The sequence below is a fragment of the Micromonospora sp. DT81.3 genome (assembly GCF_049847225.1).
Taxonomy (GTDB): Bacteria; Actinomycetota; Actinomycetes; order Actinomycetales; family Microbacteriaceae; genus Microbacterium.
Genome location: NZ_JBNCNY010000005.1, coordinates 1 through 227,362, shown reverse-complemented (window position 1 = coordinate 227,362; position 227,362 = coordinate 1). Strand labels below are relative to the sequence as shown.

At 70.1% G+C, this 227,362-nt stretch carries 203 protein-coding genes, 1 tRNA gene and 4 pseudogenes (1 of these 208 cut by a window edge); 131 read left to right on the top strand and 77 right to left on the bottom strand.

Features of this window, described 5'->3' with window-relative positions; all coding sequences use genetic code 11:
• From ACPW96_RS13295 to ACPW96_RS13285, 3 genes are all read left to right on the top strand, one after another.
• A protein-coding gene (locus ACPW96_RS13295; protein ID WP_425883636.1) for a Gfo/Idh/MocA family protein crosses the window boundary here: on the top strand, positions 1–295 show its end. Its footprint begins 914 nt before the window's first position; only the last 295 of its 1,209 coding nucleotides appear in the window; its start codon lies beyond the left edge, outside the window; it ends in the stop codon at positions 293–295.
• Positions 292–795, top strand: coding sequence for a carbohydrate kinase family protein (locus ACPW96_RS13290; RefSeq protein WP_425883634.1), 504 nt, complete (start codon positions 292–294; stop codon positions 793–795). Before ACPW96_RS13295 ends, ACPW96_RS13290 begins: the two co-directional genes overlap by 4 nt.
• Before the next feature lie 572 nt (positions 796–1,367).
• Complete coding sequence (locus ACPW96_RS13285) at positions 1,368–1,934, top strand: M24 family metallopeptidase (protein ID WP_425883836.1); 567 nt, start codon at positions 1,368–1,370, stop codon at positions 1,932–1,934.
• A gap of 58 nt (positions 1,935–1,992) precedes the next feature.
• Here ACPW96_RS13285 and ACPW96_RS13280 read toward each other — a convergent pair.
• Positions 1,993–2,063, bottom strand: a tRNA-Gly gene (locus ACPW96_RS13280).
• A 197-nt stretch (positions 2,064–2,260) separates the two neighbouring features.
• On the opposite strand from ACPW96_RS13280, the gene dcd reads away from it, so the two are divergent.
• Entirely contained in the window at positions 2,261–2,866 is a 606-nt protein-coding gene (dcd, locus tag ACPW96_RS13275) for a dCTP deaminase (RefSeq protein WP_425883632.1), read from the top strand.
• 296 nt (positions 2,867–3,162) lie between these two features.
• On the opposite strand, the gene ACPW96_RS13270 is transcribed toward dcd, so the two are convergent.
• Complete coding sequence (locus tag ACPW96_RS13270) at positions 3,163–4,062, bottom strand: alpha/beta hydrolase (protein ID WP_425883631.1); 900 nt, start codon at positions 4,060–4,062, stop codon at positions 3,163–3,165.
• A 76-nt stretch (positions 4,063–4,138) separates the two neighbouring features.
• Between ACPW96_RS13270 and ACPW96_RS13265 the strand changes: the two genes are divergently transcribed.
• A complete protein-coding gene (locus ACPW96_RS13265) occupies positions 4,139–4,792 on the top strand; it encodes a TetR/AcrR family transcriptional regulator (protein ID WP_425821405.1) in 654 nt (217 codons plus the stop codon).
• A gap of 64 nt (positions 4,793–4,856) precedes the next feature.
• Here the strand turns inward: ACPW96_RS13265 and ACPW96_RS13260 are convergent, their stop codons facing one another.
• Positions 4,857–5,357, bottom strand: a complete 501-nt coding sequence (locus ACPW96_RS13260; protein ID WP_425883629.1) for a MarR family winged helix-turn-helix transcriptional regulator — start codon at positions 5,355–5,357, stop codon at positions 4,857–4,859.
• A 119-nt stretch (positions 5,358–5,476) separates the two neighbouring features.
• Here ACPW96_RS13260 and ACPW96_RS13255 point away from each other — a divergent pair, with 119 nt between their 5' ends.
• Positions 5,477–5,986: an SgcJ/EcaC family oxidoreductase gene (locus ACPW96_RS13255; protein WP_425883627.1), complete on the top strand. Its 510-nt coding sequence runs from the start codon at positions 5,477–5,479 to the stop codon at positions 5,984–5,986.
• A gap of 6 nt (positions 5,987–5,992) precedes the next feature.
• Here ACPW96_RS13255 and ACPW96_RS13250 read toward each other — a convergent pair whose 3' ends face one another.
• The 13 genes from ACPW96_RS13250 to ACPW96_RS13190 all read right to left on the bottom strand — a co-directional run bounded on the left by ACPW96_RS13250 (position 5,993) and on the right by ACPW96_RS13190 (position 19,602).
• Entirely contained in the window at positions 5,993–6,964 is a 972-nt protein-coding gene (locus tag ACPW96_RS13250) for an NAD(P)/FAD-dependent oxidoreductase (protein ID WP_425821399.1), read from the bottom strand.
• Entirely contained in the window at positions 6,957–7,283 is a 327-nt protein-coding gene (gene fdxA / locus ACPW96_RS13245; RefSeq protein WP_425883625.1) for a ferredoxin, read from the bottom strand. Before fdxA ends, ACPW96_RS13250 begins: the two co-directional genes overlap by 8 nt.
• Positions 7,280–8,722, bottom strand: a complete 1,443-nt coding sequence (locus tag ACPW96_RS13240) for an FAD-dependent oxidoreductase (RefSeq protein ID WP_425883623.1) — start codon at positions 8,720–8,722, stop codon at positions 7,280–7,282. Before ACPW96_RS13240 ends, fdxA begins: the two co-directional genes overlap by 4 nt.
• On the bottom strand, positions 8,719–9,513 hold the full coding sequence (gene cobA, locus ACPW96_RS13235; protein WP_425821393.1) for a uroporphyrinogen-III C-methyltransferase: 795 nt from the start codon (positions 9,511–9,513) through the stop codon (positions 8,719–8,721). The genes ACPW96_RS13240 and cobA overlap by 4 nt, the downstream gene beginning before the upstream one ends.
• Positions 9,510–10,481, bottom strand: a complete 972-nt coding sequence (locus ACPW96_RS13230) for an ABC transporter permease (protein WP_425883621.1) — start codon at positions 10,479–10,481, stop codon at positions 9,510–9,512. The genes cobA and ACPW96_RS13230 overlap by 4 nt, the downstream gene beginning before the upstream one ends.
• Complete coding sequence (locus tag ACPW96_RS13225; protein WP_425821389.1) at positions 10,471–11,337, bottom strand: ABC transporter ATP-binding protein; 867 nt, start codon at positions 11,335–11,337, stop codon at positions 10,471–10,473. The genes ACPW96_RS13230 and ACPW96_RS13225 overlap by 11 nt, the downstream gene beginning before the upstream one ends.
• A gap of 2 nt (positions 11,338–11,339) precedes the next feature.
• A complete protein-coding gene (locus tag ACPW96_RS13220) occupies positions 11,340–12,416 on the bottom strand; it encodes an ABC transporter substrate-binding protein (protein WP_425883620.1) in 1,077 nt (358 codons plus the stop codon).
• Positions 12,417–12,508: 92 nt separating this feature from the next.
• Positions 12,509–13,921, bottom strand: a complete 1,413-nt coding sequence (locus ACPW96_RS13215) for a sulfate adenylyltransferase subunit 1 (RefSeq protein ID WP_425883618.1) — start codon at positions 13,919–13,921, stop codon at positions 12,509–12,511.
• Positions 13,921–14,934, bottom strand: coding sequence for a sulfate adenylyltransferase subunit CysD (gene cysD, locus ACPW96_RS13210; RefSeq protein ID WP_425883616.1), 1,014 nt, complete (start codon positions 14,932–14,934; stop codon positions 13,921–13,923). Before cysD ends, ACPW96_RS13215 begins: the two co-directional genes overlap by 1 nt.
• On the bottom strand, positions 14,931–15,674 hold the full coding sequence (locus ACPW96_RS13205; protein WP_425821381.1) for a phosphoadenylyl-sulfate reductase: 744 nt from the start codon (positions 15,672–15,674) through the stop codon (positions 14,931–14,933). The genes cysD and ACPW96_RS13205 overlap by 4 nt, the downstream gene beginning before the upstream one ends.
• On the bottom strand, positions 15,671–17,419 hold the full coding sequence (locus ACPW96_RS13200) for a nitrite/sulfite reductase (protein WP_425883834.1): 1,749 nt from the start codon (positions 17,417–17,419) through the stop codon (positions 15,671–15,673). The genes ACPW96_RS13205 and ACPW96_RS13200 overlap by 4 nt, the downstream gene beginning before the upstream one ends.
• Before the next feature lie 507 nt (positions 17,420–17,926).
• Positions 17,927–18,643, bottom strand: a complete 717-nt coding sequence (locus tag ACPW96_RS13195) for a sirohydrochlorin chelatase (protein WP_425821379.1) — start codon at positions 18,641–18,643, stop codon at positions 17,927–17,929.
• A gap of 248 nt (positions 18,644–18,891) precedes the next feature.
• Positions 18,892–19,602, bottom strand: a complete 711-nt coding sequence (locus ACPW96_RS13190; protein WP_425883615.1) for a hypothetical protein — start codon at positions 19,600–19,602, stop codon at positions 18,892–18,894.
• Between the two features lie 629 nt (positions 19,603–20,231).
• Here ACPW96_RS13190 and ACPW96_RS13185 point away from each other — a divergent pair.
• The gene (locus ACPW96_RS13185; RefSeq protein ID WP_425883613.1) at positions 20,232–20,579 is read left to right on the top strand and encodes a MarR family winged helix-turn-helix transcriptional regulator; all 348 of its coding nucleotides are present in this window, start codon (positions 20,232–20,234) and stop codon (positions 20,577–20,579) included.
• Between the two features lie 75 nt (positions 20,580–20,654).
• Here ACPW96_RS13185 and ACPW96_RS13180 read toward each other — a convergent pair whose 3' ends face one another.
• Complete coding sequence (locus tag ACPW96_RS13180; protein ID WP_425883612.1) at positions 20,655–22,091, bottom strand: MFS transporter; 1,437 nt, start codon at positions 22,089–22,091, stop codon at positions 20,655–20,657.
• Positions 22,092–22,380: 289 nt separating this feature from the next.
• Between ACPW96_RS13180 and ACPW96_RS13175 the strand changes: the two genes are divergently transcribed.
• From ACPW96_RS13175 to ACPW96_RS13155, 5 genes are all read left to right on the top strand, one after another.
• Positions 22,381–24,078, top strand: coding sequence for a LamG-like jellyroll fold domain-containing protein (locus tag ACPW96_RS13175; protein ID WP_425821371.1), 1,698 nt, complete (start codon positions 22,381–22,383; stop codon positions 24,076–24,078).
• 51 nt (positions 24,079–24,129) lie between these two features.
• A complete protein-coding gene (locus ACPW96_RS13170; protein WP_425821369.1) occupies positions 24,130–24,621 on the top strand; it encodes a cation:proton antiporter regulatory subunit in 492 nt (163 codons plus the stop codon).
• Between the two features lie 6 nt (positions 24,622–24,627).
• Positions 24,628–25,821 carry a cation:proton antiporter gene (locus ACPW96_RS13165; protein ID WP_425821367.1) on the top strand — a complete coding sequence of 398 codons (1,194 nt, stop codon included), beginning with the start codon at positions 24,628–24,630 and terminating at the stop codon, positions 25,819–25,821.
• A gap of 189 nt (positions 25,822–26,010) precedes the next feature.
• Positions 26,011–26,916 (top strand): LamG-like jellyroll fold domain-containing protein, encoded by a 906-nt coding sequence (locus ACPW96_RS13160; protein ID WP_425883833.1) that lies wholly within the window; start codon positions 26,011–26,013, stop codon positions 26,914–26,916.
• A 145-nt stretch (positions 26,917–27,061) separates the two neighbouring features.
• Positions 27,062–27,979, top strand: a complete 918-nt coding sequence (locus ACPW96_RS13155; RefSeq protein WP_425883611.1) for a hypothetical protein — start codon at positions 27,062–27,064, stop codon at positions 27,977–27,979.
• A 68-nt stretch (positions 27,980–28,047) separates the two neighbouring features.
• Here the strand turns inward: ACPW96_RS13155 and ACPW96_RS13150 are convergent, their stop codons facing one another.
• The 3 genes from ACPW96_RS13150 to ACPW96_RS13140 all read right to left on the bottom strand — a co-directional run bounded on the left by ACPW96_RS13150 (position 28,048) and on the right by ACPW96_RS13140 (position 31,810).
• Positions 28,048–28,920: a serine protein kinase RIO gene (locus ACPW96_RS13150; RefSeq protein WP_425883609.1), complete on the bottom strand. Its 873-nt coding sequence runs from the start codon at positions 28,918–28,920 to the stop codon at positions 28,048–28,050.
• 223 nt (positions 28,921–29,143) lie between these two features.
• Complete coding sequence (locus tag ACPW96_RS13145; protein WP_425883607.1) at positions 29,144–31,126, bottom strand: VWA domain-containing protein; 1,983 nt, start codon at positions 31,124–31,126, stop codon at positions 29,144–29,146.
• 126 nt (positions 31,127–31,252) lie between these two features.
• Positions 31,253–31,810 carry a hypothetical protein gene (locus ACPW96_RS13140; protein ID WP_425821357.1) on the bottom strand — a complete coding sequence of 186 codons (558 nt, stop codon included), beginning with the start codon at positions 31,808–31,810 and terminating at the stop codon, positions 31,253–31,255.
• Positions 31,811–32,060: 250 nt separating this feature from the next.
• Here ACPW96_RS13140 and dnaK point away from each other — a divergent pair, with 250 nt between their 5' ends.
• From dnaK to ACPW96_RS13120, 4 genes are read left to right on the top strand one after another with little or no spacing between them, the layout of a single operon-like run.
• Complete coding sequence (gene dnaK / locus ACPW96_RS13135) at positions 32,061–33,947, top strand: molecular chaperone DnaK (RefSeq protein ID WP_425821355.1); 1,887 nt, start codon at positions 32,061–32,063, stop codon at positions 33,945–33,947.
• Positions 33,948–33,949: 2 nt separating this feature from the next.
• On the top strand, positions 33,950–34,588 hold the full coding sequence (locus ACPW96_RS13130; protein WP_425821353.1) for a nucleotide exchange factor GrpE: 639 nt from the start codon (positions 33,950–33,952) through the stop codon (positions 34,586–34,588).
• A gap of 16 nt (positions 34,589–34,604) precedes the next feature.
• Positions 34,605–35,591 carry a DnaJ C-terminal domain-containing protein gene (locus ACPW96_RS13125; protein ID WP_425821351.1) on the top strand — a complete coding sequence of 329 codons (987 nt, stop codon included), beginning with the start codon at positions 34,605–34,607 and terminating at the stop codon, positions 35,589–35,591.
• A 40-nt stretch (positions 35,592–35,631) separates the two neighbouring features.
• The gene (locus ACPW96_RS13120; protein WP_425821349.1) at positions 35,632–36,072 is read left to right on the top strand and encodes a heat shock protein transcriptional repressor HspR; all 441 of its coding nucleotides are present in this window, start codon (positions 35,632–35,634) and stop codon (positions 36,070–36,072) included.
• Positions 36,073–36,123: 51 nt separating this feature from the next.
• On the opposite strand, the gene ACPW96_RS13115 is transcribed toward ACPW96_RS13120, so the two are convergent.
• A complete protein-coding gene (locus tag ACPW96_RS13115) occupies positions 36,124–37,035 on the bottom strand; it encodes an aldo/keto reductase (RefSeq protein WP_425883605.1) in 912 nt (303 codons plus the stop codon).
• 86 nt (positions 37,036–37,121) lie between these two features.
• On the opposite strand from ACPW96_RS13115, the gene ACPW96_RS13110 reads away from it, so the two are divergent.
• Positions 37,122–37,538 (top strand): MmcQ/YjbR family DNA-binding protein, encoded by a 417-nt coding sequence (locus tag ACPW96_RS13110; protein WP_425883603.1) that lies wholly within the window; start codon positions 37,122–37,124, stop codon positions 37,536–37,538.
• A 15-nt stretch (positions 37,539–37,553) separates the two neighbouring features.
• On the opposite strand, the gene ACPW96_RS13105 is transcribed toward ACPW96_RS13110, so the two are convergent.
• Entirely contained in the window at positions 37,554–38,381 is an 828-nt protein-coding gene (locus ACPW96_RS13105; protein ID WP_425883601.1) for an LLM class F420-dependent oxidoreductase, read from the bottom strand.
• Complete coding sequence (locus ACPW96_RS13100; protein ID WP_425883599.1) at positions 38,378–39,004, bottom strand: hypothetical protein; 627 nt, start codon at positions 39,002–39,004, stop codon at positions 38,378–38,380. Before ACPW96_RS13100 ends, ACPW96_RS13105 begins: the two co-directional genes overlap by 4 nt.
• Positions 39,005–39,164: 160 nt before the next feature.
• Here ACPW96_RS13100 and ACPW96_RS13095 point away from each other — a divergent pair, with 160 nt between their 5' ends.
• The 6 genes and pseudogenes from ACPW96_RS13095 (at position 39,165) to ACPW96_RS13070 (ending at position 48,208) form a co-directional block, all read left to right on the top strand.
• Positions 39,165–40,382, top strand: a complete 1,218-nt coding sequence (locus ACPW96_RS13095) for a glycosyltransferase (RefSeq protein WP_425883598.1) — start codon at positions 39,165–39,167, stop codon at positions 40,380–40,382.
• 6 nt (positions 40,383–40,388) lie between these two features.
• A complete protein-coding gene (locus ACPW96_RS13090) occupies positions 40,389–41,714 on the top strand; it encodes a glycosyltransferase (protein ID WP_425883596.1) in 1,326 nt (441 codons plus the stop codon).
• Between the two features lie 322 nt (positions 41,715–42,036).
• Complete coding sequence (locus tag ACPW96_RS13085) at positions 42,037–43,038, top strand: GlxA family transcriptional regulator (protein ID WP_425821335.1); 1,002 nt, start codon at positions 42,037–42,039, stop codon at positions 43,036–43,038.
• Between the two features lie 158 nt (positions 43,039–43,196).
• The gene (locus tag ACPW96_RS13080) at positions 43,197–44,873 is read left to right on the top strand and encodes a SulP family inorganic anion transporter (protein ID WP_425883594.1); all 1,677 of its coding nucleotides are present in this window, start codon (positions 43,197–43,199) and stop codon (positions 44,871–44,873) included.
• 209 nt (positions 44,874–45,082) lie between these two features.
• A pseudogene (locus tag ACPW96_RS13075) lies at positions 45,083–47,299 on the top strand (ATP-dependent Clp protease ATP-binding subunit); the annotation flags it as partial.
• A gap of 75 nt (positions 47,300–47,374) precedes the next feature.
• Positions 47,375–48,208, top strand: a complete 834-nt coding sequence (locus ACPW96_RS13070) for a UbiA family prenyltransferase (RefSeq protein WP_425821329.1) — start codon at positions 47,375–47,377, stop codon at positions 48,206–48,208.
• 346 nt (positions 48,209–48,554) lie between these two features.
• On the opposite strand, the gene ACPW96_RS13065 is transcribed toward ACPW96_RS13070, so the two are convergent.
• Both ACPW96_RS13065 and ACPW96_RS13060 read right to left on the bottom strand, forming a co-directional pair.
• On the bottom strand, positions 48,555–49,235 hold the full coding sequence (locus ACPW96_RS13065; RefSeq protein ID WP_425883593.1) for a PhzF family phenazine biosynthesis protein: 681 nt from the start codon (positions 49,233–49,235) through the stop codon (positions 48,555–48,557).
• A 1-nt stretch (position 49,236) separates the two neighbouring features.
• Positions 49,237–49,668, bottom strand: coding sequence for a hypothetical protein (locus ACPW96_RS13060; protein WP_425821325.1), 432 nt, complete (start codon positions 49,666–49,668; stop codon positions 49,237–49,239).
• A gap of 56 nt (positions 49,669–49,724) precedes the next feature.
• On the opposite strand from ACPW96_RS13060, the gene ACPW96_RS13055 reads away from it, so the two are divergent.
• On the top strand, positions 49,725–50,909 hold the full coding sequence (locus ACPW96_RS13055) for an FAD-dependent oxidoreductase (protein WP_425883591.1): 1,185 nt from the start codon (positions 49,725–49,727) through the stop codon (positions 50,907–50,909).
• An 81-nt stretch (positions 50,910–50,990) separates the two neighbouring features.
• Here ACPW96_RS13055 and ACPW96_RS13050 read toward each other — a convergent pair whose 3' ends face one another.
• The 4 genes from ACPW96_RS13050 to ACPW96_RS13035 form a co-directional block, all read right to left on the bottom strand.
• On the bottom strand, positions 50,991–52,166 hold the full coding sequence (locus ACPW96_RS13050) for an FAD-dependent oxidoreductase (RefSeq protein WP_425821321.1): 1,176 nt from the start codon (positions 52,164–52,166) through the stop codon (positions 50,991–50,993).
• Positions 52,163–52,861 carry a methyltransferase domain-containing protein gene (locus ACPW96_RS13045; RefSeq protein WP_425883590.1) on the bottom strand — a complete coding sequence of 233 codons (699 nt, stop codon included), beginning with the start codon at positions 52,859–52,861 and terminating at the stop codon, positions 52,163–52,165. The genes ACPW96_RS13050 and ACPW96_RS13045 overlap by 4 nt, the downstream gene beginning before the upstream one ends.
• Complete coding sequence (locus tag ACPW96_RS13040; RefSeq protein ID WP_425883588.1) at positions 52,858–53,979, bottom strand: type III polyketide synthase; 1,122 nt, start codon at positions 53,977–53,979, stop codon at positions 52,858–52,860. The genes ACPW96_RS13045 and ACPW96_RS13040 overlap by 4 nt, the downstream gene beginning before the upstream one ends.
• A gap of 96 nt (positions 53,980–54,075) precedes the next feature.
• Positions 54,076–55,521 carry an MFS transporter gene (locus ACPW96_RS13035; protein ID WP_425883586.1) on the bottom strand — a complete coding sequence of 482 codons (1,446 nt, stop codon included), beginning with the start codon at positions 55,519–55,521 and terminating at the stop codon, positions 54,076–54,078.
• Positions 55,522–55,578: 57 nt separating this feature from the next.
• Between ACPW96_RS13035 and ACPW96_RS13030 the strand changes: the two genes are divergently transcribed.
• Positions 55,579–56,112 carry an ArsR/SmtB family transcription factor gene (locus ACPW96_RS13030; RefSeq protein ID WP_425883584.1) on the top strand — a complete coding sequence of 178 codons (534 nt, stop codon included), beginning with the start codon at positions 55,579–55,581 and terminating at the stop codon, positions 56,110–56,112.
• 7 nt (positions 56,113–56,119) lie between these two features.
• On the opposite strand, the gene ACPW96_RS13025 is transcribed toward ACPW96_RS13030, so the two are convergent.
• From ACPW96_RS13025 to ACPW96_RS13010, 4 genes are all read right to left on the bottom strand, one after another.
• Positions 56,120–57,247 carry an ABC transporter permease gene (locus ACPW96_RS13025; protein WP_425883582.1) on the bottom strand — a complete coding sequence of 376 codons (1,128 nt, stop codon included), beginning with the start codon at positions 57,245–57,247 and terminating at the stop codon, positions 56,120–56,122.
• Positions 57,244–58,140 carry an ABC transporter ATP-binding protein gene (locus ACPW96_RS13020; protein ID WP_425883580.1) on the bottom strand — a complete coding sequence of 299 codons (897 nt, stop codon included), beginning with the start codon at positions 58,138–58,140 and terminating at the stop codon, positions 57,244–57,246. Before ACPW96_RS13020 ends, ACPW96_RS13025 begins: the two co-directional genes overlap by 4 nt.
• 89 nt (positions 58,141–58,229) lie before the next feature.
• Positions 58,230–58,928, bottom strand: a complete 699-nt coding sequence (locus tag ACPW96_RS13015; RefSeq protein ID WP_425883578.1) for a response regulator — start codon at positions 58,926–58,928, stop codon at positions 58,230–58,232.
• Positions 58,925–60,295 (bottom strand): sensor histidine kinase, encoded by a 1,371-nt coding sequence (locus ACPW96_RS13010; protein WP_425883577.1) that lies wholly within the window; start codon positions 60,293–60,295, stop codon positions 58,925–58,927. The genes ACPW96_RS13015 and ACPW96_RS13010 overlap by 4 nt, the downstream gene beginning before the upstream one ends.
• A 161-nt stretch (positions 60,296–60,456) precedes the next feature.
• Between ACPW96_RS13010 and ACPW96_RS13005 the strand changes: the two genes are divergently transcribed.
• From ACPW96_RS13005 to ACPW96_RS12995, 3 genes are read left to right on the top strand one after another with little or no spacing between them, the layout of a single operon-like run.
• Positions 60,457–60,897, top strand: a complete 441-nt coding sequence (locus tag ACPW96_RS13005; RefSeq protein WP_425883575.1) for a VOC family protein — start codon at positions 60,457–60,459, stop codon at positions 60,895–60,897.
• Between the two features lie 8 nt (positions 60,898–60,905).
• A complete protein-coding gene (locus ACPW96_RS13000; protein WP_425883574.1) occupies positions 60,906–61,601 on the top strand; it encodes a winged helix-turn-helix transcriptional regulator in 696 nt (231 codons plus the stop codon).
• A 41-nt stretch (positions 61,602–61,642) separates the two neighbouring features.
• Positions 61,643–62,203, top strand: coding sequence for a hypothetical protein (locus ACPW96_RS12995; protein ID WP_425821299.1), 561 nt, complete (start codon positions 61,643–61,645; stop codon positions 62,201–62,203).
• 106 nt (positions 62,204–62,309) lie between these two features.
• Here the strand turns inward: ACPW96_RS12995 and ACPW96_RS12990 are convergent, their stop codons facing one another.
• Positions 62,310–63,155, bottom strand: a complete 846-nt coding sequence (locus ACPW96_RS12990) for an exodeoxyribonuclease III (protein WP_425821298.1) — start codon at positions 63,153–63,155, stop codon at positions 62,310–62,312.
• A 64-nt stretch (positions 63,156–63,219) separates the two neighbouring features.
• Here ACPW96_RS12990 and pyrE point away from each other — a divergent pair, with 64 nt between their 5' ends.
• On the top strand, positions 63,220–63,795 hold the full coding sequence (pyrE, locus tag ACPW96_RS12985; protein ID WP_425883572.1) for an orotate phosphoribosyltransferase: 576 nt from the start codon (positions 63,220–63,222) through the stop codon (positions 63,793–63,795).
• Between the two features lie 124 nt (positions 63,796–63,919).
• Here the strand turns inward: pyrE and ACPW96_RS12980 are convergent, their stop codons facing one another.
• Complete coding sequence (locus tag ACPW96_RS12980; RefSeq protein ID WP_425821296.1) at positions 63,920–64,495, bottom strand: YdeI/OmpD-associated family protein; 576 nt, start codon at positions 64,493–64,495, stop codon at positions 63,920–63,922.
• A 56-nt stretch (positions 64,496–64,551) separates the two neighbouring features.
• Positions 64,552–65,361, bottom strand: a complete 810-nt coding sequence (locus ACPW96_RS12975; RefSeq protein ID WP_425821295.1) for an HAD-IIA family hydrolase — start codon at positions 65,359–65,361, stop codon at positions 64,552–64,554.
• Positions 65,362–65,497: 136 nt separating this feature from the next.
• Between ACPW96_RS12975 and ACPW96_RS12970 the strand changes: the two genes are divergently transcribed.
• From ACPW96_RS12970 to ACPW96_RS12960, 3 genes are all read left to right on the top strand, one after another.
• On the top strand, positions 65,498–66,475 hold the full coding sequence (locus tag ACPW96_RS12970) for an SDR family NAD(P)-dependent oxidoreductase (RefSeq protein ID WP_425883570.1): 978 nt from the start codon (positions 65,498–65,500) through the stop codon (positions 66,473–66,475).
• Complete coding sequence (locus ACPW96_RS12965; protein WP_425821293.1) at positions 66,472–66,909, top strand: pilus assembly protein CpaE; 438 nt, start codon at positions 66,472–66,474, stop codon at positions 66,907–66,909. The genes ACPW96_RS12970 and ACPW96_RS12965 overlap by 4 nt, the downstream gene beginning before the upstream one ends.
• 194 nt (positions 66,910–67,103) lie before the next feature.
• Positions 67,104–67,370, top strand: a complete 267-nt coding sequence (locus ACPW96_RS12960) for a hypothetical protein (protein ID WP_425821292.1) — start codon at positions 67,104–67,106, stop codon at positions 67,368–67,370.
• Between the two features lie 27 nt (positions 67,371–67,397).
• On the opposite strand, the gene ACPW96_RS12955 is transcribed toward ACPW96_RS12960, so the two are convergent.
• Complete coding sequence (locus ACPW96_RS12955) at positions 67,398–68,033, bottom strand: metal-dependent transcriptional regulator (protein WP_425883569.1); 636 nt, start codon at positions 68,031–68,033, stop codon at positions 67,398–67,400.
• Positions 68,034–68,095: 62 nt separating this feature from the next.
• Positions 68,096–69,592 (bottom strand): Nramp family divalent metal transporter, encoded by a 1,497-nt coding sequence (locus ACPW96_RS12950; RefSeq protein WP_425883568.1) that lies wholly within the window; start codon positions 69,590–69,592, stop codon positions 68,096–68,098.
• A 162-nt stretch (positions 69,593–69,754) separates the two neighbouring features.
• On the opposite strand from ACPW96_RS12950, the gene ACPW96_RS12945 reads away from it, so the two are divergent.
• Positions 69,755–70,525, top strand: coding sequence for a TrmH family RNA methyltransferase (locus tag ACPW96_RS12945; protein ID WP_425883566.1), 771 nt, complete (start codon positions 69,755–69,757; stop codon positions 70,523–70,525).
• Positions 70,526–70,681: 156 nt separating this feature from the next.
• On the top strand, positions 70,682–71,623 hold the full coding sequence (locus ACPW96_RS12940) for a hypothetical protein (protein WP_425883565.1): 942 nt from the start codon (positions 70,682–70,684) through the stop codon (positions 71,621–71,623).
• Between the two features lie 79 nt (positions 71,624–71,702).
• Here the strand turns inward: ACPW96_RS12940 and ACPW96_RS12935 are convergent, their stop codons facing one another.
• A complete protein-coding gene (locus ACPW96_RS12935; protein ID WP_425883563.1) occupies positions 71,703–73,040 on the bottom strand; it encodes an MATE family efflux transporter in 1,338 nt (445 codons plus the stop codon).
• A gap of 89 nt (positions 73,041–73,129) precedes the next feature.
• Between ACPW96_RS12935 and ACPW96_RS12930 the strand changes: the two genes are divergently transcribed.
• On the top strand, positions 73,130–75,094 hold the full coding sequence (locus tag ACPW96_RS12930) for a M13 family metallopeptidase (protein WP_425883562.1): 1,965 nt from the start codon (positions 73,130–73,132) through the stop codon (positions 75,092–75,094).
• 243 nt (positions 75,095–75,337) lie between these two features.
• A complete protein-coding gene (locus tag ACPW96_RS12925; RefSeq protein ID WP_425883561.1) occupies positions 75,338–76,153 on the top strand; it encodes a serine hydrolase in 816 nt (271 codons plus the stop codon).
• A 140-nt stretch (positions 76,154–76,293) separates the two neighbouring features.
• Here ACPW96_RS12925 and ACPW96_RS12920 read toward each other — a convergent pair whose 3' ends face one another.
• The 6 genes from ACPW96_RS12920 to ACPW96_RS12895 form a co-directional block, all read right to left on the bottom strand.
• Positions 76,294–76,875 (bottom strand): PadR family transcriptional regulator, encoded by a 582-nt coding sequence (locus tag ACPW96_RS12920; protein WP_425883559.1) that lies wholly within the window; start codon positions 76,873–76,875, stop codon positions 76,294–76,296.
• Between the two features lie 86 nt (positions 76,876–76,961).
• On the bottom strand, positions 76,962–78,374 hold the full coding sequence (ligM, locus tag ACPW96_RS12915; protein WP_425883557.1) for a vanillate/3-O-methylgallate O-demethylase: 1,413 nt from the start codon (positions 78,372–78,374) through the stop codon (positions 76,962–76,964).
• 74 nt (positions 78,375–78,448) lie between these two features.
• Positions 78,449–79,333, bottom strand: coding sequence for a formyltetrahydrofolate deformylase (purU, locus tag ACPW96_RS12910; protein ID WP_425821283.1), 885 nt, complete (start codon positions 79,331–79,333; stop codon positions 78,449–78,451).
• A gap of 11 nt (positions 79,334–79,344) precedes the next feature.
• Positions 79,345–80,370 carry a methylenetetrahydrofolate reductase gene (locus ACPW96_RS12905; protein ID WP_425883556.1) on the bottom strand — a complete coding sequence of 342 codons (1,026 nt, stop codon included), beginning with the start codon at positions 80,368–80,370 and terminating at the stop codon, positions 79,345–79,347.
• Positions 80,371–80,546: 176 nt separating this feature from the next.
• Positions 80,547–81,095, bottom strand: coding sequence for a MarR family winged helix-turn-helix transcriptional regulator (locus ACPW96_RS12900; protein WP_425883554.1), 549 nt, complete (start codon positions 81,093–81,095; stop codon positions 80,547–80,549).
• 124 nt (positions 81,096–81,219) lie between these two features.
• Entirely contained in the window at positions 81,220–82,707 is a 1,488-nt protein-coding gene (locus tag ACPW96_RS12895) for an aldehyde dehydrogenase family protein (protein ID WP_425821281.1), read from the bottom strand.
• 223 nt (positions 82,708–82,930) lie between these two features.
• Here ACPW96_RS12895 and ACPW96_RS12890 point away from each other — a divergent pair, with 223 nt between their 5' ends.
• From ACPW96_RS12890 to ACPW96_RS12840, 11 genes are all read left to right on the top strand, one after another.
• Entirely contained in the window at positions 82,931–83,809 is an 879-nt protein-coding gene (locus ACPW96_RS12890; protein WP_425821280.1) for a transketolase, read from the top strand.
• Positions 83,809–84,774, top strand: coding sequence for a transketolase family protein (locus tag ACPW96_RS12885; RefSeq protein WP_425883552.1), 966 nt, complete (start codon positions 83,809–83,811; stop codon positions 84,772–84,774). Before ACPW96_RS12890 ends, ACPW96_RS12885 begins: the two co-directional genes overlap by 1 nt.
• A 39-nt stretch (positions 84,775–84,813) precedes the next feature.
• Entirely contained in the window at positions 84,814–85,881 is a 1,068-nt protein-coding gene (locus ACPW96_RS12880; protein WP_425883550.1) for a zinc-dependent alcohol dehydrogenase, read from the top strand.
• Positions 85,878–87,413: a sugar ABC transporter ATP-binding protein gene (locus ACPW96_RS12875; RefSeq protein ID WP_425821277.1), complete on the top strand. Its 1,536-nt coding sequence runs from the start codon at positions 85,878–85,880 to the stop codon at positions 87,411–87,413. The genes ACPW96_RS12880 and ACPW96_RS12875 overlap by 4 nt, the downstream gene beginning before the upstream one ends.
• Positions 87,397–88,392 carry an ABC transporter permease gene (locus ACPW96_RS12870; protein ID WP_425821276.1) on the top strand — a complete coding sequence of 332 codons (996 nt, stop codon included), beginning with the start codon at positions 87,397–87,399 and terminating at the stop codon, positions 88,390–88,392. Before ACPW96_RS12875 ends, ACPW96_RS12870 begins: the two co-directional genes overlap by 17 nt.
• An 86-nt stretch (positions 88,393–88,478) precedes the next feature.
• Positions 88,479–89,489, top strand: coding sequence for a sugar ABC transporter substrate-binding protein (locus tag ACPW96_RS12865; protein ID WP_425821275.1), 1,011 nt, complete (start codon positions 88,479–88,481; stop codon positions 89,487–89,489).
• Between the two features lie 79 nt (positions 89,490–89,568).
• The gene (locus ACPW96_RS12860) at positions 89,569–90,339 is read left to right on the top strand and encodes an SDR family NAD(P)-dependent oxidoreductase (protein WP_425883548.1); all 771 of its coding nucleotides are present in this window, start codon (positions 89,569–89,571) and stop codon (positions 90,337–90,339) included.
• Between the two features lie 13 nt (positions 90,340–90,352).
• Complete coding sequence (locus ACPW96_RS12855; RefSeq protein WP_425821273.1) at positions 90,353–91,276, top strand: sugar phosphate isomerase/epimerase family protein; 924 nt, start codon at positions 90,353–90,355, stop codon at positions 91,274–91,276.
• Positions 91,277–91,345: 69 nt separating this feature from the next.
• Positions 91,346–92,833, top strand: a complete 1,488-nt coding sequence (locus ACPW96_RS12850) for an aldehyde dehydrogenase family protein (protein WP_425883547.1) — start codon at positions 91,346–91,348, stop codon at positions 92,831–92,833.
• Between the two features lie 51 nt (positions 92,834–92,884).
• Complete coding sequence (locus ACPW96_RS12845) at positions 92,885–93,391, top strand: 2'-5' RNA ligase family protein (protein WP_425883546.1); 507 nt, start codon at positions 92,885–92,887, stop codon at positions 93,389–93,391.
• Between the two features lie 35 nt (positions 93,392–93,426).
• On the top strand, positions 93,427–93,786 hold the full coding sequence (locus tag ACPW96_RS12840; RefSeq protein WP_425883544.1) for a hypothetical protein: 360 nt from the start codon (positions 93,427–93,429) through the stop codon (positions 93,784–93,786).
• A 5-nt stretch (positions 93,787–93,791) separates the two neighbouring features.
• Here ACPW96_RS12840 and ACPW96_RS12835 read toward each other — a convergent pair whose 3' ends face one another.
• From ACPW96_RS12835 to ACPW96_RS12810, 6 genes are all read right to left on the bottom strand, one after another.
• A complete protein-coding gene (locus ACPW96_RS12835) occupies positions 93,792–94,388 on the bottom strand; it encodes a DUF1697 domain-containing protein (RefSeq protein WP_425883543.1) in 597 nt (198 codons plus the stop codon).
• 49 nt (positions 94,389–94,437) lie between these two features.
• Positions 94,438–95,007 carry an alpha-ketoglutarate-dependent dioxygenase AlkB gene (locus ACPW96_RS12830; protein ID WP_425883542.1) on the bottom strand — a complete coding sequence of 190 codons (570 nt, stop codon included), beginning with the start codon at positions 95,005–95,007 and terminating at the stop codon, positions 94,438–94,440.
• Between the two features lie 72 nt (positions 95,008–95,079).
• Entirely contained in the window at positions 95,080–96,294 is a 1,215-nt protein-coding gene (locus ACPW96_RS12825; RefSeq protein WP_425883541.1) for an MFS transporter, read from the bottom strand.
• Between the two features lie 252 nt (positions 96,295–96,546).
• The gene (locus ACPW96_RS12820; RefSeq protein ID WP_425883540.1) at positions 96,547–97,725 is read right to left on the bottom strand and encodes a 4-hydroxybenzoate 3-monooxygenase; all 1,179 of its coding nucleotides are present in this window, start codon (positions 97,723–97,725) and stop codon (positions 96,547–96,549) included.
• Positions 97,726–97,914: 189 nt separating this feature from the next.
• A complete protein-coding gene (locus tag ACPW96_RS12815; RefSeq protein ID WP_425883538.1) occupies positions 97,915–98,469 on the bottom strand; it encodes an NADPH-dependent FMN reductase in 555 nt (184 codons plus the stop codon).
• Between the two features lie 159 nt (positions 98,470–98,628).
• Positions 98,629–99,381 (bottom strand): IclR family transcriptional regulator, encoded by a 753-nt coding sequence (locus tag ACPW96_RS12810; protein WP_425883537.1) that lies wholly within the window; start codon positions 99,379–99,381, stop codon positions 98,629–98,631.
• A 230-nt stretch (positions 99,382–99,611) separates the two neighbouring features.
• Between ACPW96_RS12810 and ACPW96_RS12805 the strand changes: the two genes are divergently transcribed.
• The 15 genes and pseudogenes from ACPW96_RS12805 to ACPW96_RS12735 all read left to right on the top strand — a co-directional run bounded on the left by ACPW96_RS12805 (position 99,612) and on the right by ACPW96_RS12735 (position 112,957).
• Positions 99,612–100,382 carry an IclR family transcriptional regulator gene (locus ACPW96_RS12805; protein WP_425883535.1) on the top strand — a complete coding sequence of 257 codons (771 nt, stop codon included), beginning with the start codon at positions 99,612–99,614 and terminating at the stop codon, positions 100,380–100,382.
• A gap of 269 nt (positions 100,383–100,651) precedes the next feature.
• Positions 100,652–101,470, top strand: coding sequence for a protocatechuate 3,4-dioxygenase subunit beta (pcaH, locus tag ACPW96_RS12800; RefSeq protein ID WP_425883534.1), 819 nt, complete (start codon positions 100,652–100,654; stop codon positions 101,468–101,470).
• Between the two features lies 1 nt (position 101,471).
• The gene (gene pcaG / locus ACPW96_RS12795) at positions 101,472–102,062 is read left to right on the top strand and encodes a protocatechuate 3,4-dioxygenase subunit alpha (RefSeq protein ID WP_425883532.1); all 591 of its coding nucleotides are present in this window, start codon (positions 101,472–101,474) and stop codon (positions 102,060–102,062) included.
• Between the two features lie 105 nt (positions 102,063–102,167).
• Positions 102,168–103,517 carry a lyase family protein gene (locus ACPW96_RS12790; RefSeq protein WP_425883530.1) on the top strand — a complete coding sequence of 450 codons (1,350 nt, stop codon included), beginning with the start codon at positions 102,168–102,170 and terminating at the stop codon, positions 103,515–103,517.
• Entirely contained in the window at positions 103,514–104,317 is an 804-nt protein-coding gene (locus tag ACPW96_RS12785; protein ID WP_425883528.1) for an alpha/beta fold hydrolase, read from the top strand. The genes ACPW96_RS12790 and ACPW96_RS12785 overlap by 4 nt, the downstream gene beginning before the upstream one ends.
• Entirely contained in the window at positions 104,298–104,714 is a 417-nt protein-coding gene (gene pcaC, locus ACPW96_RS12780; RefSeq protein WP_425883526.1) for a 4-carboxymuconolactone decarboxylase, read from the top strand. Before ACPW96_RS12785 ends, pcaC begins: the two co-directional genes overlap by 20 nt.
• A gap of 43 nt (positions 104,715–104,757) precedes the next feature.
• Positions 104,758–105,765: an acyl-CoA thioesterase gene (locus ACPW96_RS12775; protein ID WP_425883524.1), complete on the top strand. Its 1,008-nt coding sequence runs from the start codon at positions 104,758–104,760 to the stop codon at positions 105,763–105,765.
• 184 nt (positions 105,766–105,949) lie between these two features.
• On the top strand, positions 105,950–107,125 hold the full coding sequence (locus ACPW96_RS12770) for a zinc-dependent alcohol dehydrogenase (RefSeq protein ID WP_425883523.1): 1,176 nt from the start codon (positions 105,950–105,952) through the stop codon (positions 107,123–107,125).
• A gap of 96 nt (positions 107,126–107,221) precedes the next feature.
• Positions 107,222–108,427, top strand: a complete 1,206-nt coding sequence (locus ACPW96_RS12765; protein WP_425883521.1) for an NAD(P)/FAD-dependent oxidoreductase — start codon at positions 107,222–107,224, stop codon at positions 108,425–108,427.
• Positions 108,428–108,458: 31 nt separating this feature from the next.
• Positions 108,459–108,857: pseudogene (locus ACPW96_RS12760) on the top strand (sigma factor); the annotation flags it as partial.
• 157 nt (positions 108,858–109,014) lie between these two features.
• The gene (locus ACPW96_RS12755; RefSeq protein WP_425883520.1) at positions 109,015–109,170 is read left to right on the top strand and encodes a hypothetical protein; all 156 of its coding nucleotides are present in this window, start codon (positions 109,015–109,017) and stop codon (positions 109,168–109,170) included.
• Between the two features lie 111 nt (positions 109,171–109,281).
• On the top strand, positions 109,282–110,049 hold the full coding sequence (locus ACPW96_RS12750) for a 3-oxoacid CoA-transferase subunit A (RefSeq protein WP_425821253.1): 768 nt from the start codon (positions 109,282–109,284) through the stop codon (positions 110,047–110,049).
• Positions 110,046–110,687 carry a 3-oxoacid CoA-transferase subunit B gene (locus ACPW96_RS12745; RefSeq protein WP_425883519.1) on the top strand — a complete coding sequence of 214 codons (642 nt, stop codon included), beginning with the start codon at positions 110,046–110,048 and terminating at the stop codon, positions 110,685–110,687. Before ACPW96_RS12750 ends, ACPW96_RS12745 begins: the two co-directional genes overlap by 4 nt.
• Before the next feature lies 1 nt (position 110,688).
• Complete coding sequence (locus tag ACPW96_RS12740; protein WP_425883518.1) at positions 110,689–111,855, top strand: thiolase family protein; 1,167 nt, start codon at positions 110,689–110,691, stop codon at positions 111,853–111,855.
• 238 nt (positions 111,856–112,093) lie between these two features.
• A complete protein-coding gene (locus tag ACPW96_RS12735) occupies positions 112,094–112,957 on the top strand; it encodes an IclR family transcriptional regulator domain-containing protein (RefSeq protein WP_425883516.1) in 864 nt (287 codons plus the stop codon).
• Between the two features lie 128 nt (positions 112,958–113,085).
• Here ACPW96_RS12735 and ACPW96_RS12730 read toward each other — a convergent pair whose 3' ends face one another.
• On the bottom strand, positions 113,086–114,075 hold the full coding sequence (locus tag ACPW96_RS12730; RefSeq protein ID WP_425821249.1) for a LysR family transcriptional regulator: 990 nt from the start codon (positions 114,073–114,075) through the stop codon (positions 113,086–113,088).
• 228 nt (positions 114,076–114,303) lie between these two features.
• On the opposite strand from ACPW96_RS12730, the gene ACPW96_RS12725 reads away from it, so the two are divergent.
• The 4 genes from ACPW96_RS12725 to ACPW96_RS12710 are packed head-to-tail and all read left to right on the top strand — an operon-like array spanning position 114,304 to position 119,538.
• Entirely contained in the window at positions 114,304–115,593 is a 1,290-nt protein-coding gene (locus tag ACPW96_RS12725; protein ID WP_425883514.1) for a C-glycoside deglycosidase beta subunit domain-containing protein, read from the top strand.
• 26 nt (positions 115,594–115,619) lie between these two features.
• A complete protein-coding gene (locus tag ACPW96_RS12720; protein WP_425883512.1) occupies positions 115,620–117,098 on the top strand; it encodes a C-glycoside deglycosidase beta subunit domain-containing protein in 1,479 nt (492 codons plus the stop codon).
• Between the two features lie 20 nt (positions 117,099–117,118).
• The gene (locus ACPW96_RS12715; protein WP_425883510.1) at positions 117,119–118,060 is read left to right on the top strand and encodes an alpha/beta hydrolase; all 942 of its coding nucleotides are present in this window, start codon (positions 117,119–117,121) and stop codon (positions 118,058–118,060) included.
• Complete coding sequence (locus ACPW96_RS12710) at positions 118,057–119,538, top strand: family 43 glycosylhydrolase (RefSeq protein WP_425883508.1); 1,482 nt, start codon at positions 118,057–118,059, stop codon at positions 119,536–119,538. The genes ACPW96_RS12715 and ACPW96_RS12710 overlap by 4 nt, the downstream gene beginning before the upstream one ends.
• Positions 119,539–119,550: 12 nt before the next feature.
• On the opposite strand, the gene ACPW96_RS12705 is transcribed toward ACPW96_RS12710, so the two are convergent.
• From ACPW96_RS12705 to ACPW96_RS12690, 4 genes are all read right to left on the bottom strand, one after another.
• The gene (locus ACPW96_RS12705) at positions 119,551–120,180 is read right to left on the bottom strand and encodes an SGNH/GDSL hydrolase family protein (RefSeq protein WP_425883506.1); all 630 of its coding nucleotides are present in this window, start codon (positions 120,178–120,180) and stop codon (positions 119,551–119,553) included.
• A 50-nt stretch (positions 120,181–120,230) separates the two neighbouring features.
• On the bottom strand, positions 120,231–122,399 hold the full coding sequence (locus ACPW96_RS12700) for a glycoside hydrolase family 3 N-terminal domain-containing protein (RefSeq protein WP_425883504.1): 2,169 nt from the start codon (positions 122,397–122,399) through the stop codon (positions 120,231–120,233).
• Positions 122,400–122,484: 85 nt separating this feature from the next.
• Positions 122,485–123,786 (bottom strand): ABC transporter substrate-binding protein, encoded by a 1,302-nt coding sequence (locus tag ACPW96_RS12695; protein ID WP_425821242.1) that lies wholly within the window; start codon positions 123,784–123,786, stop codon positions 122,485–122,487.
• Between the two features lie 249 nt (positions 123,787–124,035).
• Positions 124,036–127,254 carry a glycosyl hydrolase gene (locus ACPW96_RS12690; RefSeq protein ID WP_425883831.1) on the bottom strand — a complete coding sequence of 1,073 codons (3,219 nt, stop codon included), beginning with the start codon at positions 127,252–127,254 and terminating at the stop codon, positions 124,036–124,038.
• Positions 127,255–127,429: 175 nt separating this feature from the next.
• On the opposite strand from ACPW96_RS12690, the gene ACPW96_RS12685 reads away from it, so the two are divergent.
• The 12 genes from ACPW96_RS12685 (at position 127,430) to ACPW96_RS12630 (ending at position 138,900) form a co-directional block, all read left to right on the top strand.
• Positions 127,430–128,383 carry a carbohydrate ABC transporter permease gene (locus ACPW96_RS12685; protein WP_425883502.1) on the top strand — a complete coding sequence of 318 codons (954 nt, stop codon included), beginning with the start codon at positions 127,430–127,432 and terminating at the stop codon, positions 128,381–128,383.
• Between the two features lie 5 nt (positions 128,384–128,388).
• Positions 128,389–129,225, top strand: coding sequence for a carbohydrate ABC transporter permease (locus tag ACPW96_RS12680; RefSeq protein ID WP_425821241.1), 837 nt, complete (start codon positions 128,389–128,391; stop codon positions 129,223–129,225).
• 159 nt (positions 129,226–129,384) lie between these two features.
• Positions 129,385–130,179 carry a TIM barrel protein gene (locus tag ACPW96_RS12675; protein WP_425883501.1) on the top strand — a complete coding sequence of 265 codons (795 nt, stop codon included), beginning with the start codon at positions 129,385–129,387 and terminating at the stop codon, positions 130,177–130,179.
• Positions 130,176–131,714 carry a GMC oxidoreductase gene (locus tag ACPW96_RS12670; protein WP_425883499.1) on the top strand — a complete coding sequence of 513 codons (1,539 nt, stop codon included), beginning with the start codon at positions 130,176–130,178 and terminating at the stop codon, positions 131,712–131,714. Before ACPW96_RS12675 ends, ACPW96_RS12670 begins: the two co-directional genes overlap by 4 nt.
• 74 nt (positions 131,715–131,788) lie before the next feature.
• Positions 131,789–132,205: a C-glycoside deglycosidase beta subunit domain-containing protein gene (locus ACPW96_RS12665; RefSeq protein WP_425821238.1), complete on the top strand. Its 417-nt coding sequence runs from the start codon at positions 131,789–131,791 to the stop codon at positions 132,203–132,205.
• Positions 132,202–133,302, top strand: a complete 1,101-nt coding sequence (locus ACPW96_RS12660) for a sugar phosphate isomerase/epimerase family protein (RefSeq protein ID WP_425821237.1) — start codon at positions 132,202–132,204, stop codon at positions 133,300–133,302. Before ACPW96_RS12665 ends, ACPW96_RS12660 begins: the two co-directional genes overlap by 4 nt.
• A 35-nt stretch (positions 133,303–133,337) precedes the next feature.
• On the top strand, positions 133,338–134,378 hold the full coding sequence (locus tag ACPW96_RS12655; protein WP_425883497.1) for a sugar phosphate isomerase/epimerase family protein: 1,041 nt from the start codon (positions 133,338–133,340) through the stop codon (positions 134,376–134,378).
• 19 nt (positions 134,379–134,397) lie between these two features.
• Entirely contained in the window at positions 134,398–135,216 is an 819-nt protein-coding gene (locus ACPW96_RS12650) for a nuclear transport factor 2 family protein (RefSeq protein WP_425883495.1), read from the top strand.
• A 24-nt stretch (positions 135,217–135,240) separates the two neighbouring features.
• Positions 135,241–135,657, top strand: a complete 417-nt coding sequence (locus ACPW96_RS12645) for a C-glycoside deglycosidase beta subunit domain-containing protein (protein WP_425883493.1) — start codon at positions 135,241–135,243, stop codon at positions 135,655–135,657.
• Positions 135,654–136,853 (top strand): Gfo/Idh/MocA family protein, encoded by a 1,200-nt coding sequence (locus ACPW96_RS12640; protein WP_425883491.1) that lies wholly within the window; start codon positions 135,654–135,656, stop codon positions 136,851–136,853. Before ACPW96_RS12645 ends, ACPW96_RS12640 begins: the two co-directional genes overlap by 4 nt.
• Positions 136,854–136,877: 24 nt before the next feature.
• Positions 136,878–137,879, top strand: coding sequence for a sugar phosphate isomerase/epimerase family protein (locus tag ACPW96_RS12635; RefSeq protein WP_425821233.1), 1,002 nt, complete (start codon positions 136,878–136,880; stop codon positions 137,877–137,879).
• Positions 137,880–137,904: 25 nt separating this feature from the next.
• Entirely contained in the window at positions 137,905–138,900 is a 996-nt protein-coding gene (locus ACPW96_RS12630) for a Gfo/Idh/MocA family protein (RefSeq protein WP_425883489.1), read from the top strand.
• Between the two features lie 157 nt (positions 138,901–139,057).
• On the opposite strand, the gene ACPW96_RS12625 is transcribed toward ACPW96_RS12630, so the two are convergent.
• The 4 genes from ACPW96_RS12625 to ACPW96_RS12610 all read right to left on the bottom strand — a co-directional run bounded on the left by ACPW96_RS12625 (position 139,058) and on the right by ACPW96_RS12610 (position 142,714).
• Positions 139,058–139,927 carry a ThuA domain-containing protein gene (locus ACPW96_RS12625; RefSeq protein WP_425883487.1) on the bottom strand — a complete coding sequence of 290 codons (870 nt, stop codon included), beginning with the start codon at positions 139,925–139,927 and terminating at the stop codon, positions 139,058–139,060.
• Positions 139,924–140,916 carry a hypothetical protein gene (locus ACPW96_RS12620; RefSeq protein ID WP_425883485.1) on the bottom strand — a complete coding sequence of 331 codons (993 nt, stop codon included), beginning with the start codon at positions 140,914–140,916 and terminating at the stop codon, positions 139,924–139,926. Before ACPW96_RS12620 ends, ACPW96_RS12625 begins: the two co-directional genes overlap by 4 nt.
• A gap of 16 nt (positions 140,917–140,932) precedes the next feature.
• Positions 140,933–141,346: a hypothetical protein gene (locus ACPW96_RS12615; protein ID WP_425883483.1), complete on the bottom strand. Its 414-nt coding sequence runs from the start codon at positions 141,344–141,346 to the stop codon at positions 140,933–140,935.
• 102 nt (positions 141,347–141,448) lie between these two features.
• Positions 141,449–142,714 carry an ROK family protein gene (locus ACPW96_RS12610; protein ID WP_425821228.1) on the bottom strand — a complete coding sequence of 422 codons (1,266 nt, stop codon included), beginning with the start codon at positions 142,712–142,714 and terminating at the stop codon, positions 141,449–141,451.
• Between the two features lie 128 nt (positions 142,715–142,842).
• Between ACPW96_RS12610 and ACPW96_RS12605 the strand changes: the two genes are divergently transcribed.
• The 10 genes from ACPW96_RS12605 to ACPW96_RS12560 all read left to right on the top strand — a co-directional run bounded on the left by ACPW96_RS12605 (position 142,843) and on the right by ACPW96_RS12560 (position 154,692).
• Positions 142,843–143,904 (top strand): Gfo/Idh/MocA family protein, encoded by a 1,062-nt coding sequence (locus tag ACPW96_RS12605; protein ID WP_425883482.1) that lies wholly within the window; start codon positions 142,843–142,845, stop codon positions 143,902–143,904.
• Positions 143,901–144,671 (top strand): hypothetical protein, encoded by a 771-nt coding sequence (locus tag ACPW96_RS12600; RefSeq protein ID WP_425883480.1) that lies wholly within the window; start codon positions 143,901–143,903, stop codon positions 144,669–144,671. The genes ACPW96_RS12605 and ACPW96_RS12600 overlap by 4 nt, the downstream gene beginning before the upstream one ends.
• 105 nt (positions 144,672–144,776) lie before the next feature.
• Entirely contained in the window at positions 144,777–145,799 is a 1,023-nt protein-coding gene (locus tag ACPW96_RS12595) for a VOC family protein (RefSeq protein WP_425821225.1), read from the top strand.
• Positions 145,800–145,887: 88 nt separating this feature from the next.
• Positions 145,888–146,880 (top strand): fumarylacetoacetate hydrolase family protein, encoded by a 993-nt coding sequence (locus ACPW96_RS12590; RefSeq protein ID WP_425821224.1) that lies wholly within the window; start codon positions 145,888–145,890, stop codon positions 146,878–146,880.
• Positions 146,880–147,926: a cyclase family protein gene (locus ACPW96_RS12585; protein WP_425883479.1), complete on the top strand. Its 1,047-nt coding sequence runs from the start codon at positions 146,880–146,882 to the stop codon at positions 147,924–147,926. Before ACPW96_RS12590 ends, ACPW96_RS12585 begins: the two co-directional genes overlap by 1 nt.
• Positions 147,927–147,990: 64 nt before the next feature.
• Positions 147,991–149,127, top strand: a complete 1,137-nt coding sequence (locus ACPW96_RS12580) for an FAD-dependent oxidoreductase (protein ID WP_425883477.1) — start codon at positions 147,991–147,993, stop codon at positions 149,125–149,127.
• Positions 149,124–150,128, top strand: coding sequence for an amidohydrolase family protein (locus ACPW96_RS12575; protein ID WP_425883475.1), 1,005 nt, complete (start codon positions 149,124–149,126; stop codon positions 150,126–150,128). Before ACPW96_RS12580 ends, ACPW96_RS12575 begins: the two co-directional genes overlap by 4 nt.
• The gene (locus ACPW96_RS12570; RefSeq protein WP_425883473.1) at positions 150,125–151,327 is read left to right on the top strand and encodes a fumarylacetoacetate hydrolase family protein; all 1,203 of its coding nucleotides are present in this window, start codon (positions 150,125–150,127) and stop codon (positions 151,325–151,327) included. Before ACPW96_RS12575 ends, ACPW96_RS12570 begins: the two co-directional genes overlap by 4 nt.
• A gap of 252 nt (positions 151,328–151,579) precedes the next feature.
• Positions 151,580–153,079, top strand: coding sequence for an MFS transporter (locus ACPW96_RS12565; protein ID WP_425883471.1), 1,500 nt, complete (start codon positions 151,580–151,582; stop codon positions 153,077–153,079).
• Positions 153,080–153,099: 20 nt separating this feature from the next.
• Complete coding sequence (locus ACPW96_RS12560; protein ID WP_425883469.1) at positions 153,100–154,692, top strand: GMC oxidoreductase; 1,593 nt, start codon at positions 153,100–153,102, stop codon at positions 154,690–154,692.
• 239 nt (positions 154,693–154,931) lie between these two features.
• Here the strand turns inward: ACPW96_RS12560 and ACPW96_RS12555 are convergent, their stop codons facing one another.
• The gene (locus ACPW96_RS12555; protein ID WP_425883468.1) at positions 154,932–155,708 is read right to left on the bottom strand and encodes an SDR family NAD(P)-dependent oxidoreductase; all 777 of its coding nucleotides are present in this window, start codon (positions 155,706–155,708) and stop codon (positions 154,932–154,934) included.
• 159 nt (positions 155,709–155,867) lie between these two features.
• On the opposite strand from ACPW96_RS12555, the gene ACPW96_RS12550 reads away from it, so the two are divergent.
• Positions 155,868–156,818, top strand: a complete 951-nt coding sequence (locus ACPW96_RS12550) for a hypothetical protein (RefSeq protein WP_425883466.1) — start codon at positions 155,868–155,870, stop codon at positions 156,816–156,818.
• On the opposite strand, the gene ACPW96_RS12545 is transcribed toward ACPW96_RS12550, so the two are convergent.
• Positions 156,815–158,071, bottom strand: a complete 1,257-nt coding sequence (locus tag ACPW96_RS12545; protein ID WP_425883464.1) for a glycoside hydrolase family 1 protein — start codon at positions 158,069–158,071, stop codon at positions 156,815–156,817. The genes ACPW96_RS12550 and ACPW96_RS12545 overlap by 4 nt on opposite strands.
• 285 nt (positions 158,072–158,356) lie before the next feature.
• Between ACPW96_RS12545 and ACPW96_RS12540 the strand changes: the two genes are divergently transcribed.
• Genes ACPW96_RS12540 through ACPW96_RS12525 form a run of 4 tightly spaced genes read left to right on the top strand, consistent with a single transcriptional unit; the run spans position 158,357 to position 163,900 of the window.
• Positions 158,357–159,934: an ABC transporter substrate-binding protein gene (locus ACPW96_RS12540; protein WP_425883462.1), complete on the top strand. Its 1,578-nt coding sequence runs from the start codon at positions 158,357–158,359 to the stop codon at positions 159,932–159,934.
• Between the two features lie 59 nt (positions 159,935–159,993).
• Positions 159,994–160,935 carry an ABC transporter permease gene (locus ACPW96_RS12535; RefSeq protein WP_425821213.1) on the top strand — a complete coding sequence of 314 codons (942 nt, stop codon included), beginning with the start codon at positions 159,994–159,996 and terminating at the stop codon, positions 160,933–160,935.
• Complete coding sequence (locus ACPW96_RS12530) at positions 160,932–163,049, top strand: dipeptide/oligopeptide/nickel ABC transporter permease/ATP-binding protein (protein WP_425883460.1); 2,118 nt, start codon at positions 160,932–160,934, stop codon at positions 163,047–163,049. The genes ACPW96_RS12535 and ACPW96_RS12530 overlap by 4 nt, the downstream gene beginning before the upstream one ends.
• Positions 163,046–163,900 (top strand): ATP-binding cassette domain-containing protein, encoded by an 855-nt coding sequence (locus ACPW96_RS12525; RefSeq protein ID WP_425883458.1) that lies wholly within the window; start codon positions 163,046–163,048, stop codon positions 163,898–163,900. The genes ACPW96_RS12530 and ACPW96_RS12525 overlap by 4 nt, the downstream gene beginning before the upstream one ends.
• A gap of 92 nt (positions 163,901–163,992) precedes the next feature.
• Here the strand turns inward: ACPW96_RS12525 and ACPW96_RS12520 are convergent, their stop codons facing one another.
• Positions 163,993–164,907 carry a LysR family transcriptional regulator gene (locus ACPW96_RS12520; protein ID WP_425821211.1) on the bottom strand — a complete coding sequence of 305 codons (915 nt, stop codon included), beginning with the start codon at positions 164,905–164,907 and terminating at the stop codon, positions 163,993–163,995.
• Positions 164,908–165,015: 108 nt separating this feature from the next.
• On the opposite strand from ACPW96_RS12520, the gene ACPW96_RS12515 reads away from it, so the two are divergent.
• Positions 165,016–165,576 carry a quercetin 2,3-dioxygenase gene (locus tag ACPW96_RS12515; protein ID WP_425821210.1) on the top strand — a complete coding sequence of 187 codons (561 nt, stop codon included), beginning with the start codon at positions 165,016–165,018 and terminating at the stop codon, positions 165,574–165,576.
• Entirely contained in the window at positions 165,566–166,387 is an 822-nt protein-coding gene (locus tag ACPW96_RS12510) for an alpha/beta hydrolase fold domain-containing protein (RefSeq protein WP_425883456.1), read from the top strand. Before ACPW96_RS12515 ends, ACPW96_RS12510 begins: the two co-directional genes overlap by 11 nt.
• A gap of 203 nt (positions 166,388–166,590) precedes the next feature.
• Here ACPW96_RS12510 and ACPW96_RS12505 read toward each other — a convergent pair whose 3' ends face one another.
• The 3 genes from ACPW96_RS12505 to ACPW96_RS12495 form a co-directional block, all read right to left on the bottom strand.
• On the bottom strand, positions 166,591–168,222 hold the full coding sequence (locus ACPW96_RS12505; protein WP_425883454.1) for a tannase/feruloyl esterase family alpha/beta hydrolase: 1,632 nt from the start codon (positions 168,220–168,222) through the stop codon (positions 166,591–166,593).
• Between the two features lie 270 nt (positions 168,223–168,492).
• Positions 168,493–169,296: an IclR family transcriptional regulator gene (locus ACPW96_RS12500; protein ID WP_425821208.1), complete on the bottom strand. Its 804-nt coding sequence runs from the start codon at positions 169,294–169,296 to the stop codon at positions 168,493–168,495.
• Positions 169,297–169,335: 39 nt separating this feature from the next.
• Complete coding sequence (locus ACPW96_RS12495; RefSeq protein WP_425883452.1) at positions 169,336–169,905, bottom strand: carboxymuconolactone decarboxylase family protein; 570 nt, start codon at positions 169,903–169,905, stop codon at positions 169,336–169,338.
• 146 nt (positions 169,906–170,051) lie between these two features.
• On the opposite strand from ACPW96_RS12495, the gene ACPW96_RS12490 reads away from it, so the two are divergent.
• The 7 genes and pseudogenes from ACPW96_RS12490 to ACPW96_RS12460 all read left to right on the top strand — a co-directional run.
• Complete coding sequence (locus ACPW96_RS12490) at positions 170,052–171,002, top strand: alpha/beta hydrolase fold domain-containing protein (RefSeq protein ID WP_425821206.1); 951 nt, start codon at positions 170,052–170,054, stop codon at positions 171,000–171,002.
• 60 nt (positions 171,003–171,062) lie between these two features.
• Positions 171,063–171,872 (top strand): SDR family NAD(P)-dependent oxidoreductase, encoded by an 810-nt coding sequence (locus ACPW96_RS12485; protein WP_425883450.1) that lies wholly within the window; start codon positions 171,063–171,065, stop codon positions 171,870–171,872.
• Positions 171,873–171,963: 91 nt separating this feature from the next.
• Positions 171,964–172,743 (top strand): SDR family NAD(P)-dependent oxidoreductase, encoded by a 780-nt coding sequence (locus ACPW96_RS12480; RefSeq protein WP_425883449.1) that lies wholly within the window; start codon positions 171,964–171,966, stop codon positions 172,741–172,743.
• A gap of 45 nt (positions 172,744–172,788) precedes the next feature.
• Entirely contained in the window at positions 172,789–173,664 is an 876-nt protein-coding gene (locus ACPW96_RS12475; protein ID WP_425883447.1) for a fumarylacetoacetate hydrolase family protein, read from the top strand.
• A complete protein-coding gene (locus ACPW96_RS12470) occupies positions 173,661–174,659 on the top strand; it encodes a fumarylacetoacetate hydrolase family protein (RefSeq protein WP_425883445.1) in 999 nt (332 codons plus the stop codon). The genes ACPW96_RS12475 and ACPW96_RS12470 overlap by 4 nt, the downstream gene beginning before the upstream one ends.
• 55 nt (positions 174,660–174,714) lie before the next feature.
• Positions 174,715–175,596 (top strand): nucleoside hydrolase, encoded by an 882-nt coding sequence (locus tag ACPW96_RS12465; RefSeq protein ID WP_425883443.1) that lies wholly within the window; start codon positions 174,715–174,717, stop codon positions 175,594–175,596.
• A pseudogene (locus ACPW96_RS12460) lies at positions 175,593–178,283 on the top strand (family 78 glycoside hydrolase catalytic domain); the annotation flags it as partial. The gene ACPW96_RS12465 and the pseudogene ACPW96_RS12460, both read left to right, overlap by 4 nt.
• Positions 178,284–178,430: 147 nt before the next feature.
• Here the strand turns inward: ACPW96_RS12460 and ACPW96_RS12455 are convergent.
• Positions 178,431–180,008 (bottom strand): peptide MFS transporter, encoded by a 1,578-nt coding sequence (locus ACPW96_RS12455; RefSeq protein ID WP_425883442.1) that lies wholly within the window; start codon positions 180,006–180,008, stop codon positions 178,431–178,433.
• A gap of 108 nt (positions 180,009–180,116) precedes the next feature.
• Here ACPW96_RS12455 and ACPW96_RS12450 point away from each other — a divergent pair, with 108 nt between their 5' ends.
• Positions 180,117–181,565, top strand: coding sequence for a M1 family metallopeptidase (locus ACPW96_RS12450; RefSeq protein ID WP_425883440.1), 1,449 nt, complete (start codon positions 180,117–180,119; stop codon positions 181,563–181,565).
• Positions 181,566–181,577: 12 nt separating this feature from the next.
• Here the strand turns inward: ACPW96_RS12450 and ACPW96_RS12445 are convergent, their stop codons facing one another.
• Positions 181,578–183,023, bottom strand: coding sequence for an MFS transporter (locus ACPW96_RS12445; protein WP_425883438.1), 1,446 nt, complete (start codon positions 183,021–183,023; stop codon positions 181,578–181,580).
• A 139-nt stretch (positions 183,024–183,162) separates the two neighbouring features.
• On the opposite strand from ACPW96_RS12445, the gene ACPW96_RS12440 reads away from it, so the two are divergent.
• From ACPW96_RS12440 to ACPW96_RS12410, 7 genes are all read left to right on the top strand, one after another.
• A complete protein-coding gene (locus ACPW96_RS12440; RefSeq protein ID WP_425883436.1) occupies positions 183,163–183,363 on the top strand; it encodes a hypothetical protein in 201 nt (66 codons plus the stop codon).
• Positions 183,364–183,397: 34 nt separating this feature from the next.
• Positions 183,398–184,168 (top strand): GNAT family N-acetyltransferase, encoded by a 771-nt coding sequence (locus ACPW96_RS12435; protein WP_425883434.1) that lies wholly within the window; start codon positions 183,398–183,400, stop codon positions 184,166–184,168.
• A 193-nt stretch (positions 184,169–184,361) separates the two neighbouring features.
• Positions 184,362–185,282, top strand: coding sequence for a cyclase family protein (locus ACPW96_RS12430; protein WP_425883433.1), 921 nt, complete (start codon positions 184,362–184,364; stop codon positions 185,280–185,282).
• Positions 185,283–185,607: 325 nt separating this feature from the next.
• Positions 185,608–185,988: a hypothetical protein gene (locus ACPW96_RS12425; protein WP_425821196.1), complete on the top strand. Its 381-nt coding sequence runs from the start codon at positions 185,608–185,610 to the stop codon at positions 185,986–185,988.
• Between the two features lie 9 nt (positions 185,989–185,997).
• The gene (gene menC, locus ACPW96_RS12420) at positions 185,998–187,131 is read left to right on the top strand and encodes an o-succinylbenzoate synthase (protein ID WP_425883431.1); all 1,134 of its coding nucleotides are present in this window, start codon (positions 185,998–186,000) and stop codon (positions 187,129–187,131) included.
• A 2-nt stretch (positions 187,132–187,133) separates the two neighbouring features.
• On the top strand, positions 187,134–188,051 hold the full coding sequence (locus tag ACPW96_RS12415) for a hypothetical protein (protein WP_425883429.1): 918 nt from the start codon (positions 187,134–187,136) through the stop codon (positions 188,049–188,051).
• Positions 188,052–188,167: 116 nt separating this feature from the next.
• Positions 188,168–189,628 (top strand): alpha-hydroxy-acid oxidizing protein, encoded by a 1,461-nt coding sequence (locus ACPW96_RS12410; protein ID WP_425883427.1) that lies wholly within the window; start codon positions 188,168–188,170, stop codon positions 189,626–189,628.
• 48 nt (positions 189,629–189,676) lie between these two features.
• On the opposite strand, the gene ACPW96_RS12405 is transcribed toward ACPW96_RS12410, so the two are convergent.
• Entirely contained in the window at positions 189,677–194,224 is a 4,548-nt protein-coding gene (locus ACPW96_RS12405) for a DUF7507 domain-containing protein (RefSeq protein WP_425883426.1), read from the bottom strand.
• A gap of 199 nt (positions 194,225–194,423) precedes the next feature.
• Here ACPW96_RS12405 and ACPW96_RS12400 point away from each other — a divergent pair, with 199 nt between their 5' ends.
• Positions 194,424–195,809 carry a glycine--tRNA ligase gene (locus ACPW96_RS12400; protein WP_425821191.1) on the top strand — a complete coding sequence of 462 codons (1,386 nt, stop codon included), beginning with the start codon at positions 194,424–194,426 and terminating at the stop codon, positions 195,807–195,809.
• A gap of 26 nt (positions 195,810–195,835) precedes the next feature.
• On the opposite strand, the gene ACPW96_RS12395 is transcribed toward ACPW96_RS12400, so the two are convergent.
• Positions 195,836–196,402 carry an HhH-GPD-type base excision DNA repair protein gene (locus ACPW96_RS12395; protein ID WP_425883424.1) on the bottom strand — a complete coding sequence of 189 codons (567 nt, stop codon included), beginning with the start codon at positions 196,400–196,402 and terminating at the stop codon, positions 195,836–195,838.
• Positions 196,403–196,553: 151 nt separating this feature from the next.
• Between ACPW96_RS12395 and ACPW96_RS12390 the strand changes: the two genes are divergently transcribed.
• The 4 genes from ACPW96_RS12390 to ACPW96_RS12375 are packed head-to-tail and all read left to right on the top strand — an operon-like array spanning position 196,554 to position 203,831.
• Positions 196,554–199,241, top strand: coding sequence for an FtsX-like permease family protein (locus tag ACPW96_RS12390; RefSeq protein ID WP_425883422.1), 2,688 nt, complete (start codon positions 196,554–196,556; stop codon positions 199,239–199,241).
• The gene (locus ACPW96_RS12385) at positions 199,238–201,994 is read left to right on the top strand and encodes an FtsX-like permease family protein (protein WP_425883420.1); all 2,757 of its coding nucleotides are present in this window, start codon (positions 199,238–199,240) and stop codon (positions 201,992–201,994) included. Before ACPW96_RS12390 ends, ACPW96_RS12385 begins: the two co-directional genes overlap by 4 nt.
• Positions 201,991–203,049, top strand: a complete 1,059-nt coding sequence (locus ACPW96_RS12380) for an ABC transporter ATP-binding protein (RefSeq protein WP_425883418.1) — start codon at positions 201,991–201,993, stop codon at positions 203,047–203,049. The genes ACPW96_RS12385 and ACPW96_RS12380 overlap by 4 nt, the downstream gene beginning before the upstream one ends.
• Positions 203,046–203,831 (top strand): ABC transporter ATP-binding protein, encoded by a 786-nt coding sequence (locus ACPW96_RS12375; RefSeq protein ID WP_425883416.1) that lies wholly within the window; start codon positions 203,046–203,048, stop codon positions 203,829–203,831. Before ACPW96_RS12380 ends, ACPW96_RS12375 begins: the two co-directional genes overlap by 4 nt.
• 17 nt (positions 203,832–203,848) lie before the next feature.
• On the opposite strand, the gene ACPW96_RS12370 is transcribed toward ACPW96_RS12375, so the two are convergent.
• Positions 203,849–205,150, bottom strand: a complete 1,302-nt coding sequence (locus tag ACPW96_RS12370; protein ID WP_425883414.1) for a glutamyl-tRNA reductase — start codon at positions 205,148–205,150, stop codon at positions 203,849–203,851.
• Between the two features lie 63 nt (positions 205,151–205,213).
• On the opposite strand from ACPW96_RS12370, the gene hemE reads away from it, so the two are divergent.
• The 11 genes from hemE to cofD all read left to right on the top strand — a co-directional run bounded on the left by hemE (position 205,214) and on the right by cofD (position 215,172).
• The gene (gene hemE / locus ACPW96_RS12365; RefSeq protein WP_425821184.1) at positions 205,214–206,269 is read left to right on the top strand and encodes a uroporphyrinogen decarboxylase; all 1,056 of its coding nucleotides are present in this window, start codon (positions 205,214–205,216) and stop codon (positions 206,267–206,269) included.
• Positions 206,266–207,711, top strand: coding sequence for a protoporphyrinogen oxidase (gene hemG, locus ACPW96_RS12360; protein WP_425883412.1), 1,446 nt, complete (start codon positions 206,266–206,268; stop codon positions 207,709–207,711). The genes hemE and hemG overlap by 4 nt, the downstream gene beginning before the upstream one ends.
• A gap of 123 nt (positions 207,712–207,834) precedes the next feature.
• Positions 207,835–208,251, top strand: coding sequence for a hypothetical protein (locus ACPW96_RS12355; protein WP_425821182.1), 417 nt, complete (start codon positions 207,835–207,837; stop codon positions 208,249–208,251).
• On the top strand, positions 208,251–208,661 hold the full coding sequence (locus tag ACPW96_RS12350) for a phage holin family protein (protein WP_425821181.1): 411 nt from the start codon (positions 208,251–208,253) through the stop codon (positions 208,659–208,661). The genes ACPW96_RS12355 and ACPW96_RS12350 overlap by 1 nt, the downstream gene beginning before the upstream one ends.
• Positions 208,651–208,953: a hypothetical protein gene (locus ACPW96_RS12345; protein WP_425821180.1), complete on the top strand. Its 303-nt coding sequence runs from the start codon at positions 208,651–208,653 to the stop codon at positions 208,951–208,953. Before ACPW96_RS12350 ends, ACPW96_RS12345 begins: the two co-directional genes overlap by 11 nt.
• A gap of 52 nt (positions 208,954–209,005) precedes the next feature.
• Entirely contained in the window at positions 209,006–209,719 is a 714-nt protein-coding gene (gene hemQ, locus ACPW96_RS12340) for a hydrogen peroxide-dependent heme synthase (RefSeq protein ID WP_425821179.1), read from the top strand.
• Between the two features lie 46 nt (positions 209,720–209,765).
• Positions 209,766–210,767: a hydroxymethylbilane synthase gene (gene hemC / locus ACPW96_RS12335; RefSeq protein ID WP_425821178.1), complete on the top strand. Its 1,002-nt coding sequence runs from the start codon at positions 209,766–209,768 to the stop codon at positions 210,765–210,767.
• Positions 210,764–211,573: a uroporphyrinogen-III synthase gene (locus tag ACPW96_RS12330; RefSeq protein ID WP_425821177.1), complete on the top strand. Its 810-nt coding sequence runs from the start codon at positions 210,764–210,766 to the stop codon at positions 211,571–211,573. Before hemC ends, ACPW96_RS12330 begins: the two co-directional genes overlap by 4 nt.
• Positions 211,570–212,559 (top strand): porphobilinogen synthase, encoded by a 990-nt coding sequence (gene hemB, locus ACPW96_RS12325; protein WP_425883411.1) that lies wholly within the window; start codon positions 211,570–211,572, stop codon positions 212,557–212,559. Before ACPW96_RS12330 ends, hemB begins: the two co-directional genes overlap by 4 nt.
• Positions 212,532–213,905: a glutamate-1-semialdehyde 2,1-aminomutase gene (gene hemL, locus ACPW96_RS12320; RefSeq protein ID WP_425883829.1), complete on the top strand. Its 1,374-nt coding sequence runs from the start codon at positions 212,532–212,534 to the stop codon at positions 213,903–213,905. Before hemB ends, hemL begins: the two co-directional genes overlap by 28 nt.
• A 304-nt stretch (positions 213,906–214,209) precedes the next feature.
• The gene (gene cofD, locus ACPW96_RS12315; protein WP_425883410.1) at positions 214,210–215,172 is read left to right on the top strand and encodes a 2-phospho-L-lactate transferase; all 963 of its coding nucleotides are present in this window, start codon (positions 214,210–214,212) and stop codon (positions 215,170–215,172) included.
• A gap of 94 nt (positions 215,173–215,266) precedes the next feature.
• On the opposite strand, the gene ACPW96_RS12310 is transcribed toward cofD, so the two are convergent.
• The 4 genes from ACPW96_RS12310 to cofG are packed head-to-tail and all read right to left on the bottom strand — an operon-like array spanning position 215,267 to position 221,071.
• The gene (locus ACPW96_RS12310) at positions 215,267–215,950 is read right to left on the bottom strand and encodes a 2-phospho-L-lactate guanylyltransferase (protein ID WP_425821173.1); all 684 of its coding nucleotides are present in this window, start codon (positions 215,948–215,950) and stop codon (positions 215,267–215,269) included.
• Positions 215,947–216,966, bottom strand: coding sequence for a glucose-6-phosphate dehydrogenase (coenzyme-F420) (gene fgd / locus ACPW96_RS12305; RefSeq protein ID WP_425821172.1), 1,020 nt, complete (start codon positions 216,964–216,966; stop codon positions 215,947–215,949). The genes ACPW96_RS12310 and fgd overlap by 4 nt, the downstream gene beginning before the upstream one ends.
• Positions 216,963–218,429: a flavin-containing monooxygenase gene (locus ACPW96_RS12300; RefSeq protein WP_425883409.1), complete on the bottom strand. Its 1,467-nt coding sequence runs from the start codon at positions 218,427–218,429 to the stop codon at positions 216,963–216,965. Before ACPW96_RS12300 ends, fgd begins: the two co-directional genes overlap by 4 nt.
• Positions 218,426–221,071, bottom strand: a complete 2,646-nt coding sequence (gene cofG, locus ACPW96_RS12295) for a 7,8-didemethyl-8-hydroxy-5-deazariboflavin synthase CofG (RefSeq protein ID WP_425883408.1) — start codon at positions 221,069–221,071, stop codon at positions 218,426–218,428. The genes ACPW96_RS12300 and cofG overlap by 4 nt, the downstream gene beginning before the upstream one ends.
• A gap of 115 nt (positions 221,072–221,186) precedes the next feature.
• Between cofG and ACPW96_RS12290 the strand changes: the two genes are divergently transcribed.
• On the top strand, positions 221,187–221,630 hold the full coding sequence (locus ACPW96_RS12290) for a hypothetical protein (RefSeq protein ID WP_425821169.1): 444 nt from the start codon (positions 221,187–221,189) through the stop codon (positions 221,628–221,630).
• On the opposite strand, the gene ACPW96_RS12285 is transcribed toward ACPW96_RS12290, so the two are convergent.
• Together ACPW96_RS12285 and ACPW96_RS12280 are read right to left on the bottom strand one after the other, a co-directional pair.
• Positions 221,631–222,455: a hypothetical protein gene (locus tag ACPW96_RS12285; protein ID WP_425883406.1), complete on the bottom strand. Its 825-nt coding sequence runs from the start codon at positions 222,453–222,455 to the stop codon at positions 221,631–221,633.
• Positions 222,456–222,916: 461 nt separating this feature from the next.
• A pseudogene (locus ACPW96_RS12280) lies at positions 222,917–223,822 on the bottom strand (ATP-binding cassette domain-containing protein); the annotation flags it as partial.
• A gap of 119 nt (positions 223,823–223,941) precedes the next feature.
• Between ACPW96_RS12280 and ACPW96_RS12275 the strand changes: the two are divergent.
• The 4 genes from ACPW96_RS12275 to ACPW96_RS12260 form a co-directional block, all read left to right on the top strand.
• Positions 223,942–225,012, top strand: a complete 1,071-nt coding sequence (locus ACPW96_RS12275; protein WP_425883405.1) for an enoyl-CoA hydratase/isomerase family protein — start codon at positions 223,942–223,944, stop codon at positions 225,010–225,012.
• Between the two features lie 36 nt (positions 225,013–225,048).
• On the top strand, positions 225,049–225,927 hold the full coding sequence (locus tag ACPW96_RS12270; RefSeq protein ID WP_425883404.1) for an LssY C-terminal domain-containing protein: 879 nt from the start codon (positions 225,049–225,051) through the stop codon (positions 225,925–225,927).
• A complete protein-coding gene (locus tag ACPW96_RS12265; RefSeq protein ID WP_425883403.1) occupies positions 225,924–226,448 on the top strand; it encodes a hypothetical protein in 525 nt (174 codons plus the stop codon). The genes ACPW96_RS12270 and ACPW96_RS12265 overlap by 4 nt, the downstream gene beginning before the upstream one ends.
• A 307-nt stretch (positions 226,449–226,755) precedes the next feature.
• Positions 226,756–227,362, top strand: a 607-nt coding sequence (locus ACPW96_RS12260) for a hypothetical protein (protein ID WP_425883402.1), incomplete at its 3' end; no start/stop codon positions are given.

The following is a 227,362-nucleotide window of genomic DNA, read 5'->3' as shown; positions in this document are numbered from 1 at the left end:
CCGCTCGCGCACCGGGGTGGATGCCGCGCTCGTCGAGAGCTTCACCAGCGGATTCGCGCCGGTCCACGACACGAGCGTGCTGCCCCGCCAGTATGCCGGGCTGCACAACGGTCACGAGGGCTCCCACCAGTTCCTCGTCAACGACTTCGTCACCGCGGTGGCCCGCCGGGAACTGCCACCGGTCAACGCATGGGTCGCCGCCCGGTACACGGTCCCGGGAATCATCGCGCACGAGTCGGCGAAGCAGGGCGGCGTCCGTCTGCCCATCCCCGACTTCGGCGACGCACCGGCGTGAGCATCCTGGAGGATCTCGCCGCGGCACCCGTGCTCGCGATCATCCGTCACCAGGACTCGGCGCATACGGCCGCAGTGCTCACCGTCCTGGCAGACGCGGGAGTGAGGTTCGCCGAGGTTCTCGCTCAGCAGGCGGACTACGTCTTCGGCAGCCCCGAAGAGCTCGCCCTCGTGGCTGACGAACCGGGGGATCTCTTCGGGCACGGAGTGAGCGAAGTCATCATCAAGAACGGCGCTCATGGCGCAACCCTGTTCACGCCGGACGGCGAGATCCACCGCCCCGCCGTCGCCGCCACCGTGACGGATGCCGTCGGGGCCGGCGACGCATTCGTCGGCGCCTACCTCGCGGGAGTCCTTGGCGGAATGTCCCCCCTCGACAGGCTTTCCCAGGCCACCCGGGTCGGCGCGATCGCCGTCTCGACAGTGGGCGACTGGGAAGGCACCCCCACCGTCGATGATCTGAGCGCATTGACCTCCGCCACCGATAACGTTCTGCGATGAGGACACCCCATGACCAGTGATACCGCCGCACGATTGGGACGGCTCCTCGCCGAGCACGACAGCGGGTGGGCTTTGCTCACAAGTCCCGAGATGGTGGGATACGTCACCGCGGCACCCGTCGCCATCGAGACCGGCCGCTCGCCATTCGCCGGCGGCCCCGCCACGGCGCTGGTCTCACACGATGGCCGCTGCGTGCTGATCACGACGAACATCGAGTCGCCCGGTACCAGCCTCGCCGACGACATCGTCGACTACGTGGGCTTCAGCGCCGACGGCCCCGAGAACCTCGACCAGAACTACCTGGAAGCCCTCGGCGCAGCCATCGACCTGCTGAGCCCGAGCCCCGGCCCCGCACTCGTGGAGCCCGCTTCCCTTCCCGCACACGTCGATGATCTGCTGCGGCGCCGCAGTATTCCCACGCGAGACGGGACCCAGATCTTTGCGCGCGCACGAATGATCAAAACCCCCCGCGAGCTCACGCTGCTCACAGAGAGCGGTCGGCACGCCGCGCTCGGACAGAACACGGCGGTCGATGCCGCCGAGGTCGGCATGCCGAACTCCAGCTCTTCAGCCTGGTCCGCAGCGCGGTCGAGGCTGAAGCAGGCGAACGGGTCGCCATCGCCGGAGATCTCCTCTCCGGCCCTGATCGAACCGCAGGAGTGGGCGGCTGGCCCACCTCGCGGAGAATCGCCGAGAACGATCCGGTGATCTTCGACTTCGCGCCCCGCATCAACGGCTACTGGGCCGACTCCTGCAACACCTTCACCGTCGGTGGAGGCGCCCCGAAGATTCAGAGGCTGCGCCGACTCGTCTTGACGGCGCTGCAGGCGGGCATCGAAACGGCGGTTCCCGGCGCCTCCGTGGCGGACATCGACCGCAGCGTCCGAAAGGTCCTGCGCGAACATGGGTACGACTACCCCCACCACACGGGCCACAGCATCGGGACATCGGTTCACGAATTCCCCCGGATCATCCCCGGTGAGCCCGCCAGGCTGGAGCCCGGCATGGTGATCCTTCTCGAGCCCGGCGCGTACGAATCAGGCACCGGCGGCGTTCGCCTGGAGACGATGCTGCACATCACCGACAGTGGGTCGGTCCAGCTCACCGACCACCTCGCCGGAACCTTCGCCGTCACCTGACCGCGGCATCCGTGACAATGCCCCGTCGCACCGCCTTCGGCGGCATGACAGGGCATCGAGGGGATGACGGGAATCGAACCCGCGCTATCAGCTTGGGAAGCTGAAGTTCTGCCATTGAACTACATCCCCGGCAGGCCTTGCGGCGCCCGCCCAGCATAACAAACGCCCGCGGTCGCGATCTTCGCGCGCACAACGCAGAAGATTCGGCCGCTGGTGTCGGTCACCGCCGTGGTTTGGCCGGCCCGGGCGCGTCGGCTTGCGGAACTCCTGCGTCATGTGCGGCGGCAGCCGGCATCCGGTGAACTCCGCCTCGCTAGGCTGGGCGCGTGCTGCTCTCCGACCGCGACATCAAACACGAACTCGCCGCCGGGCGCATCGGGCTGGAACCATCGGCCGAGGAGATGATCCAGCCATCGAGCATCGACGTGCGGCTCGACCGGTACTTCCGGCTGTTCGACAATCACAAGTACCCGTACATCGATCCGGCGGAGGACCAGCCCGAGCTGACCCACCTGATCTCCACGGCGCCGAACGAGCCCTTCATCCTGCACCCCGGTGAGTTCGTGCTCGGAAGCACTTTCGAGCTCGTGACCCTTCCCGACGACGTCGCGGCCCGCCTCGAAGGCAAGTCGTCGCTCGGTCGCCTCGGGCTGCTCACCCACTCCACCGCCGGCTTCATCGACCCGGGCTTCTCCGGCCACGTCACGCTCGAGCTCTCGAACGTCGCGACACTGCCGATCAAGCTGTGGCCCGGTATGAAGATCGGGCAGCTCTGCTTCTTCCGCCTGTCCTCGCCCACCGAGAACCCCTACGGCTCCGGCCCGTACGGAAACCGCTACCAGGGGCAGCGCGGTCCGACCGCTTCTCGGTCGTTCCAGAACTTCCACCGGACCGACGTCGGCACGACCGACGCCGGTTCCACGGGCGGCTGAGGGCCCCTGCCGGGGGGAGCGGGCGCCGGCGCGCCGCAGGCGCGGGGGCGCCCGCCGGCCCGGTGGACCGGGCGCCGGCACGCCGCAGGCGCGGGCTGTTGAGGTCGCGGCCAGCCAAGGCAGCCCAGGTCGCTACAGCCGGGGCCGCCGGGGCCGCTACATCCCTAGCCGGGATCACGCGCTGCACAATCTGTCGCGCGCGGCGCGGATTGGCGCAGCGCGCGACAGAAAGTGCAGCGCGTCGTCCAGGACGGCGCCAGAAACCGGGCAGCGCGCCCTCAACGGCGCCGAGCCGCCTACGCCGCGACCGGTTCCCGCTCGTCGCCGCGCAGTGCGTCGATCGCCGGAAGGCCGCCGGTCGTCAGGGCCACGACCGCGTCGAGCACCGGATCGGCCGAGAGCACGCGGTTGTGCCCCAGCCCCTCCGTCAGCAGCAGCCGCGAACGCGCACCGTGCGCCGCGTGCAGGCGCTGCGAGTCGAGCGGAGGCATCTGGCGGTCCCCACGGTCGTGCACGACGAGAAGGTCCACCGCGGGGGGAAGGGGATCCGCGACGGCGTCGTAGCGGGCGAAGACGGATGCCTCATCCCCGCCGACCCGGGCACGGAAGGAGCGTCCGAAGGCAGCCCTCGTCGGCGCGTCGAGGTCGAGCGCCGCCGCGAACTGGCCGAGGAACGCATCCGGGCTCGCGGCCCCCGAGATCGCGGCGACCGCTCCGGTGGTCACTCCGTTGCGCGCAGCCGTAAGGCCGGCAAGCGCTCCGAAGGAGTGTCCGATGATGGCGCTGAAGCGCCCGTGCGCGCGCTGCAGCTGCTCGGTCGCCTCGATCCAGTCCCTGATGTCGGTGCGCCGTCCTGTCGAGTCGCCGTGGGCGGGGGCGTCGAATGACACCACGTGGAACCCCTCGGAGACGAGCTCACGCACGACCGGCGCGAACTGCGAGGCGCGGCCCCGCCAGCCGTGCAGCAGCAGCACTGTGCGGTCGCCGGCACCCCAGCGGTACGTCGTCACATCGTCGGACCGGACTCGCAGCATGCCGCGCCGGGCGGCGAAGTGGGTGACCGCGTCGGCTTCGCGCACCGGCATCCGGGGCTGAGTCAGAGAGAAGGCTTGCGTCGCGAAGCGGCCCGCCAAGCGGGGCGACACGGCCGAGGTTGCGCGGATGCCTCCGCGGATGACGGTGAAGCTCGAAACCACGATGTCTCCTTTTCCAAAAAACTAATACGAACGATCGTACGTAGACTATCTGAACGTTCGTTCGTACACTAGAGGTATGTCGGAAATTCTTGTGCAGGACCGCCGCCGGGCCCGCGGCGACGCGTCGCGCCGCACGGTGCTCGAGAGCGCGACGGACCTCGCCTCGACGGACGGCCTGGACGGGCTGACCATCGGACGCCTGGCGGAGACATCCGGACTCAGCAAGAGCAGCATCGCCACGCTGTTCGGTGGGAAGGAGGGATTGCAGCTCGCCACAGTGGAGGCCGCTCGGCAGGTCTTCCAGGAGAGCGTGGTCGACGGTGCCCGCGCCGAGGACCGCGGCATCCGGCGTCTTTCCGCACTGCTGCGCAGTGCGCTGGACTACTCCCGCGAACGCGTCTTCTCGGGAGGATGCTTCTTCGCGGCGACGGCGGCGGATGTCGACTCCAAGCCGGGCCCGGTGCGCGATGCCGTACGCGGAGCGTTGCGCGAGTGGTACGGCTACCTCGAGGCCCAGCTGCGGTACGCGGCGGAGAAGGGCGAGATCACGGCGGATGCCGGTCAGGTCGAGCAGCTCGCCTTCGAGGTCATCGCCCTCGACAACGAGGCCAATGCCCGCTCACTGCTGATGGGGAGCGAGCGCCCCTATGACATCGCGGCGGCCGCGATGCGCGATCGGCTGATCGCGTTCGGCGCGGATCCGGCCGACCTCGCCGCTCTGACGCGCTGAAGCTCCAGGTCGGAGCGCCACGTCGGCGCACGCCAGGGATGCCGGACGGCCGTGTCTGCCGGTTCTAACGCGCGGATGCCTTGCGGGCATGGAGCGCGAGCGTCTGGGAGCGCATCAGCGCGGTGCTCTTCTCAACGAAATCGAGAACGAGCTCGAGCTGCTCGTTGTTGTAACCCTCCAGCAGGGCCGATGTCGAGTTGGTCAGCGGGATGAAGCGGTCCCCCGTGCCGTCCGATCGCCTCTCCGCATCGAGAGGGCGCACCACGACCCTCCGACGGTCCGCCGGGTCCTTGGCCCTCTCGACGAAGCCCGCGCGTTCCAGCCGGTCGATCACGCCGGTGACCGCCGCCGTGGTGAGTCCGGTGAGTTCGGCGAGCTCGCCGGCGGTGATCGGTCCCGTCTCGTCGAGGAGTCCGCGGCACTTCAGGTCGGTGCCGTTCAGCCCGAGACTCACCGCCAGCGCCTGGTGGAAGATCACCGTCCACGTGCTGTTGCGCTGGATCTGCTCGAAGAACTGCCGCACCAGTTCTTCTCTCCTGCGCGACCCGGTCGGTGATGTCGCCATGAAAGCCTCCGCACGTCGCTTGCCACTCGGCTTGACGTACGACCGAGCTCGTCCTACTCTCTCACAGGATAGATATCTAAGATCGTTAGACACTCACACACTTAGAGAAGGCAGCCCCGATGACCCCTGAATATCACTCCCATCTCGCGACAGACGAGCATGGCCGGCGCGGAGGCGATGAGGGAGCCGTCCGCGAGCTCTTCCGCCGCCTGCTCGAGGCCTGGGCGGCCGGTGATGCGGAACGATATGGCGCCCTGTTCACGGAGGACGCGGACTACGTGGCTTTCGACGGAGTGAACCAGAAGGGCCGTGCGGCCATCGTCGGCGGGCACCGCCCGCTGTTCGAGAAGTGGCTCAAGGGCTCCGCCTTGACGGGAGAGGTGACGGGCGTGCGCTTCCTTGCCCCGGACGTGGCGCTGGTGCACGCGAGCGGTGGAACGCTGCTGAAGGGCAAGAAGAAGCCCGACGCGACACGCCGCTCCATCCAGTCCCTCGTCGCGATCAACGGCGAGGACGGGTGGAGATTCACGTCCTTCCACAACACACGGGTGCGGGGCATCGGCTCGTTCCAGGGCGTGCTGCTCTGGAAGATGACCGACACCTTGTGGCGGCTGTTCGGACCGAGGTAGATCCGGTCAGTGCGCCGTGGTGACTCCGAGAAGGTCATGGGTGAGCACCGCCGCGACACGCGCGCCGGCGCCCGCAGCGACGATCAGCTGCTGGGGTCCGGGCGTCGCAGCATCGCCTGCCGCGTAGAGCCCCGGGATGCTGGTACGGCCGGACCCGTCGGTGACGAGGTTGCCGTCGGCGTCGATCGTCGGGTCGAGCCCGGCGAGGAACTCCAGCGCGGGATGCCACTGCGGGCGAACGAAGCCACCGCCGATCTGAACCCGTGCGCCGTCGACGAGTCGAACGGCGGTGACCGCGCCGCGGTCGCCTTCGAGCTCCTCGATGAGGCGGCGGTCGACACGGATGCCTCGCGCCGCGAGCCCGGACTCCTCTTCCTCGTCGATCACCGGTGCGCCGTGGGTGAACACGGTGAGGTCGTCGGTCCAGCGGGCTATCAGCAGGGCGCGCTCCGCGAGGTCGGCGCTTTCGCCGATCAGGGCGAGGGGGCGATCCCGAAGCTCCCAGCCGTCGCACGCCGCGCAGCTGAACAGCGTCATACCGTAGAACGCACGAAGGCTCGGGATCGCGGGGAGCGTCTCGCGCAGGCCGGTGGCGACGAGCACCGAGCGCGCCGTGACGGTGGACGGGACGCCCCGGCCGCGGCTCTCGAGCGCCCCGCGGAAGCGCATGCCTTCTCCGGCATCCGGCGCATCCGGCTCGACCAGCTCAAGGGCCGAAACGAGCGCGCGCTCGATCACCCGCACCTCCGGATAGGCCTCGAGTTCGGCGCGGGCAAGCTTGCGCAGCTCGAGCGGCGAGATGCCGTCGCGGGTCAGGAAGCCGTGCGAGCGCAGGGTCGCCGAGTTTCGCGGGCGGCCGGCATCCACGACCAGCACGCTCTCGCGGGCCCGCCCGAGATTCAGCGCGGCCGAGAGCCCTGCCGGCCCCCCGCCGATCACGAGCGCGTCGACGGCCACGGTGGCCGTCTGCTCAGCCATGTGAGTCCTGCGGGGGGAGGGCATGGATGACCGGGTGGTCCTTGTGGATGACGCCGACCTTGGCGGCACCGCCCGGGGACCCGATGTCGTCGAAGAACTCGACGTTGGCCTTGTAGTAGTCCGACCACTCCTCGGGGAGATCGTCCTCGTAGTAGATCGCCTCGACGGGGCAGACCGGTTCGCAGGCGCCGCAGTCCACGCACTCATCCGGGTGGATGTACAGCGATCGATTGCCCTCGTAGATGCAGTCCACCGGGCACTCGTCGATGCACGCCCGGTCCTTCACATCGACGCAGGGCAGCGCGATGACGTACGTCACGAGTCGACGAGCGCGCCGGAGCGCGAGATCTCGACCTGCTCGTCGCGCGACACGACCTTGATGCGCTCGCGTGCGACCGGCACCTCGAACCCGTCGGAGGAGAACGCCTCGCCGAGCCCGCGCTCGTGCGCGTCCAGGGCGAGCCAGCCCTCCCACGTGGTGAACGGCACGCCGCGCTCCTGGAGCAGCTCGAGCACGTCGGCGCCGGCATCCTCCACCGGCCGCGGAAGTATGCCTGCCTGAGCATCCGCGAGCAGGTGCGTGACCGTCTCGAGTGCGTCGCCCTTCGTATGGCCGATGAGGCCTACGGGTCCGCGCTTGATCCAGCCGGTCGCATACACGCCCGGCAGGGGCGTCCCGTGCTCGTCGACGACCCGGCCCTCGACGTTGGGGATGACCGCTGCCACCTCATCGAACGGCACGCCGGGCAGCGGCGAGCTGGCGTAGCCCACCGCCCGATAGACGGCCTGCACGGGGTAGTCCACGAACACCCCGGTCCCGACGACCGAACCGTCTCCGGCTGGACGCGTGCGTTCGAACCGCACCGACTCGACGCGCCCGTCGCCCGTGATCTCGACCGGGCCGTGCAGGAAGTGCAGGTGCAGCCGCCGGGATGCCGTGGGCACCCAGTCCGCCGGCTTTCGCCAGCCGTTCAGCGTGCGCGTCATGACCTTGACCTGGTTGCTGCTCGCGTGCAGCGCCTCGGCGTGCGGGTCGCCGGCCGCGGCCTCGAAGTCTTCGTCGTAGACGACGATGTCGACATCCGGCACCTCGCCGAGCTCGCGCAGCTCGATCGGCGTGAACTTCACGTGCCCGGGGCCGCGTCGTCCGAAGACGTGCACGTCGGTGACGGGCGAGGCGGCGAGGCCTTCGTAGACGTTCTCGGGGATGTCGGTCGAGAGCAGGTCCTTCGGGTGCTTGGCCAGCACACGCGCGACGTCGAGGGCCACGTTGCCGTTGCCGATCACCGCGATCGACTCGGCCTCGAGCGGCCACTCGCGCGGCACGTCCGGGTGCCCGTCGTACCAGGCCACGAAGTCCGCCGAGCCGAAGGAGCCGGGCAGCTCGACACCGGGCACGTTCAGGGGCGCATCGCGCAAGGCGCCGGTCGCGAAGATCACGGCGTCGTAGCGCTCGCGGAGCTCGGCCACCTCGATGTCGCGGCCGATCTCGACGTTGCCGATGAGGCGCACGTCGCCGGAGTCGAGCATCTCGTGCAGGGAGTTGACGATGCCCTTGATGCGCGGGTGATCGGGCGCGACGCCGTAGCGGATGAGCCCGTACGGCGCCGGCAGGGACTCGAACAGGTCGATGGAGAGCTCGAGCTCGGCGCCCACCTCTTGGCCGAGGGCGGCGACCTGCCGACGGAGGATGTTGCCCGCGTAGATGCCGGCGGGGCCGGCTCCGACGATCGCGACGCGGAGGTTCTGAAGGGTCATTGCCGGATGGCCTTTCGGGAAGGTGCCCCGAGGAGCGTCTCGTCGGTGGCGGGTGCGGGGCGAGCGTCGGCGATCGCCTGGGGGGCATAGGGGCTGAGGGTGACGACGTCTCCGACGACGATCACGGCGGGCGAGCGGATGCCGCGGGCGGCGGCCTGCGCGGCGATCGTGTCGAGGGTGCCCACGGTCACGCGCTGGCGCGCGCCGTAGCCGTCCTCGATGATCGCGACCGGGCACTCGGCGCCGCGGTCGCCGGAGGCCAGCACGTGCGCTGAGTGCGCGAGAGTGCCGACGCCCATGAGCAGCACGACCGTGTGGTCGCGTCCGCCGCCGAGCGAGACGATCTGGTCGTGGCCCGTGACGACGGTGAAGGTCGTGGCGAGCCCGCGGTGGGTGAGCGGGATGCCGGCGATCGCGGGCACCGAGATGGCGCTCGTGACACCCGGGACCACCTCGACATCCACCCCCGCCTCGCGGCAGAACTCGACCTCTTCGCCGCCGCGGCCGAAGACGAACGGATCGCCGCCCTTCAGTCGCACGACGCGCTTGCCGTCGCGGGCAAGCGTGACGAGCAGGGCGTTGATCGCGTCCTGAGGCACGGCGTGGTGGCCGGGGAGCTTGCCGACGTCGACGATCTCGGCATCCAGCTGCAGCTCGTCGAGCACCGCGCGGGCACCGAGCCGGTCCGCGACGACGACGTCCGCCGCCTCGAGGGCACGGAGGCCCCGCACGGTGAGCAGGCCGGGGTCACCCGGTCCCGCGCCGACCAGGGTCACACGCCCGGCGCTCACTTCGCGCCCCCCGAGAGGAGAAGCCCGCGCCCGCGCAGCATGCGGCGCTCGAGCGGCCCGAAGAAGACCAGCTCGATCAGGATGCCGATGGCGAGGATCAGGAGGATGGTGCCGAGAACTCCGGCCAGGTCCGCGAGTTCGCGCGATTGCTGAAGCATCGATCCGAGGCCGAAGCCGATCGTGCCGCCCATCGCGATGATCTCGGCCGCCATGAGGGAGCGCCACGAGAACGCCCAGCCCTGCTTGAGCCCCGCGACGTACCCGGGGAGCGCAGCCGGCAGGATCACCATGGTGGCGAGCTGTGTTCGGCTGGCTCCCAGCACCGTGCCGACGCGGCGCAGCTGGGGCGGGACCTGCTCGACGCCGGAGATGAGCCCGTTCACGATCGACGGGATCGCGCCCATCAGGATCACGAAGTACACCGTGGCGTCACTGAGGCCGAACCAGATGATGGCGGCGGGCACCCACGCGACGGAGGGGAGCACCTGCAGGCCCGAGATGATCGGGCCCATGGCGCGGCGCAGCGGCTTGACCTCGGCGAGCAGCAGGCCGAGCGGCGTGCCGACCGCGATCGCGATCAGGAAGCCGATCACCCCGCGCTCGAGGCTGGTCGCCACCGCCTGCTGAAGGCGCCCCGACTCCCACGCGTCGCCGAGGGCCGCGACGACGTCGAGGGGACTCGGCACGATATCGGGTCGCGGCTGGGCGATCACGACATAGAGCTGCCAGACCGCGAGCAGTGCCAGAACGAAGAGGATCGGAGGCAGCACGCTCGTGACGAAGACCCGCCAGCGGCTCGTCGGCCGCTCGGGATCGGTCTGCAGGCGGTCGAGTCCCGCTTCGAGGCTGCGGAATTCGTCCCGGTGCGACGGGCGTGCCAGGACGGCATCCTCGCCGGCGATCCCATCCGCGACCACGGCGGCCCGTCCGAGCACGTCCCGGTGGTTCAGGGCGGTGTCATGCGGCATTTCGGCGGATCTCCTTCCGCAGCTTGTCGGTGATCTCCACCGCGAGGGCGGCGACCTCGGGCGACTCGATGCGCCGTCCGGTCGTGCGGGCGATGCGCCACTCCTCCGAGACCCGGCCTGGGCGGCTGGAGAGCAGCACGACGCGCTCACCGAGCCGCGCCGCCTCGCGGACGTTGTGGGTGACGAAGACGATCGTGCGTCCGGTCGCCCGCCAGACGCGCTCCAGCTCTTCGTGCAGCAGGTCGCGGGTGATGGCGTCGAGCGCCGCGAACGGCTCGTCCATGAGCAGCACGGGGCGGTCCTGCGCGAGCGCGCGAGCGAGCGCCACCCGCTGCCGCATGCCGCCCGACAGCTCGTGCGGCCTCTTCCCCGCGGCATCCGCGAGGTTGACGGTGTCCAGCAGCACCAGCGCCTTCTCCCGGCGCTCCCTGCGCGGTACCCCGCGCAGCCGGAGGGCCAGCTCGACGTTGCCGCGTGCGCTCAGCCACGGCATGAGGGCCGACTCCTGGAACATGACCGCCGAGCCCTCGCCCGGGGTGTCGATGTGGCCGGTCGTGGGCTTGTCGAGGCCCGCGATCAGGTTGAGCAGCGTGGACTTGCCGCACCCGGATGCGCCGATCAGGCACACGAACTCGCCGGGGGCGATGTCGAGGTCGATCCCGTCGAGCACGAGGGGTCCGGTGCCGAAGCGCTTGCCGACCCCCTCGATGCGCACGGCGGGCTCGGCCGGCGGCGCGGCCGGCCGGACCGGCGCGCTCTCGTCGAAGCTCGGGCCGAGCAGGTTCGGCGGCCGCACCGCCGGCACCGCCGCGGGGGCGTGCCCGGGGGCGCCGGTCGGCGCGGACGGGGTCGTCATGGTCAGTCCTCGCCGAGTCCGGCCGCCGAGACGGTGTCGTTGCCGGCCGACTCGAGGATGCCGTTGAGCAGCCGCAGGTCGAAGAGGCCGTCGATCGATCCGTCCTTCTGCGTCCCGGCGGACAGTCCGTTCGCCACCAGGGTCTCGAAGGTGTCGGCGTGCGGGTCGACCGAGAAGGTGACGTGCTCGAGGGCCCGGGCGATGACGGCGTCGGCGAGCGGCTTGCCCGTCTCGGCCTCGATGGCGCCGTTGATCACGCCGCCGGCCTCGTCGGGGTTGTCGGCGATCCACTGCACGGCGGCGACATGGCCATCCAGCAGGTTTTCGACGACGTCGGGGTGCTCATCGAGGAACTCCGCGCGCACGAGCAGCACGGTGGTCGGGAACTCCCCGTCCTCCCACAGCTCGGCCTCGTCGATCAGCACGTGCGCACCGGCCTCGTCGATCAGCCGCGACACCCACGGCTCGGGGAGCCAGGCGCCGTCGATCGTGCCCTGCTGGAAGAGGGTGAGCGTCTGCGCGTTCTCGGTCGGCGTGATGCTGACATCGCCGCCGCCCGAGGTGTCGGTCTCGAAGCCCTCGTCGGCGAGCCACGTGCGCAGCGACACGTCCTGCGTGTTGCCCAGCTGCGGCGACGCGAGCGTCGTGCCCTCGAGGTCGGCCGGGTCGTCGATCCCTTCGCGCACGACGAGGGCCGCGCCGCCGGTGGCTGCGCCGGCGATGATGTGCGCGGACTCCCCACCGGACTGGATGAAGGTGTTGATCGATGGGTTGGGCCCGATGTAGGTGGCGTCGATCGCTCCGGCCGAGAGTGCCTCGATGGCCGCCGGTCCCGCGTTGAAGACCTGCGTCGTCACCTCGACGTCGCCGAGCGCGTCTTCGAAGAGGCCCTCCGCGAGCCCGACGAGGGCGGGCGCGTGGGTGACGTTCGCGAAGTAGCCGAGCCGCACTTCGTCGACGGATGCGCCGGCCTCGGCCGAGGCATCCGGTGAGCTGGCGGCAGCGGAGGCGCAGCCGGCCATCATGGCTGCTACGAGTCCCAGGGTTGTGAGTGTCGTCGCGGTGCGCAGTTTGTTCACGGTGTCGCCTCCTTCAGTCGGCATTTCGGCGGATGCAGCGGGTTCTGCGGGTGCAGAGTGCTGCGGTCGGTCGGTCGTGGGTGATCCGGGGATCAGTCGTGCGTGATCGCGGCAGCCAGTGTCTGGCCGTCGGCGGGGTGGATGACGAGAAACGAGCCGGCGTGCCTGTTCTCGCCGTACGGCTCGAGGGGCAGGTCGGCCGAGAGGCGCAGGCGCGCCCGGCCGATGTCGTTCGCGCGCAGGGAGTCCGCCGGCGTGTGCGCCAGGGTGTCGAGATCGCGCTTGGACTCCACCGAGGCGACGATCGCCTGCACCGTCGCGGTGCCGTGCTTCACGAGCACACGGGCGCCGGGATTCAGCGGCCGGGGGTCGAGCCAGAACAGCTCGGCGTCGACATCCCGGCGGGCCACCGGCAGGGTGTCCGCGGCGGCGATGACGGCGCCGCGGGCGACGTCGATGTCGTCGGCCAGCCGCAGGGCGACCGACTGGGGCGCGACGGCCTCTTCGGGGCTCGCGCCGGCCTGGTCGATGCCCGTGACGGTCGTCTCGATTCCGGCGGGGAACACCGTGACCCGGTCTCCCACGCGCACACGGCCGGAGCCGATGCGGCCGGCCACGGCGCGGTAGTCGCGGTAGGCCTCCGCGGCGGCGTCGTCTCCCGCCAGCTCCGGAGACAGCCCGCCTTGCGGGCGCAGCACGAGCTGCACGGGTAGGCGGAACGGATCGAAGTCGGTGTCGAGCTCGTCCTGCGACGGCAGGGACTCCAGCAGCTCCAGCAGCGCTGGGCCGCCGTACCAGGGGGTCCGGGCGGAGCGGTCGACGATGTTGTCCCCCTCGAGCGCCGAGACCGGGAGCACATGCACATCGCCGATGCCGAGCTCGGCCGTGACCCGGCGCACGTCTGCGGCGACATCCGCGAATCGTTCCTGCTCGAAGCCGAGCAGGTCTATCTTGTTCACGGCCACGATCACGTGCGGCACCCGCAGCAGCGCGACGACGGAGAGGTGCCGACGGGTCTGTTCGAGCACCCCCTTGCGACCGTCGATGAGCACGATCACCGCATCGGCGGTGGTTGCGCCGGTGACCATGTTGCGGGTGTACTGCACGTGGCCGGGGCAGTCGGCGAGGATGAAGCTGCGCGCGCCAGTGGAGAAGTAGCGGTACGCGACGTCGATCGTGATGCCCTGCTCGCGCTCGGCGCGGAGGCCGTCGGTCAGGAGCGCGAAGTCGAATCCGGTGCCGGCGCCGAATCCGCGCTCGGCGGAGGTGCGGGCGACCGACTCGAGCTGATCCGCGAGGATCGCCTTGGAGTCGTGCAGCAGGCGCCCCACGAGCGTGGACTTGCCGTCATCGACCGATCCCGCGGTCGCGAAGCGGAAGAGGGTGCCGGATGTCGGTCCCTGAGCCTGTCGAAGGGTCGACGCCTCGACCGGTTCGTGAGCCTGTCGAACCGTCGACGACGCCTCGACAGGCTCGGCGACCGGTTGGGGTCGAAGGGTCGTCATCAGAAGTACCCGTCCTTCTTGCGGTCTTCCATGGCCGCCTCCGAGATCCGATCGTCGGCGCGGGTCGCCCCGCGCTCGGTCAGCGTGGACTGGGCGACCTCGCGCACGACGGCGGAGACATCCGCGGCATCCGATTCCACCGCGCCCGTGCAGCTCATGTCGCCGACCGTGCGATACCGGACGCTGCGCAGCTCGACGGATTCGCCCGCCCTCGGCTCGGATACCTCGCCCACCGCGCGCCACATGCCGTCGCGGCGGAAGACCGGCCGCTCGTGCGCGAAGTACAGCGGCGGCAGCGGAATGCGCTCGCGTTCGATGTAGCTCCAGACGTCGAGCTCGGTCCAGTTCGAGATCGGGAAGGCGCGCACGTGCTGACCGGGGGTGTGCCGGCCGTTGTAGAGGCTCCAGAGCTCGGGGCGCTGGTTGCGGGGATCCCACTGGCCGAACTCGTCGCGCAGCGAGATGATGCGCTCCTTCGCGCGGGCTTTGTCCTCGTCGCGGCGCGCGCCACCGAAGACGGCGTCGTGCCGGCCCGCGGCGATGGCGTCGAGCAGCGGAAGCGTCTGCAGCGGATTGCGCGTGCCATCGGGGCGCTCGAGCAGCCGTCCGTCGTCGATGTAGTCCTGCACACGGGCGACTTCCAGACGGATGCCGAGGCGCTCGACGGTCGCGTCCCGGAACGCCAGCACCTCGGGGAAGTTGTGGCCCGTGTCGACGTGCAGCACCGGGAAGGGCACCTTGCCGGGCCAGAAGGCCTTCGCTGCGAGGTGCAGCACGACGACGGAGTCCTTGCCGCCGGAGAACAGCAGCACAGGGCGCTCGAACTCGGCGACGACCTCACGGATGATGTGGATCGCCTCGGACTCGAGCACGTCGAGGGCGTCGAGGCGGGCCGGGCGGCGGGCGGGCGCGGTCGCTGAGCGCCCTTCCCCGGTCGCTGAGCGAGCGGAGCGAGACGAAGCGTCAGGAACCGCGAAGCGGGACGAGACGTCGGTGGTTTCCGAGACACTCATACGTGCAACCCGCATTCCGTCTTCGAGAGGCCGGCCCAGCGGCCGGATCGGGGGTCTTCGCCGGCGGCCACCGGCTTGGTGCACGGCTCGCAGCCGATGGACGGGTAGCCGTTGCTCACGAGGAGGTTGACGGGCACCTGGTGCTCGCCGGCGTAGTCGAGCAGGTCATCGAATGTCCACGCGGCGACCGGGTTGATCTTCACGAGGCCGTTGCGCTCATCCCACTGCACGAGCGGGGTGTTCGCGCGCGTCGGCGCCTCCTCGCGGCGTACGCCCGTGAACCACACCTCGTAGCCACCGAGGGCACCCTGCAGAGGCGCAACCTTGCGGCGCGCACAGCACAGGGCGGGGTCGCGCGAGAACAGCGCGGCGCCGAACTCGGCATCCTGCTCGGCGACCGTCTGCTCGGGCAGCACGTCCACGATCCGCACGTCGAGCACCCGCCCGACCTCGTCACGCGTGAACCGGGTCTCGGCGAAGTGGTAGCCGGTGTCGAGGAAGAGCACGTCGACTCCCGGGAGCTGCTCGGCGACGAGGTGCGGCAGCGCCGCATCCGCCATCGAGCAGGCCACGGCCGCGGCATCCGCCCCGAAGTTGCGTGCCACCCAGGCGACGACCTCCGCGGGCGATGCCTCGTCCGCCGCGCCGCTGCGAAGCTCGGCAGCGCCGGCCTCGGCGAGCGCCTTCAGCTCCTCGGCGGGCCGCTTGATCGTCGCGCGCGGCGCGAGCGAGACGGTCATGACAGGGCCTCCTCGTCGGCCCGGTGCGCCCACTGGGCGAACGTCTCGTCGGATGCCGCGTCGCGGTCGGTGAGGAAGCGCCGCACGACCCGGTCGACGTAGTCGGCGATGCCGTCGGCCGCGACCTTCAGGCCGCGGACGGTGCGGCCGAGGCCGGCCTCGTCGCGGTCGGCGTTCACGAGCCCGCCGCCGAGGTGCACCTGGTAGCCCGGCACCTGCTCGCCGTCGATGGTGACGAGCTGGCCCTTCAGTCCGATGTCGGCCGTCTGGATACGCGCGCACGAATTGGGGCATCCGTTCACGTGCAGGCTGATCGGATGCGGCAGCTCGAACTGCTCGAGACGCCGTTCGAGGTCAAGGACCGCCGCGGTCGCGTACGCCTTGGTCTCGACGATGGCGAGCTTGCAGAACTCGATGCCGGTGCACGCGATGGTGCCGCGGCGGATCAGGCTCGGACGGGCCGAAAGCCCGAGCTCGTCGAGCCCCGCGATGAGCGACTCCACCCGATCCTCCGGAATGTCGAGGATCACGAACTTCTGGTGCGGCGTCGTGCGGAGGCGGGTCGAGCCGTGAGCCTCGACCAGGTCGGCCAGCTTCGCGAGGATCGGTCCCGAGACGCGGCCCACGATCGGCGTCACTCCCACGTAGAAGCGCCCGTCCTTCTGGCGGTGGACGCCGACGTGGTCGCCCTGCGTCTTCGGCTTCGGGGCGGCGGGGCCGTCGGGCAGTGCGTAGCCGAGGTACTCGTCCTGCAGCACCTGGCGGAACTTCTCGGTGCCCCACTCCGCGAGCAGGAACTTGAGGCGCGCCTTGTTGCGCAGGCGCCGGTAGCCGTAGTCGCGGAAGATCTGCGCGACCCCGTGCCAGGCATCCGCCACCCGATCGGGCGCCACGAAAGCGCCGAGGCGCTCACCGAGGCGCGGGGTGGCCGAGAGGCCGCCGCCGACCCACAGGTCGTACCCGATGCCGAGTTCGGGATGCTCGACGGCGACGAAGGCGACGTCGTTGATCTCGTGCACGACGTCCTGGCTGGGGTGGCCGGTGATCGCCGACTTGAACTTCCGGGGGAGATTGGCAAGCGATGCGTCCCCGATGAACCGTGAGGTGATCTCGTCGATCTGCGGCGTCGGGTCGAGGAGCTCGTCGGCCGCGATGCCGGCGACGGGCGACCCCAGCACGACCCGGGGCACGTCGCCGCAGGCCTCCGTGGTGCCGAGGCCGACGGCCTCCAGGCGACGCCAGATCTCGGGCATGGACTGGACCTCGACCCAGTGCAGCTGGATGTTCTGCCGGTCGGTGAGGTCGGCGGTGCCACGGCCGAACTCGGTGGAGATGCCGGCGATGACACGCACCTGCTCGGTCGTCAGCTGGCCGCCGTCGATCCGCACGCGCAGCATGAAGAACTCGTCCTCGAGCTCGTGCGGCTCCAGCGTCGCCGTCCGTCCGCCGTCGATCCCCGGCTTGCGCTGGGTGTAGAGCCCCCAGACGCGGAATCGGCCGTGGAGGTCGGTCGGGTCGATCGACGCGAAGCCGCCCTTCGAGTAGATGTTCTCGATCCGCTCGCGCACGGCGAGGCCGTTGTCGACCTGCTTCCACTCCTCGTTGCCGTTCAGGGGTGCCGTGCCGTCGATCTTCCACTGGCCGTTGGGCCGTGTGGACGGGCGGGGCGGGCGGGCTGTGCCGGCAGCGCGGGCGGCGCGCGCGGGTGCGGCCGGTGCCCCCGTTTCGTCCAGCGTCTCGTGCAGCGCCACGGCGCTCCCTCCGGTTCTCGGTGCTCGTGCGTCCTTCCCGCCTGAGCGGGCACGGCGATACCACGCCGATTGTGCGACGCTAAGCGACGGCTCCGGCGGTCGGTAATTCCGGGTCACGAAGCGTTGCAGAGCGCCACACAGCGTCACATTGCTTGACGTCTGAGGCGCCTGCGGTATGGCCGGCGTGCCGGGGTGAAGCGCTGCGGGGACTGGGTGCGGCGGTCGCCGGGGTCGAGCGGGCGGGGATGGCGGGCCGCGCGCAGGCTCGTCCGGCTGGATGGGGCGGTTTTCGGCTCTGGGGCAGTACATCAGCCCCACCGAGCCTGAGTCCGGCACGCGATCCCCGGGCACGTCGCGGTGGGCGGCCGTTGGATCGCGTCGGACGGCGCCGGATGTCCTGGGGCCAGGCACCGGATGTCCTGGGGCCAGGCATCGGATGTCCGGGGTCAGGCGTCGGATGTCCGGGGTCAGGCACCGGGTGTCCGGGCGTAAGGCGACGGGTCAGGCCCCGGACGCCGCGGCGTAGCGGTCGAGCACGATCTGGACGAGCGGCCGGGGGACGGGCTGCCCGGCGATCAGGAGCGGCGGCGTGACGACATCCGCGCCGGCCTTCTCGATCAGGTCCTGGAAGAAGCCCTGCGCGAGCAGGTAGCTGACCGCGACGATGCGGGCTTCGGGATGCGCCGTCCGTGCCTCCGCGATGGCGTCGGGAAGACGGGGAGCGGCGGCCGAGAGGAACCCGATGCGCACCTCGCGGCCGAGCACGGCGGAGAAGCGCTCGGCCGTCGCGTGGCAATCGCGGACGGCGCGCGCGTCGCTCGAGCCGGCTACCGCCAGCACCAGCACGTCGTCGTCGTGCACCCCGGCCTCTCGGCACCGACTGCGCATCACGTCGATCAGCCGGTCGTCAGGGCCGAGCGCGCCCGCGAGGGTGACGGGCCGGTCCCTCGTGGCGTGGACGGCGTCGGTCAGATCGACGTGCACGTGGTACCCGGCGGAGAGCAGCAGCGGAACGATCACGGCCGGCTCGCCCGGATCGAGGGCGCCGAGCGTCGCGGCGACGTCGGGCTGCTCGACGTCGACGTGCCCGAGCAGCACCGTCGGCCCGTCGGACACAGCCGCCGCAACGGCGTCGTGCAGCGCGCGCACTGCCGCGCGGCCCAGCTCGGACGAGGTTCCGTGCGAGATCGCCACGAGGGCGGGGGCGCGCGCGGTCATGTCCCCAATGCTGACACATCCCCGCAGGTCGATCCGGTCGTTGAGCCTGCTGAGGGGTCGTGCCCGGTCCGGTCGCCGAGCCTGGCAGGCGTCGCCCGGGTGCCGGGCGCACGAGGTGGCGCCGAGCGCACAGCTTCCGGACGCACGGAACCCGTGCGCTCGGCGGGAAGCCGTGCGCACGGGTTGCATGGTTGGCGAGGGTCTCTGCCGTCGGGGCTGCGGGCCCGGGGACGCCCGCCGCTTGAGAGTTATACCTCAGTGGTCGGGGTCGCGGGGATTCCGCCCTCGGACCCGCGGTCATGCGAGTGACCGCGCCCGGACTCCTTCTCACCGTGCGCGAACTCGGGGTCCCACTGGCCGCAGCCGTGGCCGTGTCCGTGGTGCGGGTGACCGTGGTGACGATCGTGGCCGTGGTGGTGACCATGGTGCGGATGGTGGCGCTCGCGGTCATCCGAGCCGTGCTCGCCGCCGTGGGATCCAGGGCCGACGCCGTGGCCATGGCTCGGACCGAAACCGGGGCCGAACCCGCGTCCGAAGCGTCGGGGGTCGCGACCCCAGCCGAAACCGGGTCCGAAGCCGCGTCGGCGACCGCGGCGCCGGCCGAAGTCGTCGTCGCCTTCCCCGAGTTCGGCGGCGATCGCCTCGAGGGTCGCGAGCGTCGTCGCGAAGTCGTCCGGTGACACGGCGCCGGCGACGCGGGCACGGAACTCCGAGACCTTCGCCGCGAGGCGCTCGAAGGCCATCCGGCCCTCGTCGGTCAGGGTCCAGGAACCGGGCGAGCCGTCGACCCACCCGCGGTCGACGAACGCGCGCAGTCGGCGCCCGCCACGCTGGAGCCGCGCCGCCACGGGGCCGCGATCGACGGTGCCGGCGATCGCGTTCAGGATCATCCAGTCGCGGCGGTCGAGGCCATCGGCCTCGAACAGGGCGCGGAATTCGCGGGTGAGGCGGGCGTCCACGACGCGCAGCCAGTAGCCGAGCGGTCGCCGGTCGGGACCGCGGCCTTCGGCGCGGCCGCGAGCGGTCGCCGGTCGGGACCGCGGCCTTCGGCGCGGCCGTCGCTCGCAGAATCCGGCGCGGTGCCGCCGCCGGCGTTGTCGGGGCCACCGGCGCTCTTTATCGACGCGTCCTCTTCGGACGCGTCCACCTCAGACCCGCTCTCCTCGGACGGGTTCTCTGGCGCGCCCTCTTCAGGTGCGTTCTCTTCGTTCTTGTTCTCTTCAGGCGTGTTCATGGTGAAGTCCTTTCGGGGGCACCCTCGCTGCTCGCGCGGTGCCGATTCGTCTGCATGTCATTGTGCATGCATATGTAGTGTGACATGCAATGGAGGTGCATGTCAAGGGGCATGTACTCTGGGCGAGTGAGCGAAGCGGATGACGCGGCCAGAGTGGCGGAGCGGATTGCGGCGGCTCTCGCCCAGCTCCGAGGCCCTCGCCCCCCGCGCGGCGCCGGGTTCGGCCCGGGCCCGGGCGATTTCCGTGGGTGGGGTCCGCACGGCGGACACATGGGCGGACCGCACTCGCACGACCCGGCGTCGCACCCGCGCGGTCACGGCCATGGCGGTCCATGGCGCGGGGATATGGGACCGATGGGCCGGTTCGCCGCGCGCTTTCGGCTGCTCGAGGCGCTGGCCTCGGCATCCGCCCCTCTGTCCGTCAGCGAGATCGCCGACCGCATCGGCGTCGACCAGCCGCGCGCCAGCCGGCTCGTGCAGGCGACCGTCGAGGCGGGTCACGCCCGCCGTCAGGCGGACGAGAACGACGCGCGCCGCACGAACATCCTGATCACAGACGAGGGGCGCGCACTGATCGCGCAGGCCCGCGGCGCGCGCGTGGGCGCCGTCGAGGCTGCGCTCGCCGGGTTCACGCCCGAGGAGCGCGCCCAGCTCGCCGCCCTGCTGGCACGCCTGGCGCAGGCGTGGCCCCGAGACCAGTAGCCGGTCACCGGCACCGGCGCCGGCACCGGCACCGGTGTCGGCTCAGCCCTTCGGCGGCGAATTCTCGCGCCCGGCTCAGTTCTTCACTCGAACGTGCTTGGGCAGCTTGACGAACAGCAGGAGGACCAATCCGATGGCCAGGACGATGACGATTCCCAGGATGCCGAAGTGCGTCGCCCCGAAGACGCCGATGAAGACCGCCCACAGCAGGGGCGAGAGGAAGCTCATCACGCGGCCCGTCGTCGCGTAGAGGCCGAAGACCTCGCCCTGCATGTTGCGGGGGGTCACGCGCGCGAGCAGGGAGCGGCTGGAGGCCTGGGCCGGGCCGACGGCGGCGGAGAGGATGATCCCGCCGATCCAGAACACCGCCTTCCCCTGCTCGCGGAAGACGAATACGAACAGCGCGCTGAGGATCAGGATCGAGAGGGCCGTGATGATCACCGCGCGGGCGCCGAAGCGGTCATCCAGGCGACCGGCGACGATCGTCGAGATTCCCGCGACCAGGTTCAAGGCGATGCCGAAGAGGATGACCTCGTTCGCGGAGAACCCGAACGACACCGCCGCCAGCACGCCGCCGAAGGCGAACACCCCGGCGAGGCCGTCGCGATACACGGCGCTGGCGATGAGGAACCAGAACGTCGGGCGGTGGTCGCGGAAGAGAGCCACGATGTCGTGGACGAGCACCGCGTAGCTGCGGAAGAAGCCCACCCTCGGCCGGTCGGCGCTCGCGGGCGCCTCTGGAACGTTGAAGACGAACGGCAGCGCGAACACGATGGTCCACACCGCCGCGCCGACCGCGATCAGGCGATAGGCGAGGCCGTCGGAGACGTCGAGTCCGAACCAGCTCACCGCGTTGAGGGCGACCACGAGAACGAGGGCGAGGATGCCGCCGATGTAGCCCAGCCCCCATCCCAGGCCGCTCACGCGTCCGATGGTGCGCGGCGTGGAGACCTCGACGAGCATCGCGTTGTAGTTGACGCCCGCGATCTCGGAGGCCACAGAGCCGAGGGCCACGAGAATCGCGCCCAGCCAGAAGAACAACGGCTCCGCGTAGACGAAGAAGAGCGCGAACTGCACGAGCGCGAGGGCGATCGTGCCGCCGAGCACCCAGCGCTTCTTGTTGCCCCGCGCATCCGCCCGCTGTCCCAGCACCGGGGCGAGCAGCAGGACCAGGATGCCGGCGGCGAACGCCACCCATCCGTACCACTCGGCGAGGTCGGACAGACCCTGGCAGTATCCGGTCGCCGCATCCGCGGTGCGCGAGCAGACGAGACTGTCGTCCGCGTTCTCTGCGGCGACGTCGGCCGGCAGGAAACTGTCGGAGATGAGGTAGAGCGACACGAAGACGAAAGTGAGGATGACGGAGTTGAACGGCTGCGTCGCCCAGTCCCACATCGCCCACGAGACGACTCGCTTGCGCGGCACCGGCGTGTCATCCAACGCCTCGCCCTGCAGGGCGGCGCTGTTCAGCACCGGTTCGGGACGGGAACCAGGCGAGGCGGGGGAGCTCATGTCGGTCACGCTAGGGTCCTTCGGTGAACGGCGGATGGCGCCGTGCCGCGCGTCGCCGCACTGCGATGCAGGGCCAGGCTACAACCGCGCGGCCGTACAGCCGCGGCCGCCCGTGCTCCGCTCCGCTCTCGCGGCTGCGGTCGGTCTCGCCCACCTCAGATCCGGGTATCGAGCCGCCACCGCATCGTCAAAAGTACGTAGAATCGCCCTGACGGCGATGTGCGTCCGCCACCGTCGTCAGGCACCATCTTCCCCGCAGCATCCGGATCGCTCGAAAGGTGCCCCACCGATGGACCACTCTCATTCCTCTCCGTCGTTTGCGCAGTTCACTCGTCGCGACGCTCTGATCGTCGGCGCGTACTCCACCGCCCTCGCCGTCGGCGGATTGGTGGCCGGACCCGCATCCCCTGCAAGGGCCGCCGTCAGTCCGCGGCTGCCCGGCGAAATCGGCCGGCTGAACAATCAGGTGAGCCGCCACGCCGGCACGGTGTTCGATCACATCCGAGTGGTCATCGGGGGTGACAACGCGAGACTGTTCATCCCGCACGGGATCGTGCCCGGCTCGCAGAACGTGCCGGTGCTCTGGCTCTATCACGGTGCCCAGAGCAGTGACGATGCGCTCGCCGGCGGCTTCAAGAGCATGGGCGAGCGCGCCGTCGATTCGGGGATGCTCGTCATCTGCCAGAACCTCGGCGGCACGCTGTACACGCATCCTGTCGCGAAGCAGCACCAGGTGAACGGATGGGACTATCTCTCCGGGCTGTACGACATCGACAGCAACTTCTTCCGCGGGACTTCGCACGGCGGCGCGATGGCGGCGGAAGTGCTCGCCACGCGCCTCATTCCCAAGGTCGTCGGCTCGTACATCGTGAACGGCGTGTACGACATCGAGAAGATGTACCTGAGCGGGACCGCGCAGGCGAAGTACAGCGTGGGTGCCGCGTTCGGGAACAACCTCAGCCTGATCCGGGCGAACAATCCGGCCCGGCACGCAGGGCCGGCCTGGGCCGGAACGCGAATGCGGGTCGTGTATTCGACACCAGACTCCTCGGACACCACGACGCCGCCTCCCATCCACGCGAAGGCGCTCCTGGCCACCGCGGGCCCGTACGCCACGGAGGCATCGGCTCGCACCCACACCCTCGGTCACGAGACGCCCGGTTTCACAGACGGTGACAATCAGGTGACCCTCGAACGGTGGATGCAGGAGATCGCCGAACCGGAGCCGCCGTCGGGGCCGAAACTCGTCGCCGGCTGGGACTTCGCCGAGGCGGCCCCGCCGTTCGCTTCCTCCGTGGCCGGGGCTGCCGCGCTCGCGCAGGGCGCGAACTCGGCGGCTCGCAGGGTGAGCACCCCGTTCGGGTGGGGGGTGGAGTTCAACGGTTCGACGGACTACCTCCGCGTCGCTCGCGACCGGATCGGGCCACTCAACATCGGCGCGACCACGGGTGCCGTGACGATCGCGGCGTGGGTGCTCAGCACTGACACGAACAACGCGATGATCGCCGGATGCTGGCAGGAGGCGTCGACAGGTGGCGAGCGCGCCTACGGGCTGTTCAACGACCTGCCCACGTTCGGGGGAGACGATCGCGTGTGCATGCACGTGTCGGCGACGGGGGGCGCGACTCCGGGCTACACGAGTTCGAAGGACGTCGCTGTCGACCCGCGCAAGATCACGCGCGGTGTCTGGCAGTTCCACGCCGGCACGTACGACGGCGCCCAGGCCGTCGCCTATCTGAACGGCACGGCCGAGCCGTTCCCCAGCTACACCGACAGCACCGGGGCGACGTACGCCAAGAACCCCTATGCCTACGCCGACGGGATCAACCCGGCCCCCATCGACTTCCTGGTGGGAGCCGGCCTGCGCAGCGGGGCTCCGCTGAATCTGCATAAGGGGGTCATCGCCAAGCTGCGCGTCTGGAACGGGGCGCTCACTGCGCAGGCGGTACGCGCGCTCTACGACGCCGAAAAAGCCGCTCTCGGCTGAGCCGGTGCCACCGCGCTCCGCCGCGGCGATCTCCGGTGCCATGATGGACGCATGCCAGTCCACGTCGAGCGCACCGCACTGCCGGGCATCGGCATCCGTCACGACATCGTGACGGATGAGGGGCGCCGGCTGTCGGTCCTCAACATGCGGGATGGGGGGCGTGAACTCGCCCTCGCCGACGAGGACGACCCGGACCGGGCGAGCGAGACAATCGCCCTGACGGACGACGAGGCGACCGCGCTGTCCGAGGTCCTCGGCGGGTCGCTGATCCTCACCCAGCTCGCCGGCCTGCGGGAGCAGGTCGCGGGGCTCTCCATCGAGCAGATCCCCCTGCGGGCCGACTCGCCGTACGTCGGTCGCCCACTGGGTGACACGAAGGCCCGCACGCGCACGCGATGCTCCATCGTCGCGATCGTGCGGGAAACAGAGGTCCTCCCGGCGCCGGGACCGGCCGACGTCCTGCAGAGCGGCGACACCATCGTCGCGGTGGGCACTCGCGACGGCCTGGACCACCTGGTTCGCATCATCGCAGGAAGCGGCTGACCCGAGATGGACCACGGCGCGCTCGTCCTCATCGAGATCGGCGCGCTCATTCTCGGGATCGGACTCCTCAGCCGGCTCGCATCCCGCCTCGGCATCTCGCCGATCCCCCTGATCCTGCTCGGTGGCCTGGCGTTCGGTGAGGGCGGGCTGCTCCCCTTCTCGCAGGGCGAGGAGTTCATCGAGATCGGCGCAGAGATCGGCGTCATCCTGCTCCTTCTGATGCTCGGGCTGGAGTACACCGCGCAGGAGCTGGTCGGCAACCTGAAGGGTTCGCGGACGGCCGGCCTGATCGACATGCTGCTGAACGCCGTACCAGGCGCGCTGATCGCTTTGCTGCTGGGCTGGGGACCGGTCGCGGCCGTGGCGATGGCCGGCATCACGTGGGTGTCCTCCTCTGGCGTCGTCGCCAAGGTGCTGCAGGATCTCGGGCGCCTGACGAACCGTGAGACGCCGGTCGTGCTCTCGCTCCTCGTCATCGAGGACTTCGCCATGGCGTTCTATCTCCCGGTGCTGACGGCGCTGCTCATCGGAACGGGCCTGATCGCCGGCACGGTGTCGGTGGTGATAGCCCTCCTGTCGGTGCTCCTCATCCTCTACATCGCGCTCCGGCACGGCCGGCTCGTGTCGAGGCTCGTCTGGTCGCGAGAGGCGGATGTGCTGCTGCTGTCCGTACTCGGGCTCGGACTGCTGGTCTCGGGGCTCGCCGCCGGAGCGAACGTCTCTTCCGCGGTGGGCGCCTTCCTGGTGGGCATCGCGATCTCGGGACCCGCCGCCAAGCACGCGCAGCGCGTGCTCACACCGCTCCGCGATCTCTTCGCCGCCGTCTTCTTCCTCTTCGTAGGACTCTCCACCGACACGGGAGACCTCGTCCCGATGCTCGTCCCGGCCGTGCTGCTCGCCATCGTCACGATGGGCACGAAGCTGCTGACCGGCTATGTCGCCGCCCGTCGTGCGGGTATCGCCGAGCCCGGTCGCTGGCGCGCCGGATTCGCGCTCATGCCCCGTGGGGAGTTCTCGATCGTGATCGCCGGGATCGCGGTCGCATCCGGTGTCGACAGCTCACTGGCCGCACTTGCGACGGCCTACGTCCTCATCACGATGATCGCCGGCCCGCTCCTTGCCCGCATCCCCGACTCGCGCCGGTTCAAGGCCGCGACCAAGCGAATCGAGGCGAATCGCCGCGCGCGACTGGCGGCCTGACGCGGGACTCTCTTGCCCACGCTGACCACATCGGTCCCGCCTCCCGGTCTCCGTTTGCACTGCCCCTGGTGCGAGCCGTAGAGTGCCGCGTACGATCACGGGCGAATGCCAGTGCAAGCTCCCGAGTCGACCGAGTTGGACTCAGCGATCACGGGTGCTCGCCCTTGAATGAAGGGTGCCCTCGTGAACATGTCACACTCTGCTCGGCCGATTCTGCTCGGTCGTCGTCAGGTCCTTCTCCTCGGTATGACGACTGCCGCCGGCGCGACGGCTTCCGCGCTGCTCGGCGCTCCCACTCCCGCCCTCGGAGCGGCCAGTTCGCGGGCGATCGCCCAAGCCGGCCTTCCGTCTCCGGTGGCGAGCTGGAGATTCACCGAGAGCGCAGCCCCCTATCAGTCGACCATCTCCGGAGCGCCGGCGTTGCGGCAGGGCCGCATATCCACCGCGACCCGAATCTCGACGCCCTTCGGGGGCGGGGTGCGGTTCAACGGCACGAACGACTATCTTGTCGTGCCGGCGTCGAGCATCGGCCCGTTGAATGCGGGGGCCACGACCAATGCGGTGACGGTCGCGGCGTGGGTCTACAGCACCGACACCAACAACGCGATGATCGCGGGATGCTGGCAGGAGTCCCTTTCCGATCCTCGCCGCTCGTACGCGCTCTTCAACGATCTTCCGATGTATGGCGGAGACGACATGGTGTGCATGGAGGTGTCCAAGAGCGGCGGTGCGACGCCGGGGTATCCATACTCCATCGACTACGCGGCCGAGCCCCGCAAGATCACACGCGGACGATGGCAGCTCCACGTCGGCACGTACGACGGCGCGCAGGCAGTCGCATACCTCGACGGCGTCGCGACCGCTTATCCCTCGTACACCGACAAACAGGGAGCGACGTATTCTCGCAACCCGTACCTGTACCCGGACGGGCTCAACGCCACCGCCACCGACTTCATGGTGGGGGCCGTCAAACGAGACGGAAGTCTGATCAACCTGCACAGGGGATCCATCGCCCGGCTGAGGGTCTGGAACACCGCGCTCACGGCCGCCCAGGTGCGAGCCCTCTACGACGCCGAGAAGTGGGCTGTGACCTGACGGCTCGCGATCCGTCGGATGCAAGGGTTCCATCCCGCAGACCTGTCCGTGTACCCTTTCGACCAACCAATTTGGGGTCTCTCAGGTCGCTGCACTGGTGTCGCGCCTTTTCCTTGGGACCCGCCTCGGATGGAAGGTGCGCCCCGTGGACACGTCGCACAACGTACCGCCGCTCCAGTTCAACCGTCGCCAGGTGCTCACCATCGCCGCCATCGGCGTGGCCGGCGCCGCGGCGGCACCCGTTCTCGGCATTCCGACACCGGCGGCCGCAGCGCCGAGTCCCCGCCTGCCGGGGGAAGTCGGTCGCCAAACCGGTCTCATCAGCCGATACGGCGGAACCGTCTTCGACCACATCCGCGTCTCCATCGGCGGCGACCAGGCGAGGCTGTTCGTGCCGCAGGGCATCGTCCCGGGTGCGTCCGCAGTGCCGGTGCTCTGGCTGTACCACGGCACTGGCAGCAGCCACGATGCCCTGCTCGGCGGCTTCCGGCACATCGGCGAGCGCGCCGTGGACCTCGGAATGGTCGTCATCTGCCAGAACCTGGGTGGCAGCCTTTACACAAGCGATGTCGCCCAGCGGCACCAGATCAACGGCTGGAACTACCTCTCCGGGATCTACGGCATTCACAGCAACATCTTGCGGGCCACATCTCATGGCGGCGCCATGGCGACCGAAGTCCTTGCCAGCCGTCGCATGCCCAACGTCAGGGGTGCGTACATCGTCAACGGCGTCTACGACATCGTGAGTCTCTATCTCACCGGCACGGCTGCCCAGCACGACAGGATCGGCAACGTGTTCGGTCACGACCTCGCCCTCATGAAATCGCACAATCCGGCGCGCCATCCGGGTGCCGCGTGGACCGGAGCGCGCGTGCGCGCGGTGTACTCCCAGCCCGACGCATCGGACCCCACCGTCCCGCCCCAGGCGCATGCGAAGGCACTCATCGCGACTGCCGCACCCTTCGCCGTCGAGGCCTCTGTGCGGACCCACTCGAGCGGACACGCCACTCCCAGCTTCGCTGACAGCGATGCGCAGGCGACCTTTGTGCGGTGGCTGGCATAAGGTCACTGGTCCGGATGTGCCGGGCCACACGCTCGTTCGGGGGTGACGGGCGACGAAACCGCATGCCTTCAGAACACCTCGCCGAGCAGGTCCGCGAACAGCTCGTCCGGGTCGCCGGGCAGCCCGCGGCGCTCGAACCAGGTCAGCACGTTCACGCAGTCCCGGTGCAGGAAGTCGAGACCATTGGGGTTGGCGGCGAGGTCGACGATCTGCGGGAGATCGATGACCCACACCCTTCCCTCGTGCACCAGCATGTTGTACGGGGAGAGGTCGCCGTGCGCGAACCCCGCCCGGGCCGCCAGACGCAGGAAGTCGATCACCTGGTCGCGCAGCCCGGCGAGCTCGCCCCGACCGGCGTGCGACTGCTGCAGGCGCGGCGCCGCTTCGCGACCCGACCCGATGAACTGCATGAGCAGTTCGGTGTCGCTGATCTGCACCGGATAGGGGACGGGCGCTCCGAGCCGGTACAGCCGGCTGAGCGCGTCGAACTCCGCGTACGCCCAGTGGGCGGCGGAGATCCCGCGGCCGTAGCTGGAGCCGCGCTCGATCGCGCGCTGATCGCGGCTGCGCCGTACGGTGCGCCCCTCCTGGTACTCGCCGGAGCGGTGGAAGTCGCGGCGATCGCTCCCGCGATACCGCTTGGCGGCGAGGATGACGCCGGCACCGCCGACGGCCGGGTCGCCACCGCCGCCGGCACCGCCGCCGGGCGGCTCATCGGGCACGGCGCGCTCGACGAGGTGCACGTCGGCCTCCTTGCCCGTCTTGAGGATGCCCAGTTCGGTGTCGACCGCGGCCGCCGACGTGACGAGCCAAGACGGACGGGGCTCGGGGCCCCGCTCGCTGGGCTGCGTGCCGGGCCATGTCGACCAGCGCTGGCCGTCTCCCGGCTCGAACTCGCTGAAGGCGAGCGCAAGGGATGAATCGAATTGCGAAGTGTTCACGGGGTCTCCGAGAGGGGAGGCCGCCGAGAAGGAACTAGGAGCTGCTGCGGCGGGCCTCGAGAGGGATGGTGGTCGTGTGTGCGGACACGACGAAGACGGTCTTCACGACGAACTCCCTTCGATCGAGGCGGATGCGGTGGCGCCTCAGTCTAGGACTGCCACGCTCCCCGGCGCCAGGGGCGATTCTCCACGGGGCCGGCGGCGCGCCGGAACGGAGTCGCACTCAGAAGCTCGTGACCAGATCCCCGAGCACCGCTCGCAGCTTGGTGGGGTCGGTGGCGTCGTAGTAGTGGGCGCCCGTGGCGCTCGAGATCGACTGCAGCGTGGCGACGTCGGCGTCAGCGCCGTAGGCGAGCGTGAAGACCAGCACCGGCGTGCCGTGGTGCAGGTGCCCGAGGTTGGCGAGCATCTGCTCGGCCCCGATCGTCGGCGCGTTCGGGGTGTCGTTCCGGCCGTCGCTCAGCACCACGACGGCGGTGATGCGGTCGGCCGACCAAGACTGCGCCTGCTGGGCGGCGAAGGTGTCGACCGCCTGATAGAGGGGTGTGTCTCCGACAGACTGCAGCCCTCCGAGCGCCCCCAGGAAGTTCTCGCGCGTGCCGGCGATGTCGGCCACGGGCGAGACCTCACCGGGCACCAGGGCGCCATCGGCAGCCTGGCCGAAGGCGGCCAGCCCGACGCGGTCGCCCGCGGTGAAGTGGTCAAGGGCCATCGCGATCGCGTCCTTGGCCGCGCTCAGCTTCGTCTCGGATGCCGAGATGGGCTCATCCATCGACCCCGAGACGTCAACCAGGAAGAGCACCTGGGCGCGTTTGCGAACCTCCGGGAACGAGTCGTTCACGGCGGCGACGACGTCATCGGCGGGGAACGGGAGTGCGCCCGCGGGCTCGGCGGTGAGGTTCGCGACGGCCTTCACCCCGGCGTCGAGGTCGCCGTTCAGGTCGCGGTACCCGGAGTCGCGCACGATCTCCTGCCCCTGCCGGGTGCCTGCGAAGCGGACGAAGTCCGCACCGGCGGCCGATTCGCCGGCATCCACCCATTCTCCTGTCAGCACGACGGCGGGGTTGTCGGCCACGAAGAAGCCGTCGGCTGGATAGATCGGCGTGAGCTTCTCGGCCGGCGGCTCCACGGTCGTGCGGGTCACGCCGTCACGGCTCGTGATGCCCCGGTTGTAGTCCCACACCGACTTCTCGTCGACGATGACGGCGGAGAGGAAGTCGGCGGCAGACCCGGACTGCTCCGCCTGCCGGGCGTGCCAGAGGAAATGCTCCGGCGTGGCCATGTAGTGGCTGGTGGCCAGCTCGTGCCTGCGCACCTCTTCTGCGACGGCCGGATCGGCGATCGATTGCGCGGTGACGGCGTCGAGCGCGCCGTGGGCGGCGCCGAATGACGCGAACATCGCCGCCTCACCGGATGTCGCGACCAGTGGACTGGTCTTGCCGAGCTTGAAGGCGCCCCACTCGGCGTGGCCCGCGTCCGCCCAGAGCGTCGCGTCTCCGGCGGCGTCGAACACCTCGTCCCACGTGGGCGGCTCCCAGTCCCAGCCGATGGTCTCGGCGAGCGGCGTGGGCATCGCGAGCACGATGCTCGACGTGCCCACGCTGGTGGGGTCGGATGCCGGCACCGCGGCGGCGCCCTTCGCCTGGGCGAGGGAGAGCCAGGTGCGCGCATCCGGAAGCCACACGCTCGGTCGCTGCTCGGGCGCGGTGTCGGGGAAGCCTGCGACGAGTGCGTCGGCAGCCACACCGGACTTCTCCCGCATCGGCGTCACGACCACGCACGAGCCGTTGATGGAGCGGGGCTCGGCGTTGTAGCCCGCCGCGAGGTTCGCGACCATCTCCGCGTTCTCGAACGAGGACAGCACGGTCAGGGGTATGCACGGTTGCGTGCCCGCGCTCGCCGCCGGTGCATCCTCCGGGAAGACGATCTTCTCCGCCTCCGGCGCAGCGGGCGGCTCTTCTGCGGGCGCCGCCGGCTGCTCGTCGTCTGCGAGGCTGCGCACGATCAGCGACGACACCGCCCCGATCGCGGCGACGAGCGCCACGATGCCGACGATGCTCGTCCACAGCAGGATGCGCTTCCTGCGCGCCCGGCGACGGAGCCGCCGCTGCTCGGTCGCGCCCGGCGGTGCGACGATCGGTGCGTCGCCGAAGAAGGGCTGCGCAGTGCTGCGGCGCACCGGCGCGCCGCCGTCGGGCTCGGTCATCGAGTGTGTCCTCAGGTGGGGGGGACCTGAACCGGCGTTCGGGCGCCGGCAAAGTGCCGGTCTTCGGGAACCGGCAAGAGCCGAGCCTAATGGACTTCTCCCCGGAAGACACCCGAGGCGGGCGGATCAGTGGACAGCGGTGTTCAGCATCCCGACCAGGACGGCCGTCCACCATCCGGTCTGCGACAGCACCGCGCTCCAGACGCACCAGACCTGCATCGACCTCGGCAGCGAGCTGAACCGCATCCGCGGAGGCATCCGCTCCAGTTCGGCGGTCAGGCGGGTCATCCCGACGCCGTTCAGCGCCACGACCAGCACCGCCAGCATCTTGATGATCGTCAGCGGGTCGCCGAGGCTCGGCTGCAGCAGCGCACCGCTCGCGAGCAGGCCGACGATCCCCAGCCACGCGAGCGCCGACACGGCGCGCTCCGTCCGGCGCAGTTCCTCGAGAGAGCGTCGGCGGGTCATCCAGAGCAGACCGTGGAACTCCAGCGTGACGGCGGCGCCCAGCCCGAGGATCACCGAACCGAGGTGCACGAAGAGGGCGGAGTAGTGCAGCCACTCCTGAGGTACCACGGAGCCGCCGACGAACAGCGAGGCGTACATGCCGAGCAGCACCGCCCAATAGGCGAGCGCGCGGCGATGCCGGGCTGTACGGCGTTTTTCGACCAGGGGGATCGTCACGGAACGACATCGCCTTTCGCGCGACGTGGGGCGGGTTCGGGTACCCACCGGTGGAGACATTAGCCGAACCGGCGGGGGGCCCAAGACCACTGGTGGAGGGAGGCGCCGCGACGACGGTCCGCCTCCATTGTTGAGTCGACTCGTATCAAGTTTGTTTTGACAGCGGACGGCCCCTCCGCTACGCTTGAGCCAGTACGACTCAGGTTTCGCCTGAGCGTCCCAGACTTCGCAAGAAAGCAAGGAGAGACACATGCCCCGTGCAGTGGGAATCGACCTCGGTACGACCAACTCCGTCGTGAGCGTGCTCGAGGGTGGCGAGCCGAAGGTCATCGCCAACGCTGAGGGCTTCCGCACCACGCCCTCGGTGACCGCGTTCACGAAAGACGGCGAGGTGCTCGTCGGTGAGACCGCGAAGCGCCAGGCCGTCACGAACGTCGACCGCACCGTCGCCAGCGTCAAGCGCCACATGGGCACGAACTGGACGTTCGACGTCGACGGCAAGAAGTACACGCCCCAGGAGATCTCCGCTCGCATCCTCGGCAAGCTGAAGCACGACGCGGAGGAGTACCTCGGCGACACCGTGACGGATGCCGTCATCACCGTGCCCGCGTACTTCAACGACGCCGAGCGCCAGGCCACGAAGGAGGCCGGCGAGATCGCGGGTCTCAACGTGCTGCGCATCATCAACGAGCCGACCGCCGCCGCGCTCGCATACGGCCTCGACAAGGGCAAGGAGGACGAGCTCATCCTCGTCTTCGACCTCGGTGGCGGAACGTTCGACGTGTCGCTGCTCGAGGTGGGCAAGGACGACGACTTCTCGACCATCCAGGTGCGCGCCACCGCCGGCGACAACCGCCTCGGCGGCGACGACTGGGACCAGCGCCTCGTGGACTACTTCATCAAGCAGTTCAAGGACACGACGGGCGTCGACGTCTCCGGTGACAAGATCGCCCTCCAGCGCCTCAAGGAGGCCGCGGAGCAGGCGAAGAAGGAGCTCAGCTCCTCGATGTCGACCAGCGTGAACCTGCCCTACCTGTCGCTCACCGACAGCGGCCCGGTCTCGCTCAGCGAGACCATCACGCGCGCGAAGTTCGAGGACCTCACCAAGGACCTGCTCGACCGCACCAAGAAGCCCTTCGAGGATGTCATCCGCGAGGCCGGCATCAAGGTGGCCGACATCGACCACGTCGTGCTCGTCGGCGGCTCGACGCGCATGCCCTCCGTGGCCGAGCTCGTGAAGCAGGAGACCGGCAAGGACGCCAACAAGGGCGTCAACCCGGACGAGGTCGTCGCCGTCGGCGCGGCCCTCCAGGCCGGTGTCCTCAAGGGCGAGCGCAAGGACGTTCTGCTCATCGACGTCACGCCCCTCAGCCTCGGCATCGAGACCAAGGGCGGCATCATGACGAAGCTCATCGAGCGCAACACGGCGATCCCGACCAAGCGCAGCGAGACCTTCACCACCGCCGACGACAACCAGCCGTCTGTTGCGATCCAGGTGTTCCAGGGCGAGCGCGACTTCACCCGCGACAACAAGCCGCTGGGCACGTTCGAGCTCACCGGCATCGCGCCCGCGCCCCGCGGCATCCCGCAGGTCGAGGTCACGTTCGACATCGATGCCAACGGCATCGTGCACGTGTCCGCGAAGGACAAGGGCACCGGCAAGGAGCAGTCGATGACGATCACGGGCGGCTCTTCGCTGCCCAAGGACGACATCGAGCGCATGGTGCGCGAGGCGGAGGAGCACGCGGCCGAGGACAAGAAGCGCCGCGAGTCCGCCGAGACCCGCAACCAGGCCGAGACGCTCGCGTACTCGATCGACAAGCTGATCAAGGACAACGACGACAAGCTGCCCGACGACGTCAAGACGTCCGTGCAGGCGGATGTCGATGCCCTCAAGACGGCGCTGGCCGGCGATGACGACGACGCGGTGAAGACCGCGTTCGACACGCTGACCCAGAGCCAGGGCAAGCTGGGCGAGGCCATCTACGCCTCGTCGCAGGCCTCCCAGGCCTCGCAGGCGTCCTCCAACCCGACGGCCGACGGCGCTCCCGACGCCCCGTCGGAGCCCAGCGAGGGCGGTTCGGACGAGGACGTCATCGACGCCGAGGTCGTCGATGAGGAAGAAGAGAAGAAGTAGCCATGGCAGGCAAGGACTTCGACCCATCGGCCGGCGCAGGACCCGGCGAGAACGAGGACGAGGTTCGGCCCGGCGGCGAGGGGTCGGAAGCGCAGGCATCCGGCCCCGAGTCGCAGGGCGACGAACTGACCGTCGATGACATCCTCAACGCCGCGCAGAGCGACGAGGCCGCCACGGCCGACGCCGAGGACGGCGTTTCATCGAGTGCCGAACCCGCCGATGCGCTGCTGATCGACCTGAAGCGCATCACGGCCGAGTACGCCAACTACCGCCGCCGCACCGAGGCGCTGCGCGAGCTCGAGATCGAACGGGCGCAGGGCCGCGTGGCGGCGGGAGTGCTGCCGGTGCTCGATGACCTCGACCGGGCCGAGAAGCACGGCGACCTCGTGGAGGGCACGCCGTTCGCGGCGATCGCCGAGAAGCTGCGCCTCTTCGCCGAGCGCCTGGGGATCACCTCGTACGGCGAGGCCGGTGAGGTCTTCGACCCGCAGCGGCACGAGGCGATCTTCCAGCAGCCCATCCCGGGCACCGTCGAGCCCACCGTGCTCGAGGTGGTCGAGGTCGGCTACCGGCTCGGCGACGTCGAGCTGCGGCCGGCCAAGGTCGTCGTCGCGGCACCGGCCGACCCTTCGGCAAGCTGAGAGGGCTGGGAGGGCAATGGCAAGTCAGGACTGGTTCGACAAGGACTTCTACAAGATCCTCGGCGTGTCGAAGGATGTCAGCGCGGCCGATCTCAAGAAGGCCTACCGCAAGCTCGCGCGCACGCATCACCCCGACTCGAATCAGGGCGATGCGAAGGCCGAGGCGAAGTTCAAGGAGATCAGCGAGGCGTACTCGGTCCTGAACGACCCCGAGCAGCGCGAGGAGTACGACCAGATCCGCGCGATGGGCTCCGGCGCCCGCTTCACGGCGGGGGGCCAGCCGGGTGGGTTCGAGGACGTCTTCAGCATGTTCGGCCAAGGCCGCGGCCGCGGTCAGGCGACCGAGGACTTCGACGACATCTTCAGCATGTTCAACCAGCAGCGGGGCGGCGGGTTCGGCTCCGGCCGCTTCGGGCAGCCGTCCGGCGGCTACCGCGGGTTCGGCGGTCCCCAGCGAGGGGCCGACGTGACGGCCCGGACCACGATCGACTTCCTCACCGCGACCAAAGGCGAGACCATCACGCTGCAGGGCGAAGACGGCAAGCCGTTCAAGGTGAAGATCCCCGCCGGTGTCTCCGACGGGCAGAAGGTGCGGCTCCGCGGCCGCGGACGCCCGTCGCCCGACGGCGGCGAGAACGGAGACATCGTGGTGCAGGTCTCGGTGCGCAAGCATCCGGTCTTCGAGCGGGACGGGCTGAACCTGCGGGTCACCGTGCCGGTCACCTTCACCGAGGCGGCGCTGGGTGCCACCATCGAGGTGCCGACCCTCGGCGGAGAGCCGGTGAAGCTGCGTGTGGCCCCCGGCACGCCCTCGGGTCGGGTGCTGCGGGTCAAGGGCAGGGGCGTGCAGACGCCGAAGGGCACCGGAGACCTGCTGGCCGTCGTGCAGGTCGCCGTGCCGACGCACCTCGACGACGCCGCGCGCGAGGCGCTCGAGCGGTTCCACGAGCTGGAGCCCAAGGAGAACCCGCGCGCCGACCTGATGGCGAAGGCCCGCGGCTGACCCCGTTGCCGCGGGGTGGATCGGAGAAGAGGTGAGGGGCATGACCGATGAACGACAGGTCGACGAGGACTCTCCGCTCTTCGCGATCGCCGTCGCCGCCGAGCTGGCGGGCATGCATCCGCAGACGCTGCGCCAGTACGACCGGCTGGGACTCGTGGTCCCCGGCCGCACGCAGGGCCGCTCGCGCCGCTACTCGATGCACAACATCCAGCAGCTGCGCGAGGTGGCCCGGCTGTCGTCGGAGGGCATGAGCCTGCCGGGCATCGCCCGCATCCTCGAACTGGAGGAACGGGTGCGGGGGCTTCAGCGGCAGGTCGCGATGCTCGAGGAGCGGGTGCGTGCCGAGCTCGAGAATCGCCCCGGGGCGCGCGTCTTCGCGGCCGGCACGAGCGGCAACGTGATCACGCTGCGCTCGGGCAAGCGGGTGCGGCGGCAGACGGATGTCGTGCTCTGGCGCCCACACGCACCGAACGACTCCTGACGTCATACCGGTCGTCCCAGCCCCCCCACAGCGATGGGCGGGGACCCCGGATCAGTCAGCCGGCGAGGGCGGCGGTGTGCCGAGCGCGTCGAACGCCGCCCAGAACTCCTCCGGGATGACGGCGTCGACCAGGCCGTCCAGGGCGCGCAGCCGCTCCACGCTCGAGACGCCCACGACGACGGAGTGGACGCGCGGGTCCGCCATCGCGAACTGCAGAGCCGCGGCCGCGAGGTCGACGCCGGACTCGTCCGCCAGCGCCCGCAGCCGCTCGAGGAACGCAAGGAACTCCGGCGACGGCTCGGTGTAGGCGTACTTCGTGCCGCGCGTCCGCGAGCCCGCGAGGATGCCGCCTCCGAACGGGGCCGCGTTGAAGACGGCCATGCCCCGCTCGGTCGCCTCGTCGAAGACGGTGCCGGCCGTCCGGTCCACGAGCGTGTAGCGATTGTGGATCAGCACCGCGTCGAAGGCATCCGTCCGGACGTACTCCTCCATGAGGGCACGCGTGCCCGCGGCGATGCCGATGGCGCCGACCGTTCCCTCGTCCCGCAGCCGCGCGAGCGCCTCGACGGGTCCTCCGGGTGCCATTGCCTCGGCGACGGTCAGCCCGTACGGGTCGTGGAAGTGCAGCAGCGGGAGCGTGTCCAGCCCTAGACGCTCCTTCGTCTCTTCGAAGGATCGCAGCACCCGATCGGCGTCGAAGACGCCGGTGTCGGGATCCTGATCCACCTTCGAGAAGATCCTGCGATCGGCGGGCAGGCCGCCGAGCCGGGCGATCGCGGCGCCGAGCAGGCGCTCGCTGGCGCCGTCGGCGTAGTTGTTCGACGTGTCCACCTGGTGGTGGCGGCCCGTGAGCAGGGCATCGCCCAGTTCCGTGCCGATCTCGGGGCGCTTGCCCAGCGGCGATGCCCCGAGCGTGATCGGCTCGAGGCCGGCTGCGAGGTCCTGTCCCGTCGTGTGCGTCATCCTCCGAGGGTATCCGGGCGGTCCCGTCGCTCGCATGCCTGCCGTGGGGCTTACGCGGTGTCCACCGCATCCACCAGAATGACGCCGTGGCGACCCTCGAAGATGTGCGTGCGATCGCGATCGCGCTGCCCGGCGTGGAGGAATCGGTCGGAACGCAGAACGGCGGACCGCAGTGGCGAGTGCCGTCCGGCGTGTTCGTGTGGGAGCGACCGCTGCGCCGGCGCGACGTGGATGACCTCACGGCCGACGGGCGTTCGATCCCGGGGGGCGAGATCGTCGCCGTGCGCACCGATGGGCTCGACGTGCAGCGTGCGCTCGCCGAATCCTTCCCGGACGCCTTCTTCGTGGTCCCGCACTTCGAGGGCTACCCCGCCGTGCTCGTTCGCCTCGACGCCGTCGAGCCCGAACAGCTGCGCGAGGTCATCACGGACGCGTGGCTGCTGAAGGCGCCGAAGCGAGTGGCTCGGCAGTGGGTCGCCGAGAACGTGCCGCCGAAGGAGTGACCCGCTTTGCGGGCGTCAGCCGTTCAGGCGGTCGCGCCAGGCGAGCAGCGGCTCGAGCACCGAGAGGTCGTAGTCCGGACCGTCGATGGCGGGCACGATGAAGCGCACTCCGAGCCCGTGGAGCCGCTCGGCGCCGTCCTCCTCCAGGAGTGGGCCCAGCCCGCGGATCGTGAAACCGCTCGACAGCTCGATCTCGGCAGGATCCCTTCCCGTCGTGGCGCACCACTCGTGCAGCACCCCGATCTTGCGCGGCAGGTCATCCAGGGGTGTGAAGGTGTGCCAGATGTCGGCGTGCTCGGCGACGAGCCGGAGCGTCTTCCGCTCACCCTGCCCTCCGATCAGGATCGGGATGCGGCGCGTGGGCGGCGGATCGAGCAGGTCCCATCGGCGACGGATGCGGGGGAGGTCGGCGGCGAGCGCGTCGAGCCGGGAGCCCACGGTGCCGAACTCGTAGCCGTACGCGTCGTAATCGGGCTGGGCCCACCCGGAGCCGGTGCCGAAGATGAAGCGCCCGATCCCGTCGGGTCCCGCGCTGATGTGATCGACGGTACGGGCCATATCGGCCTGCAGGTCGGGGTTGCGGTACGAGTTGCAGTTGACCAGCGGCCCGAACTCGACGCGTTCCGTCTGCTCCGCGATCGCGGCGAGCACGGTCCACGCCTCGAAGTGGGGCGCGTGCAACGGCTCGGTGAGGGGGAAGAAGTGATCCCAGCCGAAGATCGCGTCGACCCCCATGTCCTCGGCGCGCAGCACCGCGTCCCGGATGGCCCGGTACGGCGCGTGCTGAGGAGCGAGCTGCACCCCGATGCGCAGCGGGCGGTGGTCGGCCGGGTGCCCGCTCACGGTTCGATCCTCAGGACGTTGGCCGATTCGCCGAGGGCCAGATCATCGACGACTCGGATGCCGCGGGCCAGCTCATCCAGCGGACCCATCACCGTGCCGAAGCGCTCCCTGTCGCTGCACACCGCGGTGACGCTCACGAAGTGCGTGCCGGTGTCCCACGTGTAGGTCGCGAAGGGAGGCGTTCGGCCATCGGCCGGAAGCGGCATCACGAGCTTCTCGCCGTTGCCCAGGTAGGTGCCGCGGAAGGTCTCGGTGTCGTCGTACTCCATCGGCATCGACGCACGGGCCGCCCGCAGCTGCGGCGTCGCCTCCTGCACCTGCGCCATCACGACGAGGAGCTCCGGATCGGCCTTCCACACCCACACCAGCACGCGTCCGTTGGCGCGGCGCATCAGGAAGGGCACGGCCTGGCTCATCGCCCAGGCGGCGAATCCGGTGGCCGGCTTGGCGGGCGACCCCGGAGTTCCGGTGGTCAGCGCCGACCCGGGGGCCCCGGCTGCTCCCGTCACCTGCGCCAGCAGCATCCCGATCGCCGCCTTGCGGTGCCGCCGGCCCTTGAATCCGAGCGAGTCCGTCACGGGCACCCAGCGGGTCGCGTCGGCATCGGCCTGCAGTCTCGGCATTCCTCAAGCGTATCCGGGTCGACCAGGGGGGCTCGGGTAGAGTTGGGATGCGCCCGCACGCTCGACCCGCGTGATCGCCGCGGACGCAGACCGCGTCACACCGCCGCCCACGCCCCCACGCCCCCGCGTGACCTCCGCAGAGATAGGCAGCCCGACACTCGTGACTCCCCCCGCGACGACCGACGACTCCCGCAGAGAAGGCGCCGGGCGCTCCCCCCTGACGATCGTCATCGGGGCCGACACGTTCGCGCCGCACGTCAACGGGGCCGCGCGCTTCGCGGAGCGCCTGGCCGCGGGCCTGGTCGCCCGCGGCCACTCCGTGCACGTCATGGCGCCCAGTGCCACGCACCGTCGGCACGGGGTCTTCACCGAGGTCATCGAGGGCGAGCCCATGACGATGCACCGGCTGCCGTCATGGCGCTGGTACCCCCACGACTGGCTCACGTTCGTGTTTCCGTGGATGTCGAAGCACCACGCTCGCCGGGTGCTCGACTCGGTCAAGCCCGACGTCGTGCACATCCAGTCGCACATCATCATCGGTCGCGGCCTCACTCGCGAGGCCCGCAAGCGGGGCATCCCGATCATCGCGACGAACCACGTCATGGCCGAGAATGTCGTCGACTTCACGACCCTTCCGCATGCACTGAACAACGTGCTGGTGAAGCTGGCGTGGGCGGACGCCAAGCGCACGTTCGGCATGACCCGCGCGGTGACGACCCCGACGCGCAAGGCGGCAGACTTCCTCGAGGCCACGATCGACATCACGGGCGTTCTCCCGGTTAGCTGCGGCATCGACGCGTCCAACTACACGCCCGATCTCACCCCGCGGGAGAGCAATCGCATCATCTTCGTAGGGCGCCTCACGACCGAGAAGCACATCGACGTGCTGCTCCGCGCGATGCAGAAGCTGGATGCCTCGTTCGAGGCCACCCTCGACGTCGTCGGCGACGGCGACCAGCGCCGTGCTCTCGAGACGCTGGCCCGCGAGCTCGGCCTCGAGTCGAGGGTGATCTTCCACGGCCGCACCGACGAGACGGAGCTCCGCTCGCTGCTCACGCGGGCGAGCGTGTTCGCGATCGCGTCGATCGCCGAGCTGCAGTCGATCGCCACCATGGAGGCGATGGCCTCCGGTCTGCCCATCGTCGCGGCGAACGCCGTCGCACTGCCGCACCTGGTGCACCACGGCGAGAACGGCTACCTGTTCGAGCCGGGCAACGCGGACGAGATGGCCGCCCGGCTCACCGACGTGCTGACGGCAGCCCCTGAAGAGCGGATGCGCATGCAGCAGGCGTCTCTCAAGGGTGTCGAGATCCACGACATCAACCGCACGCTCGACACCTTCGAGGCGCTCTATCGCGGCGAGCCGCTTCCCGGATAGGTCGCCGTGCACATCGTCATGTTCGCCGATCAGCACCTCGCCTCCCTCGGCGGGGCGCAGGTCTCCATGCGGCTGCAGCGACGATTCCTCGAGCGCGCGGGCCACACGGTGACGATCGTCGCGCCGGGCATGAGCAGGCGACGCGCCCCGGCCGCCCGGCCGGATGCCGCCGCGGAGCCGGACGACCCGACCCCCGACGGAGAAGAAGCGCCTCAGCCGGACGACCGCGATCCGGACGAGGGGCCCGCGCCCAGCGAGCCCCAGCAAGACGAAGGGTACGTCGAAACACCCTCGATCCCGATCACCGCCGACCGGGAGTACGGACTGTCGTGGCCCGGCCGGCGCACGGATCGGTTCGTGGACGCCGAGCTCGCGAAGCGCCCACCCATCGACGTGGTGCACATCCAGGGTGACTTCTGGGGCGCCCTCACGGGTCACCGCTATGCCCGCCGCGAGGGACTCCCGGTCGTGCACACGATGCACAACAGGGTGGATGTCGGCCTGGCGGCGATCGTGCCCTTTCCCGGTCTGGCGCTGCGCGCACTGAACGCCTGGCGGCGGCAGGCGCTGCCGCTCGCGATGGAGCCGGAGCCGCCGGGAGTCGACGGATGGGCGTATCTCGGAGGCCTTGCCGCCTTCGCCGATGCCGTGACGGCGCCCTCGGCCCACTTCGCCCGGCGGCTCGAAGCCCATGGCGTGTTCCCGCACGTCGACGTCATCTGGAACGGCATCGACGACGACGTCCTCGATGCGGCGGTCGCCGCGGGGCCGACCGCGCGGGAGCCCGGTCCCCCTCGGTTCGTGTGGCTCGGCCGGATGAGTCCCGAGAAGCGCCTGCTGCCCTTCCTCGAGGCCGTGGCCGAGTCACGCATCCGCGCCGACATCGAGGTGATCGGCGGCGGAGTGCAGGAGGGGGCGGCGAAACGGCTCGTCGAGCGGCTGAAGCCCGCGGCATCCGTCACCTTCGCCGGCCGCCTGCCCTATGAGGAGACCCTCCGTCGCATCGCCCGCGCCGACGCCGTGGTGCAGACGTCCATCGGCTTCGAGACGCAGGGGATGACGGTGTTCGAGGCCGCCTCGCTCGGCACGCCGGCCGTGGTGAGCGACCCGGACATCGCGCACGAGCTCGCGTCGGGGTTCTGGCCGGTCGGCAACGGGCTGATCCCGGATGCGTCGACGCACGCGCTCGCCCGCGCGGTGCGCGCCGCAGCCACGGACATCGCCGCCGGGACCGCGCCGACGCCCGATCCCTCGACGGGGGAGCGCTTCCGGCAGTCCTCGCGCACCGACGCGATGCTCGAGGTGTACCGACGCGTCACCGGCGCACGGTAGCCGCCGGCCGGCGCGCGATCAGAGTCGGCCGGAGCGCGATCAGAGTCGGCGTGTGCGGTCGAACGGCACCTGGTGGTACCCGTCGTTGTGGAGTGAGACCACCGATGACACGAGCGCGACGGCGGCAAGGGCTGTGAAGAAGAGGAGAATGAACATGGCAGAAACGCTACGCTTGACGTGATACGGCCACGAGTGGCAGGATGGACACACAGCGTAGGGATCCTGCCATGGTTCGACAGGTCGACCGCAGGTCGACAGTTCAACCAGGGTCCAGGCCGCAGAACTCGGGCAGCTCGTGGGCAGCCGCAAACAGGAGGAATCAATGAAGACCGTCGCCGTCATCGTGCAGGAGGGCTTCGCGCCGTTCGAATTCGGCGTCGCGTGCGAGGCGTTCGGTCTCGACCGTTCGGACGACGGCATTCCGAATTTCGACTTCCGCATCGTCACGCCGGATCCCGGGGCCATCCCTTCGAAGCTCGGCTTCTCCATCAATGTCACGGAGGACCTGTCGTTCGCCTATGAGGCCGACCTGGTGGTCGTGTCCCCGACGCCGAAGGAATACTGGTCGCACATCGACGAGCGGGTGCTGGATGTCGTCCGCCACGCCGCCGCGCGCGGCGCCTGGCTGCTGAGCGTATGCAGCGGTTCCTTTGTTCTCGCTGCCGCGGGGGTGCTCGACGGTCGCAAGGCGACGACGCACTGGATGTACGCCGACAAGATGGCATCCATGTATCCGCGGATCGACGTGGACCCCGATGTGCTCTACGTGCAGGACGGGCGCATCATCACCAGCGCCGGCACGGCAGCCGGGCTCGACGCCTGTCTGCACCTGCTGCGCCAGGAACTCGGCGCCGAGATGACCAACACCATCGCCCGGCGCATGGTCGTGCCGCCGCAGCGCGACGGCGGGCAGGCGCAGTTCATCTCCCATCCGCTTCCCGAGGTCGCGAGCATGTCGCTCGCGCCCGTGACCGACTGGATGCTCGAGAACCTCCGTCACGACCTCTCGGTCGATGACCTTGCCGCCCGTGCGCACATGTCGCCTCGCACCTTCGCGCGACGGTTCAAGGCGGATCACGGCACGACGCCGGCCGCGTGGCTGAACCGCCAGCGGATCATCCACGCGCAGCGGCTGCTCGAGCAGACCGACCTCGGCCTCGACCGCATCGCGTACGAGTGCGGCTTCGGCTCCGCCGCCGTGCTGCGCCAGAACTTCACCCGCACACTGGGTACGACGCCGACGGCCTATCGCTCGACGTTCTGCTGCACCCTCGGGGCCGGCGCCTCGATGCCGGAGCCCGAGCTCGCGGGGTCGGCCGCCTGACGGCATCCGCAGATGCCGGGCCGGATGCAGGCTCGTCCGGGCGGATTCAGCCGGTTCGGGCGGTTGAGCAGCACTTCAGCCCCGGCGAGCCTGCATCCGGTACGCGACGTTCGAGCGAGGCACCAGCGGCGCATGGGCGCCTTCGGTAGCGTGTGACCGTGCGCGCGGCCCTCCGAAGGCTCTTCTCCCGCAAGACGATCGGCAAGGATGCCGTGGCGGGGCTCGTGCTGGGTGTCGAAGCGGTTCCCGACGGGCTCGCCGCGGGACTTCTCGCCGGGATCAACCCGCTGGCCGGCCTGTACGCGTATCTGTTCGGCATGGTCGGTGCGACGTTCTTCACGAGCAGCACCTTCATGGCGGTGCAGGCGACGGGGGCGATGGCCCTCATCGTCTCGGACTCCGACCTGCACACCCGCGCGGACCCCGACCGGGCGCTGTACACGCTCGCTCTTCTGACCGGCATCGTGATGATCGTCGCCGGCCTGCTCCACGGCGGCCGGCTCATCCGGTTCGTGCCGACGGCCGTGATGACCGGGTTCGTGACTGCCGTGGGCGTGAACATCATCCTCGGGCAGCTCTCGAATCTCACCGGCTACGCATCGCACGGCCCGAACCGGCTCGTCAAGACATTTGATCAGTTCGCTCACATGCCGCGATGGAGCTGGGCCTCCGTCGCGGTCGGTCTGCTCGTGATCGCGCTCATCCTGCTCTTCCGGCGCACCCCCGTCGGCTCGCTGGGCCTCGTCGTGGCGGTGGTGCTCGGATCCGGCCTCGCCGTCCTGCTCAATCAGTGGGTGGAGCCGCCGATCGTGCTGCTCCGCGATGTGGTGGACGTGCCACGCGGATTGCCCGCGCCCGTGCTCCCGAACATCGAGGACGTGGCCTTCCTGCTCATACCCGCGATCTCCCTGGCCTTCGTCGGTGTCATCCAGGGCTCGGCCGTGTCGGCCGGGCTGCCCACCGCCGACGGCAAGCCGGCTGACACCTCCCGCGACTTCATCGGCCAGGGCGCGGGCAACCTCGCCGCCGGACTCTTCCAGGGCATGCCCGTCGGCGGCTCGATGTCGGGGTCATCGCTCATCGTGGCCGCCGGTGCCAAGACCCGGCTGTCGTTCATCATCGCGGGCGCGGTCATGGCGCTCGTCATCCTGCTCGCGTCGGACCTGGTCTCGTTCGTCGCGATGCCCGCGCTCGCCGGCCTGCTGATCGTCGTCGGGGCCGGCGCGATCAAGCCGAGCCGCATCTACTCCGTCGTGAAGACCGGGCCGCTGCCGACGGCGATCATGTCGGTCACCTTCGGTCTCACGCTCGTCATCCCGCTGCAGTTCGCGGTGCTCGTCGGCGTCGGGCTCGGCATCATCCTGTTCGTCGCCCAGCAGTCCAACCACGTGCGGGTGCGGCAGGTGCACATCGCGGATGACGGGCGGATGCGGGAATCGGACCCGCCCGCGAAGATCCCCGCCGAGTCGGTGGTGATCCTGCAGCCGTACGGCAGCCTCTTCTTCGCCAGCGCCCCGATCTTCGAGAAGCAGCTCCCCGCCGTGGGCCGCGACTCCTCGGGCTCGGTCGTGATCATCCGCCTCCGCGGGACCGACCAGATCGGCTTGTCGCTCCTGGACGTGCTGCGACGTTACGCTCACGAGCTCCGCGCCGCGGGGTCATCGCTCAAGCTGGTGATCAGCGAGCAGCGCGTGCTCGATCAGGTCGAGGCGGATGGGCTCGCCGACGTGCTCCGGGAGGGCAACGTCTACCGCAGCACGGAGTGGGTCGGCGAGAGCGTTCGCCGCGCCTACACCGACGCTCGCGCCGACGTGCGGGACGGTCGGTCGGGCTGACCAGTCCTTCCCGCGACTCCAGGCGACCGCCGGCGACGCTGGGCGCACGGCTCACCGCCGGGCGCACGGCTTTGCGACGTAGTGAAGCCGTCGTCTGGGCGAGAAGCCGTTCGCTCGGCATCCCGGTGTGCGTTGCCTGCAGCATCCTGCTCTGATAAAATTGAGTCCAACGGGCTCAACTTTTGGAATCAGCCCGACGACAGACTTCAGGAGACAGAATGCAGGCAACCCAGAATCCCGGGGCGGAGGAAGCCAAGAGCGCCCTCGAGCAGTACGGGATCAACCTCACCGAGCGCGCGAAGCAGGGCAAGCTCGACCCCGTGATCGGACGAGACGCCGAGATCCGTCGGGTGAGCCAGGTGCTCACCCGACGCACCAAGAACAACCCCGTGCTGATCGGCGAGCCGGGCGTCGGAAAGACCGCGGTCGTGGAGGGCCTTGCGCAGCGCATCGTCGCCGGCGATGTGTCCGAGAGCCTGAAGAACAAGGAGCTGATCAGCCTCGACATGTCGGCCCTCGTCGCCGGTGCCATGTACCGCGGCCAGTTCGAGGAGCGCCTCAAGGCCGTGCTCAAGGAGATCACCGACTCGCAGGGCCGCGTGATCACCTTCATCGACGAGCTGCACACGCTGATGGGCGCGGGCGGCGGGGAGGGCTCCGTCGCGGCATCCAACATGCTGAAGCCGATGCTCGCGCGCGGCGAGCTGCGCATGATCGGCGCGACGACGCTCAACGAGTACCGCGAGTTCATCGAGAAGGATGCCGCCCTCGAGCGCCGCTTCCAGCAGGTCTACGTGGGCGAGCCGACCGTCGAGGACACGGTCGCGATCCTGCGAGGGCTCAAGGAGCGCTACGAGGCGCACCACAAGGTGGCGATCGCCGACGCCGCGCTCGTCGCCGCCGCATCGCTGAGCAATCGCTACATATCGGGCCGTCAGCTGCCCGACAAGGCCATCGACCTCATCGACGAAGCCGCGTCCCGCCTGCGGATGGAGATCGACTCCGCGCCGCTCGAGATCGACGAACTGCGCCGCCATGTGGACCGCCTGCGGCTCGAGGAGCTCGCCCTCAAGAAGGAGAAGGACGAGGCATCCAAGGAGCGCCTGGCCGCGCTGCGCGCGCAGCTCGCGACGGAGGAAGCCACTCTGAAGGATCTGCAGGCGCGCTGGGAGCGGGAGCGCGCATCGCTGAACCGTGTGGGCGACTTGAAGACCCGCCTCGATGCCGCGCGCGTCGGTGCGGAGCGCGCGCAGCGGGAGGGTGACCTCGAGAGGGCGTCCCGGCTGCTCTACGCCGAGATCCCGGGCCTCGAGCGCGAGCTCATGGCGGCCGAGGGCGCGGAGGGCGGTGGTGAGCGCATGGTCAACGACCAGGTCACCGACGAGGACATCGCCAACGTGATCGCCGCGTGGACCGGCATCCCGGTCGGCCGCCTGCTGCAGGGCGAGACCGAGAAGCTGCTGCATCTCGAGTCCGAGCTCGGCAAGCGCATCATCGGGCAGAAGGATGCCGTCAAGGCGGTGTCCGACGCTGTTCGGCGGTCGCGGGCCGGCATCAGCGACCCCGGTCGCCCGACCGGATCCTTCCTCTTCCTCGGTCCGACCGGTGTGGGAAAGACCGAGCTGGCGAAGGCGCTCGCGGACTTCCTCTTCGACGACGAGCACGCGATGGTGCGCATCGACATGTCGGAGTACGGCGAGAAGCACACCGTGTCGCGCCTGGTCGGTGCCCCTCCCGGGTACATCGGCTACGAGCAGGGCGGTCAGCTGACCGAGGCGGTGCGCCGGCGGCCCTACAGCGTCGTGCTGCTCGACGAGGTCGAGAAGGCCCACCCCGAGGTCTTCGACGTGCTGCTGCAGGTGATGGATGACGGGCGCCTGACCGACGGCCAGGGCCGAACGGTCGACTTCCGCAACGTCATCATGGTGCTCACTTCCAACCTCGGCTCGCCGATCCTGATCGATCCGACGATCTCGTCCGAGCAGAAGCGGGAGGCGGTTCAGGCCCTCGTGCGGCAGGCGTTCAAGCCGGAGTTCGTGAACAGGCTCGATGACATCGTGATCTTCGAGGCCCTCACGCAGGACGACCTGGCCCAGATCGTCGAACTCGCCGTCGACGCCCTGCAGCGCCGCCTGCACGATCGACGCCTGACGCTCGCCGTCACCCCCGACGCCCGCGGCTGGCTGGCCGAGCGAGGGTACGACCCGATCTTCGGGGCGCGGCCGCTTCGACGGCTCATCCAGTCCGAGATTCAGGATCGCCTCGCGATGGGCATCCTCGCCGGACGGGTGCACGACGGCGACGTGGTGCGCGTGGATGTCTCGGCTGACGGCTCATCGCTCGCCCTCACGAGCGAGGGCAAGCCTGCGCCGGAGGTGGACGACATCGACGACGACGAGGTGATCGAGGCGATCCTCGAGGAGTAATCCTTTCGGGCGTTCTTCGGTCAGCACGGACGGGCGGGGTCTTCGGACCCCCCCCGTCCGCATACGATCGCGGGTATGCGCATCGCCGCGGCCCTCTGGCGCTCGTCCCACCCCGGACCCACCGTCGTCGTCACCGTGCTGGCGCTGGCGCTGGGCGTGTCGGTGGGGCTGGATGCCGGCCGCCTCGCCGTGCTCGTCATCTCGGTGCTGCTCGGGCAGCTCTCGATCGGCATCTCGAACGACGTGATCGACGCCCCACGGGATCAGCTGACCGGTCGCACCGACAAGCCGCTGGCCCGGGGGGATGTGACGACTCGCACGGCATGGACGGCAGCTGTATCGACGCTCGCCGGAGCGCTCGTGCTGTCGGCGCTGCTCAGTTGGCAGCTCGCGCTCGCGCACGCGGTGTTCCTCGGATCCGGGTGGGCCTACAACGCGTGGCTGAAATCCACCGTGTTCTCTGCGCTGTGCTTCGTGGTCGGATTCGGAGTGTTCCCGTCGCTCGCCCCGCTCGCCCTGCCCGATCCTCTGGTGGCGGCGCCATGGGCGTGGGTGGCCGGCGCAGCGCTGGGCGTCGCGGTGCACTTCTCGAACGTGCTGCCCGATCTCGAGGACGATGAGCGCACGGGGGTGCGCGGGCTGCCGCACCGGCTCGGCCGGCGCGTGTCGGCGGCCGTTGCCGCTGGCGCGCTGGTCGCCGGGGCCACCGCCGTGCTCATCGGATCGGCCGCCGGAAATCCGCCCTCTCCGCTCTCGTGGCTCTTCTTCGCCGGAGTCGTCGTCGTGTCGGTGTGGGGCCTGGTCGCCGCGCTCGCGCGACCGCCGCGGCGCCTGGTCTTCCGGCTGGTGATGACCGCCGCCCTGCTGCTGGCTCTGCAGATGGTCGTCGCGGGCGATCTCACCGGCTGACGTCTCGCATCGTCCGGGCACCCATGTGCCGCGCGGTTGAGGTGGGGTGCCTCCGTGATGCGCGTCGGGTCGCCCGGCCGATCGCCCAGACCCCGGGCTCGGGTATCCGGATGTCGCGTGCACAACGGCGGGCATTGTCCGCGACGCGCGGTGCCGCGGCATCGATTCGCGGCGTGTCGTCGATGATGTCCGCCGTTGTGCTCGCGGCGAGGCCGGTAGGGGTGCGCCCACGATGAACGCGCGGACCGAAGACCGATCGGACAGCCCGGGCAGGTGGTGCTCCTGCCGTTATGGTGATCAGCGGCGCAGGCAGGGCCGGCCCTCCCGCGGCGAGCCGCTCCCGCGCTCAGCGCAGTTCGACGATCCGCGCCTCGGACACGCGCCCGCCGACTTCCACCTGCGCATCCGCGCTCCCCGCGCGTGTGCGGAGGACGGAGCCCTCACCCTGCACGATCTTCAGATCGCGTCCCAGCTCCGCCGTGAGGCGCGCCGCGGCAGCGCCCGTGGCCTGGTCTTCGCGGATCCCCAGGTCCGGCGCGAACATGCGGGCGCGCACGCGTCCCGCGCGCTCGTCGGCCCACGCCCACACGTAGTGCAGGCCTTCCCCGTAGGCGTACGGGTCGACCGCGTCGACCTCGGCGGGCGAGGAGAGCTGATCGAGGAGGAACTCGGGCGCCCACTCGGGTGACGCGGAGACGAAGGTCAGGTCGCCTTCCGTGCGCACACGGACCGTTCCCGCCGGCACCTCGATGGCTCTGATCTGGTCGCCGCCGCTGCGCAGCCACGCCGCCAGGCCCACCGTCGGATGTCCCGCGAACGGCAGTTCGCGCGCCGGCGTGAAGATGCGCGCCGCCGCCACGTCGCCGTCGAGGGCGTCGAGGAAGATCGTCTCGCTGAACCCGAGATCGGCGGCGATCTGCTGCTCGTTCTCGGCTGTGGACGGCGACGCCCACACGATGCCGAGCGGGTTGCCGTGGCCGCCGCGGTCATCGACGAAGACGTTCACCACGTTCAGGAGCAGGCTCACGTCAGCCGATTCTGGCACGATTCCGCGGGATGCCCGGAAACTGACCTCGCAGCGCGTCCTCGAATCTGCCGACCGAGCCGCCCAGTCCGGCGAGCTGTTCGGCGGTCAGCGCCACGGTCGTGGAGCCATCCGCGCGGTGAGCGAGCACCACGGGCAGGCGCACATTCCGGATGACGGCCTTCAGCCGTTCGTCGAGCTCGTTGCGATGCAGCAGGACCACCGGCACACCCACCCGAGCCACCATCCGGTCCCACTCGGGCTTTCTCCGGATGGCGGAGTGCGTGATGTCGCAGAGGGCACACTCCGCCGTGCCGAGCAGGTGGCCGAGGACGTAGCGGGCCTCGCCCACGAGACCGCCGTCCGCGTTGAAGATGCCCGAATAGGCGACGATGCGGGCGTCGCCCCGCGGCTCGGTGTCGTGACCTTCCGGCATAGTGGCAACCCTACGGCGCGATCCGCCGAGGAGAGCCGTACGAGAGGATGGTGGCCATGCGCGTGGTCGTGTGCGGTGCCGGAATCGGCGGCCTCACCCTGGCGCAGGCGCTGCGCACCTCCTGCGACGTGACCGTCGTCGAGCGTGATGACGAGGCGGTGTCCACCGGCGGGTATCGGCTCGCGATCAACGGTGCGGCGACGGCGGTCCTCGCGCGTTCGCTCGGCGGCGACCTGATGGCTGAGGTGCGCGCGGTGAGCGACGGCGCCGACCGCTTCGCTCAGTTCACCGTGGCGACCGACCGCCTGCGCCCGCTGCTCATCGCCCCAGAGGACCCGGACGAGGACCGGCTCCTCGCCCAGCGCCGCGCCTTGCGCCTGCTCCTCACCCGCGGCCTGGAGGATCGCATCCTCTGGTCTACGCGCGTCACGCGCGTGGAGCAGTCCGACGGTTCCGCGGTGGTGCACCTGGATTCCGGTGAGGAACTCGCGGCCGATCTCGTCGTCGGCGCGGAGGGAGCGAAGTCGCCCACCGTGCGCGCGGTCACGATCCGGGCACCCGACTCAGACCTCCACCTGACCGGGATCGCCGGCTCCACCCCCCGAACGCCCGGCGCCGTCGTGCCCCGATTCCTTCGACGCGGTCCGGCCCTGGCCTTCTCGGCGGACGGTACCGGCATGTTCCTCTCCCTGACCTCGAGCGGCTCGGGCCCCCTCAGCCCCGAGATTGCGGAGGCCGTGGGTTCGCCATCTCTCGTCTGGGGGCTGATCGCCCCCTCGTCGCGCGTGGGTCCTGCCCCGGGGAGGACGCCCGACGACCTGGTCGCCACCGCCCTGCGCCTCACGCGGCACTGGCATCCGTGGATGGCGGAGCGCATCGAAGCGGCGGACCGCGGTCGGGTCGCGGCGTTCTCGTTCCGTGCGGCGGACCCCGCGCGCGACTTCACCCCCTGGCGACCCCGCAACATCACCGCGCTCGGCGACGCCATCCATGCGATGCCGCCGACCGGGGGGCAGGCGGCCGCGACGGCGATCCGCGACGCGGGCGAACTGGCCGACAATGTGCTCGCCCACACCAGGGGCGAACTGACTCTCGACGAGGCGCTCCGCCGCTACCACCGCAGCCTCCGCGCCTGGGCCGTCCCCGCGCTGCGGGAATCGCTCGGGCCCGTGCGCGTCATCCGCGCACTGGGGAACCCGGGCGTGGCGCTCTTGGCACGCCCGCTGCTGCGCATTGCCTGAGGTCTCGCACCGGCTCGACCGCGCTGACCTTGCGGTCCCTCGGCGGGACGACCGGAGGCCTGCGGAGGTAGGCGCCGGGAATCACGCGTCGCGGTCGAGGCCCATGGCATAGGCCCGAGCGGGCACGGCGGCGAAGGGACCGGCGAGCGCCAAGCGCAGCAGCCGCATCGCGGCCCGGTGCGTGAGGTCGGGCCGCGATCGCCCGAGCGACGTGTTCAGACCCGCGAGGCGCGCGGCGGTGCGCGCCGACGTGATGCGGCGCCTCTCCCACACCGCCAGCCGCTCGGCGGGCTCCGCACCGCGGAGTAGCCAGCCGGCCAGCAGCGGCGCCAGTGTCGCGGCATCCAGCAGCCCCAGATTCATGCCCTGCCCGCCGATGGGGCTCACCTCGTGCGCGGCGTCGCCGATCACGAAGACACGGCCGGCGCGCATCCGCCTGGCCACCGCGCGTCGCACCCCGAACGCCGACACGCGGTCGATGCCCGCGGCGATCGCCTCATCGCCGGAGCGGCGGGCGACGGCCTCCCGCAGCCGACCCACATCGCGCGGGTCATCGCTGAGCCACCCGCCCCGCATCTGCTCCCCGCGAGCCGTGAACCGGTCCCATGCCACGAGGCGCCGGCCCCCCTGCGGCAGCGGAAACGACTCGAGCACCCCGGCCGCATCGAGGTGCACGATCGCGACGTCGGCGGGTGCGCCAGCACCGGCATCCGGCACGTCGGCCATCAGGTACCGATCGCGGTAGGTGTGCACCGCCATCCTCCGCGACGGTGCGGCCAGGGAGCGCCCTCCCGAACCCGCCGCGACGACGACGACCGAAGCGGTGGGTGCATCGGCCGGGCCGACCACCCGCACCCGGGACCCCTCTTCCACCAGCGCCTCCACCGACACCCCTCGACGAGGCTCCGGACCCCCGGCGGCCACGGCGGCCTCCGTCGCGGCCTGCGGCACGGTCGCGACGAAGGGGAAGCGCAGCGGCAGCCGGTCGAAGTGCACCTCGCCGAGCACCCGCTCGCGGGTGCGGGCGAGACCCAGGGGGATCCGCACGGCGTCCGCCAGAATCCGGTCGGTGGCGCCCGACGGTTCCAGCGCCGCGAGCACCGGAGCGTGCACACCGATGGCCCGCGAACCGCCGCCGACGTTCTCCCGCCGTTCGAAGATCGCGACATCGAGACCTCGCCGCGTGAGCTCGGCGGCGATCAGCAGCCCGGTGGGACCTGCCCCGACGACGATCACATCGTGATCGGCGGTGCTCATCCGGAGACCGCGTCCCAGCGCGCCAGTACCCGGAAAGGCACGGGTGCGACGACCTGCCACCCCTCGGGCAGCGCATCGCGCAGCTCACCCGCCGTGTAGCTGCGCCGGATGCTGCGCAGACCGTCCGTGCGCAGGAACGACCCGGGAGCGAACGGGGTGATCCCCACGGCATACGCCGTGTAGGCCGTGCGCCCGCGTGCGATGTCGGAGTGCAGCGCGACGCGGGAGGCGAGCGCCATCGAGTCCTGGGCAAGGCCGGTGAGCTGCTCGGCGGTGAGGTGATGCAGCACATGGTTCGACACCACCACGTCGAAGCGCTCCCCCTCGGCGACGAGCTCCGTGCTCAGCGCGGGCCGGTACCGGATGCCGGCGACCGGCGTGCGGGCGTGGGCGACCGCCAGACCTCGTTCGTCCGGATCGATTCCGACGGCGTCCACGGTGAAGCCGTCCGCCCGAGCCCTGGTCACCAGCCGCCGCAGCACGTCACCCGCGCCGCATCCGATGTCGAGCAGGCGCCCGCTGCCACCCGCATCCAGCAGGGCGGGACGGACGTGCCGCTCGTAGACCGTTCCCCAGCCGGCGACCAGTCGGTTGATCACGCCGAAGCGGCGCAGGGTGCGGGCCAGACGCGCCGGATCGCAGTCCGGATCGTCCATGAGCTCGGCGAGCCCCTGGGCGCGGAGGGCGAGCGTCACCCCGCCGCCGCCACGCGGCGCGTGAAGCGCGCAGCCTCCACGGTGAGCCCTGGGCCGAAGCACAGCCCGGCGACGGACGCGCCGTTCGGCAGGGCTTCGTCGGCGAGGATCCGCTGCAGGATGAAGAGCACCGTCGCGCTCGACATGTTGCCGTATTCGCGCAGCACCGAGCGCGAGACATCCATCGCATCGTCGGCGAGGCCCAGCCCACCCTGCACGCGGTCGAGCACGCTGCGGCCACCGGGGTGCACCGCCCACGCGGCCACCGTCGACGGCTCGGTGTCGCCGCCGAGCACGGTGCGGACCACCCCGCGGATCTCACGGCCGACGATGCGCGGGACCTCGGCGGTGAGCTTCATCTCGAACCCCTGGTCGCCGATCGTCCACTCCATGTCGCTCTCGCCCTCGCTGGTGATGGCGGTGAAGAACTCCCCGATGTCGAAGACCGGACCGTCGACGCGAGGGGGGGTCGACGTGACGATCGCCGCTCCCGCGCCGTCGGCGAAGACGGCGGACGCCACGATCTGCTCGGGATCCGTCGACGAGCGGATGTGCAGCGAGCACAGCTCGGCGCACACCACGAGCACCACGGCCTCCGGCTGCGCGTCGACGATGCGGGTGGCGGCGCGCAGCGCCGGGAAGGCCGCGGCGCACCCCAGGAAACCCAGGTGATACCGCTCCGCCGTGGCGCGGATGCCGAGATCCCGCACCAGCCGGAAGTCGGGACCCGGTGCGAAGAACCCGGTGCAGGATGCGGTCACGATGTGGGTGATCTCGGATGCCGCCACTCCCGCGCGCACCAGCGCGTCCATCGCCGCACCCGCGAAGAGGGCCGGCGCCTCCCGGCGGTAGAGCGCGTTGCGGGTGCCGGTCGACGGAGCATGCAGTTCGCGGGAGGCGGCCTCGACGAAGACGCCGTCCTCGTGCGCGGACGCCTCTCCCAGCTCGGCGATGACGCTGTGCCGGCTGTCGATCGCCGATGAGTCGAAGGCGGCGCGGATCAGCCGCGCCGCGAGGCGGTCGATGCCCGGCTGCACCGCGAAGAAGTCACGGACCTGGGACTGGCTGAGTCGGGTCTCCGGCACTGCCGTGCCCACAGACAGGATTCTCGCGGCCATGGTTCAGCCTAACCGCGGAGGACGTGCGCCGGCCGTCCGTTGCGCCCGGCCGCGCCGGCGCACACGACCTGTTCCGACGACCCCCGCGCGTCGCGGTCAGGCGGTCGCGCCCGGCAGCTCCCGCATCCTCCAGAACGGTCCGATCACGACGAAGAGCGCCGACAGGAGGGCGAGGCCCGCCCCGACCCACATGGTGGGGACGACGCCGATCCACGTGCCGAGCAGCCCCGCGAGCAGCGCTGCGATCGGCATCACGCCCCACACCACGAAGCGGATCGAGGCGTTCATGCGGCCGAGCAGCCGCGGTGGCGTGATGCGCTGGCGGAAGGTGACCTGCGTGATGTTGTAGAGCAGCACGGTGAAACTCATGACGAAGCCCTGCGCGATGAGCAGTGGCAGCGCGAACTCCGGCACGGTCGCCGCGAGGGGGAGGAAGAGGGCGACCATGCTGAAGGCCACGGCGCTGACGGGGATGGCGCGTGCTTCGCCGATGCGCTGGACGATGTGCGGCGTGGCGATCGCGCCCACGAACCCGCCGACCGACCCGAGGGCGAAGATGAGTCCCATCGCCGCGGGGGTGAAGCCCAGTTCGCGCAGCAGGAAGATCGGGAGGAGCGTGTACGACAGGGTGCTCGCGAAGTTGGACAGGCCCGTACATCCGACGATCCGCCGCAGCAGCGGATTGTCGAACACCCACCGCAGGCCCTCGCCGATCTCCTGCATGATCGGATTCCGCTCGTGCTTGGGTGTGACCACCTCGGAGTCGCGCGTGAAGACCAGGGCGACGAGCGACGCCACGTAGGTGAAGACCGTCGCGAGGATCGCGATGGGGGCGGTCAGGATGCCGATCAGCCAGCCGCCGATAGCCGGCCCGGAGATGTTCGCCAGCTCGTAGGTCGCCTGCAGCTTGCCGTTCGCCTCGGCGATCTGCTTCGGACGCACGAGCGAGGGGATGATGCTCTGGTACGACACGTCGAAGAAGGTGGTGGCGATGCCCATCACGAGCACGACGACGTAGAGGTGCCACATCTCGAGCACGCCCGCCCACCACAGCAGCGGAACCGCGAGCAGCGCCACCGCCCGCACGGCATCCGCCCAGATCATGACGTGGCGTTTGCGCATCCGGTCGATCCACGCTCCGGCCGGCAGGCCGATCAGCAGGAACGCCGCCACGCCCGCCGCTCCCAGGAGTCCGACCTGGAACTCCGTCGCCTGCAGCACGAGCACGGCGAGCACCGGGATCGCGAGTTCGGTGATCTGCGCTCCGAACTGGCTGAGCGCCTGGCCGCTCCACATCGTGAGGAAGTTGCGGTCGTGCCACAGCGAGCGTTCGGTCGTTCCGCCTGCGGCCGTGCCTTCCTCCGCGGGGAGCTCCGCCTCAGTGCCGCCTGCGACGGTGCCAGCCACGATGTCGTCGGTGCGCTGGTCGGCTTCGGTCGCCTCGTCGGCGGCGCCGCGCGACGCGGGGGTGGATGCCTCGGCGCGGGCCTCCGCCCGGATCTCGGCCTCGACGGCGCTGTCGCGGTCGTGTGATTGGGACATGCCAATCAGTGTTCCGCACCGATTGAGGAAAGTCAATCGGTTCGCTAGGGTGGGGGCATGACGGAGGAACGGCTCGTCCTGAGTCCGGACGACACCGATGCGACCGCCCAGGCGATGGCCAGGGCGCTGAGCTCGCCGCTGCGGCTGCGCGTGCTGCGCCTCTGCGCGTTCGAGTCACGAACGAACAAGGAGCTCGCGGAGCTGCTCGGCGTGAATCCCGGCACGATGCTGCACCACGTGCGCACGCTCGTGCAGACCGGCTTCCTCGCGGCGCAACCCGAGCGCTCGGGTGCCCAGGGCGCGCGCGAGATCCCGTATCGGGCGACCGGACTGTCATGGAACACCTCGATGCCGGAGGGCTCACCGGTGCTCGTCGAAACCTTCCTGCAGCAGATCGAGGGGCTGCCTCCCGGAGACCTCGACGCCACCTGGCTCGGCCTGAAGCTCAACGCGCAGCACAAGGCCGAGTTGCAGGATCGCCTCTCCGAGCTCGTCAACGAGTTCAAGGAACGCGGACCGGATGCCGACGGCGAGACCTACTCGCTGTTCACGGCGCTGCACACAGACCGCAACCCGCCGGCATCCCGGTGAAGCGCGTTCAGCCGGCGAGGGCCTCGCGCAGCTTCACCCGGGCGCCCATCCGCAGCAGCGAGTTCTCGTAGATCTTCGCGCCCACCACGATCGCCCCGATGCACGTGGCGATGAGGATGGCGAGCGAAAGGATCGGCTCCCACCACTGCGCCTCGCCGAGGAAGAGCCGCATGGGCATGCCGACCGGTGCCGAGAACGGCACGTACGACATGATCGCCAGCACCGTCGGGTTGTCGTTGAAGAAGATCACGAGGAAGTACGGCGCCATGATCAGCATGGTGAGCGGCGTGGTCGTCGACCCGATGTCCTCCTGCCGGGAGACCATCGCGCCGGCCGCGGCGAACAGCGACGCCAGCAGGATGAACCCGAAGAGGAAGAACACCGCGAACCACAGGATCGGTGCGCCCAGCCCCGCGAGCAGCTCGCTCTGCCCCGTGACCATCAGTCCGACGATCGCGATGGCGGCGAGTCCCAAAATCTGACCCATCGCGAGGATCGTGTTCCCGATCACCTTGCCGGCCAGCAGGGAACGCGAGGGGATGGCCGAGATCAGCAGCTCGACGACCCGCGTCTGCTTCTCCTCGACGACGCTCTGGGCGATCGTCCCTCCGAAGATGGAGGCGGCGAGCAGGAAGACGATGCCGAACCCGATGGCGACGAAGTACCTGATCGCGGGGTTGCTGTCGTCGGGATTCAGAAGCACCACCTGGGGCACCTGGGCGAGCGACATCACCAGCGTCGTGGGTGCCTCGTCGTCGGCGAGCACCACGTAGTCGAACGGGCCGGATGCCGCGGCATCCGGCACCAGCGCGGCATCCACGTCGCCGGCCTCCACGAGCTGCTCCGCCTCCGCGCGGTCGGCGACCTCGGTGGTCTCGACGCCGTCGATCCCCTCGACGACCTGCGTGGTCTCCGCGGTCACGGCGACCCTCGTGTCCTCCTGGTTCTGGGCGGCGAAGCCGCCGATCACGATCGTGGCGAGGGCCGCGACGAAGAGGATCAGGGTCGAGATCACGAAGGCCTTGCTGCGCAGCTTCGAGGCGATCTCGCGCTCGGCGACGAGCCAGACGCTGGTCAGCTCGCGCGGTGCGGGCGGAACGGTGCCCGCGGGCGAGAAGGGGCGTGCGGTGCTCACTGGATGACCTCCTTGAAGATCTGTGCGAGGGACGGATGCTGCGGGGCGAAGCTGGCCACATCGCCGTGGTCGACGGCGCGTCGCAGCACACGCTGCGCGGTCTCGCCGGAGTCCACGTCGAAGAGGGCGTAGCCGCCGTCGAAGTCGACCACCTCGACCCCGGGCTCGGAGCGCAACCACCCCGCGTCGCCGGCCGAGAGCAGCTCGTACCTGCTCGTGGAGTGCTGCGTGCGCAGGCCCTCGCGCGATCCGGCGGCCCGGATCGTGCCGCCGGCGATGATGACGAGGTCATCGCACAGGCGCTCGACGACATCGAGCTGGTGCGAGGAGAACAGGATGGCGCAGCCCCGCTCGGCCCTCCCCTGCAGCACGCCGGCAACGACGTCGACCGCGAGGGGGTCCAGGCCCGAGAACGGCTCGTCGAGGATCAGCACCTGCGGGTCGTGCACGAGCGCGGCGGCGATCTGCGCACGCTGCTGGTTTCCCAGCGAAAGGGTCTCGACGTTGTCGTTCAGCCGCTCGCCGAGCCCGAGCTCCTGGAGCAGCGCGGTGGCCCGCACCGTGGCATCCGCCCGTTCGAAGCCGTGCAGGCGCGCGAGGTAGACGATGTGTTCGACCACCTTCATGCGCGGGTACAGTCCCCGCTCCTCGGGCATATAGCCGAAGCGGCGCCGGTCCGCCGTCGTCAGGGGGGTGCCGCCGAGCAGCACCTCGCCCTTGTCCTTGCTCAGCACGCCGAGCACGATGCGCATGGTGGTCGTCTTGCCGGCGCCGTTGCCGCCGACGAAGCCGGTGAGCCGACCGGGCGACACGGTGAAGGCGACGTCATCGAGCACCCGCCGGTCGCCGTAGCTCTTCGTGATGCCGCGGAGTTCCAACTGTCCTGAGGTCATGCCTCCACGGTACGGAGGACGTTCGCCGCAGGCATCCGCCGGGCGACGGATTATCGCGCTGCGCACGCGATCAGCCTCGCGAAGGGGACTCAGGTGAGTCCGCTGCGGTGCGCGATGACCGCCGCCTGCACGCGGTCGCGCGCTCCGAGCTTCTGCAGCACCTTGGAGACGTGGGTCTTGACGGTGGCCTCGCCGATGTAGAGGCGCTGCGCGATCTCCGCGTTGCTCATCGCCTGCGCCAGCAGTCGCAGCACCTCGGCTTCGCGCTCGGTCAGGGGCTCGGCGTGGATGGCGGGCCCGGCACCGGGAGCGGGCGGCGCTGTCTGGGCCACTCCCTCCGCCGCCGCATCCCCCGCATGGCGCTGCTGGGCGGCGAACCGCTCGATCACCCGCCGCGTGACCTCGGGGGCCAGCAGGGCGTCGCCGCCCGCGACGACCCGCACGGCGGAGACCAGCTCCTCGGGGCCGGCGTTCTTCAGCAGGAAGCCGCTGGCGCCGGCGTCGAGGGCGGCGAAGAGGTAGTCGTCGCGGTCGAAGGTGGTGACGATGACGACGGATGACGGCACGTCCGGGTCCGCGACGATCCGGCGGGTCGCGGCGATGCCGTCCATGTCGGGCATCTGCACGTCCATGCAGATCACGTCGGGGCGAAGCGCGGAGGCCGCGGCCACCGCCTCCGCGCCGGTCGCCGCCTCGCCGACGACCGTGATGCCGTCCTGCGCCTCGAGGATCGTGCGGAAGCCGGTGCGCAGGACCGCGTGATCATCCACCAGCAGCACGCGGATCATCGAGCGATCGCTCCGGCGGCGGGCGCGTCGGCGTCGGATGGCCCAGTGCCGGATCCTTCTGTGCCGGATGCTGCAGGGGCTCCGGACTGCGCGGCCGGCCGCGCGATCGGCACCCGCACGCGCACCCGGAATCCGCCGCGTTCACGGGGACCGGTGTCGATCGTCCCGCCCGATGCCGCGGCGCGCTCCCGCATGCCGAGGTGACCGAGACCGGGGCTCACGGCGCCCACCGCACGGCCGGTGTTCGTGATCTCCAGCTCGACGGTGTCGTCGGCGTAGCGCAGGCGCACCTCCGCGGTCGCGCCGGTGCCGGCGTGCCGGCGTGCGTTCGTCAGGGCCTCCTGGGCGACGCGATACAGGTTGACCTGCACCACCCCGGCGATGGGGACCGGGTCGCCGACGACGGTCATGGTCGTCGCGAGCCCGGCCGAGGTCGACGCGGTCGCGAGGGCATCGAGGTCGTCGAGACCGACCGTCGACGGGTCGTCGATGCTCCCGTCCGGCGCGGTCGCGGCATCCGGGCCCTCGGGGGCTCGCAGGGTCTCGAGCAGGTTGCGGAGATCTCGGATCGCCTCGCGCGCCGACTCCTCGACCCCGGCCAGCAGGGTCTTCGCGGCCGCCGGATCGCGGTCGATCACGGCCCGCGCCGCACCCGCCTGCACGCCCATCACCGACACGTGATGGGCGACGACGTCGTGCAGCTCGCGCGCGATGCGCACGCGGTCGAGTGCGACGGCCTGCGCCCCCGTCAGCTCCCGTTCCCGCTCGAGGTCCAGCGTGCGCTGCTCGAGCGCCGCCCTCTGGGCGGCGGAGGCCCATGCCCGCTCGCCGAAGTAGTATGCGCCGCCGAAGTACAGCACGTTGACCATGGTCGTGATCAGCATGTACGCGAGGAAGGGCGAGAAGGCGCCGGCCATGACTTCCGCGTCATCCGCCTGCTCGATCGCGTCGCGGTACATCACCACTAGAAGCCACGCGAACATGCCGATGATGATCGCGATGCGCACGATGGCGGCGCGACGCCGGTCCGTCGACCAGGCGCCCACCGTGTAGAGGGCGATGAACATCGCGATGTTGCCGACGTAGATCTCGGGGATGTGCAGCGTCACGGCGACGAAGTACGCGAGCGACACCAGCACCGCGACGACCGATGGCCACCGGCGCCGGACGGCCAGCGGGGCGGCAAGGGCGAACGCATAGCCGACCGCGAGGGGGAGAGGTGCCTGCTCGTCTCCGTAGACGCCGGCGATCGACGAGAGCGCGGCGCTGAAGACGGCGCCGACGAGGATGACCACAGCGAGCACGATGTCGCCTCGAAGCTCCCGCGCGGTGGGCCTGGGGCGCGGCGGGATGTCGGGGGTTCCCATGCCTCCACGGTACGGGGGAGGGCCGACCCGCGGCATCCGTCGCGCGGGGGAGGAACGCTTTCGAACTTGTTATTGACAAGCACGGTTGCTTTTTGCAAGTATCGGCTCATCGCCGCACCTGCGGCATCCACCATCACCGCACACGACCCCTAGGAGCAGTCATGAGCAGCATCTTCGTCAACCTGCCGACGAACGACCTCGACCGCGCGAAGTCCTTCTACACGTCGCTCGGCTTCGGCATCAACCCGCTCTTCACCGACGAGAACGCGGCGTGCATCGTCATCGACGACAACATCTACTTCATGGTGCTGACCAAGGAGTACTTCGCCACGTTCACCGACAAAGCCGTCGCCGACACGAAGACCAGCGCACAGGCGCTCATCGCGATCAGCCGCGACTCGCGCGAAGACGTGGACAAGACACTCGAGGCGGGGCTGGCGGCCGGTGGGTCGGAGCCGCGTCCGGTGCAGGACTACGGCTTCATGTACAACCGCGACCTGGAGGACCCGGACGGCAACATCCTCGAGTTCCTCTACATGGACCCGAAGGCCGCCGAGCAGGGTCCCGAGGCCTACATGGCGGAACAGGGCGCCTCGGCGTAGCCCAGACCATGGCAGCGCGCAGCTACGGGCAGTACTGCGGGGTCACCAACGCCGTCGAGCTGGTCGGCGAACGATGGGCGATGCTCATCGTTCGCGACCTGCTCGTCGGGCCGCGGCGCTACACCGACCTCAAACAGGGGCTCCCGCGCATCCCGACGAACATCCTCAGCACCCGTTTGAAGGAGCTGCAGGATGCCGGTGTCGTGCGCCGCGTGCCGCTGATGAACTGCGGGCTCGTCTACGAGCTCACCCCGTACGGCCGCGGGCTGGAGGACATCGTGCTCGCCCTCGGCCGCTGGGGCTTCCAGTCGATGGGCGATCCGGGGGAGGGTGACATCGTCACGGCGGACTCGATGACGATGGCGTTCCGCACGGCTTTCCGGGCGGATGCCGCGGCCGACCTGCCGCCCGCCGACTACGAGGTGCACATCGGGGAGGTCGTGCTCCGCGTGCGGGTCGCCGGGGACGAGCTGTCGATCATCCAGCTCTCGCCGCCGGCTCCGCCCGTCGGCGGACGCCCGCCGGCCGGTCAGCCCGACGTCGTGATCGCCGCCGGCCCCGGCATCCGGCACGTCATCTCCGGTGCGCTGTCGCCTGGTGAGGCGATCGACCAGGACGTGCTCGCCGTCGTGATGGGCGACGCGTCGCTGCTCGAGCGCTTCGCCGCCACCTTCCACATCCCCCCGCTGGGCGCCGCGGCCTGACGTTCCCGTCGCCGGGCGGAGCGGTGCGCTAGATTCGCGCCATGAGCGACGACAGGGAGCTGCTCGCACGCCAGCGTCGGGATGTGCCCGTCGGCGTCGTCATGGTCGGCATGTCTGTCGTCGTGTGGTGGCCGGCCTTCACCCTCGGCGTGTACGGCGAGCTCTTCTTCGACCAGATCCTCACCCTCTGGGCGGCCTCGACCGCGGCGTTCGTGTTCGTGCTCGTGGAGCGCCAGCCGGTCGGCGCGAGGTTGGCCCGCGCTCTCGTCCTGCTGGTGCCCTCGGCATACATCGTGCTGCTGTTCGTCGTCGGCGAGACGGAGGACATGCTGGTTGCGCTCGCCGACCTCGCGGCGATCGGTGCGGTGCTCATCGGCGTCCCGTTCACCCTGTGGGTGCTGGTGCGCATCGTGTGGCCGGACTTCGCCACCGTGACCACTCGCCGAACCAAATGGCTCATCGCGCTCGTCGTGCTGGGCATCGCCATCGCGTCGTTCGTGCTCGGGCTCAACCAATCGCAGTTCCTCACGTGCGAGGACTTCACACTGAGCGGCAACTTCCTGCCGGACGACTGCACTCCCGCACCGAACCCCGACGACTGACGGCAGGTCGTCAGGCTTCGACAGTCTCAGGCTTCGAGAGGGTGAGGCTTCGACGGGCTCAGGCTTCGACAGGCTCAGGCTTCGACAGGCTCAGGCTTCGACAGGCTCAGCCGAAGATCATGGGACGGTCGTCGTCGTCCTCCGGGGTCTCGAGGGCCAGGTCCACGACGACGGGAACATGGTCGCTCGGCACTTCGCCCTTGCGCTCGTTGCGATGGATCGCGGCGGCGGCGACGGCGTCGGCGAACGCCTTCGAGCCGAGGATGAAGTCGATGCGCATGCCCTCGTTCTTGGGGAAGCGCAGCCGCTTGTAGTCCCAGTACGTGTACCCCGAGGGAACGAGCGGGCGGACGACATCCTGCAGCCCCGCGGCCTCGAGCGCCTGGAAGGCGGCACGCTCGAGCTCGCTCACGTGGGTGGAGAAGCCGGGCTGCACGGCGGGATCGCCGTTGTCGGCATCCGTCGGCGCGATGTTGAAATCGCCGACGAGGGCCAGAGCCTTGTCGGGCGTCCGGGTCAGCGTCTCCTGCGTGTACTGCGCGAGGGCGGTGAGCCAGTCGAGCTTGTAGTAGTAGTGCGGGTCGCCCAGCGAGCGGCCGTTGGGCACGTAGAGGCTCCATACCCGGATGCCGCCGATCGTGCCGCCGATCGCCCGCGCCTCCTGCGGTGCGTCGATGCCCGAGTGCCCCTTCGCGAATCCGGGCATTCCGGGAAAGGCATGCTCGACGTCTTCGATCGGCTCGCGGCTCGCGATGGCGACGCCGTTCCATTGATTCAGCCCGTGCGCGACGACGTGGTAGCCGGCGTCTTCGAACTCCTCGGTCGGGAACTGCTCCGGCGTGCACTTGATCTCCTGCATCGCCAGCACGTCGATGCCCTCGCGCACGGCGAAGTCGAGTGTGCGGGTGACGCGTGCGCGGATCGAGTTGACATTCCAGGTGGCCAGGCGCATGGATCAAGCCTAGGGCGGACGGCCGACGCTCAGCCCCCGCGCGGCGCCGCCCTAGAATCGGGGGATGACCGCCTCCACACCCGAACTCGAGGCCGACCGCCATGGCCTGATCGCCCTCGTCAGGGACGAGGCGGTGTTCCACGGGGACTTCACCCTCTCGAGCGGCAGGAAGGCGTCGTACTACGTCGACATGCGCAAGCTCACGCTCGATCATCGGGCGGCGCCGGCGATCGGGCGCATCATGCTGGACCTGATCCATGACATCCCCGGCGTCGCCGCCGTCGGTGGACTCACCCTCGGGGCCGACCCCATCGCGAACGCGATCATGCACGAATCGGCGCGCACCGAGACACCGGTCGACGCCTTCGTCGTCCGCAAGGAGCCCAAGGACCACGGCCGTGGCAGGCAGGTCGAAGGGGCGGATGTCGCGGGAAAACGTGTCGTGGTCGTCGAAGACACCTCGACCACGGGTCAGTCAGCGCTGAAGGCCGTCGAAGCCCTGCGCAAGGTGGGGGCGGAGGTCGTCGCGGTGGCCGTCATCGTCGACCGGGCGACCGGGGCCCAGGCCGCCGTCGAGGCGGCGGGGCTCGAGTGGCGTGCGGCGATCACCCTCGAGGACCTGCAGCTCGACCCGCAGTAGGGCCGAGCCCGCGCCGGTCGGGGTCAGTCCCCGCGACCGCGTCCCCTCCACCACGCCACCCCGAACACGATGAGCGTGCCGAGCAGCACGATGACCGTCACGGCATAGAGCAGGGCCTGTTCGTTCACAGCGGCCTCTTTCCGTTCGCGGCATCCGCCACGATCTTCGCCACGCGGGCGTCGCGGGTCTCGGGACGCTTGGCCGCATCCACGGCCGCTATGCCGAACTTGCGCGCCGAGGGCGGGAAGGCGTCCCAGTTCTGCCGCGCCGCGGGCTCGGCGTCGAGCGCGGCTGCGAGTTCGGGCGGCTCGATCATCGCCTCGGCGCGGTCGAGGATCGTCCACGATCCGTTCGCCCTGGCCTGCTCGACGGCCCGGATGCCGGCATCCGCCATGAGCCCGGCCGCCTCGAGCTCGATCAGCCGTGCCTTGTTCGTCGCCGCCCACCCGCTGCTGGGGCGCCGGGGCGAGAACCACAGCCCGCCGGTCTCTTCGTCGAACGTGCGCACGGGGCCATCGATCCATCCGAAGCAGAGCGCCTGGCGGATCGCGTCCTCGTACGGCACGTAGCGATCCGTGAACCCGGGGCGCCCGCGCACGAGCCAGGCGCCCTTCGCCCGGGTGTGGTTCTCCTGAAGCCACGACCGCCAGGTCGCGGCATCCGGCGCCACCACCTTCTCGCCGTCATCGAGCGCACCCATGCCGCGACGATACCGCTGTCTCCGACGCTTCGGAGAGCCGGCTAGATGACGCTGCTCTAGATGACTTCGGGCAGCTCGGTCTCGATCGGGTCTGCCGGAAGCAGATCGGCGACGGAGTCCAGCACCTCGCTCGGACGAAAGGGGTACCGCTCGATCTCGGCACGATCGCTGATGCCGGTCAGCACGAGCACCGTGTGCAGGCCCGCCTCGATGCCGGCGACGATGTCGGTATCCATGCGGTCGCCGATCATTCCGGTGTTCTCGGAGTGCGCGCCGATGCGGTTCAGCGCCGAGCGGAACATCATCGGGTTCGGCTTGCCGACGACGTACGGCTCCTTGCCGGTGGCCTTGGTGATGAGCGCCGCGAACGCGCCGGTGGCGGGCACGACACCGCTCGGCGTCGGGCCTGTCGCATCGGGGTTCGTCACGATGAAGCGCGCGCCGGCGTTGATGAACCGGATCGCCTTCGTGATCGCCTCGAAGGAGTACTGGCGCGTCTCGCCGACCACGACGTAGTCGGGCTGCGACTCGGTCATGATGAAGCCGGCCTCGTGCAGGGCGGTCGTGAGCCCCGCCTCACCGATGACGTACGCGGTGCCACCAGGCAGCTGCGAGTGCAGGAAGTCGGCGGTCGCGAGCGCGGATGTCCAGATGCGCTCCTCCGGCACGTCGAGGCCGGACCGCGCCAGTCGCGCGCTCAGATCGCGGGGCGTGAAGATCGGGTTGTTCGTCAGCACCAGGAACGGTGTACCCGCGTCGCGCCAGTACGCCAGCAGTTCCGAGGCTCCCGGCACGGGGCGGTTCTCGTGCACCAGCACGCCGTCCATGTCGGTCAGCCAGCACTCGATCTCGTCGCGGCGCGCCATGCGCCCAGCCTACGGGCCGGGCGTGACCGGCCGGTGAACGGGCGCTGCGGGGGCGCCCCCGCCACCCAGGATGTCGACGGTCAAGCTAGCTAGGCCTCCTAGCGAGGAGACCGGAAAACGGGCGTAGGGTCTACGTGTGACCCGATCCGAAGCCGCTTCCGCGTGGGATCCGGAGCGCCTTCCGGACCTCTCCGGACGCGTCTATCTCGTCACCGGTGCGAACGCCGGCCTCGGCTACTTCTCGAGCGAACAGCTCGCCGGGGCGGGCGCACACGTCATCATGAGCGGCCGCAATCCCCACCGCCTCGCCGCCTCTCGCGCGGCGATCGGGCGCCGCGTGGACGGCGCCTCGGTCGAGACGCTTCTGCTCGACACCAGCAACCTCGGATCGGTGCGCGCCGCCGCCGCCTCGGCCGGCGCCCGCGGCCGGATCGACGGGGTGATGCTGAACGCCGGCATCGTGCATCCACCGCGCACGCGCACGGTGACGGCGGATGCCGGGCGCGAGCTCGTGCTGGCCACCAACGTGCTGGGTCACTTCGTGCTCGCCGCCGAGCTGCTCCTCTCGCTCACCCGCACCAGCGGGCGCATGGTCTGGCTCGGGAGCATGGCCACGCGTCTCGGCGCGTACGACCCCCTCGACCTCGAACTGCGCGACGGGTACACGGGCTGGCGCGCATACGCGCAGTCGAAGGTGGCCGCGCAGGTGCTCGGATTCGAGGCCGACCGGCGGCTCCGCGAGTCCGGCATCCCCGTTCAGAGCGTGGTCGCGCACCCGGGCTATTCGGTCAGCGGCCGCACTGCCGGCATCCACGGCGTCAACATGCCGTCGCGGCGGGCGCGGTTCCTCGACAACCTGCAGGCGCCGATCACCCAGAGCAAGGAGTACGGGGCGTGGTCACCGGTCCGCGCGCTGGTCGATCCGAGGATCGCAGGCGGCGAATACTGGGGTCCGTCGTCGCTCACTCGCGGGGCACCCCGTCGGCAGACGGCTTCGAAGACCTCGCTGGACCCTGAGGTCGGGACGCGCGTGTGGGCCGACTGCGAGAGGCTGACCGGCATGCACTGGCCCTTCGCGAAGGCCGCACGCACCCTGCGGAAGGGCGCCGCGTGATCTCCCGGGAGCTGGCCGCCGCCCTGCGCGCCGAGGGACTCGTGTGGCACCCGGCATCCGGCGACCGCTTCACGCTCGATCTGCCCACGCAGAACGAGATCGAGGATGACGTCTTCACGGTCAGCGAGATGACCATCGAGCCGTACAAGTATCCGACGGGCACGATCCTCGGGTTCAACGGCACCACCGAGTGGGCGCTCGACTCGGTGAGCATCGAGCAGACCATCTGGCTGCCGCGCGAGGATCAGCTCCGGGAGATGCTCCGGGGCTCGTTCCGCTCGCTCAGTCGCGTCGGCGACGCGTTCGTCGTCGAGATCGGGTGGAGCGACCGGATGCTGGATGCCGACGAGCCGTCGATCCAGACGTTCGAGCACCCCGAGCCGGCCGAGGCGTACGGCCTCGCGGTGCGGGAGCTGATCCGCCGATCGCGCTGAGGTCAGCACGCCGGAATACGGCATCCGGGCATGGCGTGTGGTGTCGCGTCTGCATCTGTGTCACGCTTCGAGAAACGCGACAACGCCTACGTCATCGCCCGCTCGCTGTCTCGCCGCACGAGCGACCGGGTGACCGCCGAGCAGTCCCTCCACCCCGCACCGGTGAGATGCGGGGGAGAGCGAGGAGGCTCATCGTGCTCACGGTCCTGGAAGATGCGCCGGTCGTCGTCGATCGATCGACAGACGAGCGTCCCTGCCACCTGGCGTGGTGCGGCTGCCGGGGGCGGGCGACGCACGCCGGCATGTGCCTCACGTGCGGCGACGTGTCCATGCTCTGCACCTCACACGCCGAACTCTTCGCGTCGTTCACATGCAAGCCCATCGGCCTGCAGACCCTGCGCTGCGAGGCGTGCGGCATGCGCGGGTTCGTTCCCAGCCGGTTCTCGATCGACCCGCTCTGACCGCGGAACCCGGTGTGCCGCCTCGGTTCAGGCCGTCAGCCAGATCGCGTCACCGGCTCCCGTCGGCAGGTCGACTGTGCTGCCGCCGAGCGTCACGCGGTCGCCGCCCTCCACCGTGACGACGCGGCCCACGACGAGCCCGATGCCCTCGAGCGCTCGCAGCAGGGCCGGGTCCCGATCGCTCACGCGCAGCACCCGACCCTCGTGCGACGCCGGCGCCGAGCCGAGCAGCAGGAACGCCTCCCGGTGCACGGAGCCATCGGCATCCGGAATGGCGTCGCCGTGCGGGTCGAACCTCGGATGTCCCAGCCGCTCGTCGATCTTGCCCAGCAGGCGGTCGCTGATGGCGTGCTCCAGCACCTCGGCCTCGTCGTGCACTTCATCCCACGCGTAGCCGAATTCGCTGACCAGCCACGTCTCGATCAGGCGGTGCCGACGGACCATGCCCAGGGCGCGCGCCTCACCGGTGGCCGTCAGGCGCACGGCGCCATAGGGGACGTGCGACACCAGGCCTCCCGCCGCGAGCTTCTTCACCATCTCGGTCACCGACGACGGCGCCACCCCCAGCTTCGCCGCGAGGGCCGACGGGGTGATCGCCTCGTCCTGCCACTCGGTGTGCGAGTAGATGGTCTTGAGGTAGTCGTCGGCTGCCGGTGATGCCACGGGTCCAGGGTAGGACACGGGTCTGGTCGCGCCCCGGCTCGGGTCTCGGATCGCCGCGTCGATCAGGCGCCCGTGATGACCAGCCAGAGGAGCAGGCCGTTGAGGGCGATGAGGAAGACGGATGCCAGGATTCCGGCGACCGTCGTGCCGAGACGGTTGCGGAACCGGCCGAGCGTCCGCTCCTGCGCCGTGAGCGCGACCAGGGGGATGAGCGCGAACGGGATGCCGAAGGACAGCACGACCTGGCTCAGCACGAGGGCGAGTGTCGGGTCGAAGCCGAGGCCGAGGATGATCAGCGCCGGGATCAGCGTCACGAGGCGGCGGGCGAGCAGCGGCACCCGCACATGCAGCAGCCCCTTCATGATCTCGGCTCCCGCGTAGGCGCCCACGGACGTCGAGGCGAGACCCGAGGCGAGCAGTCCGACGGCGAACATCGTCGCGATCGCCGGGCCCAGGGTCTGTGCGAGGGCGGTGTATGCCCCCTCAAGGCTGTCGGTTCCCGGCACACCGGCCAGGTTCGCCGCCGCGAGCAGCAGGATGCAGAGGTTCACCGTGCCCGCGATGATCATGGCGATCGAGACATCCCAGCGCGTGGCGCGGAGCAGGCGGGAGGTCGTGACACCCCGTGCACCCTCTAGATCCTTCGCCGTGACGCTGGTGCGCGAGGCCGGTTCTGTCAGGGGCTGCTCGCTGGTCGCTTGTTGTGGGTTCCCGGGCCTGGATGCCGCACGAAGCGACCAGCGAAGAGGAGTAGCGGGCACCGCGCGGGCGCCCGCCGGCGCGAAGCGGTCGCGCGCGAGGGCGCTGTGCGCGTAGATGGCGTGCGGCATGATCGTGGCGCCGAGGATGGATGCCGCGAGCAGCACCGAACCGGCGTCCTCGAACCGGGGCACGAGTCCCCCGACGACACCGGCGGGATCGGGCGGCCCGACGAAGACTCCGACCGTGAATCCGATGGCGATGATGGCCATGAGCCCGATCACCACGAACTCGAACGTGCGCGGACCCCGGCGGGACTGCAGCACGAGGAGCCCCATCGATACGGCACCGGTGATGAGGCCGCCCCAGAGCAGCGGCACCTGGAACAGCAGGTTGAGCGCGACCGCGCCGCCGATCACCTCGGCGATGTCGGTCGCCATGGCGACGAGCTCCGCCTGAATCCAGTACGCGCGGCGGGCCCAGCGGTTCCGGATGCGGCGGCCGAGCACCTCCGGCAGGCTCTCGCCCGTGACGACCCCGAGCTTCGCCGAGAGGTACTGGATGAGCCAGGCCATGACGTTGCCGAGCACCACAATCCAGACGAGCAGATACCCGTAGATCGCGCCGGCGGTCATGTTGCTCGCGACGTTGCCCGGGTCCAGATACGCGACCCCGGCGACGAGGGCCGGCCCGATCAGCCACGCGAGACGCGGCACACTGACCGGGGGGGCCGGACCCGGGGGCACCTTCGGCGGCGGAGCGGCCGGGCCTGCGGACACCGCCCCCGGCGCTGCTGACCCTCCGGCGGTCGCCGGCGCGGGGAGGTCTCCCGTGCTCTTCGGCCGCTTCGCCTGATACATGCCGACACTCTACCCACTTTTAGGCACACCGAAAAGAGGCGGCCGCGTGCCGGAGTCAGGGCGCACGGGGGCTGGGAGTGGCACAGCAACCGGTGCCCGGGGTCGGAGGGAACCAGCCAGCCTGAATGCGGTACGGCGTGCGACCCTCGGTAGCCTGATCCGGTGACAGCCGCCGACGCCCCGCTTCCGCCCGAGGAGTCACACCCGCCGGAGCCACCGCCCCTCACGGCCGAGCGCTCGCCGGCCGGGGCGCCGGAGCCACCGCGCCCAACGGCCGAGCGCTCGCCGGCCGGGGCGCCGGAGCCACCGCCCCCCACCCCCGAGCACACGACGCACGGCGTCGGCCCGTGGCCCGGCGGCCCCGAGGGGTGGCCGGCCGATCCGGAGTTCGATCCGGAGCTGCTCGCGCACGGCGACACCCGCAACGTCATCGATCGCTACCGGTACTGGCGCATGGATGCCATCGTGGCGGACCTCGATGTGCGCCGCCATCCGTTCCACGTGGCCATCGAGAATTGGCAGCACGACATGAACATCGGCTCGATCGTGCGCAGCGCCAACGCGTTCCTCGCCGACACGGTGCACATCATCGGCCGTCGCCGGTGGAACAAACGAGGCGCGATGGTCACCGACCGCTACCAGCACGTCGTGCACCACGAGGATGTCGCCGCCTTCGCCGCGTGGGCCGCATCCGAGACGCTGCCCGTGATCGCCGTGGACAACGTCGACGGCTCGGTGCCCGTGGACCGCGCGGACCTGCCCGAGCGCTGTGTGCTGCTCTTCGGTCAGGAGGGGCCGGGCCTCAGCAGCGAGGCGCTCGCCGCGGCATCCGGCATCGTCGAGATCACTCAGTACGGCTCGACCCGCTCGATCAACGCGAGCGCCGCGGCGGCCGTCGTGATGTACGAATGGTGCCGCCGGCACGCCGGCTGAGCAGCCCACGCCGCCGTCGGGCTCACACGTTCCGTACAGGAATCGCTGGGCAGTCGTCCAGAAGAGCCACGCAGAATCGGGAACTTGCGTCTGCCCGAGACGCAGCACGTCGGCACGCTCCGGCGCCGCCCCACCCGAAGGACAGTTCCTCTTCGCATGCTCTCCCGCGCCACGCTCCGCCATGCCCGCACCCGCATACTCCATGTCGACCGCGCCCGCCGCTTCGCACCTCTCGCCCTCGGGCTCGCGGTCGCCATCGGCGCCGTCACGCTGACCGGCGCGGCCACCGCCGCCCTTCCCGCCGGCGCGACGGAGATCGGCTCCTCCGCAACCGCGCTGCAGGCGGGCGTCCCGACCGGTCTGGGCGATGCCGAGACTCTGCGCAACATCACGGAGGGTGCGGAGGACGCGCGTCGAAGCGCCGACGCGACCGAGCGGCGTGTGACGTCGCTGGAGGCCGACGTCGAGGCGGCGGGCCTGGACCTCGGCGCCGGAAGCACCGTCATCGACACCACCGAACTGAGGGCGCGCATCGACCAGCTCGACGCGTCCGAGGTGCTCCCGGTGCTGATGCTGCCGGCGCTGACCGAGAAGACGGTGGACGAGACGGCACGCGTGTCGGCGCTCGCCACCTCCCTGCGCGAGCGCCTCGTCGCCGCGCAGGCCCAGAAGGCGGCGGAGGAAGCGGCCGCGGCGGCCGCAGCCGCGGCCCAGCGCGCCGCCGAAGAGGCCGCGGCGCAGGCGCAGCGGGAGGCCGAGGCGGCAGCCGCCGCCCTCGCCAACGCCAATACCGTCGATGGTGCGAAGGCGACGGCCGAGCAGATGGCGTCCGCCGAGTACGGCTGGGGATCCGACCAGTTCTCGTGCCTCGTCTCCCTGTGGAGCAAGGAGTCCGGCTGGAATTACGAGGCCTACAACTCCGGCAGCGGTGCCACGGGCATTCCGCAGGCGCTTCCCGGCAGCAAGATGGCCAGCGCCGGCTCGGACTGGCAGACGAACGCCTCGACGCAGATCAGCTGGGGCCTGCAGTACATCTCGTCGGTCTACGGCACGCCGTGCAGCGCCTGGGGCCACTCGCAGGCGACCAACTGGTACTGATGACCGGATGCCGGGACAGTGCCGCCCGGCTGGTGCTGACGACCGGATGCCGGCAGGGCGCCGCCCGGAGCGCCCGACGTCACGTGACTCCGACGACCATCCACTGGGTGCCGCGTGCGCGCCACCCCAGCGTCGCCAGCCGGGCCAGCAGGTAGCCGCCGAAGAAGGCCACCGAGAGCCAGGTGAGCCCGGCGCTGCCCGTGACGCCGCTCGCGACCACCCACCACAGCAGGGGCAGGTAGCAGGCGAGGTTGATCACCCCGGTCACCGCCAGGTACTTCGCGTCACCGGCGCCGATCAGCACCCCGTCGAGAACGAACACGAGTCCCGCGACCGGCTGGGCCACGGCGAGCACCAGCAGCGCCGGCTGGATCGCTGCGGCCAGCTCGGGGTCGCCGGTGAACACCAGACCGAGAACGCCCGAAAGCGCGGCGATCGCCCCGCCGACGATCACCCCGAACGCCAGACCCCAGCGCCCCACCCGGCCCAATACGCGACGCACCTGCGGGATGTCGCCCGCGCCGAGGCCCTTGCCGATCAGCGCCTGGGCGGCGATCGCCAGGGCATCGAGGGCGAAGGCGGCGGCGGAGAAGATCGTGAACACCACCTGGTATCCGGCCAGCTCCTGGGTGCCGAGCGCCGTGGCGGCCACCACCGAGAGCAGGAACGCGATGCGCAGCGAGAGGGTGCGCAGGAACAGCCAGCCACCGGCACGTGCCGATCCGCGCATGCCGTCACGATGGGGGCGGATGGATGCCGCGTGGCGGCGCGCGAGGCGTGCGACGACAGCGACGTAGGCGGCGACCATCGCCCACTGGGCGACGACCGTGCCGATCGCCGAGCCCGCGATGCCCCACCCGAACCCGTAGATGAATAGCCAGTTGAGCAGCGCGTTCGCGGCGAAGCCGAGCCCGGCGATCCACAGCGGGGTGACGGTGTCCTGCATCCCGCGCAGCAGCCCCGTGGCGGCGAACACGATCAGCATCGCGGGCAGCCCGCCCATCGAGATGCCGAGGTAGGTGTCGGCGGCTTCCGTCACCTCGGGCGATGCCCCGAAGAGCCCGACCAGGAACGGCGTCGAGGCGTATCCGGCGAGCGCGAGGACGGCGCCGATGCCGAGGGCCAGCCACATCCCGTCGATGCCGACCGACACCCCGCGCGACGGATCGCCGGCGCCGAGCCGGCGGGCGACCGCCGGTGTGGTGGAGTAGGCGAGGAACACCATCAGCCCGACGATCGTCTGAAGCACGGCTGATGCGATGCCCAGGCCGGCGAGGGGCACGACGCCCAGATGGCCGACGAGCGCGGCATCCACGATCAGAAAGAGCGGTTCGGCGACGAGCGCACCGAGCGCGGGCACGGCGAGGCGCAGGATGTCGCGATTCAATCCGCCGCGCACTTTCCGTTCGGCCGTCACAGCTTCGAGCCTATTGACCCCGTGCGACTCGGCCGCCCGCTCTCCCCAGGCCGTCGGGGGAGGCCGCCCAGGCACATATCCTGTATGTCATGACCGAGAACCCCCGATCCGGTCTCGCACTCGACGAGCTGAGCGCTGAGATCCGTCCCCAGGACGACCTGTTCCGCCATGTCAACGGCAACTGGATCGACCGCACCGAGATCCCGGAGGACAAGGCCCGCTGGGGGTCGTTCCACCTGATCGCGGAGCAGGCCGAAAAGGACGTGCGCACGATCGTCGAGGAGTCGCGGGACTTCGAGCCGGGCACCGAGGCGCGCAAGATCGGCGACCTCTACACGAGCTTCATGGACACGGAGCGCATCACGGCGCTCGGTGCCGCCCCGCTCGCCGGGCAGCTCGCGGTCGTCGACGCGATCGACGACATCCCGTCGTTCCTCCGCACGGTCGGCGCCCTCGAGCGCGACGGTGTCGGGGGTATCATCGACCTGTATGTGGAGCCGGACCCGGGCAACCCGCAGCGGTATGTGCCGTTCTTCCTGCAGAGCGGCATCTCCCTGCCGGATGAGAGCTACTACCGTCTCGAGAACTTCACCGACACCCGGGCGGCCTACCTGGCGCACATCGCGCGGATCCTCGACCTCGCGGGGATCCCGGACGCCACGGCCGCGGCGGATCGGGTCTTCGCCCTCGAGACCGAGCTCGCCACCCACCACTGGGACAACGTGCGCAGCCGCGACGCCATGGCCACCTACAACCTCAAGACGTGGGAAGAGGTGCAGGCGCTCATCGGCGTCGACCTGACGCCCTGGCTCGACGCGATCGCGCCCGAGCACCAGGGCGCCTTCGCCGAGGTCGTCGTCTACCAGCCGAGCTTCCTCGAGGGCCTCGGCGCGCTGCTCACCGAGGAGCGCCTCGAGGATTGGAAAGCCTGGCTGCGCTTCAAGATCGTGCACGCCGGTGCGGCGTTCCTCTCCGACGAGTTCGTCGACGAGAACTTCTCGTTCTACGGCACGCAGCTCACCGGGGTACCCGTCAATCGCGAGCGTTGGAAGCGCGGCGTCAGCCTCGCGGAGGCGGCCCTCGGTGAGGCGATCGGCAAGGTCTACGTGGAGCGTCACTTCCCGCCGGCCGCGAAGCAGCAGATGGACGTGCTGGTCGCCAACCTCATCGAGGCCTACCGTGACAGCATCTCGAAGCTCGAGTGGATGACGCCCGAGACGCGCGAGCGCGCCCTCGCCAAGCTCGATGCCTTCACCCCGAAGATCGGCTACCCGGTCACCTGGCGCGATTACTCGGCGGTCGAGATCGACGCCGCCGACCTGGTCGGCAATGTGCGGCGCGCCCATGTGGCCGAGCACGACCGGCAGCTCGGAAAGGTCGGCCAGCCGATCGACCGCGACGAGTGGCACATGACACCGCAGACGGTCAACGCGTACTACAACCCGCTGATGAACGAGATCGTGTTCCCGGCGGCGATCCTGCAGTACCCGTTCTTCGACCCGGAGCGCGACGCCGCCGCCAACTACGGGGGCATCGGCGCGGTCATCGGCCACGAGATCGGCCACGGGTTCGACGACCAGGGCAGCCGGTTCGACGGCGACGGCAAACTGCAGGACTGGTGGACGGATGCCGACCGCGCGGCGTTCGAGGAGCGCACCAGCAGCCTGATCGCCCAGTACAGCGAGCTGAAGCCTGCCGGCCTCGACGGCGATCACGTGGTCAACGGCGCGCTCACGATCGGCGAGAACATCGGCGACCTCGGCGGCCTCGGCATCGCACTCAAGGCCTACGAGCTGTCGCTCGGCGGCGCGGAGGCGCCGGTGATCGACGGCTACACGGGTGTGCAGCGCCTGCTCCTCTCGTGGGCGCAGATCTGGCAGCAGAAGGGCCGGAACGCCGAGACCATCCGTCTTCTCACCATCGACCCGCACTCGCCCAACGAGTTCCGGTGCAACCAGATCGTGCGCAACATCGACGCGTTCTATGATGCGTTCGGTGTCACAGAGGCGGACGCCCTCTGGCTCGAGGAGGACCAGCGCGTCACCATCTGGTGACCGCTCGGCGCCCGGCGATGCGGCCGGGCCGCCGCATCCGCTTCTGCACATCCTGACAACAGAACACCGCCCCGCACGCACGTTCCTCGCGCAACCCTGCGCATGCACGTCTCCCCCTCATCGGAAGGACACATTCTCGTGGGCACGCCCCCAGAGCCCCAACGGGCCGCAGAGTCGCTACGGGGGTCGCGACGAAGCAACAGAAGACTGCCGAGGAGGGCGGCAGTCGGACGTCGTTCATTCGTGTCGACGCTCAAGGCGCTCGATGAACTCGCCGAGTCCGGCGCACGTGTCTCCGTGCACGTCGCCGACCTCGACCGTGCAACCGTCGTGCTCTCGGGCGATGACTACCTGACGCATCCCATCGCGGGGCTCGGGATCGTGCCGCTGCTCATCGAGGTCGCCGCCGGATTCGAGGCGGGAACGCTCGAACCGCTCGAGATCATCGACCGCTCATCGGTCGAACGCGTCGCCGTCGGCGGAATATGGCAGCACCTCAAGGCGCCGGCGCTGCCGCTGGTCGATCTCGCCGTGCTGACCGCCGCGTCGGGTGACGCCCTCGCCGCGAACGCGCTGCTGCAGCGCGTGGGGCTGGATGCCGTGCGGGCGCGGATCGAGACGCTCGGGCTGCAGCGCTCCGCGCTCCTCGATCGCCTGCGCGACGAGCGGGGGCCGGATGACGCCCCGCACTTCGCGCTCGGTTCGGCGGGGGAGCTCGCGGGCATCTTCGCTGCGCTGGTCAACTCCAAGGTCGTCAGCCCCGGCGTCAGCGCCCAGGTGGCGGAGTGGCTCAGCCTGAACCACGACCTCAGCCTGGTCGCCTCCGCGACGGGACTCGATCCGTTCGCGCACGAGAACGACGAGCACGGGCTGCTGTTCATCAACAAGACGGGGCGGGACGCCGGCATCCGCGTCGAAGCCGGCGTGCTCGCCGGTCCGCGCGCCGGCATCTCGTACGCACTGATCGTGTGCTTCGACGACCTGTCCATCGCGCATCGGCTGCGGGCGCAGGAGGCCTTCCGCATCCTCGGCGTCGACCTCATGGAGTACGTGTTCTGAGTCGGCGCGGCCGCGGAAGCGGGCCAGCCCCCACGCGAGTGCACGGCCTAGCGCCGAGCGCACGGGATGCCGGCGTCGCGACGCCGTGCTGTCGACGGGATGCCGTGCGCTCGGCGCCACGAGTCCCATCGGGCTCGGGGTCAGTGGTCGAGGGTGTCGACCAGGGCGAGTCCTGAGCGGCCCCACTCGATCTCGACGCGGGCGCGTTCGACGAGGCCCTCGTAGGCGAAGCGCTTGTAGGCGACCGTCCGGTCGCGCTCCTCCGGCGGCGTGACCGCGAGGCGCCGGACGAGCATCGGGTTGTCGCGGGCGGCGATGCGTCGCAGCTCGCCCTCCCACTGGTCGAGCAGCTCCTCATAATGCGCGATATGCGCGCGGAGGAACGACCGGGCGGCCTCGGGAGTGGCGGACTCGAGATACGCGGCCTTCAGATGCGCGGGGTCCCGCACCCGCTGGTAGTCCAGCGGGGAGTCCATCCAGGCGAGGAACGCCTGCTCGCCGGCGTCCGTCACGTGGTACATGCGCCGTGTGCCTCGTTCGCCGCGGGTCTGCTCCTCCGGCTCGATCAGTCCCTCGTCGGCCATCTTGCGCAGCTCGGGGTAGATCTGGGAGTCGGGGGCATGCCAGACGTGTCCGACCGACTCGGCGAACTGCTTCTGCAGGTCGTAGCCCGAGAGGGGCCCGACGCGCAACAGGGCCAGCAGCGCGTACCGCAGGCTCATCCGGTCTCCTTCACTGGTGTGGCCCCGAGGCTACCAATGCGACGAGGGGGCCCGAGCGTGCCCGGACCCCCTCATGCCTTGCAGGCTCAGTCGTTCTTGTAACCGGTGCGCCAGCCGCCGTGGTAGGTCGCGCGGGCGACGGTCGAGTACGGCACCGGGCTGACCACGGCGCGGACTTCGATCTGCTCGTGCGGCTCGACGCTCGCCTTCTTGGTGCCGCCGTCCGGCTCGCCCCAGACGACCTTCAGCTCGGTGCCCTCGGGCACGTCGGGATCGACCGTCGCGAGCGAGAGGCCGCGGCGCTCGTTCGCGCTGTAGCCGGTGAACATCGAGAAGCCGACCACGGTGCCGTCCTCATCCACGACGGAGTCGTAGTTCGCCGACCCGTAGTTCGCCAGCGGCAGGTCGAAGAACTTGTAGTTGGGGCCGTCGACGTTCAGCAGCGACGTCCAGACCTTGCCGAGGTCCTCGGCATCCCAGGCGAGCGTGACCTTCTTGCGCTGCGAGGCCGGGTCGACCTTCTCGAGCGCGTCGCGGCCGATGAAGTCGTGGTCGAACTTGACGAAGTTGCCGTATCCCAGTTCCCAGGGCGTCAGGTAGTAGTCCTCGATGTTGCCGGAGACGAAGGATCCCGCCAGCGTGCCCGTGGCCTCGTAGCCGTCCGCGGGCAGCCATTCGCGGTAGCCGCGCTCCTCGGCCCCTGTATAGATCGCTGGCAGCGGGGAGGGGATCCAGCCCGACTCGAGCGTGTTGGACGGGTAGGCGCGTGAGCCGACGGGAACGAGGCCGAACTCCGCACCGGCCTCGACGATGGCCGTCCAGATGCGGTCGTGATCGGCGTACGGCCCCCAGATCTCGAGACCCGGTGCCCCGGCCATGCCGTGGCGGAGGGTGCGCACCGTGGTGCCGTCGATCGTCATGGTCGACATGTTGAAGAACTTCAGCTGCTCGAGCGTGCCGCCATTGAGCTTCTCGATGACCTGCCAGGCGTTCGGGCCCTGGATCTGGAAGCGGTAGTACTTGCGCCTCACCTCGTGCCCGTATGGACGCGACGGCGAGCGGCGGTCGATCTCGATGTCGAGGTTCGCGTAGCCGCCCGTCTCGCCGTGGTACAGCAGCCAGTTCGAGGCGGGCGCGCGCCCCACGTACACGTACTCGTCCTCGGCCTCGCGGAACAGGATGCCGTCGCCGATGACGTGGCCGGCCGCCGTGGTCGGCACGTACTGCTTGGCCTTGTCGACCGGGAAGACCGCGGTGGAGTTGATCGCCGTGTCGGAGATCAGCTTGATGGCGTCGGAGCCCTTCAGAAACAGGTTGTCCATGTGGTGGGACTGGTCGTAGAGCACGGCGGTGTCGCGCCAGGCCTTCTGCTCCTTGATCCAGTTCTGGAAGTCGGCGGGCACGACCGGGTAGATGTACGAGCCGATCTGGGAGTTGCGCAGCAGTTCGACGGGGCTCGCGGCTGCGTCGATCACTTCCTGCAGATTCTTGGGTGCCATTGCGGTGAACCTCTCTGTTCGTAGATTGGATGCTGTTCGGGTTGGGGAGCCTCAGGTGGAGGCGTCCGTTGGAGTCAGGGTCGGTCCGTGAAGACGATGGTCTGGTTGCCGTGCCGGATGACGCGGTCCTGCGCGTGCCACTGCACCGCACGGGACAGCACCGCGCGCTCGACATAGGCGCCTCGGGACTGCAGGGCCGCGGCATCCATCGCGTGATTCACGCGGGCGACGTCCTGCTCGATGATCGGACCCTCGTCGAGGTCTTCGGTGACGTAGTGCGAGGTCGCGCCGATGAGCTTCACGCCGCGCTCCTTGGCCTTCTTGTAGGGGGCCGCCCCGATGAACGCCGGCAGGAACGAGTGGTGGATATTGATGACCGGCACGCCGATTTCGCGCAGGAAGCCCGACGACAGGATCTGCATGTAGCGGGCGAGCACGACGAAGTCGACGTTGCCGGCGAGCAGCTTGACGATCTGCGCCTCGGCGGCGGACTTGTCGGGACCCTGCGACGGAACGTGGAAGAACGGCACCCCGAATGAGCGCACGTCTTCGGCCGTGTTGGTGTGGTTGGAGATCACCATCGGGATGGTGACGGGCAGCTCGCCTCGGCGGTGCCGCCACAGCAGCTCGAGCAGGCAGTGATCGGATGTCGACGCCAGAATCGCCATGCGCTTCGGGATCGACTGGTCGGTGAGGGTCCACTCCATGCCGAGCTCGCCGAGCGTGGTCGCCAGGTCGGCCTCGATCTCGGGCATGGCCGCCTGCAGATCGGTGCGGTGGAACACCACTCGCTGGAAGAACTCGCCGCCGAACGCGTCGTCGGAGTACTGGTCGAGCGAGATGATGTTTCCGGCGTTCCGGGTGATCAGGGCGGACACCGCGGCGACGATCCCGGCGCGGTCGGGGCCGTGCACGATCAGGCAGGCGTGATCCCGCAGCGCCTCGTTGTGCAGAGTCATGCGAGCGACCCTCAGGAGTCGGCGGCCGCGAAGTCGCGCGCCCACTCCGACGTGGCCAGCAGCCCGCCGAAGGTGTAGAAGTGCAGCTTGACGCTGCCGGTCGCGTTAGTCGCTGCCCCTGACATCCCGGTCCCTGAGCCTGTCGCCCCGGTCCCTGAGCCTGTCACCCCGGTCCCTGAGCCTGTCACCCCGGTCTCTGAGCCTGTCACCCCGGTCTCTGAGCCTGTCGCCCCGGTCCCTGAGCCTGTCGAAGGGTCGTCAGCGAGCAGCCCCGCGAGGTCCTCGACGAACTTGTCGGGGCCGGCGGTGCCCATCAGGTTCGTCAGCGAGAAGCCGTACTTCTTCACGATCATCGCGTTGGCGCCGATGCCGAAGCGCCGGGCGAATCCGAGCAGCCGCTTGATGCCGGCGGGACCGGGCGTGCCGATGCGGATCGGCGTGTCGATCCCGCGTGCGCGGACCTCCTTGATCCACGCCAGCACCGGATCGGTGTCGAAGGCGAACTGCGTGAGGATCGTGGCATCCAGCCCCTGCTCCTTCAGCGACGCCGACTTGTCCTCCAGCGCCTTCCAAAGCTTCCCCTCCGAGATGTCCGGGTGTCCCTCGGGATAGCCCGCAATGCTCACCTCACGCACGCCGTAGGACGGAAGGATGCCGGAGCGGATGACGTCGAACGAGTCCTCGTAGGGACCCTCCGGCGTTGTCGGGTCGCCGCCGACGACGAAGACGCTGTTGGTCGCGCCGACCTCCTGCAGGCGGCCGAGGAACTCCTCGAGCTGGGTCTGACTGCTGAGCCGGCGGGCCGAGATGTGCGGGACGGGCACGAAGCCGAACTCCCGCACGGCCTTCGCCGCGGCGACGCGCATCTCGAGGTCCTCGTTGCCGAGGAAGGTGACGTTGATCTTGGTGCCGACGGGGATGGTTCCCTTGGCCTCGAGCAGTCCGGGCACATCCTTGCCGGTCATCTCGAGGGAGTAGTCGGTGAGCAGTTCGAGCGCCGCCTGGCGATTCGCCGGGACGCGGGTGGATCGGGACACGGATCGGGTTCCTTCCGCTTTCATGAGGAGGCATCATTGCGCTTCCGACCACCAGAATACCTATGGCCATAGGCAATGTCCATAGGGACATCGAGAATGCGCTCGCACGCCGCACCGACGCGTGGCACGCCTGACAATGGCCAGGTCGAGCCACCGCGGACCGATTCGCCGATGCGTCAGGCTCCGGGGGAGTCCTCGTCGGAGTCGGTGTCGGCGGCGCGGGAGAGGTCGGGGGTCTTCGCCAGCAGTCGCAGCAGAAGCGCGTTGAGAAGAGCGACCTCGTCGGCGCTGAGGTCGGACAGCACGATCTCCTGACCTCGGAGCGAGATCGGCTTCATCTGGGCATGCATCTCGGCTCCGCTGCGCGTCAGGTACAGAGGCCGCGAGCCGCGAGGCCCGTCGGCGGGCACAATGAGGCTTCGGGCGATGAGCGTGTTGACGCTCTTCGAGACGACCGCCTTGTTCATGGCGACGAATTCGGAGATCTCGGTGGACGTCGCGCCCGGGCGGATCGACAGGGCTGAGATGACACGCCAGTCGTTCGTGCCGAGGTTGAAGGCGCGACGGAGCAGGCGCGACTCGCGCCACACCAGCGCGTTCGACAGCAGCGCGAGAAGCCGCGGAGTGAAGTTCTCGCTGTCTATGACATCGAGAAGGGGCTCGGTGATGATCTCCGCCGAATCCTCGTAGAACGCGCTCGATCCTGTGGTCAGGTCGGCCGTCATGCGCACTCCGTTCCAGCGGTGGATCACGTCAGCATCCGTGGGGCGATTCTAGCCATCACGCTGCCGTGGGCCGTGGCCGACGGGCGTACGCCTCTGCAGGGCGCTCGCCGGCCACGGCCGACCATCAGTGGGCCTGGGCGGCGAGAGCAGCCGCGTCGATCGTGGCGATGGACCGCGTGTCCTGGAATGCGCGGATGCCCTCGATGCCCTGCTCGCGTCCGAACCCGGACTGCTTCATGCCTCCGAAAGGCGCTCGCAGGTCGAGGCGGGTGGCGCCGTGGTCGTTGACCCACACGTATCCGCAGACGAGTTGCGCACCGACGCGTTGCGCGGATTCCGGCGAACCGGTCCATACGGATCCGCAGAGTCCGCCCCACGTGTCGTTGGCGAGGCGGACGGCGTCCTCCTCCGTGTCGAACGGGATGATCGGGATGACGGGCCCGAATTGCTCCTGCGTGACCACGCGCAGGCTCGGGTCGGGGTCGATGACCAGGGCGGGGCGGACGAAGTTGCCGCCGGTGAGGTCGCCGCCGGGAAGGTCCCCGAATTCGCGGACGTCGGCGCCGGCGTCTTTGGCTTCCTGGATGATCTCGTCCACAAACGCTTTCTGCGCGCCCTGGTGGAGTGGTCCCATCGTGGTGTCTTCGGCGAGCCCGTGCCCGAGCTTGGCGCGCTGCAGGCGTGTGGTGAGCCCGGAGACGAGCTCGTCGAGCCGGGAGCGGTGCACGAACACGCGTTTCGCGTTCATGCAGATCTGCCCGGTGGTGTCGTAGACGGCCGCGTAAAGTCGGTCCAGGTGCGCGTCGTCCAGGATCGCGTCGTCGAGGAACACGGCCGCGTCATTGCCGCCGAGTTCGAGGGTGACCCGGGTCAGCGTCTTCGACGCCATTTCCATGATCCGCTTGCCGCCGTTGACCGACCCGGTGAAGCAGACCTTCGCGACATCCGGATTCTGGATCAGCCCCGCCATGTTCTCATCCCGCCCGGTGACCACGTTCAACACCCCCGGCGGCAGCTTCTCCGCGACCCGCTGCACCACCCGCGTGGTCGCCAATGGCGCCGAGGGCGGTGGCTTCACGATCACTGTGTTCCCCGCGAGCAGCGCATGCGGCAACGACGCCCCGAGGATCGCGATCGGCCAGTTGAACGGCACGATCACCGTGACCACCCCCAACGGCTGATACGAGACGACGGTCTCCACCGGGATCCCTGGCGCCACCGGCAGCACCTTCCCGGCATCGACCTCGTCCGCATGCATCAGCGCCAGATTCCAGCGGATCTCGAACACCAGCGCGTCGACCCAGCCTTCGAACCGGATCTTCCCGTTCTCCTGCGACAGGATCGCCGCATCCACATCACGATCATCCGCGATGCCCGCGATCGCCTCCGCCATCTTCGCGGCGCGCTCCCGGCCGGTCAACGCCGACCACGCGGGAAACGCCGCCTTCGCGGCCGCCACCGCATCACGAACGTCCTCCGCGGATGCCGACGCCGCGTGCCCGACCACGGCCCCCGGCTTCGCAGGGTCGGTGATCGACAGTGTTTCGGCGGTCTCCCGGGGCTCGCCCCCGATGAACAGGCCCGTGCGGACCGTTTCCAAGGTTCCAGACATGTCGTACGAACACCTCTCTGTGTTTCTACTTCTGCCATGGGTGCGATGATTCGCATCCCTAAACAAGTTTACGTACATTCCTGTTTACTTGTAAATCACATCGTGTTACTGTCGCCTCTGTCGAGACCCGGAGCCCGGGTCGGACCCAAGAACGAGAGTCGCTGACGACGCCGGGTTCGGTGGTCGCAACGACGATCCGTGTCATTCAACGAGGAGGCATGTGATGGGCCGAGAGCGCCTGCAGGCGGATGAGAAACTTCACACCGTCGAAGAGCTGGAAGACCTGGCATTCGAACTCAGGTCGAAGCTGCTGCACCTGTGCGGCACGTACGAGGGAGCCGTCCACATCGGCGGCGACCTGTCGGCGGCCGACATCCTGACGGCGCTGTTCGAGTACGGACTGCACGTCGACCCGACCGACCTCCGCAATCCGGAGCGCGACCGCTTCGTGCTGAGCAAGGGGCACGCCGCCGTCTGCATGTACATCGCGATGGCGATCCGCGGCTTCTTCTCGTACGACGGAATCGTCGAGACGTATGGCCAGCTCGACAGCGCCTACGGGATGCACCCGTGCAAAGTGCAGCTGCCGGGCGTCGAGTGTTCGACCGGTTCGCTCGGCCACGGACTTCCGCTCGCAGTCGGCATGGCCTTGAGCGCCCGCGGGCGCGGCGAGACGCACCGCGTCGTGTGCCTGCTGGGCGACGGCGAGACCGGAGAGGGCTCGGTCTGGGAGGCCGCCATGGCCGCTCGCAGCAACGAACTCGGCAACCTCGTCGCCTTCGTCGACCGCAACCGCCAGCTCATGACCAGCTTCGCCGAGGAGCGCGTCGTCTTCGAGCCCTACCCCGACAAATGGGCGGCGTTCGGCTGGAACGTCGTGCACATCGACGGCCACGACATGGGCCAGCTCGTGAAGGCGATCGACGAACTGCCCGAGTCCTCCAGCAACCGCCCGACGGTGGTCGTCTGCGAAACCGTGAAGGGCAAGGGTGTGGACTTCATGGAGCACAACCTCGCCTGGCACGCCGGCTCGCTCGGCGCCGCCGACCTGGAGCGCGCCATGGCCGCGCTCGAAGCATCGCGTGAGAAGGAGTCAGTCTGATGCCCGTCACCTTCACGTTCGGAGAGATGCTCTCCGCCCGGTCCGTCATCGGCACCACGCTCGCCGAGCTCGGCGACGAGTATCCGAACCTCTGGGTTCTGACACCCGACATCGGCGCCACGCTCGTCGAGTTCCGCGACAAGTTCCCCGAGCGCTTCCTCGACGTCGGGCTTGCTGAGCAGGTCTGCGTCGGCATCGCGGCCGGTCTCGCCTACGACGGGAACATCCCCGTGGTCTCGGGCATGCTCCCCTTCCTGTCGATGCGCGCCCTGGAGCAGGTGCGCTCCGACGTCTGCTACCCCAACCTTCCGGTCAAGATCATCGGCACCCACGGCGGGCTCGTCGGCAACGGCGGCTCGACCCACTACGCGGTCGAAGACCTTGCGCTCATGTGCGCGCTGACGAACATGACCGTCACCTCTATCGGCGACCCGCTGATGGTGGGCGAGATCATCCGCCAGTCCATGACGATGCAGGGGCCGATCTACATCCGCCTGGCCGTCGGCAAGAAGGACAAGGTGCTCTACGAACCCGGGCAGCACGACATCCAGATCGGCAGGGGCATCGTCGCGCGCGAGGGCACCGACGCCACGATCTTCACCCACGGCACCGTCGTCGCGCAGGCGCTGGATGCCGCGGAGGAGCTTGCCAAGGATGGCCGTTCGATCCGGGTCGTCGACATGTTCACCCTCAAGCCCATCGACGAGGAGCTGGTCGTGCGCTGCGCCGCAGAGACCGGTGGCCGATTCGTCGTGGTCGAGGATCACCTCGCCTACGGCGGCCTCGCGAGCCGGATCGCGGACGTGGTCGCGGACCGCGGGGTGCACCTCACCGCCTTCGAGCGGCTCGGCATCCCCCAGGTCTACGCCGGCTTCGGCGATGACGAGGAGCTGCGCGACAAGCACGGCTATGGACTGCCGGCCACGATCGCCGCCACCCGCCGGGTGCTCGCTGCGCAGGTCTGACCTCGCTGGCGCCGCCATCGGCTCAACGGAGAGACGAACATGAGAACAGTCGCCGTCACCAAGATCGGCAGCCTGCGCGACCCCGACGAGCAGACGCGGGGCCGCATCGGCGTGGTCGACTTCCCCGAGCCGGTGCTCGGACCCGAAGACGTGCGCGTGCGCGTGGCGTATTCGGCCATCTGCGGCTCCGACCCGCACCTCGCCGAGGGCTTCTTCGGCACCGACGTGCCGATCGGCCTCGGACACGAGCTCTCCGGCGTCGTCGAGGCGCTCGGCGAACGCGCTCACCGCAACGGCCTGCAGGTCGGCGATCGGGTGGCGGGCAACTTCCTGCGCTTCTGCGGCACGTGTCGCCCGTGCCAGGAGGGCACGCAGCAGTTCTGCGAGCACCTCGACGACTACAACAGGCCCGGCATGGCCGAGACCGTCACGTGGCACGAATCGCAGGTCTACAAGCTGCCCGACGATGTCTCGCTGCTGAAGGGATGCCTGCTCGAACCGACGTCGGTCGCCGTGCGCATCGCCGACAAGACCGGGATCAAGGTCGGCGACCGGGTCGCTATCTGCGGCGGCGGCCCCATCGGGCAGCTGACCCTGCAGGTGATGAAGATGTACGGCGCGACATCGCTGACCCTCATCGAGCCGATCGCCGACAGGCGCGAGATGGCGCTCCGGCATGGGGCGGATGTCGTCGTCGATCCGATCGCCGAAGATCAGTACGCCCGCGCCGACGAGATCACGCAGGGCCGCGGCTACGACATCGTGATCGACGCCTCGGGGTCGTCGCGCGCGGTGCGGGGCCTGCTCGACATCGCCGGCAAGGGCGCGACGGTCATCTACGGCGCGATGTACCCGGAGAACTTCGAGATGCCGCTCAACCTGTCGGACTACCTGTACCTGAAGGAGTTGACGCTGACGGGCGTGTTCGTCTCGCCCTACGCCTTCCCACGCGCCCTGCAGATCCTCCCCTACCTCGATCTCGACGAGCTCACGCAGGCGGTGTTCGACCTCGAAGACGCGGTCGAGGCGTTCGCCATGCACGTCAGCGGGAAGTTCCCGAAGGTCGTGCTCCGCTGCAACGACATCGCGGAGGAGGCGACCCCATGACCGCGATCGATGAGACCCGAACGACAGCGCCCGCGCTCGAGGCCCGCGACATCGTCAAGCGCTTCGACGGCGTGCACGCCCTGAACGGCGCGCAGCTTTCGGTGCTGCCGGGCGAGATCCATGCCCTGCTCGGTGAGAACGGCGCCGGAAAGTCCACGCTCATCAAGGTGCTCACCGGCATCTACGCGCCGGACGGCGGAACCCTGTGGCGCAGCGGTGAAGAGGTCGAGTTCCACAACGTGCGCGTGGCCAACCGCGCGGGCATCGTCGCCCTGTATCAGGAGCTTTCGATCATCCCCACCATCAGCGTCGCCGAGAACATCCTGCTCGGCGAGCAGACGCCGTCACGAGGCGGCATCGTGCAATGGCGCGCCCTGCGTCGGCGCGCTCGCTCGCAGCTCGAACGCCTGCACCAGAGGATTTCGCTGAGCAAGCTCGCCGGTGAGCTGTCGCCGGTGCAGCAGACAATGGTGGCCTTCGCCCGTGCGCTCGCGACCGACGCCCGCGTTCTCATCCTCGACGAGCCGACGGCGTCGCTGACGGATACCGAGATCACCGAGCTGTTCTCGGTGCTCCGCAGTCTGCGCGATGAAGGGGTCGCGATCCTCTACGTGTCGCACCGGCTCGAGGAGGTCTTCGAACTCTGCGACCGCCTCACCGTCATGCGCAACGGCGCGACCATCGTCACGAAAGATGTCGCCGACTCCACCATCGACGAGGTCATCTCCAACATGGTCGGCCGCCCCGGCGGGGAGCTGTATCCCGAGCGGACCACCGCGACAATGGACGTCGCCCTCACGGTGGACGGCATCGACGGCCGCCGCGTCAAGGGCGTCTCGTTCACCGCTCACAAGGGCGAAGTCCTCGGAATCGGGGGGCTCGCCGGCTCGGGCCGCAGCGAGCTGATGCGCATCCTCTCCGGAGCGCAGAAGCACACGGCGGGCACGATCGCGGTCGGGAACACGACGCTTCCGCACTCACCCGGTGTGGGCAGGGCGCTGGACGCGGGCATCGCCCTGGTTCCGGAGGAGCGGCGCACCCAGGGCGTGATCCTCGGCACGACGATTCGCGACAACATCGCCCTCGCCAATCTTTCCGCCGTCAGCTCTGCCGGGCTGGTCTCGGGCGCGCGCATCTCGGACATCGTCAACAAGGGGATGGCCGACCTGCAGATCAAGGCGCGCAGTCAGCGGCAGCCGGTGGGCGAACTCTCCGGCGGCAATCAACAAAAGGTCGTGTTGGCCAAGATGCTGGCCCGCGCGCCGAAGGTGCTGCTCATGGATGAGCCGACGCGGGGCATCGACGTCGGCACGAAGGCCGAGATCTATCGGCTCATCCGCCAGCTCGCGGCGGCCGGCACGACGGTGATCGCCGTCAGCTCCGAGCTGCCCGAGCTGATCGGCATGAGCGACCGGGTGCTCATCATGCACGAGGGGCGGATCTCCGGCGAGGTCGACGCCGCCCAGGCGGACGAAGAAGTCCTGCTGGCCTATTGCTACGGAAAGGCTGAATCACATGTCAACGACGCGTAACCCGGGACTGGAGGACGCCACCGGCACCCGAGCGGTCCCTCGCCGGTCGGTGGGGCAGACCCTGCTGGCATCCGGCACGGTCCTCGCCCTATTCGTGCTGATCATCTTCTTCTTCGCGATGCGGCCCGACGTATTCCTGAGCTTCAACAACGTGCGGAACATCCTCTACCAGGTGGCCATCCTGGCGATCATCGCCGGCGCCCAGACGATCGTCATGGTCGTCGGCGACTTCGATTTGTCCGTGGCGGCGACCTCCGCCCTGGCCGGCGCGGTCGCGGCATCCATGATGCTGAACGGCGTTCCCGTCGCCGCGGCCATCCTGGCCGCCCTGGTCGTCGGGGTGCTGATCGGGCTCATAAACGGCGCCCTCGTCGCCTACCTGAATCTCTCCGCCTTCGTGGCGACCCTGGCGACCTTGACGTCGGTGACGGGCCTCGCCTTCCTCGTGACCGATGGAACGACGCTGTTCAACCTGCCGCCGGAGTTCAACTTCCTGGGGCAGGGGCGCTTCCTCGAGATCCCGATGCCGGTCTTCATCGCGATCGCCATCTCGGTGATCCTGTGGTTCGTCCTGCGATTCACGACCCTGGGGCGCAAGTGGTACGCGATCGGGGGGAACGCGGAGGTGTCCCGCCTATCTGGCGTAAACGTCCGGAGCGCTCGGCTGCTCGCCTTCACGGTCGCCGGCCTGGTCTCAGCGATCGGCGGCATCGTGCTGGCGGCACGACTGGGCAGCGCGAGCGCCGTGCAGGGCGAGGACAACCTGCTGTTCTCCGTCGCCGCCGTCTTCCTCGGGATGACGATCGTGCGTTCCGGCGCCGCCAACATCGTCGGCACCATGGTCGGCGTCGCCATCATCGGCGTGATGAGCAATGGCCTCAACATCCTCGGGGTCAACGCCTATGTGCAGCAGGTGGTCACCGGGCTGATCATCATCGCCGCCGTGACGCTCTCGTCGTTCAAGAACCGGGAGCGGTGACCCGCATCGCTCCAAAGAAAGCTGAGCGGGTCTCGATCCCGCTCGGGCACCAGCAGCAAACGCAGTCACAACAAAGGAGTAGACAAGTGCGCACGAAACTCAAGGCTCTCGCCGCAGTCGCGGCGGCGGCGACTCTGGTCCTGGCAGGGTGCTCTTCCGGCGGGAGCGGCGGTGGCACCGGCGGCGGCGACGCCGCTGCGGGGGGTGGCGACGACGCGTTCAAGGTGATTGCGTTCACCTCCGGGAATCAGACCCCGATCGGGGCGTGGTGGGTGAAGGCGGTTCAGGAGCAGGCCGACGAGCTGGGCTGGGACCTGACGATGATCCAGGGCGACTTCGACTTCCAGAAGATGAACCCTGCGGTCGAAAGCGCGATCGGACAGGGCGCCGATGCCATCTTCGACGGTTACACCGACGTCGCCTCGATCGGCTCGATCGTCACCGCCGCGAAGGATGCCGGCATCCCGATGTTCGCCATGGACAGCGCGACCGAGGCGAACGACGCCTTCGCGATCAACATCACCACCGACCAGCAGGGGATCGTCGACCAGACGGTGGGCGCGATCGACGAGTCGCTCGGCGGCCTCGACGGCAAGACGGTCATGGTCATCGGGCACGACCCGCATCCGGGTATCCGTCTCCGTGCGAGCCTCGCAGAAGAGGCGTTCACCGAAGCGGGAGCCGAGATCGCGGGTGGGGAGATCCAGAAGGTCACCTCGCCGGCCACCGGCCGCACCGAGGCGCTCGCGCTCGTCGCCGATTACCTCACCGCGAACCCCGACGGCCTCGACGCCGTCTGGGTGGGTTGGGATGACGCGGCCCTCGGCGCGGCCCAGGCCATCACCGAGGCCGGCGCGGGCGCGAAGGTGACCGGAGTGGATGCCACGAGCGAGGCGATCGCCGGGATCCAGTCGGAGGGCGCCTTCCTCGCGACGATCGAGCAGCCGTGGCCGTCGATCCTCGACTCGGTCATGGAGCACATGATCGCCTACCAGGAGGACGGCACGCTTCCCGACTCCAACTACGAAGCCGTCGACACGACCCTCGTCACGATCGACAACGCGGCGGATATCACCCCGTCGGATCAGCTCGAGTAGCTCATCCGGAGCCGGTGGAGCGGGCCGTCCCGCCCCACCGGCTCCCATGCCCTCCATCAGCTCCAGGACAGGAGAGAACATGCGTTTGACAGGCAAGGTCGCACTCATCACGGGAGGGGCCAGCGGGATCGGCCTGGCCACCGTTCGGAAGTTCGTCGCCGAGGGCGCGAAGGTCGCGGTCGCCGACATCGACCTCGCGCGCGCGCAGGCGGTTGTAGACGATCAGGGTGCCGGTGCCGCCGTCGCCGTCGGCGTCGATGTGTCGGTATTCGCCGAGGTAGAAGCCGCGGTGCGGAGCACCGTCGACGCCTTCGGAAAGCTCGACGTCATCTTCAACAACGCCGGGATCGCCGGGGGCAAGCCGTTGCTCGACCACGACCCGGAAGTGGACTACGCCCCCATGATCCGCATCGACCAGGACGGCGTCTACTACGGCATCCTGGCGGCGGGTCGGCAGTTCCGTGACCAGGGCACGGGAGGTGTGATCATCAGCACGTCATCGATCTACGGTGAGCAGGCCGCGGAGCTCGCGTTCTCGTACAGCGCCGCCAAGGCCGCCGTGATCTCTTTCACGCGCTCGGCCGCGTACGAGCTGGCTGAGTACGGCATCCGCGCGGTCGCCATCACACCGGGACGGGTGGCGACGCCCATCATCAACCAGTTCAGTGACGAACTGAGGAGCACCTTCGCCTCCGAGCAGCTGCGCAACAGGATGACCGAGCCGGAAGAGATCGCGAACGTCGTCGCGTTCCTCGCCTCCGACGAGTCCAACGTGATCAACGGCACGGTGGTGCACGTCGACGACGGCTACTCGGTCTACAAGCAGCGCCTCGACCTGCCCACGTTCTGAACGGAGGTGACGCATGACCGATGACAGCCACACGGCGAGAACGCTCGATCTGGCGTGCCACGCGAACATCCTGGTACCGGATGTGGCCGCGGGGCCGTTCGCGAAGGCCCTGAAGGTCATCGCCGAGGCCGGATACTCCTCCGTGGTGCTGCCGCCGCTCGATCCGATGTCGACCGATGCGCCGGCGCTGCGCGCTCTGCTCGAGGAGAGCGGGCTGGCGCCGATCACGATCGCGGGCGGGATCTCGGCGCACACCGACGTCGGTTCGGCCGACTCTGGGGTGCGCGCGGCGGGAGCAGCACTGCTGCGAGGCGCCGTCGACTTCACCGCGGCCCTCGGCGGCGATCAGATGAACGGAGTGCCGTACGGCGTCTTCGGTCATCCCCAGGCCCCGACATCCGACGCCGGCTTCGAACGGGCGGCGCGCGAAGTCGGGGCTGTCGCGGACTATGGCCACGAGCGCGGCATCACGATGACGTTCGAGGTGCTGAATCGCTACGAGACGTCGGTGGTGAATACCGCCGCCCAGGCGCTGCGATTCGTCGAGCGAAGCGGGTCCGACCATCTCCGCATCCACCTCGACACCTTCCACATGGCGATCGAGGAGGCCGACATCGTCGAGGCGATCCGCGTCGCCCTGCCGAAGCTCGGGTATCTCGAGCTGGGCCAGTCCGGGCGGGGACTGCTCAGCAGCGGAGCGCTCGACATCGCCGACATCGTGCGGCAGGCGCTGGATCTCGGCTACGAAGGCCGGATCGGCGTCGAAGCATTCTCGCGCGGCGTCCTCCCGCCCGCGGTGGGCGACATGCTGGCCATCTGGCGCGACCCGTACGACGACGGCGCCGGCCTGGCGGCGGACGCCGCCGAGGTCATCCACCGTGGTTGGATGCTGAGCACGGTCGGACGGCGCCCGCAGCGGCTCGTCCTGAAACCGTAGGCCGCGCGGCCTGAATTCGCGGGCACGATCCCGCACGCAGAAACGACACGACAACCCGAAGGAGTTGCAATGAGCACCATCACGCAGACATCCGGCGCACTGATCGACGAGTCCGCGTTCGCAGGCAGGATCCACATCGACGGGGAATGGGTGCCTGGCGGAGGCGGCGAGATCCCGTCGATCGAGCCGGCCACGGGTGCCACGCTCGCGCTGGTGGGCATCGCGGATGCCGCGGACGTCGCCCGCGCTGCCGAAGGTGCCGCCCGGGCGCAGAAGGAGTGGGCGGCGCTGCCGCACCCGGCCCGGTCCGCCGTGCTGCGCAGGGCGGGGCAGCTGTGGGAGGAGCACGCCGAGGAGATCTCCGGCTGGAACATCCGCGAGGTCGGGGCCATCCCGCCGCTCGCGGGCTTCGCCCTGCACGTCACCGCTGCCGAGTGCTACGAGGCGGCGTCGCTGCCGTCGGCGCCCCTCGGCTCCGTACTCTCGAGCGAGGAGCCGCGGCTCTCGATCGCCCAGCAGGTGCCGGTCGGCGTCGTGGGAGTCATCTCCCCCTTCAACGTGCCACTCATCCTCGGCATCCGCGCAATCGCACCCGCGCTGGCACTCGGCAACGCCGTTCTACTCAAGCCCGACCCGCGCACGGTGATCACGGGTGGTGTGTCCATGGTGCGCATCTTCGAGGAGGCGGGCCTGCCGGCCGGGCTGCTGCAGCTGGTACCGGGAGGCGCCGACGTCGGAGAGGCGATGGTGGCGGATCCGCGTGTGCGCGTGATCGCCTTCACCGGGTCGACACGCGCCGGGCGCTCGGTGGGCGAGATCGCCGGGCGGAACCTCACCCGCGCGCACCTCGAGCTCGGCGGTAACTCTGCGTACATCGTGCGCGGCGACGCCGATGTCGACAAGGCCGTGAACCTCGCGACCTGGGGGTCGTTCCTCCACCAGGGCCAGATCTGCATGACCGTGGGGCGCCACATCGTGCACGAGTCGCTGTTCGACGAGTACGTCGACAAGCTTGCCGCGAAGGCGGAGTCGATGCACGTGGGCGATCCCGCTGCGGATCAGGTGCACCTCGGGCCGCTCATCGACGACATCCAGCGCGACCGCGTGCACACCCTCGTGCAGGACGCCGTCGCGGCGGGCGCAGAGCTGCGCGCCGGCGGCACCTACGAAGGGCTCTTCTACCGCCCGACAGTGCTCGCCAACCCGCCGAGGGATGCCGCGGCGTACAGCGACGAGGTTTTCGGGCCCGTGGCATCCGTCGTCTCGTACGCGACCGACGATGAGGCCGTCGAACTGGCCTCGGATACGGACTACGGACTGACGCTCGGAATCGTCACCGCCGACGTGTTCGGCGGGCTGGAGCTGGCGCGGCGCATCCCCACCGGGATCGTGCACATCAACGATCAGACGGTCAACGACGAGGCGAACGCACCGTTCGGCGGGGTCGGATCGTCGGGGACGGGATCGCGGCACGGCGGGGCGCAGGCGAACATCGACGCCTTCACCGAGACCCGGTGGATCACGCTTCGCCGCGAGCCCGCCGCGTATCCGCTGTAGGGGCGGTACATGGTGCCGACGACGCCTCGCCGATTCGGCTAGGGTGCGGGCATGAGGCAGGTCGTCAGCATCGAACTGCTGCTGGATGTCGCCACGGAGGCTCGTGTGCGCCACGAGTGGGACGCCCTGGCGGCGGCCGGGCTGCCGAGTCTCGCGAATCACGTCTCGCCCAGCAACCGTCCCCACATCACGCTGGTGGTGCGCTCGGAGCTGGAGCCTTTCCACGCGGCCGACCTGGTCGGCTCGTTGCCGATTCCCCTCACCCTCGGCGGACCGACACTGTTCGGGGCGGGCGAGCACCGCGTGCTCGTGCGCAGCGTCGTGCCTACGCGGGAGCTGCTTGAGCTGCACGCGGCGGTGCACGAACGAGTCGGACCGGGTGACGACGCCCGCCACACCAGCCCGGGCGAGTGGTCGCCCCATGTCACGCTCGCGCGCCGGCTGCGTCTGGGCGACCTCCCGGCGGCGGTGCCGCTCGTCGGCGATGAGCTCCGCGGCCAGGTGGTCGGCATCCGTCGATGGGATGCGGCATCCGCCACCATCACGGACCTTGGTTGATGACGTCCGACCCGCCCGGAACTACCGTTGGACGCATGAGCGAGAACAGTGCCGCCCGCGAGTTCTTCGAGAGCTATACCGCCGCCCTGCTTGCCCGTGATGCGGCGGCGATCGCCGGTCACTATGCCGTGCCGGCGCTGATCCAGTTCCCCGAACAGGCGATCGCGGTGTCCGACCGCTCCCAGACGGAGGCGTTCTTCGCCCAGGCGTTCGCTCAGTACGCGGGCATCTCCGAAGCGCACCCCGAGATCGATGTCGTCGCCGAGACCGCCCACAGCATCTGGGCCGATGTCACCTGGTCATACGACGACGACGACGCTCGCAACGAACGGAACATGTATCAGCTCGTCCGGGCCGGCGACGGCTGGAAGATCGCGGTCCTGACGCCTCTGTGAGCACATCAGGCCCCGTCCACGGCGTCGAGCCTCTCGAGCAGGCCCGTGCAGGTGCGCCAGGTGCGCACGGTGATCTGCTGGAAGACGGGCATCGCCATGAACCTCTGGATGCGCGTCTTCGTCGCCTTCGACGCCACCCGGGAGAAGTAGATGACGCCGGGCCCGGGCGTCACGGAGTCCACACCGTCGCGCAGCTCGGGAAGTTCCGCGAGCGCCTGGGCCGCGGTGAGCGGGTGCTTCAGGAAGAAGACGTCGCTCCGCAGCTTCGGCGATGCGTGGTCGGCGGGCGCGGCGTCGAGAGTCTTGGCCAACTCGTCCCGGGAGCGGATCACGACGAGCAGCGGCACGTCGAAGCGCTCGTGGATCACCTTCTCGACCGCGGCTTCGAGCTTCGGCCCCTTCTGCCGCGGGGCGGTGAAGAGCACGTTGCCGCTCTGCAGGTAGGTGCTGACCTCTCCGTACCCGGCGTCGCGGAAGCACTCGGCGAGGTCCGGCATTCGGATCAGATTCCTGCCTCCCACGTTGACGCCCCGCAGCAGCGCGACGAACGACGAGCCTTTGCGCGCGGCATCCGCTGGTCTCTTTCGAGCGACGGCGGTCATGTGCATAGTGCTACCAGAGTCGGGCGGATGCCGCGAGGGGTCGCCCCGCTCACGAACGAGGGCGCGCGAGCTGCCGGAACGTCACGGACCAGCGGTCCTCGGCCACGGGCGGGATCGAGTGCTGCCAGGTCCAGCGCGCGGCGCCGGTGAGCACGTACGCCGATCGGGACGCGAGCGGCTGCTCGAAGACGCGGCGTTCGCCCCCGGCCGCCGTGCGCTGGAAACGCATCAGGCAAGCGGAGCCGAGTGAGACGCCGACGACGACGCCGCCGAAGGCGAGCACGTCCTTGTGCCAGCCGATCGCGGCGCCGGGTGGGTAGAACGAGACGAGTGCCTCGACGAAGGTGAGCGGATCGACCCCGCTGAACTCGGCGGCCTTCGCCCGGAGGCCGAAGAGGTAGTCGGGCACCGGTTCGACCTCGACGGTGCCGCGGGTGCCGAAGTCGTATCCGACGCCGAAATGTCGAGTGAGCCGACGCGACGGGACGCCGTGCAGAACGAGCGGAGTCACCTCGAGCCGCGCGAACCGTTCGAGCAGCGCGGCCTCCTCTGGCACCGTGATCACTTCGTCGCGATACGAGAGGCCGGATGGTTGCTCGAGAACTCGGCGCATTGCCATGGGCCCCAGTATCGACGGAATCGACGATCGCGCCAGGGTCTTGCCGTGCTGCTTTCTGTACCGGGCCGTCGGTCAGCGGCGGTGGAGCACGAAGCGCTCGCGCCCGACCAGTGCGCCGATGACCCCCTGCCCCAGCAGCACGAGCACGAGCAGCAGCAGCGGCGCCGTCCAGTCGCCGGTGAGGGTGTGCAGGGCGCCGAAGGCGATCGGTCCCAGGGCGGCGATGACGTACCCGACCGACTGCGACATGCCCGAGAGGGCGACGGCCGTGTGATGGTCGCGGGCGCGCTCGGCCATCAGTGTGAGCGACATGCCGAGGGATGCCCCCGCCGACAATCCGGCCAGGCACGCCCACGCGAAGACGCCCGCCGGCGCCAGGATCAGGCCGAGCGCGCCGACGATCGCAAGCGATGGGAGCAGGGCCGGCACCCACCTCCGCAGCCGGCCGCGGAGGACCACCGGCACGAGCAGCGACCCGATCACGCCGGTGATCTGGAAAAACATCACGTCGACGCCCGCGACGACCTCGCTCCGTCCGATGGACGTCGAGATCGGCGCCAGCCAGGTGACGAGCATGTAGAAGGACGCGGCCTGCAGACCCATGTACGCGGCCACCTGCCACGCCAGCCCGTCCCGCCAGATGCCGGTCGGCGGGCGGCGTGTCGTCCCGCGCGCCCGGGCAGCGGCATCCGTGTGCGCACCGCGCATGGTCCAGGCCCACAGCGCGATGGCGAAGGGCAGCAGGATGCCGGTGGCCAGCAGCGCGGGACGCCATCCGAGCTCACCGCCGTCGGCCTCGAGGTGCGAGACCGGAACGACCATGCCGGACGCGATGGCCCCGACCCCGCCGAGCAGGGCCGTGTACACCGCCATCACCGCGGGCACACGGGCGCCGAAGTCGCGCTTGATCACGGCCGGCATCAGCACGTTGGCGATCGCCAGGGCCACGCCGATGAGCACCGTCCCGAGCCACAGGTTGATCGCCGGGCCCGCAGCAGAGCGCCAGATGGTGCCGGCGGTCAGGAGGAGCAGCGACCACAGCACGACCCGCGAGTGCCCGAACCGCTGACTCAGGTCGTGGGCGAGCGGCGAGACGAGCGCCCAGGCGATGAGCGGCACGGCGGCCAGCAGGCCGAGCGCGGCGCTGCCGATGCCGAGGTCGTCGCCGATCTGGTCGAGCAGCGGGCCGATGCCGGTGATCGTCGCCCGCATGTTCGCGGCGATGACGCAGACCGCGACGAACAGCAGAAGTGCCGGTTTCGGCTGCCCCTCCCGCGACTGGCCCATGGTTCCGGGACTATACCCCAGCCCGCCTGCTCTGTACCGGGCTCCGACTCTCCGGTATCGGTACCCGAGCCGCCTCCGGTCCCTGAGCTTGTCGAAGGGTCGACGCCTCGACAGGCTCGGCGACCGGCATCGTCGACGCCTCGACAGGCTCGGCGACCGGGACTCCTCGACAGGCTCGGCGACCGGGACTCCTCGACAGGCTCGGCGACCGGGACTCCTCGACAGGCTCGGCGGCCGGGACCGGTCGAACCCCTACAGCTCGATCGGCCAGCCGGTGTACGCCTCGGCGAGATATGTACGCCCCGCCTCGGACTCGACGACCGAACGCAGCTCGCCCAGCTGGCGCAGTCGGTCGAAGTCCGATGCATTCGGCGCCACGTGCAGCATGCTCGTCATCCACCACGAGAAGTGCTGAGCCTTCCAGATGCGCCGCAGCGCCTTGTCGGCGTAGGCGTCGATCGCGCTCTCGTCGTTGTGGAGCAGCAGGGCGCGCAGGGCCAGCTCGAGCAGGATCACGTCGGCGACCGCGAGGTTCATGCCCTTGGCGCCGGTCGGCGGAACGGTGTGCGCGGCGTCGCCCACCAGCACGACCCGCCCCCGGCGCAGCTCGTGGGCGACGAAGCTGCGGAACCGCAGCACGTCGCGCTTGATGATAGGCCCCTCGACCAGCGTCGTCCCGGGCACGCGCGCCTGCAGCGCCTCCCAGATCTCGGACTCCGACAACGCGTCGGGGTCCGCATCCGGGTCGCACTGGAAATACATTCGCTGAACCGTCGGGCTGCGCTGGCTGATCAGGGCGAACCCGTCGGGCGAATTGCTGTAGATCAGCTCCTCCGCGCTGGGTGGGGCCTCGGTGAGGATGCCGAACCAGGCGAACGGATATTCCCGGAAGTACCCGCCGGTCGATGATCCCGTCACGGCTGGCCGCGCCACGCTGCGTGACCCGTCGGCGCCGACCACGAAGTCCGCCTCGATCTCGAGCGCACCGCCCCCGGCGTCCGTCGCGATCACGCGCGGACGATCGCTGTCGGATCCGTCGACCCGCTCGGCGGTGATGCCGAAGCGCAGGTCCTGGCCCGCGACGAGTCGCACCTCGATCAGGTCCTTGAGCACCTCGTGCTGTGGGTAGAGGTACACGCTGCGGCCGGTGAGGCTCGGAAAGTCGATGCGGTGACCCTGGCCCGCGAACCGGAGTTCGATGCCGTCGTGCTTGTTCGCCTTCGCGCGGATGCTCGGGCTCGCGCCGGAGCCTTCGAGCACATCCACGGTGCCCTGCTCGAGGATGCCCGCGCGAATCGTCGTCTCGATCTCTTCGCGGGTGCGGGAGTCGATCACGATCGAGTCGATGCCTGCCTTCTCGAGGAGGTGCGAGAGCAGCAGGCCGGCCGGGCCGGCCCCGATGATGGCGACGCGGGTGCGGGCGGTGGTCATGACGTCTCCTTCGACGACGGGCGGATGCTGCATCCAGTGTGGTGGCCACGAACGAAGAACGCGTGCCCATTCTCATTGAATGGGCACGCGTTCGCTAGCGCCTGAGGTCGCTGAGCGTGTCGAAGCGTCGCTTGAGGTCGCTGAGAGTGTCGAAGCGTCGCTCGGGTCGAGGCGTCTTTCTCCGTCGGCTCAGGCGGCGACGGCCTCGGTCCGCACCACGGCGAGCTCATCGAGGATCGACTGCAGCTCGGCGGTGAGTTCGGCCGGCGCGGCCAGCTTGCCGCTCTCGTCGAGGAGCGCCCAGGGGGTCTGCACCTGGAGGTCGCGGGAGGTGCGGTCGAAGCGCAGGTTGCGCAGCACGTAGTCGAGCTGACCGATCATGCGGCTCTCGGGGTAGGCGCCGTAGCCGACGACGGCGGCGCGCTTGCCGCCCCACTCGGCGACGAGATAGTCGAGCGCATTCTTCAGGACACCGGGGTAGGAGCCGTTGTACTCCGGGCTCACGATCACGAAGGCGTCGGCGGCGGCGACGCGCTCGGCCCAGGCGAGGGTGTGCGGCAGCTCGTACTTGCCGAGCATCGGCGGGTGCGCCTCATCGAAGAACGGCAGGCCGATCTCCTGAAGGTCGGCGACATCGACGGTGAAGTCGCCGCGGCCGCGCGCGGTGTTCGCAACCCAGTCGGCGACCGTGTGGCCGACACGTGCGGAACGGGTACTGGCGGTGATGACCATGAGAGTGGGCATGAAGAGCTCCTGGGGATGTGGTGGTGGAACGAGAGGACGCCGCGTCCTTGCGGGACGGCGGCGTCCTGATGCCCAACCGCGGTCGTGGCCGGGTCATTCCCGATGCACGTGAATGGATTTCGGCGACCGGCTCCGGTCGCTCCGCCGCAACAACGCCCGTCAGCGGCGGTCGGCGGCGAGGGCCGTTTGGATGCCGGCGGCGGCGGCCCGCAGCGCCTCGAGCGGTTCCGCGGTAGGGGCGTCGCGCGGCAGCACGACGGACAGCGCGGCGACGACCTCACCACGATCGCGCACGGGCACGGCCACACCCGTCGACACGGCCTCGATGGAACCGGGGGCGATCACCCATCCACTGCGGCGCACCTCGGCGAGCGTTCGGCGCAGCACAGCGGCATCCGTGATCGTCTCCGGCGAAAGGCGGGCGAGCGGCTTCGACAGGATGCCATCCTGCAGCTCGGTGGGTGCGTGGGCCAGCAGCACGAGCCCCGACGACGACGCGTGCAACGGCAGGCGACCGGCGATGCGCGTGATGTTGGCACCGGATGACGGGGACGAGAGCCGCTCGAGGAACAGCGCCTCGTCCTGCTCCAGCACGGCGAGCTGGGTGTGCTCGCCGACGCGGGCCTGCACCCGTTCCATGTAGGGCAGCGCCGCCTGGCGCAGCCGCAGAGCCTCGGATCCACGGAGCGCAAGCTCCCACAGCCGCATGCCGAGCCGCACGCGATGGTCGTCGTCCCGTTCGAGCAGCCCGGCCTCCACGAGCTCTGCCACCAGGCGGTGAGCCGTCGAGGAGGGCAGGGCGGCGCGGCGCCCGATCTGGGCCGCCGTCTGGACGGTGCGGTGGGGGCCGAACGTCTCGAGGACGCGCACGACCCGGTCGGTCACGGAGTCGCCGGAGGGCGAATTCGCCATGCGCCCACCTTCTCACGGGCGGTGACTCGGTCGGGGTCCGACCGGACCGGGTCGACGGCACCGTGTCCGACGGGACCGGCTCCACGGCTCTCCGGCTCGTTCTCCTGCGTTGTGTCGCCGACCCCGCCGTCAGTCCGTCGGCCGGAAGTAGTCCGCTCGCAATGGACCAGCGTTCGTAGCGTCGCCGCGCGGTCTTCGGTGGGTAACCTCGGAGCAGAGCAGGAGGAGCGGTGGACGACGACAGCGGCGCCGGTGACGGGGTGCTCGCCCGTGCAATGCGGGTGCTGGAGTGCTTCACCGACGACGAGCCGACGCTCACGGCCGCCCGGCTCGGCGAACGGACAGGGCTCTCGTCATCCACTCTGCACCGCCTGCTCGCACAGCTCACGGCTTTCGGCCTGCTGACCCGCGCTCCCGGCCACGGTTACACGATCGGGGTGCGCCTGTGGGAGCTGGGCGAGCTCTCCCCGCTCTCGCTGCGCCTGCGCGAGACCGCGCTGCCGCACATGCTGCGGCTCTACGAGGCCACCGGAGAGAACGTGCACCTGGCCGTGCTCGATGCTCCGTCGCCGGAGGCCGCGGTCGCCCTCTTCGTCGGGCGCGTCACCGGACAGGGGTCGATTCCGACCCTCAGCCGCATGGGCGGCCGGCATCCGCTGCACACCACGGGTGTCGGCAAGGCGCTGCTGTCCACGCGCGACGAGGCGTGGCTCGGCCGCTACTTCTCCGTCCCGCTCGAGCCGGAGACGACGCACTCGATCACGTCGGAGCCGGAACTGCGCGCGGAGCTCGTGCGCGCACAGGCGCGAGGCTTCGCGACGACGCGCGAGGAGATGACGCTCGGGAACGTCTCCGTCGCGGCCCCGCTCTCGGGCGTCGAAGGACTCCCCCCGATCGCGATCGGCACGGTCGTGAGCCTCGAGCACGCGGACGAGCGCCGGCTGGGCGGCCTGGTCGTGCAGACCGCGAAGGACCTGGCACGAGCGCTGCGGATGCCGTAGGGCACCGGTGTCGCGCTTCGGGAGGACATTCCGATTTGGGAGGACTCGTACCGCCGAATCCATCCTCCCTAGCCGGGATCTCCTCCCGAAGCGGCTGGACGAGGCGCGGCGCCGGCGTCGGGGTGGGTCCAGCCCTCGCCGCGGGAAGGGTTCCTCTCCCACTGAGTGGGAGTGCGGGCGGATACCGGAGGCCGGGGCTGACACGATTTTCTCGACGACTGCGCCCCAAAGCCCGGGCGGGTCGGAGTCGATTTGTCGAAGGGGACACCATGACCTCACCCACGCCGACCGCGGCGGCCCCCGAGTCGCTGCTCGCGCCGGCCATCCAGGTGACGCAGGCGGCGATCACGCAGGAGATCAAGGACGTGCATGCCGACGCCCTGCGCCGCGAGGCCGCGGGCGAGCGGGTCGGACGCAGCCTGCACGACTTTCCGCCGTACCGGTCGAGCCTGCTGCGGCATCCGACGAAGAACCTGCGTCTCGTCGACCCGGAGACGATCGAGCTGCACTCGCCGGCCTTCGGCCAGCGTGACGTCGCGGCCATCGAGTCGGATCTGACGCTGCAGCACACGGGCGAGCCGCAGGGCGAGCGGATGACGATCACCGGCCGGCTCCTCGACTCGTGGGGGCGCCCGGTCGCCAACCAGCTCGTCGAGGTGTGGCAGGCGAACGCCGCCGGCCGCTACATCCACCAGCGCGACCAGCATCCGGCACCCCTGGACCCGAACTTCACGGGTGCCGGCCGTACGGTCACCAACAACCACGGCGAGTACTTCTTCACGACGATCAAGCCCGGCCCGTACCCGTGGAAGAACCACGTCAACGCGTGGCGCCCGGCGCACATCCACTTCTCGGTCTTCGGCAGCGCGTTCACCCAGCGCATCGTGACGCAGATGTACTTCCCGTCCGACCCGCTGTTCGCACTGGACCCGATCTACAACACGATCCCCCGACAGGCCGACCGCGATCGCCTGATCGCGACGTACGACCACGACCTCACGGTGCCGGAGTTCTCGATGGGCTACCGCTGGGACATCGTCGTCGACGGTCCGGATGCGACGTGGTTCGAACCAGAGGGAGAGCACTGAGATGGCACGCTTCGACAAGCTCAGCGACCGGGTGGATCTGGGCGAGAAGACCCTGGAGCCGACGGCCGGACAGACCGTCGGCCCCTTCTTCGCCTTCGGGCTCGACTACGCGAAGAAGCACGAGGTCGTGTATCCGCACAGCCCGGGGTCGGTCATCCTCGGCGGCACCGTGTACGACGGCGGCGGCGCCCCGATCCCGGATGCGGTGATCGAGATCTTCGGCTCGACGCCGGAGGGGACGGTCCCGACCGCGCGGGGAGCGTTCCGCCGCGACGCCCACAGCTTCACCGGTTTCGGCCGGGCCGCGACCACGGATGAGGGCCGCTACGAGTTCTGGACCCTCAACCCGGGCCCCATCGATGGCAAGGCGCCGTTCTTCGCGGTCATCGTGTTCGCCCGCGGGCTGCCCGACAAGCTGCACACGCGCATCTACCTTCCGGAGCACGAGGACCTGCTCGCCGCCGACCCGCTGCTCTCCTCGCTGGAGCCGGAGGACCGCGCTACGCTCGTCGCAACGCGCCTGCCCGATGGCAGCCTGCAGCACGACATCCGGCTGCAGGGCGAGAAGGAGACCGTGTTCCTTGCCTTCTGACGCTTCGTCTCGCGCAGCGGTCCCTGAGCGAGGAGCGAAGCGACGAGACGAAGGGCGCTCAGCGACCAGGGAAGGGCGCTCAGTGACCGAGGAGGTTGCGCACCGATGAGCATAGACGTCGGGCTCTTGTCGCCGGTCACCGCCGGGTACGACGAACTCGTGACGGATGACGCCGTGCTCGACGCCCTCGTCACCGCGGAGGTCGCGCTGGTGCGGGCCTACGCCACGGTCGGCCTCGCCGACCCCGCTCACGCGGACGCGGTCTCACACGCGCTCGGCTGGGTGGATCCAACGAGCGGATGCCGCGGCCACGGGCTCGACGCCGCGGTCCTCGCCCGTGCGGCGGTGTCCGGCGGCAACCCCGTGATCCCCCTCGTGGGCATGCTGCGCGACCGTGTGCCGGAGGCGGCGAAGCCGTGGGTGCACCGGGGCGCGACGAGCCAGGACATCCTCGACTCGGCCCTTCTCGTGGTCGCGCGCAACGCCGGCATCCACGTGCACGCGACGCTGCGGTCCGTCGAGGCCGACCTCGCCGAGTTCGCCGCCGGCCACCGCAATCAGGTCGCCGTCGCCCGCACCCTGACCCAGCAGGCCGTGCCCACCACCGTCGGACTGCGCGCGGCGAACTGGCTGCGCGGCGTCCGCCGGGCTGCCGATCGACTGCAGGCCGCGGTCGCCGCCCTGCCCGCACAGCTCGGGGGCGCGGCCGGCACGCTCGCCTCGTTCGTCGAGATCGCGTCGTCCGAGGGCGACGCTGCCGCGGCATCCGCCCTGCCGGCCGCCTTCGCCGCCGAAGTGGGGCTCGCGGCACCCGACGCACCATGGCACACCACGCGCTGGCCGATCACCGAGCTGGGTGATGCGCTGGTGCAGGTGCTCGACGCACTCGGCAAGTTCGCCGCCGACGTGGCGACCCTCTCCCGCACCGAGATCGGCGAGCTCGCGGAAGGCGCCGGCGGCGGGTCGTCCGCGATGCCGCAGAAGCAGAACCCGGTCGACGCCGTGCTGATCCGCTCGGCCGCCCTGCGCGCCCCGAACCTCGTCGCGACGCTCCATCTCGCCGCCGCGCTCGCCGTGGACGAGCGGCCCGACGGCGCCTGGCACGCCGAGTGGCCGACCCTGCGGGAGCTCCTCCGGCTCGCGCTCGGGGCGACGGCGCACGCGGCTTCCCTCATCGAGGGCCTGACGGTGGATTCCGTCGCCGTCGCGCGCAACCTGGCGAGCACCAATGGGCGAATCCTCGCCGAGCGGCTCTCGATCGCGCTCGGCGCGGTTCTCGGGAAGGACGCGCTCTCCGCCCTTCTCGCGGGCGGCGAGGACCTTGCGGACGCGCTTCGCGCGATGCCCGAGCTCGAGGGCATCGATGTCGACGCCCTGCTCGACCCGGCCGACTACACCGGCCTCGCCGGTGACCTCGTCGACGACGTGCGCACTCCGAGGGACGCGGCCCGGTGATCCCGGCGATCGCGATCACGGCTCAAGCCGGTCCCGAGGGCGGTCCTCTGCTCGTTCTCGGTCCTTCACTCGGCACGTCGACGATCCTGTGGGCCGACGTGATCCCGTCCTTGGCCGCTCGATGGCGCGTGGTCGCCTGGGATCTGCCGGGGCACGGAGCCTCGCCCGGTGCAGCCGAGCCGTTCACCGTGGGTGAGCTCGCGGATGCCGTCGCCCGGCGGATCGAGGACCTCGGCGGCGGTCCGGCGCTCTATGCGGGGGTGTCGCTCGGCGGTGCAACCGGGCTGGAGCTGTGCCTCCGGCATCCGCGGCTCGTTCGAGGGGCGGCGATCGTGGCATCCGGTGCGCAGCTCGGCGACCCCGCGGCGTGGGCCGAGCGCGCCGCCCAGGTGCGGGCGCAGTCGACGTCCGCGCTGATCACCGCATCCGCCGGCCGATGGTTCGCGCCGGAGTCGATCGCCCGACGCCCCGAGCTCTCCGGCCGCCTGCTGCACGCGCTTCGGGAGGCGGACGACGAAAGCTATGCGCTCTGCTGCGAGGCGCTCGCGGCCTACGACGTGCGCGACCGGCTCGGCGAGATAGAGGTGCCCGTGCTCGTCGCATGGGGGGAGTTCGACGCCGTCGCTCCCGAATCGAAGTCCGCCGAGGTGGCCGCCGGCGTGCGCGACGGACGAGCGCTGCGCATCGCGGATGCTGCGCACCTGCCGCCCGCAGAGCAGCCCGACGCCGTCGCCGACGCGCTCCTCGAGTTCTTCTCCGAGATCGAACGAAGGGGCGAGGATGCCACGACCACAGGGTGACGGACTCCGCGACGGCGAGCGCTACGAACAGGGCATGGTGGTGCGCCGCGAGGTGCTCTCGGACGCCCACGTCGACCGGTCCATCGAGAACACGACCGACCTGACCGCGGACTTCCAGGACTTCATCACCCGCATCGCGTGGGGCGACATCTGGTCGCGGCCCGGCCTCGATCGGCGATCCCGGTCGGTGGCCGTGCTCACGTCGCTCATCGCCCACGGGCACCACGAGGAGCTCGCGATGCACCTGCGAGCCGCGCTGCGCAACGGGCTCACGGTGGACGAGATCAAGGAAGTGATCCTGCAGTCGGCGGTGTACTCGGGCGTTCCCGCCGCGAACTCCGCATTCCGGATCGCGGGCGAGGTGTTCGCCGACGCGCCACGGGACGCCGGCCGATGAATCCGGGCCCGGCCTCGCGCACCGGCGGCGATACGCTGACGCCGTGAGCACACCGATGGCACCCGCGCGAGGCGTTCCCCGCGACGACCGGATCACCCTCCGGTTCATGAGCGTCCCCGGTGACACCGCGGCCGGCGGACGGTCGGTCGCCGCCGGAAGCGTCATGGAGTGGATAGACAAGGCCGGCTACGCGTGCGCCGTCGGATGGGCCGCCGCATACTGCGTGACCGCGTACGTCGGCAATGTGCGGCACCGGCGCCCGATCGCGCCCGGCAGTCTGATCGAGGTGAACGCACGCATCATCCACACCGGACGCAGCAGCATGCATGTGGTCGTGACGGTGTCCTCGAGCGAAGTGGAGCGCCACGACTACCGCCCGGCGACGACGTGCGTGCTGGTCTTCGTCGCGAAGGGCGCGGACGGGAAGCCGGCCGAGGTTCCCGCCTGGCGGCCCGCATCGCGCTCCGATCACAAGCTGGCCGAGGCGGCCCTCGATCGGATCCCGGCGCGCACCGAGATCAAGCGACTCATGCTGGAACAGGAATACACCGAGGCGTCGAGCGCCCCGCGCGTGACGATGCGCTTCCTGGTGCCGCCCAGCGTCGTCAACTGGGGCGGCAAGGCCCACGGCGGCACGGTGATGCGCTGGATCGATGAGGCCGCGTACGCCTGTGCGGCATCGTGGATGCGCGACGGCGACGGCGCCAGCGAGGCCGTCGCCGTGTACTCCGGCGGCATCCACTTCTTCGCGCCTGTGCGCATCGGCGACCTCGTCGAGGTCGACGCGCGGCTCATCCACACCAGCGCGCACAGCATGCACATCAGCATCCGCGTGTCCTCCGCCGATCCCCGCACGCCGCACGAGCAGACGCTCACGACTCTGTGCATGAGCGTCTTCGTCGTAGCCGGCGCCGCCGGGGTGGCGCTGCCGGTGTCCGAGTGGGAGCCGTCGACCGACGAGGACCGGCGGCTCGATTCGCACGCGCGGCAGCTCATCGAACTGCGCGAGCACATCGTGCCGATCCCCGCTTCGCTGACGCTCGAGGCCTGACCCTCCCTGCCGAGGGGACGCATTCGGCGGCTTCCCGCCCCCTGAAGCCGCAGGTTGCGTCCCTTCGCGGGGCGGGGGATTCTCTCCTCGGGCGCGCGGAAAGGCAAGGGGTGGCGCGGGTCGCACCCGCGCGACACCGTGGCATGAGGATTCGACTCGCCGAGTCGACCGGGGAAGGCGGATGATGAAGGCTCTCACTTGGCAGGGCAAGCGCAAGGTCAGCGTCGACGAGGTCGAAGACCCTCGGATCGAGCACGACACCGACGCGATCGTGAAGATCACGTCCACGGCGATCTGCGGATCAGACCTCCACCTCTACGAGTTGTTCGGACCCTTCATCGACCCGGGTGACATCCTGGGCCACGAGTCCATGGGCGAAGTCGTCGCCGTCGGCAGCGCGATCACGAAGCTCGCGGTCGGCGATCGCGTCGTAGTGCCCTTCAACATCGCGTGCGGGCTCTGCTTCATGTGCACGCACGGCCTTCAGTCGCAGTGCGAGACCACCCAGGTGAAGGAGTACGGCAGCGGCGCGGCCCTCTTCGGCTACACGAAGCTCTACGGACAGATCCCCGGGGGTCAGGCCGAATACCTGCGCGTCCCGCTGGCCGATCACAACCACATCCCGATCGGCCGCGAACTGCCGGATCAGCGCTACCTGTTCCTCAGCGACATCCTGCCGACCGCATGGCAGGGCGTGAAGTACGCCGATGTGCCCGATGGCGGCACCCTGGCCGTGATGGGGCTCGGTCCCGTCGGTCAATTCGCCGCGCGCGTCGGCGTGCACCTGGGCTACCGCGTGCTCGCGGTCGATCCCGAGCCCGAACGGCGGCAGATGGCCGCTCGGCATGGCGCCGAGGTGTTCGACCTCACCGACGACATCGTCGAGGAGCTTCGTGACCTGACCGATGGACGCGGTGTCGACTCCGTTGTCGACGCCGTCGGGATGGAGGCGCACGGCAACACGGGGATCAAGGTCGCCCAGGACGCGATCGGGCTGCTTCCCGACCCGGCGGCTCGACTCCTCATGGAGAACGCAGGCGTGGACCGGCTGGCGGCGCTGTATTCGTCGATCAATGTCGTGCGTCGTGGCGGGACCGTCTCCCTGAGCGGCGTCTACGCGGGCGAAGCCGACATCCTCCCCATGAAGACCATGTTCGACAAGCAGGTGACCTTGCGGATGGGGCAGTGCAACGTCAAGAGGTGGATGGATGACCTCGTGCCGCTCGTCGAGGACCCCGCCGACCCGCTGGGCGTCATGGACCTGACCACGCACGAGCGACCCCTTGAGGAAGCACCCGCGCTGTACGAGATCTTCCAGAAGAAGGAGGACGGCTGCATCAAGGTCGTGCTCAAGCCCTGACCCGGCATCGGCCCGATGGCGCCCATGTCACAGGCGACAGGCCCATCTCGTCTCGTGGGTATGAGCGCATTCAACAGAGCATCACACAGCACTCGCATGCGGGTCCTCGTCGTCGGCGGCGGGTTCGCGGGCGCCATGGCTGCCGTCCGCCTGGCAGGCAGGTCGAAAGGGCGCGTCGAGGTCACCGTGGTCAACCCGCGGGCCGCATTCGTCAACCGCATCCGCATGCACCACGTCGCCGTCGGACGACCGGTCCCCTTCCCCAGCCTGTCGGGCCTGCTGGGTTCGGGCGTGACATTCGTCGAGGGGTATGTGACGGCGCTCGAGCCGGAGCTCGGTCGGGCCGAGGTGTCGGGGCCGGCCGGCATCCGCACCGTCTCGTTCGACAGGGTCATCCTCGCCACGGGGAGCACCACCGAGCGGGCACCCATCGCGGGACACCAGCACGTGTACGGCGTCGGTGACATCGACGCCGCGCACGGGCTTCGCCCGGCGCTCGCCTCCTTGTCGGAAGGGTCCACTGTGACCGTCGTCGGCGGTGGGCTGACCGGACTGGAAACGGTCGCCGAGATCGCCGAGAGCCGGACGGACCTGGATGCCCGCCTTCTCACGGCGGGCGAGATCGGCGGGTGGTTCGACACCCGAGGCCAGGAGTACGTGCGCGGAACGCTCGCCCGACTTCGCGTCGACGCCGTCGGCGGCACGCGGGTGCGCGCCGCCGAGCCGGGGCGGCTGCACCTGGACAGCGGCATCGAGGTGCCGTCGGACCTCACCGTATGGTGCGGCGGCTTCGCCGCGCCGCCGCTGCCACGCGAGTCCGGGATCGCCGTGGACGAACAGGGCGCAGTGCTGACGGATGCCGCGATGCGGTCGATCTCGCATCCGTCGGTTCTGGCGGTCGGCGACAGCGGCCACGCACCAGGACCCCGCGGCGGCCGCTACAGCATGTCGTGCCAGTTCGCCTTCCCGTCCGGCGCCCACGCGGCGGACGTGCTGCTGCGGGAAGCCCTCGATGACGCCGGCGAGAACCCCGGCCGCGAGGACGCGGACGCCCTCGACCTCGGATTCCTCGGGCGATGCGTGAGTCTGGGCCGGCGCGCCGCGATCCTGCAGCTGACCGACAAGGAAGACGTCGCGACAGGACGGTCGGCCGTCACCGGGCGCACGGCCGTGATGATCAAGCGGGTCCAGCTCGCCGGCATGGCGGCGGCCGTGAGCACCGAGCGTCGCGTGCCCGGCCTCGTGAGATGGCCGAAGGGGGAGCCGGTGACTGCACGCCACACCCAGACGGTGACAGGCTGAGAGAGTGCCGGCGCAGGAGGGAGAGGGCGAAATGACGCGTGTCGCCGAGTTCGAAGAGCTTCGTCCGCTTCTCTTCTCGATCGCCTACAGGATTCTCGGCAGCGTCTCCGAGGCCGAGGATGCGGTGCAGGACACCTGGGTCAGATACGCGGCATCCGCGACCGAGCCCGCATCGGTGAAGTCCTTCCTCGCGGCTGTGGTGACCCGCACCTCCATCGACGTCCTGCGCTCTGCGCGCGCCCGGCGGGAGACCTACGTCGGGCCATGGTTCCCCGAGCCGCTCGTCGCGGATCCCTATGAAGATCCCGAGCGGGCCGCCGAGCTGGCCGACTCGGTGTCGATGGCCGCGCTGCTGCTGCTCGAGAGGCTGAGCCCGCTCGAACGGGCCGTGTTCGTGCTGCGCGACGTGTTCGGGTTCGAGTTCACCGAGATCGCGGCGGCCGTGGACCGATCCGAGGCGGCCTGCCGTCAATGTCTCGAGACTGGTCGGCGCATTCGCGCCGCTCTTCGGCGGCGTCGGGCTGGTCCCCGAACTCCACGACATCAACGGCCAGCCGGGAGCGATCTTCCACGACCGCGAGGGCAGGGTGGTCGCGATCATGGTGCTCGATGTGCTCGATGGACGCATCCAGACAATCCGCACGGTCGTGAACCCGGACAAGCTCGAGCATCTCGGACCGGTCGCGGACGCGTGGGCGATGCGCGACCAGATGCTCGAGATGCGCCGGCGCTCACGGGAGTGACGGCCGAGCCGAAGGTGCGGACGCCCGACGAGGGCACCGATGGCGGCGGCATCCGATCACTGGTATCGTTGCGTAGCGAACACGTGTACGCAGAGCGAACAGCGAGGCCTCATGATCGACAAGACGGTTCCGGATGTCGACGCCGCCGTCGCCGGCATCCCCGACGGCGCGACGGTGATGATCGGCGGGTTCGGCCGCGCCGGGCAGCCGGTCGAGTTGATCGACGCCCTCATCGCCTCGGGCGCATCCGAGCTCACAATCGTGAACAACAACGCGGGCAACGGCGACACCGGCCTCGCCGCCCTCCTCGCGGCGAAGCGTGTGCGCAAGATCGTGTGCTCCTTCCCCCGGCAGAGCGACTCCTGGGTCTTCGACGGGCTCTACCGCGCGGGGGAGATCGAGCTGGAGCTCGTGCCGCAGGGCAACCTGGCCGAGCGCATCCGGGCCGCGGGTGCCGGCATCGGCGCGTTCTTCTCACCCACCGGGGTCGGCACGCAGCTCGCCGAAGGCAAGGAGTCCCGCACGATCGAGGGCCGCGACTACGTGCTCGAGCATCCGATCCGAGCCGACTTCGCCCTGATCTCCGCGCTGAAGGCGGATCGATGGGGCAATCTCATCTACCGGCGCACCGCGCGCAACTTCGGGCCGATCATGGCCACCGCGGCCGCCCAGACCATCGTGCAGGTCGACGAGATCGTGCCGCTCGGCGGGCTGGACCCCGAGGTCGTCGTGACGCCCGGCATCTTCGTCGACCGCGTCGTCGCCGTCGGTGAGCGGGCCTGGCTGCGCGACGGCGTCTTCCTCGGTGGCGTGGATGTCGCCGGCGAGCCACTCTCTGGTGCCCCCTCGCCCTCGACCACCGGGGAGGTGACCCGATGACGACACGCATCAGCCGCGACGAGCTCGCGCGGCGCATCGCCGCCGACATCCCGGAGGGTTCGTACGTGAACCTCGGCATCGGAGCGCCGACTCTGGTTGCGAACTTCCTCCCGCGCGACCTGGAGATCATCCTGCATACGGAGAACGGGATGCTCGGCATGGGCGAGGCGCCCGCGCCGACCAAGGTCGACCCCGACCTCATCAACGCCGGCAAGCAGCCCGTCACCGAGCTGCCGGGTGCCGCCTACTTCCACCACGGCGACTCGTTCGGCATGATGCGCGGAGGCCACCTCGACGTGTGCGTGCTGGGCGCATTTCAGGTGAGCGAGGGCGGCGACCTCGCCAACTGGTCGACGGGTGAGCCGGGCTCGATCCCCGCCGTCGGCGGTGCGATGGATCTGGCGATCGGCGCGAAGCAGATCTTCGTCATGACCGATCTGCTCACCAAGCAGGGCAGCTCCAAGCTCGTCGCCGAGTGCACCTATCCGCTCACCGGCGTCGGCTGCGTCACCCGCGTCTACACCGACTACGCCATCTTCGATGTCACCGCGGACGGCTTCCGCGTGCGTCAGCTGTTCGGCGACAACACCGTTTCGGAGCTCTCGGAGCTCACCGGACTCGCACTCGAAGGAGACTGAGATGACCGCGAGCTATATCTATGACGCCGTGCGCACCCCGTTCGGACGGTACGGCAAGGGCCTCGCCGACGTGCGCCCCGATGACCTCTCGGCCGTCGTGATGCGCTCGATCGTGGAGCGCACGGGGCTGGATCCCGCCCGCATCGACGACGTGCTGTGGGGCGACGCCAACCAGGCCGGCGAGGACAACCGCAACGTCGGACGCTTCGGCGCCCTGCTCGCCGGCTTCCCCTCGACGGTGCCCGGTACGACGATCAACCGCCTCTGCGGATCGTCGATGGATGCCGTCATCCAGGGCAGCCGCGCGATCGAGACCGGCGACGCCGACATCATCCTCACCGGCGGTGTCGAGTCGATGAGCCGCGCCCCGTACGTGCTTGAAAAGGCCACGAAGCCCTTCCCCGCCGGCAATCAGACGATCTGGAACACCTCGATCGGGTGGCGGATGGTCAACCCGAAGCTCCGCAAGGACTGGACGATCAGCAACGGCGAGAGCGCCGAGAAGCTGGCCTCGATCTACGGCATCACGCGCGAGGCGCAGGACGCCTTCGCCGCGGCGAGCCATCGCCGCGCCGCCGAGGCGTGGACCGCCGGCGTCTACAACGGCGAGATCGTGCAGGTCGAAGGGCATGAGCTGGCGCGCGATGAGGGCATCCGCGACGATTCGACGGTCGAGACGCTCGCCGGCCTGAAGCCGGCCTTCGCCGCCGACGGCACCGTGACAGCGGGCAACTCGTCGCCTATCAACGACGGCACGTCCGCGGTGCTGCTGGGTGCAGAAGGGGCGATGGATGCTGAGCCGCTGGCGCGGATCACGGGCCGCGGGGTCTTCGGCAACGATCCGGATGTGTTCGGAGTCGCTCCGGTCGAGGCGGCCAACCGCGCGCTGGCGCGCGCCGGTCGCACGTGGGCACAGGTGGACTTCGTCGAGCTCAACGAGGCGTTCGCATCGCAGAGCCTGGCGTGCCTGCAGCTGTGGACCGAGCTCGACCCGGACAAACTGAACATCCACGGCGGCGCGATCGCCATGGGGCACCCGCTCGGTGCTTCAGGCGGCCGCATCATCGGCCACGCGGCGCACGAGCTCAAGCGTCGCGGCGGCGGCGTGGCGGTCGCCGCGATCTGCATCGGCGTGGGCCAGGGCCTCGCCGTCGTGCTCGAGCGGTGAGACGGCCGCCACCCGCGTACACAATGCAGGACTTCGGACCATCCGCAGGGCCGTCGGAGGCGGATTGTCCTGTGGATCGCGTGATCTCCTGCGTTGTGGGTCGAGCCCGGGCTCGGCGACCGGCATGCCCCGGTCCCGAGCCTGTCGAGGGGTCGAGGGGTCGACGCCTCGACAAGCTCGGCGACCGGGTGGGTAGGGTGAGCCGGTGACTGACGGCCGGGCAGGGGAGGATGAACGGATGACCGACGCCGACCCGCGGTCGCTGAGCGAGCGCCAGCGAGACGAGGCGCCCGACGCCGACCCCCGGTCGCTGAGCGAGCGCCAGCGAGACGAAGCGCCCGCACCTGCGGCCGGCGAGGAGTTCGTGCAGTCGCTCGCCCGGGGGCTGGCGGTCATCCGGGCGTTCGATGCGGAGCATCCGGAGCTCACCCTCAGCGACGTCGCCCGGCGCACGGGCCTCACCCGTGCCGCGGCTCGTCGGTTCCTGCTCACCCTCGAAACCCTCGGCTACGTGAGGTCGGACGCGCGCGCCTTCGCCCTGACCCCCCGGGTGCTCGAACTCGGCTTCAGCTACCTCTCGGCCCTGTCGCTCCCGGAGATCGTGCAGCCGCACCTCGAAGCCCTCTCCCGCGAGGTCGGCGAGAGCGTCTCTGCGGCGGTGCTCGACGGGCCCGACATCGTCTACGTCGCCCGCGTGCCGACGCGGCGCATCATGAGCGTGCGCATCACGATCGGCACGCGGTTCCCCGCCTATGCGACCAGCATGGGGCGCGTGCTTCTCGCCGGCCTCGCGTCGGGCGAAGTGGATGCCGCGGCATCCACTCTGCCCGCTCTCACCGAGCGCACCGTCACCGAGCCGGCCGCGCTCCGCGCCGAGCTCGCCCGCGTGAGCGACCAGGGCTGGGCGCTCGTCGACGGCGAACTCGAGCCGGGCCTGCGCTCCATCGCCGCCCCGCTGCATGCCCGCAACGGCGCGGTCGTCGCGGCGATCAACGTGTCGACGAGCTCGACCCGCGACTCGGTCGAGCACCTGCTCGAGGCCTACCTCCCGCTGCTCCTCCGCACGGCGGAGGCGATCGACGCCGAGCTCCGGCTCGTCTGAGCGCACACACCCACCCGTGGGACGCGAGCCCACCCAGGCTTCCACGTCCCCGCCTGACCGTTCCACAGGCACGCGAAAGGACGCAAAGTGCGGCAACCCCTGGAGGGATTCCCGCGCTTCGGGTCCTTTCAGCCCACAGGTGCGGGGGCGTGGGGGGATGCGAGGGCGTCGTGGGTCGGGGCGACTTCGTGAAGGCCGGCGGCCACGAGAGCCGCCGCCTCCTGAAAGATCGCCCGCATCCACGCGTGCTCGGGGTCGCGGTTGTGCACGGGATGCCACCAGAGCGCGTTGACCACGGGTGTGGCGTCGAACGGCGCGGGCAGCACGCGGATGCCGCCGACCTTCTGCGCAAGGGGAGCGAGGCCGGCCTGCAGCAGCCCCAGCCGATTGGTTCCGGTGATGAAGTGGGGCAGCGAGAGGAAGCTCTCGACGACGGCCTCGACATGCGGCTCGATCCCGAGCTGCTGGAGCTGTCGAGCGGCCGACGTGAACGCGGTCCGCGTCTGATACGTGAACACCCACGGCAGCCGCCCGAGGTGCTCCATCGTGAGTTCGTCGCCGATGGCCTCGTTCGACTCGGAGGCGAGGATCACCCAGTCGTCCCGCCAGAGGTCGGCGTAAGGGAGGTCGGTGAGGTACCCGTGCGGGATGACCATGCCGTCGACCGAGCGCAGCCTGGTCGAGACCTCCTCGACGATGGCCGGGTTGTGCAGCATGAAGCGGAATCGCACGCCCGGCGCCCGCTCGGCCGCGAGCTTCGAGACCGCCGTGCCGATCGTGGCGAATCCGTAATCCGAGCCGTAGACCGAGAACTCGCGCGTGGAATCCCGGGGGCTCCAGCTTGCCTGACTCTCGAAGACGCGCCGTGCCGCCTCGAGCGCCGTCGTGGTGTGCTCGGTGAGGCGGATCGCCAAAGGTGTGAGCTCGTACGTGTTGCCCCGCCGGGCGAGGATCGGGTCATTGAAGTGGGTCCGCAGGCGCGCGAGCGAGGCGCTGAGGGCCGGCTGGCTCAGGTGCAGCCGCTCCGCGGCGCGCGTCACGCTGCGCTCGGTGAGCAGGGCGTCGAGCGCAACGAGCAGATTCAGATCGAGCCGGGAGAGCAGCGGTTGATCGGACACGGCGATGTGTTCCTTAGAGTCGGGATTTCTCGTGCTCAGTGTATCCGCCGCATCTATGGAATCCAGGGCCTCATCGGTCGGGACGATGATCGACCCGCGTTCTCGTTATGCGCGCATCCATCATTCTTATGCGTGTATGCGACATAACGCTGATACGGTGAAGACGGCTCAGCGGCGCGCACAGGGGACCGCCGGCCGGAAATCCCTCCCACCAGAGAGCGAGCATCGATGCTTCTCGAGCGAGACCTCATCCAGTCCACGGGCTTCCGAAACGTGCGGGACGGGGATGCCATCGTCGGATTCCAGTTCCACGTGCGCATGCAGTCGTACCGCGGCATGGCGGCATCCCTGATCGACGGCATCGCCGTCAGAGTAGGCGATCTGGTCGATGTCGGCCCCGAGGTTCCGCTCTGGACCTTCGGAGGTCGCACCTACACGCTGCGGGAGCTCTGGGAGAGCGAAGGCGTTCGCTGGCAGCTCGAAGAGCCGGGCGTCGTCACGGTTCCCTTCCCCGGCGGGCTGCCGGAAGGCATCCACGAGGTCTCGGTCGAACTCCGCCTGCGGATGTCGTACATCCCTCTCGAGCACCAGCCCAGCGTCTTCCGCGCCACCAAGCGCATCACGCTGACCTCCGACCTCGACGGCGGACCCTTCAAGTACGGCGTCTCGCTCTACAGCTTCATGCACGACTACGGAACGGTGCTGGATCTCGAGACGGCGCTTGCGGCGGTGGCGGATGTCGGCGCCACCGGTGTCGAGATCCTCGGCGAGGGCCACGTCGCGAACTACCCCGAGCCGTCGACCGCGTGGATCGACGCCTGGTTCGGGCTGCTCGAGAAGTACTCGCTCGAGCCGACGAACTACGGCTCGTGGATCGACACCCGGCTGCACCCGGGCCGGAGCATGTCGGCCGAGGAGGGCGCGGCGACGCTGCAGCGAGACCTGCGCCTGGCGGAGCGCCTCGGATTCCGCTTGGTGCGGCCCAAGATCGGTGTGGTGTCGAGCGATCTCATCCCCGACCCGATCTGGACCGAGTCCGTCGAGCGGAGCCTCGACCTCGCCGCCGAGCTCGACGTCGTGATCTGCCCGGAGATCCACTCGCCGACGCCCATCAAGCATCCGGTCGTCGACGACTACATTGCGCTGATCGAGCGCACCGGCACGAAGCATTTCGGGCTGCTCATCGACACCGGCATCTTCCAGGACCGCCCGATCCCGCTGCGACCGGGTGAGACCCGCGAGACCCGGCCGGCGTTCCTCGACGGCATCGGAGTCGACCCCGCCGACCTGGTCGACATCGGCAAGTACATCGCCTTCGTGCAGGCGAAGTTCCACGACATCGACGACACCCTCGAGGATCAGCAGATCCCCTGGGAGCCGGTGCTGCGGGGCCTCCGCGACGCCGGATACAGCGGGTACCTCTCCAGCGAGTACGAGGGCGACCGCACGCCGTGGCGCTCGCTCGAGCAGATCCGGCGCCAGCATTCGCTCATGCGCCGCGTCGCCTCTCAGCTCTAATCCCCTTCACCCGAACAGGACACGACATGCCCAACGGACTCCTCTCCGACGACAGCCTTCGCACCCACCCGGACGGGCTGGCTCTCTCGCTGACCCTGCCGTGGTACCGCAGCCTCTGGCTCTCCTCCGTCGGCACGCTCAGCGTCACGATCGACGGTGCGCCCGTCGATCCCGCCGACGTGACGTTCGAGCTGGCCGGCACGCGCTATACCCTCGAGCAGCTTCCGGAGCAGAGCGACGTGCTGTGGTACCTGCAGGAGCACCCGCTGCTGATCGTGCGGCGCGATGCCCCGATCGCGCTCGGGGAGACGCACGAGGTCGAGATCTTCGGCGAGCTGCGCCTGCCGTACATGCAGATTGCCCCGGGGCAGGACGGCGGTCCCGGGATGTACGTGCCGAACATCGTCCGCCAGTCGCTGACGCTGACGGCGACGGATCGGGACGCCCCGGTCCCGGCGCTCGTCTCCGACGTGCCGCCGCCACCCGCCGCCACGGAGGACGACCCCTTCAAGCTCGGGCTGACGCTGTACTCCGCTAGCGGGGAGTTCCGCGCCGGCTGGTACGACTTCGATGGGCTCCTCGACCGAGTCGCCGAACTCGGCATCGGCCCGGGTATCGAGATCGTCGCCTCCCAGGTTCTGCGCACCTACCCCGAGGTCACCGACGAATTCGTACGCACGTGGCGTGCGGCCTTCGACCGGCACGGGTTCGACGAGAGCTCCTTCGGCGCCAACCTCGACATGGGGCGCCGGCGGGACCGCGACATGACGCCCGACGAGGAGTTCGAGTTCAGCGAGGTGCTCTTCCGAGGAGCCAAGAAGCTCGGGTTCCCGCTCGTGCGCATCCAGAGCGCCAAGCCCGAGCTGCTGCGGCGGCTGCTGCCGGTCGCCGAAGAGCTGGACCTCAAGCTCGCGTACGAGATCCACGCGCCGATGGGGCCGAACTCCCCCGAGATCCTGAAGGTGCGCGAGGTCTACGACCAGCTCGACTCGCTGCTCCTCGGCTTCGTCGCCGACTTCTCATCGACGATGCATGCGATGTCGCCGACCCTCCTGCGTGCGGTGCGCAAGGCCGGTCTGGACGACGCGTCCGTCGAGCGGATGCAGGAGATCTGGGCGACCGATGCGTCCATGCGCGAGCGCCAGCAGGAGTTCATCGGCTACCTGCAGTCCCGCGACTTCGACCCGGGTCGCCTCGGCTCCTTCGCCCACCTGGCCTTCAACATGCACGGGCACGTCGATCCCCGCGAGTGGGGCGACATCATGCCCCAGATCCTCCACGTGCACGCGAAGTTCTACGACATCGACGAGAACGGCCGGGAGCCGGCCATCGACTATCCCGAGCTCGTCCGGGTGTTCGTCGACGGCGGCTACCGCGGCTATTGGTCGAGCGAGTGGGAAGGTCACGCGTTCGCCGAGACGGGCGAGGTCGACCCGCTGCTGCTCGTCCGCAAGCAGCACGACCTGATCCGCAGCAGCATGCGCGCGGTCCGGCAGCCGGCGTAGCTCGAGGGCCCCGAGACGTCATGACGCACAGCGACCCGATCACTCCCGTCGACGCGGGTCTACCGGACTTCCGGCGGCTTCCCGTTCCGGACGCGCTGGTCTGGCTGGCCGAGCACGGCGAGCCCCATGACCCGCGCACGGACATCGACACGGCTTCGCTCGTGCGGCGTTTTCCCCACCTCGCATCCGTGGAGACCACGGACGAGTCGATCACGGGTCCGAACGGGCCGGTGCCGATCCGGCTTTACCGGGATCCGTCGGCCAGTCCGACCGGCCGCGCCCTTGTCTGGGTGCACGGCGGCGCGTTCATCGGCGGCCACCTCGACATGCCGGAGTCGAACTGGTTCGCGCGGGAGCTCGCCAGCCGCGGCATCCCGGTCGCCGCCGTGGACTACACGAAATGCCTCGGGGGCGTGCACTACCCGACGCCCTCCGACGACGTGCTGGCCGCCTGGCTGCATGTCAGGGATGCCGCGGGTGAACTGCTCGGGGTGCCGCCGACCGCGCTCGCGCTGGGGGGCGCAAGCGCGGGCGGTGCGCTCACTGCCGGTGCCGTGACGCGCCTGCGGGACGCCGGCGACAAGCTGCCGGACCGCTTGGTGCTCGTGTACCCGTTGTTGCATCCCAACGGACCAGCCCCTTCCGCGGAGGTCGACGCGGAATCGCCGCACGGACAGCTGACGATGAATTACGCGGGGAGCACCGATGCCCTCGCTGATCCCCACGTCTTCGCGGGACTCGGCCACGGCCGCGACTTCCCTCCCACGCTCGTCGTCGTCTGTGAGCTGGACGAGTTACGTCCGTCCGGAGAGATCTTCGTGGCAACCCTTCGGGCGGCCGGGTCCGAGGCCACCCTCTACACCGAGGCATCCGCCCGCCACGGACACATCGATCACCCGGGGGCGGAGGATGCGCTGCGCACGATCGCCGCGATCGCCGACTGGTTCGGAGGCTCCGCGTGACGAAGGTGACCTTCCGCAACCCTGTCCTCGCCGGCGACCGGCCGGATCCCGCCGTCATCAAAGTCGGGGACGAATACTGGATGACGTACTCATCGTTCGAGGCGGCGCCAGGGCTTCTGCTCTACCGCTCGCGCGACCTCGTGAACTGGACCTACGAGTGCGCGGCGCTGCCCGAGCCCGTCGGCAACACCTTCGCGGTGGACATCGCCGAGCACGACGGGCACTTCTACATCTACATCCCCTTCATCCCGACTCCGTGGTCGACGCTGACGGATGCCTCGATCTTCGTCATCCACGCACCGGCGATGAGCGGACCGTGGTCCGAGCCGATCGATCTGGGAATCCGCGGCGCCATCGACCCCGGACACGTCGTCGGAGAGGACGGCCGGCGGTACCTGTTCGTCAGCGGGGTGCGGCGCATCGCGCTCGCTGACGACGGGCTCTCCACCATCGGCGAACTGGAGCACGTGTACGACGGCTGGCGGTACCCGGACGAGTGGGTGACCGAGTCGTACGCGCTGGAGGGGCCGAAGCTCTTTCGCAAGGACGGCTGGATCTACCTGGTGAGCGCCGTGGGCGGGACGGCGGGCCCGCCCACGGGTCACATGGTGATCGTGGCGCGGTCGCGCTCCGTGCATGGGCCGTGGGAGAACCACCCGCGCAACCCGATCGCTCGGACGACGGAGGCCGCCGAGCGCTGGTGGTCCCGAGGACATGCGACCCTCGTGCCGGGGCCGGCTCGGGCCGATGATTCCGACTGGTGGATGGTCTCGCACGGCTACGAGAACGGCTACCGCACGCTGGGCCGTCAGATCCTGCTCGAGCCGATCCGGTGGAGCGAGGACGGCTGGCCGGAGGCAGCGCTCGCGGATCCCGGGGCCGAGATCGAGGTGCCGTCCGGAGCGGATGGTCAACGGCCTCCCGTGGAATTCGAGGACGACTTCTCGACGCTCTTGCTCGGCGAGCGCTGGGCCTTCCACGCGCCATCCCGCGGCGAGGCCGGGCGGATCCGGGTCGAGGACGGCATGGTGATGGCGGGCAAGGGCACGTCGCCCGCTGACACGTCGCCCCTGGCCATGCTGACCGGCGACCACTCCTACGAAGTCGAGGTGGAGCTGACTCTCGAGTCCGCCGGCGTAGAGGCGGGGCTGCTGCTGTTCTTCAACAACCGGCTCTCCTGCGGGATGGGAATCGACGTCGAGCGGATGCTGAGCTACTCGGGCGGCATGCGCACCCACTGGCGGGAGCCGGTGCCTTCGAGTGATCGCATCGCGCTCCGCATCCGGAATGATCAGCACATCGTGACCGGCTGGTATCGGCTGCCCGACGGTGAGTGGATTCGTCACGCCGTGCGCTACGAGACGTCCGGCTACCACGCCAACACGATTGGCGACCTGCTGAGCCTTCGCCCCGCGCTCTACGCGACGGGGAACGGCTCGGCTCGTTTCAGGAACTTCCGCTACCGCCCGCTCCCGTGAGCGCACAAGCGGCTAGTGCTTCGCCGCCTCCCACCAGGTGTGCGCGAGCAGCTCGTTGCCGGCGCCGGTCGGGTGTATCCCGTCGGCGAGGAGCGTCCGCGCTCCCTGGGACGCGGCCGCCTGCGCGAAGATGGCGTCGAGAGGGATCAGCTCGGCGTCGAACCGGGACGCCAGGTCCCGCACGACGGCGATCTTCTCGTCGAGGTCTTCTTCGTGCCAACGCGCCTGGTCGGCCGTGAACGGCACGAGAAACGGCTCCATGAGCACGAGGCGGTCCAGCGCCGACGCCCGTTGTGCTTGGTCGAGGATGCTCGCGTAGTCGGCCTTGAAGTCGGCGGCGCTCGTGGGGTCTGCCTCGTCGTATCGGCGCGCCGTGTCGTTGATGCCGATCAGAACCGTGAGCACCGAGGGCGCGATGCTCAGGCAGTCCTCGGTCCACCGCCTTCGCAGGTCCCGCACGCGGTTGCCCGCGATCCCGCGATTGACCACGGTCATGCCGGTCCCGGCATCCCGGGCCCTCTCGGCAATCCGGCGGACGAAGCCGCTACCGAGCGGTGCGTACTCGGAAGTCCTTCGGTAGTAGTCGGTGATGCTGTCACCGATGAAGAGTGCAACGGTGCCGTCTTCGGAAATGGGGTGCATTCGATCTCGTTCCTTCGCTTGAAGAATGGTTCCGCCGGCCGACGGAGACCTCAGATCACCCGCAGCTCGACGAACTGCGTGTGCTTCAGGGCGCCACCGATGTGCAGGTGGAACGTACCCCGCTCGACGCGGAACGAGGCGCCGACGCCGTCCGTGACCCAGAACCCCAACTGCTCCTGCCCCACCGAGAACTCGATGACCGCCCTCGCGCCGGGTTCGAACGTGCGGCGCTCGAAGGCGACGAGGCGACGAACGGGGGGAGCGACACTCGCCACGAGATCCTCTATGAAGAGCTGAATCACCTCGTCGCCGCGACGGCCTGACGTGTTCGTCACATCGAGGGACAGTGTCACGGCCTCGCCCGCATGGACCCGCTCGAGTTTCAGCTCCGCAACGGTCAGCCGTGGCTCTCCGTGGGTGAAGGTGGCGTAGCCGGAGCCGTGCCCGAAGTCGAACTCGGGCCCGAGCTCCGCGTCCAGGTACTTCGAGGTGTATTTGTCCTGAACGTTGTCGGGACCGTGCAGCCCCACGTCGGCGTGCTCGAGCTCGAGAGCGCCGCCGGTGGTCGCCGGGCGGCCTGTGTTCTCATGTGCGTAGTAGACCGGGACCTGGCCGACGGAGCGGGGAAAAGACATCGGAAGCCGCCCGGCGGGATCGCGCTCGCCTGTCAGCACGTCGACGATGGCCGCCGGCGCCTCGGTGCCGCCGTGCCACACCTCCAGCACCGCCGGTGCCTCGTCGATCCAATCGGCCACCACAAGAGGGCGACCGTTGGCCAGGACGACGACGAACGGGATGCCGCATCCGGCGATCGCGCGGATCAGGTCGGCCTGCCGGCCGGGCAGCCGCAGGTCGCTGCGCGACGCCGCCTCGCCCGAGAGGGCCGACGGCTCGCCGACGCAGATCACGATGGCGTCGACGATCCGCGCCGCCGCGACGGCCGCGGCGATGTCGTCCGATCCGTCCCCGAGGAATGAGACTCCGGGCACCACCTGCACCTCGGTCGCCGGCCAGCGGGCGCTCAGCTCGCCGGCGATCGACCCGGACGGCGCCGCGAAGGATTGCGTCCAGGCGCCGAGATGATCCGTCGAGTCGGCGTACGGACCGGTGAGCAGCACTCGCGCCGGTGCCGAGAGCGGCAGCGTGCCGTCGTTCTTCAGCAGAACGGCGGCGCGGGCCGCGGCGCCCCGAACCAGTTCGCGCGCGGCCGCCGTCGGGGCGACCAGCTCGGCGTCCTCGTCGACGTACGGGTTCTCGAACAGGCCGAGCGACTCCTTCAGGGCGAGCACCCTGGCGACCGCGTCGTCGATGCGGGCGCCGTCCAGCACGTCCGGTGTCAGGGCGGCGGCGACATCCGACGGCGCTCCGCCCATCTCGACATCCAGCCCCGCCTCGTACGCCATGCGGACGGCCTGCACCATGTCTTCGGCGACGCCGTGCGGGAGCAGGTTGCGAACTCCGTCCGCGTCGCCGACGACGATGCCGCCGAATCCCCATTCGGACTTCAGCACATCGGTGAGGAGGTGCCGGTTCGCGTGCATCGGGATGCCGGAGACGGTGTTGAAAGACGCCATCACGGCGGCGGCCCCGGCGTCCACCGCGGCCCGGAAAGGCTCGAGGTACACGTTTCGCAGGCGGTGCGTCGACACGTCGACCGCGTTGTAGTCTCGGCCGCCCTCCGGCTGGCCGTAGGCGACGAAGTGCTTGGCGGTGGCGGCGATGCTGTCGGCTGCGGCCAGGTCGGTGCCCTGGTAGCCCCGCACCATCGCGGCTCCGAGAACGGCGTTGACGTGGACGTCTTCGCCGAAGCCCTCGACGACACGACCCCAACGCGGATCGCGCGAGACGTCGATCATGGGCGAGAAGGTCCAGGTCACCCCTCCGGAGCGGGCCTCGGTCGCCGCCAGGCGGGCGAGGTCCTCAACCAGCGGCGCGTCGAACGTCGCAGCCATCGCGAGCGGCACGGGTGCGATGGTGCGCTGGCCGTGAATCACGTCGAGTCCGATGAGAAGGGGGATGCCGAGCCGGGTGTGCTCGACGGCCTCCCGCTGCAGCGCGTTGGTGGCGGCCGCCGAGCGCGGCCAGAATGTCGAGCCGATGCCCGCACGGACGAGCGCCGCGGCGTCTTCCGGGCGAGGGCGGAAGACGATCTGGAGCTGCCCCAGCTTCTCGGCCCAGGTCATCCCGTCGATGAGCTGCTGCACTCGGGGGCTCGTCATGTCTCTGTTCTCTCTGGGCTCTTCTATGGGCGAAATGCCGCAGCCCAGGAACCGGGATCCCTGGGCTGCGGCCGGAAGTCGGGGACTACTCGCCCCAGGCGGCATCCATCTCTTCGAGGACCTGATCGACGGTCTTCTGACCGGTCAGCAGGCCCTGGACGCCGGTGCCGAGGGTGGTGTACACGTCCGGGTTGGGCCATCCGGCATTGGGGACGCCGGTGTAGGCGCCGGAGGCCAGCAGCTCGCCGATCGGCTCGTAGGCAGGCGACAGCGTTTCGGCGTCGATACCCGTGATCGGAACCGCTCCCGACAGTTCGGCGAAGGCAGCCGCCTGCTCGGGCTGGGCAACCCAGTCGAGGAACTCCTGAGCGGACGACTTGACGGCGTCTTCCGAAGAGGCGTTGATGGCCCACGCGTAGTTGGCGCCGGTTACCGTGAACGCATCCTGACCGTCCGCAGGCGGGAACGCCTGCACGTTGAGCTCGGATCCCGTCGCGGTGCCGATCGACGCCGCTGCGGAGCCGGGCACGGCCGCCGTGAGCGATGTGCCGCCACCGAGACCGGCCGTGATGCTGTCGAACGTGCCGCCCGCCGCGCCGTCCTGGAAGCAGCCGCTGTCATTCATCTCGACGATGTCCTCCAGCACGTCTTTCCAGCCACTGTCGGCGAAGGTGACGTCTCCGCTGGCACGCTGCTCGTTCCAGTCGGGGTTCTCCGCGTATACCCGCGTCGCGGAGATGAGCATGGAGAACAGGCCGGTGTTGAAGGGGACGCCGCCGGCGAGGACCGAGAAGGTCTTGCCCGCATCGCGTGCCTCCGTGCACGCCGCGAGGAGATCGTCGTAGGTCTCCGGGTAGTCGATGCCCGCCTCTTCGCCGGCGGTGACGTTGAACACCATGCCGACCGGCGTGATGGCAGTGGGCTGGGCGTAGGTCTCACCGTCGATCTGGAACTCCCCTTCGCTCCCGGCCGGAAGCAGGCCGGCCGAGGTCTCATCGAGCGGCTCGAGGAAGTCGGCCTCTGCGAGGGTGATGACAGAGATCGGCTGGCCGGTTCCCGGTGAGAGGATCATGACGTCTGCGGCATTGCCGGCCTGGAGCTGCGTCGTGACCTGCGAGTTGTAGGCGTCGGACGGGTAGGGGATGACCTCGATCTCGACGCCGGTCTCTTCGGTGTATTTCGCGGCGGTCTGGGCGTAGAAGTCGTCGGCGTCATTCGCCGCGGCGACCATCATCGAGAATCCGGCCGCGCCCCCGTCGCCGGAGCCGCCGTCTGAATCGCCCGAGTCGCCGCCTCCACCGGTGCAGCCGGCGAGGAGGAGGGCGCCCGTCACCGGGATCGCGAGGAGCGTCCACCGGAGGTGCCGTGTGGCTGTCTGCTGTGACATGTCAAGCCTTTCATGACGTCGTTGTCGCCAGAGCGGGTGCTGGCGCGGCCGGTGGCCGCAGATCCAGCGTGGCACACATAAGCGCTATTCCGACATAAGGATTGCTGATGCACGGCAAAAGGGGCGCTGATCTGTGCGCCCCCGTTACGGACGGCACCCGTGGGTTTGGGGCGGATTCCCTCCCGTGGGGCGCGTATGGTGCGCCCCGAAGGCGGGATCGCGCCCCAAACCCTGCCGGAAGGTGGGGGGTCAGCCGATCCGCTGCGCCACGAGCGTCACGGGCCCCGCCAGCCCGGCGGGGAGGGGCGCCGCCGCCGGCTCATAGACGTCGGCCATGGGCGCGAAGATCTCGCCTGTGGCCGCGGATGCCTCGCCGATGAGCCGGTTGCGCCACGGGGTCGTCACTTGCACCTCCAGAACGTTCCCGCCCTCGCGGATGGCGGCGGTCACGTCGACCTGGAACGGCGCGGTCCATGCGATTCCGCAGTCCGTGCCGTTCACGAGCACCCGGGCGATGTCGCCGACCTGCCCGAACTGCACGAGCAGTCGGTCGGCGCTCGCCGAGACGGCATCCAGGTCGAACGGAAGACGATAGACGCCCGTGCCGGAGAAGACGCGCGCCTCGGCGTCGAGGTCCGTCCAGAGCCGGGGTCGCGGCTCCATGTGCACGTTCTCGCGCCCCGGAAGGTGCAGCATCCACGCCCCCCGCAACTCGATGCCGGTCTCACGCGCGATCGGCGCATCCGCATCGGTGCCTTGCATCACGAACACGGAACCGAACGCGGGCAGAGACAGCGCGAACGACCGGATGTCGCCCTCCGTGCCGGCGGCAGGGAGCGCGTTGCGGGTCAGCATCACCGGGTCCCAGCCGACGAGCGGGCCGACGGAGGCCGGCACCCGCACGGTGACCTCGATCGGCTCGCGCTTCGGATTGGCGAGGAACGTCACCCGGCGCCCGTCGATGAGGCGGGCGATCTGGCGGACGGGGCCACCCTCCACCACGAACTCGGCCGCCTCGCCCAGCTCGGCGAGCGCGGCCGCGAGATCGTCCGTCGCGATCATCCTGCCCGCTGCACCCGACCAGATGCGCTCGCAGGCTGCATCGAAGTCCGCGGGTTCGTCGGCGAGCGACGGCGAGGACAGGGGCCGCTCTCCGACGACGGTCGCTCCCGCCGCGAGCAGGCGCTCGATGTGCCCCAGGCTGGACACGGTCAGTCGCCGGCTCGCTCCTCCCAGGTAGAGCACCCGATAGGTCGCGCCGGCGGAGGCCAGCCGGCCGTTCTCGACACGCAGGATGTCGCGGAGCGCGTCGGCGCCGATGTAGTCGAAGTCGAACCCCGGAGGAACCGACTCGTCTGTCCGGTGCTCGAAGAGCCCGGTAACCGGTGCCTCCTCGCCGACGAAGACCGCGATGTCGACCGCCGGCCGGCCGGTGTTCAGCATCGCCGCGCACCGCGACAGATAGTCGATCCACGGGCGAGCGACGCCCGCCCAGGTCTCGTTCACGGTGAACGCCTGTCCCAGGAACGGGGCCAGGGCGATCCCGGGCGGCGGCGCGGTGATCGGCTGGTGCGGAGAAGTGTGGATGCAGAAGCGGGTCACCCCGAGCGCGAGCTGCAGATCGGCGACATGCTTGAGACTCTGCGGCGTCGAGCTCCATGGCCGCTCGAACGACGTGAACGCCTCGGAGCCGGTCCACTTCTTGTCGTACACGTGGGCGACGGATGCCGCGCCCTTCAGGTCGGCGACGTACGTCGCGCGCGGCTCCCCCTGCGGTCCGAACGTCCACATCGCACCCATCGGCACGTCGGCGTGCGAGCGCATGGCGAGGTCGTCGCCGAGCTGCGGCCTCCCGTCCTCGAGCGCCTCGGCGTAGTGGACCATCCCGTGCCGGTGCGCCACCGACGCGATCGTGCCGTAGTAGGCCGAGGCGAAGAGCTCGGCGATCGTGCGGCGATAGTCGAAGAGGAACCGATCGGATTCCGCGGCCGAGCCGACGACGAAGCCGGCAAGGGCGGGAAGCCACGGCGTCGGGTCGTACCCCCGTGATTGCCGGAACTGCTCGAGGATCCGCTCCGTCCAGTTCTGGGGGCCCGCCTCGATGCTGTCGCTCAGCAGGGCGCCGATGGGGCCGCGATCCGCGTCGGCGGCGCCGAAGGTGCGCGAGAGGTACGACTCCAGGTACGCCGCGACCCGCGCTCCATCGAGCTTGTCGATCTCGAGGCCCGTGACGTCGGTGAGGGCGGGACCGTTGGTCTGGCCCGTGAGCGAGGCGCCGAGTCGCAGCACGCGCCAGCGACCCGCCGGCGCGTTCCAGTGCAGGATGCCGCTCTTCACCTGATCTGTGAGATCGACGACCCCGGCCGGATCGAGCGTGCCGCCGCTCACCCCGGGATCGGTGTCGACGGCGAAGTAGTCAGCCACGACGCCGAAGCCGGCCTTCTCCTCCGCACGATGCACGCGCCCGCCCGGGCGGAGCACGAACTCCGAGACCCGGAATTCGGATGCCCGCCGGAGGACGGGTGGGAGGCGTACGCCGTCTCCGACCGGGGGCAGCGCGTCGGCGGCGCTCGCCGCGGAGAGGACGAGGCGGAACGTACGTGCCCGCACCGGCGGGAAGGCGGCCGTTCGGGCCGGGACCGCCGTCGCCGGCAGTTCGATCACGTCGTGGAACGCGATCCCGTTCTGGCTGGCCTGCAGAACGGCCGTCGGTGCCGGCGCCGCCCCGAATCCCCGTGGCCCCGTCAGCCCGACGGTGATCGAGCCGACCCACGTCGGCTCGGCGAAACGCTGCTCCACCCAGGTCGCGGACCATCCGTCGGGGTCGCGCGGCAGTTCGATCGAGGAGGCGAACGACCCGTCGCACAGGGGAGACCAGTCCTCGACCTCGCCAGCCGCGGCGAACGAGTCGGGTCGAAGGGTCTCGTGGTCGTCGTCGGCCGCAAACGCCAGCACCCGCCAGTCCGACGAGAACGACAGGGCCCCGGCATCCGTCCCCCAGCGGGGGCAGTCCTGATAGAGACCGGCCGTAGCGGGCATGGGAGGGAGCGGGATCGCTACCGGGCCGCCCCCATCGACCAGCTGCTCCGACCAGACCACCTTCTTCATGGCATCCGCGGGCTCGACCCACGGGGCGCCGGCGGCGCTCCAGCCGGCGGAGGTGGCGACGGCGAACTCCAGGCCGAGCTCTTCGGCCGTGCGGGTCGCCACGGACACCGCTTCCGCCCAGGCGTCGCTCCCCGGCCGAACGGCGTGTGGAACGACGAGCGGCACGCCCATGCCTCCGTCGAAGAGCTGCACGCCTCGCACGCCGACGGCGTGCAGCCAGCGCAGATCCCGCCGGATGCCGTCGACGTCGACGTTGCCGTCCATCCAGTGCCACCACACTCTCGGTCGCGCCGAGTCGGGCGGCTCAACGAACGTTCGCCAGAGCTCCGTTCGCAGGTCGTCGCCATTGTCCCGATGCATGGTGGTCACCGACGAATTGTCCCAGCGTGGGGCTGCCCTTGCCCGGCCGGGGCCACTTATACCCGATATCGGAAGTACTTATGTGTGCTTTCGACGCAAGCGTGTGATAGTAGACCGCGAGCGCTCCATGACGATGATGGGGCACCCCGACAACGAGGTCAGAGAGCAGATGACAGTGACGATCGACGAGAACAGTACTCGCACCCTCACCGTGCCCCCTCGAGCCCGGCGCACGCCGCCGCCGCGGGACCGTCGCAAGCCGTTGCTGCAGTTCGGTCACTGGTGGTGGGCGCTGCCGGCGATCGTGTTGGTGATCGCGGTGCACTACGTGGCCACCCTCACCGGGGGATTCTTCGCGTTCACGAACTGGACCGGCCTGGGCGACTGGGAGTTCATCGGCCTCGACAACTTCGTCCGGATCTTCAACGATCCGCAGCTGCTCGGGGCGGTGTGGAACACGCTGTTCCTGGCGTTGGCGTCGGTGCTGCTCACCAACATCTTCGGCCTGCTGTTCGCGCTGGCGATCAACCGGATGCTGAAGTCCAGGTACATCCTGCGCACCCTGCTGTTCATGCCCGTCGTGCTCAGCCCCCTCGCCGTCGCCTACGTCTGGAAGTTCATCTTCCAGTTCAACGGACCGCTCAACGGCCTGCTGGGATTCCTCGGTTTGGAAGAGCTGCAGAAGGTCTGGCTCGCGGATCCCACGTGGTCGATCTGGGCGATCCTGATCACCGTCGTCTGGCAGCAGACCGGCTTCACGATGGTGATCTACCTGGCAGGGCTCGCCTCGGTTCCCGTCGAGGTCGAGGAGGCCGCCGCGCTGGACGGCGCGGGCATCTGGGGCCGCTTCTGGAACGTCACCGTTCCCGCCATCCGCCCCTCGATCGCCATCGCGACCACCCTCGGCATCATCCAGGGGCTGCGCATCTTCGACCAGATCCTCGCCCTCACCGGCGGTGGACCGGCCGGCGCGACCGAGACCCTCGCGACCGAGGTCTACAAGCAGGCGTTCTCGCTCGGGCAGTTCGGCTTCGGCTCGGCGCTCGCGCTCGTGCTCACCGTGATCATCCTGGCGTTCGCCATCCTCCAGCAATTCGTCACCCGCGACCGCGACGCCGGAAGGGCCTGAGAAACATGTTCCGCTATACCAAAGCCACCGCGGCCCGTGAGGTCCTCGTCTGGATCATCACCCTTCTCGGGCTCCTCCCGTTCTACATCCTCATCGTCACCTCGCTGAAGAGCGACGAAGAGGCGCTGACCACCAGCGCCGTCGCGCCGCCGACGTCGATCGACTTCAGCGCGTTCGTCGAGGTGCTCACCACCACGGGCCGCAACAGCATCCCGATGAGCATCCTGAACAGCGTGATCATCACCGCCGGCGCGATCTTCGGCCTGGTGCTGCTCGGCTCGGTCGCGGCGTACGTGATCGCCCGCCGCACCCGCCGGTGGACGACCTGGACGTACTACCTCGTGCTGATCGCCATCATCCTGCCCGCGCAGCTGGGAACCGTTCCCCTCTACATCGGCGCGCGGAGCGTGGGGCTCACCGGCAACGCGATCGGCATGATCCTGCTCTGGATCGCCATCCTGCTGCCCCTGTCGGTGTTCCTCTACGCGAGCTTCTTCCGCGGGCTGACCACCGAGTACGAGGAGGCCGCCGTCATCGACGGTGCGTCGCCGACCCAGGCCTTCTTCCGGGTCGTGCTGCCGTTGATGGCGCCGGCCACCGGAACCGTCGCCATCCTGGCCGGCCTCATCGTCTGGAACGACTTCTTCAACTCGCTGATCTTCCTCGGCGGATCCACCACCCAGACCCTGCCCGTCGCGATGTACACATACGTCGGTGGCCTCGTCTCGGCCTGGAACAAGATCTTCGCGGTCGTGATCATCTCGATGATCCCGATCCTCGCGTTCTACATGTTCGCGCAGAAGAAGTTCATCCAGGGCTTCGCCGGCGGACTGAAGGGCTGATCCGCCGCGCGGACATCCATCGATTCGAGAGCGGCCGGATCGTCGAGCTCGGGAACCCGCGGGTTCCCGAGCATGCCGCCCACGACCATCCGATGTTCTGACCCTACGACAGGCTCAGGGACCGTCCTTCGACAAGCTCAGGAACCGAAAGGCACATATATGTACCAGCTCGCACCCAACATCGAACTGCTCTTCACCGAGGCCGGCGACTACCACGACCGCGTGCGCGCGGCCGCGGCATCCGGATTCGACGCCGTCGAGATGTGGGGGCCGACCGGGGTCGACGCCCCGACGACGCCGAAGGACCTGCCCGCGCTGAAGACGGCGCTCGAGGAGACCGGAACGCAGCTGACGGCGCAGCTTGCCGAGCCGCGGACGCAGTTCATGATCCCGCCGTGGGACCACTCGGAGTTCTACCGCAAGCTCGACGAGGGCGTCGAGATCGCGCACCTCCTCGGTACACCGCGCATCGTCGTGGGAAGCGGCACCGGGTTCGGGGGGTGGAAGCGCCAGGTGCAGCTCGACAAGCTGATCGAGATCTACCAGAAGGCCATCGCCCAGATCGACGGGTCGGGGATCACGCTGGTGCTCGAGCCTGTCAACGTGCGGGTCGACCACCCCGGCTCGCTGCTGGATCGCACCGCCGAGGGCGTGTACGTCGCTCGTGGCGTCGACTCGCCGAACTTCGGGGTGCTCTACGACATCTACCACTCCGCCGTCGAGGGCGAAGACATCGAGACTGAGCTGGCGAACGCCGGCTCCATCATCAAGTACGTCCAGCTGGCGGATGCCCCGGGCCGCGGCGAGCCCGGCACCGGTGACCTCGACTGGCCGGCCACGCTGGCCGTTCTCCGCGGCTCCGGCTACGACGGGCCGATCGGCCTCGAGTACTATCCGCAGGCCGCCTCCGAGGAGTCGGTGCGCTACATCCGCGACGTGGCGGCGCAGGCATGACAGGCCGCTACCCGGAGCGCGTGGATGTCGCGATCGTCGGCAGTGGTCCCGCAGGTGCCGCGTACGCCCGCATCCTGAGCGAGAGGTCACCGGAAGCCACGATCGCTGTGTTCGAGGTCGGGCCGATCGTGACCTCCCCGCCGGGGGCCCACGTGAAGAACATCGCCGATCCCGCCGAGCGCGCCAGCGCGCAGACGCGCTCGGAGGGCCCGCACGCGCAGGAGAGCGCCGATCGCACCGGCGGCATCGTCAAGACCACGCAGCGACGCGCCCGCCCGGGCACGTTCCTGCTGGAGACCGGATACCAGGTCGAGGGTGAGGACGGGCTGCCCGTGGCGGCCATGTCGAGCAACGTCGGCGGAATGGCCGCGCACTGGACGGGCGCGTGCCCGCGGCCGAACGACAGCGAGCGGATCGCGATCCTCGACGCCGACGGCAGCTTCGACGAACTGCTGTCCGAGGCCGAGCGGCTTCTCGGTGTGACGACCGACGCGTTCGACAGTTCGCCCTATGGCGACCTGGTGCGCACGCGCCTCGCGGCCGCCGAGGATGCCGGTCGCATCGCGACGACGCGGGTGCAGCGGATGCCGCTCGCCGTGCACCGCAGGGAGGACGGCAACCTCGTCTGGTCGGGCTCGGATGTCGTGTTCGGCGACGTCACCCGCGCCAACCCGCGGTTCACGCTCTTCGACGAGTCGCTCGTCACGCGCGTGCTGATCGAGGACGGCCGGGCGAGCGGCGTCGTCGTCGAAGACCGGCGCACGGGTGAGAGCGCAGAAGTGCGCGCCCGTTTCGTCGTCGTCGCCGCAGATGCACTGCGCACGCCGCAGCTGCTCTGGGCTTCCGGGGTCCGTCCCGACGCACTCGGCCGGTATCTCAACGATCAGGCCCAGATCGTCTTCGCCGTGCGCATCCGCGACCTGCCGACCACCGACGCCGAAGGCGGCGGCGCCGCCACCGGCCTGAGTGAGTACAGCGGTGTCACGTGGGTGCCTTTCACCGACGGCATGCCCTTCCACGGGCAGGTGATGCAGCTCGACGCCTCACCGGTGAAGCTCGCGGACGACGACCCGGCCGCGCCCGGCTCCATCGTGGGCCTCGGCCTGTTCTGCGCGAAGGACCTGCAGGCCTTGGACCGCGTGGAATTCTCCGATCGCGACGTGGACGGATACGGGATGCCGGCGATGACGGTGCACTACCGGCTCACGGCGCGTGACCACGAGGTGATCGCCCGCGGCAAGGACGAGATCGTTCGACTCGGCAAGGCCGTGGGGGAGCCGCTGGATGACCGCCCCTTCGTGATGCCCCTCGGCGCCTCGCTGCACTATCAGGGCACCACCCGCCTCGGTGCAGTGGACGACGGGTCGAGCGTGTGCTCGCCTCAGGGGCAGGTGTGGGACGTCCCTGGACTGTACGTCGCCGGCAACGGGGTCATCCCGACCGCCACGGCGTGCAACCCGACGCTGACCGGAGTGGCCCTCGCCGTCAACGGCGCGCGCCATATCGCCACTGCGCTGGCCGAAAGCCCCGCATAAGTCGATTCCTTGACTTATGTTGAAATCAAACATTAGACTGTAGAAACACGGACAAAGTAGTCAAGGAGGACGATGTGATCCCCGACCGCATCATCGAGCAGGGAACGCTCACAACTGACGGACCGCGCACCGCGGTCGAAGTTCGGCTGCCGTGGTACCGCGCTCTGCCGGGCTCATGCATCGCCGGCGCGAAGCTCAGCGTCGACGGCGTGGAGGCTCCGGCGGAGTCGCTGCGCTGGAGCATGAACGGCCGGGAGTTCGGCTTTCCCGAGCTCGTCGACGAGACAGGTGAGTGGTGGTTCCCCACCGACTCGGCCGTGTTGTCCGGCGAGCTGCCGGTCACGCCTGGCGAAGACCACGAGGTCCGCGTCGATCTCACGCTGTTCATCCCGTACATCATCATCTCGGACACCGAGACGCTCCACATCGAAGAGCACGACGTCAAGACCATGACCCTTCGACAGGCTCAGGGACCGGAGACAGCAGCATGAGTACACTCGGTACTCCCATTCAGGGCGTGACCCTCTACAGCTTCACTCGCGCGTTCCACGGCCGCGAGTACGACCTCGAAGGGCTGATCCGCAAGGTCGCCGCCGAGAGCTACGGCCCCGGCCTCGAGATCATCGGGTTCTCCAGCTTCCGCGGATTCCCGCAGATCGAGGACTCCTTCGCGGGCTGGTTCCGCGATCTGGTCGAAGAGGTCGGCCTCGTGACCACCTCGCTCGCAGTGAACGCCGACATCGGCATCCACCGCGATCGCCTGCTCACGCAGGACGAGCTGATCGACTACATGACCCTGCAGATCAAGGCGGCGGCCAAGCTCGGCTTCCCGATCGCGCGCGTGCAGATCTCCATCGAGCCTGACTCGATGGAGGCGCTCGCTCCCATTGCGGAGGCGCACGGTGTCACCCTCGCTCTCGAAGTCCACGCGGATCAGTACGCGTCGCATCCGCGCATCCTCGCGCTGCGCGACCGCTACGAAAAGGTCGGGTCGCCGTTCCTCGGCTTCACGATGGACTGGGGGGCCACCGTGAGCGGCTTCGCGCCGTCGCTCATCGAGGCGTACCGCCGTCGCGGCGCGTCGGACGAGCTGCTCGGCAAGTTCGTCGACCTCTGGAACACGTATTACGAGCAGGGTCCGCCAGCCGACCAGGCCGAGCACGGTCGGCGGTTCGGCTCGTTCATCGGCCTCGCCGCGCAGAATGGCCGCCCCGATCTGGGCATCGACGTCGGCATCAACGGCACCGGCCTGTTCGGCCCGGCCCGGGTGGACGACTGGCTCGAGATCATGCCGTGGATCAAGCACGTGCACGGCAAGTTCTTCGGCATCGACGAGACCGGTGAAGAGCCTTCCGTTCCCGTGCGCGACCTGATCCGTCTGCTCGTCGAGAACGGCTACTCCGGCGCGATCTCCAGCGAGTACGAGGGCTGGCACTGGAACTACTGGCAGAGCCCGTTCGAGATCATCGCCGGCGAACAGGCGGTGCAGCGCTCCGCCGCTGCCGATGCCGGCTCGCGGATGATCACGGATGCCGCCGAGGCGCGCAGCATCCTCCATTCCCACCTCGCTCAGCCCGTCCGCGGCTGACACCGACCCTTCGAGAAGTTCAGGGACCAACAGACATGACTGAAGACAACGGCATCGCCGGTACCGGCATCAAGCTCGGCATCACCCTCTACTCCTTGACGTCCGAGTTCGCCGCGGGCCTGTACACGCCCGAGACCCTCATCAAGGCGGCCGCCGATCACGGGCTGGGGCCGGGCATCGAGTTCAACATCGCCCAGATGCTGCGCACGTACCCGGATGTCGACGATGAGTTCGTGAAGATCTGGCGCGACAGCATGGATCGCTACGGGCTCGAGCCCAGCGCGATCGGCACGAACCTCGACATGGGGCGCCGCAAAGAGCGCGACATGACGCCGGACGAGGAGCACGACTTCCTGGCGCGTCAGCTCAAGACAGCGCACACCCTCGGCTTCAAGAAGATCGTCATCCGCTCGCACGGCAAGGAGCTGCTGCGCAGCCTTCTGCCGCTGGCCGAGAAGTACGACCAGAAGCTCGGGTACGAGATCCACGCGCCGTCGGGACCGAACGATCCGCAGGTGCTACAGATGCGGGAGATGTACGACGAGCTCCAGTCCGACCGCCTCGGCTTCACGGCCGACTTCTCGTCGACGATGCACTCGCTCTCGCCGACCCTCCTCCGCACACTCAGCCAGATGGGCATGGACGAGAAGTACTTCCCGGTCATGGACGAGATCTGGCACGAGCCGACGCCCATGTACGTGCGCAACCAGAAGTTCGAGGACTTCCTGATCTCGGAGGGCGTCGACCCGCTCCGGTTCGGCCCGTTCACGCGCCTCGCGTTCAACATGCACGGGCTGGTCCCGCCGGAGGAGTGGCTGGACATCATGCCGCAGATGTTCCACGTGCACGCCAAGTTCTACGACATCGACGAGAACGGCGACGAGCCCGCTATGGACATCCCGCGCATCGTCCGGCAGTTCGTCGAGGGGGGCTACCAGGGCTACCTCTCCAGCGAATGGGAGGGTCACGCCTTCTCCGACCTCGGCGAATCCGACCCGATCGAGCTGGTCAAGAAGCAGCACGCGCTCATGCGTCGCGCCATCGAAGAGACCGTGAGGGAGAAGGCCGTTGTCTGAGGCACTCAGGGCGGTCCCCGTGGTTCGACAAGCTCACCAACCAATCGAGGGGTCGTCCGACGCTTCGTCCGGCTCAGCGACCGTTGCCGAACTCCAGGCCGAGCTGGCGACCCTCCGCGAAGAAGTCGTTGCCGTCCGCGCTCTCGCGCAGCGGGCGCAGGATCGTGGCGCGGTCGAGAACCTCTTCAACCGCTACATGTACCTGCACAACGCGTTCCAGGACGAGCAGATCATCCCCCTTTGGGTGAGCGAGGGCACGCCAGGCATCCGTGCGCGCTACACGAACGCCGGCGAGTACACGACGTGGGAGAGCGTCACCCGCTACCACCGCGATCGGCCGAGCCCGGAGGGCAAGCTCATCCTGCACGCGACGACGACCCCCGTGATCGAGGTCGCCGCCGACGGCGAGACGGCCAAGGGCGTCTGGCTCATGGCCGGCACCGAGTCGGGCCTGACCGACCCCGAGGTCGCCAAGGAGTTCCCCGACATGTACTCGCCGGGCGAGGTGCTGGGAAAGAAGGTGTGGGCGCACTGGGTCTGGTGCAAGTACACCATCGACTTCCGCAAGCAAGACGGCGAGTGGAAGTTCTGGAAGTTCCGCTGCTACGAGCTCGCCCGTGCGCCGTTCGAGGAGAACTGGGTCAGCTTCGGCCTGAAGAACCAGGGCGCCTTCGACCTCGACCTCATGTACTTCGGCGACGACGGCAAGCCGGTCTTCATGCCCCCGGCCGACCAGCCGGCGCCGGACAAGAACCACCCCTACAGCCCGTCGACCGTCCAGAAGCTCGAGCCCGTACCGCCCGTGCCGCACGACACCTTCACCGACACCTTCCACTGACCCACCGCAACCGAGGAGCCGACCATGGCCACCCACAACTCCCTCTTCTCCGAGAAGGACGTCCACCGCCGCGACGACGCGATCGCCGTCTCGGTACAGCTCCCGTGGTACCGCAGCCTGTGGCTGTCGGCCGTCGACGACGTGGCGGCATCCGTCAACGGCGTCGCCGTTCCGAAGGAAGACCTGCGGTTCGAGCTGAACGGCACGAGCTACCGCATCGAGGAGCTGCCCGAGCAGTGGGACACGCTCTGGTTCGTCGCCGACAAGCCCGAGGTCGTCATCCCCCTCGATCACGCTCCGGCCGCGGGCGAGAAGCTCACCATCGAGGTCGTGCTGACGATGCGGCTCCTGTACATGCAGATCATGCCCGGCACCGACGGCGGCCCTGGTCGCTACGTCACCAATCGCGTTCCGGTCGAGCGCGAGGTCGTCCTGGCATGAGTGCGGGCACGACGCGGCCGCTTCGCGTCGCGATGATCGGCTACGGCTTCATGGGCGCCACCCATTCCGTGGGCTGGCGCCAGGCGCCGCGGATGTTCGACCTCCCCGAGGCGGTCGAGATGGCCGTGATCGTCGGCCGCAGCGCCGAGGCGGTTGCCGGGGCCGCGGAGAAGTGGGGCTGGGCCGAGTCGGCGACGGACTGGCGCGAAGTGATCTCCCGGGATGACATCGACATCGTGGACATCGTCACCCCCGGCGACTCGCACGCCGAGATCGCGATCGCCGCGCTCGAGGCCGGCAAGCACGTGCTCGTGGAGAAGCCGCTCGCGAACACGGTTGCAGAGGCGGAGGCGATGGCGGATGCCGCTTCCAGAGCCGCCGCGCGCGGCGTCCGCTCGATGGTCGGGTTCACCTACCGACGCGTCCCCGCGGTGACCTTTCTGCGCGACCTGATCGCCGAGGGCGTCGTCGGCACTGTACAGCAGGTGCGCGCCGCGTACCGGCAGGACTGGCTCGTCGACCCCGAGATGCCGCTGGCGTGGCGCCTGCAGAAGGAGCATGCCGGTTCCGGCGCCCTGGGCGACATCGGCGCGCACATCATCGATATGACCCAGTTCGTGACGGGCCAGACAGTGGACGCCGTCGCCGGGACGATCGAGACGATCGTCAAGGAGCGCCCGCTCCTCGGCTCGGGCTCGGGTCTGTCCGGCACGGCCGGCGAGGGGTACGGCGAGGTCACGGTCGACGACGTCGCGCTCTTCACCGGGCGCCTCTCGAACGGCGCGCTCGTCTCGTTCGAGGCCACCCGGTTCGCCACCGGCCGGAAGAATGCGCTGACGATCGAGGTCTCGGGCGACAAGGGCGCGCTCGCGTTCGACCTCGAAGACCTCAACAGCCTGCAGTTCTACGACCGCACTGCCCCCGCCGACCGCCAGGGCTTCACGAAGATCCTCGTCACCGAAGCGCAGCATCCGTACGTCGCCGCGTGGTGGCCCGCCGGCCACATGCTCGGCTACGAGCACGGCTTCTCGCACCAGGTCGTCGACCTGGTGACCGCGATCGCCGAGGGAACCGACCCGCACCCATCCTTCGCCGAGGGTCTGACGGTGCAGCGCGTGCTCGACGCCGTGGAGCGCTCGAGCGAGCACGAATCCGCCTGGGTCCGCATCGCCGCAGGCGTCCCGGCATCCGTCTGACGAATCCAACCGAAGGAGAGCGCGATGGCGCGTCCGATCACCCTGTTCACCGGCCAGTGGGCCGACCTCCCGTTCGAAGAGGTGGCCCGCCTCGCCGGCGAGTGGGGCTACGACGGCCTCGAGATCGCCTGCTGGGGCGACCACCTCGACGTCTCCCGCTGGGACGACGCCGACTATGTGCAGTCGCGGCTCGACATCCTCGAGCGCAATGGACTGAAGGTCTACGCGATCTCCAACCACCTCACCGGCCAGGCGGTATGCGACGACCCGATCGACGAACGGCACCGCGACATCCTGTCCGACCGGGTCTGGGGCGACGGGGATCCGGAGGGCGTGCGGCAGCGCGCCGCGGAGGACCTGAAGGACACGGCTCGCTTCGCTGCGAAGCTCGGTGTGAAGACGGTCAACGGGTTCTCGGGATCGTCGATCTGGAAGGCCGTCGCGATGTTTCCGCCGGCCTCGGACGAGTACATTGCACGCGGGTACCAGGATTTCGCCGACCGGTTCAACCCCATCCTCGACGTGTTCGAAGAGGTGGGAGTGCGGTTCGCGCTGGAGGTGCATCCCTCCGAGATCGCGTACGACTACTGGAGCGCGAAGGACACGCTCGAGGCGATCGGCCACCGCGAGAGCTTCGGCTTCAACTTCGACCCGTCGCACTTCGTCTGGCAGCAGCTGGACTACGTCGCGTTCGTCCTCGACTTCGCCGCCCACATCTTCCACGTGCACGTGAAGGAGTCGATCACCAACCTCGACGGGCGCAACGGCGTGCTCGGTTCGCACCGGCCGTGGGCCGACCCGCGCCGCGGTTGGACCTTCGTATCGACCGGTCACGGCGCCGTGCGGTGGGAGCCGCTCTTCCGCGCGCTCAACGCGATCGGCTACGAAGGTCCGACGAGCGTCGAGTGGGAGGACGCGGGCATGGACCGGCTGATCGGCGCCCCGGAGGCGCTCGCCTTCGTGCGCCGGCTCGCGGAGATCACGCCACCCGCCGCTGCGTTCGACGCGGCGTTCTCGTCGAAGTAGCCGACTCGCGCGCGAGGATGAGGCGATGACAGAGCGACTCATCGGCATCGGCATCCTTGGTGCCGCCGGCATCGCCGAGCGGGCGATCGTGGAGCCGGCGCGCGTACTGGAGGGCGTGCGGGTGATCGCAATCGGCGCACGCGACCCCGCTCGTGCGCGCACCGCGGCCGCTCGCCTCGGCGTGCCCGAATCCGGGGACTACGAGATGGTCCTGAACCATCCCGACGTCGACCTCGTCTACATCCCGCTGCCCTCAACCGTTCAGGCGGATTGGGCGGTGCGCGCGCTGCAGGCCGGAAAGCACGTGCTGTGCGAGAAGCCGCTGTCGGCGAACGGCACGACCGCGACGCAGATCGCCGAAGCCGCGGACGCGGCGGGCAGACGCGCCTTCGTGGGTTTCCACTACCGGCTGCACGGCTTCACCCGCCGGCTGCTGGAGGTGCTCACATCTGGCGTTCTCGGCGATCTTCAGCGCGTGGAGTTCGACTTCAGCATCCCGCACTTCGTCGTCAAGCCCGGCAACATCCGGCTGGACGGCGACCTCGGCGGCGGGTCGTTCATGGACGTCGGCTGCTATGCCGTCGATCTGACCCGTGCCGCGTGGGGAGAACCCAGGGTGGTCTCGGCCGAGGCGGTTCTCTCTGCCGATGATCCCCGTGTCGACCTTCAGATGGATGCCGAGCTGAAGCTGGCCCGCGGCATCCCGGCCCGCATCCGCTCGTCGTTCATCGGCGACGACCAGGGCAGCATGTCGCTGCGGGTCGTCGGGACGGCCGCGCAACTGGAGGCGACGAGTGTCATCGTGCCGCAGTGGGGTGCCGAACTGCGTGTCACCGCGAGCGATCGCGTGGTGATCGAGGAGAGGGCCGTCGACGGCGAGAACAGCTATGCGCGACAGCTCGAGCACGTGGCCGCTGTGCTGCGCGTCGGGTCGCCCAGCCCGCTGGACGCGGCGCTCGGCGTCGGCACGATGAGAGTCGTCGACGAGGTCTACCGGGCGGCCGGTCTGCAGCCGCGCTGAACCGCGCGGTGCCGCTGGCGCCGACTGCTGCCTGGCGCCGAGTGCACGGCCTGCCCTCGAGTGCACGGGATCCCCACGCGAGGAGGCCGTGCCTTCGGCGGGAAGCCGTGCACTCGGCGCGCAGCACCCTGGCGGCACCTTATTGTGCGCCGCGGGCTCAGCCCTCGTGGTTGTAGTACGGCCAGGGCAGGAAGCGGCGCTCGCCGCGGCGGTCGGGGCCTTCGAGAGCGACCTCGCCCGTCGCCGCCCACTCGACGCCACGCGGAAACATCCGGATGAACTCGATGCGCCGGAACGTGTCGATGTCGTGGCCGATCGTGATCGTGAACGACCGGCCGGCCCCGTACTGGTTGATCCATGCGAGAGGCTGGTCGGTGTCCATGCCGTTCAGGGCGGCGATGCCGCCCTCGGGGATCACCACCGGATAGTGCGACATCGGCCAGACCGGCGCGTTCTCGTAGGCCTCGAGGTCGTCGAACGTCGTCAGCAGCACTTGAGCGCCCTCGTACATCTGCACACCGGTGAGGATGTCGTCGCCGGTGACCGTCCATGTCGCGTTGATGCCCTCGGTGATCGGGTGCCGCGGCTCGGCGGTCTGCAGGAGCGCCTCGCCCCACGGCCGGGGACGGAGGCCCGTCTCGTACGCACTCAGCTTCGCGCCGCGCATGACGTTGTACTCCTCGGGGTATCCCCAGGAGTCCTCCTGAGCGGCCGAGCCGTGGAACCACACGATGCCCTTGCCGTGGTCGTGCACGAAGCGCAGGAGCGCAGCATCCGTCTCTTCGCCGAATCCCACCGCCTTGTCGAAGTAGCCGTCGCGGCCCTCGAACACGACGATGACGACGTCGTACTTGTCGATGATCTCCGCGCCCAGACCCCTCGGGTCCTCGACGACGCGCACCTTGAACCGACCGGTGTCTTCCAGCAGAGTCGTCAGCCACTGGTTGTGCTGCCGGAAGCTGCGGTGCTCGTTGTCGTGCTCGATCGTCATGTGTCCGGACAGGATCAGGACGTTCAGAAGGGTCATCGGATGTCTCCGTTCAGGGTGCGTCGGGCCAGCGCGAGGTGTTCCCTGGTCATCTGGGTGGGATCATCGTCGAGCCACTCGTGCCCGCCCCACTCGCTGCAGAGGGTGCCCGTGAACTGCGTCCCCGCGAGCTCGGCGCCGAGGTCCCTGATCGGGTTCGAGACGCGGCCGTCGACGTCGTGCAGGTCCCAGAATTTGAGGTGGAACGCGCCGACGAGGGGCAGCACGCCGCGCAGATCTGCGGCGTGCGACCGACCGAATCGGATCAGCATGTTCATGTAGAGCGTGTGGATGCCGGGGGGCACGGCACCCGAGCGGAGCAGATCGACCACGGCGGTCGCTGTCGACGGGTCGCGCCACGCGTCGCTCAGTCGCTGCACGAGACCCACGGGAATTCCGGCGGAGCGCAGACGCGCGAGGTAGGTGACGGGCAGTGCAGGCATGAGCATCGAGATGTCCACCAGCAGGCGCACATGCGAATCATCGAGCTCGTGGATCACCGCGATCGCCGCCGCAGTGGCGGGAGAGTCGGGCGTCTGCTGACCCTGGATCTCTTCGAAGAGCACGAGGTCGCGGGCGTGCAGTTCGGGCAGCAGACGGTGCAGCAGGGGCTCGCCCGCCTGGCCGATGGGCAGGCGCACGCCCACGGCACCGAGCCGCTGGGCGGCACGCAGTTGGGGCAGCAGGAACCCGAGGCGTTCGTCGTCGGTTCGCCTGCGGCCGCCGGGCAGCCAGTCGTCCAGGCTCGCGCCGACGATGCTGACCGAGCCGCCGGCGTCGTCCAAGTCCTGACGGAGCGCATCGACTTCCCCGTCGATCGGTTCGGGGAAGGAGCGCCACAGCTGTCCGGGCTCGAGCTCGATGGTCGAGGCGACTCCGGTGCGGACGATGCCGACGGCGATGTCGGGCGCCGGGGTTTCGGCGGCGATGACCTCGGGGGTCCAGTTGAAGGCGCTCGCCGCCAGGGTCAATCCATCCGGCAGGGACACGGTGTCCTCCTCCGGTTCAGGCGACATCGCGCGAAACCGTGCTGCTGAATGCCGCGGCATCCATTACGAGCGGACGCTCGATGCGGAAGGGCAGGGTCAAGGGGCCGTCCGGGCCCGTCTGCAGGTAGGGCACGACGAGCCGGAACGACACCGCGACGTCGTGTGCGCCGGCACCCAGCGCCCGGTCCGCGCGGAGGACGATCCGATCCTGCAGGAACCACCACCCGGTCTCCCGCGCCAGAGCCGCGGGCTCGATGGCGCGATCTCCGAGCTCGATGGTCAGCGGGTCGACGCGTGCGCCGTCGATCGTGAGTTCAGGCTCGAGCAGGCTGGCGATCGGAAGCGAGCGGATCCACGGGAGTCCGAGCCGCACGGCGAAGCCGTCGTCGGTGGTGGTCAGCGCGTCGTCGCGCAGGGCGGAGAGCGTCATCGGCATCCTCGTGTCGGCACGCCGGACCCTTCCGGCTTACGCACCTACTCTACATGCTTATGTCGAGAACCCGCAAAAGTAGTGCAGCTGGCCTGGGCGGACTCAGTACGCGGCCTTGACGCGCTCCACGCTGGGCCGGCCGTCGGCGAACCACTTCGGGAAGGTCGCCGTGAACAGCTCTTCGCGCACCATCTCGGCGCCGCCGCGCAGCGGCTCCCGCAGGTCGTTCGCGGACTGCACGATGCTGAGATCGCGCGTCGCGAGCGGCAGCGAGAGCTCGTACACGCGCTGACGCACCTCGGCCAGGAAGACCTCACCGGCCGCGGTGACGGCCCCGCCGATCACGATCACGCCCGGATTGAACATGTTGACGAGGGTGGCGATCGACTCGCCCACGACGCGGGCCGAGCGCTGCACGAGACCGATCGCGAGGGCGTCGCCGCTCTCGGCGGCCACCGAGATGTCCTCCGGCGTGAGAACTTCTTGCTTCTCGAGGTGCTGTGCCAGCTTGCCGCCCGCGCCCTCGGCGACCGCGGCCGTGGCCTCGCGCACCAGCGCCCATCCTCCGGCGACGGCCTCGAGGCAGCCCACCTTGCCGCAGCGGCACTGTGCATCGGAATCCCGCACCCGCACGTGGCCGATATCGCCGGCCGCACCGTTCGCCCCGCGATGAAGGCGTCCGTGCGACAGCAGGCCGGCACCGATGCCCGAGCCGACCTTGCAGTAGATGAGGTCCGGCTGCTCGTCGCGCCGCTTGGCGCGCTCGCCGAGTGCGAGCAGGTTGACGTCGTTGTCCACCCACACCGGCGCGTTGTAGTGCTCCTCGAAGCGACGTCGAACGTCGAAGCCGTTCCAGCCCGGCATGATCGGCGGCGCCACCGGCCGGCCCGAGACGAAGTCCACCGGCCCTGGTACTCCGACCCCGATGCCCCACACCGGCTCGCTCGGGAGTCGCTCGAGCAGCTCGTCGACCATCGTCATCGCCGCCTCGAGCGTCTCCGCCGGCCCGCGCGAGATGTCCCACGGGCGGTGGGTCTGATCGAGCACGTCGCCATCGAGCGCCGTCACGCCGACGTGGATGTGCAGGGCCCCGAGCGCGCAGACGATCAGGTGTCCCTGCTCGCCGCGGAACCGCAGGGTGCGCGGGGCGCGTCCCCCCGACGACGGTCCGAACTCGCCGTCCTCGATGTAGCCGAGCTCGATCGCCTGGTCGACGCGCTGCGCCACGACACCGCGGCCGAGACCGGTGATGCGTCCGATCTCCGGCCGCGTCGCGGCCTCGCCGGTTCGCACCATGTTGACGATGCGCAGGAAGCTCGTGACCTCATCCGTCTGCGCGCCGAAGCGCAAGGTCGACTGCTTTGCCATTCCTGATTCTGACACAAGCTATGCGCGTTTCAGCCCAGCATCCGCCATCTATGGCCAGAAGGCACGTCACTTATGTATGCTTTCGTCCCAAGTGACTAAACCCGGTCCCCCGACGAAGCGGAGCAGGCATGCGGCATGGAGTCGGGGTGATCGGCGCCGGTCCGGGGCTGTGGGCCCTGCACGCTCCCACGCTCGCCCGGCTCTCGGACGAGCTTCGCATCGTGCATGTCGCCGACGCGGGAAGCGGCACCGCGGAAGTGATCGCAGGGCGCTCCGGCGCCCGCTGGTCATCCGGCATCCACGACCTGCTCGCCGATGCCGCCGTCGACGTCGTCGTCGTCTGCAGCCCGCCGGCCGTCCACGCGGACCACGTGCTCGCCGCCGTCGCCGCAGGCAAGCGGGCCGTCTTCTGCGAGAAGCCGCTGGCGACCAGCGAGGCGGATGCCGCGAGGGTGATCGACGCCTGCAGGGCGGCGGGCGTCGCGCTGCTGGTCGGAACCAATCACCTCTTCGACGGCGCGTGGAACCGGGCGAAGCACCACCTGACCGCCGCCGGAGGCCAGGTGCGTGCCCTTGCCGTGACCATGGCGCTTCCGCCCAACGACCGCTACCACGACGTCGTGACGGAGAGCACGCCGGCAGCGCCCCGAGCCGGCGGGCCGCCGCTGGCGGATCCGAACGTCGCCGCATCCGTCGTCCGTCAGCTGCTCGTGGGGCTCGCTGTGCACGACCTGCCGCTCCTGCGCGACCTCGCGCCGGACCTGGAACGAGTCGTCTACGCGCGCGCCATCGCGCCGATCGGCTACGCGGTCGGGTACGTGGCGTCGGGTGTGCCCGTGCGGCTCACGACCGTGATGCTGCCCGGCGGCGCCGATGCCCTGTGGCGGCTCGACATCACGACCGACGACGAACGCATCGAGGTGACCTTTCCGCCGGCGTTCGTGCACGACGGAAGCGCCGCCGTCCGCGTGCGATTCGCGGACGGCCGGGTCACGGCCTATCCGCCCGAAGTCGAGGACGGGTACGTGGCCGAGTGGCGTGCGCTGCTCGATGCGCTCGGGGGAACGGTCGAGGTGCAGTACGACGAGCTCCTGGAGGACGCCCGGTACGCGTTGCGCCTGGCGGATGCCGCGGCGGCGGCCGTGCTCGCCGGGTCGTCGGTCTCGCCGGCCGAGGAGGTCGTCTCGTGATCGGCGTGGTGGCTGAGGTCGCGTCCTACCGCGTCGCGGTCGCCGAGCTTCCGCTCAGCACGCGGCTCGCGGATGACCGGGCGGGCGCGATCGTCGTCGTCGAGGGAACCGCCCGGTGGTGCGACGGCGTGCGGGCGGCTGCTGAGGCGGGAGCCGCGGCGGTCGTCGTGTCGCGACCGGTGGCGGTCGGCGCCGAACTCGTCCAAGCGCTGGTAGCAGACCTCGGATCGCTCCCCGTCCTCATCGAGAGGCCGTTCCTCCGGCACGACACGGTCGCCGACCTGCGCAGCGTGCGCGACGCCGATGCGGCCCGGCCCGCGGTGGTCGCCGTCGACGCGGTGGCCGCGGCATCCACGTTCGATGTCGTGCTGCGCGACGCCATCGGCTGGCTGCGTGTGCTCTCGGGCGGGCGCCCGACGCTGAAGGCCGCGGGCGACGGGACGGCATTGATCGAGACCGCCGATGGCGGGAGCGGCCCGGCGGTGTTGACGGCCGTCCGCGTCCTGGCCGGATCCGACCGCGTGAACGCCCTATCGCTGGGCGAAGTGCGCGCGGAGATCGACGCGTCGGAGGCCGGCGGCGTCGTGTCCACGACGACGCCCATAGGCCGGACGACACTTCCGCGACGGCACGAATCACACGAGAGGCTGACCCTGCGGCGGGCGCTGGATGCCCTCGCCGGCGGGTCGGCCACCACCGATCTCGCCGAACTTGCGGAGGACGCGCATCTTGCCGCGCTGGTGTCGCGAGGCATCCCGCGCCTATAAACATCACTGATCCATCGGATCGTGAAGTTGCCATTCCTGGATACGTCGATCCTGAGCGAAAGTGGGATTCGGGACAACCCGCACGCTTCATCGAAAGGATCGAAGATGATCAAGCTTCTCTCCCACCTCTCCTACGTGGCCATCACGACGCCGGACGTCGACGCATCCGTCGACTTCTACGTGAACCAGGTCGGGCTCACGGTCGTCGACCGGATCGACGGCGCCGTGTACCTGCGCTGCTGGGGCGACTACTACAAGTACTCCGTGGTCGTCGTCCCCGGCGACGAGCCGTCGCTGCAGACGATGGCGTGGCGCACCTCGAGCGCCGAGGCGCTTGAAGAGGCCGCGAAGCGCATCGAGGCCGCCGGCGCCCAGGGCGAGTGGGTCGACGACGTGCCGCACATCGGCCGCGCCTACCGCTTCACCGGCCCCTTCGGGCACAGCATGACCCTGCACTGGGACGTCACCCGCCACCACGACACCGAGGGCGATGCGGCATCCATCTACCCCGACCGTCCCTCGCGCCGCAGCAAGGTCGCCGGCGCCCCGCGTCAGCTCGACCACGTCACGATCGCGACGAGCGATGTCGACGGCTTCGTGAAGTGGTATGTCGACACCCTCGGCTTCCGCTTCATGGCGCGCACGGTGCTCGACGAGGCGCCCATCTCGGTGTTCTCCGTGCTCACGACCAACGAGAAGTCGCACGACCTCGGCGTCGTGCTCGACGGCTCGACCAAGGCCGGCCGCATCAACCACTACGCCTTCTGGGTCGACACCCGCGAAGAGCTGCTGATCGCCGCCGACGTGCTGGGAGAGAACGGCTACCCGATCGAGTACGGACCGTCGATCCACGGCATCGGCGAGCAGAACTTCCTTTACTACCGCGAGCCCTCGTCGCTGCGCATCGAGCTCAACACCGGCGGCTACCGCAACTACGTGCCGGACTGGGTGGCGAACACCTGGCGTCCGTCGCAGGGCTCGAACAACATGTACCGCAACGGCGCGATGCCGATGTCGATGACCGAGTCCTTCCCGCCCGCGGACGGCCCGAGCGCGACCGAAGAGGGCGTGCCCGACGAGATCAAGGAAGCGCTGTTCAACCCCTACGCCAAGCACGGCCAGGGCTGATTGAATCGGGCGGGGGCGGCCGGGGTGCCGTTCCCGCCCTCACCCGTCCCGGGCGCCCCACCGCCCCGGGATGACACAGGAGGAACACATGACATCGTCGTCGAACGGACTATCGGCCCCCTTCGCGCTCGCGCGCTTCCGCCAGGGGGCAGACGTGCGACTGGGGCTCGTCGCGGGGGATCGGATCAGACTCCTGGATGCCGCAGCCCTGGGCGCCCCGGATCTCAACGCCTTCCTCGCCGCCCCGGACTGGGACCGCCTCGGCGCGCTCGCCTCCGACGAAGAGGGCCAGTGGATGCCGCTGGCCGACGTGACGCTGACCGCTCCGGTCGAGCCGCGCCAGGTGCTTCAGGCGGGCGCCAACTACCGCCAGCACGTGATCGAGCTGGTCGCCGCCGGGCTGACGCAGAACTCCGACCGCACGCCGGACGAGGCACGCGAGTTCGCCGCCAAGATGATGGACGACCGTGCCGCGAACGGCGAGCCGTACTTCTTCATCGGCCTGCCGGCGTGCGTCGTGGGCGACGACGTGCCGCTCGAGCTGCCCGCCTACAGCGACGTGCACGACTGGGAGCTGGAGCTCGCGGTCGTGATCGGCCGCGAGGCGTTCCGGGTCTCGAAGGACGACGCGCTCGACCACGTCGCCGGCTACACGATCATCAACGACATCACCACGCGCGACCTCGTGTTCCGAAAGGACATGAAGGAGATCGGCACCGACTGGTACCGCGCGAAGAACGCTCCGGGCTTCCTCCCCACGGGACCGTTCCTCGTGCCGGCGCCGTTCGTCGACGGAGGCTCGGTCAACCTCCGGCTCGAGCTCAACGGCGATGTCATGCAGGACGGGAACAGCAGCGACCTGCTGTTCGACATCCCGGCCCTCATCAGCGGTGCTTCGCAGACCATGCCGCTGCTGCCGGGCGACATCCTGCTCACCGGCAGCCCGGCGGGCAACGGCCAGCACTGGAAGCGGTTCCTCCGGGACGGCGACGTCATGACCGCCTCCATCTCGGGGCTCGGCACGCAGGTCGTCCGCTGCGTCGCGGCCTCCTCGGTCGCCGAGCCAGTCGAGGCGTCCTGATGACCGAGGCGACTGCTGAACCGGTTGGTGAGCCTGTCGAACCACAGGGACCGGGCCCTAGCGAGGAGCCCGCGGACCTCGACCGAACGAACCCCGAGGGCGAGATCGGCGCGCGCGCCGAGGCGTTCCGCAACTGGGGGCGCTGGGGCGAGGAGGACGTGCTCGGCACGCTGAACTTCATCGAGCCGCAGAAGCGGGTGGATGCCGCGGCCCTCGTGCGCGAGGGCACGGTGATCTCGCTCTCGCAGTCGTTCGACACGAACGGCCCGCAGAAGGGCTGGCGCCGGCGCACCAACCCGGTGCACACGATGACCGACACGGGCGTCGACGCCGAGCGCGGCAACCAGGGCTTCCCGCACGGCATCGGCGGTGCCGACGACGTGATCGCGATGCCCCTGCAGTGCTCGACCCAGTGGGACGGCCTCGGCCACATCTTCGACCACGGCATGGCCTGGAACGGCCGCCGCGCGGGCGACGTCGTCACGAGCGAGGGCGACCTCGTCACGGGCATCGAGCACGCGGCATCCGTTCTCGTCTCGAGGGGCGTCCTGCTGGATGTCGGCCGCCACCTGCGGCCCGAGACGGGCGAGCTGCCCGACGGCTATGCCGTCACGACCGCCGACCTCGAGGACACGATCCAGGCACAGGGCGCCTCCGCCACCGTCGGTCGCGGCGACATCGTGCTTGTGCGAACCGGCCAGCTGGCTCGCGCGCGCCGGGACGGGTGGGGCGACTACGCCGGAGGTCCGGCGCCAGGGCTCTCGCTCACGACCGCCGGTTGGCTGCACCGCACCGAGATCGCGGCGATCGCGACCGACACGTGGGGTTTCGAGGTGCGTCCGAACGAGTTCGACGCGCCGGCCTTTCAGCCGCTTCACCAGGTCGTGATCCCGAACCTCGGCCTCACGATCGGCGAGATGTGGGACCTGGAGGCGCTCGGCGCCGCGTGCGCGGCATCCGGCCGCTACGACTTCCTGCTCTCGGCCGCACCGCTTCCCATCACGGGTGCGGTCGGCTCGCCCATCAATCCCGTCGCGATCCTCTGATCGCCCCGCCCGAACCCGAATCAGAAAGAACACCCGCAGTGAAAGAGAACAGAGAGGTTCTGACATGACCGCAGTGCAGAAGGTCGCGATCGTCGGCAGCGGCGTCGCGGGACTCGCCGCCGCAATCCAGCTCGCCAAGGCGGGGGTCCACGTCGACTTGTTCGAGGCGAAGCCGGAGCTCAGCACGCAGGGATCCGGCATCTCGCTCCAGGGGAACGCGCTGCGGGTGTTCGGCGCGCTCGGCGTGTGGGACGACATCCGCGCCGCCGGCTACGCGTTCGAGGGCTTGAACCTCCGAGCCCCGGGCCCTGGAGCACCGATCGTCGCCCAGCTTCCCGACATCAAGGCGGGCGGGCCCGAGTATCCGTCGTCGATGGGGATGCCGCGGGCGGATCTCACCCGCATCCTGCTCGAGCACGCCGAACGCGCCGGTGCCAAGATCCACTTCGGCAGGAAGATCACCGGTGCGGATCTGCGCGCCGACGACGCCGTCGAACTGTACGTCGACGACGAGTCGGTAGGCGAGTACGACCTGCTGATCGGCGCGGACGGCCTGAACTCGGCGGTGCGGGATCTCATCGGCATCGAGACCAAGCCGCAGCCGACCGGCATGGGCATCTGGCGCACGTTCGTCTCGCGTCCGGCCGAGGTGGAGCGCACCGAGCTGTACTACGGCGGCCCGGTCTACATCGCCGGCTACACGCCGACGGGCGAGGACAGCATGTACGCGTTCCTCGTCGAGAAGGCGCAGGACCGGTTCGGAACCTCCGACGAGGACGCGACCCGCATCATGCTCGAGGAGTCCCGGGCCTACGACGGCCCGTGGAACTCGATCCGGGCCGACCTCGAGGCGGGTGCGAACGCGAACTACACCTGGTTCACGTCCCACCTGGTCGACGGCGCCTGGAACCGCGGCCGTGCCATCATCATCGGCGACGCCGCACACAGCTGCCCTCCCACCATCGCCCAGGGCGCCGCCCAGGGCCTCGAGGACGCCTACGTGCTGACCGAGCTGCTCGTCGCACGGGATGAGCTAGACCAGCAGCTCTGGGACGACTTCCACGCCCGGCGCGTGCCGCGCGCCAAGGCGGTGGTGGAGGCATCCGTGCAGCTCGGCCAATGGCAGATCGACGGCAATCGCGATGCGGATGCGGGCGGCCTGATCTTCGGCATCGCGAAGAAGATGGCGGAACCCGCATGACCACCGACGTCCACGCCCACCTCCTCCTTCCCGCGATGCACGCCGAGGTCGTGCGCCGCGCGCCCGAGTTGGTCGCCGAGGCCGCGGAGCTCGAGAAGCGCCGCAACGGCATCGAGAGCCTGCAGGCATCCGGGGCCATGGTCGGCGCGCGCATCCCCAAGCTCACCGACGTGCGGGCGCGGCTCGCCGCCATGGACGAGCAGGGCGTCGACCGCCAGTGGGTCAGCGTCTCGCCCAACCACTTCTACCCGTGGGCGCCCGAGGGGCTCGCGGTCTGGGTCGCCATGGAGACGAATCGGCTCGTCGCCGAACACGTCGCCCAAGCGCCGGACCGGCTCATCGGGCTCGGGGTCGTGCCGCTGCAGCATCCGTCGCGGATCGTCGAGTACCTCGACGACGCGGTGCTCGGACGCGGGCTCGCGGGGGTCGAGATCTCATCGTTCGCCGGCGATGTGGAACTCTCGGACGAGCGCCTCGAGCCCTTCTGGGCTCGCGCGGCCGAGCTCGGCTGCATCGTATTCCTGCATCCGTTCGGCTGCAGCCTCGACGAGCGCCTGGACCGGTTCTACCTCTCCAACACCGTGGGGCAGCCGACCGAGAACGCGGTCGCGCTGTCGCACCTCATCTTCGCGGGCGTGCTGGATCGGCATCCGGGCCTGAAGGTCGTCGCCGCACACGGCGGGGGCTACCTGCCGACGGTGATCGGCCGCTCGGACCGCGCATGGGACGTGCGGCCCGAGGCGCGACGCTGCGAGCACCGGCCCTCGACCTACCTCCGTAAGCTGTGGTTCGACACGGTCGTGCACGACGAGCGGACGCTGCGGGCGCTGGTCGAGGTCGCCGGAGCAGACCGCGTCGTGCTCGGCAGCGACTTCCCCTTCGACATGGGACTGGATGACCCTGTCGCCTTCGTTCGGGATGCCGGGCTCGAGGCCGCGGTGACGGAGGCGATCCTCACCGGCAACGCCGAGGCGCTCGTCGACACGAGGGTCAAGGCATGAGGATCGCCCGCTGGACCCTTCTCTCGGTTGCTGAGCCTGTCGAAGCACAGGGACCGGGTGTGGGAGAGGGATTCGTCGTCGGCGACCACGTCGTGCCGTTCCCTGATGGCCTGACCGTCGCCGATGTGCTCGTGCAGGGGCTGGATGCCGCACGAGCGCTCCACGCGCGGGTCGCCGAGGATCCGGTCCCTGAGCCGGAGGCGGTCCCTGAGCCGGAGGCGGTCCCTGAGCCGGAGGCGGTCCCTGAGCCTGTCGAAGGGTCGACGCCTCGACAAGCTCGGCGACCGGAGGAGTCAGCTCGGCGACCGGAGGCGCGGTCCGGGTCCTTCCCCCTCGCCGATGTCCGTCTGCTCGCCCCGCTCGTCCCGGCGGCGATCCGTGACTTCGTGGCGTTCGAGGAGCACGTGGAGGGCATCAGCGCATCTGTCGACGGCAAGGGCGAGGTCGTGCCCGAGTGGTACCAGGCGCCGACCTTCTATTTCACGAACCCGCACACGGTCCTCGGACCTGGCGATGCGGTCGCTCCCCCGATGACCGAGCGTCTTGACTTCGAACTGGAACTGGCGGTGGTCGTGGGCTCCGTCGAGGGCTCCGACGGGCGGAATCTGACACCGGATGCCGCGGCATCCCACATCTTCGGCTACACGATCATGAACGACTGGTCCGCCCGCGATCTCCAGGCCCGCGAGATGAAAGTGCGCCTGGGCCCGGCAAAGGGCAAGGACTTCGGTACTGCCCTCGGTCCGTGGATCGTCACGGCCGACGAGGTGCAGCAGTACCTCGACGCCGACGGCTTCCTGGCGGTCCGCGCCGTGGTCTTCGTGAACGGCGAGCTCATCGGCGAAGACCTCGTGTCGAACATGGGCTGGCCCTTCCCTGAGCTGGTGGCGTACGCATCCCGGAACTCCCGAGTCGTGCCCGGTGACGTGCTGGGTTCCGGCACGGTCGGCAACGGCGGATGCCTCGGCGAGCTGTGGGGCCGCAACGGCGAGCTCACCCCTCCGCCGCTGGCCGAGGGCGACGAGGTGCGCATGGTCGTCGAGGGCATCGGCGAGCTCACCCCTCCGCCGCTGGCCGAGGGCGACGAGGTGCGCATGGTCGTCGAGGGCATCGGCGAGCTCATCGGCACGGTCGGCGCTCGCGTCGCACCTCCCGCCATCCCGCCTGCCCGTCCTCGCTCGCGCACCCGCCGGCGCTGACCCCGCCTTTCTCCTGCCCCTCCAACCTCGTCTCACTCCACCGCGAAGGGACGCAATCGGTGCCCTCAGCCGAGGAATTCTCGCGTTGTGCGTCCCTTCGGCACCGCCAGACTCACGGCTTTGGTTGATTTTGGACTAAAGAGGGCGTAGAATCGACATGACGTCGGGATCCGCGAGATCCGTTCCTCTGTGTGATGCAGCGCAGGGGGCACACCCCGTCGCGTCGACCGCCCGATCGTTCGGGTGACTCGCATGCCACTCTCCCCGTGGAGGCTCCGCCTCCTCATCGTCTCCCTTCTCACCGTCTCCTTCCTCGGTGCGCTCGACCACACCGTGGTGGCCACCTCGCTCGCCACCATCACCGGCGAGCTCGGCGCCGTCGAGCAGATGAGCTGGGTCATCGTCTCGTACACCCTCGCCAGCACCGTGCTGCTGCCCGTGCTCGGAAAGCTCGCCGACCTCGTCGGCGCGCGCCTGATCTTCCTCTCGAGCCTCGCCCTGTTCCTCGTCGCGTCGCTGTTCTGCGGGCTCGCACAAGACATCACACAGCTCGCAGCGGCGCGCGTCGCCCAGGGCATCGGATCGGCCGGCCTCCACCTCATGCCGCAGACGATCGTCGGCGAGGTCGCCTCGCCGCGCGAGCGTCCCCGCGTGCTCGCGCTGATCGGCGCCGCCTTCCCGATCGCGATCCTCGTCGGCCCGCTCGCGGGCGGCCTCATCACGGATGCGTGGGGCTGGCGCTGGGTCTTCTGGATCAACATCCCGGTCGGGATGATCGCGCTGGCGCTCGCGGTCGTCGCCGTGCCGCACATCGCCGGCCGGTCGGGCAGGCGGTTCGACATCGCCGGGGCCGTCGTGCTCGGGATCACGGTCACCGCCTTCGTGCTGGCCGCGGGCTGGGCGAGCGCGGGTGCCAGCGGCGGCGGTGCCCCGGTGCTGATCGCTGCGCTCGTCGCCATCGTCGGGTTCGCGTCGTTCATCGCGATCGAACTGCGGGTGTCCGAGCCGGTGGTGCCACTGCGGCACTTCGCCAACCGCACGATCCTCGTGTGCATCGTCCTGTCGACGGTCATTGGCGTAGGGCTCTTCTCCGTCGTCTCGTATGTGCCCACGTACATCCAGATGGCGTACCGCACGACCGCGACCGTCTCGGGGCTCGTTCCCATCGCGACGGTCTTCGGGATGCTGGTGAGCACCCTCGTCACCGGCTCGCTCGCGAGCCGCACCGGCCGGTACCGCATCTTCCCGATCTTCGGCACGATCGCGGCGGCCGTCGGGCTGCTCGTGATGGCGCTCCTGCCCGCCGGGATGCCGCTCTGGGTGCCGATGCTCGCCATGGGACTCGTCGGAATCGGCACGGGCTCGTTCATGAACATCATCGTCGCCGTCGCCCAGAGCGCCGCGCCGCGTTCCGACACCGGCAGCGTCACGGCCACTGTGAGCCTCGTGCGCCAGGTCGGGTCGACGACGGCGACCGCGATCGTCGGCGGGTTGATCGGGGCGGGAGTGACACTCGGGCTGCCCGCATCCCTGGATGCCGCGACCCTCACGCCGCAGGCCGTCTCCGCCGCCTCGCCCGCGGTGCAGGCCCAGGTGGCGGAGCTGTACTCGAGCGTGCTGGCGCCGATCTTCGTGGGCCTCGCCCTCGCCTATGCGGTCGGCATCGTCGCGGCCCTCCTGCTCCCGCAGGGGCGGCTGTCCGACGAGTACGATGCCGCACCCCTGACCACGGCCGAGACGGCCGTCGCGTGACCACTCGAAGGAGAGACGCCATGTCATTCGAATCGCACACCTCGCACCACCCCACCATCGCCATCGTCGGCAGCGGGCCGATCGGCTCCGCCTACGCGCGCGTGCTCGTGGAGCAGCTGCCCGACGCCCGCGTCGTGATGTTCGAGGCGGGTCCGCAGCTGACCGCGACGCCGGGCGAGAGCGTCCGGAACATCGCCGACCCCGCCGAGAAGGAACGCGCCCGGGAGATGTCGCAGGGTCCGCAGGCCGGAGACCTCCGCGAGTCGCTCGGCCTTCCGTCCGGCGTGGTCGTCGAGGGGATGTTCACCGCTCGCCAGGGCACGCATCTGCTCGACTTCGGCGGGGAGGGGTCGGCGACGGCGCCGACCTTCCCCGCCGCTGCTGCCGCCACGAATGTCGGCGGCCAGGGGGCGCACTGGACCTGCGCCACCCCGTCGCCGGCCTTCAGCGAGAAGATCCCTTTCATCGCGGACGACGAGTGGGACGACCTGCTCGAGGTCGCGAAGGGCCTGCTGCACGTGCAGAGCGCGGCCTTCGCCGATTCGGCGATCGGGGAGGGGATCCGCGCGCTGCTCGAAGAGGACTACGCCGGCGAGCTGCCCGAGGGCTACGGACCCGGCACCCTCCCGGTCGCGGGCGACCCGCAGCCCGACGGCACCATGCGCTGGGCCGGCGCGGATGTCGTGCTCGGCCCGCTCATCGACCCGTCCTCACCCCTCAGCGAGCGCTTCGAGCTGCGTGACCTGACGCTCGCGCGTCGCATCGAGATAGAGGACGGACGCGCGACGGGCGTGACCGTCGAGGACCTCCGCACGCGCGAGACGCGCTTCGTTCCCGTGGATCTGGTGGTCGTCGCGGCCGACGCCTTCCGGTCGCCCCAGCTGCTGTGGGCCTCCGGCATCCGCCCCGCCGCCCTCGGCCGCTATCTCACCGAGCACCCCGTCGTGATCTCGACCGTGGCGCTGGACGCCGGCAGGATCGGCCGCTTCGCCACCGAGGAGGACCTGGACGCCGAGATCGCGCGGCGTTCGCTCAACCCCGCCGATCCCGTGGCCGCCGTGAACCGCATCCCCTTCTCGGAGCCGAGTCACCCGTACTCGCTGCAGGTGATGTACGCCGAGAATCCGCCGTTCCAACTCGACCCCTCGCATCCGGCGGCGGGCAACCGATGGGGCTACGTGAACATGGGCTACGGCGTGCGCAAGCGCCCGCGGGTGGAAGATGGCGTCACCTTCGACGACGAGAACCTCGACTATCGCGGCTTCCCGAACATGACGATCGAGTACGAGCTGACGGATGCCGAGATCGCCGAGATCGCGGCGGCCACCGAGCGCCTGAAGCGGGCGGGCAGCGCGCTCGGCGAGTTCATCGCGCCGCCGCGGCTGCTGCCGAACGGCTCGAGCCTGCACTACATGGGCACGACCCGCATCGGCGAGATGGATGACGGCACCTCCGTCGCGGACCCCTGGTCGCGCGTGTGGGGCGTCGACGGACTCGTCGTCGGCGGCAACGGCACGATCCCGACCGCGAACACGATGAATCCGACCCTGACCAGCGTCGCGGTCGCCGTCCGCGGCGCCCGGAAGGCCGCGGAGGAGCTCGCGGCATCCTGACCCACCACCCTCCACCCTCTGCGAGACTGCGTCTGCGCGCCGAGGGAGCAGGCAACCCCCTCAGTTTCGGCGCGCGGACGCAGTCTCACCTTCGGGATCGGGATCGCGATCGGGATCGGGTTCGCAGTGGGGATCGGGATCGGGATCGGGATCGCGATCGGGATCGGGATGGCGGTCCGGATCCGGCTCGGATCGCTGTAGCGGGCCGGATCGCCGTCGAGGTCGGCCGGCGGCTCGCGTCAGTCGCCCCGGGCGATCCGGTCGGCCATGAACTTGACACCGGCCGACGACGTCGAGCCGCCGTCGACCGGGATCTCCGCACCGGTCACATAGGCCGCCGCATCCGAAAGCAGGAACGCCACCACCTGGGCCACCTCGTCCGCGCTGCCCACGCGCTCGAGCGGCGTCAGCGCCAGCTGTGCGTCGCGCATGACCGCGGGCGCCCCCGCGGTCATCGGCGTCTCGATGAACCCGGGATGCACGATATTGACCCGGATGCCGCGTGGCCCGAGCTCGGTCGCGGCGACGTGGGTCAGCCCGCGCAGGCCCCACTTGCTCGAGGTGTAGGCCACCGGGTAGTGGGCGTTGAGGGCGGCGGACGAGCCGATGTTGACGATGGAGGACCCTTCGCCCATCAGCGGTGCGAGAGCCTGGATGCCGAGCATCGGTCCGGTGAGGTTCACGGCGATGACCCGATCCCAGTCCGCTCGGGCGGTGTCGCCCAGTCGGCTGCGATGGGTGATCCCGGCGTTGTTCACAAGCCCGCGCAGCGGCTCCCCGCCGAGCTCTTCGGCGAGGTCCGCCGCGAGGGCGGCCCACGCTCCTTCATCGGCGACGTCGAGCCGCCGATACGCGGCGCCCGTGCCGTCCAGCTCGGGGGCGGCGTCCGCCACATCGGTTGCAAGAACGCGCGCACCGGATGACGCGAGCAGGCGTGCTGCCGCGAGCCCCTGTCCGCCCGCGGCGCCCGTGATCACGACGGTGCGGCCTTCGAGCCCTGACTCGGTGCTGGTCATCTCGTTGCTCCCGGAGGTCGGCGGGCGGTGTTGCCGGGCCCGCATGTCGACGCTAGCCGCGGCATCCGCTCGAGGGAATCGGCGGTCGCTGATCGAGCGCATCACCAGTACTGAGCCGCCACGGTGGCGGACCCGACGGCGACGGTGCAGAATGCGGGTATGACGGCGGATGCGCTGGGGCCCGTCCCGTCGGACGGTGACGACGCCACACCGCTGACGGATGCGCAGCGCGCGCTCCGCGTCTCGATGCTCGCCACGGAGCACTGGAGCCTCCTGGCCTCGCGCAGCACCACCCAGAGCGAGGTGCTCACCCGCATCGCGATCTTCCTGACGCTGGTGTCGGTCGGGCTCCTCGCCCTCGGCGTCATGGGCAACGCGACCCAGTTCCAGGGGTGGTTCGGCGTCGCCGCGCTCGGCGTGCTGCTGCTGCTCGTCGTCCTCGGTATCATCACGGCCCTCCGCGTGTTCAACGTCGGGACCGAGGACGCGGCCTACGTGCTCGCCATGAACCGCCTGCGGGGGGCGTACGTCGACCTCGACCCGGGCCTCGAGCGATACCTGATGACGTCGCCGGCCGACGACGAGCCGGGGCTCGAGCGCACCTACTTCCCATTCGCCAGCCGAGCGGGGACGCAGGTGCTGGCGAGCTCCATGGTGCTCATCCTCGTCGTCGAGTCTGTTCTCATCGGCCTGTTCGTCGGCAGCCTCCTCTACGCCCTGTCCGCACCCGTCGGCTGGGCGGTCGCGGTCGGCGCCGTGTTCGCCCTCGCATCCCTCGCGCTCTGGCTCTGGTCGGGCTACCGCTCCTACCTGCAGGTCTGGCGTGCGCACGCGCCGCTGCGCACCACTCCCGCGACCGGATCGGGCGCGGCCACGGCCGCACCTGCGCCGGCGCCATCGGCGGAATCCGCATCCCCGGTGCGAGTGTCGCCCGAACCGTTCCCCGTGTCGCCGGAACCGCAGCCGGAACCAGGCACACCCACCCCCGCACCCGCTGCGCCCGCGCCGGAGATTCCCGTGATCTCAACGCCCGCGGCGGCATCCGCGCCTCAACGGAGCGACGCGAACGAAGACCCGCCGCTGCGCCGCTCCCGCCGACGCGCAGACTAGCTTGTCTCGCCGGTCGCCCCGCGCGCTTCGCGCACGAACCGCCCGTACACCTCCGAGCTCGGCTTGGCCGTGCGCTCGAATGTCTCGCGATCGACGCTGTGCAGGCCGAGCTTCGGGCCGTAGCCGAAGATCCACTCGAAGTTGTCCATCAGCGTCCAGTGGCAGTAGCCGATCACGGGGACACCCGCGGCGATGGCCTGCCGCAGCCCCTCCAGCGACGGCTCGATGAAGGCGGCGCGGATGGTGTCATCCTCGGTCCCGATGCCGTGCTCGCTCACGAGCACCGGAACGCCGCTGACGGCGTAGACGTACTCCACCGCGCCGCGCAGGGAGTCGGGCTCGACGGCCGTGCCCATGCCGTTCACCGGATCGCCCTCGGGCGGCGCGACGTGCCCGTCGGGGCCGTAGACGATGCGCTCGTAGTTCTGCACGCCCACGAAGTCGTCGTCACGGGCGAGCTCGAGCCAGTGCTCGTACACCTCGGCGCGCTTGCGGTCGCGCAGCTGCTCGCCGCCCGGTGCCGCCACATCGTCGACGATGGCGAGGGACAGGCCCACCGGCAGATCCGGGCGCTTCGCCTTGATCGCCGCCTTCGCCGCCTTGTGCCCGGCCGTCATGCCGGCGCGCATACCGGCGAAGTCCTCGTGCAGCATCACATTGCCGGCGCGGTAGCGCTCGACGCCCGCGGCTCGACCCGCCGCCTCGAGCGTCGCGCGCTCGAGCTCGGGGATGAAGTCGGGGAGCCCCGCCCACGTCAGCATCTCGGGCAGGTCCGGCTCGTTGAAGGTCACCGCGAGGCGGATGCGGTCGCCGAAGCGGTCCATCACGACGCCGCAGTAGCGGGCGAAAAGGTCGGGTGCTCCGGCATCCAGCCAGGCTCCGCGGGCGGCGAACCAGTGCGGTGACGTGAAGTGATTGAACGTCACGATCGGCGCGAGACCCCTGGCGAGGCATCCGTCGATCATCGCCTCGTAGTGCGCCAGCGCGTTCTGGGAGAACTCGCCTTCGCGGGGTTCCACGCGCGCCCATTCGACCGAGAACCGGTAGGCGTTCAGGCCCATGCTGGCGACGAGGTCGAGGTCTGATTCCCAGCGGTTCCAGCCGTCCGTGGCCTTTCCGGAACGGTCCTGGAAGATCGTCGGCGTCACGTTCTCGAGGAACCACGTGTCGCTGTCGACGTTGTCCCCCTCGTTCTGGTGGCCGGCGGTGGCGACGCCCCAGAGGAAGCCCTCGGGAAAAGTGTCTGCGGTCATGATGCGCCTTTCGGATCGACGAGGTGGACGCGGAGGAACTCCACCGCGCGATGGCTCGGGGGAATCAGGACGTACCCCTGGGATCGAGTTTGTTTGCTCTATGAAAGCATGTTTCACTGTGTTAACACCACCGCAGCGGCCGACGTTAGGCCGTCGCTAACGGTTCGGAGTCGGATCCGAATGGCCAAACCACACGGAGCCGGTCACTCTGAACTCAGGACCGGTTGCCCGACCACGGTCCGCGACAGCGAAGTCCGCAGCACCACACCGATCACAGGAGATCCGATGTCACGATTCATCACCGCGCGCAGCGCCGGCGCCCTTGCCGCCGTCGCCGTCACAGCCCTTGTCCTCAGCGCCTGCTCCGGCGGCGGCAGCGATGGCGGGGCAGCGTCCGAAACCGGCGCGGCGGCCGACACGGCGAAGCTCGTCATCGCGACCGACTCGGATCAGGCCGCGTTCGGCTACGACCCGATCCGCTACGGCAGCGGCCAGCGGATGTTCTTCGAGGGCATCTACGACTCGCTGTTCGTGCTCGATCAGGACGGCAAGGTCGTTCCGCAGCTCGTGACGAACTTCGAGTACAGCGAAGACCAGACGCAGCTGACGCTCGACCTCGACACCGCCGCGACGTTCACCGACGGAACCACGCTCAGCGCCGACCTGGTGAAGCAGAACCTCGACTCGCGCGGCGATCCGGACCTCAGTGGTTACTCGGCGTTCGCGACCGGTGGTCAGAACGAGATCACCGACGTCGTCGTCGTCGACGAAGACACGGTCACCCTGCAGTTCGCCGCAGCCAAGCCCGGCTTCGAGTCGAACCTGGTCTCGCCCACGGGCATGATCGTGGGCCCCGCCGGCGTCGCCGACCGCAGCAGCCTGGACGCCACCCCGGACGGATCAGGTCCGCTGACCGTGGATGCCGATGCCACCGTCAAGGGCAACTCCTACCTGCTGGTGAAGAAGGAGGACGACGCCGACGCCGACGCGTACGCGTTCGATTCCTACGAGTTCCGGCCGATCCTCGACCCGCAGGCGCGCGTGAACGCGGCCATCTCGGGCGAGGTCGATCTCGCCAACATCTCCGCCGACACGCAGGCCCAGGCCGAATCGGCGGGGACGGGGCTCGTCGCCAACGGCGGGACGATTCAGAACATCATCGCCTTCGACAAGACGGGCGCCCTCGGACCGCAGTGGGCCGAGCCGCTCGTATACCAGGCGCTCTCCACGGCGATCGACCGCGAGGCGTACGTCGCTGCCGTGCACCCCGGTGAAGTCCCGACGGCGAACGCCCTGCCGGCCGACAGCCCGGGCTTCGTTCCCGAGCTCGACGAGCAGTACGCCTACGACCCCGAGGCCGCGAAGGACCTCCTCGCCGAGGCGGGCTACCCCGAAGGATTCGAGTTCGACTTCACGATCAGCCAGGGCAGCCAGCGCGACATGGAGGCGATCCAGCCGTACTGGGAGGCCATCGGCGTGAAGATGAACCTGAAGAACGCGGCATCTACCGAGGAGCTCTTCACGGTCGTTCAGACCGAGCCGCTCGGCGGCCCGATCCCGTTCCAGTGGACCAACCCCCTCGGTCCGGTCTTCGGGGCCCTCTTCGGCTTCGCGAACTTCCACGGCGCCGAGAACGCCGAGATCCAGGCGGCGGCCGGTGCCTACGGCGCGGCCCAGGGCGACGAGGATGCACAGGCGGCGGCCCTTCAGGAGCTGAACACCGCGATCGTCGATGCCGGCTGGCTGATCCCGCTCTTCGAGCAGCTGGCTCCGTGGGCGTACAGCACAGAGAAGCTCGCCGAGCCGATCTTCCCCGGCGCTGAGGCGTTCCCGCTCCTCGCGTCCCTCACGCCCGCATCCTGATCGCATGCCGGTGCCGGTGGTCGTGAACCGCCGGCACCGGCATCAGAAGGAGTGATGAGATGGTCCTCTTCGTTCTGAAACGGGTCGCCTGGGCGGTCCTGACGCTGCTGATCGCGTCGTGGATCGCGTTCGTGCTCGTACACGTCTCCGGCTCCACGCCCGGCGGCGTGGCCCTCGGGCAGTCGGCGACACCCGAACAGGTCTTCGCGTACAACCAGTCCATCGGCTGGTACGACCCCTGGCTGCAGCAGTACTTCGCCTGGGTCTGGCAGGTGCTCCAGGGCAACCTCGGCGTCTCGCTCATCGACGGGCGCCCGATCGGGCCCGACATCGCGAAGCGGCTTCCCGTCACGGCCGCCCTCGCCCTGGGCGGAACGCTGCTGAGCGCGGTCATCGGGGTCGTGCTCGGCGTGATCGCCGCGGTACGAGGGGGTGCGGTCGACCGCGGCATCACCGTGGTCACCGGCATCATGCTCTCCCTCCCCGCGTTCTGGGTCGGCATCCTGCTCGTCTACGTCTTCGCGGTGCAGCTCCGCCTGCTGCCCGCAACGGGCTTCGTGCCCTTCGAGATCAGCCCGGACAAATGGTTCCGGTCCCTGGTGCTGCCGGTGCTCACGATCGCCCTCACCTCGGCCGGCTTCATCGCGCGGCAGACGAGGGCATCGATGGCCGAGGCCCTCGCCCAGGAGCACATCCGCACGCTCCGCGCCGTCGGCACCCCGACGATGCGCATCGTCTACGTCCACGCCCTGCGGGGCGCGAGCCTTCCGATCCTCGCGAGCGTGGCGATCCAGTTCATCGTGCTCTTCGGCGGTTCGGTGATGATCGAGCTGCTCTTCGCGCTGCCCGGTATCGGTCAGGCCATGCAGGCCGCGGTCGGCTCCGCCGATCTGCCGTTCGTGCAGGCGCTCGTACTGGTCGCGACGCTCGTCGTGGTCCTCGTCAACGTGCTGCTGGAAACCCTCAATCGCACCCTCGACCCGAAACTGCGCACATCATGACCGTTTCAACGACCGCGATCCTCACCATCCGCCGCTCCGAGAAGCGGCGAGCGGGCCGGCTCTTCCGCTCGCCCACCGCCGTGATCGCGCTCATCTGGCTGGTCGGCCTGGTCGTCGCGTCGATCACGTCTCCGCTCTGGCTGCGCTACGGACCGCTCGAGCAGGACCTCTCCGCCGTGCTGCAGGGACCATCGCTCGCCCACCTGCTCGGCACCGACGAACTCGGCCGCGACCTGCTCTCGCGCATCGTGACGGCGGCCGCTTCGACGCTTGCCATCGCCTGCATCCCGCCGATCGTCGCCGTGGCCATCACGGTGCCGGTGACGCTCTGGGCCGTGCGCAGCCGGCGCGCCGAGGACGTCATGAACCGCGTCAGCGAGATCGTGATGTCATTGCCCGGCACCGTCATCCTTTTGGCCTTCATCGCCGCGGTCGGCACCAACATGCCCCTCGTGATGACCTTGCTTGGCGTTCTGCTGTTCGGTGCGCTCTACCGCATCTTCTTCGGACAGGCGAAGAACCTGCAGAAGCAGCTCTTCGTCGAGGCCGCCACCGTCGACGGCGTGCGGCCCACAGCCGCGAGCTTCCGGCACGTGCTGCCGAACATGTCGACCACGGTCATCGTGCAGTTCGTGCTCTTCTTCGGGGTCGGCATCATGATGCAAGCCGGCCTCGCCTTCATCGGACTCGGCCCGCAGCCGCCGACACCCACGTGGGGCGGGATGATCCAGACGGCCTCGCGGTTCATCTTCCAGCAGCCGTGGATGATGGTGCCCACGGGCGCCGTGCTGGCGCTGACGATCATCGCGGCGAATGCGCTCGCGGACGTGCTCTCGGGCGGTGCGGCGACTCCGCCGCCGCTGGTGGCGCTGCGTCGCAAGCGGCGGAAGAAGGGCGCGGATGACGAATACGTCGTCGCCGTCGCCTCGACGCCCACGGCATCCGTCCCCGCTGCATCCCTCCCACGCGAGGCCACGGCGCTGTTCCCCGTGGAACCGCTCAACGACTACGAGGACGCGGTCGCGCTGCCGGCGGACAACGCCGCTGCCAGCGCTCCGGCTCTCGCCGAGCACACCGGAGTCGGCGGACCCGCCGCCGACGGTGAGCTGATCGTGGAGGACCTCGTGCTCGGCGTCGACGGCGGTCCCGCCCTCGTCACCGGGGTCTCTCTGCGCGTGCGGCCCGGCCGCGTGATGGGGCTGGTCGGCGAGTCGGGCTGTGGCAAGAGCGTGACCTCGTATGCGCTGCTGGGACTGCTCTCGCCCGGACTGTCGGTGCGATCCGGCCGCATCCAGTGGGGCTCGGTCGACCTGGCACGGGCCGACGAGCAGACCCTGGCGAAGGTGCGCGGCCACGAGATCGCCTTCATCTCGCAGGAGCCGAGCCGCGCCCTCGACCCGATGTTCACGATCGGCTGGCAGCTGGGGGCCGCCATCAAGCGGCTGCGCAAGGTGGGGTCGCAGAAGGCGCGCGAGATCGCGCGGGAACTGCTGAACGACGTCGGCATCGTCGACCCGCCGCGCGTGCTGAAGAGCTACCCGCACGAGATCTCCGGCGGCATGGCGCAGCGCGTCGCCATCGCGCTGGCACTCGCCGGATCGCCCCGGCTGCTGGTCGCCGATGAGCCGACCACCGCGCTCGATGTCACGATCCAGGCCGAGATCCTCGCGCTGCTGCGGGGCCTGGTCGCCTCTCGCGGGATGTCGATCATCCTCGTCACGCACGACCTGGGGGTCGTCGCCGACCTCTGCGACGACGTCTCGGTCATGTACGCGGGCCAGATCGTCGAGACCGGTACGGTGCGCGATGTGCTCGTCCGGCCGGAGCATCCGTACACGATGGCGCTGCTCGCCGCCGATCCGCACGCCATCGTCGAGTTCGAGGGGACGACCCGGCTCGCTTCGATTCCGGGACAGGTTCCGCTGCCGGGTTCTTGGACGAGCGGATGCCGCTTCGCGCAGCGCTGCCGATTCGCCAAGGAGGAGTGCATGACGGCCATCCCGCTGCTGCCGCGCGCCGAGGGCGATGGCGGTGTGCGCTGCACCCGCCGCGACGAGGTGCGGGGCAGGCAGGAAGAGTGGCGCGAGCCCGTTGCGATCGGAGGGGAACTGTGACCCGTCTTATGCAGGAGCTGGATGCGGCGGCCACGCCGCTGCTGGAGGTGCGCAACCTCGTCATCCGGTACAGCAAGAAGGGCGCGCCGGCGGTCGACGACGTGTCGTTCAGCATCGCCCGCGGCGAGACCCTCGGGCTCGTCGGAGAGTCGGGCTCGGGCAAGACGACGATCGGGCGGGCGATCCTCGGACTGCAGCCCGTCACGAGCGGGCAGATCCTGTTCGAGGGCCGCGACATCACCCGAGCGGGGGCTTCGCAGCGTCGTGCCCTGCAGGGTGATCTGCGGGCCGTGTTCCAGGATCCGTTCTCCTCGCTCAACCCCCGGCGTCCGATCGGCGACGCGATCAGCGAGCCGCTGCGCGTCGCCGGAGTGGCGCGCTCGGAGCGGGATCGACGGGTGCAGGACGTGCTGGATGCCGTGGGCCTCGCCCCCGGTTCGCAAGCTCGGTACCCTCGCCAGTTCTCGGGGGGCCAGCGACAGCGCATCGCGATCGCGCGGGCACTCGTCACGGATCCCCGGCTGGTCGTCTGTGACGAGGCGGTGAGCGCCCTGGATCTCTCGACCCAGGCGCAGGTGCTGAATCTGCTCGCCGACCTGCGTGCCGGAGCGGACCTCGGCTACCTGTTCATCGCGCACGACATGGCGGTGGTGGAGTTCCTCGCCCAGCGAGTGGTCGTGCTCAATCGCGGTCGGGTCATCGAACAGGGTCCGACGCTCGAGGTCATGCGCAACCCCCGCGAGCACTACACGCGTGTGCTGATGGCAGCGTCTCCCGTTCCCGATCCGGACGAGCAGGCACGTCGTCGCGATGCGTGGCAGGCCCTGAAGGCGGCCACGCCCGCCGCGTGACCGCGCACCGACTTCGGAGATTCCCGCCTCGATCGGCCGATGAGCCCGAGAGGGGCCGAACTTCGCGACATTCTCCGAAGTTCGTGCGCGCGTCAGTGGAACGTCGGCGCCGCCACCAGGGGAGACAGCGACTGCGCCGTCTCACGAAACGCGTTGACCATCGGGTTGCGGCTGTCGGTGAGACTGCAGAGCACGATCGTCGCCGGCTCGATGTCGTGGATCGGGATGAAGGCCAGCTCGTCGCGCCGATAGTGCGAACTGGCCGACTGACCCGCGATATTGACGCCGGCTCCCGCTGCCACGAGCTCGAGCAGACCCTCGACGCTGTCGGCGGTCGGGCCGCGCTTCGGGCGCGATCCATCCGGACGCGGGTCCACGATCCACCAGTCGACGACCTCTGGCACGCCCTTCGCGACTGCGACGAAGACCTCGTCGTTCGTGTCGAGGATCGAGATCGACTCCCGCCCGACGAGCGGGTGGTCGGCCCGGACGACGAGCACGCGCGCTTCCCGCCACAGGGGTTCCGCACGCACCCGCGGCGGCAGCCGCATCGGCCACGGGGCGAAGACCACGTCCACGCGTCCGCCCTCGAGCTCCTCGGCCACGTCGAAGAACCCGAGCCGGCGCATCTCGATCCGGGCCTGCGGGATGGCCTGCATCGTCGCCGCGATGGCGGCGGTCGTGAGCGTCCCCGCGCCCGCCGCAACGACGCCCACCCGCAGCACCGGCGCATTCCGATCACGCTGAACCGATCGACCCCAGCTGAGCAGCTGATCGTGGTCGTCCTGCACACGCCGGGCGAGGGGCAGCAGTTCGCGTCCGTACGTGGTGAGCTCGACCTTTCGGGGGCTTCGGTCGAACAGCTTCACGTCGAGCTGCTGCTCCAGCCGGCTGATCTGCTGGCTCAAAGAGGGGGGCGTGATGCTCAGTCGCTCAGCCGCGCGACCGAAGTGCAGCTCCTCGGCGAGCACGCAGAAATATCTGATCACGTGGATGGGGACATCCATGGCCTGATCTTAGTCTCCGGCTAACGCCGAGTAGGTAGCTCGAACTGGCCCGTGGTGTCACCCGCGCGCAGACTGAGACCACCCAGACTTACGCGGAGGTAGGCAGAAATGACACTGGAGTCGCCGAAGCAAGAGCTTCACCCCACGCACGCCGGCATCCTTCCGGGAGCGCCCAAGCCGTTCTACCTCGACGACGGGGAGGGCGAGAAGAGCGTCGTCTTCGACACGCTGTTCGACATCCTCCTGACCGGCGACGAGACCGAGGGACAGTTCGACGTCTTCACGTGCGAGGGCAACCAGGGACAGATCATTCCCGCCCACATCCACCCCTACACGCACGAGATCTTCTACGTCGTCGACGGTGCCGTGCACCTCTGGATGGACGACGAGCAGGGCTCCAAGAGCGACCGCGTGCTGACCCCGGGCGGGTTCGGCTACGTGCCGAAGGGCACCATCCACGCCTTCCGGCTCGAGTCGTCGAACTCGAAGATCATGGGCGTGAGCTCGGGCGGCTTCGGCCGGTTCTTCCACGCGATGGGACGGCCGACGACGAAGCCCGGCATCCCCTCGCCCGACGAGTTCTACATCCCCACGTACGACCAGATGCGTGCCGCCGGCGAGCTGTACGGCACGGTCTTCCGCCCCGACTACAAGTTCCTTGACGACTGAATCCGCTCCGGCGGCGGCCGGAGGGTCGGACGATGGCCGCACAGTGCTCCGCGATCTCGTCTTCGCCGAGCCGGTGGGCTTTCGCCCGCTGAGCCTCGATCTGCACCTCGCGCCGGTCGGGTCGCCGCTGATCGTCTTCGTGCATGGCGGCGGATGGCGCATCGGCAGCCGGCGGATGTTCTGCCCGACCATGGCCGATGACGATCCGTTCGGTCGTATCGTCGCGGCCGGGTTCACGGTCGCGTCGGTCGACTACCGGCTGAGCGCTGAGGCGAACTCGCCCGCTCAACAGGATGACGTCGCGGCGGCTCTGGCGTGGCTCGCCGAGCGCGCCCACGAGTTCGGCGCGGACACATCGCGCATCGTGCTGTGGGGGGAGTCCGCCGGTGGGACGCTCGCGGCTCTCGTCGGACTGAGACCGGATGCCGGTGTTCGAGGTGTCATCGACTGGTACGGGCCGTCCGAGCTCGTCGCGATGGGCGAGCAGCTCGGCAATGTCCACGGTCCCGCGTCGCGCGAGGCGGAGTGGCTCGGCGTGCCGGCGGGCGATGATGCCGCGCGGGCCCGCGCCGCGAGTCCTGCGCTGCAGGTGCACGCGGACGCGCCGCCGTTCCACCTCGCGCACGGGCTCGCCGATTCCGCGGTCCCGCCGGAGCAGAGCGAGCTGCTCGCCGGCGCGCTGGCAGCGGCCGGGGTGCCGGTCGAGCTCGAGCTCGTCCCGGGCGCCGGCCATATGTGGCAGGGCGAGGATGTCGACCGCCTCGGTCTCCTCGACCGCGCGCTCGCCTTCGCTCGCCGCGTCACGTCCTGACCCGCCCGGTGTTCTGTCGATCGCGCTTTCCCGGTCGCTGAGCGACTCTTCGTCTCGCTTCGCTCGCTCAGGGATCGAAAGGCGGTTCTGTCCCGGCCCCGGTCGCTGAGCGAGCGCCAGCGAGACGAAGCGCGGTGACCCGACCTCGTGAAGCCGGTCCGCGCCCCGCCTCGCTTCGCGCTCAGGAGTCGACGCTCAGCGGCTCAGCCCGTCACGCACTGGAACGACGCGGCATCCGCGATCGATCCCGACCCGGTGTACTGCGGCCAGGACGGGTACTCGCACATCGGCCGGGACCGGTTCGCTCCCTCATTGGCGTCGAAGGCGACGAGACCCGTCGGGGCGACATCGTCCTCGACCCACGCCGTGAGGGTGCCGAGCCCGTCGTACTTCGCGTTGAACGGCCCCTGGCCATGACCCCAGCCGGGAACCTCGTAGAAGCGGAGGAACGAGTCCAGCTTCTCCTCGCCGAATGCGGCCACCTGCCGCTCGTAGTACTGGATGGTGTTGTGCGGCGTGATGAAGTCGTCCGCTGTGCCGTGCGTGAGCAGGATCTTCCCTCCGCGCGCCCGGAACGGCTCGAGGCTCACATCCGTGACGTCCATGATCTTTCCGACCTCCTGGATGCGGTCGGCCCAATCCGCCGGGTCGAACGCCATCGTGTCCAGCGACGGATCGCGGGTGACGATGTACTTGGACGTCTGGTCGAGGATGATGTACTGCAGCGCCTCGGAGCCGTCGATGGGGTTCGACGGCACCGGATCGGTTCCGAAGCCGGCGAAGCCCTGATAGAGCGCGCCCTCGAACAGCGCGCTCTTCGCGAAGACGCTGTTGCCCGCGATCTCGAAGCCGAGGTCGTAGTCGGTGGCGATCTTCACCGCCGATGCGAGTTGGGCATCCGAGAGACACGAGTCGCCCTCGTCGGCACCGCTCGGACACCTGAGCACCGTGACGTCGAAGGCGTCGTTGCAGCCGGACACGTTGCTGATGACCTGATCGTCCGCGCCGTCGAGCCCGTCGCACGTGGCGTACACCGTGTCGGTGATGAGCTTCGTCTTCGCGGGGCTCAGCCATCCGGCTCCGCCGTTGCCGTACAGCGCGTCGCGGAAGTTCACCGCCCCCTCGTGCATCATCGTGACGTTGTACGCGGGGTAGTTCGCGATGACGCCGTCATAGTCCTTCGGATACCGCGCCGCCGCGTCGAGCGCCTCGTGGCCGCCCTGCGAGCCGCCGGCGAAGTAGAAGTACGACGGCTTCTTCCAATAGGCCGCGGCGATGAGAACCATCGCCGCGTCGTGCGCCTTCTTCACCGACTGCTGGCCGTAGTTCAGGAGCGCTTCGTCGTTGAGCCCGAACGTGCCATCGAAGCCGGGTCCGCCCTGGTGACCCCCGTCGCTGCCGAGAGTGACGTAGCCCTGGTCGATGGGAGCGGGTTCACCGACCGGCTGTGCCGAGTACTGACCGAGCCCCGTGACGAGGCTTCCGTCGTACCCGCCACCGCCGAACTGCAGTGCGCGGCCGTTCCAGTCCTTCGGCAGGTTCACTTGAAATTGCATGCCGGGAGCCCCGGCGTTCTTCGGCCAGATCCAGCCGACGACGCTGCAATAGCCCCCGGCATTCCAGGTCGCCGACTCGACCGCCGCGCCGCCCGTCGGCAGTCCGATCAGCTGCTGAGGGATCTTGATGTACTTCAGCACCGAACAGACCCGCGGGCCGAGTTCCGGGGGTCCCCAGCGGGTCGGTGCCGCCGCGGCGGCACCGCCTCCGGCAACCAGTGATGCGATCGTGACCGCTCCGACCGCGACTGTCGCGGCGAGCCTCCGTATCCGATTCATTGACGCTCCTTCGCGCTCGGTTGGTCTCCCCCGCAGTGGCGCCGATCTTGTTCGTACGATCGTTAACAATCTTGGCGACAGGAGGCAGGCTAGCCCGCGCGCGAGTCGGCACAATGCCCGAATCAACCCGGATCGAGTTGGCGCCCTTCGTCTCGTCGCTGCGCTCTGCGCTCGGGGACCGGGGCTCGCCGCTGGCTCCTACCGGTCGCTGAGCGCCCTTCGTCTCGTCGCGGCGCTCCTCGCTCGGGGACCGGAGTGTGGTCGCGCCGCTCAGGTGGCGCGCAGCAGCCGCGAGATCTCGTCGGCCGTCGCCCGCAGGCGCTTCAGCAGCGGTCCGCGCAGTGACGCCACATCGTGCCGGGAGGACGCGACGGCGATGTTGATCGCCGCGGCCGGCTTTCTCTCGTCGCGGCCGAACACGGGCACCGACACCGAACGCAGACCCGCGGCCACTTCCTGATCCTGCAGGGAATAGCCCTGCTCGCGGATCGCTTCCAGGCGCTCGCGCAGATCTTTGAGCGACCTCGCGGCGTTGGGTCCGGCATCCGCCCCGAAATCATGGTTCGCCAGCGTCGCCCGGAGTTCGTCGTCGCTGAGGTATGCGAGCAGCAGCTTGCCCATCGACGTGTAAGCGGCCGGCAAGGTCGAGCCGACCTGAATGTTCGCGGTGACGAGATCCGAGTTCCGCAGCCGCGCGAGGTACAGCACCTGATCGCCGACGAGCACTCCGAGATTGACCGTCTCACCCGACTCCTCGGCCAGGTGGCGCAGCGGCTGTTCACTCAGCTGCACGATGCTAGACCCTCGCAGGGCGGCCGAGCCGAGGAGCAGGACCGCGACTCCCGGGCGGATGCTTCCGTCGGGCAGGCGCTCGAGGTACCCACCTTCCTCGAGCGTGGCCACCACGCGAAACGCCGTCGGCATCGGGATGCCGGTGCGATCGCAGATCTCTCGGAGCTTGAGCGAGGTCACCGACTCGTCGAAGAGCCTCAGCACGTCGAGACCCTTGGCGAGGGCCTCGATGCGATAGCGGCTGCCGGGCTTTGCGACCTCGGCTCTGTCGTCGGCTTTCATAGAGTGGAAACGTATCTCAGCCTCGTGCGGCCCGCAATTTCACCCGCCGACACGGAACACCCGCAGCTGAAGTGCCAGCGTGGAGTAGTACCCGACGAGCGAGGTCAGTTCGAACACGACGGCATCGCCGAGAGTGCTGGATGCCTCCGCCCAGCGCACGTCATCGAGATCGCCGTCGAGCAGCGCCACCACGGTGTGGCCGACGACCGCCTCGTCGCCCTCGAACGATGACAGGTCCTCCGTCCGGATCGCGCTCAGTTCCGCCTCGGTGAGGCCCACCGCTCTGCCGATGGCCTCGTGTGCCTCGCGCTCGAAAACGCTGTGCCACCGTGCGGCCACCAAGAGGATGGCGATCTCCCGCGCGCGATCGGTGAGGTGTGTGCGGTACCGGATCGCGGCGCCGAGGTGCTGCAGGGCGGCGCCCACGGCGGGCGACAGCAGCAGCGCATCGAAGGGTCCCCGCAGTGAGCCGTCCTCGGCGGTCAGCGCGAAATGCTGCGGCCCCTGGGCGCGCGGGCCGCCCACGATCGCGTCATACAGCGCGCGCTGGTCGGAGTTCAGCGCGGCGGGCGGCCTCGGCTGGATGCGCGGCTGGAGAGAAGCTGCCATGGAATTCCTCCTAGGCCAGTGGGTGTGAATCTGATTCAATCAGTAAAAGTTACTTTTGCTTAGCGAATAGAGCGAACCGCAGGAGCCGGGCCGACCGCACGAACCGGGCTGACCGCACGACCCGCACGAACCATTGGAGGACCAGCATGGCCGAGATCCACGATGTCGCCCTCACCGCCGCGGAGTTCGACTTCCGCCTGCGTGTCTACCCGGCGCCCGAGCCGACAGGCGGCGTGCTGGTCTGGCTCCATGGCGGGGCCTTCATGTTCGGCACGCTCGACATGCCCGAGGCCGACCAGGTCGGTCGGCGGCTCAGCGCCGCCGGCACGACCGTCGTGTCGGTCGACTACACGCTCGCGCCGCTCGACGCGCTCGACGCACTCGGCCCGCCCGAGCCTCGTGAGGGGATGCCCACCCCCGAGCAGATGAAGGCCGAGATGGATGCCGCCGGCCCGCGTGCGGCCTATCCCGTGGCGTCCCTCCAGACTGTCGCCGCTTTCGACTGGGCGGTGCAGAACGCCGGGCGCTTCGGCGGATCACCGGGGCGGGTGGCCCTCGGCGGGGCGAGCGCCGGAGGGAACCTCGCCGCCGGGGCCGGAGTACGGCTCCGCGACCGGGCGTCGGCAGACGGCGCAGCTGCTGTGCCGAGCGCCCTCGCCCTCGTGTACCCGGTGCTGCATGCCCCGCTGCCGCCGGCGAGCGAGGAGCTCGTGGCGCTGCTCGCGGGGCTCCCGCACTCACTCACCTTCCCGCCGGAGTCAACGGACGCCATCAACCGCAACTATCTCGGTGGCGGCGACCCCCGCCAGGCACACGCGATCGAACCGTATGCCTTCCCGGGCGGACACGACATGACCGGCTTGGCTCCGACCCTGATCGTGACCGCTGACCGGGATCGCCTGCGCGCCTCCGGCGAAGCGTTCGCGGCCGAGTTGGCGCTGGCCGGCGTCGACGTCCGGCTCGTGCGGCTCCGCGGCGCGCTGCACGGCTTCCTGAACGAGCTGGGCGATCCGGCGGCCGAAGCGACTCTCGCGCTGCTCGCCGATGCTGTCGCGGGAGCGCCGGCCGCGTTGACACCGGCCCTCAGCGTCCGCTAGATTCATTGAGCGAAAGCAGATTTCATTCAATGAATACACCGACCACGTGAGGAGGCGCCCATGACGGTCCCGAACACCATCGACGCCGCACCCGGGGCATCGACCGAGGCCGACACCGGCTGGCTCGGTCTCGAGGGCGCCCGGGTGCTCATCGCCGGCGCCGGCGGGATCGGCGGCGCGTGCGTGCTCGCGTTCGCCGGAGCCGGGGCATCCGTCGCCGTCGTCGATCGCGACGCCCGCGCACTCGACGCGATCGGCGCCGACCTGAGCGCGATGGCGGCCCCCCATGCGCTGATTCAGGCCGATCTCACCGAGCACGGGGCCGGCGGCCGCGTCGTCGCCGAGACCGTCGAGCGCCTGGGTGGCCTCGACGTCCTGCTGCATGCGGTCGGCATCAATGACCGCCGGCCGATCCTCGACTTCACCGAGGACGAGTGGGACATGATCCTGCGCGTCAACCTCTCCTCGCTCTTCGGCCTCGCGCAGGCCGCCGGCCGCCACATGGTCGAGCAGGGCCACGGCCGGGTGCTCGCGCTCTCGAGCGTTTCCGGGCTGCTCGCCCATCACTCGCACGGCCCCTACGCCGCCTCGAAGGGCGGCATCAACCAGCTCCTGCGCGTCATGGCGCGGGAGTGGGCATCGGCGGGTGTCACCGTCAACGCCCTCGCGCCCGGCTACATCGAGACGCCGCTCACCGCCGACCACCTGTCCAAGCCCGGCAAGCGCGAGGAGCTGGAAAACCTCGTCCCCGCCGGACGGCTGGGAACCCCCGACGAACTCACCGGTCCGGCGCTGTTCCTCTCTTCGCGTCACGCCGGTTTCATCACGGGACACGTGATGTACATCGACGGCGGACGCACGCTGGTCTGACACACGCAGTTCCCCGCGCCCGAGCCCTGAACCCTGAGCTTGTCGAAGGGTCGAAGGGTCGAGGAGTCGAGGGGTGGAAAAGGAGATCACCATGGCAGACATCTATCCCCGCTTCGCCGGCAAGACCGTGCTCGTCACCGGCGCCGGCACCGGCTTCGGCGCCGAGATCGCGGTGCGCGCGGGCCAGGAGGGCGCGAAGGTCGCCGTGCACTACCGGTCGTCGAAGGCGGGCGCCGAGGCCACCCTGCAGCGCATCCGGGATGCCGGCAGCGACGGCATCCTGGTGCAGGCCGACATCGGCTCGTGGGACGCGATCAACAAGATGGCGGATGAGGTGTTCGAGGCGTTCGGCACGCTCGACGTGCTCATCAACAACGTCGGCGACGTGTCGAGCGAGCAGATGTCGTGGCAGGAGCTGACGCAGGAGGCGCTCGACGCGGTCATCGACATCGACGTCAAGGGCACGCTGCTCATGACCCACGAGTTCGGCGCCCGGATGCTGGAGCAGGGGCACGGCAGCATCGTGCAGGTCGGGTCGACGGTCATCGTCCGGGGCAGCGCGCGGGCGCCGCAGTACGCCGCCGCGAAGTACGCCATCCTCGGCATCACGAAGTCGTACGCCAAGGCCTTCGCGCCGACGGTGCGCGTCAACACGTTCGCGCCGGGCTTCCTGGAGACCGAACGCCTTCTGAACCGCGAGGACTGGAAGAGCGGCCGTCGGGAGGTGCTGCTGTCGCAGACGCCGATGGGCGTCATCCCGCCTCCCGAATTCGTCGCCGGAACCTGCCTGTGGCTCGCGACCGACGAGGCCGCGCACCTGACCGGCTCCTACATGCTCGCCGACGGCGGCTTCAACATGGTCGGCGCGTGACCCTTCGACGGGCTCAGGGACCGAAAACACAGGAGGAATAGACACATGAAGCTCATCACTTTCGACGGCGGACGCGTCGGCCGGCTCGAACTCGAGGAGGGCATGGTCATCGAACTCGACGTGCCCTCGACCCGCGAGTACTTCGAGCGGGGCGGCGAGGTCGGCGAGACCGGCGAGCGCCTCGCCTTCTCCGACGTGAAGCTCGAGGCGCCGATCCGCCCCAAGAAGTTCTTCCACACGGCGGGCAACTTCGCCGACCACCACAACGAGCTCGCCGCGGTCGACTGGTCGCATCCGGTGCACAAGGGCATCGTGTTCTTCCAGAACGTCGACGCGATCATCGGCCCGGACGACGCCATCGTGTACCCGGAGAGCCTCACCAAGGAACTCGACTACGAGCTCGAGCTCGCCATCATCATCGGCAAGCCCGGCAAGTTCTTCGGTCCGGACGAGGCGCAGGACTACATCGCCGGCTTCACCGTGTTCAACGACATCACGGCGCGCGACATCCAGCGCAAGGAGATGGAGTCGGGGGTCTTCTCCTTCAGCAAGGGCATCGACACGTTCTGCCCCATCGGCCCGTGGATCGTCACCGCCGACGAGGTGCCCGACATGCACGAGCTGCCGATGCAGCTGCGCGTCAACGGCGAGGTGCGCCAGCAGGGCAACACGAACCAGACGCGCATCAGCTTCCCGCACCTGGTGGCATACCACTCGCCGCAGATCTACAGCGCGGGCGACATCATCACGACGGGCACGATCTCGGGCGTCGCCGCTGTGCAGCCGAACCCGTTCGACTTCTACCTGAACCCCGGCGACCAGATCGAGGCCGAGATCACCGGCATCGGCACGCTCCGCAACCACGTGGTCAGCTGGCAGGACGCCTACGGCGAGCCGGCGCCGGAGCGGGTGGACTGGTGAGGCTCGCCAACCTGGCGGGGCGCGCCGTCGTGGTCACCCCTTCGACGGGCTCAGGGACCGGCGGGGCGACAGCCTCGGGAGCCGGCGCGGTGGACGTGGAGCGTGCGTCGAACGGCCGTTTCGGGCCTGATCCGCAGGCGCTGTTCGACGAGTGGGATGCTTTCGCCGCGTGGGCGGGGCAGGTTCCGGATGGGCCGTCCGCACCCCTCGACGAATCCGCTCTGCGCGCGCCCGTCCCGCGTCCCCGGCAGGTCTTCGCCATCGGCCTCAACTATGCCGAGCACGCGGCGGAGGCGGGATACCCGCCGGATGCGATGCCGGTCACCTTCACCAAGTTCCCGACGAGCATCGTCGGGCAGGACGAGGTCATCGAGCTCCCCGACGGCAACGTCGACTGGGAGGTCGAGCTCGTCGTCGTGATCGGCCGCGAAGGGCACAAGCTCGACCGTGACAGCGCGTGGGACCACGTCGCCGGCCTGACCATCGGCCAGGACCTCTCCGAGCGCATCACGCAGCTGCAGGGCTCTGCGCCCCAGTTCAGCCTCGGCAAGTCGTTCCCGGGCTTCGGCCCCACCGGGCCCTGGCTCGTGACGCCCGACGAGTTCGCCGACCGCGACGACCTCGCCATCTCCTGCACCCTGTCCGGGGAGCAGATGCAGTCCTCGCGCACGTCGATGATGCTCTACGACGTGCCGGAGCTGCTCGTGCGCCTCTCCGCCGTCTGCCGACTGCTGCCGGGCGACATCATCTTCTCGGGCACCCCGGCGGGCATCGGCAACCGTCGCACGCCGCCGCGCTTCCTCGGGCCCGAGGACGTGCTCTTCAGTGAAATCGAGGGCATCGGCACCCTCACCACCCGATTCACCCGCCGAACCCGGTCGCTGAGCGGAAACCCGGTCGCTGAGCTGAACCCGGTCGCTGAGCCGAACCCGGTCGCTGAGCCGAACCCGGTCGCTGAGCTGAACCCGGTCGCTGAGCGGAAACCCGGTCGCTGAGCGGAAACCCGGTCGCTGAGCCTGTCGAAGCGTCGAACGACACAAAGGAGTCCACATGGCCGCCACCCGCTGGCGAGCGATCGTCGACAACGACTTCGCCGGCGACCCGGACGGGCTCGTCTCGCTCGCCCACGTGCTGCTCACGGATGACGTCCGCGTCGAGCTGATCAGCTGCACGCCGGTCGATCCGGGTCTCGCGGGGCTCGTGGGAGTCGATCCCACGTCCACCGCGGCCCTGGGCGGGCGGGAAGCGCACGCGCTGCTCGAGGTGCTGTCGATGGAGGGCCCGGACATCGTCGTGGGCGCCGAGGCGTTCGGGTCGGGCGCGGAACCCTCCGCCGCCGCCCAAGCGATCGTCAAGACCTGCATGGCCGATGGCGATGTCCCGCTGGCGATCCTGTGCGGCGGTCCGCTCACGAACATCGCCGCCGCGATCACGCTGGAGCCGCGCATCTGCGAACGCGCGACCTTGGCGTGGATCGGAGGCAGCGGCGCCGCATCTTCGGGCGACGGCGCTTCCCCCGAATACAACCGCGATACGGATGCCGCGGCCGCAGCCTTCGTGCTCGCATCGTCCATCCCTGTCGTGCAGGTGCCGCGCGAGACGTACGAGCGCCTCCGGATCTCCCTTGCCGAGGTCAAGTACGACCTGGCCCACGGATCCTTTCTCGGAGCGTGGCTCGCGGACCGCCTTCTCGACGTGCCGCACTTCGTGACCCTGCACGGGGCGATCACTCTGGGCGACAGCGCGCTGGCCGCCCTCGTCGGGCTCGACGCGACGTTCGGACCTCCGTCATCCGAACGCGGGCAGACGAGTACCGGCGAGCCGTTTCGCCGAACGGTCAGCGACATCGACATGCGGCTGCTGTGGGGCGATTTCCTCGCGAAGCTGCGACTGCACGAACGCGAGTCTCACCACCGGGAGGACGCTCGATGACCGCCCCCGAATCGACGGCGAGTGGATGCCGGGCCCTCAGGGTCGAGTATCTTCGCGCGCCGATCGGCATCGGCGTGCGAGTGCCCCGCTTCTCGTGGATCGCCGATCACGCGCAGGATGCGTACGAGCTGGAGGTGTCCACCGCGGACGGCCGCTCGGTCTGGCGCAGCGGAACGGTCGCCGGCGCGGAGACATCGCTGGTGCCCTACGCCGGCAAGTCTCTCGGCTCGAACTCGGCCTGCAGCTGGCGCGTGCGCAGCCGGGCTGCCGGCGGAGTCGACGGAAATTGGACCGAGTGGGCGACATCCACGTTCGAGACCGCCTTGCTGGACGCGGCCGACTGGGTCGCCGCGTGGGTCGAGCCGACCCAGCAGGATGCCGTCGTCGAGCGCTGGAGCATCCTCGACTGGATCCGCGGCCTCGGCCCCGACAGTCCGCCGGAGGAGCGGCTGCGCCCGCCGCAGCTGATCCGCCAGTCGTTCGTCGTGCCGAGGCGGCTCGCGCGCGCCCGCCTCTACGCCACCGCCCGTGGCGTCTACTCCGCCTTCGTAAACGGCCGTCGAGCCGATGACCAAGTGCTCGCGCCGGGGTCCGACAGCTACGAACACCGCATCTCGGTGCAGTGCTACGACGTGACCCAGGCGCTCACCGAGGGCGAGAATGTGCTCGGGATCGCACTCGCCGACGGCTGGTGGGCCGGCCGGCTCGGCCTCACGGGTTCGAGTGCCCAGTTCGGCACCCGGACCTCCGCGATCTGGCAGCTGCAGCTCGACTACGCCGACGGAACGACCGAGGTCGTGGCATCCGGGACCGACGCGCGGAGCGCGCCCGGCCCGTGGGCGTACGCCGACCTCTTCATCGGCGAGCAGTTCGACCGCCGGGCGATGCCCGTCGGCTGGGATCGCGCCGGCTTCGACGACCGCGAGTGGACGCCGGTGGCCGACGTCGGCCGCGACCACAGCCTGCTGCGTCCCTTCACCGGCGAGCCCGTCCGTCGAGTGAACGACTTGGCGCCGGCACAGATCACCGCAACCGCCGAGGGAGCGATCGTGGATTTCGGCCAGGTACTGGTCGGTCGGGTGCGCCTCCGGTTGCGCGACACGACCCCGGGTCAGCGGGTGATGATCGAGCACACCGAGACCCTCGCGGCCGACGGCACGTGGTTCGCGAACATCACCGGGATCAACAAGGAGCAGGCTGACGTCTACGTCGCGGCCGGCGGGGGCGCCGAAGGCGACGCTGAGACCTGGGAGCCGGAGTTCACCTTCCACGGGTTCCGGTACGCGCGGATCAGCGGACTCAGCGCTCCGCTCCAGCCGGAGGACGTCACCGCCGTCGTGCTGGCGAGCGACCTGGAGGAGACCGGGTCGTTCTTCACCTCCGACGAGCGCCTGAACCGCCTGCACGAGAACGTGGTGTGGAGCCAGCGCGGCAACTTCCTCTCCATCCCGACGGACTGCCCGCAGCGCGAGCGCGCCGGCTGGGCCGGTGACCTCCAGGCGTTCGTCGGGGCGGCCGCCAACAACGCGCAGATCGTTCCGTTCCTCTCGCGGTGGCTCGAGAACCTCCGAGCGGATCAGCTGCCGGACGGCCGCATCCCGATCTTCTCGCCCCGTTCCCCCTTCGACGCGGAGGCTGCGGCGAGCGCCCAGGGGATCGGCGCCATCGTGGCCGCGGCCGGCTGGAGCGACGCGATCGCGATCGTGCCGTGGACGCTGTTCGAGCGGTACGGCGATCGTCATGTGCTCGAGGAGAACTACGACGCGATGCTGCGCTGGATCGAGTACCAGCACCGCATCGCGGCATCCGAACTGCCCGACGCCCTCGTGGGCGCGGATCTGCCCGAGGAGCGTCTCCGCGCCCAGGCCCTGCTCTACAACACGGGCTCGCACTTCGGCGATTGGCTGACGCCGAGCACCATGGAGGGCAAGCCGACGCACGAGGCCATCGGCATCGCACCGGCGCTCACGAGCGAATACATCGCGCCGATGTTCCAGGCGCAGACGCTCGCGATCGCCTCGCGTGTCGCGTCCGTGTTGGGCCGGGACGCGGATGCCGCAGGCTTCGCCACCAGGGCGGCCGACCTGCGCGCCGCCTTCGCGGCGGAGTACGTCGACGAGCACGGCGACCTGCCGGTGCGCCTTCAGGGGGTCTACGTGCTCGCGCTCGCCTTCGGCATGGTGCCGGGCGAACGACGCGCGCGCACGGCGGCGCGGCTCGTCGAGCTGATCCGCGACCGGGGCGATCGCCTCGACACCGGGTTCCTCTCGACCCCGCACCTGCTCGACGTGCTCTGCGACTCCGGCTATCCGGAGGTGGCGCGCGCCCTCCTGTGGCAATCCGAGATGCCCTCATGGCTCTATGAGGTGGACCGAGGCGCGACAACGATCTGGGAGGCGTGGGACGCGATCGCCCCCGACGGTGAGATCCGGCCCATGTCGTTCAACCACTATGCGCCGGGGAGCATCGACGACTGGCTGTATCGCTGGGTAGCCGGCATCCGCCCGACCTCACCCGGCTACCGGACCGCGGTCCTGCAGCCCGACTTCGACGCGGGGGTCGACGCGGTGCGCGCCTCCGTGGGCACCCCCTACGGCCCGCTCGCGGTGGAGTGGACGCGGGCGGGAGACGCGGCATCCGTCACCGTCGAGGTGCCCCACGGGGTGACCGCGACCCTCCGCACGCCGGAGGGCGAGCTGCCGCTGGATGCCGGGCGCAGCACGCACCGGGTGGAACTGGCTACCGCACCCCCCCTCAATGGGGCTCCGCCCCAAACCCCCGAGGTGCTAGCGCACCCTCCCCTCAATGGGGCTCCGCCCCAAACCCCCGAGGTGCTACCGCACCCCTGCCATCAGCCTCAGCACGGGCTTGACCGCGAAGAGCAGGGCGGCGCCGATCCCGATCGCGATCAGGCCGAGGATCGCGAAGTAGGGCAGCTCGTTGTCGACGTCGAAGAACTGGGCCAGCCATCCGGAGATCGCCGTGCCGAGCGCGACCGACAGGAAGAACAGGGCGACCATCTGGGTGTGGAATGCCTCCGGCGCGAGCTTCGTGGTGACCGAGAGGCCGACCGGTGAGAGCAGCAGCTCCGCGACGGTGAACACGAAGAGGATGAGCACTATCGCGAGCAGCGGCGTCGAGTTCGCCCCGCCGCCGGCGAACGGGATGAACAGCAGGAACGCGAGCCCCATGATCATCGTGCCGAGCGCGAACTTCACCGGGGTCGAGGGCTGACGCGTGCCGAGCTTCGTCCACAGTGCGGCGAAGACTCCGGAGAGCACGATGATGAACACCGGGTTGATGGACTGCACCCACGACACCGGCATCTCCCAGCCGAACAGGTCGCGGTTGAGCTTCTTGTCGGAGTAGATGGTGAGCACCGTGAACTGCTGCTGGTACAGCGACCAGAATCCGACGCTCACGATGAAGAGCGGGATGAACCCGAAGACGCGCGAGCGCTCGGTGGGAGTGATCCGCTTGCTCGAGAGGATGACGGAGAAGTAGGCGATCGTCGAGCCGAGCACGGTCACGATGACGACGGCCGACAGGTTGTCGGCGCGGATGACTCCGACGAGGATCAGCACCGCGATGAGCGCGATGCCTGCGACCGCCAGGCCGATGAACAGGCCGTAGCGGGACCGGGGCAGCGGATTGCGCACCACCCGCGACTCGGCCGGCAGGTCCTTGCGTCCGAACGAGTACTGCAGCAGTCCGATGCCCATCCCGACCGCGGCGATCGCGAAACCCCAGTGGAAGCCGAGGGCCGACTGCAGCAGGCCCGTCAGGATCGGACCGAGGAAGGCTCCGAGGTTGATGCCCAGGTAGAACAGCGAGAACCCGGCATCGCGGCGCGGGTCCTCGGGGGTGTACAGGGTGCCGACCACGGAGGTCGCGTTGGCCTTCAACCCGCCGGATCCGAGGGCTACGAGCACGAGGCCGACCCCGACGCCCGTGAAACCGGGCAGGATGGCGAGCGAGATGTGACCCGCCATGATCACGACGGCGCTGACGAACAGCACGCGCTCCGAGCCGAACATGCGGTCGGCCAGCCACGCCCCGACGATCGTGGACAGGTAGACGGCGCCGCCATAGGCCCCGACGATCCCGGCCGCGGTGGTCTCGTCCATCGCGAGGCCGCCCTCGGCGACGGAGTAATAGAGGTAGATGAGGAGGATGCCCTGCATCCCGTAGAAGCTGAAGCGCTCCCACATCTCGACGCCGAACACGTGCGCCAGCGCCCACGGCTGCCCGAAGAACCGGGTATCGCGGTCGCCGGGATGGCCTGGCTGACCGAGGACCGGTGCCGCGCTGATGGTGGCCGCACGAGCATCCGCGCGGGTGCGGGGGGCATCCGTGTCCGAGGTGGGGGGTGCGACCGGCGCCGGCTCCGAGCCGTCGTGCGTCTCGTCCATGCGGTCAGGGTAGTGCTCGCCGGGCTCGGGCACGACCCCCTGGGCCAACCATGGCGCTGCCCGGAACCGCCGTCTAGCCTGGGGGAACCGAGACCGCTGGAGGCCTGCATGCCCGCTCGACGCCCCGCACCGCTGAAGATCCCGCTCGCCGCCGCGAGCGTCCTGGTCGCCTCGCTGTGCATCGCACCCGCCGCACACGCTGCACCCGGCAACCCCGGCACACCGCGGTACGGCCCCGGGACGGCAGGGGTGGGCGACCCGTACTTCCCCCTCGCCGGCAATGGCGGGATCGACGTGCTGCACTACGATCTCGACCTCGACTACACACCACCGGCTGCCGGGGCGCCGCTGACCGGCGAGCTGCAGGGCGTGGCGACGATCGACCTGGTCGCGACCCAGGATCTCCGCAGCTTCAACCTCGACCTTCGTGGGCTGACCGCCACCCAGGTCGTCGTCGGTGGCAAGGCCATGGCGTTCTCGCAAGACGACCAAGAACTCGTCGTCAGCCCGCGCCCGAAGCTGAAGGCCGGCGCACAGACCGAGGTCGTCGTGACCTACGGCGGCACGACGACCCGGCCGGAAGACATCGAGGGTGCGCTGTACGGCTGGGTCACAACAGCCGATGGCGCGATGGTCGTCAATGAACCCGACGGCGCATCGACGTGGTTCCCGGCGAACGACCACCCCACCGACAAGGCGTCGTACTCGTTCGAGATCACCGTGCCCGAGGGGCTCGTGGCCGTGGCGAACGGACTCCTGCAGGGGTCCGAGACCTCTGCCGGCCGCACCACGTGGCTGTGGGATGCGCCCGACCCGATGGCGGCCTACCTCGCGACCGCGACCGTCGGCGACTTCGCCTTGTCGCAGTACACGGCGGCCAACGGCACTCCGATCATCGACGCTCTCGATGACGACCTCACCGCCGACAACCTGGCCACGACCGAAGCATCGCTGGCGCTGACAGGAGAGATGCTCACCTTCTTCGAGGAGCGGTACGGCCCGTATCCCTTCATCGCCTACGGCGCGATCGTCGACGACGATTCGGTGGGCTACGCGCTCGAGACGCAGACGCGCTCGTTCTTCTCTCGCGTTGCCCGCGAGGGAACCGTCGCCCACGAGCTCTCCCACCAGTGGATGGGCAACCACGTCAGCCCCGAGCGCTGGTCGGACATCTGGCTCAACGAGGGCTGGGCGACCTACTCCGAGTGGCTCTGGAGCGAGGATCGGGGCCGTGCCACCGCCGAGGAATCCTTCCAGGAGGTGCTGGCCATTCCCGCCGACGACGAATTCTGGGAGACCGTTGTGCGGGACCCAGGGCCGTTCGGCATCTTCTCCGGTGCCGTCTACGACCGGGGTGCGGCGACGCTGCACGCCCTGCGAGGCGAGATCGGCGACGACGCGTTCTTCGCTCTCGCGAAGACGTGGGTCACCGAGTTCGGCGGCGGCACGGCATCCACAGACGACTTCATCGCGCTGTCCGAGTCGGTTTCGGGCCAGCAGCTCGACGCCTTCTTCGACGTCTGGCTGGCCGCGCCGACGAAGCCGGTGAGCTGGTAGCGCTGCGGGGAGCTACTCCGGCAGCGACGGATGCCGCTCACCCGGCGCGCGGTGCGCCGGGATGAGGAGCGCGAGCACCAGCGCGGTCAGCGCCCCTGCGCCGGCGAGCAGGTAGGTCAGCTGGAATCCGGCCGCCGAGGGGATCTGCATGCCGTCCTGCACGGTGGACGACGAAGCGAGCACGGCACCCATCACCGCCGCCGCCGTGCTCGTGCCGAGCGACCGGAACAGCGCGTTGAGCCCGTTGGAGGCACCCGTCTCGTTCTGGGGGACCGACCGCATGATGAGCATCGGCATGGCGGCGAACCCGAACCCGATGCCCACGCCGATGAGCAGATTCGAGACGAAGATGTGCCACACCTCGCTGCTCGCGATCAGCACGAACGCGTAGGCGGCGACGAGGGCGGCCGCGCCCATGATCAGCAGCACGCGAGGCCCGACGACGCGAGACAGGCGGCCCGACACCGGTGACAGCACCATCATCACGAGGCCGGCAGGCATCACGATGAGACTGGCCGCGATGAGCGACAGGCCGAAGCCGGCTCCGGTCTCGAGCGGAAGCTCGAGGATCTGCGGGAAGACCACGTTCGAGGAGAACAGCGCGAACCCCATCCCGATCGAGGCGAGGTTGGTCAGCAGCACGGGTCGACGGGCGGCGATCCGCAGGTCGAGCAGCGGCTCTGCGATGCGCAGCTCGAACCAGCCCCACACCAGCAGCACGAGGACGCCGCCGAGCCCGAGGGCGAGCGTCGGCGTGGAGAGCCAGCCCCACTCGTTGCCGCGGGAGATGGCGAGCAGGATGCCGGTCAGCCCGATCGCGAGTCCCGCCGTGCCGACGTAGTCGTAGCGCCCCGGCGTGCGCAGCACGCTGACCGGCACGATCCAGAGCACGAGCGCGAAGCAGACGGCCCCGAGCGCGGCGGCCAGCCAGAACAGCAGGTGCCAGTCCGCGTACTGGGTGACCAGGGCGCTGATCGGCAGCCCGAGCGCCCCGCCCACCCCGAGGGTCGCGCTGATCAGGGCGATCGCGCTGCTGACCCGGTTGGTGTGCAGCACGTCGCGCAGGATCGCGATGCCGAGTGGCACGACGCCGGTGACGGTGCCCTGCAGGGCGCGCCCGACGATGATGCCGAGCAGGCTCGTCGAGAACGCCGCGATGATCGAGCCGACCACGAGCAGCGCGAGCAGCAGCAGCACGATGCGGCGCTTGCCGTACATGTCACCGAGCCGGCCGGCGATGGGGGTGAAGATCGCCGAGGCCAGGAGAGTGGCGGTCACCACCCAGGCGGTGTCCTCGCGACTGGCGTTCAGCAGCTCGGGCAGCTGCGCCTGGATCGGCACGACGAGCGTGAACATGAACGAGGAGGCGAGGCCGGCGAACGCGAGCACGGCGATGATGGCGCCCTGCCGCGGCATCCGCGTGAGGCGCCGTCTTTCGTCCTCTTCGCGGGAACCCATCGCTTCAGGCTATCGGCGCGCGCTCGGCCGTCGGACCGGGCCCAGCCCGTGGGCGAGGAGCGGGCGATGGCCGGAAACCGCGGGCTCTGCCGTTGTCAACCCTCTTCTTGTCGCTGCAGGAAAGGGCGACGGTGACCGTATGACCTACAGATCCACTCTTGTCGGCGCACGGTCGTCCGGGTCCGCCGTCGGTCACGCGACCGCGGTCACGCTCGGCGCGAGCGGCATGGACAGCGGGCACACGTGGGTCGACCTCGGGACGATACCCGGCATGACGATTCCCGGCGGCACCGACCGCCCGCGCCCCTGGCGGCGGCTTCGGAGCCTCTTCCGCGCCTGAGCGGGCTGCATACGCCGGGTGGCAGACTTCACCCATGAGTGATGCGCCCGGTGTTGCCGATCAGCACGAACCCCGCAGCGCCGCCGAAGCGGCAACCAGCGGTCCTGCAGCGCCGGGGCCCAGCATCCGGAGCCTCACCACCGTCGACGAGATGCAGGAGGCATCCGACCTGCTGCGCGACGTCTGGGGCGGCGACCGCAACACGATGCCGGCGCCGCTGCTGCGGGCCCTCGCCCACTCCGGCAACTACGTGGTCGGCCTGTTCGAGGGGCAGCGGATGGTGGGGGCATCCGTCGCCTTCTTCGAGGCGCCGGCGCGGCGTGCGATGCACTCACACATCACCGGGGTGCATCCCGACCTGCAGGGCCACGGCATCGGCCGCGCGCTCAAGCAGCACCAGCGCGAGTGGGCGCTCGCCCGCGACGTCGGGCACATCTCCTGGACCTTCGACCCCCTCGTCGCCCGCAACGCGCACTTCAACCTCCGCGTCCTCGGCGCGCGCGTGACCGAGTACCTGCCCAACCAGTACGGGCCGATGGATGACGGCATCAACAGCGGCGATGAGTCCGACCGGGTGATGGTCTCGTGGGCGCTCGCCGCGCCTCCGGCGCCGACACCCGCGCCCGAGTCGGTGGTCGCCACCGTCGCGGTGCCGCACGACATCGAGACGATGCGCCGGGACAACGCCGCGGATGCCGCGCAGTGGCGCGTACGCGTGCGGGACGCGTTCCTCGGCCACCTGACCCACGGGCTCGTCGTCGGCGGGTTCGACGACTCGCAGGGGTATCTGTTCGTCCGGCGCTGAGTCCTGTTCTTCGGCCTTCGGGAGGCGACCCGCCTTCGGGAGGCGACGCGCCTTCGGGAGGAGATCCGCGGTCGGGAGGCGACGCGCCTTCGGGAGGAGATCCGCGGTCGGGAGGGCCGGAACGGCGGGATTCCTCCTCCGGACGGCAGATCTCCTCCCGTGGATACGGGCCCGCCGCTCGTAGGCTGGCGGAATGTCCGACTCCCGCGCCGCGGCGCAGTACCGCGCCCACTTCGACTTCACTCTCCGCTTCGCGAACGGCGGCGGTCTGACGGGCGAGGGGTTCCGGCTCGACGTTCCATCGGCCGACGTCGCCGAACCCGAGCTCGAACTGCTGCTCGTGCGACACCTCGGCCTCGCGCTCGTCGACACGGTGAGCCTCACGGGGCTGCGGATCGTCGAGGAGCCCCACCGCGGCAGCCGGGATGTCGAGGTGCCGGTGGCGCGCACGACCCGCGTCGTCGACCTGAGCCACCCGATCCGGGCGGGCCTCGTGACCTATCCGGGCCTGCCGGCCCCGACGATCACCCCGCATCTGACACGTGAGGACTCCCGCGCGAAGTATGCCCCGGGAACCGAGTTCGCGATCGACGTCCTGTCCATGGTCGGCAACACCGGCACCTACCTCGACAGTCCGTTCCACCGGTACGCGGAGGGTCCGGACCTCGCCGGGCTCGCGCTCGAGACCCTCGTCGGGCTCCCGGCCGAGGTGTTCCACCTCACCGACGCGGCGGAGCGCGGCATCCGCCCCGCGACGCTCGCCGACCGCGACGTCCGGGGTGCGGCCGTGCTGCTGCACACCGGGTGGGACCGTCACTTCGGCACTCCCGAGTACGCGACCGGGTCGCCCTTCCTCACCGAGGCGGGCGCTCGGTGGCTGATCGACGCCGGGGCGGCGCTGGTCGGCATCGACTCGCTGAACATCGACGACACGGAATCCGGCGGCGAGCGTCCGGCCCACACGCTGCTGCTCGGCGCGGGCATCCATGTGGTCGAGCACCTGACGAACCTCGGGGCCCTGCCGCCGCGCGGTGCGAGATTCACCGCCGCACCTCCCGCGGTCGAGGGCTTCGGGACGTTCCCGGTGCGCGCCTTCGCCGAACTGCCGGCCTGAGCCCCGGTCGCCGCCCTCGGCACGCCGCCGGTCCAGCATCCGCCGCTATGGCATCGACCCCTAGCCCTCACCCCTCCGCCTGCACGAGCTTCGGCGAGGATCACTCACTCCGGCCCTTTCTCGCCGATTCGCCCGAAGTTGACGACATTCTCCGAAGTTCGTGACGCGGCGCCACCCCCAGCTCACCCCTCCGCCTGCACGAACTTCGGAGAGAGTCACCCACTGCGGCCCTTTCTCGCCGATTCGCCCGAAGTTGACGACACTCTCCGAAGTTCGTGACGCCGCGGCCCACCGGTGACCGGCCGGCCGACGGTATCGTGCCGGGATGACGATTCCCGCCGACTGGACCCCGCACCGCCGCGACGACGGCGAGCTCATCGGGTGGATCCGGCCCGACGGCGACCTCTGGGTGCCCGTCTCGCTTCTCGGCCACGACGCGTCCGAGCCCCGCGAGTGGCTGGAGGCCGAAGAGGTGCTCGAGGCGAGGGGCCTCTCGTGGCTCGCCGACGTCTGGATGCTGGAGCGCGAAGGCCGCGATCCGCTCAGGGTGAGGATGGTCGAGGTCACGCCCGAACGGGTCGTCGTGCAGACCGATGACTTCGGCGCGATCGACATGCCCGTGCAGCGGCACGAGCTGCCGTGGCCCTCACCGGCCGTCCTCCGCCCGGCGCGGCCGACCGACCCGCTCGCCACACCATGGGGTTAGCCTGAGCGCATGCCCATCGCCCGGCCAGCGGCATCCATCGCACTCGACGGTTTCGAACTGCGCGTGCTGCAGATCCCGCTCCTGTCGCCTTTCACGACGTCGTTCGGCACCGAGCACGTGCGCGAGGTCATCGTCATGCGGGCGCTGACGGCCGACGGCGACGGCTGGGGAGAGTGCGTCACCGGTGCGGCGCCCCTGTACTCCAGCGAGTACACGCAGTCCTCGTGGGATGTCGCGCTCCGCTACCTCATCCCGGCCCTGCTGAAGCGCGAGCAGGTCGCCCCCGAGGATGTGGCTCCGGCGCTCGCGCCCTTCGTCGGACACCGGATGCCGAAGGCCGGCCTCGAGCTGGCCGTGCTGGATGCGGCACTCCGGACGGGGGGCCGCTCGCTCGGCGACTACCTGGGCGCCGAGCGCGACCGCGTGCCATCGGGGGTGTCGGTGGGACTGCAGAGCGACCCGGCCGCCCTCGTGGATGCCGTCGGCGGCTACCTCGACGAGGGGTACGTGCGGATCAAGATCAAGATCAAGCCGGGCCGGGATGTCGGGGACACGGGCGCCGTCCGCGACGCCTTCGGCGACATCCCGCTGCAGGTCGACGCGAATTCCGCGTACACCCTCGACGACGTCGCGGCCCTCGAGCAGCTCGACCGTTTCGAGCTGCTGCTGATCGAGCAGCCGCTGCAGGAGGACGACCTCGTCGACCACGCGACCCTGGCAAGACGGCTCCGCACGCCGGTGTGCCTCGACGAGTCGATCGTGTCGGTCAAGGCGGCGGCCGACGCGCTCGCGCTCGGGTCCGCCTCGGTGATCAACGTCAAGGCGGGGCGGGTCGGCGGCTACCTCGAGGCGGTGCGCATCCACGACCTCGCGCGCGGGGCGGGCGTGCCCGTGTGGTGCGGGGGGATGCTGGAGACCGGCATCGGGCGCGCCGCGAACGCGGCCCTCGCGGCGCTGCCGGGCTTCACCCTGCCCGGCGACGTCTCGGCATCGTCGCGCTTCTACGCCCGCGACATCGTGACCGAGCCCGCCGTGCTCGAGGACGGGCATGTGCGCGTCCCGACGGGCCACGGCATCGGCGTCGAGATCGACGCCGTCGCCCTCGACGAGTTCACCGTCGCCCGAGAGACCGTGCGGAGGTAGGGATGGGTTCTCGGATGCGGGGCGCGGCCCTCGCAATCGCGGCCTTGCTGCTCGCCGGCTGCGCCGCCCCAGGCCCAGGAGTCGGAGGCTCGGGAGCCGGAAGCCAAGGAGAGGGCACACCCACGCCGTCCCCCACCGCCGTGCCGCTGCCGGAGGGCATCTCGGTCGAATTCATGCAGCTGCGCGCCGACGTCGCGAAGCGCGCCGCCCAGGTGCGCGTCGTGAACGGATCCGATACGGATCTCGAGATCACCCGGCTCTCCTTCGAGGACGACTGGTTCGTCGAGCCCGCGGTGCGGGACCGGGTCTCCCAGCTTCCGGCGGGACGCACCCTGGACCTCACGATCCAGCTCGCCCCCTCGGAGTGCGACGACGAGCCGGAGCCCTCCGACCGTGTCAGCCGCGTGGTGATCGAGTACTCCGCCGAGGGGAGTGCCTTCACGTCCACGGCAGACCTTCCCGATCCCCTCGAGGTGATCCCCGCCCTGCACGCCCGGGAGTGCCTGCTGTCCGACCTGGAGCGCTCCACGGCCGTCGCGTTCACCGCGTTCCAGCCCTCCGAGACCGGGCAGGCGGCGACCCTCACCCTGACGCTCACGCCGACCGGCGAGGCGGCGAGCGAGGTGACCGCCATCCGGTCGACGAACCTCCTCTCGGTCGGTCAGGTCGACACGGCCGCCGACGTCTACCCGCTCGGTGTCGTCGTCCGCGAGGGCACGACCGATCCGATCGTCATCGACCTGCCGCTCGTGCCCTTCCGCTGCGACCCGCACGCCGTGCAGGAGGACAAGCGGGGCACGATCTTCGCCCTGGATGTCGCGATCGACGGCCAGGCCGGGGATGTCAACCTCGCCGCGCCGGAGGAGATGAAGGGGCAGATCCTCGACTGGGTCGCGGACTGGTGCCAGTTCGGCTCGTAGCGTGCGCGCGGGGAGCCGGGATCAGCGAGGGAGCCCCATCCGGGACGTGGAAGCGCTCCAGAGGGTGCAGACCTGCGCTCCGGAGGGCGCAACCCGGCCGACCCTATGCTGATCGCATGGCTCAGAGCAGCGTCGCTCCGCACGACCCCGCCGCCGCGCGGGGCAGTTCCCGCCGCACCCAATCGGAGATCTACCGAGCGGGCATCAGCGGCACGAGGCCCTCCGTCCCGGTCGACGCGGATGCCCTGGAGGCAGCCGCCCGCAAGACGCTGGGCGCTGAGGCCTTCGCCTACATCGCGGGCGGAGCGGGTGCCGAGCGCACGGTGGCCGCCAACCGGCGCGCGTTCGAGCGCTGGCAGGTGTGGCCCCGCCCCCTGCGCGACGTCGCGGAGCGCGACCTGTCGATCGAGCTGCTCGGCCGCCGTCGCCCGACGCCCTTCGTGCTGGCTCCGCTCGGCGTCATGGAACTCGCGCACCGAGACGCCGACATCGCGGTAGCCAAGGGCGCGGCATCCATCGGCGTTCCGTACACGCTCAGCAACCAGGCGTCGTTCGCGATGGAGGATGTCGCGGCGGCCGCGCCGGCGGGGGTCCGGCTCTTCCAGCTGTACTGGTCGGCGAACGACGAGTTGAACGGCTCCCTGCTGCGGCGGGCAGAGGCATCCGGCTGCGAAGCCATCGTCGTCACGCTCGACACCCACCTGCTCGGCTGGCGCACGCGCGACCTCGATCTCGCCTACCTGCCCTTCACTCGCGGACTGGGGATCGCGCAGTACACGAGCGATCCGGTGTTCCAGCAGCTCGTGCGCGAGCGCGTTCGGACGGCGGGCGACCCCTCGACAGGCTCGGGGACCGGGGTCGCTGGGTCCGTCGACCCCTCGACGGGCTCGGGGACCGGGGTCGCTGGGTCCGTCGACCCGGCGACAGGCTCGGGGACCGGGGTCGCTGGGTCCGTCGACCCCTCGACGGGCTCAGGGACCGGGGTTCGGATGACCGCCAAGACCGTCGCCGCCGGCATCCAGATCGCGCGCAAGGGCAGCGCACTGACGGGCGGCGGCCTGCGGGACTCGCTGCGCTCCCCGCTCCCGCGCGCCGCCGTCGAGACCTTCCTCGACGTGTTCTCCACACCGGCGCTGACGTGGACCGACCTCGCGAAGGCCCGGGAGTGGACGACCCTGCCGATCATCCTGAAGGGGATCCTCCATCCCGACGATGCGACCAGGGCGATGGATGCCGGGGTGGACGGCGTGTGGGTGTCCAACCACGGCGGCCGTCAGATCGACCAGTCCGTGCCGGCCCTCGCCGCCCTGCCAGGGGTCGTGGACCGCGTGCGCGGGGCCGTGCCCGTGATCTTCGATTCCGGCGTGCGGGGCGGCGCCGACGCCTTCATCGCCCTCGCGCTCGGCGCCACGGCCGTGGCGATCGGGCGCCCCTATGCCTACGGCCTGGCGATCGCGGGGGAGGCGGGTGTGCGCGAAGTCCTGCGCAACCACATCGCCGAGCTCGACATCACCCTGGGCCTCTCCGGATTCACGTCCATCCGGGATGTCGGGGCCGAGGCCCTTCGCGAAGCCTGAGCGACCCCGGTCCCCGAGCCGGTCGAGGGGCCGTCCCCTGCCGGCGGCTCAGCCCGCGACGCCCTCCCGCCGGCGCCGGGACCACACGAGCAGCAGCACCCCCGCAAGAGTGAGCACCACCGCCCCGAGCGGAGTCGCACCGGCGCCCGTGCCGCCCGTGGCGGGGAGCGAACCGCCGCCGCTACCGCCGCTACCTCCACCGCCGCCTCCACCGCCGCCCGGGTCGACGACCGCCACGACGGTCGTTGCCGCGGTCAGCGTCGACGACTCGGAGATCGCGGTCGACGTGGATGCGGTCACCGAGTTCTCGAAGGTGCCCGGGGTGTCGATCGTCGCGACGACCTCGACGGTGGCGATGTCATCCACCGGGAGGAGCCCGATGTCGCACGTGAGGGTCGCTGCGGCGATCTCGCACCCGGGCGTCGGCGTGGAGACCGGCGTGGTGCCCGCCGGGAAGGGGTCCTCGAGAACGACGTCCTCCGCGTCGGCCGACCCCACGTTCGAGACGGTCATCGTGAAGGTCACGGCTCCGCCGGCGATCACGGACGGCGGATCGACGGTCTTCGTGACGTGCAGCTCGGCGAGACGAGGCGTGCCCGTCACGATCGCCGACGACGAGTTGTTCGCGAGATCGGGGTCGAACACGTCCGGAGCCTCGCGCGGAGAGCTCGCCACGTTCTCGAATGTGCCTTCCTCATCCACGCTGGCGACGATCGACAGCGTCGCCTGTGGCGGCGGCTCGCTTCGCCCCGGCCCGGGCAGGTTGACGGGGGGCAGATCCGGAATCGTCCATACCCCTGTGGACGCGTCGTAGGTGCCGACGCTCGGCGTCGCCGAGAGGACGGTCAGCCCGGCGGGCAGCACGTCGTCGACGAGGACCTCGCCCGACGCGTCAGGGCCGTAATTCCAGACGTCCACCAGGAACGTCACCTCGTCCCCGACGAAGACGATCGGATCACTGACCCCCTTCTCGACGACGATGTCGGCCGCCGGGACGAACAGATCGGCGTCGTCGATGTTGTTGAGGAGGTCGGGGTCGGCCTGGTCGACCCCGAGCACCACGGCCACGTTGCGGGTCCATCCGGTCCGCTGCACCTCGATCACGACCGTCAGCGTTCCGGAGGCGCCATCGGCGAGCGCTCCGATGGTCCACACACGCGTCACCGGATCGAAAGTCCCGACCGTTGTAGACGTGCTGACGATGGTGGCCGCGGGCATGATCGGATCGAATGCGACGACGCCCGTGGCATCGTTGGGTCCGCTGTTCGCGACGACGAGGGTATACGTCACTTGATCGCCGGGGCGGGAGGTGCTGGGGTCGGCCGTCTTCGAGATCGACAGGTCGGCGAGGACGATTCCGGTCACCTGCACGGACGCACTGTTGTTCGTCGGATTGCTGTCGGTCTGCGTCAGCGAGCTGACGGTGACGGTGTTCACGAACGAGCTCGGCTGCGTGACGGTCGCCACGATGGTGAGGGATGCCGCGGCCCCGGACGCCAGGGATGCGAGCGTCCACTGCCCGGTCAGCGAGTCGTATGTGCCGTCGCCGGTGTGCGAGACGTAGGTGAGGCCCGCGGGGAGCTCGTCGGTCAGGACGACTTCGGTCGCGGTCGCCGCGGTGGGATCGGGGATGTTCTCGGCGGTGATCGTGAACTCGACCTGCTCACCGACCGGAACGGCATCCGGCGACGCTCCCGAGGGCACCGTCACGGACTTCTCCACGGCGATGTCGAGTTCGGGCTCGGCCGAGGTGACCGTGGCCGAGGAGGAGTTGTTCGACGGGTCGGGGTCATCCACGACGGGTGAGCCGATCGTGGCGGTGTTCACGAGGGTTCCCGGTTCGTCGATCGTCGCCGTCACGGTGGCTGTGACGTTCTGCTGACCCGGGGTGATCGTGCCGATCGTCCACGTGCCGGCATCCGCGGTGATCGTCCCCGCCGATGCCGTCGCGCTGAGCACCGTGACTCCGGTGGGGAAGACGTCGGTCACGACCACCTGGAGCGCGGTCTCCGGACCGAGGTTGCTCGCCTGGAGCTGATAGGTCACCTCATCGCCGACCGTCACGACCTGGGGGAAGACGGCCTTCACGACCGCGAGGTCCGCGACGGGGTGCACCACGCTGAGGGTCGCCGAGTCGGAGTTGTTCGTCGGGTTGCTGTCGGGTGGGATCGGGATGCCGGTGAGCGAGGCGAGGTTGACATAGGTGCCCAGCGCCGCGCCGATCACGGTGATCGTGCGCGTGGCCGCCTGCCCTACTCCGAGCGTCCCGATGGTCCAGATCCCCGTCACCGGATCGTACGTGCCGTTGTCGGGATCGCCGGGACCATCGGCCACGAACGTGAGGCCGGGCGGCAGCACGTCGCGGACCTCGACGCCCGAAGCCGGCTGCGGTCCCGAGTTCGTGGCCGTGACGGTGAAGGTCGCCGTCTCGCCGAGCGGGATCTCGGCGCGGTCCACGGACTTGACCACCCCGATGTCCATGGAGGGGATGACGGGGTTGATCGTCGCGGAGGCGACGTCGTTCGTCGGGTCGCGGTCAGGTTGATCCGTCGCCGACCTCGACGCCGTGTTCGTGAACGGCGTACCGGTGTTCACCGTGGCGATGATCTCAAGGCTCTCGGTCTGACCGGTGGCGAGTGTGCCGATGGTCCACGAGCCGGTCGCCGGATCGTAGGTTCCCGCTGATGTGGTCGACGACTGGTAGACGATGCTCTCGACCGGTTCGCCGTCCGGGACGACGTCCGTCACGATGACGCCGGTCGCCGTCGAGGGGCCGTTGCCCGTCGCGGTGATGGTGAAGGTGACGTCGCTGCCGACGAGCGGCGCGTCGTCATCGACCGTCTTGGTGACCCCGACGTCCGTCGCGACCGGGATCTGCGCCTGCACGGGGCCGGCAGTCACGACCTGCCCGATCGGCGTCTGGGCCGTGACCGACGCCGTGTTGACGAGGAACCCCGCGGAGTTGATCTCACCGCTCTGGATCGTATGGGATCCGGAGCAGGTCATGGCTGTGCCGGGATCCAGCTGCCCGGCCTGGCAGGTGATTGCGGCCGATGCGATGCGGTCGTCGGTCACGACGAAGCCGCGCACGTTGGTCCCGCCTGTGTTCGTCAGCGCGTACGAGTAGGTGACCTGCTGCCCGATCGAGTAGGGCGGCGGGGTCGTCACGGACTTCGCGATGGTGATCGAGGAGACCAGCGGAACCGTGACGGTCGCCAGGGGCGAGACCACGGTGCCCCCGGCACCCGGCACCGCCGTCGCGGTGGCCACGTTGACGACCTGGCCGGCATCGACATCCGCCTGCGTCACGACATGGGAGCCGTAGCAGCTCGTCGAGGATCCGACGGCCGGAGCCGTCGTGAGGCTCGTCGTGTCGCAGGTGATGCCGCTCGTGGCGATCTGGTCGTCGGTGATGAAGAGTCCGGTGACCGGGGCGCCCGTGTTGGTGACGATGTACTGGTACGGGATCTCGGTGCCGACGGTGATGATCGGCGGGAGCGGCTGCCGACCGGCCCTCCTGTCGATCTGCTTCTCGAGCTGGAGGCTCGCGAGCGGGATGATGGTGTCGATGCTCGTCTGGCGGATGAGATGCACGTCGTTGGACCCGCCCGTCGACGCGGAGAATCCGAATTTATAGGTCGACGGGGTGTTCGGGGGTGCCGGGATAGCGAGCTCGGTCACCCACGGACCGGCATCCGTGTACCTCACCTGAACGATCACCCGCGCGACGGGGTCGGCGGCCGTGACCGGGGTTACCTGGACATTGACGGTCCGCTTGGACGCGTCGAGGCTCGCAGCACGGAGCGTGCCCGAGCCGCCGTTGAGGGTCGTGCCCGGCTTCGTGGGGTTGGTGATGGGCTTCGGCACGGTGGCATCGAGCCAGCAGTAGCCGCTCAGCCCGGCGCCGGGGCCCCGAAGCGTGATGACGTTCGGGGCGATTGCGCCGGAGGCGTTCGTCGGCGAGCGCTGGCCCGCCGGACAGTTCGCGCCGCGGTTCTCGCCATCGTCGAAGAAGTTGCCGAACGCGTCCAGGCCGACGCCGAGATAACCGCCGTTGACGCCCGGCTCGCCATTGCGCTGCGCGTAGCCGAGGCTGCCGCCGAGGCCGCCGGTCTGCGTGAGCGAGGTCGAGCCGTCGACGAGGAAGAACCCGATGCCGTCGGCGCCGTTGCCGCCGTACTGGTACTGCTCGAAGGTGACCGAGATGCCGCTGCTCGCGGGGATGGGCTTGTTGTAGAGGATGCTGCCCGCGCGGTTGCCCGCGGCATCCGTCAGCTGGAGATACCCGTTCGGCGCGCCGTTCATCGGCGGCACGGGGCCCGTGCGGTGCGCAACGCACGAGGGGATCTGTGCTTCGCCGGGAAGCGGCACCGCTCCCGATGGGGCACCTGTCAGGCAGGTGTCTCCCTGGATGCTCCACGCCGGATCGGCGGCGGAGGCCCCGGTGAAGGTCTCATCGACGATCGGCGAGCCGCCGGTCGGGGGATCTGCCGCCGCCGGCCGCGCGACCGCGGTCAGTCCGGTCGTGGCGAGCAGGATGGCCAGCGCCATCGGGAGGATGTGGTGCCTGCGGTGCGTCGTGGACGTACGCGTCACAGTCGGCCTCTCGTCGAAGGTGCGTGCCAGGGCCCCGTGCCGAGTCAACCACAGGGGCCTCACCGAGCAACACCCTCAACATGCGCCCACCGCGGCCCGAGAGCCGCGTGCGCCGAGCCTGCGACGACTAGGCTTGGCGGATGCCGCGGCGCAGTCGCGCCGGATGCGTTCTCCCCCCGTCCCGACCATTGGAGCCACCATGGCCGAGCTTTCACGTCTCGACAAAGTCATCGCCCTCGCCCGCCACCGCGGCTTCGTCTTCCAGGCGGGTGAGATCTACGGCGGATCGCGGTCGGCGTGGGACTACGGGCCACTCGGCACCGAGCTCAAGGAGAACATCCGCCGCCAGTGGTGGCAGACGTTCGTCCGCGGCCGAGGCGATATGGTCGGCCTCGATTCCTCGATCATCCTGCCCAAGCGCGTGTGGGAGGCATCCGGCCACGTCGCCACCTTCAGCGACCCCCTCGTCGAGTGCCTCAGCTGCCACAAGCGCTTCCGCGCCGACACCCTCGTCGAGGACTTCGAGGCGCGCAAGGGCCGTCCGCCGGAGGGCGGCCTCGCCGGCGTGCCGTGCCCGAACTGCGGCACGCGCGGCCAGTACACCGAGCCGAAGGCCTTCTCGGGCCTGATGAAGACCTACCTCGGCGTCGTCGACGACGAATCGGGCGTGCACTACCTCCGCCCGGAGACCGCCCAGGGCATCTTCGTCGACTTCAACAACGTCGTGACGGCATCCCGCAAGAAGCCGCCGTTCGGCGTCGGCCAGGTGGGCAAGGCGTTCCGCAACGAGATCACCCCCGGAAACTTCATCTTCCGCACCCGCGAGTTCGAGCAGATGGAGATCGAGTTCTTCACGCCGCCGGCCGAGGCGGGCGAGTGGTTCGAGCACTGGGTGGAGGCGTGCTGGAGCTGGTTCCTCGATCTCGGCATCAGCGAGGAGAACCTCCGCCGCCACGACGTGCCGGAGGAGGACCGGGCGCACTACTCGGCGGGCACGATCGACATCGAGTACAACTTCGGCTTCGCCGGCTCCAGCTGGGGCGAGCTGATGGGTGTCGCCAACCGCACCGACTTCGACCTCAAGAACCACTCCGAGGCCTCGGGCGTCAGCCTCTCGTACTTCGACCAGGCGTCGGGCGAGCGGTACATCCCGTACGTGATCGAGCCGTCCTTCGGCCTGACGCGGGCCATGATGGCGTTCCTCGTCGACGCGTACCACGAGGAGGAGGTGCCGAACGCGAAGGGCGGCACCGACATCCGCACCGTCCTGAAGCTCGATCCGCGCATCGCCCCCGTCTCGGTGGCGGTGCTGCCGCTCTCGCGCAACGAGCAGCTCTCGCCGATCGCCCGCGAGGTCGGTCAGTCGCTGCGGGCGAGCTGGAACGTGGACTTCGACGACGCGGGCGCGATCGGTCGCCGGTACCGCCGGCAGGACGAGATCGGCACGCCGTTCTGCGTCACGATCGACTTCGACTCGCTCGAGGACCGAGCCGTCACCGTGCGCGACCGAGACACGATGGCGCAGGAGCGGGTGCCGCTCGACGGACTGCACCCCTACCTCGCCGAGCGGTTGAGGGGCGCGTAGCGCGTCGGTGTCGCCCTGCGTCGTGGTCAGGCCTTCGCCGCGGCCTTCATCGCCTTCTTGTGCTCTCGGACCTTGGCGAGCGAGTCGGGCGAGACGATGTCGGCGACGCTGCGGTACGACCCCTCCTCGCCGTAGGGACCGGATGCCTCACGCCAGCCATCCCCCTGGTATCCGTACTGCTTGCCGAGCAGGGCGAGGAAGATCTTCGCTTTCTGCGCGCCGAAGCCGGGCAGCGCCTCCAGGCGCCGGAGCACCTCCGGGCCGTCCGGATCGCCGTCCGTCCAGAGAGCCGCCGCATCGCCGCCCCACCGGTCGCGGATCTCGGCGCAGAGCGCCTGCACGCGCCCGGCCATCGAGCCGGGGAAGCGGTGCACCGACGGCGGAACCTTGAACATCGCGGCGAACTCGTCGGGATCTGCTCCGGCGATCGCGGTGGCATCGAGCCCGCCCGTGCGCTCGCGGATCTTCTTCGGACCGGCGAACGCCGTCTCCATCGGCACCTGCTGGTCGAGCAGCATCCCGATCAGCAGCGCGAGCGAGTCGCTGGTGAGCAGCTCGTCGGCCTCGGCGTCGCCGGTGATATGAAGGGTCATCCCTCCAGTGTGGCACCGGGCATCCCGTGTCACACCGGCGAGGGGCGCTAGGTTAGGCAGACGCGCGCCACGACGCCGGGCCGCGACCGCACCGCTTCACAGAACGAATCCCCGCCGCATGCCGACCGCCCGCGCACCGCGTACCCACGCGATGACGGCCACGCGCCTCGCGCTCCTGCGGGTCGGGGCGTACCGCAGCCTGCTGGCGGGGATCGCCATCACGGTGGCGATGTCGGTGGCGCTGCTCTGCGGGCTCTCGGCATGGGTTGCGGTCGATACGCGCCACGCTCTCCGCGCCGCGTTCGCGGATGAGGCGACGTCGTACGCGCAGGTGCAGACACGCATAGCGGATGACAGGACGAGCCAGAATGCCGCGGCCGACGCCCTGTTCGCCGATCTGTTCGGCGACGCGGCCCGCATCCAGCGCACCGACGTGGGCGAGGGCGACAGCATCAGGGTGGCGTGGCGCATCACCCCGCGGGCCGATCTGCTCGATCCCGGCAGGCTGGCACGGCTGAGCAGCGGCGTCGATGCCCTGCCCGATGCCTTCAGGGCATCGGATGCTGCAGTGCAGGGCAGCGAGGATTCGGGCGACCTCGCCGAGGCGCTGGATGCCGCCGCGATCGGCGTCGCCGCGGCATCCGCGATTGCTCCCGTGCCGGTCGCGCTCGTTGCCGTGCTGGCGTGGTTCGCCGTGCTCGAGCTGTCGCGGCTGCTCGGCGCCGCCCGGGGCCGCGAGTCGGTGCTGCTGCGCGCGCGGGGCCTGTCGCGGCGTCAGCTGTCGGTGCTGACGACCGCCGAGTCGGCCGGTCTCGCGCTGCTCGCGACCGCACTCGGCCTCGGCACGGCGGCGGCGGTGCTCGCGGTGCGCGACGGGGGGCCGGGAATCGCCGCCGCCCTGGCGGGGTGGCCGCTCGCGGTCGCCGCGGCCGTGACGTTCGCGCTGACCCTCGGCCTGCAGGGCGCTCGTGCCGCCAGACAGGCGGGCACCGCAAGAGCCGGTGCCGGGCGTATCGGACGCGCCGCGACCAGCGGCGCAGCGGTGCTCTTGGTGCTTGCGGCCGGCGTCTTCGTGTGGCAGGCGCTCAGCAGCCGCGGTGCGGCGCCCGACGACTCGTGGCGCGCCATCGCGCTCGCCATCGCCCCCGCGCTCGGGGTGGCGGCGGTCGCCGTGCTGGCGGTGCTGATGTTCGCCCCCGCCGCGCGCGTCGTGGCCGTCGCCGCTGCCCGACGGGTGGGCTTCTCGCCCGCCGAGCCCGCTCGTCAGGTCGCGCGACGGGTGATGGCGTTCTCGACCGCGATCGCCATGATCGCGATCGCCGTCGCGGGCGCGACACTCGCGGCGGGCTACCTCGGCACGTGGCGCGCGGCCTCCGACAACGCCGCGCGGCTCGGAGCCGGGGCCCAGCTGCGCACGGTCGCCTCGATCGAGGTGACGCCAGAACGCATCGCCCCGGGGCTCGAGATCGACGGCGTGTCCGTCGTGACACCGGCCCTGACCGCCGATCTTGTGATCGGCGACGGCGGCGCATCCCTCGTGGCACTGCGGAGCGACAGCATCTCGCGGGTGCTGCTGCCCGTCGAAGGTATGGTCGATCCGGATGCCGTTGCGGCCGCGCTCGCGTGGGAGGAGACATCCGCAGCGCTCCCCGACGCGGCCACGGGCCTGCGCGTGACCGCCCGGGTGACGACGGCCGTGCCCGAGGCGGCTCAGGCGCTGCGCATCGGCGCCTGGGTGACGGATGCGACGGGGACGCCTGCCCGGGTGTCGTTCGAGAGCGCGGTGCTCGATGACGGGCAGTCGGGATGGGCGTTGACCGCGGAGGCGGCGCTTCCGACGGGCACCGCCCCGTGGCGCCTCCTCTCGGTCGACGCGACGCGCGACGCCTCGTCCCAGGGCGTGAACCTCCTCGTCTCGGATGCCGAGCTGGCCTCGCTCGAGGGCGCAGCGGCGCAGGGGCTCGAGGTCGAGCCCCTGCCGGAGCCCTCGGTGCTGCTGCACGGATTCGGTGCCGAGGCGGTCTCGGGGGCGGCCATCTGGAGCGGCGCGGGGCTCGCGCCGCCGCCGACGCCCGCGGTGATCAGTCAGGAGCTGGCCGATGGCCTGGGACTCGAGCAGGGCGACCCCGTCGACACCCGGTTCGACGGGACGGGCCGCACGGCGGCCCTCGTCGTGGCCGGTATCGCCCCTGCCATCGCCGGGGCGTCATCGAGCACCGCTGTCATGGTCGCGCTCGACGCGCTGTCCCAGAACCTCCTCGACGCATCCCCTCAGCCGGGCTTCGCGCCCACGCCCCTGCCGCCGAACGGCGTATGGGCCGCCGGCCGGCCGCGGGCGGCCGCAGACCTCGGAGACGCCGTCGGCGCGCCGGTGCAGAATCCCAGCGACGCGGCCGCGGCGATCACCTCGGGCCTCGTGCCGGCATGGTGGGCCTCGGCGGTCGGCGGGGCGGCACTCGCCGGCGTCGCCCTCGTCGCCCTGCTCGCGGCCCTCGCGGCGCAGCGCGCGGGCGAGGTGCTCGTGCTGCGTGCCCTCGGCAGCCCGCCCCGCGAGCAGTCCCGCTCGCGGGTCGTCGAGGCGCTGTTCGTCGCCGTGCTCGCCGTCGCGCTCGGCCTGGTGGGCGGCCTCATCCTCGCCTCGATACTCGTGCCGGTGATGGCCGAGACGGCTGTCCCGGGCGCCGTCGTGGCCACCGGCGGGCGACTGGTGCTGCAGCCCGGGGCTCTGCTCGCCGCCCTTGCCGTGCTCGCCGTCGCGCTCGGGGTGGCGGCCGCGCTCACGGCGTACGCGGTCCGGCGGCAGGCGTCATCGACCAGGCTCGAAGAGGCCGCGCCGTGACCCGCGGGCTCTCGACCCCGGCGCTGTTCGGCCGGCACCTGCGCACCGCACCCGGTGCCTCGCTCGCCGTCGCGCTGCTCGTGCTCGTGCTCTCGGCCCTGGCGGTGCTGGCCCCCCTCGCCATCACCGCGGTCAGCGATGCGGGGCTTCGGTGCCGCCTCGACGGCGTCTCTCCGCTCGTGCGCGATGTGGACTCGTCGGTGGCGCAGGCTCCGCAGGTGATGCCCGGCGCCTCCGACCTGCCCGAGGAGACCGTGCTCGTATGGGGCGGATTCGAGGCGGCGCTGCTGAAGGCCCGCACCGATGCGGGAACGCCGCTCACCGGGGTGCTGGGCGATCCCTCCTACGTGGTGCGGATGGGGCGCATCGAGCCGTGGAGATCGTTCAACCTGTCGTGGGCGCTGGATCCCCGCTTCGCCGATCGCATCGAGCTCGTGGACGGCTCGATGCCGGCGGCGCCGCCTGAGGACTGGTGGGACCAGTTCGGTCACGGCCCGCAGAAGCCCGTGGCGGAGCGGCCGCCGATCGAGGTCGTGCTGTCGGAGGAGAGCGCGGCCGACATGGAGTGGCCGGTCGGCGAGACGCGGCCCTACCCGCTCGCTCAAGGCTTCGAGGGTGATTACCCCTATCGCCTGAGCGGTGTCTATCAGCCCGTCCACCCCGACGACCCGTACTGGCTGCACGCGGGCGATGTGCTGGCGCCGGCGGTCCGCTACGACGGCGAGAACCAGGCCTACGTCTACGCGACGGGCTTCGCCGATCCCGGCTGGCTGACCGTGCTGCAGGCGTTGGATCCGGTCCAGACGACGGTCTGGTATCCGTTCGATCCCGGCGCCGTGACCGCGCAGAACGCCGGAGACGTGCTCGCCGACCTGCGCGGCTTCACGAGCGTCTCCCAGCCCATCACCCGGGGCGACACCGGCATCGGCATCACCGGTCTCACGTTCCGCAGTGGCGCCATCCCCGTGCTCGAGCGCGCCGTCGCGGAGGGACGCGTGCTGGTGGCGCTCGTCGCCATGCTCGCGGCCGGGCCCGTCGGCGTGGCGGCCGCCGTGCTCGTGCTCGGTTGCCGCATGATGCTCGAGCGGCGCCGCTCGGCGCTCGCCCTCCTGTCCGCCCGAGGCGCCGGATCGTCGCAGCTGCGCCTGCTCATGGGGATCGAAGGGCTCATCGTGGCGGCTCCGGCCGTCGCGGCAGGGGTTGCCCTCGGATACGCGGTCGCCGCGGCGACCCTCTCCGACGTGGGCGCCATGCCGAGTCCGCTGCAGGCGCCGGCGATCCTCCTGATCCCCGCGCTGCTCGGGATCGCGCCGTCGGCGCTGCTGGCGGTCTCGTCCGGCTCCCCGCGTCGCGCGGAACGGGCCGACGCCCCGACACGGCGGTCGGCCTGGAGACCGGTGCTCGAGTGGGCAGTGATCGGCCTTGCAGCGGTCGCGACGACGGTGCTGGTGCTGCGTGGGATGGGTGACCCCACCGCGCCGCTCGATCCGCTGGTCGTCGTCGCGCCGCTCCTGCTGGCCTTCGTGGTGTGCATCGCGACACTGCACGCCTACCCCGTGCTGCTGCGCGCCCTCCAGTCACGGGTGCAGCGGGCGGTGGGATTCACCGGGTTCGTCGGCGCCGCGCGGGCGCTGCGGGATCCGAGCACCGGGGTGGCGCCGGTGCTGGCCCTGATCGTCGGCATCTCGATCGCGGTGTCTTCCGGGGTGATGCTCTCGACGCTGGAAGCCGGCATCGCCCGCTCATCGCAGCTGCAGGCCGGCGCCGACCTGCAGCTTCAGGCCGGTCGATTCGAAGAAGGGGCGGCGGATGTCGTGGCCGGCCTCGACGGCGTCGCGGCGGTCGCGGCGGTGGCCGAGGCCCGCAGCATCGAGGTGCTGGTCGATTCGGCGCGGCGCCTGGCCCCCGTGTACTTCGTCGACCAGCAGTCCCTCGCCGCTGTTCAGGGGCGCGACGGCACCGTGCCCGAGGGTGTCTCGCTGGGGGATGGGAGCGAGCCGATCCCGCTGCTCCTGTCAGAGCGAGCGGTCGAGGTGCTCGAGCCGGGCAGCGAGCTGAGCGTCGGAGGAGAGCCGGCCGAGGTGGCAAGAACGGCCGGAGACACGGCGCCCTTCACGTCGCTGAGCGCGTGGCTCCTCACCGCCGACGCCTACATGGAGGCCGTCAACGGCAGGCCGGCTCCCGTCGTCAGCATCCTCGTGAGGCTCGACGCGGGCGCCGATCCGACCGCAGTCGCGATCGCCGCGCAGGAGTCCCTCGGCGACAACGTGCGCACCCTCACGCCGGCCTCGGTGCGGTCATCGATCGAACAGGGGCCCGCGGCATCCGCCCTTCGCGTGACGCTCATCGCCTGCATCGCGCTCGCTGCGCTGCTCTGCGCGATCGCGGTCGTCATGACGCTGGTGCTGGGTACGGGTTCGCGGTCGCGCATCCTCGCGCTCCTGCAGACACTCGGCGCGCCGCCCCGGTCCGGGTCGGCGATCATCGCCTGGGAGCTCTGGCCGGCGTGTGCGGCGGCGGTCATCGCCGGAACCCTCTACGGCTTCGCGCTGCCGGTGCTGCTGCTGCAGGTCGTCGACCTGCGCCCCTTCACCGGGGACTCGGCACAGCCCGCGTATGCGGTCGACCCGCTGATCCTCTTGGCCGCGATCGGCGGCTTCCTCGTCGTGACCGCGGTCTTCACACTGATCGCGCTCATAATCTCCCGCCGCGTGCACGCCGCATCCATACTTCGAACTGTGGAGGATTCATGACCGCCCCCGTCCTCACCGGCGCGTCGACGACACAGGATGCCGAGCCCGACATCCTGTGCGCGGACCTCGTGCGCATCTTCACGGCTCAGGGCGTGGAGGTGCAGGCGCTGCAGGGATTGAACCTGCTGATCGAGCGGGGCGAGCTCGTGGCGGTCGTCGGGGCGTCCGGCTCCGGAAAGTCCACGCTGCTCTCGATCCTGTCGAGCCTCGACACCCCCACCGCGGGGGTCGCGCGCGTGGCCGGGCGCGACCTGCTGACGATGTCGGCGCGCGAGCGCGTGAGGTTCCGGCGGGAATCGGTCGGGTTCGTCTGGCAGCAGACCTCCCGCAATCTGCTGCCCTACCTGACGGCGGCCGAGAACGTCGCCGCCGCACTGGCGATCACGGGCACGCTCAGAGCGGCCAGTGCACGGGCCGAGCGCGTGAACGCGCTGCTCGACCTGCTGGGTGTCGCGCACTGCGCCGACCGGAGGCCCGCCCAGCTGTCGGGAGGCGAGCAGCAGCGCGTCGCGATCGCGGTCGGCATCGCCAACGAACCGCGCGTGCTGCTGGCCGACGAGCCGACGGGCGAACTGGATGACGAGACCAGCGCCCACGTGCTCGAGGCCATGCGCTCCGTCAACCGCGAGCTCGGCGTCACGACGCTGATCGTCACGCACGACGCATCGGTGTCGGAGCACGTGGCCCGCACCGTGCAGATCCGGGACGGGCGCACCTCGACCGAGGTGCTGCGCTCGACCCAGGTCGACGAGCACGGCGCGGAGCACAGCATCGCCGAGGAGTACGCGGTGCTCGACCGCGTCGGCCGACTGCAGCTTCCCGACGAGTTCGTCGCGGCCCTCGACCTGCGCGAGCGCGTGCGCCTCGCGCTCGAGCCCGACCACGTGGCCGTGCGTCCCGGCGCTCCCGCCACGACAAGCAGCGCTGGCAGCGCTGGCAGCACCGACAGCACGGGCAGCACAGGCCGCACCGACCGCATACACAGCACAGGCCCCATACACAGCACAGGCAGCACATACAGCACAGGCAGCACAGACGAGGAGCACCCCGCATGACCACCGGTATCGTGCTGCGTGCGGAGGGGCTCACGCGTACCTTCTCCTCGCCCGCCGGCGACGTCCATGCGTGCGCCGACGTCGACCTCGAGCTGCGTTCGGGCGAGATCCTCGTCGTGCGCGGCGCGTCCGGCGCGGGCAAGACCACACTCCTGAACCTGCTGGGTCTGCTCGACCGCCCGACCGCAGGTCGAGTGTGGATCGGCGACACCGAGACGACGGGGCTCGACGAGGACGCGCTGGCGCAGCTTCGCCGGGACAACCTCGGCTTCGTGTTCCAGTCGTTCGGGCTGATCCCCGTGCTCTCGGCCGCGGAGAACATCGAGCTGCCCCTTCGCATCGCCAGGACCCCGCCGGCCGAGCGCACCGCCCGCGTCGCCGATGCACTTGCCCTGGTGGGCCTGCAGGCTCACGCCGCACAGCGCCCCGCGGAGCTCTCCGGCGGCCAGCAGCAGCGCGTCGGCATCGCCCGCGGGATCGTCACGCGCCCCCGGATCCTGATCGCCGACGAGCCGACCGGGCAGCTGGACTCCCGCACTGCTGGCACGGTGATGGATCTGATCGGCGACCTGGTGCACACCCAGGGGCTCGCCGCGGTGGTCTCGACACACGACCCCCTGCTCGTGCAGCGCGCCGACCGCTTGATCGAGCTGCACGACGGCCGCATCACCTCGGAGACCCTGCGCGGGCGGGTTGCGGGCCGCGAGGATCAGCGTGGAGAGACCGTCTCCCGCACAGCGCCGCTCACGCGTGCGGAGGCACGCGCCGCTCGCGGGGAATGAGGGTCGAAGGGCGCCGGTCAGCCGGCGGCGAGCTGGTCGGGGCTGCCGGCCGCGGACTCGCCCGGCTCGTCGACCTCGATGCCGAAGAGGGTGTTGAGGGCGGCGACGTACTCCTCGGCGCGCCCCGCTTCCGCGAGCTCGTGGGCCCGGGTCGTCGGCGTGTGCAGCAGCACGCCGACGAGGTGGCGCAGCGACTGCTCGGTGCGTCCGTCGTCCCCGCGGGCCTGCGCACGGGCGATCTCCGACTCGAGCACGCCGAAGACGTGCGTCCGAAGGGCCACGACCGCCGGGGTGAGGCTCTGCCGTTCGCCGACGATCGCGAAGCGGCGGGCCGCGTCGCTCACGACCTGCCGAGCGGCATCCGTCGCCTGCAGCTCTTCGAGGGGCGCATGCAGACGGATCGTCTCGAGGTCGAGCAGCGCCACGCCGGGAACGGACGAGACGTCCGGGTCGACGTTGCGGGGGAGGCCGAGGTCGATGATCAGCCGGCGGTGCGCACCCTGCGTGCCGGCGGCGAGGGCACCCGTGCGCAGGGTCTGCGCCGTCAGCACCGGCGCTTCGGCGCTCGTGCAGGTCACGACGAGGTCGGCGCCCGCGGCGGCCGCGGCGTAGCCGGCGTCATCCACCGCACGAATGCCGTGCTTGGTCGCGAACTGCGACGCGCGTCCCGAGGGGGAGTACACGCGGATGTCGGTGGCGCCGTGATCGCGCAGGGCGGCGAGGGTCGCCGCCGCGTAAGAACCGGTGCCGACCATGAGCACGCGCTGCGTCGCCCAGTCCGCGATGCGGCTGTCGGCCAGGTCGAGGGCGAGCCGGACGAGCGACCGCCCGGCACGGCCGAGAGCCGTGGCGTTCTTGACGCCGCGCTGCGCCTCGGTCGCGCGCTGGAAGAGGCGCTCGAGTTCGGGGGAGGTGGTGCGGTGGCGCCGCGCTTCGGTCAGCGCGCGACGCACCTGGCCAGCGATCTCGCCCTCGCCGACGACCACGGATTCGAGCCCGGACGCGACGGCGAAGAGGTGCTCGGCGACGGCGGGGCCGGTCACGACCGAGTACGAGCTTTCGAGCTGCGCGGTGGTCACGCCGGTGGCGGCCTCGATCGCGAGCATCGCCGCTTCGACGCCGACGGCGCCGGCCGCGGTCACGGGCTCGTCCATGTCGATGTACGCCTCGAACCGGTTGCAGGTCGCGAGCACGACGGCCCCCTGAACGCATTCGTCGTGCTCCGCGATCAGCGGAGCGACGTCGCGGGTGTGCAGACTGAGCCTCTCGAGGAGGTCGAAGGGGGCGGTCTTGTGACTCGCCGTCACGCACAGCAGCACGCATACATTCTACCGGGCCGCGCAACGCCGCCAGGCCAGAGGGGCGGGTGCGAGGATGGGAGTATGCCCCTGGTCGATGCCCCGCTGCTGCGCGCGCCCCTTCTGAGAGCGCTGAAGGGCGATCGACCAGAGACCGCGCCGGTGTGGTTCATGAGGCAGGCCGGCCGCTCGCTGCCCGAATACCGCGAGCTGCGGGTGGGCACGCGGATGCTGGATGCCTGCCTCACTCCGGAGCTCGCCGCCGAGATCACCCTGCAGCCGGTGCGTCGCCACCGGGTCGACGCGGGCATCTTCTTCAGCGACATCGTGGTGCCGCTGCGCCTCGCCGGGGTCGACGTGCACATCGAGCCGGGCCGGGGTCCCGTCTTCGCGCAGCCGATCCGCACCGCGGACGACGTCGCCCGCCTCATCGCGATCGACCCCCGGACCGTGTCGGCCGCCGCCGACCCGATCCGCGAAGCCGTCGGCATCGTCACCGCCGAGCTCGGCGAGACGCCCCTCATCGGCTTCGCCGGAGCGCCCTTCACCCTGGCCGCCTACCTCGTCGAGGGAGGCCCCTCCAAGGAGCACCTGCGAGCCCGCGCGCTGATGCACGCCGACCCCGCCTCGTGGCACGCGCTCGCCGGGTGGCTCGCGGCGGTCTCTGGCGCGTTCCTCTCGGCGCAGGTCGACGCCGGCGCCTCCGCCGTGCAGCTCTTCGACTCGTGGGCGGGTTCGCTCTCGCCCCAGGATTACCGCGCCTTCGCCGCCCCGCATTCCGCGGCGGCGCTCGACGCCGTGCGCGGACGCGTTCCCCTCATCCACTTCGGTGTCGGCACCGGTCCCGTGCTGGCGGACATGCGGCTGGACGGACGGGCGGATGCCGTCGGCGCCGACTGGCGGATGCCGCTGGACGATGCTGCGGCGATCCTCGGACCCGACACCACGGTGCAGGGCAACATCGATCCCGCCCTGTTGGGAGCTCCCTGGCCGGTGCTCGAGCAGCACGTGCGCGACGTGCTGCGCCGCGGCCGCGCCGCCCGGGCCCATATCGTGAACCTCGGGCACGGAGTGCCGCCGGACACCGACCCCGACACCCTGACCCGCATCGTCGAGCTGGTGCACGCGGAGTCGTCGTGAGCGGCGAAGCCCTCGAGGAGCTGGCCGCCCACGCCCGCGAGACGCGCGTCGTGGTGATCGGCGCCGGCATCGCCGGGCTGGTGGCCGCCTATGAGTGCGCCAAGGTCGGCATCCGCGTCGCCGTCTTCGAGCAGTCCGGCCTCGTCGGCGGCTCGGTGCGCACGGCGGACGTCGGGGGCATCCCCCTCGACGTCGGCGCGGAGAGCTACGCGACCCGCGGCGGCCACGTGCGCGCACTCGTCGAGGAGCTCGGCCTCGGCGGGAGCATCGTCGCACCCACCCCCGGTGGGGCATGGGTCGTGGGGCTGCCCGCGTCGCCGGGCGCGGCGCCGCTCCCCAAGGGCGGGGTGCTCGGCATCCCCGACAACCCCTTCGCCGACGACGTCCGCCGGGTGATCGGGTGGCGCGGCGCCTGGCGTGCCTATCTCGACCGCGTGCGACCGCCCCTGACGATCGGGCACGAGCGCAGCCTCGGCAGGCTCGTGCGAACGCGGATGGGAACCGCCGTGCTCGAGCGCCTGGTCGCTCCGGTGACCACGGGCGTCTACTCGTCGCACCCGGACGACATCGACGTGGACGTCGCGGCCCCCGGCCTGAACGCCGCGCTGACCCGCGCCGGTTCCCTGTCCGGCGCGGTGGCGGTGCTGCGTGGCGAACGCACGACGGCCCCCGGGGCGGCGATCGAGGGAATCGATGGCGGGGTGTACCGGCTCGTGGGGGCGCTCCTGGCACGGCTCGACGAGTTCGGGGCCGAGGTGCACACCGGCGCGACCGTGGAGTCCGTCGATCGGGTGGGCGAGCGCTGGACCGTCTCGGTGGCGGGGCAGGAGGAGGAGCGCGCGGATGCCGTGATCGTCGCCACCCCCGAGGCCGCCGCCCGGCGCCTGCTCGCGACGGCCGTGCCCGCGCTCGGGACCGCGGCCCTGCGTCCGGGCCCCGACGTGCACGTCGTCACCCTCGTGCTCGACGCGCCGGCGCTCGACGCGCACCCCCGCGGCACCGGCGTGCTCACCGTCGCGGGTGCGAGGGCGGCGAAGGCGCTCACGCACTCCACCGCGAAGTGGCCGTGGCTTGCCGAGCGCATGCCGGCCGGGCGGCACGTCGTCCGTGTGTCCTTCGGCAGCCAGGGCGAGCCGCCCGCGACCACCGGGCTGAGCGACGAGGACGCCGCCGCGCTGGCCCTCGCCGAGGCATCCGCTCTGCTCGGCGTGCCCCTCTCAGCCAGCCAGCTGGTCGACGCACGGCTCGAGCCCTACGGGCAGGCCCAGCCGGCCTCGGTGCTCGGTCAGCGGGATGCGGCCGCCGCGGCACGCGGCGCGATCCACGGGGTGGACGGGCTCGCGGCCACAGGCGCGTGGCTCTCGGGCACCGGCCTCGCCCAGGTGGTGCCGGACGCGATCGCCGAGGCCGAGAGGGTGCGCCAGTCGGCGCTGTGGGGCTGAAATAGGCGGTTAAGCACTCCTGACCGCCCGGTGTCAAGGGTTACGACGGGTGGATGCCGACTTCGGCATGCGGGGCTAACCTGGAGGCAGATCAGCAGGAAAACCCGAGCGTAAGGAGACCCCATGAAGGGCAAAGTCGGACTCGTCATCGGCCTTGGAGCGGGCTACATCCTCGGCTCCCGCGCCGGCAAGGAGCGCTACCAGCAGATCAAGGAGCAGTTCCTGAAGGCCTGGAACACCGAACCCGTGCAGCAGCAGGTGACCAAGGTGCAGGACTTCGCGAAGTCCAGCATCGCCTCGCTGCCGTCGGCCGTGTTCGACGGCGCGGTCAAGGTCAAGAACGCCGTCACGAAGCAGGGAACACCGGGCGAGAAGCTCGACTCGGGCATCAAGGCCGGTCAGTCATCGGCGGAAGACGTCAAGAAGGCCGCGGCCGAGACGGCCGCAGCGGCGAACGCCTCATTCGACGAGGTGGCCGCCCCCGCGAACGGCGATGTCACCGGACCGAACGCCGCGTCGCTGCCCACCGGCCAGATCTGATGACGACACCACGGGGCTTCCGCGATCGCGCGGACGACAGCCTCTTCACGCTCCTGGGCGACGTCCCGGAGCTGGTGCGCAACCTCGTCGTCGCAGAGGTCGACAGCGCCAAAGTGTGGGTGACCAAGACGGCGAAGGACGTCGGGGTGGGCGCCGGGTGGTTCGTCGCCGCCCTGTTCTTCCTGTTCTGGTCGATCGCGGCCTTCGGGGCGTTCGTCATCATCGGCCTTTCCTCGTGGTGGCCGGCCTGGGTGTCGGCGCTCGTCGTGTTCCTCTTCCTCGTCGTCGTGGCCCTCGTGCTGGCGCTGCTGGGCTATCTGCGCTTCCGTAAGATGTCCAGCAGCCGCACGCCCGTTGACTCGGTGCAGCAGGACGTCCGCATGGTGAGAGAGGTCGGCGATGAGTTCTAGCAGCGCGATGGCACCGAAGAAGCAGGTGCCCGTTCCCGTTCCCCGCACCGCGGTCCCGCTCGGGATCTCCGATCCGGTCGAGAGTGCGCGCGCCGAGCTCAAGGCCGCGCTGATGGCGATCGAAGTGAAGGCCAATGTGCCCAAGCGGCTGACGACCGCCACCGACGACGGCGTGCGCAAGGCGCGCGTCTTCGCACGCCGTCAGCCGGCCGCCGCGATCGCCGCCGTCGTCAGCATCGCCGCAGCCGTGGGCACTGCCGTCTGGGCGGCGGTGCGCGCCTACGCGCGCTGACCCGCCGGACCGTGCGTTTGGCCGCGAGCACGTGGCGGGACAGACTGGACCCATGGCCGAGTACTTCTCACCCGCGCCCTTGCAGGATTCACCCGACCCGCTGACGGCATCGCCGAGCGGTTTCACGCTGTGGGCGGTGTGGCGGCGCGATCCGGTGCGGCCCGTCGTCGAACCGGACGACACGGAGCTCACGGCGATCGTCGACCTGGTGGAGCAGAGCGGCGTCACCGTGCGCGGCTTCTACGACGTGAGCGGGCTGCGCGCCGACGCGGACCTCATGGTGTGGCTGCATGGACCGCTGCCCGAGGACCTGCAGCGCGCGCTGCGCCGACTTCGCCGGACGGAGCTGCTGAAGAACCTGCTGCCGACGTGGAACGCGATGGGCGTGCACCGCGACGCGGAGTTCAACCGGCAGCACGTGCCCGGATTCCTGCGCGACATCCCGCCGAAGAGGTGGCTCTGCCTCTACCCGTTCGTGCGGAGCTTCGAGTGGTACCTGCTGCCGGAGGAGGAGCGGCGGCGGATGCTGGCCGAGCACGGCCGCAAGGGGGCGGCCTTCACGGGCGTCCTCGCGAACACCGTGGCCTCGTTCGCCCTCGGCGACTACGAGTGGCTGCTTCCGCTCGAGGCCGACGAGGTGACCGAGCTCGTCGACCTGATGCGCGACCTCCGTGCCACCGACGCGCGTCGGCACGTGCGGGAAGAGGTGCCCTTCTTCACCGGGCGCCGTCTCGAGCTGCGCGAGATCGCCGAGGTTCTCCAGTGAGCCGGCGTGGGATGAGGGCCGCGGCGCACCACGGGGCAACGTGCCCATGACGGCGCCGCTGCGGCTCGGCACCCGGCGCAGCGCCCTGGCGCTCGCCCAGTCGACCCACGTCGCCGACGCGCTCGCGGCCGCTTCCGGCCGGAAAGTCGAGCTCGTGCCGATCGTCTCCGAGGGCGATGTCTCCCGCGCCTCGCTCGCGGAGCTGGGCGGCACCGGCGTCTTCGCGACCCGTCTCCGCGAGGCGCTCCTGGCGGGCGAATGCGATCTGCTCGTGCATTCGCTCAAGGATCTGCCGACGGCCGACCCGCCCGGCCTCACGATCGCGGCGATTCCGGTGCGCGAGGATGCCCGCGACGTCGTCGTGACCCGCGACGGCACGCCCCTGCACCGCCTGCCGGCCGGCTCCACGGTCGGCACCGGATCGCCTCGCCGCATCGCCCAGGTGCGCCGGCACAACCCGCGCATCCGCGTTCAGGACCTCCGGGGCAACGTCGACTCCCGCCTCGGGCGCGTGCGGGACGGCGAGCTGGATGCCGTCGTGCTGGCCGCCGCCGGATTGTCGCGGCTCGACATCCTGAGCTCGCAGCAGTTCGGGTTCGAGCCCCTCGGGCTCGCCGAGTGGCCCACCGCCGCCGGCCAGGGGGCCCTCGCCGTCGAAACGCGGGCGGATGCCGCATCCGATCTGCTCGAAGTGCTCTCCCGGCTCGACGATGCGGCGACCCGCATCGCGGTCACGGCCGAGCGCACCGTGCTGTCCGAACTCGAGGCCGGCTGTCATGCCCCCGTCGGGGTGCACGCCCGGCTGCTCGCGGGCGAACTGCGGGTGCGTGCGGTCGTCTACGCGCCGGGCGGCGATCGGCGCCTGGCCGTCGACAGAACAGACAGCGTGGACCCGGGGTATATTCGATTGCAAGGCAGTGGCAATGGAGCGGACGCTGCCGATGGCACAGACCCGATCGTCCGCGCTCGCGGTATCGGGCACGCTGTCGCCCATCGGCTGCTCGAACGTGGGGCAGCCGGCCTGGTACCACGAGAGTCAGCCCCATGAACCCAGCCTTCGGACACCCGAAACCCGACAAGCCCCTCGTCGGGTGGCGCGTTCTGGTGCCCCGAGGCGGTCCGTGGGGTGATGGCGTGGCCGCGAGCCTTCGAGCGCAGGGTGCCACCCCCGTCGTGGCGCCGCTCATCAACTTCGCACCGGCGAACGATCTCGAAGCGCTCGATGCCGCACTGGCCGACCTCGAGGCGGGCCACTTCGACTGGCTCACGGTCACAAGCGCGACCACGGTCGATGTGCTCTACGCGCATCGGACGTTCATCCCCGCCCGCACCCGCATCGCGGCCGTCGGTGAGACGACGGCGGCGGCCCTCCAGGCCGCCGGCTACCGGGTCGATCTGGTTCCCGATCGCGACAACTCCGCCGCCGGCATGGCCGAGCAGCTCACCGCCCTCGAGCCGGCGCCCCCGCCGCGGCGCATCCTGACCCTGCGGAGCGAGATCGCGAAGCCCGTGCTGACGAAGTCGCTGATCGCCGCCGGCCACGACGTGCGCAGCGTCGTGGCGTACCGCACCGTCGGCGTGCCGGTCACCGAACGCATCGCGCGCGACGTGGCGAGCGGCCGCATCAACGCCATCCTGGTGACGAGCGGCTCGGTCGCCGAGCAGGTGTACGCCCAGTTCCCCGAGATCCCGTCCGAGACCGTGATCGCCGCGATCGGCCCCCGCACCGCGAAGGACGCCCGCAAGGTCGGCCTCTCCGTGGATGTCGTCGCCGACCGCCAGACGGTCGATGCGCTCATCGAGGCTGTTTCTCAGTTCAAGCTCCCGCACGCCGCCGACGAGTTCCAATCGTGAGCTTCCCCACCCACCGCCCTCGGCGGCTGCGGCAGTCGCCCGCCGTGCGGCGGCTCGTGCGAGAGACGCACCTCGCGCCGTCGCAGCTCGTCCTGCCCCTCTTCGTGCGGGAAGGGCTGAGCGAGCCGGTCCCGATCGGCTCGATGCCGGGGATCGTCCAGCACTCGCTCGACTCGCTCCGGCGCGCGGTGGCGGATGCCGCTGCCGCCGGCGTCGGCGGCGTCATGCTCTTCGGCGTCCCCGAGGTCCGCGACGGCAGGGGCTCCGGAGCCGACGACCCGGACGGCATCCTGAACGTCGCGACCACGGCCGTCGCGGCCGAAGTGGGCGACGCGCTGGTGGTGCAGACCGACCTCTGCCTCGACGAGTTCACCGACCACGGCCACTGCGGCGTGCTCGACGAGCGCGGCGGCGTCGACAACGACGCGACCCTCGACCGCTACGCCGCGATGGGCCTCGCGCAGGCGCGTGCCGGATCCGCCATGCTCGGCCTGTCCGGCATGATGGACGGCCAGGTCGGCTTCGTGCGTGCGGCTCTGGATGCCGAAGGCTTCTCGGACACGCTCCTGCTGGCGTACTCGGCGAAGTACGCCGGCGCGTTCTACGGACCGTTCCGAGAGGCCGTGGATTCCCAGCTCAAGGGCGACCGCCGCACGTACCAGCTGGACCCCGGCAACGGACGCGAGGGCGTTCGCGAGGCGCTGCTCGATGCCGATGAGGGTGCGGATGTCGTCATGGTCAAGCCCGCGCTGCCCTACCTCGACGTGCTGGCCGAGGTGCGCGCCGCCGTAGACATTCCCGTGTGGGCATACCAGGTGTCGGGCGAGTACGCGATGATCGAGGCGGCCTCGGCGCACGGCTGGATCGACCGCCGCGGGGCGGTGCTCGAGTCGCTGCTCGGCATCCGCCGGGCCGGAGCGGACGCCGTGCTCTCGTACTGGGCGATCGAGGCCGCCGGCTGGCTGCGGGACGGAGTCCGATCGTGACCGTTCTTCATCCCTTCGATGCCAACGACGAGCTCTTCGCGCGTGCGCGCGCCGTCATCCCCGGCGGCGTGAACTCGCCCGTGCGCGCGTACGGCTCCGTCGGCGGCACGCCGCGGTTCCTCGCCTCGGCGAGCGGGCCGTACGTGACGGATGCCGCCGGCCGGACCTACGTCGACCTCGTCGCCTCGTGGGGCCCCGCGCTGCTCGGGCACGCGCATCCGGAGGTCGTCGAGGCCGTCCGCGAGGCGGCGAGCAGGGGTCTGTCCTTCGGCGCACCCACCGGTGCCGAGGTGGAGCTCGCCGATCTGATCGCGGGCCGTGTCGTCGCGCCGGACGCGCCCGTCCCCACGCCGATCGAACGCGTGCGCCTCGTGTCGACGGGCACCGAGGCGACGATGACCGCGATCAGGCTCGCCCGCGGGTACACCGGCCGCGACCTGCTCGTGAAGTTCGCCGGGCACTACCACGGGCACTCCGACGGGTTGCTGGCGGAGGCGGGATCCGGCGTCGCGACGCTCGCGCTGCCGGGCTCGGCCGGCGTGCCGGCACCGGTCGCCGCGCAGACGCTCGTGATCCCGTACAACGACGTGTCCGCGGTGGATGAGGTCTTCGCCGCGCACGGCGACCGCATCGCGGCCGTGATCGGCGAGGCCGCCGCCGCCAACATGGGCGTCGTGCCGCCGCTTCCGGGCTTCAACGCGGCCCTTGCCGAGCGCACGCACGCCCACGGGGCGCTGCTGATCATCGACGAGGTCCTGACCGGGTTCCGTGTGCACCCGGCGGGCTTCTGGGGGCTGCAGGCGGCGCAGGGCGAGCACTACACCCCCGACATCTTCACGTTCGGCAAGGTCGTCGGCGGAGGGATGCCGCTCGCCGCGCTCGGCGGACGCGCAGACATCATGGAGCGGCTCGCGCCCACCGGGCCGGTGTATCAGGCCGGAACCCTCTCGGGGAACCCGCTCTCGGTCGCCGCGGGCCTCGCGACGCTGCGGCTGGCGACGCCCGAGGTGTACGCGCGGGTGGATGCCGCCGCCGACGCGGTCGCGACGGTCCTGTCGTCCGCCCTCGCGGCCGAGGGCGTCGAGCACGCCGTGCCCCGGGCGGGGTCCCTGTTCGGGCTGGTGTTCGCCGCTTCGGTGCCTCGGGAATACGCCGCCGCCCAGGCGCAGCAGTCGTGGCGCTACCCGCCGTTCTTCCACGCGATGCTCGACGCGGGCGTCTCGCTCCCGCCGAGCGTCTTCGAGGCCTGGTTCCTCACGGCGACGCACGACGACGAGGCCCTCGGCCGGATCATCGAGGCGCTCCCGGCCGCGGCCCGTGCCGCGGCATCCGCCCCGCGCCCTTAGGGCGCCGCGCGCCCCTTTGCCGCTTCGCGCTGCACGGCGTTCGTCGAGCTGCCGCCCCGACGGAGCGCCCTCGGCGCCCCCTTGCCGCTTCGTGCTGCACATTCCTGCACGCGCGGCTCATGTCCCCGCAGCGCGCGTCGAGAAGCGCAGCGCGAAGGGCGGCGCGAAACGCCGCAGGGGAACCACCCCCTGCCCGGCGACACTCAAGTCTGCGCGAACCTCAGCGCAGACTTGCGTACGTTGAAAGAGAACACCGGAACCCGCGCGACACGCCGGTGCCGCAGCCGCCGGTAGGGTCGAACGAGTGCGCATTCTCATACTCGCCGGAGGCGTCGGCGGCTCGAAGTTCACCCTCGGAGTCCGCGCGGCGGCCGGTCACGACGACCACATCACCGTGGTCGCCAACACCGGCGACGACCTGTGGCTGAGCGGAGTACGGCTGCAGCCCGACGTCGACTCCATCGTCTACGCGCTCGCCGGCGTCAATGACACGCACCGGGGCTGGGGGCGCGCGGGGGACACGGAGCGGGTCAACGAGGAGCTGCAGGCGTGGGGCGCCGGCTGGCCCTGGTTCACCCTCGGCGACCTCGATCTCGGCACGCACCTCGCCCGCACGGGGTGGCTTCGCGACGGCGCGACGCCGACGCAGGTGCTCGATCGGATGTCTCGCCGCTGGCCCCTCGGCGTGCACCTGCTCCCCATGACCGACTCAGAGGTCGACACCATCGTCACCGTGCGGGACCAGGATGGCGAGCGGCCCATGCACTTCCAGGAGTGGTGGACGCGGTGGCGGGCCGCCCTCGAACCGGTGCGCTTCGAAAATCCGGGCATGGCCGTGGCGCGGCCCGCACCCGGAGTCGCCGAGGCGATCGCCAACGCCGACGTGGTGCTGCTGGCACCCTCCAACCCCGTCGTCTCGATCGGGCCCATCCTCGCGGTGCCCGGCATCAGGGATGCGCTCACGGCGACGCGCGCGGCGGTCGTCGGCGTGTCCCCCGTGATCGGCGGCCGAGTCGTCCGGGGCATGGCGGATGTCTGCCTCGCGGCGATCGGCGTCGAATCGAACGCCTCGGCCATCGCCGCGCACTACGGAGCCCGCGCGAGTGGGGGAGTGCTCGACGCCTGGCTGCTCGGCGAGGAGGACGAGGTACTGGCCCCCGAGGTCGAAGCCGCCGGCATCCGTGCTGTCGTGGCGCCGCTGTGGATGCGCGACGAAGCCACCTCGGCCGCCCTCGCCAGTGCCGCGCTCGGCGCCGGGCGACGTTGACTCCCGACCCGAGCGCGTGGCATCCGGGCCGTGTGCACGGGTTTGGGGCGCATTCCCTCCGCTGGGGCGCACGAGACGCGCCCCGACGGACGGATCACGCCCCGAGGTTCGGCAGAACCCGAGGCGGTGAGGCGGCGAGCAGCGCGGCCGTTCGCCGGCCGAGGCCGAGCGCCGTGGCCTGCGCCAGCTGATCGGCGGTGTCCACGTCGCGGCGCAGGGTCGAGTCCTCCGGCACGGGCAGCGCCGCGAAGCCGAGAGCCAGGTGCGCGGCGAACGACCCCTCGCCGAAGGCCGAGCTCCACGGGATGCCGGCACGCGCGGTGACCAACGTGGAACCGGTGCCCTCGGCATCCGCCACCACCCCCCGGTCGACAATCGCGGCGGCCGAGAGCGCCGCGGCCAGATCCTCTGAGCGCAGCGCCGGCAGGTCCCCGAGCAGGGCAGCCCGCGGCATCCCCTCGCCCACGGCGGCCGCCCCACGTGCGATAGCCCCGTTCAGTCCGCCGGCGAGCACGGTGGGCGGCAGGGTCAGCGCCTCGGCGGCGCTCGGCGTCTCCTCGACGAAACGCAGACCCGGGATGTCCGCCGCCTGCAGAACGAGCCCGGCGTCATCCGTCACGACGACGACCCGCTCCACCGCTTCGCACGCCGCCGCCGCCGCGATCGTGTCCAGCGCCACCGCGCGGGCGATCGCCACCCGGTCCACGGCGTCGACGGCGAGCCGTGACTTGCCCAGGACCGACGGCTTGACCGGGACGAGGACCGTCCAGCCGGTCATTCCGGATGCCGCGCGCGCAGCCGCGGCAGGATCTCGGCGCCGTATGTCCGAAGGAACTCCTCCTGGTCGTGCCCCGGGTCATGGAACACGAGGTGGCGGAAGCCCAGGTCGATGTACCGCGAGATCGACTCCACGTGCTCTTCCGGGTCGTCCGACACGATGAACCGCGACGCGACGCGCTCGATCGGCAGCTCCGCCGCGAGCCGCTGCATCTCCAGGGGGTCGTGCACAGCCATCTTCTCCTCGGCCGACAGGGCGAGGGGCGCCCAGAACCGGGTCTTCTCCAGCGCCACCGCGCGGTCCGGGTGGTACGAGACCTTCACCTCGATGAGGGTGTCGATCGCGTCGTCGGCCCGGCCCGCCTTGGACAGTCCTTCGCGCAGCGCGGGCAGCAGCGTGTCGGTGTACAACTCGGGGGCCTTGCCCGACGTCGTGATGTAGCCGTCGGCGATGCGACCCGCCAGCCGCGTCGCCGCCGGGCCGGAGGCGCCGATGTAGATCGGCACCTTCTGGTCGGCCGGTGGACGGTCGTAGATCGTCGCGTCGTGGGTGGAGTAGTAGGTGCCCTCGTAGGTCACCCGGTCCTCTGCCCAGAGTTTCTCGATGAGCGCGATCGCCTCCTTCATGCGCTGGAAGCGCTCGGGCGGCTCCGGCCAGTCCAGCCCCAGGGTCACCTCGTTGAGCGCCTCACCGGTTCCCACGCCCAGGATGACGCGCCCGGGGTAGAGCACGCCGAGCGTCGCGAAGGCCTGCGCCACGACCCCCGGGTGGTAGCGGAAGGTCGGCGTCAGCACGGAGGTGCCCATCACGATGCGCGAGGTGCGCTCGCCGAGCGCGCCGAGCCATGGGAGGGATGCCGGGGCGTGGCCGCCCTCGTGCATCCATGGCTGCAGGTGGTCCGACACGAACACCGAATCGAAGCCCATCTCCTCGGCGAGCACGCCGAACTCGAGCAGCTCGCGCGGGCCGAACTGCTCGGCGGATGCCTTGTACCCGAAGCGCAGGGGGATGGTCATGGGGTTCCTTCCGACAGCGGCGAGGGTTCGCGGGCGAACGCCGCGGGATCGATGCGGGCGAGGCGCTCGCGGAACTCGGCGACCGTGCCGGGCCAGAGCAGGGTCAGGCGGCCGGAGCGCTCGTCGACGTACCAGTTGCGGCATCCGCCGGCGACCCACGACGTGCTCGCGGCCCGGTCGTCGATCTCCGACGTGTACGCCTGTTCGGCGTCGGCGTGCGCGTCGATCGTGCGACCGTCGGCGAGGCAGCGGAGCACGAACTCCGACTGTGCCTCCATCATGAGCACCGCGGAGTTGTGGCCGAGCGACCCGTTGGGCCCGTTCAGCACGTACACATTCGGGAATCCGGAGATCAGCGTCGAGGCGACCGAGGTCATTCCCCGGCTCCAGTGTGCGGCGAGCGTTTCTCCGTCGGAGTTTTCGACCAGATCGGCGTACGGCTGGCGCGCCGCCTCGAAGCCGGTGGCGAGCACGAGGATGTCGGCGTCGTAGCGCGCTCCGCCCGCCGAGACGAGAGCCCGCCCCTCGACCGCCGCGAGCGCAGATGCCTCGAGTGTCACGGCGCCGGACACGACGGCCGGGTAGAAGTCGTCGGAGAGCAGGACGCGCTTGCACCCGAAGGCGTAGTCGGGCGTGAGAGCTTTGCGCAGCGCGGGATCGGGGACCTGCGCGGTCAGGTGCGAGAGGGCGATCGAGCGAGCGGATGCCGCGGCCGCGACGTCTCCGGAGCGCGAGGCGTAGCGGGCCTCCCCCTCGGTGTACAGGTCCGCGCGCAGGCGCGCGAGCGCGCCGGCGTCGCTCGCGAACGCCAGGCGCTCGGCATCCGTGTATTCGCGGCCCTCGCGCGGGACGATCCAGGCGGGCGTCCGCTGGAACAGGGTCACGGCGGCGCCGCGCCGGACCAGCTCGGGCACGAGCTGCACGGCGCTCGCACCGGTGCCGACGACCGCGATGCGGGCTCCGTCGACGGCGACGGAGTGATCCCAGCGCGCGGAGTGGAACAGCGGGCCGGGGAAAGACTCCAGCCCCGGGATGTCGGGCACCGACGGCTCGGTGAGCCGCCCGCACGCCAGGACGAGAGCTTTCGCCTCGATGCGGCGCGCGCCGGCGCCGCCGACGTCGAGCTGCCACAGGTCGCCGTCCCAGCGGGCCCGCAGCAGCGGGGTGTCCAGCTCGATGTGGTCGCGCACCTGGTCGGCGACGCGATCGAGGTAGGTCCTGATCTCGGCGCCCCGGGCGAAGACGCCCGACCAGTGCGGGTTCGGATGCTCGACGAAGCCGTAGAGGTGCGAGGGCACATCGCAGGCGACGCCCGGATAGGTGTTGTCCCGCCAGGTTCCGCCGACGGAGTGCCCGCGCTCCAGCACGAGGAACGACTCGCGGCTCTCGCGGCGCAGCGCCAGCGCCATGCCGATGCCGGCGAAGCCGGCCCCGACGATCGCAACATCGATGGGCGCGCTCACGAGTGCGCCTCGCGGTAATCCGTCGTACGCAGGCGGAAGGGCCGGAACAGTCGGCGCGCGATGCGCGCGGCATCCGCCGCGGGAAGCTCGAGTCCGTACTCCGCACCCACCCGCGGCAGCACACGGCCGTCGAGCAGCGACCCGCCGAGGTCGTCGGCACCGGCACCCAGCAGCACCGCCGCGTCCTCGCGCCCGACCCGCGTCCACGGAACCTGCAGGTGCGGGATCGATCCGCTCAGCATCAGCCGCGCGACCGCGAACATGGCGCGGTGCTCGCCGATGGGCGAACGGCCCTCGACGAGGGGCACCCCGTGCCCTGGCAACGGGATGGGGACGAACTCCGTGAACCCGCCTCCGGTCGCTGAGCCTGTCGACGCCGTCTGGATCGCGCGCAGGGCACGAAGGTGCGCGATCCGCTCGGCCGCTGTCTCGACGTGCCCGTAGAAGAGCACCGAGGTGGAGCGGAAGCCGGCGCGGTGCGCCGCGACGATCGCCTGCGTCCACCGATCGATCTCGAGGTCGCCAGGGGCGACGAGCGCACGCACCCGTTCGCTCAGCACCTTGACGCCGGTGCCGGGCACGGTGTCCACACCCGCTTCGCGGAGCGCCACGAGGGCGCCATCGAGGCCGAGCCCGCCCCGGTCGGCGAGGTCGACCACATCCGCCGGGCGGAAGGCGTGCAGGTGCACCCGCGGCGTCGCCGCCTTGATGGTCCGGGCGATCTCGAGGTAGCCGAGCGGGTCTTCGGATGCCGGCAGCATGCCCTGCACGCAGAGCTCCGTGGCGCCGAGGTCCCAGGCATCCGCGGCGATCGCGGCGAGGTCGTCGAGGCCATAGGTGTCGGGTTCGCCCGTCGGAGCGGCGCGGAAGTTCGTCGACGCCACGTTGCGGTTCACCACCAGGCTCACCGCCTCGCCGACGGTGTACCTCCGCACATAGTCGGCCGTCGCCGTCAGTGTGTCGAGGTCGGCACCGGTGGCGAGCAGCAGCCGCTCCCAGTCGGCGTCGTCGAGCGAGAGCGGGTCCGAGGCGGCCGACTCGAGGAGTCGTGCGAACCCGTTCGAACCGGTCCTTGTACCTGAACCGGTCCCTGTGCCTGAACCGGTCCCTGTGCCTGAACCGGTCCCTGTGCCTGAACCGGTCCCTGAGCTTGTCGAAGGGTCGTCCCCACCCGCCGACGACGCCTCGACAGGCTCGGCGACCGGGGTGGTTGACGACGCCTCGACAGGCTCGGCGACCGGGGTGGTTGTCGACGCCTCGACGGGCTCGGCGACCGGGGTGTTTGTCGACGCCTCGACAGGCTCGGCGACCGGGGTGTTTGTCGACGCCTCGACAGGCTCGGCGACCGGGGTGGTTGTCGACGCCTCGACAGGCTCGGCGACTGGACGCTCGGCCGCTGGGCGCGTCGTGCCGGCATCCGCTCGAGCGAGTCCCGACTCGGGATCCGCCAGGGCCAGCGTCGCCGGCGTGATCGCGGCGTCGAGCCACTCGTCCGCCGCGGCGATGTAGGGGCCGTGCACCGTGAGCCGCTCGCGCAGGTCGAAGCCGAGCTCCGCGGTGCGGGCGGTCAGATCATCGAGGTGCGGCCACGGCCGCTCCGGATTGACGTGGTCGGCGGTGAGCGGCGAGACGCCGCCCCAGTCGTCGGCGCCTGCGCGCACCAGCAGTGCGAACTCCTCGGGGTCGGAGAGATTCGGCGGCACCTGGATGCGCATGTGCGGCCCCAGCACCAGCCGGGCGACGGCGACCGCCGACACATACTCGAGGAGGGACGCATCCGGAGCGTCGTGCATCGCGGTGCGGGGCTTCGCGCGGAAGTTCTGCACGATCACCTCCTGCACGTGCCCGTGGCGCTCGTGCGCGTCGCGGATGGCGACGAGCGACTCGGCGCGGTCGCGCAGGGTCTCGCCGATGCCGACCAGGATGCCGGTGGTGAAGGGGACCTTCGCGCGTCCGGCATCCTCGATCACATCCAGCCGCAGCTGCGGATCCTTGTCCGGCGACCCGTAATGCACCTGCCCGGGTTCCTCGAACAGCGCGCGCGAGGTGGTCTCGAGCATCATGCCCATCGACGGAGCCGTGGGTCGCAGCGCGCGCAGCTCGTCGAGGGACATCACGCCGGGGTTCAGATGGGCGAGCATCCCGGTCTCGGCGGTGACGAGTCGCGCCATCGCCCCCACGTAGTCGAGCGTCGAGGCGTAGCCGTGCTCGTCGAGCCACGCCCGAGCCTGCGGCCAGCGGTCCTCCGGCCGGTCGCCGAGCGTGAACAGCGCCTCCTTGCAGCCGAGCGCCGCGCCCTGCCGGGCGACCGCGAGCACCTGCTCCGGCGTCATGAACATCGGCTTGTGCATCTTCAGCAGCTGGCCGGGGGTGTCGACGAAGATGCAGTAATGGCACCGGTCGCGGCAGAGGGTGGTGAGCGGGATGAAGACCTTGCGCGAGTACGTGAGAACACCCGCGCGACCGGATGCGGCGAGCCCGGCGTCCCGCATGCCGGCGGCGAGTGCCAGCATCCGTTCCCTGTCGTCCTCGTCCGCGCGCAGCAGCTCTTCGGCGTCGTCGGCGGTGAGCCGCGCGCCCGCAGCGGCCCTGGTGAGCGCCGGGCTCGCCAGGTGACCGGAGGCGCGTTCGAGCAGGGTCACACGTCCAGTCTCGCACCGTCGCCGCGCGGCCGGGGCCGGTGCCACGGGCACGATCGTTGCCGCTCTGTGAGCAATTCCCAGGGTTCGGCGACCACCTCGCTGGCAGACTAGAGGCATGGTGACTCTGCTGCTGGATCAGACGCAGCTCGAGGTCGTGCTCTCGATGACCGAGCGTGCGCTGTCATTCCGCAAGGGGAATGTCGTGGTCGATCGGTCCACGATCACCAAGGTGCAGCTCACGGATGACGCCTGGACGTGGCTCCGCGGCGTGCCTAGCCCCGGCACCTATCTCCGAGGCGTTCTCGCGATGGGTGCCTGGAAGTCAGCCGGAGGCACCGACTTCGCGCTGGTGCGCAGGCACCGCGCGAGCGTCGTGATCGACCTCGAGGGTGACGACCAGTTCGAGCGACTCATCCTCACCACACGGCACGGGTTGGCGCTGGTAAAGGCGCTGCGGCTGGACGTGCCTGAAGAGGCGTCGGATGTCGTCGACATCGCTGCCGCGGCGGCCAAGAAGCCGCGGGCGCGCCGGGCCCCGAGCCCGGCGCCCGCGACCTGATCAGGTGACGTCGCGGTGCCAGCTGGTGAAGTTTCCGATCACCAGCAGCACCACCGCGTACCCCAGCAGCACGAGTCCGCCGACCCACCACTCCAGCGTCGCCACGGGGGCCGCCGATGGTCCGCCGAGACCCGTGAAGAAGCTCTGTCCGACAAGGGCATCGCTTGCGGCGCCTGGTAGGTACTTCGTCAGCTCTCCCAGCCAGTCGATGAGCCCGCCCGCGATGCGGAGCACCGGCTCGACGACCTGGGTGAAGGCGAGCACGATCACGATCGCCACGACCTGATTGCGCACGACCGCGCCGATGCCGATGCCGATGATCGCCCACAGCACGAGGGCGAGGATCGCCCGGCCGAGCAGCAGCCATGTGTCTCCCGACGAGAGCAGGGGATCGATGTCGTAGGCGGCCAGGATGCCGGCTGCGGGGCCCACCGCGGAGACGACCGCGATCACTCCGAACAGCAGGCCGAGGACGATGCCGGCTGCGACCTTCGCCGCGAGCGCGATGCCGCGAGCCGGGGTGGCGAGGAATGTCGGGGTCAAAGTCTGGTGCCGGAACTCCGAGGTCACCATGAGCGTGCCGATGAGCAGCGGGAAGACGTACCCGATCGACGTCGCGATGCTGTACATGACGAGCGGCAGGCCGGCGGGGTCAGGCGGCGGTGAGCCGGCTTCGGAGCCGAGCTGCCCCGTGGACAGGGCCCCGAAGAGGCCGGCCATGCCCGCGGCGAGCATTCCCACGTAGAGGACGAGGACGACCGCCAGGATCCACCAGATCGCCGTCGTGAAGACCTTGGTGAGCTCGGAACGAATCGCTGCCGTCATCTTCATCGCCTCTCACCCCCTTCATCCTCGGTGCTCGTATCGCCCGAGTCCTCGTCCGGGGGCTCCTCCGTCGGGTCCGGGAGAGGCTCGTGGATGTCGGAGGAACTCTCGATTTCAGGCTCGGCTGTCTCCGCGTCGATGCTCTCGATGGCGGTCTCGTCGTAGGCGGCGAAGAACCGGTCCGCGTCGGCGTCCGAGTCGGAGCGGGAGTCGTCTTCGGCCTCCGCGGCTGGCTCTTCGACGGGCTCTTCATCGACCGGATCCGGCGGGACGTCGTCCACGGGCGGCACATCATCGTCGGGCTCGGCTTCGGCGGCGGGGATCACGTCGATGACCCCCGTGCTCGCCACGGAGAATCCGGCGGTGGACGCGGCGGGCGTCGTGGCCTCGTCCGCCACTGCGTCGTCGGGGATGGCGGCCGCGCCACCGACCGCCGGCGCGGCGCTCTCGTGCACGCGGGCGCCGTCGACCAGCTCGAGGAAGATCTCCTCGAGCGAGGGCCCGCGGCGCTGCAGTGACGACAGGGCGACGCCTGCAGAAGCGGCGACCGCGCCGATGTGGACGGTGTCGGCCGCGCGGACGGTGAAGCCCGACCTCAGAACCTCGAAGGCCACGCCGGCGCTGCGCAGGGCGTCGGCGAGCGCCGCGCGGTCCGGCGCATCGACGACCACGGCCTGCTCGGTCTGATCGGAGAGTTCGTCTAGCTGTCCCTGGAAGACCAGCCTTCCGCGGGCGATGATGAGCAGCGAGTCGACGGTCTGCGACACCTCGGACAGCAGGTGCGACGAGACGAGCACCGTGCGGCCCTCGCGGGCGAGTTGGCGCAGCAGCCCGCGCATCCACTTGATGCCCTCTGGGTCGAGTCCGTTCGCCGGCTCGTCGAGCACCAGCACACCGGGGTCGCCCAGCAGGGTGTATGCGAGTCCGAGGCGCTGCCGCATCCCGAGCGAGAATCCGCCGACCCTGCGTCCCGCGACGTCCGAGAGTCCGACGAGGCCGATGGCGTCGTCGATACGTGAAGCGGGGAGACCGGCGGCCTGCGCGTAGACCTTCAGGTGGTTCGCCGCCGTGCGGCCCGGGTGGAAGCTGGACGCCTCGAGGGCAGCACCGACGGTCCGCAGGGGGTGCGAGAGCTTGGCGTAGGGGACTCCGCCGATCGTCGCGGTGCCCTCCGTCGCTCGGACGAGGCCGAGCAGGATGCGGAGGGACGTGGTCTTGCCGGCCCCGTTCGGACCGAGGAAACCCGTCACGGCCCCCGGTTCCACGCGTGCGGTGAACTCCGACACGGCGGTCACCGGACCGAAACGCTTGGTGACGCCGGAGAACTCCAGCACCTGACCGTCGGGCATGCCGAAGCCTCTCCTCATGTGGGCAGTTCCCCCCATCTTGGCGGAAAAGGCCCGTCGGCAAGTCCCGCCCTCCACAGGCACGGGGTGGCGCAGGCGTGGGAGGTGCGCAACGCGAGCGCGGGAGTAACGTTGCCGACGTGACAGACGCGACACACGCCCCGGATTCGAGGGTGCGTGCCCGCACCTCCGGCGGCCTCGGCCACCTCACCCTGGATCGGCCAGAAGCCATCAACGCCCTGGACCTCGGGATGATCCGCGACCTCGAAGCGGCCCTCGACGCGTGGAGCACGCACCCCGACGTGCAGCTCGTCCTGCTCGACGGCTCGGGCGAGCGCGGGTTCTGCGCCGGCGGCGACGTCCGCGGACTGTACGAGCAGATCGTGGCCGGGGAGACGGATGAGACCGGTGGCTTCTTCCGCGAGGAGTACGCCCTCAACGCGCGCCTCGCCGAGTACCCCAAGCCGGTCGTCGTCTTCGCCGACGGCATCACCATGGGCGGCGGCATCGGACTGGCGGGGCACGCCGCGATCCGCATCGTGACCGAGCGGTCCCGGCTGGCGATGCCCGAGACCCGCATCGGGTTCACACCGGATGTCGGAGGCACCTGGCTGCTTGCCCACGCACCGGGCCGGCTGGGTGAGTACCTCGGGCTGACCGGCGCGTCGATGACGGCATCCGATGCCATCTATGCCGGCTTCGCCGACCACTTCGTCCCTTCCGATCGCCTTTCGTCCCTCGCGGAGGCGCTGGAGACCCGGGCCGACCCGTCGAGCCCGACCGAACTCGTGCTGCTGTTCGACGAGTCGGTCGAGCCCGGCCGGCTGAGGGCCGACCAGGTCTGGATCGACGACGCCTTCTCTGCCGACACCGTCGCCGAGATCATCGGCCGGCTGCGTGCGAGCGACGCGGATGCGGCATCCGCCACCGCCGATGCGCTCGAGCAGCTCTCGCCCACGGCCCTCTCCGTCACCCTCGCCGCCGTGCGGGCGGCGCGCGAACTGCCCGACCTCCGTGCGGCGCTCTCCCAGGAGTACGCCCTCGTGATGTGGTTCGCGACCACCCAGCCGGATCTGCGCGAAGGCATCCGCGCGCAGCTGGTCGACAAAGACCGCAACCCGAAGTGGAACCCGGCGGCGATCGCCGACGTGCCGTCGGAGCGCCCGGGCGAAGCCCTGGCGCACAGTCCGCGGATCCCCCTGTGGTCATGAGCGAGCCGGCCAGCTCATGAGCGAGCCCGCCACATCATGAGCGAGAGTGAGGATGACCGTGCGAGGCGCCGGCGCCGACGGCGATACTCGCGCGGGGTCGCCCTGGATTGGTTCTTCTTCATCTTCGCGGGCCTCTCGTCGATCTGGCTGGCCTACCTGAGCTTCACGGAGAGCTTTCGCGTCGGCTGGTGGGGACTGCTGGCGGCGGTGCTGTTCTGGGCGCTGCTGGCCTATCTGGTGCTGCCGAGACTGCATCGGATCCTCACCACGATCTACGTTCCCGAGTACTTCATCGGTCGGGCTCGTACGAGCGACGGACTGCTCGGCGACCCCGTGAACCTCGCCCTGATGGGGGAGGCCGACCAGATCCACTCGGCCATGGAGGACGCCCACTGGACGAGGGCCGACCCGGTGACGCTCGCGTCGTCGTGGGGGATCATCACGTCGACGCTCAGCCGTCGGAGCTATCACCAAGCGCCGGTCAGCCCGCTCTTCCTGTTCGGGCGCCAGCAGGACTTCGCGTACCAGCAGGAGGTCGACGGCAACCCGGCCCAGCGTCATCACGTGCGGTTCTGGAGGTGCCCGGACGACTGGCTGCTCCCGGGCGGCATCCGGGTGGACTGGCTCGCCGCGGGCACCTTCGACACCTCGGTCGGGCTGTCGCTGTTCACGCTGCAGGTGACGCACAAGATCGATGCCGACACCGATATCGAGCGCGACCACATCGTCACGACGATGACTGCCGCCGATCCGCGTATCTCGGTGGATGTGGTGCGCGACTTCTCCACGGGTTACCACGCCCGGAACGGGGGTGGCGACAGCATCCGGACCGACGGCGACCTGCCGATCGTCGACGTGCGACGGGTCGTGGGCTCGGCGCCGCCGCTGCCCACGCACTCCGCGGAGGCGACGTGACGGAGAACAAACGGCCGGCGTACGAACCCGCGGCGCGGCTGCTCGAGCGCACCCACTACGACCCGGACATGCCGCGCCCCCTGGCGACGGTCGCCGGCGCGGCGCTCGTGCTTCTGCGCGTCGTGGCCGGCATGTTCTGGCTCGGGGCGCTGGTGCTGCAGATTCCCGACCTTGTTGAGACCTCTCAGATCACGCTGGAGGCCGCCTCGGATGCGCAGGCTGCGTCGTTGGGAATCACGGTGGTGCTGGTCGTCGGAGGGGTCGGGCTCCTGGTGGAGGCGCTGCTCGCGTTCCTCATCTATCGAGGGGTGAACTGGGCCCGGGTCCTGGTGATGGGGTTCTCGGTCGTGTCGATCTCGTTCTCGTTCGCGGCGTGGTGGGCCGAGGACCAGGAGATCACCATCAACACGACGTTCGTGACGCTCGCCTTCGACATCCTCGTCCTCCTCGCCCTTTCGAGCCGGGATGCCGCAGCCTACGCACGCCGCAACGAGGGCCGCCCGCCGGAGTCGGGCGCGTGAGCGCGTCGGAGCGTCCCAGTCCCGGTGGCTGAGCGAGCGCAGCGTCGTTCGGCTCCTCGCTCAGTGACCGCTTCGCGTGATGAATCGCCCTCAGCCGTGACTCTGAGCGCTTCAAAGCGTTCTATCCCCGGTCGCTGAGCGAGCGTAGCGAGACGAATCGCCTAGGAACCTCCGCGGAGCGCCGGCGGTGTCGTCGCTTCCTCCACAGGGAGCACCCGAATTAGGGTTTGAACAGGGCCTGGTTTGTTTTGCTGATCTGGGCTGTTCCGGCGGCTCGGATGTCGGTGGTTGGCGGTTGAATGAACACATGCACCCGCTCACCGACACCCTCCACGCGCTGGAGACCGCGCTCGGTGAAACGGTCGCCGCCGCGTTCACGGCGGACACCGTGTCGGGGCTGGGCGATGAGGACCTGCTCACGGTGATGGCGACCGCGGCGCGGATGATCCGTCGGGCGGAGGCGGTGCTGGTGGAGTGCACCGGACAGGTGCAGGACCGCTCCGCCGCCGCCTCCCTGGACGGGCGGCTCACCACCCGGATGGGGTGCCGGTCGGTGTCCGAGCTGGTCCAGCGCGCCACGCTCGTCTCGAAGCAGACCGTCACCGGGTACGAGCGCGCCGCCCGCGGTGTGCACCAGCAGGTCGCCCCGTCGTCGGGGCAGAAGCTGCCCGCCCCGTTCCCGGGGATGCGGGCCGCGCTGATCGACGGCGCCGTCGGAGTCGACGGTGTCGTCGCGGTGCTCGGACCGTTGTCCCATCTGGCGATGACCGCGGGACGCAGCGCGCACCTGGCCGCCCGACGAGGAGTTGGCGGCCTGCGCGCGCGGTGTGGGGGTGAATGCGGCACCCCCGGCGACCGCGGAGGAGCTGCGCGTGTGCGCGCAGGTGTGGGCGGTGTTCCTGGATCAGGACGGC

What these genes read in the sequence shown, in the direction of transcription:
- ACPW96_RS13160 (WP_425883833.1), top strand. Translation starts at nt 26,011, where the DNA reads ATGTCACACTCTGCTCGGCCGATTCTGCTCGGTCGTCGTCAGGTCCTT.
- ACPW96_RS12635 (WP_425821233.1), top strand. Translation starts at nt 136,878, where the DNA reads ATGGCGCGTCCGATCACCCTGTTCACCGGCCAGTGGGCCGACCTCCCG.
- ACPW96_RS12720 (WP_425883512.1), top strand. Translation starts at nt 115,620, where the DNA reads ATGCCCAACGGACTCCTCTCCGACGACAGCCTTCGCACCCACCCGGAC.
- ACPW96_RS12465 (WP_425883443.1), top strand. Translation starts at nt 174,715, where the DNA reads ATGGCCGCCACCCGCTGGCGAGCGATCGTCGACAACGACTTCGCCGGC.
- ACPW96_RS12655 (WP_425883497.1), top strand. Translation starts at nt 133,338, where the DNA reads ATGACTGAAGACAACGGCATCGCCGGTACCGGCATCAAGCTCGGCATC.
- ACPW96_RS12475 (WP_425883447.1), top strand. Translation starts at nt 172,789, where the DNA reads ATGAAGCTCATCACTTTCGACGGCGGACGCGTCGGCCGGCTCGAACTC.
- hemE (WP_425821184.1), top strand. Translation starts at nt 205,214, where the DNA reads ATGCCCCTGGTCGATGCCCCGCTGCTGCGCGCGCCCCTTCTGAGAGCG.
- ACPW96_RS12545 (WP_425883464.1), bottom strand. Translation starts at nt 158,071, where the DNA reads ATGACCGCAGACACTTTTCCCGAGGGCTTCCTCTGGGGCGTCGCCACC.
- hemC (WP_425821178.1), top strand. Translation starts at nt 209,766, where the DNA reads ATGACGGCGCCGCTGCGGCTCGGCACCCGGCGCAGCGCCCTGGCGCTC.
- ACPW96_RS12570 (WP_425883473.1), top strand. Translation starts at nt 150,125, where the DNA reads ATGAGGATCGCCCGCTGGACCCTTCTCTCGGTTGCTGAGCCTGTCGAA.
- ACPW96_RS12845 (WP_425883546.1), top strand. Translation starts at nt 92,885, where the DNA reads ATGAGGCAGGTCGTCAGCATCGAACTGCTGCTGGATGTCGCCACGGAG.
- ACPW96_RS12640 (WP_425883491.1), top strand. Translation starts at nt 135,654, where the DNA reads ATGAGTGCGGGCACGACGCGGCCGCTTCGCGTCGCGATGATCGGCTAC.
- ACPW96_RS13225 (WP_425821389.1), bottom strand. Translation starts at nt 11,337, where the DNA reads ATGACGACCCCGTCCGCGCCGACCGGCGCCCCCGGGCACGCCCCCGCG.
- ACPW96_RS12840 (WP_425883544.1), top strand. Translation starts at nt 93,427, where the DNA reads ATGAGCGAGAACAGTGCCGCCCGCGAGTTCTTCGAGAGCTATACCGCC.
- ACPW96_RS12285 (WP_425883406.1), bottom strand. Translation starts at nt 222,455, where the DNA reads ATGACGGCAGCGATTCGTTCCGAGCTCACCAAGGTCTTCACGACGGCG.
- pyrE (WP_425883572.1), top strand. Translation starts at nt 63,220, where the DNA reads ATGACCGCCTCCACACCCGAACTCGAGGCCGACCGCCATGGCCTGATC.
- ACPW96_RS12455 (WP_425883442.1), bottom strand. Translation starts at nt 180,008, where the DNA reads ATGGACGAGACGCACGACGGCTCGGAGCCGGCGCCGGTCGCACCCCCC.
- ACPW96_RS13005 (WP_425883575.1), top strand. Translation starts at nt 60,457, where the DNA reads ATGAGCAGCATCTTCGTCAACCTGCCGACGAACGACCTCGACCGCGCG.
- ACPW96_RS12500 (WP_425821208.1), bottom strand. Translation starts at nt 169,296, where the DNA reads ATGAAAGCCGACGACAGAGCCGAGGTCGCAAAGCCCGGCAGCCGCTAT.
- ACPW96_RS13255 (WP_425883627.1), top strand. Translation starts at nt 5,477, where the DNA reads ATGACCCCTGAATATCACTCCCATCTCGCGACAGACGAGCATGGCCGG.
- ACPW96_RS13215 (WP_425883618.1), bottom strand. Translation starts at nt 13,921, where the DNA reads ATGACGACCCTTCGACCCCAACCGGTCGCCGAGCCTGTCGAGGCGTCG.
- ACPW96_RS13035 (WP_425883586.1), bottom strand. Translation starts at nt 55,521, where the DNA reads ATGTCCCAATCACACGACCGCGACAGCGCCGTCGAGGCCGAGATCCGG.
- menC (WP_425883431.1), top strand. Translation starts at nt 185,998, where the DNA reads ATGCCCATCGCCCGGCCAGCGGCATCCATCGCACTCGACGGTTTCGAA.
- ACPW96_RS12690 (WP_425883831.1), bottom strand. Translation starts at nt 127,254, where the DNA reads ATGCATCGGGACAATGGCGACGACCTGCGAACGGAGCTCTGGCGAACG.
- ACPW96_RS12485 (WP_425883450.1), top strand. Translation starts at nt 171,063, where the DNA reads ATGACGGTCCCGAACACCATCGACGCCGCACCCGGGGCATCGACCGAG.
- ACPW96_RS13195 (WP_425821379.1), bottom strand. Translation starts at nt 18,643, where the DNA reads ATGACCGCGCGCGCCCCCGCCCTCGTGGCGATCTCGCACGGAACCTCG.
- ACPW96_RS12555 (WP_425883468.1), bottom strand. Translation starts at nt 155,708, where the DNA reads ATGACCAGCACCGAGTCAGGGCTCGAAGGCCGCACCGTCGTGATCACG.
- ACPW96_RS12810 (WP_425883537.1), bottom strand. Translation starts at nt 99,381, where the DNA reads ATGGCGAATTCGCCCTCCGGCGACTCCGTGACCGACCGGGTCGTGCGC.
- ACPW96_RS13120 (WP_425821349.1), top strand. Translation starts at nt 35,632, where the DNA reads ATGACCGATGAACGACAGGTCGACGAGGACTCTCCGCTCTTCGCGATC.
- ACPW96_RS12415 (WP_425883429.1), top strand. Translation starts at nt 187,134, where the DNA reads ATGGGTTCTCGGATGCGGGGCGCGGCCCTCGCAATCGCGGCCTTGCTG.
- ligM (WP_425883557.1), bottom strand. Translation starts at nt 78,374, where the DNA reads ATGGCACCCAAGAATCTGCAGGAAGTGATCGACGCAGCCGCGAGCCCC.
- ACPW96_RS12615 (WP_425883483.1), bottom strand. Translation starts at nt 141,346, where the DNA reads ATGACGCTCTCCGCCCTGCGCGACGACGCGCTGACCACCACCGACGAC.
- ACPW96_RS13010 (WP_425883577.1), bottom strand. Translation starts at nt 60,295, where the DNA reads ATGGGAACCCCCGACATCCCGCCGCGCCCCAGGCCCACCGCGCGGGAG.
- ACPW96_RS12495 (WP_425883452.1), bottom strand. Translation starts at nt 169,905, where the DNA reads ATGGCAGCTTCTCTCCAGCCGCGCATCCAGCCGAGGCCGCCCGCCGCG.
- ACPW96_RS12940 (WP_425883565.1), top strand. Translation starts at nt 70,682, where the DNA reads ATGCTCTCCCGCGCCACGCTCCGCCATGCCCGCACCCGCATACTCCAT.
- ACPW96_RS12855 (WP_425821273.1), top strand. Translation starts at nt 90,353, where the DNA reads ATGACCGATGACAGCCACACGGCGAGAACGCTCGATCTGGCGTGCCAC.
- ACPW96_RS12450 (WP_425883440.1), top strand. Translation starts at nt 180,117, where the DNA reads ATGCCCGCTCGACGCCCCGCACCGCTGAAGATCCCGCTCGCCGCCGCG.
- pcaH (WP_425883534.1), top strand. Translation starts at nt 100,652, where the DNA reads ATGACCTCACCCACGCCGACCGCGGCGGCCCCCGAGTCGCTGCTCGCG.
- ACPW96_RS12540 (WP_425883462.1), top strand. Translation starts at nt 158,357, where the DNA reads ATGTCACGATTCATCACCGCGCGCAGCGCCGGCGCCCTTGCCGCCGTC.
- ACPW96_RS12660 (WP_425821237.1), top strand. Translation starts at nt 132,202, where the DNA reads ATGAGTACACTCGGTACTCCCATTCAGGGCGTGACCCTCTACAGCTTC.
- ACPW96_RS12820 (WP_425883540.1), bottom strand. Translation starts at nt 97,725, where the DNA reads ATGACCACCGCCCGCACCCGCGTCGCCATCATCGGGGCCGGCCCGGCC.
- ACPW96_RS12585 (WP_425883479.1), top strand. Translation starts at nt 146,880, where the DNA reads ATGACCGAGGCGACTGCTGAACCGGTTGGTGAGCCTGTCGAACCACAG.
- ACPW96_RS12670 (WP_425883499.1), top strand. Translation starts at nt 130,176, where the DNA reads ATGACAGGCCGCTACCCGGAGCGCGTGGATGTCGCGATCGTCGGCAGT.
- ACPW96_RS12740 (WP_425883518.1), top strand. Translation starts at nt 110,689, where the DNA reads ATGACCGCGAGCTATATCTATGACGCCGTGCGCACCCCGTTCGGACGG.
- ACPW96_RS12380 (WP_425883418.1), top strand. Translation starts at nt 201,991, where the DNA reads ATGACCGCCCCCGTCCTCACCGGCGCGTCGACGACACAGGATGCCGAG.
- ACPW96_RS13185 (WP_425883613.1), top strand. Translation starts at nt 20,232, where the DNA reads ATGGGCCGGTTCGCCGCGCGCTTTCGGCTGCTCGAGGCGCTGGCCTCG.
- ACPW96_RS12605 (WP_425883482.1), top strand. Translation starts at nt 142,843, where the DNA reads ATGCGGCATGGAGTCGGGGTGATCGGCGCCGGTCCGGGGCTGTGGGCC.
- ACPW96_RS12835 (WP_425883543.1), bottom strand. Translation starts at nt 94,388, where the DNA reads ATGACCGCCGTCGCTCGAAAGAGACCAGCGGATGCCGCGCGCAAAGGC.
- ACPW96_RS12890 (WP_425821280.1), top strand. Translation starts at nt 82,931, where the DNA reads ATGGGCCGAGAGCGCCTGCAGGCGGATGAGAAACTTCACACCGTCGAA.
- ACPW96_RS13250 (WP_425821399.1), bottom strand. Translation starts at nt 6,964, where the DNA reads ATGGCTGAGCAGACGGCCACCGTGGCCGTCGACGCGCTCGTGATCGGC.
- ACPW96_RS12625 (WP_425883487.1), bottom strand. Translation starts at nt 139,927, where the DNA reads ATGACCCTTCTGAACGTCCTGATCCTGTCCGGACACATGACGATCGAG.
- ACPW96_RS13060 (WP_425821325.1), bottom strand. Translation starts at nt 49,668, where the DNA reads ATGCCGGAAGGTCACGACACCGAGCCGCGGGGCGACGCCCGCATCGTC.
- ACPW96_RS12675 (WP_425883501.1), top strand. Translation starts at nt 129,385, where the DNA reads ATGTACCAGCTCGCACCCAACATCGAACTGCTCTTCACCGAGGCCGGC.
- ACPW96_RS13030 (WP_425883584.1), top strand. Translation starts at nt 55,579, where the DNA reads ATGACGGAGGAACGGCTCGTCCTGAGTCCGGACGACACCGATGCGACC.
- pcaG (WP_425883532.1), top strand. Translation starts at nt 101,472, where the DNA reads ATGGCACGCTTCGACAAGCTCAGCGACCGGGTGGATCTGGGCGAGAAG.
- ACPW96_RS13175 (WP_425821371.1), top strand. Translation starts at nt 22,381, where the DNA reads ATGGACCACTCTCATTCCTCTCCGTCGTTTGCGCAGTTCACTCGTCGC.
- ACPW96_RS13000 (WP_425883574.1), top strand. Translation starts at nt 60,906, where the DNA reads ATGGCAGCGCGCAGCTACGGGCAGTACTGCGGGGTCACCAACGCCGTC.
- ACPW96_RS12680 (WP_425821241.1), top strand. Translation starts at nt 128,389, where the DNA reads ATGTTCCGCTATACCAAAGCCACCGCGGCCCGTGAGGTCCTCGTCTGG.
- ACPW96_RS12400 (WP_425821191.1), top strand. Translation starts at nt 194,424, where the DNA reads ATGGCCGAGCTTTCACGTCTCGACAAAGTCATCGCCCTCGCCCGCCAC.
- ACPW96_RS12565 (WP_425883471.1), top strand. Translation starts at nt 151,580, where the DNA reads ATGCCACTCTCCCCGTGGAGGCTCCGCCTCCTCATCGTCTCCCTTCTC.
- hemQ (WP_425821179.1), top strand. Translation starts at nt 209,006, where the DNA reads ATGGCCGAGTACTTCTCACCCGCGCCCTTGCAGGATTCACCCGACCCG.
- ACPW96_RS12595 (WP_425821225.1), top strand. Translation starts at nt 144,777, where the DNA reads ATGATCAAGCTTCTCTCCCACCTCTCCTACGTGGCCATCACGACGCCG.
- ACPW96_RS12290 (WP_425821169.1), top strand. Translation starts at nt 221,187, where the DNA reads ATGGTGACTCTGCTGCTGGATCAGACGCAGCTCGAGGTCGTGCTCTCG.
- ACPW96_RS12390 (WP_425883422.1), top strand. Translation starts at nt 196,554, where the DNA reads ATGACGGCCACGCGCCTCGCGCTCCTGCGGGTCGGGGCGTACCGCAGC.
- ACPW96_RS12875 (WP_425821277.1), top strand. Translation starts at nt 85,878, where the DNA reads ATGACCGCGATCGATGAGACCCGAACGACAGCGCCCGCGCTCGAGGCC.
- ACPW96_RS12490 (WP_425821206.1), top strand. Translation starts at nt 170,052, where the DNA reads ATGGCCGAGATCCACGATGTCGCCCTCACCGCCGCGGAGTTCGACTTC.
- ACPW96_RS12440 (WP_425883436.1), top strand. Translation starts at nt 183,163, where the DNA reads ATGACCTACAGATCCACTCTTGTCGGCGCACGGTCGTCCGGGTCCGCC.
- ACPW96_RS12515 (WP_425821210.1), top strand. Translation starts at nt 165,016, where the DNA reads ATGACACTGGAGTCGCCGAAGCAAGAGCTTCACCCCACGCACGCCGGC.
- ACPW96_RS12830 (WP_425883542.1), bottom strand. Translation starts at nt 95,007, where the DNA reads ATGGCAATGCGCCGAGTTCTCGAGCAACCATCCGGCCTCTCGTATCGC.
- ACPW96_RS12930 (WP_425883562.1), top strand. Translation starts at nt 73,130, where the DNA reads ATGACCGAGAACCCCCGATCCGGTCTCGCACTCGACGAGCTGAGCGCT.
- ACPW96_RS13050 (WP_425821321.1), bottom strand. Translation starts at nt 52,166, where the DNA reads ATGAGCACCGCCGATCACGATGTGATCGTCGTCGGGGCAGGTCCCACC.
- ACPW96_RS12395 (WP_425883424.1), bottom strand. Translation starts at nt 196,402, where the DNA reads ATGACCCTTCATATCACCGGCGACGCCGAGGCCGACGAGCTGCTCACC.
- ACPW96_RS13205 (WP_425821381.1), bottom strand. Translation starts at nt 15,674, where the DNA reads ATGACCGTCTCGCTCGCGCCGCGCGCGACGATCAAGCGGCCCGCCGAG.
- ACPW96_RS12580 (WP_425883477.1), top strand. Translation starts at nt 147,991, where the DNA reads ATGACCGCAGTGCAGAAGGTCGCGATCGTCGGCAGCGGCGTCGCGGGA.
- ACPW96_RS12980 (WP_425821296.1), bottom strand. Translation starts at nt 64,495, where the DNA reads ATGGGTGCGCTCGATGACGGCGAGAAGGTGGTGGCGCCGGATGCCGCG.
- ACPW96_RS12310 (WP_425821173.1), bottom strand. Translation starts at nt 215,950, where the DNA reads ATGACCGGCTGGACGGTCCTCGTCCCGGTCAAGCCGTCGGTCCTGGGC.
- ACPW96_RS13040 (WP_425883588.1), bottom strand. Translation starts at nt 53,979, where the DNA reads ATGGCCGCGAGAATCCTGTCTGTGGGCACGGCAGTGCCGGAGACCCGA.
- ACPW96_RS12530 (WP_425883460.1), top strand. Translation starts at nt 160,932, where the DNA reads ATGACCGTTTCAACGACCGCGATCCTCACCATCCGCCGCTCCGAGAAG.
- fgd (WP_425821172.1), bottom strand. Translation starts at nt 216,966, where the DNA reads ATGACCATCCCCCTGCGCTTCGGGTACAAGGCATCCGCCGAGCAGTTC.
- ACPW96_RS13265 (WP_425821405.1), top strand. Translation starts at nt 4,139, where the DNA reads ATGTCGGAAATTCTTGTGCAGGACCGCCGCCGGGCCCGCGGCGACGCG.
- ACPW96_RS12745 (WP_425883519.1), top strand. Translation starts at nt 110,046, where the DNA reads ATGACGACACGCATCAGCCGCGACGAGCTCGCGCGGCGCATCGCCGCC.
- ACPW96_RS12770 (WP_425883523.1), top strand. Translation starts at nt 105,950, where the DNA reads ATGAAGGCTCTCACTTGGCAGGGCAAGCGCAAGGTCAGCGTCGACGAG.
- ACPW96_RS12880 (WP_425883550.1), top strand. Translation starts at nt 84,814, where the DNA reads ATGAGAACAGTCGCCGTCACCAAGATCGGCAGCCTGCGCGACCCCGAC.
- ACPW96_RS12815 (WP_425883538.1), bottom strand. Translation starts at nt 98,469, where the DNA reads ATGCCCACTCTCATGGTCATCACCGCCAGTACCCGTTCCGCACGTGTC.
- ACPW96_RS12950 (WP_425883568.1), bottom strand. Translation starts at nt 69,592, where the DNA reads ATGTATCAGGCGAAGCGGCCGAAGAGCACGGGAGACCTCCCCGCGCCG.
- ACPW96_RS12630 (WP_425883489.1), top strand. Translation starts at nt 137,905, where the DNA reads ATGACAGAGCGACTCATCGGCATCGGCATCCTTGGTGCCGCCGGCATC.
- ACPW96_RS12715 (WP_425883510.1), top strand. Translation starts at nt 117,119, where the DNA reads ATGACGCACAGCGACCCGATCACTCCCGTCGACGCGGGTCTACCGGAC.
- ACPW96_RS13180 (WP_425883612.1), bottom strand. Translation starts at nt 22,091, where the DNA reads ATGAGCTCCCCCGCCTCGCCTGGTTCCCGTCCCGAACCGGTGCTGAAC.
- ACPW96_RS13070 (WP_425821329.1), top strand. Translation starts at nt 47,375, where the DNA reads ATGCGCATCGCCGCGGCCCTCTGGCGCTCGTCCCACCCCGGACCCACC.
- ACPW96_RS13130 (WP_425821353.1), top strand. Translation starts at nt 33,950, where the DNA reads ATGGCAGGCAAGGACTTCGACCCATCGGCCGGCGCAGGACCCGGCGAG.
- cysD (WP_425883616.1), bottom strand. Translation starts at nt 14,934, where the DNA reads ATGAGTGTCTCGGAAACCACCGACGTCTCGTCCCGCTTCGCGGTTCCT.
- purU (WP_425821283.1), bottom strand. Translation starts at nt 79,333, where the DNA reads ATGACTCTGCACAACGAGGCGCTGCGGGATCACGCCTGCCTGATCGTG.
- ACPW96_RS12920 (WP_425883559.1), bottom strand. Translation starts at nt 76,875, where the DNA reads ATGAGCCTGCGGTACGCGCTGCTGGCCCTGTTGCGCGTCGGGCCCCTC.
- ACPW96_RS12355 (WP_425821182.1), top strand. Translation starts at nt 207,835, where the DNA reads ATGAAGGGCAAAGTCGGACTCGTCATCGGCCTTGGAGCGGGCTACATC.
- ACPW96_RS12410 (WP_425883427.1), top strand. Translation starts at nt 188,168, where the DNA reads ATGGCTCAGAGCAGCGTCGCTCCGCACGACCCCGCCGCCGCGCGGGGC.
- ACPW96_RS12550 (WP_425883466.1), top strand. Translation starts at nt 155,868, where the DNA reads ATGACGGCGGATGCGCTGGGGCCCGTCCCGTCGGACGGTGACGACGCC.
- ACPW96_RS12750 (WP_425821253.1), top strand. Translation starts at nt 109,282, where the DNA reads ATGATCGACAAGACGGTTCCGGATGTCGACGCCGCCGTCGCCGGCATC.
- ACPW96_RS12590 (WP_425821224.1), top strand. Translation starts at nt 145,888, where the DNA reads ATGACATCGTCGTCGAACGGACTATCGGCCCCCTTCGCGCTCGCGCGC.
- ACPW96_RS12610 (WP_425821228.1), bottom strand. Translation starts at nt 142,714, where the DNA reads ATGGCAAAGCAGTCGACCTTGCGCTTCGGCGCGCAGACGGATGAGGTC.
- ACPW96_RS13015 (WP_425883578.1), bottom strand. Translation starts at nt 58,928, where the DNA reads ATGATCCGCGTGCTGCTGGTGGATGATCACGCGGTCCTGCGCACCGGC.
- ACPW96_RS12375 (WP_425883416.1), top strand. Translation starts at nt 203,046, where the DNA reads ATGACCACCGGTATCGTGCTGCGTGCGGAGGGGCTCACGCGTACCTTC.
- ACPW96_RS12270 (WP_425883404.1), top strand. Translation starts at nt 225,049, where the DNA reads ATGAGCGAGAGTGAGGATGACCGTGCGAGGCGCCGGCGCCGACGGCGA.
- ACPW96_RS12345 (WP_425821180.1), top strand. Translation starts at nt 208,651, where the DNA reads ATGAGTTCTAGCAGCGCGATGGCACCGAAGAAGCAGGTGCCCGTTCCC.
- ACPW96_RS12330 (WP_425821177.1), top strand. Translation starts at nt 210,764, where the DNA reads ATGAACCCAGCCTTCGGACACCCGAAACCCGACAAGCCCCTCGTCGGG.
- ACPW96_RS12645 (WP_425883493.1), top strand. Translation starts at nt 135,241, where the DNA reads ATGGCCACCCACAACTCCCTCTTCTCCGAGAAGGACGTCCACCGCCGC.
- ACPW96_RS12975 (WP_425821295.1), bottom strand. Translation starts at nt 65,361, where the DNA reads ATGGCGCGCCGCGACGAGATCGAGTGCTGGCTGACCGACATGGACGGC.
- dnaK (WP_425821355.1), top strand. Translation starts at nt 32,061, where the DNA reads ATGCCCCGTGCAGTGGGAATCGACCTCGGTACGACCAACTCCGTCGTG.
- ACPW96_RS12705 (WP_425883506.1), bottom strand. Translation starts at nt 120,180, where the DNA reads ATGCACCCCATTTCCGAAGACGGCACCGTTGCACTCTTCATCGGTGAC.
- ACPW96_RS13125 (WP_425821351.1), top strand. Translation starts at nt 34,605, where the DNA reads ATGGCAAGTCAGGACTGGTTCGACAAGGACTTCTACAAGATCCTCGGC.
- ACPW96_RS12350 (WP_425821181.1), top strand. Translation starts at nt 208,251, where the DNA reads ATGACGACACCACGGGGCTTCCGCGATCGCGCGGACGACAGCCTCTTC.
- pcaC (WP_425883526.1), top strand. Translation starts at nt 104,298, where the DNA reads ATGCCACGACCACAGGGTGACGGACTCCGCGACGGCGAGCGCTACGAA.
- ACPW96_RS12790 (WP_425883530.1), top strand. Translation starts at nt 102,168, where the DNA reads ATGAGCATAGACGTCGGGCTCTTGTCGCCGGTCACCGCCGGGTACGAC.
- ACPW96_RS13115 (WP_425883605.1), bottom strand. Translation starts at nt 37,035, where the DNA reads ATGACGCACACGACGGGACAGGACCTCGCAGCCGGCCTCGAGCCGATC.
- ACPW96_RS12885 (WP_425883552.1), top strand. Translation starts at nt 83,809, where the DNA reads ATGCCCGTCACCTTCACGTTCGGAGAGATGCTCTCCGCCCGGTCCGTC.
- ACPW96_RS12825 (WP_425883541.1), bottom strand. Translation starts at nt 96,294, where the DNA reads ATGGGCCAGTCGCGGGAGGGGCAGCCGAAACCGGCACTTCTGCTGTTC.
- ACPW96_RS12560 (WP_425883469.1), top strand. Translation starts at nt 153,100, where the DNA reads ATGTCATTCGAATCGCACACCTCGCACCACCCCACCATCGCCATCGTC.
- ACPW96_RS13145 (WP_425883607.1), bottom strand. Translation starts at nt 31,126, where the DNA reads ATGACCGAGCCCGACGGCGGCGCGCCGGTGCGCCGCAGCACTGCGCAG.
- ACPW96_RS12725 (WP_425883514.1), top strand. Translation starts at nt 114,304, where the DNA reads ATGCTTCTCGAGCGAGACCTCATCCAGTCCACGGGCTTCCGAAACGTG.
- ACPW96_RS13230 (WP_425883621.1), bottom strand. Translation starts at nt 10,481, where the DNA reads ATGCCGCATGACACCGCCCTGAACCACCGGGACGTGCTCGGACGGGCC.
- ACPW96_RS12430 (WP_425883433.1), top strand. Translation starts at nt 184,362, where the DNA reads ATGTCCGACTCCCGCGCCGCGGCGCAGTACCGCGCCCACTTCGACTTC.
- ACPW96_RS13170 (WP_425821369.1), top strand. Translation starts at nt 24,130, where the DNA reads ATGCCAGTCCACGTCGAGCGCACCGCACTGCCGGGCATCGGCATCCGT.
- ACPW96_RS12870 (WP_425821276.1), top strand. Translation starts at nt 87,397, where the DNA reads ATGTCAACGACGCGTAACCCGGGACTGGAGGACGCCACCGGCACCCGA.
- ACPW96_RS13165 (WP_425821367.1), top strand. Translation starts at nt 24,628, where the DNA reads ATGGACCACGGCGCGCTCGTCCTCATCGAGATCGGCGCGCTCATTCTC.
- ACPW96_RS12995 (WP_425821299.1), top strand. Translation starts at nt 61,643, where the DNA reads ATGAGCGACGACAGGGAGCTGCTCGCACGCCAGCGTCGGGATGTGCCC.
- ACPW96_RS12735 (WP_425883516.1), top strand. Translation starts at nt 112,094, where the DNA reads ATGACCGACGCCGACCCGCGGTCGCTGAGCGAGCGCCAGCGAGACGAG.
- ACPW96_RS12575 (WP_425883475.1), top strand. Translation starts at nt 149,124, where the DNA reads ATGACCACCGACGTCCACGCCCACCTCCTCCTTCCCGCGATGCACGCC.
- ACPW96_RS12505 (WP_425883454.1), bottom strand. Translation starts at nt 168,222, where the DNA reads ATGAATCGGATACGGAGGCTCGCCGCGACAGTCGCGGTCGGAGCGGTC.
- ACPW96_RS12445 (WP_425883438.1), bottom strand. Translation starts at nt 183,023, where the DNA reads ATGGGTTCCCGCGAAGAGGACGAAAGACGGCGCCTCACGCGGATGCCG.
- ACPW96_RS12765 (WP_425883521.1), top strand. Translation starts at nt 107,222, where the DNA reads ATGCGGGTCCTCGTCGTCGGCGGCGGGTTCGCGGGCGCCATGGCTGCC.
- ACPW96_RS12700 (WP_425883504.1), bottom strand. Translation starts at nt 122,399, where the DNA reads ATGACGAGCCCCCGAGTGCAGCAGCTCATCGACGGGATGACCTGGGCC.
- ACPW96_RS13055 (WP_425883591.1), top strand. Translation starts at nt 49,725, where the DNA reads ATGCGCGTGGTCGTGTGCGGTGCCGGAATCGGCGGCCTCACCCTGGCG.
- ACPW96_RS12860 (WP_425883548.1), top strand. Translation starts at nt 89,569, where the DNA reads ATGCGTTTGACAGGCAAGGTCGCACTCATCACGGGAGGGGCCAGCGGG.
- ACPW96_RS12895 (WP_425821281.1), bottom strand. Translation starts at nt 82,707, where the DNA reads ATGTCTGGAACCTTGGAAACGGTCCGCACGGGCCTGTTCATCGGGGGC.
- ACPW96_RS13240 (WP_425883623.1), bottom strand. Translation starts at nt 8,722, where the DNA reads ATGACCCTTCAGAACCTCCGCGTCGCGATCGTCGGAGCCGGCCCCGCC.
- ACPW96_RS13020 (WP_425883580.1), bottom strand. Translation starts at nt 58,140, where the DNA reads ATGACCTCAGGACAGTTGGAACTCCGCGGCATCACGAAGAGCTACGGC.
- ACPW96_RS12990 (WP_425821298.1), bottom strand. Translation starts at nt 63,155, where the DNA reads ATGCGCCTGGCCACCTGGAATGTCAACTCGATCCGCGCACGCGTCACC.
- ACPW96_RS13085 (WP_425821335.1), top strand. Translation starts at nt 42,037, where the DNA reads ATGAAGACCGTCGCCGTCATCGTGCAGGAGGGCTTCGCGCCGTTCGAA.
- ACPW96_RS12535 (WP_425821213.1), top strand. Translation starts at nt 159,994, where the DNA reads ATGGTCCTCTTCGTTCTGAAACGGGTCGCCTGGGCGGTCCTGACGCTG.
- ACPW96_RS12435 (WP_425883434.1), top strand. Translation starts at nt 183,398, where the DNA reads ATGAGTGATGCGCCCGGTGTTGCCGATCAGCACGAACCCCGCAGCGCC.
- ACPW96_RS12900 (WP_425883554.1), bottom strand. Translation starts at nt 81,095, where the DNA reads ATGACGGCCGACCTGACCACAGGATCGAGCGCGTTCTACGAGGATTCG.
- ACPW96_RS12520 (WP_425821211.1), bottom strand. Translation starts at nt 164,907, where the DNA reads ATGGATGTCCCCATCCACGTGATCAGATATTTCTGCGTGCTCGCCGAG.
- ACPW96_RS12480 (WP_425883449.1), top strand. Translation starts at nt 171,964, where the DNA reads ATGGCAGACATCTATCCCCGCTTCGCCGGCAAGACCGTGCTCGTCACC.
- ACPW96_RS12695 (WP_425821242.1), bottom strand. Translation starts at nt 123,786, where the DNA reads ATGTCACAGCAGACAGCCACACGGCACCTCCGGTGGACGCTCCTCGCG.
- ACPW96_RS13100 (WP_425883599.1), bottom strand. Translation starts at nt 39,004, where the DNA reads ATGCCGAGACTGCAGGCCGATGCCGACGCGACCCGCTGGGTGCCCGTG.
- ACPW96_RS12850 (WP_425883547.1), top strand. Translation starts at nt 91,346, where the DNA reads ATGAGCACCATCACGCAGACATCCGGCGCACTGATCGACGAGTCCGCG.
- ACPW96_RS13260 (WP_425883629.1), bottom strand. Translation starts at nt 5,357, where the DNA reads ATGGCGACATCACCGACCGGGTCGCGCAGGAGAGAAGAACTGGTGCGG.
- ACPW96_RS12425 (WP_425821196.1), top strand. Translation starts at nt 185,608, where the DNA reads ATGACGATTCCCGCCGACTGGACCCCGCACCGCCGCGACGACGGCGAG.